This window comes from Micromonospora sp. CA-259024 (genome assembly GCF_050936255.1).
Taxonomy (GTDB): Bacteria; Actinomycetota; Actinomycetes; order Mycobacteriales; family Micromonosporaceae; genus Micromonospora.
Map to the genome: position 1 here is coordinate 1 of NZ_JBNJND010000001.1, position 227,376 is coordinate 227,376.

Sequence of the window (227,376 nt, forward strand, 5' to 3'; positions counted from 1 at the left end):
CCTGCATGATGTCGGCTACGCCCCTCACCTGGCGATGACTGGATTTCATCCCCTTGATGGTGCGGTCTACCTGAGGGGCATAGACGCGCCGGATCGCCTCGTCCATCTCGTCGCGCATCACTCTTGTGCCGTGAGAGAGGCCCGTCTCCGAGGTTTGGAAGGACAACTGGCCGACTTTCAGGACGAAGAAGGGCCGGTCAGAGACGCGTTGTGGATGTGACCTCACCACAACGCCTGACGGACGCCCGACGGATTTCGTGAGTAGGGTTGCCGAGATCAAACAGCGGTATGGTCCGGGCGACTTAGTAACGGTCTTCATAGACAGCGCCCAACAAGACTTGGCAGATGCTATTGCTAGAACGATGAGCCGACTTGGCGAGTTCGCCGGCTAACCCAGGTAGGGCGCATTGTTCTCCAAGCCGTGCTTGATCCGTAAAAGCATGGACGGATGAATCGGAAGGGTCTGGAGGCTCTCTGGGTCAACCCACTCCACCTCTGATGACTCGCTGCTAGTACGGAGCCGACCGCCGACTAACCGGGCTCGTAGACAGATCGAAAACTCCTGTCGGACCTCGCCGTCGTCGTAGGCGATGACGTGAGCAGGGTCTGAGTAGATGCCCGAAATCCCGCTCAGTTCGACCTGGAGGCCCGTCTCCTCCTCGACTTCGCGCACAGCTGCTTGCGCGGTCGACTCCCCGACGTCCTGCGCCCCACCGGGTAAGGCCCACAGGCTGTTGTCAGATCGCCTGATGAGCAGGACCTGGCCTCGTTCGTTCTGAACGAAGACTGTCACGGCTACCACCAGGGAGTTTGCCTGAGGCGCAGTTGGGTCGTTTAGGTAGTCAGTCTTGGGCATCTACTGCCTCCTGCTTTCAGGTGTTGTCGATCCCCAGACTGCCTCGAAGCTGTCCGCGTACGTGTTGAAGAGGCCGTACGTTGCCGTCTTGCGGAGGTGCATCGCAGGTGCCATAGGTGCGGTTTTACCGTAGACGTGAGGATTAACGATCATGTCGTTGTCGAAGCGATAGACGGAGTTGTAGAGCACTGTCGAGTGGTTCCGCACATCGATGTTCGGCACGCCCGTGAGCGAGCCGAAGAAGGCGTTCGCCTGGTCGATTTTCGCCGAGATTGTTTCCGGTCCGATCCCCTCATCCACACTTCGCTGCTTGACCGCACTACTTTCTCGGTCGCCAAGCAGTATGCGTATCCTCGCGCCAGTGGTCGCCTTCTTGTGCAAGCGGTCCAGGAGGTCGGGTTTCTCGGTGAGGAACATTCCCACGTACACAAGGATGCCGACCTCTGCTGTCGCTGCGTCGAGCAGTCGGTCCCAGAGGTTCGGGGGCACCGCTCCTCGTGTGGGATAGAACTGCACCATCCCGGCTGAGTCCGATACGTCGTCGGCGGCTCTGTGCGCTCCCGGCCACAGGTAGTCCTCGTCCTCCTTCAACCGCTTGGCGATCTTGAAGCGGGTGCGAGGATGCGGAACCCTGCCAGCGAGCCAACGGCTCACGGTTTTGACGTCGCACTCAGTGAGAAGCGCTAGTTCGGCTGGCGAAACCCGAGACCGGTCAAGCGCATCTCGCAGACGATCGTTTGCCATCGTCGCTCCTCGCGATGGGGACGTTTCCATCACTATAAACGTCCCAAGCGTCCATGCAAAGGCGTTCCGGCGTCACCTATGTCGATGTCTTCTTGAAGTGCGAGCGACAAGCCGCAAGGGAGCAGTCGTCCACTGGGGACGCGCTCAGACACAGGAGGTCTGTTGTGAAGCTGTACGTGGACACCACGAGCAAGCAGGTGACGGCGTCGAAGGACCCGGAGCCGAAGAACGACCAGAACGGCAATCAGAAGTCCGAGAAGAACACGGGCCGGCTCATGTGGTCTACCCAGGTCTTCGTGCTCGACGAGAACGGCGGGGAGGTCATCACCATCACCACGGCGGGAGAGAAGCCGAGCGTGAAGGTGGGCGACTTCCTGGCTGTCGAGCAGTTGGAGGCCATTCCGTGGGCGACCAACGGGCGCAACGGCGTCGCGTTCCGGGCGGTCTCGCTGAAGCCGAAGACTGGTTCTCCGGCCAAGTAGGTCCCTCGCACCGCTGTGCTGTGTGAGCCACTGGTGTCCGTGGCCACCGAAAGCGGCCTGATGGTCCGCTGAACCCCCACCTCAATGCGGTTCCGGGAGTGTTCCTGACTCCTACATCTCCCGGTCCGGTCGCCACCTGGCAGTGGTGACAACCCCAAGAAATGGCCCGGGGTCGGTACTGACTCCTACGTCTGCCGACCCCGGTGCCGCCCACTCATCCAACCCAACTGGCATTGGGAGGACTCGTCGTGTCCAAGTCTAGCCCCCGCCGCTTCGGCGGCAGGTCAACCGGAACGGTGACGGTCATCGAGGCCAAGGTTCACCGTTCCTCCGCGCGTAACGCCAAGATGGCGTTCATCCTCACGGCGGTCATCGTCGGCCTTCTGTCGGCCGTGGTGGCCGCTTCCTACTGGCACCCGATCGTGTCCTTGATCGTCGGTGCCCTGATCGGTGTTCCGACCGGTGCTCTCGCCTGGCTGCTCGTCCGCGTGTGGCCGGTTATCCGGCTGCTGTGGTGGTGGAGCCTCGAAACGCTCCTCGCGGTCGTGCTGCTCACCGCGTGGGTGCAACTCGCCAACCACACCCCGACCCTGGTGACCCTGCTCGTGGTCGCCCTGGTCGTCGGCGTCCCCGCCGCCATCCCGGCGGTACGTCGCCAGGTCAAAGCCTGGGGATGGTGCATTGTGGTGCGCCACCGGCTGCGCGTGTGCTTCGCGCAGTTCATCATCGCCAACCAGTCCGGCAGCCTGCCGCTGATCCTCTGGGCCAAACCCACCCCGGTCGGCGAACGAGTCTGGGTCTACCTACGCCCCGGCCTGTCCGCCAAGGACCTGGAAGGCCGCCTCGACAAGATCGCGGTCACCTGTCACGCCTCCACCGTGCTCATCGAGCGCGCTTCGGAGAACAACGCCGCTTACCTGCGGTTCGACATCAAGCGCCGTGAGGTGCTGACCGCTCACGTCGGTTCCCCGCTGGTCGATGTCATCGACCTGGCCGCGCCTGTCTCGGCATCGCCGCTGACGGTCCCCACCGCCCTGGACCTGCCGGACGTCGACGCTCCGACGATCACCCTCCCGACCCAGGGCAAGCCGGCGAAGAAGCCGGCCACCACGGCCAACGGCAGCAAGCCCGCGGCTTCCTCGTCGTCCGTGCCGGACGACGACACCTCCGACTGGATCTGACCTAACCCAACCCGGACGCGAGGAGCCATGGCGGCTCGTTCGTGTGGCTCCTCGCGCCCACAACGCCCAGGAGGGCAGTCATGACCACCACGATTCCCACCACCGCCGATGCGGTTCCGGTGGGTGCTGGCCTGTCGATGTTCGACCCGGTGTTCATCGGGATCGATGAGTTCGGCCAGCCCGTCTACCTCGACGTCGTCTATCACAACCTGCTCGCCGCTGGTGAGCCCGGCGGCGGTAAGTCCGGCCTGGTCAACAACATCTGTGGCCACGGCATTCTGTGTGACAACACCCGCCTGGTGCTGTTCGACGCCAAGCTCGTCGAACTCGGCCCCTGGCGCGATCTCGCTGATGCGTTCATCGGCCCTGACATCGATCAGGGCATCTCGGTGTTGCGTCGCCTGCTGACCGTGGCGACCAACCGCTACACCTGGCTGCTTGCCAACCGGCGCCGCAAGCTCGGCCCCGATGACGGCATGTCGGTCATCCTCACCGTCATCGACGAACTCGCCATGTTTTCCACGGTGCTCGGCACCAAGGCACAGCAGGAGGAGTTCTCCACCCTGCTGCGAGGGCTCGTCTCCCTCGGTCGCGCCTGCGGCATGCCCGTGGTCGCCGCAACGCAGCGGCCGTCGTGGGACATCATCCCCGCCAGCCTGCGGGACCTGTTCGGCTACCGGGCCGCATTCCGGTGCACCTCGCTGAACAGTTCCAACATCATCCTCGGCCAAGGCTGGGCCGAGCAGGGCTACACCGCCTCCGACATCTCCCCAACCAACCAGGGCGCGGCCTACCTCCTGGCCGAAGGCGGCGTTCCCCGCCGCATCAAGGCCGCCTACCTCACCGACACCGACATCTACAACATCGCCGACTACGCCGCCTGGACCCGCCGCCCCACCAGCGGCACCAGCACCCCGGCGGTCAACCCCATCGAGTGGGAGACGGCGGCATGACCACCCGCGAGCGCACCTTCGCCAAGGCCAACAACCAACGCGCTGCGCAATTCACCGAGATGTGGATCGTGGGCTCCCCCGAGGACCTGGCCGCGATGCTCCACGCCGCCGCCCAGACCGGGCGACTCGTCTACGTCTCCGCCCCGCGCCTCATGGGCGGCGACGACACCCGCCACCGCCGCTACCTGCGGCTGCGCACTTACTGATCGGCCGACAGGACCAGGTTTCGCCTGGCAGCAGAGCTGGTCCTGCCGACCTCCGACCAAGCCCTTTTCGAAAGGACGTGGATGCCATGAAGGCTACCCACAACCGACCCACCGCAGCACCGGTCACACCGGCCGATCTGCTGCGGATGGCCGCCCTCTACCTGCGTCGGCACGGCTGGACCCAGGGCGACTACTACACGATCGTCTTCGACGCCCTCACCCCCCGGGCCTGCGTCACTGGCGCTGTCGCCATGGCTGCCTACGGCACTGCCACCGATTTCCCGTTTGGTGTCGACCGGCCCGAGCGGCCCGACTTCCGTGCCGCCTTGGGCGTCCTGCGGGACTTCCTCGACTTGGGTTGCACCTCCCGACTGTTCGGGTGGAACGACAAGCCCGGCCGCACCGCCGACGACGTCATCAACGTCCTCACCGCCGCCGCTGACCGGTGGGATTCCCTCCACAACGAGGGAGGCGAGAACTGATGAGCACCGTCAAGAAGCCCTTGACGCCACGTGTGCCCCGGCAGAAGCGCCGCACGGTAGTCGAGAACGACGAGTTCGCCGCGTTCGGCCGCCGGATCATCCGCGCTCACGGTCGCCGCGTCGCCACCGGCGATGTGGAAGCACTACGCGACATGGTCGCCCTTTCATCCGTCATTGACGACGCCATCGGTGAGGCCGTGATCGGCCTTCGTGCGTTCGGCTACTCCTGGTCGGAGATCGGTTCCCGGCTCGGTATCTCCAAGCAGGCCGCCCAGCAGCGCTGGGGCGGTGACAAGCCATGACCGGCCTGCGCAGCGTCGACCTCGACAACATGGCCGAGCGCACCGGCATCCGGGTCGAGTTCTACGACCCGCTCGGCACCCGCTACGGGTTCCCCACCTTCCCCTACCACGCCGCACCTTCCGGGCTGGCCACCGTGCGGCAGCTCCGCGCCGCCGGCCTTCGCCCCAACGGCCAGGACCCCATCGCGCAGATCTATTGGCGGCACCGCAAACAGCGTCGGGTCGCCTACCTCTACCGCCTCGACATGGCCGCGCCGAAGCGCACTGCCACGCCCGCTCAGCGGGAGGCCATCGCCAAGGCGCTTCGTGCCCGCAGGACCTGCCGCGTCTGCGGCCAGGTCAAGCCCTACTACATCCCCCGCCGCTACGGCGAATGCCTCGACTGCCACGAAGGGAACCCGTCGTGAGCTTCCACCTGTCTGACCCCTGCCTGTGGTGCATCGAGGGCAGCTCGCCCGCCGGCATCCACGACATCCTCGGCCCGGTCTACAAGCCCTGCCCCGTCTGCCTCGGTGCCTGCGCCCTCTGCGAGGGCGACGGACTGTTCCCGGCCGACTTCGCCTGCCTGCCCTGCTTCCGCGACCAGCTCGCCGCCCAAGGGCTGGCCCCCATCATGTGCGCCCACTGCTCCGGCGTGGTCGACCTCATCCCCCTCGACGCCATCCCGGCACCGGAGGTGACTCCCCATGGCCACCACTGACCCCGCTGCCGCCACCGAGCAGTTCGCCGCCGAGTACGCCCGCAACGCGGTGCCGACCATGCTCAAGGCGATCAGCTCCATCAAGCGGTACAACCGTTTCATTCTCCTCGGTGCTTTGCTGACCAGCTACCTGCACCAGGCCCACTACCTGTGGACCCAGAACGCCGGCTACTTCGCCTACCTGGTCCCGCTGATCTTCGACGCCGCGATGGTGTCGATGCTGACCGTCGTCCGCACTTCCGGCATCGCTAAGGACGCCAAGCGCGGAGCCCTGGTCGTGTTCGCCTGCGCCGCGATGCTGTCGGCCACCATCAACTTCGCCTCACCCGGCAGCCTCGGCCTACGCCTGATCTTCGCCCTGGTCGTCGTCCTCGTCATCGGCGTCGAACTCGTCGCCGGACGAATCCGCCCCGACTTCGCCGCCATCGAAGCCGAAGCCGCCGCCCTGCTCACCGCCGCTCGCACCCTCGCGACCAAGACCGAGCAGACCACCGAACCCATCCCGGCTGCCACGCCGGACACCACACCACCGGCCATCGACACGGCCGCCGTCATCGCCGTACCCGCGCTCACCCCGATCCCGGCCGCACGGCCGGAGGTCCCCGCGCACCTGCTGCCCACGGCCCGGTTCGCCATCCGCCAGCACGAGCAGAGCCACGGCCGGCCGATCACCGCCGATGAACTCGCAGCCTTGCTGTCGGTCACCCCGGCAGTTGCCCGGGAACTGCTGCACTCCATCAACGGCCACACCCCGGCCGTCAACGGCACCCCCGTCGGTGGTGCCCGATGACCATCCACGTCGTCGACATCGACTACACCTTCCACACCTGCCCGGCCTTCGCCGAGCCACACATTTACGACACCCGACGCACCGTCATTGACGTCATCCCCGGTGGTCCCTGCCGGAACCCGGTCACGATCCGCTGCGGCGACACCATCGCCACCATCGCGTGTCACCGGCACGAACCGGCCGACCGCCAGTGCGGCGCCTGCCGCATCATCGTCACCCAACACACCATCACCAACCGACACCACGAGGTCGTCGGCTGATGGATTCGACGCTGGACCTCACACCCCGCGCTTCGGCCCGGGGTGTGGGCTCGAACGCCGACACCATCGCCCCCCACGTCGGCTACACCGCCGCCGGCTCCGCGTTCACCCGCGCCCAGCAACCCGACTACTTCGGCTGGCTCGAACACGTCCGCGCCGCCGCCGCCTGCACCCGCCCCATCCGGCTGGCTGGGCAGCTCCTCACCGTCGAACCCACCACCGGCCGACTCCTCGACGCCCGACACACCGACCACATGCCCGACGCCGCGATCTACAAGGCCTGCGGCAACCGCCGCGCGGCTGTCTGTCCCGCCTGCGCGCAGACCTACCAACGCGACGCGTACCAACTCCTACGTGCCGGCCTCGTCGGCGGCAAAGGCATCCCCGAAACCGTCGCCGCACACCCAGCGGTCTTCGCCACCTTCACCGCCCCGTCCTTCGGCACCGTGCACGCCCGAAAGGTCAACCGGCACACCTGCGGCAACCGCAAGCGCTGCGACTGCCGCGCCGAACCGTGCCACGCCCGCCGCGCCACCGACCCCACCGCCGGCATCTGCGCCCACGGCCGACCCGCCGTCTGCTGGGCACGTCACGAGTCCGGCGACATGGTGATCGGGCGGCCGTTGTGCCTGGACTGCTACGACCACGACCACCAGGTCGTGTGGAACCTGTTCTCCGGCAAGCTGTGGCACCGCACCAAGCAAGCCGCGGAACGCCACCTCGCCCACCTCGCCCGGCAACGCGGCATCCCCTCCGTTGAGGTAGTCACCGCCTCCGGCAACACCCGCAAAGTCGCCCCGGTCCGACTCTCACCCGGGAAGGTCGCCGAACTTCAAGCCCGCGCGGCAGTCCACTTCCACGCCATCGCCCGCCTCGACGGCATCAACCCCGCCGACCCCGACGCCATCGTCCCCCCACCGGCTTGCTTCACCGTCGACGACCTGGCCGACGCGCTGCGCCACGCCGCCGCACAAATCGCCTTCACCACCCCACCGCACCCCGACCGGGCCGGCGGCTGGTCGATCACCTGGGGCGAGCAGCTCGACCTAGAGCCGATAACCACCAGCGGCGCGGGACAGGTCACCGACAGCCTGGTCGCCGGCTACCTTGCCAAGTACGCCACCAAAAGCACCGAGGTAACCGGGCACCGCTCCGTCAGGCTCGACGCCGATTCGATCGGCGACTACGCCGACCCTGACGGCGACCACACCGCCCGCCTCATCGACGCCTGCTGGCGCATTGGCCGACCCACCGGCACACCCGCCCCACTGTCGCAGCGGCCCCGCGACCCACGGCCTACACCCGGCTTCGTCGACCGCTGGACGTGCACTGACTGCGGCAACCACACCCGCTACGCCGCCTGCCCCACCTGCGTCGCTGACCGTCAAGCCAGCCTTGACGCCGAACCCACGAAACCGGCGACGACCAACCCCTACGCCCGGCTGCGCCGATGGGCACACATGCTCGGCTACGGCGGCCACTTCCTCACCAAAGCCCGCCGCTACTCCGTCACCTTCCAACTCCTACGCGACACCCGCGTCGCCTTCCGACGCCACGAGCACGAGCACCAGGCCGACGAGCAACCCACAACACTTCGGGCCGTCGACCACCTCGACGACACCACCCCACTCATCGTCGGCACCCTCACCTTCGCCGGCGTCGGCTGGCACACCACCGGAGACGCCCTCCTCGCCAACACCGCCGCCGCCCTCGCCCGCGAGCGACACGCCACCGGCCGCGAAGAACTCGCCCACGAACTCGGCACCACCCCCGCCGGCACCGTGCCGGTCGCCGCCTGATGACACGAAAGGATGACCGTGACCGCGCGAAATTTGGTCGACGAACTCTGGTCCGTCGACGACGTTGCCGCCTTCCTGCGAGTGCCGGTGGAAACCCTCTACCGCTGGCGGAAGGTGAAGTACGGCCCGCCGGCCGCTCGCATCGGCCGGCACCTGCGCTACGACCCGGCAGAGGTCCGCGCCTGGGTCAGAAGCCGGGTGGCCTGAGCATGGGCCACGTCGAGGACCGTTGGTATCGGACCACCACCGGGTCGGATGGGCGAGCCAAGCGCGAGAGGACCGAACGGCATGGCACCGGGAAGCGCTACCGGGTTCGCTACATCGGCCCGGACGGACGTGAGCGCAGCCAATCCTTCCCTGACCGGGGCAAACGAGACGCGGAGGCGTTCCTCGTCTCGGTCGAGTCCGACAAGTTGCGTGGCGCGTACGTCGACCCGGCGGCCGGCCGGATCACCTTCGCCGAATACGCCGAGAACTGGCTCCGCACTCGCAGCTTTGACGAGTCGACCCGGGAGACTACCGAGATCCGGGTACGCCGGCATCTGCTGCCGTACTTCGGCACACGCCAGGTCGCCTCTATCAAGCCAGGCCACATCCGAGAATGGGACGCCAGCATGGTCGGCAAGCTGGCCCCGTCGACTCGGTCCGTGATCTTCGCCCACCTGCGCACCATCCTTGGGGCGGCCGTCGATGACGAGCGCATACCAAAGAACCCGTGCACAGCTCGGTCGGTCAGCCAACCACGCCCCGTCGAGCGTCGCGTGGTGCCGTGGAAGCTCGACGACATCGCCCTCATCCGGGCCGGCCTGCCTGAGCGCTACCGTGCCGTCGTCGATCTCGGGGCCGGCTGTGGGATGAGACAGGGTGAGGTCTTCGGCCTGGCCGTCGACGACATCGACCTTAACGCCGGCTGGCTGCATGTCCAACGTCAGGTCAAGCTGGTTCGTCACCGACTCGTGTTCGGTCTGCCCAAGAACAATCGGGACCGGCGCATACCGCTACCCGGATCAGTCGCTGATGCCCTCCGGCAGCACATGAAAGATCACCCGCCGCTGACCATCACCCTCCCTTGGGAGGACCCCACCAGCGCGGAGCAGGTCACCGCCAGCCTGATCCTGACCACCACCCGGCGCAAGCCGATCAACCGTTGCTGGTTCGACGCCAAAGCGTGGCGACCGGCCGTCACGGCGGCCGGCATCGTGCCGTCCAGGTCGACCGGCATGCACGCGCTGCGGCACTTCTACGCCTCGGCGCTGCTCGACGCCGGGGAGAGCATCAAGGCCCTCGCCTCCTACCTCGGCCACTCCGACCCCGGCTTCACCCTCCGGGTATACACGCACCTCATGCCGGCCAGCGAGGAACGCACCCGCAACGCCATCGATCGACTGTTCCGACCCAGCCCTGCTGACGGCCCCGAGACGGCCTGACGTGGGGGAGCGGGGGCATACGCACAGCTCAGGGGCGGTGTCACCATCAGAATCCGGCGTACAGGTCGACTCGTCCGTCGCCCACCAGGTCACCGTCTTGATCAAGGCTGTGACCTGGTGGTCGTTTCCGGCTACATATTGGTGTCATCGGTCGTCAGTGGTCGGCCTCTGACGCCCCCCTGGGCACGCCCTGACCTCGGTGAGATTGCAGCGACGACCGGACGTCCCAGCATGGGCGGCCCACCGGCCTGATGGGCGGAGGCTGCTCAAGAGGCCCGGCTTCTTCCGCGCCCTGCATTCCCTACCGATCAGATGGGCATCCATGGATACTGCCGGGATGGCCGAGGTTAAAGGTGCAAGCGACGCTTCGGTGCGTCTGTCGGATGCGGATCTGGCGGTGCCAGTGCGTGACGTGGTGCCGTTAGGCCGGGCCGTCCGTGCTTGGTTCCTCATCTCTCTGCAGACGTTCGGTGGTCCGGCTGGGCAGATCGCGGTGATGCAACGGCACCTGGTCGATGAGCGTCGGTGGATCGGGCAGCGTCGTTTCCTACATGCCTTGAACTACTGCATGTTGCTGCCCGGTCCTGAGGCGCAGCAGCTCGCCATCTACGTGGGGTGGCTGCTCAACGGTCTACGGGGCGGGTTGATCGCCGGGACGCTGTTCGTGCTGCCAGGCGTTGTTGCCTTGCTGGCGCTGTCAGGGCTGTACGTGGGCTTCGGCGATACGCAGATCGTGAAGGCCCTGTTTGCTGGGCTGGCGCCAGCGGTGGTGGCGATTGTTGTCCAGGCGGTGTGGCGCGTCGGATCCGGCGCTCTGAACAACCGGGTCCTGTTGGGCTTCGCTGTTGTCGCGTTCGTTGCCCTGGCGGTCTTCGGAGTGCCGTTCCCGGTTGTCGTCGCTCTGGCTGCGGTGGCCGGCTGGGCGGTCCATCGGTGGCATCCGGCGCACCTCACCACCGCCGGTCACCGCGATGCGGGGGAGGATGCTCCGGCCCCGCTGATCTCTGATGACGCCCTGCATCACGGTCGACCTACCGGTCGCCGCGCTGCCACGGTGCTGGCCGTCGGGCTGCTGGCCTGGTTCGTTCCGGTAGCTGCGGTGGTTGCGTTCACCGGCGGCGACAGCGTCTACACGCAGCAGGGTCTGTTCTTCTCCGGGACGGCGGTGGTGACCTTCGGTGGCGCGTATGCGGTGCTCGCCTTCGTTGCCCAACGGGCAGTGGAGGACTACGGCTGGTTGAGCGCGGGGGACATGGTTCGGGGGCTGGCGCTGGCCGAGTCCACGCCGGGTCCGCTGATCATGGTTGTGCAGTTCGTCGCTTTTCTGGGGGCGTACCACAACCCGGGTGGTCTCGACCCGTGGGTTGCCGGCGTGGTTGGGTCGCTGTTGACGACCTGGGTGACGTTCGTTCCATGTTTCCTGTTCGTCCTGCTCGGCGCGCCCTACGTCGAACGCCTGCGAGGTAACCACGCGTTGTCCGCCGCGCTGACAGGGATTACGGCCGCAGTAGTGGGCGTCATCGCCAACCTGGGCCTCTACTTCGCCGCGCATACTCTCTTCGCCCGGCAGCACCTCGTGGCAACCGGCCCTCTGCACCTGGAGCTGCCCGATCTCGGGAGTTGGCGACCGGTGCCGCTCGCCATCGCCGTAATTGCGGTTGCCCTGGTCTTCGGCCTCCGATGGTCAGTCCTGCGTGTCCTGGCGGTCAGCGCTGCCCTCGGCCTCGTCGCCGGCCTCCTGGACTTTCCCATGTCCTGACGCCCGCTCGGGAACTAAGCGACACGGCCCAGCGACTACCAGACGACGCGGCAGGCTCAGGCTTGCGTGATCGAGGAGAGGACGGGGCGAATGCTTGCTGCGGCGCGACGAGGCGCGATCGTGAGTGCTGCGGTGACGGCCACGATGCTGGCGCTTCCAGGGGCAGCCTGGGCTCACGGTGTCGGCGGATCAAGCGAAACCGTCGGCGGATTCGTGTGGCTGGGCACAAAGCACATGCTCGCCGGTTGGGATCACCTGCTCTTCGTCGGCGGCATCCTGCTCCTTGCCGGTGAGATCCGGCGGGCAGCCAAGTTGATTTCCCTGTTCGCGCTCGGGCACAGCGTCACGCTGTTCACCGCGACGGTCGCCGACTGGCACGTCAACCCGATCCTGGTCGACATCGTGGTCGCGCTGAGTCTGGTCTTCGTCGGTGTGGTCGGACTACGGGGTAGGCCAAAGAGTTGGACCTGGTTCGGCGGGGTCGTGCTCGCCTTCGGCCTCGTTCACGGGCTTGGTTTAGCCACGCGGTTGCAGGACGTGGGCCTGCCCTCGGACGGGCTGATTCCTCGGGTGCTGGCCTTCAACCTGGGGGTTGAGATCGGGCAACTGATCGCCGTCGTGGCCATGTTCATGATCGGTGACGTGCTGCGCCACTACATTCCCCGCGTGCGCGATGTGCGCCTGTCCCACGGCGTGCTCGTCGCGGCCGGCGTGGTCGCAGCGGCGGTGCTGGCCGTCACCTCCGGCGGCGAGGCACTGCGACCGGTGCAGGCCGGCGCTCAGGAGCAGGGCAGCTGCGAGGTTCGCAACCGTACGGAAACGTTCCCGTTCGGCAGTTCCCACCCCATGAAGGACTTCTTCGAGCCTGGCGAGACCGTGCCGGCCACCTCGTTCGGGCACGTCATCGGCGACGGCTTTGTGATCGTCAACTATCGACCGGATCTGCCCGCCGATCAGCTCGCCCAACTGCGTGCTTTCGTCACCGACCCCACCGCCGGTCGCGTCGTCGGCGGTCCCGCGCCCGGTCAAACAGAGGCGGTCAAGGCGGTTCACGCGTACGGCACCGCTGCCTGCGACACGGTCGACGTCGACGCCGTCCGGCAGTTCACCCACGATTGGTTCGCCGACCCGCGCTCAAAGCCCGTCGACTAGCCGTCTCCGCTCACGTTCAGTCGTGCTCCGGTAAGCCGGTCACCCGATGCGACGCGGCGTGCATGACCTCGGTCACCAGCCGACGGACGTGCCCACCTCGGACGCCATAGACAGCGCGACGGCCCTCCCGTCGCATCGTCACCAGCCCGGCCAACCGCAGCTTGCCCAGGTGCTGCGACACCGCCGGCCGCGCCACTCCCAGCGCGGCCACCAGCGCTGTCACGTCGTGCTCGCCGCCGACGAGCATCCACATCAACCGCAGCCTCGTTCCGTCGCCCAGCATCCGCAACATCTGCGTAGCTGCCTCCACCTGGTTATCGGCAGGTGGGCGTTGTTGCAGGTCACTGGCATCTGCAACATTGTCGCGTGCGTACATGAGCACATATTATCGCCATCGGTGGACGGCCCGGATCGTCCGTGCCGAACGGGGTAGGGGGAACCGGTGGACGACCAGAGGCACGGACGCGACCACGGGCCTGACGGGTCGCGCGGACACGACCACGACCACCATCCCGACGGCGGTCGCCTCGCCTCCTGGTGGCATCGGCTGCGCCACGTGTTGATGCCGCACACGCACGACTCGCGGGCGAAGATCGACCCCGCCCTTGAGTCCTCCCGTGAAGGGCTACGCGCCCTGTGGATCTCGCTGGTCGGCCTCGGGATCACGGCTATCGCCCAGGCGGTCATCGTCGTGCTGTCCGGCTCGGTCGCTCTCCTCGGTGACACCCTGCACAACGTCGCCGACGCTCTGACCGCCGTACCACTGGGGATCGCCTTCGTGCTCGGTCGCCGGGCCGCGACCCGCGCCTACACCTACGGCTACGGCCGCGCCGAAGACATCGCCGGCATCGTCATCGTCGTCGTCATCGCCGCCTCCGCCGTCGCCGCCGCCTGGACCGCCGGTACACGGCTACTGCACCCGGCCGAGGTGACTCACCTGCCCTGGGTAGCCGCCGCCGGCCTTGTCGGGTTCATCGGCAACGAGTTGGTGGCCCGCTACCGCATCCGTGTGGGCCGGCGCATCGGCTCCGCCGCCCTGGTCGCCGACGGCTTGCACGCCCGCACCGATGGCTACACCTCACTCGCTGTCCTCGCCGCCGCTGGCGGCGCCGCCCTCGGTTGGCACTGGGCCGACCCGGTAGTCGGCCTGGCCATCGCCGTCGCCATCACCTTCGTACTCAAGGACGCCGCCCGCGAGGTGTACCGACGCCTCATGGACGCCGTCGACCCGGCCATCGTCGACCAGGCCGAGACGACGCTTCGCACCATCCATGGCGTCCAGGACGTGACCGCGGTGCGGATGCGCTGGATCGGCCACCGCCTTCACGCCGAAGCCGAACTCGTCGTGGACGCTCAGCTCAGCCTTATCGCTGCGCATGAGATCGCCGCCGACGCTGAACACCAACTCACCCACGCCATCCCCCGACTGACGAGCGCCACGGTGCACACCGACCCCGACAGCCACCCCGGCAGACGCCACCACGCCGACCTGTCACACCAACGGCGACAGTGGCTCTGACTGAAATCGGAAGGTCGGGGGTTCGACCTCGTCCCTGGCCACACCCTTTCGCCATGCCGAGCGCGAGTGCCGCCACGAGCGGGGCGTTGAGGCCGACATGACTTGGGGTGACGTCATGTTCGTGCGGACTCTGATCACTGAGGCCGTCAGACGCTCGACAGCTCGGAGCGCTCTGGCCACCGTCGCCTCCTTAGCCCTCGGCGCTGGTGTTGTCGTCTCGCGCCCGCTTGAGCCGAGAGGTCGCCCGCACCTGTCGTAACCTAGTCAACCCTGTCGCTTTCCCGGGCTGCTCAGGCAGCCCTGTGGGCTATAGCCTGTCGGGGTCAGCAGGCGGAGGGAGCAAGGCGTGCCTTCGATGCCCAGGTGGGCGAGCGCGGCGACTGAATTTGTCTCGGTGCAGACGCATAGGCCTCGTGAGAAACTGCGCTACGCTATGCCGGTCTGGCTCAGGCGGCTAGTCGTCAGCCTACTCCTGCTTATCGGGGCATCTGCCGTCACGTTAGTAATTTGGCGCGGTCCTTTCTGGTTTGACGCTGCTCTTATTGATGCGATTCAGGAACCTGAGAAGAAGGCGCAGGCGGTTACTTCCGCACGTAGCACCCTGCTGCAAATCGCCCTTGCTTTCGGCGGGTTGGCAACCATCATATTCACGGCTCGTACGTACCTGCTTACTAAGTCAGGACAGGTTGCCGACCGGTACACCAAGGCGGCAACCCAACTGGTCTCAGAAAGTCCGGCAGAGCGGATCGGGGCGATTTATGCGTTGGCAAGGCTGATGAAGGACTCGCCGCGAGACCATCGAGCTGTCGTTGATCTGCTCGCCGCCTTCGTGCGCCAGTCGCGGCCGATCGGCACGAGCCGCGCTTCCGACGGCGACCTGGAAGTCAGCGAGGGCTATGAGAGCGAGCTTGTATGGGTGGGGGAGCCGCTGCCCATTGACGTGCAAACAGCGTTGACGGCACTTAACAAGAGGCCAAAGCGCTTCGAGTCGCCCTGGATAGTTCTGAAGGCCACGAACTTGGCGGGCGCTGCCCTCTTGCAAGGACGGGTTGACGGTCTGCACTTCGAAGGGTCCAACCTCCGGGGGGCCGACTTCGTTCAGGCTAAGGCAATCAAGGGCGTGGTCCTGTCGGAATGTGACTTACGCGCGGCAAATCTGAGCGGCGCGCATCTACCGGTATCTCACCTAGCTGACTCGGATTTGCGGGGCGCACTGATTCGCTGGGTCGACCTACGGGGATCCCTGCTGAATGGTTCAGATCTCCGGGGTGCCGTTCTACGCGGATCCAACTTGAAGGATGCGACACTGTGTGAGACCGACCTTCGAGGCGTCGATCTCAGTGAAGTGAAGGGACTCACAAATAGTCAGCTTGAGGATGCCATTACTGATAAGTGCACCATTCTCCCCGATTACCTGAAGAAGCAGAAGGCGTGTCCTCAACCTGAACTCGCTTCGTCGGTCCTGCTTTCCGCTAGCGAGCATCGTTCGCCGGAAGACGCGTCAAGCGGCGCTTGACGCTGCGCGGCACGCGCGGAGGCCGTGGTGGGATGCGGCGCGTGTAGCCCGGGCGGCCCCTCTGCCGGCAACGCCGGCCACATCCCACCACGGCCGCGGGCCACGCGCCCACCTCGCCTGAAGCGTAGCTACCTCATCGTCGTCGTCCCCAAGCTGGTTTTCGAGATGTCCGACCCACACGCCGTCGCTGGAACGTGCCAGCGCGAACGGTCCGGACAGCCCGGTGTGCAGGCCACTGGCGATCGGAATGACATGGACGTGAACGTGCGGAAGCTCGGCCATCGCGACCAGGTGGGCGACCTGTCGGGCCATGATCCCGCCGAGACCATCACCCGTACGCCGTATCGCGGCTTCGTCAGCACGGCGACGAACTGGGGCCGGCGCTCCCGGGCGATTTCGCGCGTCTGGCGTCGGTTACGGCCGCTCGGCGACCTGAGCGACGAACGCCCGCCACGCCGCCGGACCGAAGGTTAGTGCCGGGCCGGCGGGGTCCTTGCTGTCCCGGACGCCGATGACGCCAGGCAGGTTGTCAGCGACCTCGACGCAGTTCCCGCCGCTCGCGCCGCTGCGGGTGGACTTGCGCCACCGGGCGTTACTGAGGTCCATGATGGCTCTCAACTTCCTTCAGCAGGTCGATGGACTGCCGGCGTGGTAGCGCCTCGTTTCGGACGCTCTCCCACCTTGCCTGAAGCGTAGCTACCTCATCGTCCTTGTCGATGACGTCCCCGCCAAGCTGGTTTTCGAGGTGTCCAACCCACACGCCCTCGCTGGACCGAGCCAGCGCGAACGGCCCGGACAGCCCGATGTGCAGGCCACTGGCGATCGGAATGACGTGGACGTGAACGTGCGGAAGCTCGGCCATCGCGACCAGGTGGGCGACCTGTTGGGCCATGATCCCGCCTAGACCATCACCCGTGCGCCGTATCGCGGCTTCGTCCAGCACGGCGACGAACTGTGGCCGGCGCTCCCCGGTCAGGATCGTTTGCCGGCTCATGCGCCCCTGCACGCGCTGCTCAACCTCGTCGTCGGTGAGGCTTTCGACTGTTCGCAGGACGGTGCGGGCGTAGTGCTCCACCTGTAGTAGGCCGGGGATCAGGTTGGGCTCGAAGTAGCGAAGCTGTGTTGCTCCGCGCTCAGCGTCCAGCCAGGGCAGGAACCACGACGGAGCGCCGAACTTCGTCGCCAAGCGCTCGAAGAGTCCGCCGTTGTTCAGCGACCGATCAGCGCCTTTGATGAAGTCAATTGTCAGCGCTCGCGTGCCGCCCTCTACGGCGCTGACGTGCGAGGCACTGAAGCCCGCAGCGCGGCCAAACGACTCTTGCGTCATGCCGGAAGCCCCTCGGGCGCGGCGGATCTCGCCAACGATGAACGCCGATAACGGACCTGGCACGTCAGCCATACAACGCCCCTCAACTCAAAGATCGATTACCCGAGGTGCCACACGTCGGGACCCTGTTAGGCCAGCTCAGCCCGGACGCCGGAAGCACCTTTCGAGCGTAACGGTCTCCACATCAGAGTGTCACCAGACGGCGCGGCCGGTAGGGACCACGAGACCCGGCGGTTGCGTTCGTAGCGGGACCGCTCTCGACGGGCGAGCACTCACGGGAGCGGTCCCTTCCCAACGGCACCAGGGGGAGACCGTGCCCGACGACAAGCCCGAGAAGCCCAACCCCAACCCCAACCCCAACCCCAAGCCGAAACCGGCAAGCCCGCCGCCCGCGAACCCTGATGCGCCGATCGCCCCCTACGACCCGTGGCCGCCCGGGACGATCATTCCGCCCTTCCGGCGTCCGGGCGCGGACCGCGCTTTCGCGTACCGGTGGGGGTCGTAGTGATCGGGAAGATGAAGGCCGGCGACGTGGTCTACCTGACCACCGCCGCGAGCGTGCAGTTCCTGCGCCCGATCTTCGTACGCGTCATCCGCGAGCTGCCCGAGCGGCACACGTACCACGGGTGGGTCTGGATTGAAGGCTACGAGCTGAACGCGGCGGGCGATGCGGTGGCGCGGCGCGAGTTGTACGTGATGCGTGCGGGCGTGCGTTTGCAAGCCCTGCCCGTCAAACCGACGAGGCCAGCCAAACGCCAGCGGGTTCCGGTGCGGGTCGGATGACCGCCCGCCCTCGCCCGCACCTGCCGATGCGTCCGGCGTGGCTGTGCCGCAACTGCGCCGCGCCCTGGCCGTGTGGCCCGGCTCAGCTTCACCTCGTGGCCGAGTTCTACGGCCATTCGATCGCCCTGGCGTTCTACCTGGCCGCGTCGATGCAGGAGGCGATCGACGACGTGTACGGCCTGGGGCTGCGTCCGGATCCGCCGGCGATGCACGCCAGGTTTCTGGGGTGGTTGTCCCTGGCCCGCCGGCCTCGCCGGTCACCTCGACTCTGAGTTTCCATGCTGGGGCGAAGGATGCTCACCGGGCCCAGGCAACGAACCGGCCGGGTGGGTTGCCCCACCCGGCCGGCGTCCGGATCCCTGGATGCCGGCCCCGCAAGGCTGGCAGTGATGGGATGCCGTCTCAGTGCTTCTTGAACACCGGCATGGTGTCCAGCGTGGTGGTGATGTTCTGCGTGGTGCCGCCCCGATACGTCTTCCCGGTGAAGATGTCGGTCCAGCTGTTGCCCGGCGGGAACCACACCGACGTCGTGGCGGTGGTGCCGGGCGTCGTCACCGGCGCCACCAGGTAGTCCGGGCCGTAGAGGTACTCGGAACCGGCGGTGGCGTACGCGGCCTGCTCATTCGGGTATGCCAGGTACATCGAGCGGACGATGGGCGTACCCGTGCGCGTGGCCTCCTGGGCAGCGGCGTAGGTGTACGGCAGCAGCTTCTCCCGCAGGTTCAGGAACTTCTTGGCCGACGCGTTCGCCACCGGACCGTACTGCCAGGGCAGCCGGTCGCTGTGGTTGGAGTGCAGCCGGTCGATCGGCTGGAACGTACCGAACTGGACCCAACGGGCGTAGAGGTCGTCGGGCAGTTTGGTGCTGCCCGGTTCGCTGCCCGGCTCCTGCAGGCCGCCCGTGTGCCCGCCGATGTCGTGGCTGACCGCGGCCAGTCCGGTCGCGGCCGACTCGCCCGGCGTGTAGCCGACCTCCATCTGCAGGGTCTGCCAGTCGGAGGTGGTGTCGCCGGTGAAGTGCAGCGTGGTGCGCTTGTCGGCCCACGGCCCGGTCGACACCGGAGTCGGGCTGCTGTAGCCGCCGGCCTGCAACGAGCCGTACGCCCGGGAGAACGCGAAACCGGTCTTGTCGGCGTACTGCTGGTTGATCCATGCGTCCGCAGTCACCCCGGCGAGCGAGGACTTCGTGTTGTCGCAGCACCAGTCCAACCACCAGAGGTCCGGGCCCTTGCTGCCCTTCGGGATCATCCCGTCGTGGAGCTGCATGTACGCCTTGAGCTGGTCCGGGTCGCCGAAGTCGAACGTGTAGCAGTCGGCACCGCCGTTGCAGCCGACGCGCTGCAGCTTGCCCTTCGCGGTGGCCTGCGCCTGCGCGAACTTCGGGTCCGAGCCGAGGATGCTCGGGTGGATGTTGATGCCGGTGTGCAGGCCCTGCTTCTTGGCCCAGTCGAAGAACGCCTTCGGGTCGGGGATCCGGGTGGGGTCGATGCTCCAGCCGTTCCACCTGTCCGGTGCCTTGACGTCGGTGTCGAGGACAAGCACATCCATCGGTACACCCTCGGCCTTGGCCCGGGTCACCAGGTTCTGGAACTCGGTCGCGGTGCGGTCGTAGTACTCGGAATACCACACCCCGTACGCCCACTTCGGCAGCAGCTTCGTGGGCCCGGTCAGGATCGACAGGTCCTTCAACCCACGGGTGAAGTCCTGCCCGTACGCGAAGACGTAGCCGTCCTGCTCCGGGGCGGGCCGGGGCTTGGTGTTGCTCAGGGCCGAGGCCGAGTCGTCGAGCAGGTACCAGCCGTCCTGGTAGAGCAGGCCCGGAGCGGTGAGTGCGGAACCGGTCACGCCGTCCAGGCCCCGGCGGTAGCCGCCGAGCGGCGCGTGTGGGGCGAGCAGCGGGGAGTCCTTGCTCGTGACGGCGACCGTGTCCACATTGACGTTGCAGCTGGCATCCGTGGGACAACCCAGCGTCACGGTGTTCGTGCCGTGGTTGAGGTGGACCGGGACGGAGACGGTGTTCCAGTAGTCCCAGCCGCTGGTCGGCGGAAGGGTCGCCGTGACCGGCGCCGCCGTTCCCGCGGTGACCGACATGGTACGTGCCTGGCTCGGCTGGGCGCCGGCCTGACCGTTGGCGTAGCGGATCTGCACCTGGTAGTCACCCTCGGACGGAACATCCGTCACGGTGAGCGCGTCGGCGGACGTGGTGCTTTCCAAGCCGGCCAGGAATCCCGTACCGGAAGCGCCGTTGTGGTCGTTCGCGGGCCTCGCACCGCCGGTCAGCGCGCCGGTTTCGGCCTCTCCCAGCGTGCCGAACCGCAGGGGCTGCGGCTGGGGCGTGGCCGGCGCCGGGAACGAATCACCCGGGTTGACCACCGCGAGGCTGTCGACGTTCACGTTGCCGGAGTCGTTGGGACCCCGCACGACGCCGATCTCGTGCCGGCCCGCGGTGAGGTCGACCGGCACGGTGGCCAGGCCCCAGGTGTCCCAGTTCGCGGTGGGCGGCAGCGTCAGCGTGCGGCCGGCGTCACCGTCGACCTGAACCGTCAGGGTGCGGTCCACGTTCTGGCCGTCGCCGCCGGTGCTGTTGGCGTAGCGGACGGCGAGCTGCTTCGTGCCGCCCTCGGGAGCGTCGAGCGCGAACGTGACCGAGTCGCCGGACGAGGCGAAACCGGCCGCGAAGCCGCGTCCGGTGAATCCCCGGTGGTCGGTGGCCACGCCAGGGCCGTTCAACTGCAGCGATTCGGCCTCGCAGAGCGCGCCGAACGCGCAGGCCGGGGCGGTGTGGCCGGCCCAGGGCTGGCCCTGCACGGTCTGCTTGCCGGCCTTGAGCTGGACGGTGAGGTTGTCGGCGGTGAACGCGCCCGAGCCGACCTGGTAACGCAACGTCATCGCGCCGGTGTCGATGGTGAGCCAGCCGTGGTCGACGTGCTTCGTGAAACGCGTACGGGGGAAATCATCGCGCCCGATGGCGTTGAACGTGGCGGCGTCGGTGAACGTGCCGTCCTTCTGGTACTCGGTGCGGATCAGGGTCGGGGACAGCACCTCGAAACGTGCGTCGCCCGACCGGACGGCTTCGTCCTGCGCCTTGTTGTGGCTGGCCTGGGCCGGCGCGGATGGAGCGAGTATCAGCCCCGCGATGAGAATGCCGGTCGCGGCGGCTGTTGCCGCGCCGCGGCGGCGTGAACTCCGATAGAGCAAGATGCGCCCCTCGTCTCATATGGAAGAAATGAGTCGATGACAACGCTGTCACTGGACTGAAACACATGTCAACGGGTCTTGAGGGGTGTCCCTTCTCTCTTCCGGGCCAGTCGTCAATTCGCCCTGCGAGGATCTGGCGCATGACTCGACGGCGAACGGACAAGCTGGCGAACGTGGTGGGTCTCGTGACGCTTGGCTTCGGTGTGGTCTTGACGGCCAGGCCGCGACGCAGTGCGGCAGCCCTCGGGTTGGGTGACCGCCCGGTGCTGGCCGGAGCGGTCGGCCTGACTGATCTCGTCGTCGGTACTGGCGTCCTGTGTGGTCGTCCCCGTTGGCCGTGGATGGCGGCGCGGGCTGCGTTGAATCTCGTGTTGACCGGTTGCTACGCGGCGGAGGCCAACCGCCCGGACGGCAACCGTCGGGCCCGAACGGGAGCGGTTGCCATGGCGTCACTCACCGTCGTGGACGCGACGTTGGCCCTTGCCCTGGCGGTCCAGGCTGGCAAGGAAGACGGCGGCGTCGAGCCACCTGCTGCGTTGCGGAGCGCGTCCTGTCCCTGATCGCGGGAGGGCTGGGTCAGCAGCGGGCGTCGAGCGGGGCGGCGCCGGCGAGGGCTTCGACTGTCGTCGTCGGTGCGATCGACTCCGCCGGGGTCGGCGAGGGCGCAGCGGCGGGGGCGGGCGGGGCCGAGGGTGAACTGCTGGGCGTACGGGCGGCGTCGGGACTGGCGAGGGAGGCCGTGGTGCGTTGGATCTGCTTCGCGACCATCCGGATGGTGGTGGCGGTTGCCTGGCGCCCGTACACGTCGGTGACCCTGATGCTGTAGGGCCCGGGGCCGAGCCCGCCCTCGACGGTCCAGTAGTTGTCGTTCTGGCGAGCCGCCTTGCGGAAGCCGCCACCGGGCCCCTTCGCCTCGACCGAGCGGAGTGGGGTGCCGTGGTTGCCGACCTGCACGGCGAACCACCACTGCGAGGCGCCACCCTTGATCCGGAAGGTGAGCCCTCCGTCGAGGGGCGGGTTCACCACCGCCCGGTACGTCACGGGCACTATGCCCTGCGCCCGGTCGGCGATCCGGGCGAATGCCTCGTCGGAGAGGTCGATCTTGCCGGGTGTGCACCCGCCGCACTGGTCCATGACCAGGACCCGGACCGTGCCCTTCGGGCCGCTCACGTCCAGGTAACTGCCGCAGGCCGCCGCCTTGGCGTACTCGACCTTGCCGAGGGCCACGTAGAGCCGGTCCGCCGGAGGGCTCGGGAAGGAGCAGGTGCCGCCCGAGCGGCCCGCGTCGTAGAAGCTGGCCTTTCCCTTGTGGACGGTGTTGCCCGTCGGTGGCGCGGCGCAGGCCGGGGTGGCGCCGCCGCGGACGGCGAGGGTGATGCCGAGGACGGCGGCCAGGGCGGTGACCCCGGCACCGGCCAACCAGTGTCTGACCCGCCGATTCGACCGCTGCGTGCCGCTGTTGCCGGCCGGGGTGTCGTTCTCGGGGTCCGTGCCTGGTGCCGTCACGGCGCCTGATGTTGCCGCACCATCTCGCGGCAGCGCAACAACGGCGTCGGCCGCGGCCCGGGACTCAGCACGACGCGCTGATGGTGACTGGGCCCCCAGGATGCGAGTCATGACCGCAGCGCGCCACCCTGGGCCAACGGTGAGTCGTGCTCCGCGTAGCGACGGCGCCGGTGCGCGTGGTCAGCGGATGCTGGTATCGCTGTCCCAATGTCCTCTGAGTTGGACGTCGAACCTCGTGCATCGAGCCCGACGTCCGTACCGTGGAATGCGGAACAGCGGTGGTAGTCCGCGTTCAGTGCGAAATGCGGCAGAGACGGCGAGTCGTCGTGTTCGCTGAGTGGCCACGTGCCGTCGAGGAGGAACGATGGTCTATCTCGCGACCGTCAGCGCAATCGCAGCGGTACTGCTCGTCGGTGTCATGGTCCTGGTCCGCAAGCCGGCCGACGCTCGTCGGGTCGTTCGATGGTCAGCCCTGGCGATCACCGTGCTGGTGGCCGCCGCGCTGACGCCCTACACCGTGGACGACTCCGGCCCCGCGGCCAGCTACCTACTCGGTGTTCCTGTCGTCGCCGCGACACTGCCGGTCCTGGCACAGCGGATCGGTCGGCTGGGTGGGGTCGTCGACGTGGTGGCCGCGTTGGTCATCGGCGGATGGGGTCTACTGCTTGGGCTGGGCATAGGCGGCGCGTTCCTGCCGGCGGCAGTGCTTCTGATCGCCGGTGCCGTGGGCACCAGGCCACCGCCTGCGGCACCGGAGCCGGTGAACCGGTGAGAGTGTCCGCCGCCGGCACCGTCCTCATCCCGTAGCACCACACGATCGGGGCTGGCAGGGCTGGTCACGCGCCGGATCGGCGGGGTCGCAGTCCGTTGAGGGCGGTGGTGACGACGAGGTCGGCGTACTCGGCGGTGAGCGTCCCGCTGCGGTGCAGCCACCGGTTGAGGATAGGCCCCCAGATCATGTCCACCGCGACGTCGAGGTCGACGTCCTCGGCGATCTGGCCCGCCCGCTGGGCGCTGCGCAGGCGCTGCCGCTTGGCCTCCTTCAACGGCCCGTCCAACCGTTCGGCGTACGCCGCCGCCAGCTCGGGGTCGAGCGCGATCTCGGTGGCCAACGCGCGCATCGGTTGCTCGTACCGGGGATCGTTCATCTCCTCGACCGTGGCGCGCAGCACCAGGGTCAGGTCCGCAGCCAGGTCGCCGGTGTCCGGCAGGGTCGGCGGCCCGCCCTCGGTGGCCTCGCTGAGCATGAGGAAGGCGTCGAAGATGACCGCGCCCTTCGACGGCCACCACCGGTAGATGGTCTGTTTGCCGACGCCGGCGCGCGCGGCGATGCCCTCGATGCTGAGCTTCCCGTAGCCGACCTCTTGGAGCAGCTCGAAGGCGGCGGTGAGGATGGCGCGTCGCGAGGTCTCTCGGCGGCGAGTCGTGTTGGGCGTCATGGGGCCCGACGATACCAGCAACGAGACGGACCGTCTCGTCTTGACGCCATCGCTGAAGGAACCTATTCTTCTCGGCAATCGAGACGGACCGTCTCGTCTCGTATCAACCGAAGCGGAGATTTACCATGCGCACCTCATCCGACGCCGCCCCGCGTACCTGGCTCATCACCGGCGCCAGCCGTGGCCTCGGCCGCGCGTTCGCCGACGCCGCGCTCGACCGTGGTGACCGGGTGGTCGCCGCCGCCCGGACCATCACAAAGGACGACTTCGACGAGAAGCACGCCGACCGGCTGCTGGCCCTGACCCTCGACGTGACCGACCGGACGGCGGTCATCGCCGCCGTGAACACCGCCGTCGAGCACTTCGGTCGGCTCGACATCGTCGTCAACAACGCCGGCACCCTGTCCATGGGCATGATCGAGGAGTTCACCGAGGCTGAGGCGCGAGCCCAGTTCGAGGTCAATTTATTCGGCGCGCTGTGGGTCAGCCAGGCCGTGCTGCCGCACCTGCGCGCCCAACGGTCCGGCCACATCGTGCAGGTCTCCAGCATCGCCGCGCTCGGTGGCTTTCCGAGCACCGGCATCTACAGCGCGAGCAAGTTCGCCCTGGAAGGCATGAGTGAGGCCCTGGCGATGGAGGCGGCGGCCTTCGACATCAAGCTCAGCATCGTGCAGCCGGGCGGATACTGGACCGACCTGTACACGAGCATGACCGCCACCACGCCGATGGAGACCTACGCGCCGCTGCGCGCCGAACTGGAGCGACAGTGGGCGGAAGGCTCGATCGACAGCGAACCCCGGCTCGCCGCCGAGGCGCTGCTGCAACTGGTCGACAGCGACGACCCGCCGCTGCGACTCCTGCTCGGGAGCATGGTGTACGACCTGGCGTTCGACATCTCCCGCCGGCGAATGGACACCTGGGCGGGCTGGGAGCGGGTCAGCCGAGCCGCCGAACACGCCGTCGCGGCCCCCGGGCATGGCCACCAGTGAGGGACTGCTCGTATCGCCACGAGCCCGGGGTGCGGCGTTCTAGGCTCCGAGATATGGCGGCGGCGTGCCCAATCCGAAATGGCACATAAGTCCGAGCAGTGCTTTCACCCCATGTTTTCTCCTCGCGAGGCGCAAACCTAGACGGAGAGGAACCACGCATGGCTGTCAAGACCAAGACTCGTCCGGGCACCACGGAGATTCGGCCGTTCACGGTCGACATTCCACAGGCGGACCTTGATGACCTGAAGAGGCGCATCGCGGCCACCCGTTGGCCGGAAAAGGAAACGGTCAACGACCAGTCGCAGGGCGTGCCACTCGCGACGATTCAGGCCGTCGCGCGCTATTGGGAGAACGAGTACGACTGGCGCAAGATCGAATCGCGGATGAACGCCGTACCGCAGTTCATGACGACGATCGACGGGGTGGACATCCACTTCATCCACATCCGCTCGAAGCACGAGGACGCGCTGCCGCTCATCGTCACCCACGGGTGGCCCGGGTCGGTGATCGAGCAGATGAAGATCATCGATCCGCTCACCGATCCGACGGCGCACGGCGGGAGCGCGTCGGACGCCTTCCACCTGGTGATCCCGTCGCTGCCCGGCCACGGTTTCTCCGGCAAGCCGACCGAGTCGGGATGGAACCCGCAGAAGATCGCGACCGCCTGGACCGAGCTGATGAAGCGTCTCGGCTACAACCGGTTCGTCGCGCAGGGCGGCGACTGGGGCGCGGTCGTCGTGGACCAGATGGGCATCCAGGCGCCTCCGGAACTGCTCGGCATCCACACCAACATGCCCGGTGCGGTCCCACCCGAGATCGACCTGTTGTTCCAGGGCGACACCACCGGTGCGAACAACGCCATGGGCTCGCTGCCGTCCGGTCTCTCCGACGACGAAATGCGTGCCGCCGAGGAAGTCAACTTCGTCTGGAAGCACGTCGCCTACGCCCTCATGATGGCGACGCGTCCGCAGACGCTGACCGGGCTGGCGGATTCACCCGTCGGCCTGGCGTCCTTCCTGCTCGACCACGACGCGAAGAGTCTGGCCCTGATCTCGCAGGTCTTCGACGGGGCGAAAGCGGGCCTGACCCGCGACGACATCCTGGACAACATCTCGCTCTACTGGTTGACGAACACCGCGGTCTCCGCGTCCCGTCTGTACGCGGAGAACAAGCTGTCGTTCTTCGCCGCCAAGGGCGTGAACATCCCGGTCGCCGTGAGCGTCTTCCCCGACGAGCTGTACGAGGCGCCGCGGAGTTGGGCCGAGCAGGCGTACTCCAACCTCATCTACTACAACAAGCTCGACGTGGGCGGGCACTTCGCGGCCTGGGAACAGCCGAAGATCTTCTCCGAAGAGCTTCGCACCGCCTTCCGGTCACTTCGCTAGATGGCCGTGTCCGGGCGTCCGCACCTGCCCCCGTTCGACGGGGCGGCCGAGTGGCTCAACTCCGAGCCACTCGGCCCCGCCGACCTGCGTGGCCGCGTCGTCCTGGTGAACTTCTGGACGCTGACCTGCATCAACTGGCTGCGCCAGGAGCCGTACGTCCGTGCCTGGTCACAGGCGTACCGCGACGACGGGCTCGTCGTGGTCGGGGTGCACACGCCGGAGTTCTCGTTCGAGCGTGAGGTCGACTGGGTTCGACGGGCGGTCGCGGCGCGATCGATCGACTACCCGGTCGCGGTCGACAACGACTACGCGATCTGGAGTGCCTTCGACAACCACTACTGGCCGGCGCTCTACTTCGTGGACACCGACGGTGTCATCCGGGACGACCACTTCGGTGAGGGGCGCTACGAGCAGTCCGAGCGGGTTCTCCAGCAGCTGCTCGGCATCGAGCGCGAACCTGTTCCCGTCGAGGGTCTCGGCCCGGAGGCAGCGGCCGACTGGGACAACCTGCGTACGCCCGAGACGTACCTCGGCTTCAGTCGCGGCGAACACTTCGCGTCGCCGAACGGCGCCGTGCTCGACGAGCGCCGCGCCTACGAGCTGCCGGAGAGCCTCAGCCTCAACCAGTGGGCCCTGGCGGGCGAGTGGACGATCGGGGCGGAGAACGTCGTGGTCGACCGGGCCGGCGGGAGCATCGCCTTCCGGTTCCACGCCCGCGACGCGCATCTCGTGCTGTCTCCCGGGGCGGGGGAGTCGATCCCGTTCCGCGTATCGCTCGACGGCGAAGTCCCCGGCCCGTCACACGGCGTCGACGTCGACGAGGACGGCAACGGCGTCCTCCTGGACGGCCGGCTCTACCAGCTCGTCCGCCAGGACGGCGCGGTCCGGGAGCGGACCCTGGAGATCACGTTCGGCGAGCCCGGCGCCGAGGCGTACGCCTTCACGTTCGGGTAACGCGCCGTCACCCACGCTGCGCCGCCCGCGATAGTGTCGACTGCTGTGACAGCGCCCGAGATCATCATCGCCACCCCAGCGGACCGTGACGCGGTGGTCGGGTCGCTGGTTGCCGCGTTCGTCAAGGATCCCGTCCTGCGGTACCTGTTCCCCGACGAGGAAACCTATCCCCGGTACGCCGCCGCCTTCTTCGGGCAGCTCTTCGACAAGCGGGTGCACCGGTCGTCGATCTGGACGATCGGTGGTGGGGCCTCGGTCGCCATCTGGGAGCCACCGGCAGGGTCGCTGACCGGGTCGCCGGAGGGCGGGTTCGCCGCTCACTACCCCGCCGACGTGCTGGCCCGGGTGCAGGGCTACGACGAGGCCGTGCACGCCGCACTGCCGACGTTCCCGTTCTGGTATCTCGGCGTCCTGGGCACCCACCCCGACAGCGCCGGACGCGGTTGGGGCCGTGCCGTCATGAGGGCCGGGCTGGATCGCGCCGCCGCCGACGGTCTGCCGGCGATCCTGGAGACCAGCAACCCCGCCAACGTCGAGCTGTACCGCCGCGCCGGCTGGGAGGTGGTGGACTCCCTGTCTGAGCCCGTGCCCACCTGGATCATGCGGCAGCCGACACGCTGAGAGTGGCAACTCGGCGTCCGGTCCCTGTCTGGCAGCTGTGCATCCACGGCCTACCGGCCGAATCTTGGACAGTTCCCGTCAGCTGGTAACGGCAACTGTCCAAGATCTCCGCGGCCGGCCTCAACTGAGGTCGTCAAGCGGCGAAGATGCGCGCGTAGATCTCGTCGATGACGGCGTTCTTCGCCAGGCTGTAGTCGCGGGGTCGGTGCGCGGTGTCCCGCGCGAGGCGCCGCTTGGTCACGGCGTACAACTCCCGGTCCTGCGGATGCGAGCGCAGCCAGTCGCGGAAGAGCCGGTGCCGGACGGGTTCGGGCGCACCCCGCGGCCAGACGTGCAGGTTGACGTCCTCGGCCGGGCTGAGAAGCATCCGGTGCCCGTGCCACCAGGGCTCGCGCAGGACGAGTCGGTACCCGAGCCGTTCCAGTGTGGGGAGATAGGTGGACTCCTCCGCGGTGTTCTCGATGATGAGGTCGACGTCGATGACGGGCTTGGCCGCGAGCCCCGGCACCGCCGTGGACCCGACATGTTCCACACTGACGACCGGGCCACCCAGCGCCTCGATGAGCGACGAGCGAACGGCGATGAACTGCTGCGCCCAGGCCGGGTCGTACTCCTCGATGACGACGGACCCCCACGTCCGTGGCGGCTCGCCCACCAGGCCGGCGTCGACCTGTTCGGGGGTGCCGTGGAAGCGCTGCACGACGTCCTGCGGATACTCGGCCACATCAACCTCCTGGAAGAAGCAAAGTCCGCCAGGCTACGACACGACGATCGGTGCGGCCCCACCCGACCGATGCGGGCACCGGATGTCGGGTGGGCCACGGGCCCTGCCGCCTAGCGTCGGTGATCGAAAGGGAAGGAGGCCCGGGTGCTGGAGCGGCTCAACGAGGCCATGGCGTACATCGAGCGGCACCTCGACCAGCGGATCGAGGTGGCCGAGCTGGCGCGGATCGCACTGACGTCGGAGTACCACTTCCGGCGGCTGTTCTCCGCGCTGGCCGGGATTCCGCTGTCCGAGTACATCCGTCGGCGTCGGCTCACCGTCGCCGCCGCGGACGTCCTGGCGGGGGAGCGGACGTTGCTCGACATCGCGGTGCACCACGGCTACGGGTCCACCGAGGCGTTCGCCCGGGCGTTCCACGCCGTGCACGGCGTGGGGCCCGGAGAGGCCCGGCGTACGGGGGCGGCACTGCGCGCCCAGCCCCGGATGTCCTTCCGACTCACCGTCGAAGGGAGCGGCAGCATGGAGTACCGAATCGTCGGCAAGGACGCGTTCACGTTGGTGGGACGCAAGGCCCGGGTCCCGCTGGTGCACGAGGGGATGAACCCCGCGATCGTCGCGTTCATCCGGAGCATCGACAGCGAGACGACCGGGCGGATCGAGGCGCTCTCCGATCAGGAGCCGGCCGGGATCGTCAACGTCAGCGACAACCTCGCCGACAGCCGGGAGGAAGGCACCGAGCTGGACTACTGGCACGGGGTGGTGACCGGTGCCGTGCCACCGGAGGACCTGGACGCGTTGCCGGTGCAGGCCGGGACGTGGGCGGTCTTCACCACCTCCGGCGCGTTTCCGCAGGCCGTGCAGCACCTGTGGCGTGACGTGTTCACCCAGTGGTTTCCGTCCAACCCGTACCGCAGCCGACCGGGACCGGAGATCTCCCGGGTCCGGGTGTCCGCGGACGGCACCGAGGCGGACGCCGAGCTGTGGATCCCGGTGGAGCGGGTCGCGTCCTGACCCGCGGTGCCGGGTCGGCGGTGAGTCCGTCGACCCGGCGTCCGTCGGGCCCGCCGTTCACCGCCACTGACCGGGCGGATGGTCGGGCCGCCGCAGATCCGCGAGTACGCCGAAGTGGTCGCTGCCCCAGACCCCGTCGACCGGTTCGTCGAAGGCCCGCCGGCAGTCCGCCACCGCCAGGTTCGGCCCGTGCGGGCCGCAGCGAACCATGACGTAGTCGATGCGGCGTCCCGTCTCCAGTGGCATCGTGCCCGCTCGCACCAAGGGGTTGTGCGGGGTGAAGGTGTGCCCGGGATCGTCCGGGTGCACCGCCGCCCAGGCGTCCTGGTAGGCGATGCTGCACCCGTGCAGCGACTGTTGGCCGCGCCAGAAGCGCACGCTGGCCGAGTCGGCGTCGTCGTCGAAGTCGCCGACGAGGACGACGGGCAGGTCCCGCCCGGCCAGCAGCGTCTCGATGAACGTCGCGGACCGGACGGCCTGCAACTCCCGCTCGTGGGCGTACCCGAACTGGTAGGTGGGTTTGTGGTGGGCCGCGCCGGCCACGGTGGAATCCTGAAGATCCCCACCCTATGTAGAGTTCCGATACAGTGGTCGGATGCGGATCACCATTCCGGTCGCGAAGGTGCTGGCGGCGCTGCTCGCCGAGCCCGACGCGCAGCGGTACGGGCTAGACCTGATGCGTCTGACCGGCCTGCCCAGCGGCACCCTCTACCCGGTGCTGCACCGGCTGCGGGGGGCCGGCTGGCTGGCCGCCGACTGGGAGGCGATCGATCCCGTCGCGGCCGGGCGGCCGGCCCGCCGCTACTACCGGCTCACTGCGGAAGGGGTGGCGCAGTCCCGTCAGGCGCTCGCCGACCTGCGCGCCGCGATCCCCGACGGCCGTCCCTCGTGGGGCGGCACCGAGCCCACCGGAGCGCCAGCATGGTGACCCGCAGGGCCGCCGAGCTGCTGCTGGAGCTGGCCGTGCGCCGCTGGCCGGCCGATGTCCGCGACGACCTGCGCCGCGAGTGGGCCGCCGAGCTGCACGTGCTCGCCGCGAGCGGTCGCCGGACGAAGATGCTGGGTTTCGCGGTGAGCCTGGCCGTCAGTCGGGCCGGTGCCCCGATCGTCGACCGCCGCCTGATGCGCGGTCGGGTCGGTCGTACCGCGGCGGCGTTGCTGCTGTCCCCGATCGCCTGCGTCGGGATCGTGCTCGTCAGCGCGTACGCCTTGTACCCGATCCAGCCCTGGCTGATGGGAATGAGCTGGTCGGATCAGGCGCAGAAGTCGATCTGGACGGCGCTCACCGTCGGGTTGGCGGTGCTGCTGGCGGTGTTCGCCGCGCGCTGGGCCCGGCACACCGCACTCGACGGCCCGCTCCGTATCGCGCTCGGCGTGGTGCTCCCCATCGGTGCGGCCGCAGTCGTGTTCCTGTACGTCCTCTACCCGGACGAGCTGAGTGCCACCGTGCCCGGTCTGCTGCTCTGGTTGGCCGGCCTGACGCTGGCCCTCTGGGCCGCCGCGAGCCTCGCCGCCCGCAAGCGCCTCCGCGCAGCCTGGTGGGTGGGCGTCCTCGGCGCATTCGCCGCCGCCGACCTCGCGGTGATTCTCGCCGTCGTCGACGCCATCTCGGCGGGCAGTCGCGCTGGCCCGGTCAGCGGTCCGATGCCACTGGACGGCGTCGACCAGATCTCCGCGCCGCTGTGGCTCCTCGCCGCCTGGACGGACTGGAACATCGGCCTGCCCCGGCCCGCCATCCCATGGGAGATCTTCGAAATCATCACCAACCACGTGCTGGCGGAACCCATGCTCTACCTGGCGTGCACGCCGTACGCCCTCGCGTACACCATTCGGGCGGCCCGGTCGGCGCCCACCGCGCCGGTCGTTCCCGCGCCAACTCCAACTCCGACGCCGACCCCGTCGTCGGTCTGAGTCGCGCCGCTCAGTCGGGCACGTCGTCCCACGTCGTGTCCGGCGGCAGGTATCCGGCCGACTGGTTCTCGCGCAGCGCGTAGGCGATGACCAGCAGGGCGTGCTTGTCCAACTCGGGCAGCCGGTCCAACGGGAACCACCGCACGGCCAGCGACTCGTCGTCGTTGACCCGGGCGGTGCCGGCCACCAGCCGGCACAGGAAGCCCAGGTTCAGGTACTCGCAGCGATCCCCGTTGGGGTACGTGTGCGGGTGCGAGACGGCGCTGGACATCCGCACCGGCGCGACGTCCAGCCCTGTCTCCTCCCGCACCTCGCGGACCAGTGCGGTGGCCGGCTGTTCGCCCGGCTCGACGAACCCGCTGATCACCGACCAGCGGCCGTCGTCGGAACGTTGGCCGAGCAGCAGCTCACCGGCGTCGTTGCGAACCACCGCGCTGACGCTGGGCAGCCAGAGCAGGTCGTGGCCGACGTGCTTGCGCAGCCCCACGATGTAGTCCGGTGTCGCCATCCGGCGATCATAGGCCGCCGCCGGTGAGGTTGACCTGCGTCTTTTTCGGTGTTCCGGCCCGACCCTATTTTGGTGTTTCGGCCCGACGCGCGGAATGCATATCTACTGTGGAGAAGGTCGGCGACTTGTGCGATCCGGTGGCGGCCGGTCGGATCGCGGTGCACAGTGATTCCCATGAGCGACAGCGGACGTGGTGGGCAGTTCTACTGGTGCACCCGGCATCACCGGGTCGAGACGGACGCCGACGTGTGTCCGGCGAAGCACGTTCTCGGCCCGTACGACTCGGCTGCCGACGCGGAGAACGCCCTGCAGCGCGTGCAGGAGCGCAACGAGGCGTGGGATGCCGAGGACGCTCGTTGGGCCGGGGAGGACAGGTAGGCGGCGCGGGACGGCCCGCGCCGAGGTATTTCGTGCTCCGCGAGGACGCACGCGAGAGCACGTCCCCAAGGAGGGAACCACGATGGCCGAAGCACAGCAGGCCACCACGCGCCCGACCGCCCGACGCACCACCGCGAAGAAGACCGCCGCGGCGGAGCGGAACACGGCGGCGAGCCGGACCACCCCCGTTCGCAAGTCCACCGCGGGTGCGGCGGCGGCGAAGGCCCCGGCCAGAAAGGCCGCCGGCGGCGCGGGACGCGCCCCGGCCAAGACGACCACCACCACGGCCAAGAAGGCCCCCGCGAAGAAGGCCACGACCAAGGCCACCACCGCGGCCAAGAAGGCGCCGGCGAAGACCTCGGCCGCCACCCGCAAGACGACCGCCACCGCCAAGCGGACCCCGGCGTCCACCGCGAAGAAGACCACCGCCGCCGCGAAGAAGACCACCGGTACGGCGAAGAAGACGGTGAGCGCGGCGAAGAAGACCACCACCTCGGCGGCGAAGAAGACCACTGCTGTGGCGAAGGCGCCGGCGCGTAAGGCCGCGACCAAGGCGTCCGCCGTCAAGAAGACAGCGGCGAGGAAGACGGCCGCGACGAAGACGACGGCGAAGAAGACGGCCGCCAAGAAGACGACGGCGAAGAAGACGACGGCGCCAACCCGCCCCAGCGGTGGAGCCCGCAAGGCTCCGGCGAAGAAGGCCCCGGCCGCGAAGGTGACGGGCACCTCGTCGACCACCGCGCGCAAGGCGGCGGCGAAGAGAGCCCCGGCGAAGAAGACCGTCGCGGCCAAGGCCCCGGCCCGCAAGGTGACCGCCCGGAAGTCGCCGGCCAGCCCGGTCGCCGCACGGGCCACCACCCCCCGGGGTACGCGCAGCACCGCCCGGAAGGCCACCGGCTGAGAGAGCGGTCACGCCGGCCTGTCCGGTTCGTGGGTCGGGCGATATCTCGGCCGGTCACCGGAAGCGGATCACCCGCGGCGCTGTCAGGATTGACCCGTGGTCATCCGACGCGTACTCGCGCCCCGCATCGACTTCGGCGCACTGCGCCGCGAGCTCGGCCTGCCCGAGGCTTTCCCGGCCGACGCTCAGCGCGAGGCCGACGAGGCGGCTGCCGCACCGCCGCAGCCGCCCGTCGACCGCACCGACGTACCGTTCGTCACGGTTGATCCGGCCTCGTCGCGCGACCTGGACCAGGCGATGCACCTCGCCCGCCGGCCCGGCGGCGGATACCGCGTGCGGTACGCGATCGCCGACGTCGCCGCGCACGTCAGCCCGGGCGGCGCCTTGGAGGCGGAGACCTGGCGGCGAGGGCAGACCATCTACCTGCCCGACGGAAACGTGCCACTGCACCCGCGGACGCTCAGCGAGGGTGCCGCCAGCCTGCTGCCCGACGACGACCGCGCCGCAGTGATCTGGACCATCGACCTGGACGCCGACGGCGGCACGGTGGCCGTCGAGCTGGAACGCGCCCTGGTCCGCAGCCGGGCCAAGCTCGACTACACCGGGGTGCAGGCGGCAGCCGACGCCGGCCGACTACCGGACCCGATCGCGCTACTGCCCGAGATCGGCGACCGGCTGACCGCCCGAGGGTTGCGCCGCGGTGCCATCAACCTCCCGCTGCCCGAGCAGGACGTGGAGCCCGACGGCGACGGGTGGCGGCTGGTGCTGCGGGGCCCCGTCCCCATGGAGGAGCACAACGCCCAGATCTCCCTGCTGACCGGGATGGCTGCCGCCGACATCATGCTGGCCGGCCGGGTCGGCGTGCTGCGTACCATGCCGGCGCCCAAGTCGGAGGCGGTGCAGCGGCTGCGGGCGGCCGCCGCGCCGCTGGGCGTGCACTGGCCGGACGGTGTGGGCCCAGGTCAGGTGATCGCCGGCTTGGACGCCGCCCAGCCGCGAGCCGCCGCGTTCATCGACCAGGCGGCCGAGCTGATGCGCGGCGCCGCGTACACCGCCTTCGACGGGACGCAGCCGGAGCAGCCGGAGCACGGCGGTGTGGCAGCCGCGTACGCCCACGTCACGGCACCGTTGCGGCGCCTGGCCGACCGGTACGCCACCGAGGTCTGCCTGGCCCTGCACGCGGGCCGGCCGGTGCCCGACTGGGCCCGCGCCGCACTGCCCCGACTGCCCGAGGTGATGGCGAGCACCGACCGGGTCGCGTCGGCGGCCACTCGGGGCGCCGTAGAGCTGGCCGAGGCGGTGCTGCTGGCGCACCGGGTGGGCGACACCTTCGACGCGGCCGTGCTGGACGTGGATGCCCCACCCAACGGCCGTTCCCGCACCCGGCCGCCCGGCGGCACCGTCGCGCTGGACGCCCCGCCGGTACGCGGCCGCTGCCTCGGCCAACTGCCGCTCGGCGAACGTGTCCGGGTCCGACTCGTCACCGCCGACCCGGCCGCCCGAACGGTCCTGTTCGAGCTGGCCTGACCCCGGCTGCCGGCTCAGGCCTGCCGGTGTGGGCGCGGTCACCACGGGTGGCGGGGATTGTCACAGCGGTCGGCGCTGCTGCCGGACCAGACTGTTTGCGAGGATGAGCCCATGGCATACGACGCGAGCACGCTGCCCGACGTGTCCGGGCTGACGGTCGGCATCATCGGTGGCACCGGTGACCAGGGACGGGGCCTCGCCTACCGGTTCGCGCGGGCCGGGCAGAAGGTGCTGATCGGCTCCCGGTCCGCCGAGCGGGCCGCCGAGTCCGCGGCAGAGATCGCCGCCCTGCCCCGGATGCCGGCCGACGTCAGCATCACCGGTGCGGCCAACGACGAGGTGGCCCGGCGTAGCGACGTGGTGATCATCGCGGTGCCGTGGGACGGGCACGCCGCCACGGTAGCCTCCCTCGCCGAGCCGCTCGCCGGCCGGATCGTCGTCGACTGCGTCAACCCGCTCGGCTTCGACAAGCAGGGCCCGTACGCGCTGACCGTCGCCGAGGGCAGCGCCGTGCAGCAGGCCGCCGCGTTGCTGCCCGACTCCCGGGTCTGCGCCGCGTTCAACCACGTCAGTGCCCCGCTGTTGGCCGACCCCGAAGTCGATCGGATCGACCTGGACGTGCTGATCTGCACCGAGGACCGCGAGCTGGTCGATGTGGTCGGCGCGCTCGCCGCCCGGATCCCGGGAATGCGTGGCATCTACGCCGGCCGGTTGCGCAACGCGCACCAGATCGAGGCGTTCACCGCCAACCTGATCGCCATCAACAAGCGCTACAAGGCACACGCCGGCATCCGCGTCACCGACCTCTGAGCAGGTCCCGAGCCCGACGAGCGGCGTGATCCACTCGGGTTCGGTGACATCGGGGTGTCCCGGTGCCAGGGATACCCCGATGTCGGCAAAACCGAGTCGATCACGCCGCGTCGATCACGCCGAGCCCGCCGTTTGGACTGCGGGCCCGTGGGCCAAGCTAGAAGGTGTGTTCGGCGGCCGGGAAGTCGCCGCCGCGCACCTCGTCGGCGAAGCGGCGGGTGGCGTCGGTGAGGGCGCCGGCCAGGTCCGCGTACCGCTTGACGAAGCGTGGCGCCTTGCCGGTACGCAGGCCGGCCATGTCCTGCCAGACGAGCACCTGCGCATCGGTGTCGGGGCCGGCGCCGATGCCCACCGTCGGGATCGGCAGTTCGTGGGTGATCCGCTTGGCGACCTCGCCGGGCACCATCTCCAGCACCACCGCGAACGCGCCCGCCTCCGTCACCGCCCGGGCGTCGGCGAGCACCTCGTCGGCCGTGTCGCCCCGACCCTGCACGCGGTAGCCGCCCAACGTGTGCTCGCTCTGCGGGGTGAAACCGATGTGTGCCATCACCGGAATGCCGGCGCCGACGATCGCGGCGATCTGCGCGGCGCAGCGGCGGCCACCCTCCAGTTTCACCGCGTGGCAGCCACCCTCCTTCATGAACCGAACGGCGGTGCGCAGCGCCTGGGCCGGACCCTCCTCGTACGAGCCGAACGGCAGGTCACCGACGATCAGTGCCTGCCGGGTCGCCCGGACCACGGCCCGTACCAGCGGAAGCAGCTCGTCGGCGGTGACCGGCAGGGTCGTCTCGTAGCCGAACACGTTGTTCGCGGCCGAGTCGCCGACCAGCAGCACCGGGACGCCGGCCTGGTCGAAGATCGACGCCGTGTACTGGTCGTACGAGGTGAGCATCGGCCACCGCTCGCCGCGCTCCTTGGCGGCCATCAGGTCACGGGTGCGGACCCGCCTGGTGGCCGGGCCGCCGTACAACGCGGTCACCTCGTTCGGAGTGGACTCCACCATCTCTGTCTCCCTTCCTCGAGGCCGCCTGCGCGGTCCCCGGGTTCCGTCGCGATCGTCGCACCGCGAGACGGGGTGACGGCAGGGCCCAGTGCAAGATGTCACTCCACCGCCGCGAACGGCGCCGCGAGCCCGCCGCGAACGGCGCCGCGAGCCCGCCGCGAACGGCGCCGCGAGCCCGCCGCGAACGGCGCCGCGAGCCCGCCGCGAACGGCGCCGCGAGCCCGCCGCGAACGGCGCCGCGAGCCCGCCGCGAACAGCGCCGCGAGGCGGTGCCGGGCCGCGCCACCGACCCGACACCCCCAGGTGTACGGCTCAGCCGTGCTCGCGCCACCGGTTGGTGATCGGCAGACGGCGGTCCCGACCGAACGCCTTCATGGAGATCTTCGTGCCCGGCGCCGACTGCCGCCGCTTGTACTCGGCGGTATCCACCAGCCGCAACACCTTGTCCACCACCGCCGGGTCGTGACCCGACTCGACCAGCCCGTCGCGGCCGAGGTCGCCGTCGACGTAGCCGATCAGGATCGGGTCCAGTACGTCGTAGTCGGGCAGGGTGTCGCTGTCCAACTGGCCGGGGCTCAGCTCGGCGCTCGGCGGCTTGCCGATCGAGTTCTCCGGAATCGGGGCGGTCTCGCCCCGCCGCGCCGCGTTCGCGTTGCGCCACTTCGCGAGTCGCCAGACGAGCGTCTTCCAGACGTCCTTGATGGGGTTGAAGCCGCCCACCGAGTCGCCGTACAGGGTGGAGTAGCCGACGGCCAGCTCGCTCTTGTTGCCGGTGGTCAGCACCAGGTGGCCCTCCTGGTTCGACAGCGCCATCAGGATCACGCCGCGGACCCGGGCCTGGAGGTTCTCCACGGCCACCCCGGAGAGCGACAGGTTGGCCAGGAAGCCGTCCACCATCGGCTGGATCGGCTCGACGCGGTAGTCCAGGCCGGTGCGTTTGGCCAGGTCGGCGGCGTCTTCCCGGGAGTGCTCGGAGGAGTGCTGGCTGGGCAGCGACACCCCGACCACCCGCTCCGGTCCCAACGCGTCGACGGCCAGCGCGGCCACCACCGCCGAGTCGATGCCGCCGGAGAGGCCGAGCACCACCGACGGGAACCGGTTCTTGTTGACGTAGTCGCGCAGGCCGAGCACCAGCGCCTGCCACACCTCTGCCTCGTCGGCCACCGGCTCGATCAGCCCGCCGATGGCGGCCGGGCCGGACGGCGTGGGCGGAATGGCCTCCAGCGTGGTGTGCACCACCCGCATGTTGTCCGCGACGGATTCCTCGGCCGGCGGCCTGGTGGCGGCCGGCAGCTCGACGTCGTGCACGAGCAGGTGCTCGATGAACTGCGGGGCACGGGTGAGCAGGTCACCGTCGGCGCTCACGATCATCGAGTCGCCTTCGAAGACCAGCTCGTCCTGGCCTCCGGTCATGTTGACGTACGCGATGGCGGCGCCCGCCTCGGCTGCCCGGCGGCGGACCAGCGGCAGCCGGATGTCGTCCTTGTTCAGCTCGTACGGTGAGCCGTTGATGTTGACCACCAGGCCGACGCCGGCCTGCCGGGCGGCGGTGAACGGGCCGCCGGCCTGCCACAGGTCCTCGCAGATGGTCAGCGCGACGTCCACGCCGCCGATCCGCACCACGGTCAGCGTGTCACCGGGGATGAAGTAGCGGTCCTCGTCGAAGACCCCGTAGTTGGGCAGGTGGTGCTTGAAGTACCGGGCGGCCACGGTGCCCCGGTGCAGCAGCGCGGCGGCGTTGCGGGCACCCCGGCCCTGCTCGGCGTCCCCGCTGACCTGCGGTGGCCCGTCGGCGTCCAGGTAGCCGACCACGACCGGCAGCTCGCCCAGGCCGTCCGCGGCGAGGTCGGCCGCGAGCCGCTCCACGGCGGCCCGGGACGCGGCGACGAAGGAACGCCGGAAGACCAGGTCCTCGACCGGGTACCCGGTCAGCATCATTTCCGGGAAGAGCACCAACTGGGCACCGGCTTCGGCGGCCTGGCGAGTCCAGCTGCGGACCAGGTCGGCGTTTCCGGCGAGGTCGCCGACGCTCGGGTTGACCTGGGACAGGGCGAGACGCAGGGTGGGCATGTCCTCATCTTGCCCCAGGCTCAGCGGGAGAATCCGTACCCTCGGACGAGATTGCGGCCACGTGGCGGTGGCACGCGCTCGCCGGCCGGGACACGAGGGGACGCCCGGCGGCAGTTCGCGTAACGTCTGCGTAACCAGGCCCGGGAACACTGGGCGATCAGGTCGGGTGCAGCCCGGCCAAGGCGGACAAAGAGTGTCGCGAGGGGTTGGGGAAGTGGACCGTCAGCAGGAGTTCGTCCTCCGGACGCTGGAAGAGCGGGACATCCGGTTCGTTCGGCTCTGGTTCACCGACGTGCTGGGCACGCTCAAGAGCGTCTCGGTGGCGCCCGCCGAGCTGGAGGCGGCCTTCGAAGAGGGCATCGGCTTCGACGGCTCGGCGATCGAAGGCTTCGCCCGGGTCTTCGAATCGGACATGGTGGCCATGCCCGACCCGACCACCTTCCAGGTCTTTCCCTTCGAGGGTGGGGTGAGCGGCGAGAGCGCCCGGATGTTCTGCGACATCCTGCTGCCCGACGGCGGGCCCTCCTGGGCCGACCCCCGGCACGTGCTGCGCCGCGCGTTGTCCAAGGCCGCCGAGAAGGGCTTCACCTTCTACACCCACCCCGAGATCGAGTTCTTCCTGCTGGAGAACGGCCCGCAGGACGGCTCGGTGCCGACCCCGGTCGACACCGGCGGCTACTTCGAGCACACCACCCACGCCGTCGCCCGGGACTTCCGTCGTCAGGGCGTGTTGGCGCTGGAGCGGATCGGCATCTCGGTGGAGTTCAGCCACCACGAGGTCGCGCCCGGCCAGCAGGAGATCGACCTGCGCTACGCCGACGCGCTCACCACCGCCGACAACATCATGACCTTCCGGCACGTGGTCAAGGAGGTCGCCCTCTCCACCGGCGTGCAGGCCAGTTTCATGCCGAAGCCGTTCACCGACCAGCCGGGCAGCGGCATGCACACCCACCTCTCGCTGTTCGAGGGGGAGCGCAACGCCTTCCACGACGGCGGCGACCCGATGAAGCTGTCCAAGGTGGCGAAGTCGTTCATCGCCGGCCTGCTGGTGCACGCCCGCGAGTACACCGCGGTCACCAACCAGTGGGTCAACTCGTACAAGCGGCTCTTCCCGCAGCACCTGCCGGACCGGATCACGGAGAGCCCGGCGTACGTCTGCTGGGGTCACCTCAACCGGTCCGCGCTGGTCCGGGTTCCCGCGTACGGCAAGCCCAACTCGGCCCGCGTCGAGGTCCGCTCCCTGGACTCGGCGGCCAACCCGTACCTCGCCTTCGCGGTGCTGCTCGGCGCCGGCATGAAGGGCATCGAGGAGGGGTACGAGCTGCCGCCGGGTGCCGAGGACGACGTCTGGTCGCTGACCAGCGCGGAGCGGCGCGCCATGGGTTACGAGGCGCTGCCGGAGAACCTCGCCGAGGCGATCGACGTGATGGCCGGCTCCGAACTGGTCGCCGAGGTGCTCGGCGAGCACGTCTTCGACTTCTTCCTGCGCAACAAGCGGGCCGAGTGGGAGCAGTACCGCCGCGAGGTCACCCCGTACGAGCGGCAGCGCTACCTGGCGCTGTAGCCGCAGGGGCTGACGCGGTTGCGCGCTGCCGCTATCGTCTCGATCACCGCGCCGGTCCCCCTCCGGGCGGAGAGTCGGGAGGCAGTCGGTGCTGGAGGATCTGCTCAGCGGTGCCTGGCAGAGCGTCGTGTTCGGGATCGTGGGCGTCGGGCTCATGGCGGCCGGGTTCGGGCTGGTCGACCTGCTGACCCCCGGCCGGTTGCGGGACCTGATCTGGGTCGACCGTAACGCCAACGCGGGCCTGCTGCTCGCCGCCAACCAGCTCGGCGTCGCCGGGATCGTCTTCACCGCGATCCTGACCAGCTACAGCGACTTCGGGAAGGGGCTCGCCTCCACCGTGGTGTTCGGGCTGGTCGGGTTGGGCATCATGGCGCTGGCCTTCGTCGTGCTCGACCTGCTCACTCCCGGGAAGCTCGGCGAGATCATCTGCTCGGCTGAGCCACACCCGGCGGCCCGGGTCAGCGCCGCCACCCACTTCGGCGCCGCGCTGATCGTGTGCGCCTGCATCGCCTGAGCCCGCGCCGCCTGAGCGCGGTCGTCGTACCCCGGTCGTAGCGTGCCGGGCATGAACCGTACGGATCGCCTCTACGCGCTGGTCGAGGAGCTTCGGGCGGTGTCGCCACGGCCGCGCAGCGCCCGCTGGCTGGCGGCGCGCTTCGAGGTGAGCAGCCGGACCATCGAACGGGACATCGGCGCGTTGCAGGAGTCCGGCGTGCCGATCTGGGCCGAGCCCGGGCGCACCGGCGGCTACGCACTGGACCGCTCCCGCACCCTGCCCCCGGTCAACCTGAGCGCCGCCGAGGCGGTGGCGATGGCCGTCGCGCTGCACCGGCTCGCCGGTACGCCGTTCGCCCGGCCGGGCGCCACCGCGCTGCGCAAGCTGATGGCGGTGCTTCCGGCCGCCGACGCCGCGGAGGCGCACCGGCTCGCCGGCCGCGTACACCTGATCGGCGACGGGCCGGCCACGCCCGTCCCGGCCACCGTCGCCGACGCGGTCGCCGCGCGGCGGGTGCTGCGCATCCGGTACGCCGACCGCGCCGGCGCCGATTCGGTACGCGACGTCGAGCCGCTCGGCTACCTCGGCAACGCCCGGCACTGGTACCTGGTGGCCTGGTGCCGGCTGCGGGACGAACTGCGCTGCTTCCGCACCGACCGGATACGCAGCGTCTGGGCGCTGCCCGACGTGGTGGCCCGGGAGTTCCGCCCATCGGATCTTGACATCCCGCGCGAGCGGGTCCGCCCGCTGAGCCTGGTCTGAGACGCCGCGGGCCGGGTTGGCCTCCGTTGCTGGAAACCCCGCCGGGTGATCCGGAAACACCGACAGGACGCTGTCGCGAAAGGCCCCGAGACTGCTCCAGACGACGGCCGAACGGCCGGCACGGAAAGTTCTGGAGGCAGCAGATGTCCAGGTCCACCACGCCCATCACCTGGTTCGAGATCGGCACCGACCGGCCCGAGGACGCAGAGCGGTTCTACGAAGAGCTGTTCGGCTGGACCTTCGAGGAGCAGGGCTCGACCAACGGCGGGTCCTACCGCGTGACCGGGGCCGGTGGCGACACCGGGATCGGCGGGGCCATCCGGGCGACCGACGGGACGTCGCCGAACTACGCGGTGTTCTACGCCGAGGTCGCCGACGTGGCCGAAGCCTGCCGGCACGCCGAGGCGGCCGGCGGAAAGGTGCTGGTGCCGGTGCGTACGGCGCCGAGTGGCCTCACCCTGGCCCACCTGCTCGACCCGGCCGGCAACCGCCTCGGCGTGTTCGCGCCCCCGCCGGTCGCCACCGGCGACTGACGCCCGGTCGGAGGCGGCCCCGTCCGGCGGGGCGGACGGGGCCTTGGTCCGGGCGGACGGGGCTTTGGGTCGGGCGGACGGGGCTTTGGTCCGGGCGGACGGGGCTTTGGTCCGGGCGGACGGCCGAGCAGGCATGGCCGGCGTGCCCCGGGGTCGGTGATCAACTCGGGATCAATGATTCGGCGGTGTCCTAGTGCCCTGCACACCGCAGCTTCACGGAAACCGAGTGGATCAAGCTGGGCCGGCCCCGGCCGGACCCGGCATGCCAGGGTCGGCCAGGGCCTGCCTCGGGGTTACTTACCGGGCGTACCTTCGGGGGCGCCGTGACCGCCGTGACCGCCCGGCCCGCGGTGAACGCCCGGGCCGGGGAAGACGCCCGCCTCGACGGCCTTGGTGATCGCGTCGGCCTGCTCCTGGGTGAGCTTGCCGTCCTTGACCGCCTGGGCCAGCCGCTCCTTCACCGCGGCCTGCCGGTTCTCGGCGGACGGGCGCTCCGGGCGATCGGTCGGCCGGTGCTGTGCGCGGACCTTCTCCAGCGCGGCGGTCACCTTGTCGGTGGGAACGCCCAGCTCCTTGGCGAGCGCCTCGGCGAACTCGCCCTGCCGGTCGGCCCTCGATCCGGGAGCCTGCGCGTCGCTGCTGGCGCTCGGCGTCGGTGCGGCGTCCGCGGCGAACGCGATCGTCGGGGCCGCGATCCCCACGCCGAGGACGCCGGCGGTGGCCAGGCCGGCCAGCAGGTGCTTCCTACGGATGGTGCGGGACATGCTGTCCTCCAGAGGCTCGGTCATCGTGCGATGTCGTCACCCACAGTGACCGGCAAGCCTGGGCGCAACCCATGGCGACCCTGTCAGCGGGCTGACAATCCCGGCCTGCCAACCCAGCCCGTCAGACCTGGTTGATCAAGAGATTTGCGTCAGGACGCCGCCCGGAAATGACGCAAACCTCTTGATCACCCCGGTAATGGAGGGGTGGGGGTGGGGAAGGGGGTCAGCGGACGGCGGGGGTGGCCGTCAGGGTTCCGGTGTCGACGTCGAGGTGGGCCTGGGTGCCGACCGGGACCGTCAGCTGGCCGGGGCCGTGGCCGATGGGAAGGCCGCCGAGCACCGGTACGCCCAGGTCACCGAGGCGTTCGGTGAGGACGTCGACGACCGTGGTGTCCCAGCCGTCGGCGCAGTTGGTGAACTGGCCGACCGCCACCCCGGCCAGCCCGTCCAAGGCACCGGCCCGGCGTAGCTGGGTGAGCATCCGGTCGACCTTGTACGGGGGCTCCTGCACGTCCTCGATCAACAGCACCGCCCCGGTCAGGTCGGGCAGGTCCGGTGTGCCGATCGACGCGGCGATCATGCACAGGTTGCCGCCGAGCACGGTGCCGGTGGCGCGACCCGGGACGCGTACGCCGAAGGTGTCCTCGGTCGGCACGGCGGTGATCGACACCGGCTCGGTCGTCATGAGCGCGGCGTGCAGGGACTCGGCGGAGCGCAGCGGGGTCCGTTCGTCCCGCCAGGCCGCCCCCGGGCCGTGCACCCCGGCCAGGCGGGCACCGCGCCAGAGCGCGAACTGCAACGCGGTGATGTCCGAGAAGCCGGCCACCACCTTCGGGTCGCGACGGACCGCGGCCATGTCGATGGCGTCCACGATCCGCTGGGCGCCGTACCCGCCGCGGGTGCAGATCACCCCGCGGACCTGCGGGTCGGCGAACGCCGCGTTCAGGTCGGCGGCGCGCAGGTCGTCCGCGCCGGCCAGGTAGCCGTGCCGGGCGTACGCGTTGGGTGCCGGCACGGGGCGCAGCCCCCACCCGAGCAGCAACTCCATGCCCCGGGCCACCCGCTCCGGCGAGGTCGGCCCGGACGGCGACACCAGCAGCACCGTGTCGCCCGGGCGGAGCACGGGCGGGCGGACGGCGGTGGTGTCCTCGCTGATCACAGCCGCAGAGCCTAACGACCCCGCGACCTCCGGGCCGCCGTACGGTGGCGCCTCCGACAAAAGGACGGCGGCACGACGGCGGCGGGATAGCGGCGCCGGCCCGTGGTGGGCGTGGCGTCACGCCGTGCACCGGCTAGCCTCGACGGGTGGCAACCGCGCTGGTGATCGAGAACGACCCGACGAACGACGCCCGCCGGCTGGGTGAGTGGCTGACCGAGGCCGGGCTGGAGCTGTGGGTGGTCCGCCCGCACGCCGGCGACGAGCTCCCCGCCGACCTGGAGGGGTACGCGGCGCTGGTGGTGCTCGGCGGCGACCAACAGGCGTACCCGCTGCCGGACGGCTCGCCCGGCGCACCCTGGTTCCCCGCCGTGGAGGGGCTGCTGCGCAAGGCGGTCCGCTACCGGGTGCCCACCCTGGCCGTCTGCCTGGGCGCGCAGCTGCTCGCCACCGCCCACGCCGGGCTGGTCGAGCGGAGCCCGTCCGGGCCGGAGATCGGCCCCGCGGTGGTCGGCCGGCGCGACGCCGCCGAGGGCGACCCACTGTTCCGTTTCGTGCCGCTGATCCCGGACGTGCTCCAGTGGCACGCCGACGAGATCACCGAGCTGCCCCGGGGCGCCACCCTGCTGGCCGCCTCCACCCGCTACCCGCACCAGGCGTTCCGGCTCGGCGACCGGGCGTGGGGGCTGCAGTTCCACATCGAGTGCGACGAGGCGATGATCGCCGACTGGGCCACCGACTCGACCCAACTCGCCGAGCTGGGCTACGACCCGGAGCTGGTGGTCGCGGCCTGCGCCTCGGTGCTGGCCGACGTCGAGGAGGTCTGGCAGCCGTTCGCCGCCCGGTTCGCCGCGCTGGCCCTCGGCGAGCTGGACGACAGCACGACGCGGCGTGGCCTGCCGCTGCTCGGGCACTGATGAGCCGGCCGACCAGGGCGCCGGGCCGGCTCGCCCGGTACGGCTTCGGCACCGCCGAGGGCGACGGCGGCGCGCGCGCCGCTGACCTGCTCGGCCCGGACGGGCTGCGCCTGTGGCGGCCGGTCGAGCAGGAGCCGGTCGACGAGGTCGCCTCCGAGCTGCTCGCCGCGCTGTCCCGGGCCGCCGACCCGGACCTGGCGCTGCGTCAACTGCACCGCATCGTCGAGGCCGAACGCCGTACCGACGGCGGCAGCACCGAATCACGGCTGCTGGCGGAGCTGCACGCCGACGCCGGGCTGCGGCGGCGGCTGATCGCGGTGCTCGGTGCCTCGTCGGCGCTCGGCGATCACCTGGTGGCTCATCCCGAGCACTGCGCGGCGCTGCGTACCGCCCCGGACGGGCTCGCGCCGACCGCCGAGGGGCGGCTGGAGCCGACCGACGGTGGCAACCCGGTGGCGGTGCTGCGGTCCGCGTACCGGTTGGCGTTGCTGCGGATCGCGGCGGCCGATCTGACCGGCGGGCGCGGCCTGGAGCAGACCATGGCCGCGCTCTCCGCGCTGGCCGACGCGACGCTGGCAGCCGCGTACGAGATCGCCGTCGCGGAGCTGGCGGAGGGCACCGAGCGGCCCCGGCTCGCGGTGGTGGCGATGGGCAAGTGCGGCGGCGACGAGCTGAACTACGTCTCCGACGTGGACGTCATCTTCGTGGCTGCCGAGGACGCCGACCTGTCCGCCGCGACCCTGGTGGCGACCCGACTGATCCACATCTGTGGGCTGGTCGCCTGGCCGGTGGACGCCGCGCTGCGCCCCGAGGGCAACCGGGGCCCGCTGGTGCGGACCCTCGCCAGCCACCTGGCCTACTACCGCCGGTGGGCGCGCACCTGGGAGTTCCAGGCGCTGCTCAAGGCACGCCCGGCCGCCGGCGATCTGCCGCTGGCCCAGGAATGGATCGACGAACTCGCGCCGCTGGTCTGGCGGGCGGCCGAACGGCCCGAGGCGGTCGAGGACGTCCGCGCCATGCGCCGCCGGATCATCGACCACATCCCGCCGAAGGAGCTGGAGCGCGAGATCAAGCGTGGTCCCGGCGGGCTGCGCGACATCGAGTTCGCCGTCCAGTTGCTGCAACTCGTGCACGGCCGCGGTGACGAGACGCTGCGGGCACCCGGCACCCTCCCGGCGCTACGCGCGCTCGTCGCCGGCGGCTACGTCGGTCGGGCCGACGGCGAGGCGCTGCTGCGCGGCTACCGCTTCCTGCGCAGCGTCGAGCACCGCCTGCAACTGCAGGGCCTGCGTCGTACGCACACCGTGCCCACCGAGCCGGGCGCGCTGCGCTGGCTCGCCGCCGCACTGGGCTTCACGGCGGCGCCGGGGCGCAGCGCCGTGGAGAGCTTCCGGGCCGAGTGGGTCACCCACGCCGCCGAGGTACGCCGGCTGCACGCCAAACTGCTCTACCGGCCGCTGCTGGAGTCGGTGGCCCGGGTGCCGGCCGACGGCCTGCGGCTCACCCCGGAGGCGGCCAGGAACCGGCTGGAGATCCTCGGCTTCGCCGACCCGGCCGGGGCGCTGCGCCACCTGCAGGCGCTCACCGGCGGGGTGAGTCGCACGGCGGCCATCCAGCGGACGCTGCTGCCGGTGCTGCTCAGCGAGTTCGCCGACGCGCCGGAGCCGGACCGGGGGCTGCTCAACTACCGGAAGGTCTCCGACAAACTCGGCAGCACCCCCTGGTATCTGCGGCTGCTGCGCGACGGCGGCCCGGTCGCCCGGAGGCTCGCCCGGGTGCTCGCCCTCTCCCGCTACGTCGCCGACCTGCTCGCCCGGGACCCGGAGGCGCTGCGGCTGCTGGCCGAGGAGAACGAGCTGGCGCCGCGCTCCCGGGAGGTGCTCCGGGAAGGATTCCTCGCGGCGGCGGCCCGGCACAACGACCCGGTCGAGGCGACCCGCGCGGTGCGCGCGGTGCGGCGTCGGGAGCTGGTTCGGGTGGCCTGCGCCGACGTGCTCTGCCGGGCGGGCGCACTCGCACCCACCCCCACCCGGCCCGACGGCGTGAACCGGCCGGCCCCCGGGCTGGCCGACATCACCGAGGTCGGCACGGCGCTCGCCGACATCACCGACGCCACCCTGGCCGCCGCGCTGCGTGCCGCCCAGGCCAGTCAGCCCGCACCCCCCGGGCTGCGGTTCGCGGTGATCGGCATGGGACGCCTCGGCGGGTACGAGTCGAACTACCTCTCCGACGCCGACGTGCTCTTCGTCTACGACCCGCCCGCCGGGACCAGCGAGAGCGTCGCCAGCGCCGCCGCGCACGCGATCGCCGAGGAGCTGCGCCGGTTGCTCGGCGTGCCCGCCCCCGACCCGCCGCTGGGCGTCGACGCCGACCTGCGCCCCGAGGGCCGGCAGGGCCCGTTGGTGCGCAGCCTCGCCGCGTACGCGCAGTACTACGCCCGCTGGTCGCGCGTGTGGGAGGCGCAGGCACTGCTGCGTGCCCGGTTCGTCTGCGGCGACGCCGACCTGGGCGCCGAGTTCGAGGCGATGATCGAGCCGGTGCGGTACCCGGCCGACGGGTTGACCCGCGAGCAGGTCGTCGAGATCCGCCGGATCAAGGCCCGGGTGGAGACCGAGCGGCTGCCCCGGGGCGCCGACCCGGCCACCCACACCAAGTTGGGTCGCGGTGGGCTGGCCGACGTGGAGTGGGCGGTGCAGCTCGTCCAGCTCCGGCACGCCGGGGCGGTCCCGGCGCTGCGTGGCACGCGTACCCTCGACGCCCTCGCGGCCGCCGAGCGGGCCGGCCTGATCGACCCGGCGGACGCCGCGGAGATGGCCGCCGGCTGGTCCCTGGCCGCGCAGGTCCGTAACGCGTTGATGCTGGTCCGGGGCCGGGCCGGCGACCAGCTGCCCCGGCACGGGGTGGAGTTGGCCGGCGTGGTCCGGCTGCTCGGCCGGGATGACCCGGGCGAGTTCCTCGACGAGTACCTGCGCATCGGTCGCCGGTCCCGCGCCGCCACGGAACGTGTCCTCAATGCCTGACGGGTCGACGCGCCCGGCCGGGCAGCGCATCGTCGGGCGCATCGGCTGGGCGGCGCCGACCGGGGTCGCGGTGGCGCTCGCCGTCGCGTTCCTGTTCGCGCCGCGGATGGGCACCGACCTCGCCGCCCAGGTGGCGCGTGCCGAGTTCGCTGACCGGTACGGTGCCACGCCCCTCGACCTCGGCTGGTACGGCGGCGTCAACCAGTACGGCTACAGCCTGTTCACGGCCCGGTTGGGCGCACTGATCGGGGTGCGTCCGCTGGGGGCCGTCGCCGCCGTACTCGGCGCGGCGGCGCTGGGGTGGCTGTTCATCCGGAACCGGGCGCGCCGGCCGCTGCTGGCCGGCGTCCTCGGTGCCGTGGTGCTGGTCGGCAATCTGGCGAGCGGCCGGATCACCTTCGCCGTCGGGCTGGCGTTCGGACTGCTGGCGCTCTGTGCGGTCAGCGCGGAACGCCCACCGCGTTCGGCTCGGCTGGCGCTCGCCGCCGGCTGCGCTGCCCTGGCCACGGCGGCGAGTCCGGTCGCCGGCCTGTTCACCGGGCTGGCCGGCGCGGCGTTGCTGCTGGCCGCCCTGCGACGCGGCGACGGGCCCGGCCGCCGACTGCCGGGTGGGTGGCGGGCGGAGCGACCACTGGCGGAGGGCGTCGTCCTGGCCGTGGCACCCGCTGTCACCCTGGCCCCGATCGCGTTCCTCTTCGGCAACGGGGGCACCCAGCCGTACTCGGCCGAGTCGATGCGGATCAACGTCGCGCTCGCCGTGCTGGTGGCCGTCGTGCTGCCGCGTCGCCGCCGGGTGCTGCGCGTCGGCGCGCTGCTCACGGTGCTGCTCCTGGTCGGGGCGTACTACGTGCCCAGCCCGATCGGATCCAACGCGCTGCGCCTGCCGCTGCTGTTCGCGCTGCCCGTGCTGGCCGGGTACGCCCCGCTGCCGGGGCCGTGGCTGGCCGGGCTGCTCGCCGCGACCGTCTGGTGGCAGTCGCCGGTGATGGTGAGCGACGTGACCCGGGCCGGCTCCCCGGAGAGCGCGGCGGCGTTCTACCGGCCGCTCGTCGCGGAACTCGACCGGCGGCAGCCGGTCGGGCGGGTCGAGGTCGTGCCCCTGCGGGACCACTGGGAGTCCGCGTACCTCCCGCCGACCGTGCCGCTCGCCCGCGGCTGGGAACGCCAGGTCGACAGCGATCGCAACTCGGTGTTCTACGACGGCACCCTGAGCGCGGAGACCTACGAGCGGTGGCTGCGCCACGAGGCGGTGGCCTACGTGGTGCTCGCCCCGGATGCTCCCGCTGATCGGTGGGGCCGCGACGAGGCCGCGCTGATCCGTGCCGACCTGCCGTACCTGCGGGAGGTCTGGCGCGATCCGACCTGGCGGATGTACGCCGTGGTCGATCCGACTCCGCTGGTCGGGGCCCCGGGCCAGCTCGTCGCGGCCGACCGGGGCACGGTCCGGCTGACCGCCACGCCCGGCGACGTGCAGGTTCGGGTGCGGTGGTCGCGCTGGCTGTCGCTGACCGGCCCGGACGGCTGTGTGCGGGCCGGCGCGGACGGGTGGACCGAGGTGCGGGTTCGCGCCGCCGGTCACTACTCGATCTCCAGCGACCTCACGCCGGCGAACCACTGCTGACCACCCGGAGTCGCACGCGGGCCGGGTGCCTGCCGTCGTCGTCCCGCCGCGGTGCTGGCAGCATGTCGACCGTGCCTTCCCACCTCGCGCGCTGGACCGGCCTGGCCGGCTCGACGCTGCTCGCGCTGTCCGCCTACCTCGGGGGCGCGTTTCCCGGCGGCCCCCTGCGCAGCACCCCGGTCAGCATCTGGCAGGGCCCCAACGGCCCGCTGATCCTCGCCGCCTGGGCGGTCGGCTCCGGCCTGATGGCGTACGCCTGGTGGGCGCTGCGCGACGGGGGGACGTCGACGCGGTGGGCCCTGGTCACCGTGGGGCTCTGGTTGCTGCCGTTGCTGGTCGCACCGCCTTTCGGTAGCCGGGACGTGTATGCGTACGCCTGCCAGGGTGCCAGCTTCGCCGGCGGCATCAGCCCGTACGAGCAGGGCGTCTCCGCGCTGCCCTGTCCATGGCTGGACACGGTCTCGGTCATCTGGCGCGACACTCCGGCGCCGTACGGGCCGCTCTTCGTGCTCATCGCGGGTGCGGTGGTCAAGGTCACCGGTTCGCTGACCGCCAGCATCGTGCTGTTCCGGGCGCTGTCGCTGGTCGGGGTGGTGTTGTGCGCGTGGGCGCTGCCGGCGCTGGCGCGCCGGGCGGGTGTGCCGGCCAAGCGGGCGGTGTGGCTCGCCCTGGGCTCCCCACTGGTCGCCGCGCACCTGATCGGCGGCCCACACAACGACGTGCTGATGCTCGCCGCGCTGGTCGGTGGGCTGGCCGTGGTGGCGTCGCACCCGGGCCGGCGCGGAATGCTGCTGGTTGGTGGGCTGCTTCTCGGCGTCGCGGTGGCGATCAAGGTGACCGCCGTGGTGGTGGTGCCGTTCGCCGCGCTGGCGGCCACCGCCGGGCCGTACCGGATCCGGACGCTGATCCGCGACGGCGGCTGGGTGGTCGGCGGCGCGGTCGCCGCCGTCGTCGGGGTGACCGTCGCGGGCGGGCTGGACCTCGGCTGGGTCGGCGGGCTGTCCCAGGGCGGCGCCGCCATCGCCTGGACCTCCCCGCCGACAGCCGCCGGGCAGACGATCGGGTACGTCGCGGCGTTGTTCGGCGGGCACGTCGACGCGCTGCCGGTGACGCGCGGGATCGCCGTCGTGCTCCTGGCCGTGCTCCTCGTCTGGCTGTGGTGGCGAGCGCGCACCCGCGACCCGCTGTACTACGCCGGCCTCGCGCTCGCCCTCACCGTCGCGCTCTCTCCCGTGGTGCACCCCTGGTACTGGACCTGGCCGTTGTTCGTGCTGGCGGCCACCGCCCGGCGGACCAGATGGTTCACCGTGGTCGCCCTGGTCGCGTCGTTCCTGGTGCTGCCCGACGGCACCGGCCTGCCCCGGTACACCAAGACGGTCGGGGCGCCGCTGATGACGCTGTTGGTGATCGTGGTGGTCATCCGGTTGGTACGGTCGGCTCGGGCGGCCCGTCAGCCGGTCGCCGCCGACTGAGGGAAGGTGCGCCGGTGACCGCTCCCGGCGCGCCGCCGCCTGGTCCGCCGCCTGGTCCTCTGTCGGCACGCCTCGCCCGGTACGCGGGACTGGTCGGCGCGGTCCTGCTGACCGTGGCCGGGTACCTCGGCGGCGCACTACCCGACGCCCCGCTCGGCGCGACACCGGTGTCGATCTGGCGAGCCCCGGGCGGCCCGGCGACGCTGGCCTGCTGGCTGGTCGGCACCGCCCTGCTGGTCGGCGCGTGGTGGTCGTTGCGCGGGGGTGTGCCGTCGACCCGCTGGGCGTACGCCACCGCTGGGCTGTGGGCGCTGCCGCTGCTGGTCGCGCCACCGATGGGCAGTCGGGACGTCTACTCGTACGCCTGTCAGGGCTGGACGTACGCACACGGCGTCGACCCGTACGCGGTGGGAGTGGCGGCGGCGGGCTGCCCGTGGCTGGAGACGGTGGCGCCCATCTGGCGGGACACACCGGCGCCGTACGGGCCGGTGTTCGTGCTGCTCGCGGCGCTCGCGGTGAGCCTCGGCGGTGGGCTCACCGGCACGGTCGTGGCGCTGCGGCTGGCCGCCGTGGCGGGCCTGCTGCTGGCCGCGCTCTGCCTGCCCGGGCTGGCGCGGGCGGCCGGGGTGCCCTCTCGGCGGGCGGTCTGGCTGGCGCTGGCCGGCCCGCTGGTCGGGGTGCACCTGGTGGCCGGAGCGCACAACGACGCGCTGATGCTCGGGCTGCTGCTGTGTGGGCTGTTGCTGGTGATCCGGCGGCCGGGTCTGCCCGCGGCGTTGCTCCTGGCCGGGGCGCTGCTCGGGCTGGCGGTGACGGTGAAGGCCAGCGCCCTGGTGGTGGTGCCGTTCGCCGCGCTGGCCGCGGTGCGCGGTCGCCACACCGTACGGGCGCTGCTGCGCGACGGCGGCTGGCTGGCCGGCGGGCTGCTCGCCGCGTCGCTGGTCACCTCGGCGCTGTCCGGCCTCGGGTTCGGTTGGGTGGGCGGGCTGACCCACAGCGGTGACTCGGAGCAGTGGACGTCGCCGCCGACCGCCGTCGGGCTGGTGGTGGACTACGCCGGCGCGCTGGTCGGCCGGGAGCCGGGGGCGGTGCCGGTGGTTCGCGCGGTTGCCCTGCTGCTGCTCGCCGGGGTGCTGGTGGTGCTCTGGTGGCGGGCCTGGCGGGCCCTGCGCGCCGTGAACGACGTCCGGCAGCCGATGGCGCGGATCGAGGCGACGCGCCCCCGGGTGGCGCTGCACGGCGCGGCGCTGGCGTTGGTCGCCACCGTCGTCCTGTCCCCGGTCTTCCATCCCTGGTACGCGACCTGGCCGCTGGCGCTGCTCGCGCTCACCGCCGTGCGGACGACGTGGTTCGTGCTGCCGGTCGCGGTGGCGGCCTTCCTCGCCCTGCCCGACGGCACCAACCTGGCCCGCTTCACGAAGGCCCCCGGCGCCGTGGCGATGACCGCCCTGCTCCTGGCCGTGCTCCTGCTGCTCCGGCGCACCCGACCCCGGTGATCAAGTGACGAGAAGTAGGTCAGGGACACTCCTGGAACCTATTTTTCGACACCTGATCACCAACAGTGGGTGGGATGAAGCGGGCTCGGGCCGGCTCCGCGTACGCGGAGCCGGCCCGAGCTGGTGGTGCAGCGACTGCTCAGCAGTCGTAGTACATGGCGAACTCGTGCGGGGTCGGGCGCAGGCGCACCGGGTCGACCTCGTTGGCCCGCTTCCACTCGACCCAGGTGGAGATCAGGTCGGGGGTGAAGACGCCGCCGTCGAGCAGGTAGTCGTGGTCGGCCTCGAGGGAGTCGAGCACGGCCGGCAGCGAGCCCGGCACCTGCTTGACGTCGCCCCACTCCTCCGGCGGGAGGTCGTAGAGGTCCTTGTCGATCGGCGTCGGCGGCTCGATCTTGCTCTTGATGCCGTCCAGGCCGGCCATCATCATGGCCGAGAAGGCCAGGTAGACGTTGGCCGACGGGTCCGGCACGCGGAACTCGACGCGCTTGGCCTTCGGGTTGCTGCCGGTCACCGGGATGCGGGTGCAGGCGGAGCGGTTGCGCTGCGAGTAGACCAGGTTGACCGGCGCCTCGAAGCCCGGCACCAGCCGGCGGTACGAGTTGACCGTCGGGTTGGTGAAGGCCAGCAGCGACGGCGCGTGGTGCAGCAGGCCGCCGATGTACCAGCGGGCGGTGTCGGACAGGCCGGCGTAGCCGGTCTCGTCGTAGAAGAGCGGCTCACCGTTGAGCCAGAGGCTCTGGTGGGTGTGCATGCCGGAACCGTTGTCGCCGAACAGCGGCTTGGGCATGAAGGTCGCGGTCTTGCCGTTGGCCCAGGCCTCGTTCTTCACGATGTACTTGAAGAGCTGGAGCTGGTCACCGGCGTGCAGCAGGGTGGAGAACCGGTAGTTGATCTCGGACTGGCCGGCGGTGCCCACCTCGTGGTGCGAGCGCTCCACGTTGAAGCCGGTGTCGACGAGGCGGCGCACGATCGAGTCACGCAGGTCGGCGTAGTGGTCGACCGGCGGGACGGGGAAGTAGCCGCCCTTGTACGCGGTCTTGTAACCGCGGTTGCCGCCCGGCTCTTCGCGGCCGGTGTTCCACGCGCCCTCGATCGAGTCGATGTAGTAGAACGACTGGTGCGCCGAGGTTTCGTGGCGGATCGAGTCGAAGATGTAGAACTCGGCCTCGGCGCCGAAGTAGGCGGTGTCGGCGATGCCGCTCGCCGCGAGGTACGCCTCGGCCTTCTTCGCCACGTTGCGCGGGTCGCGGCTGTAGGCCTCGCGGGTGAACGGGTCGTGGATGAAGAAGTTGAGCGCGAGGGTCTTCTGCGCGCGGAACGGGTCGATGAACGCGGTGGCGACGTCCGGGAGCAGGAGCATGTCCGACTCGTGGATCGCCTGGAAACCGCGGATCGACGAACCGTCGAACGCGAGGCCGTCGGTGAAGAGGTCGTCGTTGACGGACTCGACCGGCAGGTTGAAGTGCTGCATCACGCCGGGCAGGTCACAGAAACGTACGTCGACGAACTTCACGTCCTCGTTCTTGAGGTATCGCAGCAGTTCCTCGGGATTGGCGAACACACATCCTCCTGGCACGTCCACGGGGTGGCTAGGCTTCTGGCGACGCTAGGGCCAAGCGGTTGCCCGGCCGTGTCTCCGTTGTTTCTGCCGTGTTACGTCCCTCGCGGAGCGTCAGCGACGCTCCTGTCCACGCCTTCGGCCCGCCGCGAACGCCGTACCGGCTGTGCCAGTGTAATGACATCTGATGCCTTTGGCCCGATTCGGCACGCAGGGGTGCGGGCACCCGGCGAGCCCTCGTCCCCGCGCGGATACCCTTGACCGCTGTGACCAATCCGCACGCCCCGGCAGCGCCGGCCACCGACCCCACCTTCACCCCGCCGAGCCTCGGTCGGCGGTTCGGGGCGCTGATCATCGACTGGGTGCTCTGCCTGCTGGTGTCCAACTTCTTCGCCGACCCGGTGCGTGACGGTTGGGCGCCGGTGCTGGTTCTGGTGCTGGTCTACGGCATCTTCCTCGGCCTGTTCGCCCAGACGCCGGGCATGTACATCACCAAGGTCCGCTGCGTGAACTGGCACGACGGTGGCCGGATCGGCGTGCTCCGAGGGCTGATCCGGGGCCTCCTGCTGGCCCTCGTCGTCCCCGCGCTGATCATGAACGAGCACCGGCGTGGCCTGCACGACCGGCTCACCGACTCGGTCATCGTCGACGCACCGCGCGGCTGAGCCCAGCCCGGCGACCAAGAAAGAGCCGGACCCGCGCGGGGTCCGGCTCTTTCTCGTCGTACGCCAATGGGGGTCAGCGGCCCCGCGACTGGCGGAAGGCGCCCGGCGGCCGCATGTTCTTCGGGATCGCGCCCTTGGGCATCTGCGGTCGGGCGGTGAGCGCCTTGAGTCGCTTGTCCAGCGAGTTGACGTCCTTACCGGAGAGCGCGCGGGGCAGGCGCAGCAGCGTGGTCCGCAGCTTGCGGATCGGCAGTTCGCCCTCTTCCTGCCCGATCACGTAGTCGTGCAGGGGGGCGGAGCCGATCACCTTGGACAGCCGCCGCTTCTCCTGCCCGAGCAGGCCGCGCACCCGCTGCGGGTTGCCCTCAGCCAGCAGGATCACGCCCGGGCGGCCGATCACCAAATGGACCATGTCCATCTGGGTGGTCGAGCTGACCGCCGGGGTCACCCGCCAGTCGCCGCGCATGTTCTCCATGATCTGCGCCGCCGCGCCGGGTTGCCCCTCGGCGGCGTTCATCATCGCCTTGTTGGAGCGCAGGTTGAGCACGATCAGCACCGCGAGCAGGATGAACAGGATGCCCAGCGGCAGCCAGATCCAGCCCCAGAGGATGACCGCGACCACGGTGAGGGCGAGCGGGAGGAGCACCGCGGCGGCGACCAACGGCGCGAACCACCGGTCCTGCTTGGCGGTGAACTGGAACACCATCCCGATCTGCTTCAGCCGCTGGCCGAACGAGACCTTCTCCTGGGGCTTTGCCATACCGCTGAGTCTAGTGGTCGCCGCCCGCCCCGTTGATCCGCGTCCGGGTGCCGGGGCAGCTGAGTACCTTACGTCGCCGTACGCCTCCGGACCGGGCGGGTAAGGAGGGCGGCGGTCGGGAAGATGAGGCGCTGTGCCCATGCCCGGGTGGGGCCTTCGCGCGAAGAGTCATCAGCAGAAGACGACGACGCCACGAAGGAGCCCGACATGTTCGGCAACGACGCGGACTTTCTGCTCTCCCTGCACCGTACCCACGCCGCCGAGCTGCGCGCCGAAGCGGAGGCGGAACGGCTCGCCCGGTCGCTGGCGCGCCGCGCCGGCCGCGGGTGGTTCGGCCGGCGCAAGCAGGCCGGCCGCACCGGCGACGCCCGCCGGTGACCGCGCCCGCCGCACCGGCCACAAGACCCGAGCCAGCCCCGCCGCCCGGTCACCGGCCGATCGGCGGGGCTGGCGGCGGGGGCCGTCATGGCATGCTCGAACCCGTGACCGTACGCGCCGCCAGCTCCGTCCTCGTCGGCCGCCACCGTGAGATCGCCGCGCTGCGCGACGCGCTCTCCCGGGCTCGGGCGGGGGAGCCGACCACCGTGCTGGTCGGTGGCGAGGCGGGCGTCGGTAAGACCCGGCTGCTGGAGGAGTTCGCCGGCTGGGCCACCGACGGCGGAGCGCGGGCGCTGGTCGGCCAGTGCCTGGAGCTGGGCGAGGCGGGCCTGCCGTTCGCCCCGTTCGCTGCCGCGCTGCGCGCGGTGCTGCGCGCCGACGGCCCCGAGGTCTTCGCCGGCTACGAGGCCGAGTTCGCCCCGCTGCTGCCGGAGCTGGGCCGGGCGTCCACGGCGCTGGCCGCGCCGCGCGCCGTCCCGCTCAGCGACGCCCCGCGCGGCTACCTGTTCGACCTGGTAGCCGAGCTGTTCCAACGGCTCGCCGATGCCCGCCCGCTGGTGCTGATCATCGAGGACCTGCACTGGGCCGACCGCTCCACCCGTGACCTGATCGGCTTCCTGGTCCGGGCCGCCCGGCCGGGCCGGTTGCTGCTGGCCTGCACCTACCGCACCGACGAGTTGCAGCGCGGGCACCCGCTGCGTCCGTTCCTGGCCGAGCTCGATCGGGCTCGCGGCGTGGAGCGGGTCGAGCTGGGCCGACTGGACCGTGACGGCACCGCCGCGATCCTCGCCGACCTGCTCGGCGCCGAGCCGCCCGCCCGTGCGGTCGACGACGTCCATGACCGCACCCAGGGCAATCCCTTCTTCATCGAGGAGCTGGCGGTCGCCGGTGACCCGATCGGCTGCGTCGCGCTCCCGGAGACACTGCGGGACCTGCTGCTGGCCCGGGTGGACCGGCTGCCCGAGCCGGCGCAGCGGGTGCTGCGGATCGCCGCGGCCGGCGGCAGCCGCTTCGCCCACGACCTGCTCGCCGAGGTTGCCGCGCTGCCCGAGGCCGAGCTGGAGGACGCCCTGCGCGCCGCCGTCGCCGCCCAGTTGGTGGTGGCCGGTAGGGAGGGTGACTACGAGTTCCGGCACGCGCTGGTCCGCGAGGCGGTGCACGACGAGTTGCTGCCCGGCGAGCACGCCCGGCTGCACGCCCGGTTCGCCGCCGCCATCGAGGCCCAGCCACACCTGGTCGCCGCGGGCCGGGCCCCGGCCGAGATCGCCCACCACTGGTACGCCGCGCACAACCACCCCCGTGCCCTCGTCGCCGCGCGAGCCGCGGCCTGCGCCGCTGCCGACCGGTACGCGTACGCCGAGCAGCGCCGGCTGTTGGAGCGGGCGCTGGAGCTGTGGGAGCTGGTGCCCGACGCCGCCGTCCTGCTCGGCATGGACCACCTGGCGCTGCTGGAGCAGACCCTGGACGCGGCGGTCACCGCCGGCGACTTCAGCCGGGCGATCACCCTGACCCGGGCCGGGCTGGCCGAGGTGGATGCCGACGCCGCGCCGCTGCGCGCCGCCCGCCTGCTGGACCAGCGAGGTCGGCTGCTGGCGCTGCTCGGCAAGAGTGACGGCAGCCGGGAACTCGGTGAGGCGTACCGGCTGGCGGCGGGCGGCCCGACCGGCGTGGAACGGGTCCGGCTGCTCGCCGACATCGCCGCCCACCTGGTCAAGATCGACCCACAGCAGGCGGCCCGGGTGGCCGCCGAGGCTGCGACGGACGCCGAGGCGCTCGGCGAGAACCGGGCCCTGCTGCCCGCGCGGATCGCCCTGCTCTGCCACGGCGAGCGGGACCTGGAGCGAGGGCTGGCCGAGCTGAGCCAGGCCGAGGCGGTGGCCCGTGCGTCCGGGGACGCCACGGCCCTGGTGCTCGCCCGGGTGTACCAGTCGGACGCGCTCTGCGAGTTGGGCCGCTACGCCGAGTCCGCGCAGGCCGCCGAGGCCGGCATGCCCGAGGCGCGGAGGGTGGGGATCAGCCGCTCCACCGGGGCGTACCTGCTGTCCAACCGGGCCGAGGCGCTGATCGCGCTGGGTCGGTGGGACGAGGCCGAGGCGGTCTGCGCGGAAGCGGCTCGGATCGACCTGTCCGGTGTCACCGGGTTGCACTGGCTGCAGCTCGCCGCCGGGCTGCGACTGGCCCGCGCCCACCCGGGCGCCGACGAGCTGGTCGGCCGGGCACTCGCCTTCCTCAACCGGCCCTACCTGTGGCCGAACCACCGGCTGCCCCTGCACGAACTGGCGATCGAGGCGGGGCTGGCCGCCGACGACAAGGTCGAGGCGATCCGGGCGGCCCGTGTCGCGGTGGCCGACGAGAGCCTGCCGCAGCTGCCCCGCGAGGGCTGGCCGGTGCTCAGCGCCGCCGCGCGTGCCGCCACCCGCGTGCTGGACCGTGACGTGCTGGCCGCCGTGGCGGCGCTCGCCGCCGACCTGCCCGCCCGGCACCCGGCGGCGCGGGCGCACGCCGCCCAGGTCGCCGCCCTGCTCGCGGTCGGCGACCAGGCGCTGCCGGCGTGGCGTACGGCGGTCGACGCGTGGCGGGCGGACGGGCAGCCGTACCCGCTGGGCCGGGCGTTGCTGACGCTCGCCGAGGCGGCCGCCGCCGCCGGCGAGCGCGACGAGACGGCGGCGGCCGTCACCGAGGCCGCCGAGATCGGCCGACGGCTGGGTGCGGTGCCGCTCACCGAAGCCGCCGCCACCCTGGCGCGGCGGGTCGGTCTGCGCACGGCGGGGCAGGGCGGGGCCGGCGCCGACCTGCTGACCGCTCGGGAGCGGGAGGTGCTGCGGCTGGTCGCCGAGGGGCAGAGCAACAGCCGGATCGCCGGGCAGTTGTTCATCTCCCCGAAGACGGCCAGCGTGCACGTGTCCCGGATCATCGCCAAGCTGGGCGTGACCAACCGGGTGGAGGCCGCCGCCCTGGCCCACCGCCTCGGCCTGCTCGACGCGCCCTCACCCCACTGACCGGATCACCTCGGCAGGTAGATCCGCCAGCCGTCGATCGTGACAAGGGCGAGGCTGCCCGGGGCGGCGCGCAGCCGCTCGTCGAGCACGTTCGCCAACGGCGACCCGGCCGGTGCGACCCAGGCGGGCGCCGCGGAGCTGTCCACCTCCCGGCGGTACGGGGGGTAGCGGTCGAAACCGGGGCGCAGGGTGTCGTCGACGACCGCGCAGACCACCTGCTCGGCACTGGCGAAGGTGAGCCGGTTGCAGGTCCAGTAGCCGGCGCGCACGTGCCGTACGCCGAGCTGGCGCAGGACGGTCACCAGCTCGGCGTGCCGGGCCTCGGCGGCCCGCGTCGCCGGGGCGGTCTCGGCGGCCTGCCAGGTGGCGTGGGCGGTGGTGCCCAGCGTGGCGGCGAGCAACGCCAGCGCGACCGGCCGGGCCAGCGTCGACGCGACGCCGCGCCGGTCGGTCGCCGACGGTCGCAGACCGTGCCGGGCCACCGTCCACACCGGCCAGAGCAGCGCCGGCAGGGAGATGAGCAGGCAGGACAGGTAGCGGGAACTCTCCACCGGGGTGCGGCCGGCGGCACTGCTCACGGTGTACGCGCCGAGGGTGGCCACCGCGGCCAGCACGAGCGCCAGCCGGATCGCCGCCGCCACCCGGGGCGACCGGTCGGCGGGGTCGGTCGGGGCGGTGGGCGGCCGGCGCAAGGCCCGCCAGGCGGTGCTGGCGGCGACGGCCAACAGCAGCGGCAGGGCGAACGCCCACCACAGTTGCCAGGTGGCGCACTGGCCGGGAGCGCAGAAGCCCATGCCCAGCGGCGGGCCGAGCAGCAGGCCACCGTGCAGCCGGTCGGCCCAGCCCGCGGCGGCGTTCGCACCACTGGCGGCGAGCACCGCGTGCAGCGGGTTCCGTCCGTTCAGCAGGCTGTGCACCAGCAGCGGGGCCGCCCCCAGCACGGCAGCCGCCCCGAGCAGCGCCCCGGCGGCACCCCGCAGCTCCCGGTGGCAGAACCCGACGAGCACCGCCCCGGTCGCCACCACGTACGGCAGCACGAGCGGGTCGACCCAGAGCATCAGGCCGGCCAGGAACCCCCAGGTCGCCCAGCGTGCCAGCCGCCATCCCGGCCGCCCGCTGGCCAGATCGACGGCGAGCACGGCCAGCGCCACCCCGGCGGCGTTCATCTCGGGGTAGCCGCCGCCGGCGATCAGCTGGTTCTTGATGATCCGGTCGGAGCCGAGGGCCAGCAGCGCCACCACCAGCAACCCGAACCACCGGTCCCCGGTCAGCCGCAGCGTCAACCGCCAGGCCACCAGCAGGAACAGCACGTACAGCGCCAGTGTGGGCAGCCGCAGACCGATCAGCGACGGTTCACCGGCCAGGGCGAACACCGGCGCGGCCAGGTACGCCTCCAGCGTTCCCATGTACTGCTGGCCGTAGAACCAGACCGGGAAGCCCTCACCCCGGGCGATGTGCAGCGCGGCCAACCCCATGGTGGCCTCGTCACTGTTCGTCGGCGGCGCGGCGTGTGCCAGCAGCCAGACCCGGTAACCCACCCCGGCGAGCACGGCCAACCCGGTGAGCCAGCCGACCACGCCGAGGCGCGCGCCGGGCCGCGGACGCGGAGAATCCGCGCCGCGTGGCTGCTGGCGTACGCCGACGGTCACCACACGATCATGGCATCCGGACGCCGAACGGCCGTGCGGCGCCGCGGGTGCGGTCAGCCGGCGGTGGCGACCGGCGTGGCGGCGCGGGCGTCGAGGGCCTGCTGGTAGAGCCGACCGGCCCGGTACGACGAACGCACCAGCGGCCCGCTCATGACCCCGGCGAAGCCGATCTCCTCGGCCTCCTCGCGCAGCTCCACGAACTCCTCCGGCTTGACCCAGCGGGTCACCGGGTGATGCCGGGTGGAGGGGCGCAGGTACTGCGTGATGGTGATCAGCTCGCAGCCGGCCTCGTGCAGGTCACGCAGCGCCTGCGAAACCTCGGCCCGCTCCTCGCCCATGCCCAGGATGAGGTTGCTCTTGGTGACCAGGCCGTCGGCGCGGGCCTGCCGGATCACGTCCAGGGAGCGGTCGTAGCGGAACGCCGGCCGGATGCGCTTGAAGATGCGCGGCACGGTCTCCACGTTGTGGGCCAGCACCTCGGGGCGGGAGCCGAAGACCTCGGCCAACTGCTCCGGGACGGCGTTGAAGTCCGGGATCAGCAGCTCGACGCCGCAGCCCGGCTGCAGGGCGTGGATCTGGCGGACGGTCTCGGCGTACAGCCAGGCGCCGCCGTCGGGCAGGTCGTCACGGGCGACGCCGGTGATGGTGGCGTAGCGCAGCCCCATCGAGACCACCGACTCGGCGACGCGGCGCGGCTCGTCGGCGTCGAACTCGGCCGGCTTGCCGGTGTCGATCTGGCAGAAGTCGCAGCGCCGGGTGCACTGGTCACCACCGATGAGGAAGGTGGCCTCCCGGTCTTCCCAACACTCGTAGATGTTGGGGCAGCCGGCCTCCTGGCAGACGGTGTGCAGCCCCTCGCGCGAGACGAGCCCGCGCAGCTCGGTGTACTCCGGCCCCATCTTGGCCTTGACCTTGATCCATGGCGGTTTGCGCTCGATCGGCGTCTCGGCGTTGCGCGCCTCGATCCGCAGCAGACGCCGCCCCTCGGGGGCGGCCGTTGCGGTGCGCGCTGCCTGGCCGGTCGTCGGCGCGGAGTGCTCGATCGTCACGAAAATGAGCCTACGCCGGACGGCGGGCGTCTATGTGCGTCGGGCGACCGGCGTCACGCCCCAGACGTTGTGACGCCGGACACCGGGCTGTCGAAAATGGGCGTCACACGCGGGGAGATCGGATGCTACGGTCACCGCCAACAGCGACGACGGAGCCGAGTAGCGCGCCGACCCGCCAGTGCAGAGAGCCGCCGGTGCTGAGAGGCGGTCTGGCGCCGGTGCGTGAAGACCCTCCCGAGCTGCGGGAAGAACGGTTGCGGGTCGTCCCGTGCCCAGTAGAGCCCGCCCGGCTGGCCCCGGTCATCAGGCGACGAACGAGGCCCCCGCTTCGGCGGGGGTGAAGGTGTGGTGGCACCGCGAGGTTCCCGCTCGCCCACACCTCCCTGGGGCTGACGCGACGCGTCGCCACCCGAGGGCGGCGACGGCGTGGCGATCGACCGAGGAGCAGCCCGCCATGCAACGAACCCTGTCCCACCACCTGCCCGCCCGGATCGGCGCGACCGTGCGCATCGCCGGTTGGGTGCACCGCCGCCGAATGCTCAAGTCGGTGGCCTTCCTGATCGTGCGGGACGCCGCCGGCCTGGCCCAGGTGGTCGTCACCGACCCGGCCGTCCGCGCTGAGCTGGAGAAGCTCACCGAGGAGACGGTCGTCGAGGTCACCGCGACGGCCACCGCGAACGAGACGGCGCCCGCCGGGGTCGAGCTGACCGACCCGACGGTACGTCCACTCGGCCCGCCCGCCGTGCCGCCACCGTTCGACCTGTACCGGCCGACGCTCACCGCGAGCCTGCCCACCCAGCTCGACAACGCACCCACCGCGCTGCGGCACCCCACCCGGTCGGCGGCGCTGCGAATCTCGGCGGCCGCGGTGGCCGGGTTCCGGGCCGCGCTCGACGCCCACGAGTTCGTGGAGATCCACACTCCGAAGGTGGTCAGTTCCTCCACCGAGAGCGGGGCGAACGTGTTCGCGCTCGACTGGTTCGGTGGGCCCGCGTACCTGGCCCAGTCGCCGCAGTTCTACAAGCAGCTGATGGTCGGCGTCTTCGAACGTGTCTACGAGGTGGGCCCGGTCTTCCGGGCCGAGCCGCACGACACCGTCCGGCACCTCGCCCAGTACACGTCGCTCGACGCGGAGCTGGGCTTCGTCGCCGACCACCGTGACGTGATGCGCGTGCTGCGCGACACCCTGGCCGGGATGCTGGCCACGGTGGGCGAGCGGGCCGGCGGCGCCCTGGCGACACTCGGCGTCACGCCGCCGGAGGTCCCGGCGGAGATCCCGGCGGTGCACTTCACCGAGGCGCTGACGATCGCCGGAGCGCCCGCCGACGAGCCGGACCTCGCGCCCGCCCACGAACGGGCACTGGGGGAGTGGGCCCTGCGCGAACACGGGTCGGACTTCCTCTTCGTCACCGGCTACCCGATGGCGAAGCGGCCGTTCTACACCCACCCGGACCCGGCGCGGCCGGCGTACTCGAACGGTTTTGACCTGCTCTTCCGTGGCCTGGAACTGGTCACCGGCGGGCAGCGGCTGCACCGGCACGCCGACTACCTGGCGGCGTTGGCCGTGCGGGGTGAGCCGGTCGAGCCGTACGCCGGGTACCTGGACGCGTTCCGGCACGGCATGCCGCCGCACGGAGGTTTCGCCATCGGCCTGGAACGCTTCGTGGCCCGCCTGGTGGGCGCGGCGAACATCCGGGAGGTCACCGCGTTCCCGCGCGACCTGCACCGCCTCACCCCGTGAGCGCGGCGGTCCCCGGCGTCACCGCTGGGGGCCGCCGCTCAGACCTCGACGAGAGTGGACAGTCGGCGCTCGACCACCGGGAGCACGTCGGCGACGCTGATCGGGCGGCCCAGCTCGGCGGTGAGCGAGGTGACGCCGGCGTCCCGGATGCCGCACGGCACGATCCGGTCGAAGGACGTCAGGTCGCAGTCGCAGTTGATGGAGAAGCCGTGCAGGGTGACGCCCCGGGCCACCCGGATGCCGATGGCGGCCACCTTGCGGGCCGGCCCCCGGTCGTCCTCGGGCACCCAGACCCCGCTGCGCCCCTCGATCCGGCCGGCGGCCAGCCCGAACTCGGCGCACACGTCGATCAGCAGTTCTTCGGTGCGGCGGACGTAGGCGACCACGTCCACCGGGTCGGGCAGCCGCAGGATCGGGTAACCGACGAGCTGCCCCGGCCCGTGCCAGGTGATCTTGCCGCCGCGGTCCACGTCGACGACGGGGGTGCCGTCCGTCGGCCGGTCCCACGGCTCGGTGCGCTTGCCCGCGGTGTAGACGCTCGGGTGCTCCAGCAGCAGCACGGTGTCGCCGCGCTCGCCAGCCACCACCGACTCGTGCAGGCGCCGCTGCTCGTCCCAGGCGGCCTGGTAGTCGAGCAGGCCGGCACGGACGGCCGTCAGGCCGGAGGTCGTCGTTGTCACGGCGTTCAGCCTAGCCCCGCTGACGGCGATCTTCCCTGGTGAGCCGCCTCACCGGGGAAGATCACCACCGGTGTCGGTGTCGGTGCCCGGCAGCGACCCGCTGGGTGACCGTGTCCGCCCGACCTGGCCGTTCGACGTCATGCCGGAGCCGCGCCGGTCGCAACGCGGCGGCGACGCAGGCGGCGGACGGCGAGAGCGGCGGCGAGCAGCGTCGGCACGGCCAGCGCCAGGTAGAGCCAGAGCGGGGCGGCGAACGGCGACGGCCGGCGCTCCGGACCACCGAACGCGGCCCGGGTGAGCAGGTCGCCCGGCACCGCCAGGTCGGTCGACCCGGGCGGCCCGGTCACCAGCACGTCCCGGGCACCCCCCGGCGACAGCGCGGCGAGGATGGCCTGCCGGTCCCCGTCGTTGTCCGCCCCGATCGACTGCTTGACCACCGGGTCGCCGCCGCGCCAGCCGACGATCTCCGCGGTCGAGGCGGCGACCGGCAGCGGCTGACCGACGGCCTGGCCGGTCGCGGCGTCCAGGAACTCGATTCGCCAGGTGCGTGCCGCCGCCTGGTCGGACGTGCAGCCGGGGCCGGCGCAGCCGTCGAAGGCGAGCAGCGCGATCCGCCGGCCGTCCGGGTGCCAGGCGGCCGGGCCGGCCAGCATCCGCCGATCGCCGAGCTCGACCTGCCAGCGAGGGACGCCGCCGGCCGGGTCGATCACCACCAGCCGCTGGCGCTCGGCGACCGTCGCGGGCACGTCGGGCGGGCCGGCTACCGCCACCAGATCGCCGTCGGGTGACCAGGCCGCTACGGCGTGCGCGGCGAAGGTGCCGGCCGCGACCACCTGCTCGGTGCCCCGGTACGGATCGAGGATGAGCAGGTCGTCGGGCTTTTCCGGGTCGTTGAGCTGCTGATTGTCCGGCCCGTAACTGATCACACTGTCGTCGTTGCTGCGGGTGCTCAGGACCCGCTGCCCGTCCGGCGACCAGGCCAGCGGCCGCATTCCGGTGTGGATCGGGCGGCGCTGCTGCCCACTGGTGAGGTCCAGCAACTCCCCGGACGGCCGCAGGTAGTGCCGCCCGTCCGGCGAGAGCAGCCCATGGTCCTCGGCGACGTGCAGCGGGATCAGCCGGTAACCGCCGTCCCGGCCGATCAGCACGCCGGTCGACTCCAGGTAGCGGGTGCGGCTGGTGAAGAAGACCAGCGCGGCCGGGCCGGTCGGGCGCTGCCCGACGGTGGCCTGCCACAGCCAGGGATTGTGCACCTGGGCCGGCACCGCGCCGGCCGTGCTGTCGGCGGCCGAGGCGGCGGGCGCGCACGGCACCACGAGCGCCAGCACGACGCCGACCGTGGCGCCGCGCCGAAGTCGCCTGCCTGTCATTCGCATCAGCCCATTAGACGCGACGACGGCTGGCTCGGGTGCCCCGCCGCCTACCGGTCGGCGGGTGGGATGCGCCAGAGCCAGACGTCGTCGACCCGTTGCGGCTCGCCGAACAGGGCGGTCGCCGTACGCCGCAGCGCCTCCTCGTCGACCTCGAACTTCGCGCCGTGCACCTGGTCGGCGAGCACCACTGTCTCGATCCGCCAGTGCCGCAGGTCCGACTGGACCTCCCGGATGGTCCCGTCGGTGACGATGGGCACCAACCCGGTACGGCCGGCCTGGTCCATCAGGGCGCTCAGGGTGCGTGGGACCGGGCCGATCCGGCCGCGCCCGTCCGGCCCGCCGGGGCCGAGGAAGAAGCCGCCCGGAATGGCGAACTCGCCCTGCCGGTGCGACAACGCGTACGCCTGCCAGCGCTGGCCGTCCGGGTAGATGTCCACGGTCAGCGGCAGTGGGGTGAGCACCCCGTCCGGTGAGACGTAGTCCCGCCATGTGCCGGACGCGATGAAGCGCGGGATGGGCTCCCGCTCGTCGGTGAGCAGCGGGGTGGGCAGTAGCGGTACCAGGGCAACCGCGAACCCGAGCAGCCAGGCCAGCTCCGTGGAACGGTGCCGGGGTGGTGCGGCGCGTAACTGGTCGACGGCGTACGCCAGCAGTAGCCCGATGACCGGCGCGACCACCAGGGCCAGCCGGGCCGGCAGCGCGGCGTTCACCACCGGTAGTTGTCCGAGCAGGTCGAACGGCATGGGCAGATCGGTGCGTCGCCCGTCGACCTTGGCGACCGGGCCGAAGGAGAGCACCGTGAAGATCAGCGCGAGGACGCCCAGCGCCCAGAGGGTGGCCCGCCGGCTGGCGTCGGCCCGCCGCCAGAGCGTGACGAAGCAGACCAGGGTGAGCACCAGCAGCGGGACGCCGAAGAACGAGTTCTCCTCCGTCGGGTTCGGTGCGAGGGAGGTGCCCAGCCCTGCCTCGCCGGCCAGCGAGCGGCGCGGAAAGGCGGTGAACGCCGCGATGTCCTCGGAGTGGATCACCGGGTCGAAGCCGGTGCCGTGGAACCGTTGGGGCCCGGCGAAGTGCAGCCACAGCGGGTACGACAGCAGCACGCCGGCCACCACGGCGGTCACCCCGAGCCCGCGCAGGAAGGTGGGCAGCGCGTCGCGTGCCTCGACCCGGTTGGCCGGGTGTAGAGCCCAGACGGCGACGAACAGCCCGAGCGCCAACGCGGTGAAGAAGAGCCCTTCGGCGGCGATCGAGAACGCCACCGCCACCAGTACGCCGAGGATCAGTCCGTCGCGGAGCCAGTGCCCGGGTCGGCGCAGGGCGAACAGCCGCCAGATCAGCAGCGGCACCAGCCAGCCGGCGGTCCAGTTCAGGTGGGCGTTGGCGTGCGAGATCATGCCGGGGGAGTAGGCGATGAACAGGGCGCCGATCCCGGCGGCCAGCCGGCTGCGGACCAGGTGCCGGGAGAGCAGCCAGTACCAGGCCAGCGCGGTGGCGAGCAGGTTCAGGGTGAGGATCACCAGGAACGTCGCCGGTGGCCCGATCAGGTACGTGAGCGGGGCGAAGACCACCGCGTACACGGTGATCGAGGTGTTGACCGCGAGGTTCACGCCGTCCGGCACGTTGATCAGGTACGTGAAGAGCGGGTTGTCCCCATGGGTGACCGCGTGCCCGCCGAAGGCCAGCAGCCACTCGAAGAGCGCCTGGTCGCTGGAGTTGGCGGTGATGGTTCGGGTGTTCGGGTCCCGCCACAGCCCACTGGTCACCCAGACGGCGAGCGCGAGCGCCACCAGCGCGACGATCAGGTCGGCCCGGCGGTCCCGGACGACGCGCGGCGGCGACGCGGGTGCGGGCCCGGTGGCCAGAGACGGGGAGGACGGCACGCAGCGGACGTTACCAACCGGACCTGGACGGGCCGGTCAGACCTGCAAGGAGGGGACCGTTGTTATCGCCTGAGGTAGGGGAGGGGGCACTTCCCCACAGTCGACGGTCTGCCGACCACAACGGCGGTTGTGAATGTGTGACCGCGCCCCATGTCATAGCGGCGACACATCGTCGTAACGTCTCGGCAATTCGACCGTGACCCAGTTCACAGTCCGCCCCTCTGGAGGCCGCCGTGCGCCGCTCCTCGTCCACCCTCACCCGGCTGATCGGTGCGGTCGCCGGGCTCGTCCTCGCCGTAGCGGGCGCGGTCGCCATCGCCGCGCCCGCCCAGGCGGCCACCCTCACCCAGGTCACCGGGTTCGGTTCGAACCCGGGCAACCTCGCCATGTACGCCTACCGGCCGGACGGCCTACCGGCCAACTCCCCGGCGGTGGTGCTGCTGCACGGGTGCACCCAGAACGCGTCCGGCTACTTCGCCAACTCCGGCTGGCAGAAGTACGCCGACCAGTGGAAGTTCGCCCTGATCGTCGCCCAGCAGCCCTCCGGCAACAACGCCAACTCCTGTTTCAACTTCTTCGAGGCGGGAGACACCACCCGGGGTCAGGGCGAGGCGTTGTCGATCAAGCAGATGGTCGACCACGCCAAGGCGAACTTCGGGGTGAACGGCTCCCGGGTCTACGTCAGCGGCCTCTCCGCGGGTGGGGCGATGAGCGCGGTCATGCTCGCCACCTACCCGGACGTCTTCGCCGCCGGCTCGATCATCGCGGGCATCCCGTACCGCTGCGCCACCAGCATGGTCAACGCGTTCAGCTGCATGAACCCGGGCGCGGACAAGACCCCGGCCGCCTGGGGCGACCTGGTCCGTGGCGCGTACTCCGGCTACACCGGCCCGCGGCCCCGGGTGGCCATCTGGCACGGCACCTCGGACACCACCGTCACGCCGCTCAACGGCACCGAGTCGCGCGACCAGTGGACCAACGTGCGGGGGGTGTCGCAGACCCCGACCAGCACCTCGTCGCTGCCCGGCAACACCAGCCTGGAGGTGTACGGCAACGACGACGTGCGGCTCTACCGGATCTCCGGAATGGGTCACGGCACCCCGGTCGACCCGGGTTCCGGGGCTGAGCAGTGCGGCAGCGCCGCCGCCTACTTCCTGGACACGATCTGCTCGACGTACCGGGACGCGCTCTTCTTCGGCCTGAACGGCGGCGGCACCAACCCGACCCCGACGGCCACGCCGACCCCCACCCCGACGGCCACGCCCACGCCGACCACGCCGCCGACCTGCGTGACCGCCAGCAACTACGCGCACGTGGCGGCCGGCCGGGCCTACCAGTCGGGCGGCTACGCCTACGCGAACGGGTCCAACCAGCGGATGGGTCTCTACAACACCTTCTACACCAGCGTTCTGAAGCAGACCGCCCCGAACTACTGGGTCATCGGCTGCTGACCGACCCGCACCCCTGGGTGCTGACCCCTGTTGATCATGAAGTTATTGCCACGACACGCCGAGGCGAGTGGCAATAACTTCATGATCAACGCGGGTGAGGGCGGGGGCGCAGGGCGGGGCGGGCGGTGGTCAGGCGGTGAGGGCCGCCCGCAGGGCCTCGGGGAGATGCGGGTGCTGGTAGGGGTAGCCGGCACTCGTGAGGACGCCGGGCAGGACGCGGGTGCTGGTCAGGGCCTCGTGGGCGAAGCCGCCGAGGGCCACCTTGAGCGCCAGCGCGGGGATCGGGATGATCGCCGGGCGGTGCAGCTGCCGGGACAGCTCCCGGGTGAACTCGGCGTTGGTGACGGGGTTCGGCCCCACCACGTTGACCGGGCCGGCGATGTCGTCGTGCTCCAGCAGGAAGCGGACCGCGTCCAGCCAGTCGGCCATGGAAATCCACGGCAGCCACTGCCGGCCGCTGCCCAGCCGACCGGCGATGCCCAGCTTGAACGGCAACAGTTGTGGCTTGAGCAGCCCACCGCCATGGTGCAGCGGCAGACCGGTGCGCAGCCGTATCACCCGTACCCCGGCGTCCTCGGCCGGCCGGGTCGCGGCCTCCCACACCCGGCAGACGTCGGCCAGGAAACCCTCGCCGGCCGGCGCGTCCTCCTCGACCACCCGGTCGCCGGTGTCGCCGTACCAACCCACGGCCGAGGAGTTGAGCAGCACCCGGGGCCGGTCGGCGACGGGCAGCCCGGCGAGGGTGGTCGCCAGCGTGCTGGTGCTGTCCACCCGGCTGGTGCGGATCAACCGCCGGTAGTCGTCGTTCCAGCGCTTGTCGCCGACGCCAGCGCCGGCCAGGTTGACCACCGCGTCCGCCCCGGCGACCGCGGCCGGGTCGAGCTGCCCGGCGGCGGGGTCCCACCGCCGCTCCTGCGGGCCGCGCGGCGGGCGGCGAACCAACCTCATGATCTGGTGCCCGTCCGCCGTGAGCCGGTCCGCCAGCCACGTGCCGAGGAAGCCGGACGCGCCGGCCAGAAGGATCCGCATACCCCATCTTCGTCCATCACGATGCCGTGGACGCCCCCACTCCCCGCCGATCTTGCACATGATGTCGCCGTTTTGCCCGACTGCACCCGTTCTGTCAAGACAGCAACTGCAAGATCGACGGGGGATGGGGCATGGGTTAGGGCGTGGGGGTGGGGCGTAGGTCGGTCAGGAGCTTTTCCACCTCGGCGTACGCCTCGGCGCTCAGGGGGCCCTGCGCCAGGGTGGCCAGGTTCTCCTCCGCCTGCGCCACCGTGCGCAGACCGGGGATCGGCACCGTACGCGGGCTGCGGGCCAGCAGCCAGCCGAGCGCACCCTGCGCGAGCGTCCGCCCGTCGGCGGTGAGCGCCGCGCGGACCTGCTCGACCCGCGCCGCCCAGCGCGGCGTGGGCCGGCCGTCGGTGAACCACTCCAGCCATTCCGGCGCCCGCCCACGGACGTCGTCCGCCCCGACCGCCCGGGTCGATCCGGTGAGCAGCCCCATCGCCAGCGGCCCACGGTTGAGGCTGGCCAGGTCGTAGCCGTCGCACACCGCCAGCACCGCCGCGTTGTCGCGCAGCACCGACTCGTCGTGCTGGATGGCGGCGCAGTGCGGGCCGGCAGCCGCGAACGCCTCCGCCGACGCCGGGTCGTCGGTGCTCCAGCCGTACGCCCGGATCTTGCCCTGGTCGACCAGGTCCTCCAGGGTGCCGACCAGGTCGAGCGCGGTGGGCACCGGCAGTTCGTTGATGTGCAGTTGGTAGAGGTCCACGTGGTCGGTGCCGAGTCGGCGCAGCGACTCGTCCAGGCTGCGCACCGCGAAGGCCGGGCTGGCGTCGGTGCCGAGCGCCCGCCGGGTGGTCTCGTCGCTGACGTTGCCGAACTTGGTGGCGATCACCGCGCGGTCCCTCCGGCCGGCCAGGGCCCGACCGAGGATCCGCTCGCTGTGCCCGGCGCCGTAGTTGCTGGCCGTGTCGAACAGGGTCACCCCGAGGTCGAGCGCCCGATGGATGGTACGGATCGACTCGTCGTCGTCCACCTCGCCCCAGCCGAACGGCTGCCCGCCGTCACCCCAGAGCGGACCCCCGATCGCCCAGCACCCCATCCCGATCGCGCTCACCTCGATGCCGCTGCGTCCCAGCGTCCGTGTCGTCGTCATGTGGATCAGCCTCCAACCTGGAGTGCGCTCCAGGTCAAGCACTAGCATCTCGGGACATGAGCGGTTACGCCCCCTCGGAGGCCGCCCGGCGCAGCGGCTTCAGCCTGGACACTCTGCGGTACTACGAGAAGATCGGCCTGCTCGCCGACGTGGAGCGCACGGCGGGCGGCCAGCGTGTCTTCACCGACGACGACCTGAGCTGGCTGCTGCTGTTCCGCTGCCTACGCGACACCGGCATGCCGATCGCCCAGATGTGCCGCTACGCGCAGCTGGCCCGCGAGGGCGAGCACACCGCCGACGATCGGCGCGAGCTGCTGCAACACCACGCGGCGCGGGTCGAGGAGCAGATGCGCCTGCTCCAGCGCCAGTACGACCACCTCCGCGAGAAGATCCGCTGCTACGAGCGGCTGCCCGGCCCCGACCAGGGGTCGGAGGCCGAGCGGGCCACGAAGGCCGAGCGGGCCATGGAGGCCAGCCGTTCCGGCGGTTGAACGGGACAGCCATCCGTTCCGGCGGCCGAGCGGGGCAGACGTCAGTCGGCGGTGTCCGACGGTGCGGTCAGGCCGAGGAGTTCCTCGGCCGTTCCGGGTCGACCGCTGAGTGCGTTCAACGCGGCGACCAGCCGCTTCTCCTCGTAGCGGAAGTGCGACTCCAGCAGCGCGGCCAACCCGTCCAGCTCGGCGCGCACCTGGGCGAGCGGCACCGCCGTGTCCCCGGCCAACATCGTCTCGACCCGCTCCAGGATCCCCGCCACCACCTCGTGGTCGTTGATCAGGTTCGCGATGACCGGGCGTAGCTCGGGGGCCTGGTCGCCCAGCAGCCGGAACGCGCCGCCGTCCTCACCGGTGTGATGTCGGCCGAGGGCGGCGCAGAAGGTCAGGCAGTGCGCCCGCAGGTCCCGGGTGGGGAGTGTGTCGCCCGCGGTGTCGAGGCTTTCCCTGAGACGGGCCAGCTCCGCGCTGAGCCAGAGGTGAATCTCGATCATCTGATTGCCGACGGCGGCGAGCCGGCCGGCCGGTGAACCGGTTGGGTGCACGTGTGTCCCATGCTGTGCCCGCGCCTCCATGCCCACGGCGGCCTTCGGGCCGGGTGCACCGCGACGCTGCGCCGGAGCCTACCCCAGTCGGTCACGGCGTGGTCGGCTCGTCGGGCTCCCGGAGGTCGTGCCAGCGCGCACGCCAGGCGGCCTCGTGGGCCTCGTGGGCCGTCCGCTCCTGGAACACGGCGGCCCGCAGCGCGTGCCGGGATTGCGACATCACCAGCACCTCGACGGCCACCAGCCCCACGCAGATCACGGTCGCGAGGGTGAGCGCGCCCAGCGCCGGCAGGTGCTGACCGATCGGGAGGGCCGCCGTGAGCACCACGATGACGCCGACGCGGGTCCAGGTGACGGTGTGCAGAGTGCGCAGTTGGAACAGCATGTTGACGGCGAAGTAGCAGATCAACCCACCGAAGAGCATCGACACGGCCGGTCCCTCGATCCGCTCGGCCAACCCGCCGGCCGGGTCGGTGATCTTGTGCAGGATCTCCTCGTTGCCGATGGAGAAGAGGATCACCCCGGCGATCATCGGCAGGTACCCGTACGCGTACGCGTCGCGGGCCATCGCCACCCGGGGGCCACCCTCCGCCGCGTGCAGGGCGATCCGGGCGGCTGGGCCGATGAAGTCGAAGTGCGCCCACCAGAGGGCGGCGGTGATCACGATGCCGAGCGCGGCGGCCGCCACCGCCGGCCAGGTGACCGGCTTGCCGAGCAGGTTGCCGCCCACCCCCGTGGAGATGATCGACTCGCCCAGCGCGATGATCAGGATGAGGTCGTAGCGCTCCGTCCAGTGCTCGGCGCTGGTCACCCCCCAGCCCCAGGTGCCGACGATGAAGCCGGTGGCGTACTGGACCACCACCACGGCGATCCACAGCCCGTCCCGGACCATGGCGGCCTGGTTCGGGTCGGCGATCTGCGGCGGGATCAACGCGGCGGCCAGCAGGAGCACGATGCTCGCCACCAACTCCGGCGCGAACCGCCGCAGTTGCCGCCGCTCCTGCGGGCTGTCCCGCACCACATGCTGATAGAGGATGATGTGGACGGCCCGCACCACGACGTAGCTGATGGCCACCAGCATCGGGCCGGCGGCACTCCCCTTCGGGTCGTTGAACGCCTGCGGAAGCGCCAGCGCGAACGCGAACAGGGCGACCATCGCGATCACCATGAGCACCGGGACGTAGCCCTCGCCCAGCCGGACCCGGGTGGCGACGAGACTGTGCACCACCCAGATCCACCAGAGCACGGCGAGCACCAGACCGGCGTGCAGCAGTTGCCGGCCGGAGATGTTCGCGGCGGTCGCCCGGGTGATGATGAAGAACGAGAAGACGAAGACCAGGTCGAAGAAGACCTCGAACTTGTCCACCCGGGCGCCGGGAGCGATCGGGACGGCGGGTCCCAACTGTCCACGCCGCCGGTAGCCGCCCACGGTCCCACTCTGGCAGCGTCCGGCCTGGTGGGAGGTCCGAACGGCGATGGCGACGGTGCGCAGCGTTACCTCCGGCCCGGGGCGGGAAAACGCCGGGACCACGGCCTCCAGCAGCGGGCCGGCCGGTCCGCCTCATCCCGGACAAGGATGGACAATGACGACGAGCAACCCGATCATCACACCCTTCACGCACGGATCCACCGCCATGGACGTGATCCAGGGCGTGGATCTCGGCGGCCGGCGGGTGATCGTCACCGGCGGGTCGTCCGGCATCGGCGTGGAGACCGCCCGCGCCCTGGCCAGCGCCGGCGCGGAGGTGACCCTGGCCGTCCGTAACACCGACGCCGGCCAGCAGGCAGCCGACGACATCATCGGCACCACCGGCAACGACCGCGTCCTGGTCGCCCCGCTCGACCTCGCCGACCAGAACTCGGTCGCCGACTTCGTGGCCAACTGGGACGGCCCACTGCACATCCTGGTCAACAACGCCGGCATCATGGCCGCACCCCTGACCCGGACCCCGCAGGGCTGGGAGATGCAGTTCGCCACCAACCACCTGGGGCACTTCGCGCTCGCCACCGGGCTGCGCCCGGCGCTCGCCGCCGGCGACGGGGCACGGATCGTCTCGGTCAGCTCCGCCGCCCACCTGCGCTCACCGGTGGTCTTCGAGGACATCCAGTACGACCGCCGGGAGTACGAGCCGTGGCAGGCGTACGGGCAGTCCAAGACGGCCAACGTGCTGTTCGCCGTGGAGGCGACCCGGCGCTGGGCCGACGACGGCATCACGGCCAATGCGCTGATGCCCGGCGCGATCCGGACCAACCTGCAGCGCCATGTCAGCGAGGAGGAGCTGAACCGGTTGCGCGCGGGCAACGCGGCGGCCTGGAAGACCGTCGAACAGGGTGCCTCGACCTCGGTGCTGGTCGCCGCCTCGCCGCTGCTCGACGGGGTGGGTGGGCGGTACTTCGAGGACAACCAGGAGGCTGGCCCGGTCCAGCCCGGGGGACGGCAGGGCGTCGCACCGTACGCGTTGGACCCGGAAGCCGCCGAGCAGCTCTGGCAGGTCTCGACCATGCTGTTGAAGGGCTGAGCACCGGCCCGTTCACGAACGACGAAAGGGCGCCCCGGTCGACGACCGGGGCGCCCTTCGGCTTGCTGTCAGATCAGGCCAGGCCCAGCTCCGGCTCGAAGTTGCCGGCCTCCAGCCGCTCCTTGACCGCGCTCAGGAAGCGGGCCGCGTCGGCGCCGTCGATCAGCCGGTGGTCGTAGGACATGGCCAGGTAGACCATCGACCGGACCGCGACGACCTCGCCCAGGTCCGGGTCGTTGACCACGACCGGACGCTTGACCACGGCACCCGTGCCGAGCATCGCCGACTGCGGCGTCGGCACGATCGGGGTGTCGAAGAGCGCGCCCCGGCTGCCCGTGTTGGTCAGCGTGAAGGTCGCCCCGGCCAGCTCGTCCGGGCTGATCTTGTTGGTCCGGGTCCGCTCGGCCAGGTCGGCGACCCGCTTCGCGATGCCACCGAGGTTGAGGTCACCGGCGTTGTGGATGACCGGCACCACGAGGCCCCGCTCGGTGTCCACGGCGATGCCGAGGTGCTCCGCCGCCGGGTAGGTGATCGTGCCGCCGTCCAAATCCAACTGGGCGTTGACGATCGGGTACGTCTGCAGCGCCTCGATGGCGGCGAGAGCGAAGAACGGCAGGAAGGACAGCTTGACGCCGTGCCGCTGCACGAACGAGTCCTTCGCCTGCGCCCGCAACTTGGCGATCCGGGTGACGTCCACCTCGACCACGGTGGTCAGCTGCGCCATCTCGTGCAGCGACTCGTGCATCCGCTTGGCGATCGCCTTGCGGATCCGGGGCAGCTTCTCGGTGGTGCCCCGCTTGCCGCTCGGCTGCGGCTTCGCGGCCGGCTTGGCCGGGGCCGGCGACGGCGCGGCGGCCTGCTGCGGCGCGGCGGGAGCGGCCGCGGCCGCCTTCGCCTGCTCGGCAGCCTCCAGCACGTCCTGCTTGCGGATCCGCCCACCCACGCCGGTGCCGTTGAGCGTGGACAGGTTGACGCCGTGCTCAGCGGCCAGCTTGCGCACCAGCGGGGTGACGTACCCAGCGGCCTCCTCGCCGCCACCCTGTGCCGGGGCGGACGGGCGCGGCGGCGTGGGCGCCGCCGCCGCCGGCTGCGAGGCCTGCTCGGTCTTCACCGGCTGCGTCGAGCTCTCGGTCTCCGCGGCCGGCTCGTTGTACGACATGCCCGGCGTCGGCTCCTCGGCCTTCGGCGTCGGCTCGGCCTTGGGAGCCGGCTTGGCCTCCGGCTTCGGCTCGGGCTTCGCCGGTGCGGGGGCCGCGCCGGCAACGCCGATGATCGCCAGGTCGGCGCCGACCGCGGCGGTCTCGTCCTCGGCGACCTTGATCTCCAGTACGGTGCCGGCGACCGGCGACGGGATCTCGGTGTCCACCTTGTCGGTGGAGACCTCCAGCAGCGGTTCGTCGACCTCGATGGTCTCGCCGACCTGCTTCAGCCAGCGGGTGACCGTACCCTCGGTGACGCTCTCGCCCAGGGCCGGCATCTTCACAGCGGTGCCCTCGCCCGACGGCGCGGCGGCCGGAGCCGGCGCCTCGGCCGGGGCCTCTTCCTGGGCCACCTGGTCGGCGGTGCCCTCGGCGGCGGCCGTCGGCTCGGCGGCCGGCTCGACCGGGGCCTCCTGCTTCTGCGGGGCGGCCTCGCCGCCGGTCGACTCGCCCTCACCGGCGATGACGGCCAGCTCGCTGCCGACCTCGGCGGTCTCGTCCTCGCCGACCACGATCCGGCTCAGCACGCCCGCCGCGGGCGACGGGATCTCGGTGTCGACCTTGTCGGTCGAGACCTCAAGCAGGGGCTCGTCGACCTCGACCGTGTCGCCCTCCTGCTTGAGCCAGCGAGTGACGGTGCCCTCGGTGACGCTCTCGCCGAGCCGGGGCATGGTGACCGATACCGGCATTTTCTGAGACTCCTTCATTCCCCTGGTGGGATCTTCGCCCGTCGCCGGACGCCGCGGTTTGGATGATCAGGCGTGCGAGTGCAGCGGCTTGCCGGCGAGGGCCAGGTGCGCCTCGCCCAGGGCCTCGTTCTGGGTCGGGTGAGCGTGCACGAGCTGGGCGACCTCGGCCGGGTACGCCTCCCAGTTGTAGATGAGCTGCGCCTCACCGATCAGCTCACCCACCCGGGCGCCGATCATGTGCACGCCGACCACCGGGCCGTCCTCCACCCGGACCAGCTTCACGAAGCCGGTGGTCTTGAGGATCTGGCTCTTGCCGTTGCCACCCAGGTTGTAGTTGTACGTCTTGACTTTGTCGGCGCCGTACTGCTCCTTGGCCTTGGCCTCGGTGAGACCCACCGACGCCAGCTCCGGGTCACAGTAGGTGACGCGCGGGATGCCCACCTCGTCGATCACGGCGGGGGTCTGCCCGGCGATCTCCTCGGCCACGAAGATGCCCTGCTGGAAGCCCCGGTGCGCGAGCTGGAGACCGGGCACGATGTCGCCGACCGCGTAGACGTTCGGCACGCTGGTACGCAGCCGCTCGTCGGTCAGCACGTAGCCGCGGTCCATCTTGACGCCCTGCTCCTCGTACCCGAGGTTGGCGGTGTTCGGGCCGCGACCCACGGCGACCAGCAGCAGCTCCGCCTCGACGGTCTCGCCGCCCTGGATCGTCAGCTTGACGCCCTTCTCGGTCTTCTCGACCTTCTCGAACGGCTTGCCGACCTTGAAGTTGATCTTCCGCTTGCGGAACGCCCGCTCCAGCGCCTTCGAGGACTCCTCGTCCTCGGCGGCGACCAGCCGGGGCAGCGCCTCGACGATCGTCACGTCCACGCCGAAGGACTTCCACACACTGGCGAACTCGACGCCGATCACGCCGCCACCGAGCACGATCACCGACGACGGCACCCGGTCCATCGTGAGCGCGTGGTCACTGGTGATGATCCGTTCGCCGTCGACCTCCAGGCCGGGCAGGCTCTTGGCGTACGAGCCGGAGGCCAGGACCACGTTGCGGCCGGTGTAGCGCTTGCCGTCCACCTCGACCACGTTCTTGCCGACCAGCTTGCCGGCGCCGGCGACGAAGGTGATGTTCTTCGAGCCGCCGACCAGGCCCTGCAGGCCCTTGTACAGGCGGGAGACCACGCCGTCCTTGTACGAGTTGACCCCGGCCATGTCGATGCCGATCAGCTCGGCCTTCACACCGAACTGCTCCGACTCGCGGGCCTGATCGGCGATCTCCGCCGCGTGCAACAGGGCCTTCGTCGGGATGCAGCCGTTGTGCAGGCAGGTCCCGCCGAGCTTGCCCTTCTCGATCAGCGCGACAGAGAGGTCCAACTGGGCGGCGCGCAGGGCCGTCGCGTAGCCGCCGCTGCCACCTCCGAGAATGACGATGTCGAAGGTCGCTTCGTTCGGCTCGCTCACGTCCAACTCCCAGGTCGCGTCGCTGCATCGGGGGTCACGGGGGTGTAACACGGACACACCCCACCTCGGTCATCTTGTCACCACTGAGCACAGGGTGCGTACTGAGGTGCCCAACGACACGTCCGCGACACGTACCCTTGGCACCGTTGTCGATGACACACCGTGGGGGAGAGGTCTGTGGGGTTGTTCCGGCGCCGCAAACAGGCGGCCGCGCCGAGCCATGACCGTGCGGCCGATCGTGGCGACCTGGAGCATCTGGAGAACTTCATCCGGAGCCGGCGCGGCGTCGAGGCGTACATCGAGCCCCGCACGACGGTGACGGAGACCACGGTGATCCTGATCGCCGACGACGGGGAGTGGACCCGCCGGCGCATCGACGGCCCGGACGGCGCCCGTCGCTTCGCGTACCGGATGGGCATCCCGGTGTACGACGTGCGGCTGATGGGCTACCCGCAGCGGATGCGCGACTTCAACGAGCGCCGCAAGCGTCGCCCCGAGCGGTACTGAACGCGACCGGGGCGCCTCCGGATTTCCGGAGGCGCCCCGGTCGTCGGGCCTGTGCGGGTCAGCCGTTGACGGCCACGTCCTCGACCAGCTGGACGAGGGTGCGGACCGGGACGCCGGTGCCGCCCTTGGTCCAGTAGCCGGTCGGCTCGCCCGAGTGGTAACCCGGGCCGGCGATGTCGATGTGCGCCCAGGCCACGTCGTCGGCCACGAACTCGCGCAGGAACACGCCGCCCTGCAGCATGTGACCGGCCCGGTCCATCCCGGCGTTGACCTGCGAGATGTCCGCCACATCGGACTCCATGCCCTTACGCACGTCGTCCGGCAGCGGCATCGGCCACGCCGGCTCGCCGACCGCGTCGCCGACCACCCGGACCCGCTCGCACAGCTCCGGGGTGCCCATCACGCCGGCCACCCGCTTGCCCAGCGCGATCACCTGGCCACCGGTCAGGGTGGAGGTCTCGAACAGGTAGTCGGTGCCGTCCTCGCAGGCGCGGGCGATGGCGTCGCCCAGGATCATCCGGCCCTCGGCGTCGGTGTTGAGCACCTCGACCCGCTTGCCGTTGAACATGGTGATCACGTCGCCCGGCCGGTAGCTGGTGCCCGACGGCATGTTCTCCGCCATCGGCAGGTACGCGCTGACCGCCACCGCCGGCTTCAGCGCGGCGATCGCCAGCATGGCGGCGCCCACGGCGGCGGCGCCCGCCATGTCGGACTTCATCTCCCACATGCCCTGCGCCGGCTTGATCGAGATGCCGCCGGTGTCGAAGGTGATGCCCTTGCCGACCAGCGCGACCCGCTTGCCGTTGCCGCCGCCCTGCGGGGTGTAGGTCAGCTTCACCAGCCGCGGCGGGGCCTCCGAGCCCTGCCCGACCGCGACGATGCCGCCGTACCCGCCAGCGGCCAGCGCCGCCTCGTCCAGCACCTCGACACCGAGGTCGGCGTCACGGGCGGCGCCGGCGACCGCGTCGGCGAACGACGGCGGACGCAACTCGTTCGGCGCGGTGTTCACCCAGTCCCGGCTGAGCCGGACCGCGCCCGCCACCACCTGCGCCCGGGTGACCTCCGCCTGGGCTCCCGCGTCGCCGGCGTCCGGCACCGCGATGACCACCTCGGCCACCGGCTCCCGCCGGGTCGGCTGGGGACGGGTCTTGTAACCGGCGAACCGGTAACCGCCGAGCAGCGCACCCTCGGCGACCGCGCGCAGCGCGACCGAGGCGTCCGCGTCGTCGGGCAGCGGCATGGACAGCGCGACCTTCGGCGCGCCCGCCAGGGCCCGGATCGCCGCACCGGAGGCCCGGCGCAGCGTCTCCGGGGCCGGGGCGGCACCCGACGGCTCCGGGCCGAGCCCGACCGCGACGACCAGTGGGGCGGTCACGGTGCCCAGCGTGGCCAGCTTGATGACCTCACCCGGCCCACCGGTCGCGCCCAGCAACGCCAGGGTCTCGGTCAGCTTGCCGTCGAACGCGGCGGCGATGCTCTCCGCGCCGCTGGCCAGCAGCAGGGTGCCGGCGAGGCCGCTGGTGGCGCCCTGCTCTCCGGTCTGGCTGTGCACGCCGATCACGATCGCGTCGACGGCGAGCTCGGCCGGGTCGGTGTCGACCAGGCTCAGGTTGGTGGTGCGGGGTGAAGTCACTGAAGCTACTCCGGGCGGGCCGGGCCGGTCGCGGCATCGCGTACCAGCGGTGAAGGTCTCCGGCGGAACCTACCCGCCGGACGTCATGGCTGTCCCGCCGACAGCGCCAGCGGGTTCCCGCCGATGCTAACCAGCGAGGTTGCCCCCGGTAAGTTGCCACCCATGACCGACGTGACCTCCGACGCCGCCGCGACCCGGCTGCGCCGTTCCCCGCTGCACGAGCGGCACATCGCCGCCGGCGCCAAGTTCGCCCCCTTCGGGGGCTGGGAGATGCCGCTGGAGTACGCGGGCGGCGGGGTGCTCAAGGAGCACACCGCGGTGCGTGGCGCGGTCGGGGTCTTCGACGTGTCGCACCTGGGCAAGGCCCGGGTGAGCGGCCCCGGCGCGGCCGACTTCGTCAACGCCTGCCTCAGCAACGACCTTGGCCGGATCGGCCCGGGCCGGGCGCAGTACACGCTCTGCTGCGACGACGCCACCGGCGGTGTGGTGGACGACATCATCGCCTACCTGTACGCCGACGACCACGTCTTCCTCATCCCGAACGCGGCGAACACCGGCGAGGTGGTGCGCCGACTGCGCGCCGCCGCGCCCGCGCAGGTCACCGTCACCGACGAGCACGAGGCGTACGCGGTGCTGGCCGTGCAGGGCCCCCGCTCGGCCGAGTTGCTGGCCGCCCTCGAGCTGCCCACCGAGCACGGCTACATGAGCTTCTCCGCCGCGACCCTGGCCGGGGTGGAGCTGACCGTCTGCCGTACCGGCTACACGGGCGAGCTGGGCTACGAGCTGGTGGTGCCGGCGGAGGACGCGGTGGCCGTCTGGGACGCGCTCTTCGCCGCCGGTGCGGCGTTCGAGCTGCGGGCCTGCGGGCTGGCCGCCCGGGACACGCTGCGCACCGAGATGGGCTACCCGCTGCACGGGCAGGACCTCTCCCTGGAGATCAGCCCGGTGCAGGCCCGGTCCGGCTGGGCGGTCGGCTGGGACAAGCCGGCCTTCTGGGGCCGCGACGCGCTGCGCGCCGAGAAGGCCGCCGGCCCCCGGCGTACGCTGCGCGGCCTGGTGGCCGTCGACCGGGCGATTCCGCGGCCCGGGATGACCCTGCACGTCGGCGACACCCAGGTCGGCACGGTAACCAGCGGCACCTTCTCACCGACCCGTAAGCAGGGCATCGCGCTGGCCCTGGTGGACACCGACGCGAAGCTCGCCGACGGCGACGTGGTCGAGATCGACATCCGTGGCCGCCGAGCACCCCTGACCCTGACCAAACCCCCCTTCGTAACCCCCTCGGTGAAGTAACCGTCCCCACCCCACCCAGGGTTTCGGCCGTTGATCAAGAGGTTTGCGTCATCCGCGCCTGCGATCCTGACGCAAACCTCTTGATCAACGCCGGCGGGTTAGGGGGTTGGGGTGGGGGGTTCGCCGGAGTCCAGGACTGCTTGGGTCCAGCCGCCCTCGGTGACGCCGGTGGCGTCCAGGACCGCCCAGTCGACCACGTCGGACGTTTCCACCACGACCGGGGCGCCGATGCGCACCGAAGGGTCGGTGGCGGCGTCGCTGGCGCTCACGCCGACGATCCGCTCCGGGGTCTCCCACGAGGTGACGCCCGCCCACACGTACTCCGGGCCGTCGTCGCCGGGCAGGCCGTACTTGACCACGAGCTGCGACTCCGCGGGGAGCTGACCGGCGACGAACCGGGCCCGCGCGTCACCCAGCGCCGCCCGGGCGGTGGCGACCGCCCGGCTCATCGCGTCGCCGGAGCGGGCGTAGCGCACGTCCGGCTGGATCCCGGCGAACAACGTCGCGCAGGCGGCGGCGTAGTAGCGCCCGTCCGGACCGGGGTGCCCGGCCGGCCGGCGCAGGCTCAGGAACGAGTCGGCCTCCGGGTCGGTGGCCGGGTCCAGTTCCAGGCGCAGCAGCACCGGGGCGGTGGCGCCGTGCTGCTCCGGGTTGCCGTACGCCACCGCGATGTCGTGCCCGGTGACCGTGGCCAGCACCGGCAACTGCACGAAGGCCGGCACCTCCTCGCCGGTGAGGCCGTCGGTCCAGTCCCGTAGCAGCCGGCGCGCGGCCCCGGTCATCACCGCACCCCAGGCGCGGGTGAGGTGGTCGGGCACCCCCTGGGTCTGCAACTCCAGCAGCCCGAAGCGGCGCAGCCCCTTGGTGGTGAACCACAGCCCCTCGGTGTCCGAGGAGTACGGCACCAGCACCCAGTCGACCAGTCGGATGCGACCCTGCTCGTCGGGGAGTGAGCGCAGCGCGGTCGCCGGGTCGAGGAACTGCAGACCGAACACGTCCACCACATCGCCGTTGACGGATTCCGCCACGGCGGCGGCGACCGCCCGGGCCGCCCACTCGTGCGCGGGCGGCCAGCCGGGCCGGTACTCGGCCTGCACGACCACGAGGTGGGTCGCCGCGGCCAGCCGGGCAAGCTGCTCCTCGGTGGCGCCGAACGCCGTGAGCAGGTCCGGCGGAAGCTCGGGAAACTCGGCGATGGGCCGGGTGTCGACGCTCATCAGCGGGCTGTCCAGCATCTGCCGAGCCAGCCCGTGGACCGGCTCGGCCAGCCGGCCGGTCAGCGCCGCCACCGCGGTCTTCGCGCTGACCTTCGGCAGCCCCGCCATCGGCACCAGGTAGGTCGCGCTGAGCGACTCCGGCACCGGTACGGGCAGGAAGTCGTCCGTGATGAGCATTCTGGATCCCCCGGGGGCCGTGCCGGTGCTGTCGAGCCGAACGCTACCCGGCCCGCCGCGCCCGGTTCAGCCGGACAGCACCAGACCCAGGTAGACCAGCGTGGTGACCACCTCGACGGTCGCGCCGAGGACGTCGCCGGTTATCCCGCCGAGCCGGCGTACCACGTGGGTCAGCAGCGGCACCGCGACGGCGAACGCGGCGACGACGGCCAGCGGCCCCTGCCACGGGCGGCCCGGCACCGCGGGCACCGCCAGCAGCGCGACGGTGACCGCGCCGGCGGCCAGTGCCACCGGGCCGACCGTGCCGGCCACCAGCGCGCCCAGCCCGTCCGGGCGGGCCGGAGGCACGCCCCGCCAGCAGGCCACCGTGACGCCGAACCGCCCGGCGGCGGTCGCCGCGACCACCGCCGCGAGACACGCCGGCCAGGACCGCCCCGCCAGGTCGGCGAGCGCCGCCGCCTGCACCAGCAGGACGACCACCAGGGCGACCACCCCGAACGGGCCGACGTCCGGCTTCTTCATGATCTCCAGAGCGGCCGCGCCCCGGCGGTACGAGCCGAGCGCGTCCACGGTGTCGGCCAGCCCGTCCAGGTGCAGCCCCCTGGTGAGCAGTGCGGCGGCGCCGACCGTCACACCGGCGGCCACCAGCGGAGGAGCGAACGCGCCGGCCAGCAGCAGCACGCCGGCCAGCAGCGCGCCGAGCAGCACACCGACCACCGGGGCGAGTGCCATCGCGGTGCCGGCCACCGGGCGATCGATCCGTCCGGCCCGCACCGGCAGTGTGGTGAACGTGGTGACCGCCAGCCGGGTTCCCGCGAGGAACCGCGACTCAGCCGGCACGCCAGCCCGACGCCGGTTGCTGCTCGTCCGCCCCGGTCGTGGCCGGGCCCGGCCCGGCCGGCTCCGGCTCGGCGAAGTCCGGGTCCGGGTAGCCGGGCTCCGCGTACTCCGGTTCGGTGTGGGCCGGTTCGGTGGACTCCGGCTCGTCGGCGGTCGGGGCCGGCTCCCCGTCGCCGCCGAGCGACGGGTGGACCGGCAGCGCGGCGGCCAGCGCCAGCACCGAGCGCAGCAGCGGCAGCGCGACCAGCGCGTTCGCGCCCTCGCCGAGATCCAGTCGTAGGTCGAGCAGCGGGGTGAGGCCGAGCACGTCGGCGGCGAGCCGCACCGCCGGGTGCCCACCGTGGTCGGCGAGCAGGCACCAGTGCCGTGCCTGCCCGGCCAGGTCGCGGCTGACCATGCCGGCGGCCACCCCGACCGGCCCGTCCAGCAGCACCGGCACCCGGCGGGCGGTGGCACCGAGCAGCACGCCGGTGGCCACCGCCACGTCGCCCCCGCCCAGCTCGGCCAGGATGTCCTTGGCGCCGCGCGGCGAGCGGCGGGTGCGGTGCAGGGCGTCGCGTACCGCCGCGCAGCGGATCATCCACGCCGCGTCGTCGATCTCACCGGAGTCGGTGATCACCCGGCCCAGCACGGCGGGCGGCTCCGCGCCCGCGGTCGCGGCGAGCACCGCCGCGGCCGCCGCCTCGGTGCCGGCTCCGCACGCCCCCAGCACCAGCAGCTGTACGCCGGCGTCCGCAGCCTGCTCGGCCAGCCGCCAGCCGTAGCGCAGCGCCGACTCCACCTGATCGAGGGAGAGCGCCGGCTGTTCCTCCATCGGCGCGGCGGCCGGAGTGTCCACCACCTGCAGGCTGGCGCCACTCTCAGCGGCCAGTCGCGCCAACGCGCCCCGGCCCGCGCGGGCCTGCGCGGCCCGGCGTGCCGACTCACCGGCGACCGTGCCGGCCGATGCCCCGCCGGCGTGGTCGCCGTGCAGCAGCAGCACCCGCACCGCCCCCCAGGCCTGGGGGGTCGAGGTGCCCTGGGTGGCGGCGGCGAAGCCGACCACCCGGTCCAGCACGCCCAGCCCGGCGCCGGGTACGTCCAGCGTGGCCAGTCGGTCCACCGCCTGCGGGCCCGCGTACTCGTCGGGCATCGGCAGCTCCATGCCCGGCTGGATGACCAGCCCGGTGGCCACCATCGGCAGCGCCATGGTCGGCGCGGCCCAGGGGTTGCCCGGCTCCTGGTTCGGGGCGGCCGGCGGCGTGTGGGTCAGCACGTCGGGAAGCTGCACCTCGGGGGTGGGCTCGGTGTCGGCCAGGCTCGCGACGACCGGAGCGGTCGCGGTGGCGGGTGCCGCCGGCACGGTGGCGGGGGCCGCCGGCCCGGTCGCGGTGGCGACGGGCTTCAGCCGGACCGGCTGGCCGGCGACCACCAGCACCACGGTGTCGCAGGCGTCGGCGACCGCGCGGTTGGCCGCGCCCAACGCGTCGGTGAACGCCCGGCCCAGCGGGGTGGTCGGCACCAGTGACAGCCCCACCTCGGGGCTCACCAGCACCACCCGTGCGCGGCAGCCGCGGATCGCCTCGGCCAGCTCGGCGATCGTCGCCACGTCGTCGGCGGGCTGGTGGTCCGGGTCGAGCAGCACGGTCACCCAGCCGCCCAGGTCGTCCACGAGCAGTGTCTCGTTCGGCTCGGCGGACGCGAGCACATCGGCCAGCCGGCGTGGGTCGGCGGCGGTCTCCTCGGTGGTCCAACTGCCCGGCCGCCGGGCGCGGTGCGCCGCCAGCCGGGTCGCCCACTCGGTGTCCTCCGGGTCGCCCTCGGGCGCGGTGGCGAGGTAGCGGACCACCGGCGCATCGGTGACCAGGGACTCGGCGAACTCGGACTTGCCGGACCGGATACCGCCGAGCACCAGGACCGTGTTCCACCCGTCTACGGACATGCCCGTACCTTAAGGCCGCCGGGGGTGACGGTGCCTGCCGGCCCGGTGCTCGCCGTTGTTCAGTCGCAGTGTTCGAACCCGCTGCCGTAACTGACCCCGCCGGTGGCGCCGCCCCACTTCACGCACGTCCCGGCGGCGCTGGCCCGTACCGGCCCGGCGTAGTAGTCGAAGGACCCGCTGTCGGTGCTGCGGGCCCGCCCCTGCACCTCCAGGTACGCCGACACCGCCGACTTCGTGCCGACCGCGGTGTCCTTGAGGGTGACCACGCAGTTGGTGCCGGTGCCCGAGTGGTACATCAGGAACACCCGGCCCTTGCGCTGGCCGTCACCGCCGGTCAGCGTCGCCGAGTCGATCACCTGGTAGCCGCTGCCGCACGCCTGCGCGGCCGTGTACGGATTGGGCCGGCTCGACGGGCTGCCGCTGGACGTCGGCCGGCTGCTGGCCGTACCGGTCGGCGCACTCCCCGGTGCCGGGGTCCGGGCCGGTTCGCCGCTGGTCGTCGCGGCGGCGGGGGAACCGGTCGGGTCGGCGGACGCGGTACGGGTGGCACCGGGTGTTCCGCTGGGCCGGGGGGCGGCGGTGGTCGCGTCCCCGCCCGGCGACGGGACGTCGGTGACCGTCGCCGACTCACCGGCCAGGGCGGGCGGCCGGTGAGTCGCACCGGATTCACTGTCCGGCCGCATTGCCGCCACGGCCACCGCGACGACCAGCGCGAGGAGGACGACCGCACCGGCCCCGACCAGGAGTGGCCGGCGTCGGCTCGTCGGCCCCGCCTGAAGCGCGTCCTCCCGCGTCGGCTTCGGTTCGGTCGTCGGTTCGACCGCGACGCTCGCCGGCGGACGCGGGGCGGCCGGCCCTGCCGACACCGGCCCGGCGGGTGGGATCGCCGCGACCGGCCGCGCGGGAACCGGGACAGCAGGTGGAGTGACGGCCGGGACGGCGGGTGGGGTGGGCGCCGGGACGGCTGGGGTGGCGTTCGGCGCAGGCGGGCCGGCCAGCGCCCACGGTGGGCGCGCGGAGACCGGGATGCTGGCCAGGGTCGAGTCGCGGGCATCGGCGGCGGCAGCGGCCAGCTCGGCGGCACTGCCGAACCGGTCCGCCGGACGCTTGGCCAGTGCACGCGCGACCACGGCGGTGACCGCCGGCGGGGTGTTCGCCGGCAGGGGTGCCGGCTCCTCCTGAGCGTGCCGCAGCGCCACCGCGAGGGGGTTGTCACCGTGGAAGGGCGGCTGCCCGGCGAGGCAGAAGTACGCCACCGCGCCGAGCGCGTAGACGTCGGTGGCGGCCGAGACCGGCTGACCGGTGGCCTGCTCGGGGGACATGTACGAGGCGGTGCCGAGCACCATGTTCGCGGCCGTGAGCCCGGCCATGCTGCGGGACCGGGCGATGCCGAAGTCGACCAGCACCACGCTGCCGTTGGCCTTGACCAGCAGGTTTCCCGGCTTCACGTCCCGGTGCACGATGCCGGCGAGGTGGGCGGTGTGCAGCGCGTCCGCGGCCTGAGCCAGCACCGACATGGTGGTGGCCGGGTCAAGCCGACCCGCCGCGCGCACCCGGGCGGACAACGGCTCGCCCTCGACGTACTCCATCACCAGGTAGTCGACCCGGCTGCCGTCGGCGAGCGTCGACTGCCCGACGTCGTGCACCGCGACCACGCCGGGGTGCCGCAGCGCCGCCAGCATCTGCGCCTCGGCCCGGAACCGGGCGGTGAACTCCGGGTCGGCGACCAGTGACGGCAGCAGCACCTTCACCGCGACCTCGCGTTCCAGCAGCACGTCGGTGCCGCGCCAGACCGCGCCCATCCCTCCCGTCGCCACCCGCTCGCCCAGGCGGTAGCGGTCACCGAGCAGCACTCCCCGAGTCAGCACCGAGCCACCGTACCGGCCCGCGCCAATGGATTGATCCACCCCTGGGTCCCGCCGGGGCGAGCAAGCGGCCGTTGCGCGCCGGGCCGACTACGCTGGCGAGGGTTCGTCCCACGGGGACTTCAGCGGCGAGGGGAGACGCGGCATGGCGTGGAGCTGGCGGTACGAGGGCACGGACGGCCAGACGGTCGAGGGACCGACGGAGTCGTTCAGCAGCCAGGCCGACGCCGAATCCTGGATCGGCCAGACCTGGCGGGAGCTCGCGGCGTCCGGCGTCACCTCGGTCGCGCTCGTCGAGGACGACCGGGTGGAGTACCGGATGAGCCTGCTGCCCACGGCCGAGTGATGGGCTACGACCGGCCGGGCGCCGACGGGTTGGTTCTCGGCGTGCCCAGGGCGGCGTTTCGGCCCAGCCCGGTCTTTCTCGGTCTGGTCGCCCTCTTCGCGGTCAGCGGGGTGCTGGCCTGGAACGGTTACGGCAGCGTCCGGTTCAACGTGTTCCTCTTCGTGGTGTCCGGCTGGCTGGTGTCGCTCTGCCTGCACGAGTACGCCCACGCGGTGGTGGCCTACCGGGCCGGCGACCGGGACATCGCCCACCGCGGTTACCTGACGCTCAACCCGTTGAAGTACACCCACCCGCTGCTGTCGATCGTGCTGCCGGTGGTGGTGGTGCTGCTCGGCGGCATCGGCCTGCCCGGCGGAGCGGTCTGGGTGGACCGGCACGCCATTCCGGGCCGGCTGCGGCACACCCTGGTCAGCCTCGCCGGCCCGGCGACCAACGTGGTGTTCACGCTGGTGCTGGTGGCGGCGGTGCGGATCGGCACCCAGTCGGGCGGCCCGGTGGAGTTCTGGGCCGGTGTGGCGCTGCTCGCCTTCCTGCAACTCACCGCGAGTGTGCTGAACCTGTTGCCGGTGCCCGGCCTGGACGGCGGCAACATGATCCAGCCGTGGCTCAACCCGCAGTGGCGCCGGATGTACGACCTGTTCGCCCCGTACGGTTTCCTGCTGCTCTTCGCGCTGCTGTGGAACCCGCGCATCGGCGGCTGGTTCTTCGACGCGGTCTTCGCGGTGGGTGACCTGCTCGGCCTGCCGTCGTGGCTCTACGCCGCCGGCCTCGAGCTGATCCGCTTCTGGCAGAGCTGACCGGCCCCGGCGACGGGCAGAGTTGACCGGGCCCTGCGACGGGCGGCGCTGACCGGGCCCGGCGACGGGCGGACCTGCCCTGACCGGTCCGGTCGGCGCGTGAGGTTCGCGCCGGCCGGACCGGACTGGCGTCAGGGACGCTGCGCGGGGGACTCGGTCTTCGCCGGGTCCCGCTCGGTGATCGGCTCGACGATGTCGTCGATCGCCTTGAGCAGGTCGGCGTCGAGCTTCACCCCGGCCGCCTTCACGTTGTCGTGCACCTGCTCGGGGCGGGACGCGCCGATGATCGCCGACGAGACGTTCGGGTTCTGCAGGACCCACGCCACGGCGAGCTGGGCCATGCTGAGCCCGGCCTGCTCGGCGAGGGGCTTGAGCTGCTGGACCTGGGTGAGCACCTCGTCGCTCATCCACCGGGAGATGAAGCCCGCACCCGACTTCTCGTCGGTGGCGCGGGAACCGGCCGGCGGCGGCTGGCCCGGCAGGTACTTGCCGGAGAGCACACCCTGCGCCATCGGCGACCAGACGATCTGCCCGATGCCCAGCTCCTCGCTGGCCGGCACGACCTCGGCCTCGATGACCCGCCAGAGCATCGAATACTGCGGTTGGTTGGAGACCAGCGGGACGTGCAGCTCCCGGGCGAGCGGGTGGGCGGCGCGCAGCTGCGCGGCGGTCCACTCGGAGACGCCGATGTAGTGCGCCTTGCCGGAGTGGACGACGTCGGCGAACGCCTCCATCGTCTCCTCCAGCGGCGTGCTGCTGTCGTAGCGGTGGGCCTGGTAGAGGTCCACGTAGTCGGTGCGCAGCCGGCGCAGCGAGCCGTTGATCGACTCCATGATGTGCTTGCGGGACAGGCCGCGGTCGTTACGGCCCGGCCCGGTCGGCCAGTAGACCTTGGTGAAGATCTCCAGGCCCTCGCGGCGCTCGTTCTGCAACGCCCGGCCGAGCACGTCCTCGGCGCGGGTGCCGGCGTACACGTCGGCGGTGTCGAAGGTGGTGATCCCCGCGTCGAGGGCGGCCCGGACGCAGGCGAACGCGGCGTCCTCCTCGACCTGTGAACCGTGGGTGATCCAGTTGCCGTACGAGATCTCGCTGACCATCAGGCCGGAACGGCCCAGGTGTCGGAATTCCATGTACCGACCCTAGCTCCAGTGGATCACCAGCGGCGACCGGGCACTCAGAGCACCGGGTTGGCGTCGGTGAGTAGCCGGTCGATCTCCGCCAGCACCTCGGCGCGATCGCGATGGACGGGGTCGATCAGCGGCTCGCCGCGCCGGTCCAGTGCACCCCACCGCCCGGTACCGCTGCCTACCAGGAACGCCACCGGGTGGATGACCAGCATCGGGTACGTCGGCGGGACCAGCACCGCGCCGGTGCGGTCCACCACGCCACGCCGGCCGGCCACGTCGACCACGGCGAGCCCTTCGTCGGTGAACCCGTCGATCTGCTGACCATCGGCCAACTCGGTGACGAACCCGTGGTAGCGGGTGGGCACGACGATGCGGCCGGTCCGGTCGACCGCCCCCCACCCCTCGCGCCGGACGGCGGCCAGCCCGCGGCGGAACGGTCGCACCTCGGCGAAGTTGGGCGGGACCTGCACCGCGCCGGTCGCGTCGATCGCCGTCCAGCCGCCGTCGCCGACCACCCACGCCAGGCCGTCGCTGAAGGGGCGCGCCATCCGGTACGACGGCGGGATCACCGTCGTACCGAGCAGGTTGATCAGCGACCACCGGTCGGTGTCGGGGCGGCGGACCCAGGCCAGCCCGTCGTGGAACGGCTGCACCTCCGCGTACCGGGCGGGGATGACCAGGTCGCCGTCCGGGTCGGTATACCCCCACAGGGGCCCGTCCTGGCCCGGCATCGGGGGTCGGTCGCGGTCGAGGATGTCGTCCCGACTCCGGGGGTACGGCCCGAAGCCGCCCGCCGACGCGCGGGCGGTGACCGCGTCGAGAGCCACCCGGACCCGGTCCAGCAGTTCGGCGTCGCCGGCGCCGCGCAGGTCGAGTGCCCGCTCGAAGTGGTGGCAGGCCTCCATCAGCCGCCCCTGGTCGTAGCAGGACCGTCCGGCATGTTCGTGCAGCGCGGCCCGCAACCGGTCGGGCAGCTCGATCGAGTTCGCCCGGGCGAACAGCAGATCGGCCTCGGTGAAGTCGCCGCGCCAGCGCAGCACGTGGGCGAGCCGGGCCTGGGCCAGCGCGGTCCGGCGCAGCTCGCCGGTGGCCTCGGCGTAGGTGAGGGCGAGCCGACCGTCGGCCAGCGCGTCGTCCAGGTCGCCGAGGATCCGTGAGGCCACCGCCCGCAGGCTGAGCAAACGGGCGCGGGCGCGGTTGTCGATGGCCGAGCCCAACTTCTCGGTCAGCCGCCGCCGGATGGCCCGCAGGTCGTCCGGCTCCGTCAGCTCCTCGCGAAGCGTGACCGGGTCGAGCCGCCAGCGGTACGCCGCCAGGACCTGCTCCGGGTCGCCCTGGTCGGCCAGCGACGGGCGGGTCGCCGCTGGCGGAGCGTCGCCGGGTGGTGCGGAGACCGGCACGCTCTCCCCGCCCGAGCCGGTCCGCGGGCTGGGAACGGATGAGGCGGGTGGCCCGGACGTCGGCACCGCCGATGCGGGTGGCGCGGATACAGGAGGCGCGGACACGGGTGGTGTCGACACGGGCGGTGCTGAGACGGGTGGCGCTGAGGTGGGCGCGGGTGGTGCTGAGACGGGTGGTGCTGAGAAGGGTGCGGGTGGTGCTGAGACGGGCGGTGCTGAGGTGGGTGCGGGTGGCGCTGAGACGGGCGGTGCTGAGACGGGTGCCGCGGCGACCGGCGGCGCGGAGATGGGCGCTACGGGAGGTGCTGAGACCGGAGGAGCGGGGGAAGCAGAGACCGGCGGGGCTGAGACGGGCGCTGCCGAGACGGGAGCGGCCGCGTCGTCGTCGGGCGCTGACGGTCGGGCCGGCGGCGTAGCGACGACCGCCCAGTCGTCGGCCCGCGAGTCGGCCATCGGCTCGGCGGTGCTCCGACCGCCCGCGGCGTCCGACGATCCGTCGTACGGCGGGCTCTCGTCCGGGTTGTCGTCGACCGGATCGATGTCCCCGATGGGCCGGGCGGTGACCGGCGGCTGCTCGGCTTCGGCGGCGGCTTCGGCCTGGTCGTGGCCCGGGGCGGTGGAAGGTGCGCCCGAGACCGGCCGGTTGCCCGCCACCGATTCCGGCCCGACGGTTGGCTGCGCGTCGTCGATCAGGTCGTCCGCCCCGGTGTGGGGGGCGCCGGAGATCGGGCGTGCGGGCGGTGCGGAGATCGGCTCGGGAACGTCAGTCGGTGTCGACCCGGGCTCGCCGGCCACGTCGCGGCGGACGTCGGCGGACGGTGCCGGCGGATCGCGGTCCACCGTGGTCGACGCGGTGACGGAGTAGGGGTCGCTGGCCGTCGACTCACCGTCGGCGGAGTCGGACGGCTGCGGGTCCGGCGCCGGCTCGTCCCGAACCGACTCGGCCGGCTGAGCGGGGCTGAACCACGCCTCCGGCCCGCGGGCGCCCGGAACCACGTCTGGCTCGCGAACGGGCGCCACCGGCCCTTCCGAAGGCGGCGGGGGTACGTAGCGGCGCGGTGTACCAGGGGCCGGTGGGAGCGCCAGTTCGACGTCCTCGACCGAAGGCTGCTGGTTCGCAGGGGGCGGCGTCCCAGGAGCCGGGGTCGCAGGGGCCGGGGCTGTCGGGGCGGGCCGGGTGGTCGGTGGGGCCGGGACCTGCCAGGTGGGCGGCGGCGTGACCGGCGGGCGCGCGTCCGCCGTCGGGGCCAGGCGCTCCGGGGTGATGGGCCGCTCCGGCGTGATCGGCCGCTCCGGCGTGATCGGCCGGTCCGGTGCGACCGGGCGGCGATCGGTCGGCGCGGTGCTGTCCAGCGGGTCGCCAACCCGGCGGCGGTCCGGGGTCGGCTCGCCTGCGCGCTGCTGGTCCACCGGGCGGCTCCCGGTGTCCGGGCCGGCGTAACGCGGCGGCGGGGTGGGGTGCGCCCCGGCAGCCGGTGCGGTCGGCGTCCGGCGCCCAGGCGGCAGCGGGGCATCCGGCCGTTCGTCGGAGACCGGCGGGTCTACCGGCGCGGGCAGGTACTCCAGCCGCAGCCGTGCGGCCGGGGGACCCGAGACGGGCACGTCCGTCGCCGGGGAGGCCGGCGAGACCGGGGCGGCCGACACCGGCCGGCCCCGTTCGGGTGCGGCGGGGGAGACGGGCGCGGCCGACACCGGCCGGCCCTGGCCGGGTGCGGCGGGGGAGACGGGTACGGGCGACACCGGTCGCTCCGGGGCGACCGGCGGGACCGGCGCGGCACGGCCTGACGTGGCTGGTGCCGGCGCAGCCGTAGCGGCCGGGCGTACCGGTCGCTCGTCGTACCGGGACGGCGTGGCCGCCGGCCGCTCGGGCCGTGCGGCCGGGCGCGACGGGATGCCCGGCTCGGCGCTGCGGTGTGGGTCGGCGCTGCGGTGTGGGTCGGGGGTGCGGTGTGGGTCGGGGGTGCGGTGTGGGTCGGTACGGTGGCCCGGTTCCCGGGTGCGGTCCGGACGCACCGGCCCCGGCGGCGGCCAGGGCAGGCCGCCGTCCGGCCGCTGGCCCGGCTGCGGCCGAGGCTCGCGGTATCCGTTCTCGCGATGCCCGTCCTCGCGGTATCCGTCCGGTCGGGTCTCCTCACGGGGACGCCGGTCCGGGTACGCCTCGGCCCGGGCCGCTGCCTCACGGGGCTGCGGCCGGTGCGGGTCGGTGTCGGGTCGACGCCGGTCGTCGTCGCGGCGGGGCTGGTCAGGCATCTCCGGCTCGGGCCGGCGCCGTCGTCCACCGTTGGGTGACTCTGCCGCGCCGACTCCCTCGTCCGCGCGGTAGCGCCGCTCTGGGCGACGCACGTCGTCGGCGGCCCGGTCCGGGTACCCGTCGGCCCGGTAGCGCGCGCGGCCGTCCACCGGCGTCCACTGGTCGGCCCCGTCGGCGGCTCGGTCGTCGACCGTCCGGCCGTCGTGCTCTCGGGCGGGCCGTACGCCATATGCGTCGCCGGGGTGCCGTTCGTAACCGGCGGCCGGCCGCTCCGGCGTACCGCGCCGACGCGCCGCCTCGTCCGGCTCCGGCACCCAGCTGGAATCGGACCGGGGCGCGGGGGAAACCGGCGACGTGCCCGGGTAGCCCCGATCCCGCTCGGTGGGCTCCTGCCGTGGGCGGCGGCTGTCGTACCGCTCGGCGGGCTGGTCCCGGTGCCAGGCGGCCTCTCGCGCCGGTCCCCGCTCGTCGGCGGGGCGTCGGTCGGACCAGGCGGTACGCCGGTCCGTCTCGGGGGAGCGGCGATCGTCGCGCCGGGGCGGTTCGGGTAGCGGCCGGCGGTACGGTTCGTGGTCGTAGCCGCGGGAGTCCGCGCTGTCGGGCCGGCCGTAGGCGGACGTGTCAACCGAGCGTGTCTCGCCGCGGGACCGGCCGTAGGTGGGTGCCTCTCCCGGCTCGTCGTCCACCCAGGACCGGCCGTGGGGTGCCGGGTCTGCCGGCGGTTCGTCGGACCAGGATCGGCCGATGTAGGTGCCGTCCGGGCGGGTGGGCGCGAGCGGCGGCACCTCGGCTCGGCCGGTTACCGTCGCCCGGCCGCGCGGCGGTGGCGGCTGGTGGAGCATGCCGATGTCGCCGGGGTAGCGCTGGCCGGGGAACTGGGGGTGCCACTCGGTGGTCGGTTCGACCACCCAGGACGGTTCGTTCGGGTCCGGCCACCGGTCGGTGTAGCGGCCGTTCATCCGCCGAGCCCGTCGCCACACCCGGCCGCTCGGCCGATCCCCGCCGGAGGTGAGCTTTCCGCAGCCGTCGTCGGGTGACCGCCGGGCGTCCGGTCGCCGCCTGCCACGCCCCGGTGGCCGGCTCGCGTCCGCTCGCTCACGGCGTTGTCACCTCGTTGCAAATTGTCGCGCTGGGGCCTCGCGTGCCGGTCAGGTCGCCCGCTCCAGCAGGGCGCGTGGCTGCGGATGGAGGGTAACGGCGAGGGCTCGCTCAACGCCACTGTGGCGCCGCCCACCGGCGCAAACGTTATCCCATTGGTTTCGGACATTTGGCCCTATAACAGAATCTGGTCTCCGACCATACCGCACGCGAAGACCGTCAGGCCCCGGGCGGGACCGCCGACCTCGGTCAGGGATGTTCCATGATGAGGACGGCGAACGTGCCGGGGGCGAGCGCTTCGTAGCGGTGCGGGGTGTCACCGGGGAACGCGGCGTAGTCGCCGGGGCCGAGTTCGACCGGACCCGTCTCGGCGCCGACCCGCAGTCGGCCGGCGGCGACCACCACGTGCTCGACGCTGCGGGGGGTGTGCCCGTCCGTGGCTCGGACCGCGCCCGGCTCCAGCTCGATCAGGTAGACGTCGCGACGCAGGTGCGCCGCACCGGCGCTGAGCAGAGTCCCGGTGAAGTCGGCCTGCTCGGAGCGGACCTGGGGCCCGTCGCCCGCCCGGATCACCCGTACGCCCTCGTCGGCCGGCTCCACCAGTCGGCTGAACGGCACGCCGAGTGCCACGCCCACCGCCCAGAGCGTCTCCACGCTCGGGTTGCCGGTGCCCGACTCCAGTTGGGAGAGGGTGGACTCGGCCACCCCCGCCCGGCGGGCGAGTTCGCTCAGCGAGATGCCGACGCGTTCCCGCTCCCGGCGCAGGGCGGCGGCGATGGTGACCAACGGGGCAGCCGGTTCCGGAGGCATGCGTTCGCTCCCATTGGATCAACGTTCGGGCTGACGAACAGCGACAACCTGTTCAGCGAGATGATCCATTGGGACGGTACAACGAACACCGTGCGTCCGGACGCCTTCGCGACCTGCGTGCCCTCGGCGTGGCCATGATTGCCGCCGGTGCCGGCAGGTCCACTGACCGTGCCGTTGGGCCGGGGTGCCCTGGTGGGGTCAGACCTTGTCGCCGAGCTTGACCTGGGGGGCCGGGGCGCGCATCCGCCGGAAGGTGATCGACCGCATGACCGCGTAGAGGAAGAGCGAGCCCATCCGCTGATCGGTCTTCGGGAAGCGCTCCCGGACCAGCTTGCTGATCTTGCGACAGATCAGCACCGAGTCGATGACGACGCCCAGTGCCAACGCGCCCCAGAGCACGTTGGAGATCAACCGAACCAGCGGCGGCATGGCCGCGTTGGACCCGATCAGCACGATCAGCGCACCGCCGAAGAACCAGGTGCCGACGGTACGCCGGGAGTCGACCACGTTGCGGGCCAGCAGCCGCTCCGGGCCGCGGTCGCGGGGGCCGCCCTCGCGGCGGAACTCCGACGCGGCCTCGGCGCGCAGTTGCCGGCGACGCTCCCGCTCCTCCTCCTTCGTGAGGGGGCGGGTAGGGCCGGCCGGGCGGCGGCCGGCGGTCGGCCGCTTCGGCGTCTCCCGACCCTTGGCCGGGGTGTAACCCCGGGGACGCTCGGCGGTCTCTTCGGGGGTCACCGAGGAGACGGCCTCGTCGACGAGGTCGGTGGACTTGCGGCGAAAGAGCGACGGCACGCGGCAAGGGTAGCCAACGGTCCGCGCCCGGTGCACATCGCGGTGCAACAGGCCGACGGCTCCAGGTCGCAGCGCGCGACCTGGAGCCGTCGTAGCCGAACGAAGGGTGACCGAGGTTACGGACGCTCGGCGTGCGCGCCCAGGTCGGCGAGCTTCGCCTCGAAGTCCTCGTAGCCCCGGTTGATCAGGTCGACGCCATACACCCGGGAGGTGCCCTCGGCCGCGAGCGCCGCGATCAGGTGGCTGAAACCGGCCCGCAGGTCCGGGATGACCAGGTCGGCGGCGTGCAGCTTGCTCGGCCCGGCGATCACCGCCGAGTGCTTGAAGTTGCGCCGGCCGAAGCGGCACGGGGTGCCGCCGAGGCAGTCCCGGTAGACCTGGATGTTGGCGCCCATCGAGTTCAGTGCCTCGGTGTAGCCCAGCCGCTGCTCGTAGACCGTCTCGTGGACGATCGACAGGCCACGGGCCTGGGTGAGCGCCACGACCAGTGGTTGCTGCCAGTCGGTCATGAAGCCGGGGTGCACGTCGGTCTCCAGCGCCACCGCGTTCAGCTCGCCGCCCGGGTGCCAGAAGCGGATACCGCCCTCCTGGCCCGGGTCTCCCAGCTTCGGCGCACGCGCGTCGGTGACCTCGTACTCGCCGCCGACCGAGCGGAAGACGTTCAGGAAGGTCATCATGTCGGCCTGCTGCGCGCCGAGCACCTCGACGTCACCCCGGGTGGCCAGCGCGGCGGCCGCCCAGCTCGCCGCCTCGATCCGGTCCGGGATCGGCCGGTGGGTGTAGCCGTGCAGCTTCGGCACGCCCTGGATCTCGATCACCCGGTCGGTGTGGACCTTGATGATCGCGCCCATCTTCTGCAGGATGCAGATCAGGTCGATGATCTCCGGCTCCACCGCCGCGTTGCGCAGCTCGGTGACGCCCTCGGCCATCACCGCGGTCAGCAGCACCTGCTCGGTGGCGCCGACGCTCGGGTACGGCAGGGCGAACTTGGTGCCGTGCAGCCCGTTCGGCGCGGACAGGTGCAGACCCTCCGGCCGCTTGTCGACCGTGGCGCCGAACTCTCGCAGCGCCTGGAGGTGGAAGTCGATCGGGCGCGGGCCGATGTGGCAGCCGCCCAGATCCGGGATGAACGCGTGCCCGAGCCGGTGCAGCAGCGGGCCGCAGAACAGGATCGGGATCCGGCTGGAACCGGCGTGCACGTTGATCTGGTCGGTGCTGGCGCTTTCCACGTTCGCGGGGTCGAAGACGAGCTCGCCGTCCTCGGTGCCGTCGGTGACCTTGACGCCGTGCAGGCCGAGTAGACCCCGGACCACCTCGACGTCGCGGATCTTCGGCACGTCGAACAACCGGCTCGGGCTGTCGCCGAGCAGCGCGGCGACCATCGCCTTCGAAACCAGGTTCTTCGCGCCGCGCACGCGGATCCGCCCTTCAAGCGGAGTGCCTCCGTGCACGACCAGGACGTCGTCGGTCAACGCAACCTCCAGCGCGTCGGTGCTGCCGTGTTGATGGTGGGGAGCATGAACGTTGTCGCTACCCCGGATGCGGCCATGTCGAAACGGCCCGCGTGTGTCGTCGCTCCGGCAGCATAGCCCTCGGTGACGGAAAAGGACTCGGTCACATCGGCGTGTGTGGCATTAATCGGTGATCCGGCACTTTTGCGTACCAAGAGCGCTACGGATCGTGATCAGGACGCCGCCGGCGGCGGGGTGTCCGCGCCGGGCAGGGCGAGCATCTGGTCCAGCGCGACCCGGGCGTGGTGCGCGGTGTCCGCATCCACCGTGATCTGGTTGACCACCCGACCCGCGACCAGCTCCTCAAGCGCCCAGACCAGGTGCGGAAGATCGATCCGGTTCATCGTCGAGCAGTAGCAGACGGCCTTGTCCAGGAACATGACCTGCTTGTCCGGGTGTGCCAGCGCCAGCCGGCGGACCAGGTTCAGCTCGGTGCCCACCGCCCACGCCGAGCCGGCCGGAGCCGCCTCGATGGCCTTGATGATGTACTCGGTCGAGCCGACGTAGTCGGCGGCGGTGACCACCTCGTGCCGGCACTCCGGGTGGACCAGGACGTTCACCCCGGGCACCCGCTCCCGCACGTCGTTGACGCTGTCCAGCGTGAACCGGCCGTGCACCGAGCAGTGCCCCCGCCAGAGGATCATCTTGGCGTCGCGCAGCTGCTCCGGCGTGAGCCCGCCACCGGGCTTGTGCGGGTCGTAGAGCACGCAGTCGTCCAGCGACAGGCCCATCTCCAGCACCGCCGTGTTACGGCCCAGGTGCTGATCGGGCAGGAAGAGCACCTTCGAGCCCTGCTCGAACGCCCAGTCCAGAGCCCGCTTGGCGTTGGAGGAGGTGCAGACCACGCCACCGTTGCGACCCACGAAGCCCTTGATGTCGGCCGAGGAGTTCATGTACGTCACCGGCACGGTCTCGCCGGCGATGCCCAGCTCGGTCAGCGTGTCCCACGCGGCCTCGACCTGGTCCAGGACCGCCATGTCCGCCATCGAGCAGCCCGCCGCGAGGTCGGGAAGGATCACCCGCTGGGCGTCGGTGGTGAGGATGTCGGCGCTCTCGGCCATGAAGTGCACACCGCAGAAGACGATGTACTCCGCGTCCGGACGGGCCGCGGCCTCCCGGGCCAGCTTGAACGAGTCGCCGGTCACGTCGGCGAACTGGATCACCTCGTCGCGCTGGTAGTGGTGCCCCAACACGAAGACCTTGCTCCCCAGCTTCGCCTTCGCGGCCGTGGCACGAGCCACCAGATCAGGATCGCTGGGCGCCGGCAGATCGCCCGGACACTCGACGCCGCGCTCGGTGTCGGGGTCGCTGCCCCGGCCGAGCAGCAGCAGAGCCGTCGCCGTGTTGGAAGGTTCCACCCAGGTCGAAGTCACGTAGCCCATGGTCCCACAGCGCGAGCGCGACGCGGCTTGCCTCGATGTGGGCTGCCACACTGCTCGACATGCGCGTGCTGCTCTGCCCGGACAAGTTCGCCGGCACCCTGCCCGCGCCGGAGGTGGCCGCCGCGGTGGCCGCCGGCTGGCGCACCGTCACCGACGGTGACGATCTCCTGATCCGGCCGCTCGCCGACGGCGGGCCCGGGTTCGTGGAGGTGCTCGCCGAGGCCCTCGGCGGCCGGCGGGTACCGGTGTCGACGGTCGACCCGCTGGGCCGGCCGGCGTCCGGTGAGATCCTGCTCACCCCCGATGGCGCGACCGCCTACCTGGAGAGCGCCCAGGCGTGTGGGCTGCACCTGCTCTCCGCGGCCGAGCGTGACCCGAAGACCACCACCTCGTACGGGCTGGGCCTGTTGGTGGCCGCCGCGGCGGAGAGCGGTGCCAGGACGGTGGTGATCGGGCTGGGCGGCTCCGCCACCAACGACGCCGGAGCCGGAATGCTGGCCGCGCTGGGCGTGACCCCGCTCGACCCGGGCGGCGCCGCGCTGCCGTACGGCGGGGCGGCACTCGCCGCGGTCGACGCGTTGGACGGCGCGCCCCGGCTGCGGGGCGTCCGGCTGGTCGCGGCCACCGACGTGGACAACCCGCTGCTCGGCCTGCACGGCGCGAGCAACGTGTTCGGCCCGCAGAAGGGCGCCGACCGCGCTGACGTGTTGTTGCTCGACGCCGCGCTGGAGCGTTTCGCGGCGGTGCTGGAGCGGGACCTCCCCGGCTGCCCGGCGGGGCTCGGCGTGCTGCCCGGGGGCGGGGCCGCCGGCGGCATCGGCGCGGCGCTCCTCGCGCTGGGCGGCGGCTGCGAGTCGGGAATCGGCCTCGTCACCCGAGCCACCCGACTGGACGCCGCACTGGACACCGCCGACCTGGTGATCACCGGTGAGGGGTCGTTCGACCACCAGTCGCTGCGCGGCAAGGTGGTCGCCGGGGTGGCCGGCGCCGCCCGCGACCGGGGGGTCCCCTGCGTGGTGGTCGCCGGGCAGGTGAGCACCGGCCGGCGGGAGGCCGCCTCGGCCGGGGTGACCGACGCGTACAGCCTGGTCGAGCACTTCGGCGGCGAGGAGAGCGGCGGGCTCGACGCCGCGCTGAGCCGGCCCGCGGAGGGGCTACGCGAGCTGGGCGCCCGGCTGGCCCGGCAGTGGAGCCGCTGAGCGTTCCGGCCGCCCGGCGACCCGTACGACCGGGCCGACCTGCGGCGGGGGTCACGCCACGCGGGTGAGCCCGGCCGGGGCGGCGTACGATCGGGAAAGGACCACAACCGGGAATCACTGGACGGCGCGCGGCGTTGGCCAGTGCGTCCGGACCCAAACCGCGCAGGGAGACTTCCACGTGACCACGCCAGCGCAGACCGAGTCGACCGAGGCCCAGGCCCCTACTTCCGTCGTCCTCACCGACGTCGCGGCGCAGAAGGTCAAGGCTCTGATCGAGCAGGAGGGCCGCGACGACCTGCGGCTCCGGGTCGCGGTGCAGCCGGGTGGCTGCTCCGGCCTGCGGTACCAGCTCTTCTTCGACGAGCGTTCGCTCGACGGTGATGTCGTCACCGATTTCGGTGGTGTCGAGGTCGTCGTCGACCGGATGAGCGCTCCGTACCTTTCCGGCGCGACGATCGACTTCGCCGACCGGATCGACGCCCAGGGCTTCACCATCGACAACCCCAACGCGGGCAACTCCTGCGCCTGCGGTGACTCGTTCAACTGAGTCACGCCACACAGCAACGACGACGGGGCCGTCCTTCGGGACGGCCCCGTCGTCGTGTCGCTTGGGAGCGGTCCCGCGGTGGCCCCGGCGGGTCGTACGCCGTTGTCCGACCGACCCGTCACCGTCAATGTGCCGGGCCGGTAGGCTGACCGCGCCCTGCTCCCGACCCCGAGGGTTGACATGAAGATCGCCGTCACCGGCTCGATCGCCACCGATCACCTGATGAGCTTTCCCGGTCGCTTCGCCGACCAGCTCATCGCCGATCAGCTGCACAAGGTGTCCCTCTCCTTCCTGGTGGACGACCTGGTGCTCCGTCGCGGCGGAGTGGCGGCGAACATCTCCTTCGGCATGGGGCAGCTCGGCCTGCGCCCGGTGCTGCTCGGCGCGGTGGGGGCGGACTTCGCCGACTACCGCTCCTGGCTGGAGCGCCACGGCGTGGACTGCGAATCGGTGCACATCAGCGAGGTGGCGCACACCGCCCGGTTCGTCTGCACCACCGACACGGACATGTGCCAGATCGCGTCGTTCTACGCCGGCGCGATGAGCGAGGCGCGCAACATCGAGCTCGCCCCGGTCGCCGAGCGGCTCGGCGGACTGGACCTGGTGCTGGTCAGCGCCAACGACCCCGAGGCGATGCTGCGGCATTCGGCCGAGTGCCGCACGCGCGGGTACGCGTTCGCCGCCGACCCGTCCCAGCAGCTCGCCCGGATGGGTGGCGAGGACGTGGTGGCGCTGATCGAAGGCGCCGAGTACCTGATGACCAACGACTACGAGAAGTCGCTGTTGCAGAGCAAGGCCGGGCTCAGCGACGACCAACTGCTGGACCTGGTCAAGGTGCGGGTCACCACGCTGGGCAAGCACGGCGTGGAGATCGCCGCTCGTGGCACCGACCCGATCCACGTACCGATCGCGCGGGAGATCCGGGCGGTCGACCCGACCGGGGTCGGCGACGGTTTCCGGGCCGGCTTCTTCACCGCGCTCTCCTGGGGGGTCAGCCTGGAGCGTGCCGCGCAGGTCGGCTCGCTGCTCGCCACCCTGGTCCTGGAAACGGTCGGGACTCAGGAGTACGAGGTCCGCCGCGACCTGTTCGTCAAGCGTCTGGCCGAGTCCTACGGCGACAGCGCGGCGGACGAGATCCGCCCCCACCTCTCGTAACCGAACCCCACCCCGCCCCACCTCCACCCCCCGCCCTCGCGATCTTGCACTTTCTGTCGCCGTTCTGCGGCTTTTGTGTGTTCTTGTCCAGCCAGAAACTGCAAGATCGGCGGGGTGGGGTGGGGTGAGCGATGGCGTCAGTGTGAGCGGCGGACGTCGTAGGCGGGGCCGTCGGGGCCGTTGACCGACCCGACGAACTCCTGGCCGCGCATCCGGCACCAGGCGGGAATGTCGACGGCCGCCGCCGGGTCGTCGGCGAGCACCCGGACCACCGTGCCCACCGGCACCTGCGGCAGCCGGCGGGCCGCCGCGATCACGGGCAGCGGGCAGCGCTGCCCCCGGCAGTCGATCACCTCGTCCGGCATCGTCACAGCCCCACCACCCCGGCCTCGGCGCGCAGCTCGGCGACGATCCCGGGCAGCTCGCTGAGGAACCGCTCGACGTCCGCCTCGGTCGTCTCCCGGTGCAGGCTGACCCGCACGTTGCCGTGCGAGAGCACCCCCATCGCCTCCAACACGTGTGACGGGCGAAGCGTGGACGAGGTGCAGGACGAGCCGGACGACACGGCGAAGCCCCGCCGGTCCAGTGCGTGCAGCAGCGCTTCGCCGTCGACGTACAGGCACGAGAAGGTGACCAGGTGGGGGAGCCGCAGCACCGGGTCGCCGACCACCTCCACGTCGGGCACCTCCGCCGTGACCCGTGCCCGGATCCGGTCCACCAGCGGGCCCAGCCGGGTCGCCTCGGCCGCCGCGTCGGCCGCCGCCGCCCGCAGGCTCGCCGCCGCCGCCACCACCGCGGGCAGGTTCACCACGCCGGGGGTACGCCCACCCTCCCGCTCGTCGGCCGGCCACGGTGACTCCCAGCGGGTGCTCTTGCGGACCGCCAGCACCCCCACCCCGGGTGGGCCGCCCCACTTGTGGGCGCTCGCGGTGAGTACGGACCAGCCGGCCGGTAGGGGTACCCGGCCGACCGACTGCGCCGCGTCCACGTAGAGCGGCACCCCCACGTCGGCGCAGGTGGCCGCCGCCTCGACGACCGGTTGCACGGTGCCCACCTCGTGACTGGCGGTGATCAGCGCGGCCAGCGCCACCCCGGGGGCACGGACGGCGGCCGACCACGCGGCCAGGTCCAGTCGGCCCAACCGGTCGACCGGCACCGGAGTAGCGGTTCCGCCCGCCGCGACGTGCCGCTCCGCGGCGTGCAGCACCGCCGAGTGTTCGATCGCCGAGTGCACCAGCGTCGACCCGATCCGACGCCGCCCCGCGAGGCCGCCGAGCACCGCGCCGTGGGCCGCGGTCGTGCCGCTGGGGGTGAAGGACACCTCGTCGGCGCGGACGCCGAGCGTCAGCGCGGTGGCCTCCCGGGCGGCGTCGAGCAGTTGCCGTGCCCGGCGGGCCTGGGTGTAGAGCTTGCCCGGGTCGGCCCAGCCATCGTCGAGTGCGGCCAGCAGCGCCTGCCGGGCGACCGGATGCATCGGCGCGGCGGTCGCCGCGTCCAGGTAGACCGGGGATGCACTCACGGGACCGCCTTTGTTCGCGACTGCGGGGCTCGCAACCCCGGCTCACTCCTCGCACTCACGGATCCCTACGCTATCGCGGCGGTATGCCCAGGATCCCCCCGATGGGGGGCGGACAGTGACCCCACCACGGTCGAGTCCGTCATGGTCGAGTAATCTGCGACCGTCGGTGACGCCTTTGCCGTCGGTGCCGAGGAAAGACGCACCGCGGCGCGCTAGGGAGGCAGGACCAGGTGGTCGCAAGGAGTTCGGAGGTACGGCCGTCGGCCGTACGGCACAGCGCTTCCCCAGGGGTCGGTGGACGCCGGGGGCGTGGTGCTGGTCGCTTGGCCGGGCTCGGTCTCGGTGGCGTGGCGCTGCTGGTCCTGCTCACGGGCTGTGATGTGGGTCAGACCTTTGACGGCTTCGGCTGGCCGCAGGGCGGCATATCGCCGGAGTCCCGGCGGATGTACGACCTGTGGATCGCCTCCTGCGTCGCCGCGCTCGCGGTCGGCGTCTTCGTGTGGGGCCTGATCTTCTGGTGCGTCGTGCGCTACCGCAAGCGTGGCAACGCGCTGCCGGTGCAGACCCGCTACAACATGCCGATGGAGTTCCTCTACACCATCGCGCCGATCCTGATCGTCTCCGTGCTCTTCTACTACACGGCGATCGTGCAGACCGACGTCGACAAGTTGTCGAAGAACCCGGACGTCACGGTCGAGGTCGTCGCCTTCAAGTGGAACTGGCAGTTCAACTACCGCGACGGCCAGGGTCCGGACGCCCGCACCACCGCGTCGACCCTCGGCACCAGCGAGGTCATCCCGGTGCTGGTGCTGCCGACCAACCGGTCCATCCGGTTCGAGGAGACCAGCCGCGACGTCATCCACTCGTTCTGGGTGCCGGAGCTGCTGTTCAAGCGGGACGTCATGCCGGGCAACATCCGCAACGTGTTCGAGGTCTCCAGCCTGAACGCCGAGGGTGCCTACGTCGGGCGTTGCGCCGAGCTGTGCGGCAGTTACCACGCATTCATGAACTTCGAGCTGCGGGTGGTCTCGCCGGAGAAGTACGACCAGTTCCTGGCGGCCAAGCAGGGCGGCAAGTCCACCCAGGACGCGCTCGCCCAGATCGGTGAGCAGCCGTACGCGGAGACCACGCGGCCGTTCGACACCCGGCGGACGCAGAGCAACTTCAACCCGGACAGCGCTCCGGCCGGCACGGGAAGCTGAGGCAGCCGCATGAAGACCGAGTGGCGTATCTTCCTCATCATCGCCGGGTTCCTCCTCGGTGCCACCGTCCTCTACGGTGCCTGGACGCACGGTGAGGCCGGCGGCGTCGAGTGGGTGGGCACCGTTGCCCTGCTGCTGTCCTTCCTGCTCTGCTCGATGTGCGGTGGCTTCTTCTGGTTCGTCTCCCGCCGGATCGACCTGCGTCCGGAGGACCGCGCGGACGCGGAGATCTCCGACGGCGCCGGTGAGGTCGGCTTCTTCAGCCCGGGTAGCTACTGGCCGTTCGGTCTGGCGCTCGCCGCCGCGCTCGCCGCGCTGGGCATGGTGTTCTGGCAGTACTGGCTGATCGGCGCCGGTCTGGTGGCGGTCGTTTTCGCCGCCTGCGGGCTGCTGTTCGAGTACTACTCGGGCACCCGGCGCACCGCCGAGCACTGATCCGCCAGGTCGCCGTCGCGACCGATCCGTACGCCACGAAGGCCCGTTCCCCCGGGGGAGCGGGCCTTCGTCGTATCCCCGGCCGCGCGGTGCCGGGCCATGTGGTGTGCGCGGGGCCGGGCCGGGTTGGGTGGCGCCGGGTTGGGCGGCGCTGGGTCGGGCCGGGTGGCGCTCAGGCCGCGTGGCGGCGGGTGGGCTGAGGGCGTCGGCGCTCGGCCAGCCAGGTGACCGGGAGGGCGAACGGGGCGACCACCACGGCGGAGCCGCAGTCGATGCAGATCAGCTCGGGACAGTCGGTGCCGTGACCGTCGACGCAGGGCGGTGCCTCGAACGGTGCCACGCCCTCGCAGACATCGCAGTAGAGCTCGCGGTGCGACACGGGCGTCTCCTCACTTCAGACGAACTCACTCCAGGCGAACCGCCTCCGGCATGCGACAGCGACGCACGGACGGAAGCGGAGAACTACTCAGCTGTAGTTTCCCAGACGGGTCCGACACATCCGCCCACCGCCGCCCGTTCGCAGGCAATCGGGCATGACCCACTCGTCATCATTGAAGTCGGGGTATCCGGGCCAGCCGGACACCACGGATTCAAGGAATCCGAGTGGATCACACCCCGAGGCGCGGGCGTCGCTGGGCCGGCGGCGAGGCAGGCCGCCGTGGTGGGGTCAGACGGTGGTGGCGGTCTCGATCCAGCGGTCGAGGGTCGCGGCGGCCGCACCGGAGTCGATCGACTCGGCCGCGCGGTCCAGGCCGGCACGCAGCGCCTCGGTCAGGTCGCCGTCGAGCGGGCCCTGGGTGGCCAGCGCCGCGGCGGCGTTGACGAGCACCGCGTCCCGGACCGGGCCCGTCTCGCCGGCCAGCAGGCGACGGGCCACGCCCGCGTTGTACGCGGCGTCACCGCCCCGCAGGTCCCCGAGGGTGGACCTGGGTACCCCCAGGTCCGTCGCGTCCAGCACAGCCTCACGTACGGTGCCGCCCTGGGCCGCCCAGACTCGGGTCGGCGCGGACGTGGTGAACTCGTCCAGACCGTCCTCGCCGCGCATCACCAGGACGGAGTCACCGCGGGCGGCGAACACGCCGGCCATCACCGGGGCCATCCGCGAGTCGAAGCAGCCGACGGCGCCGGCGCGGGGGCGGGCCGGGTTGGTCAGCGGGCCGAGGAAGTTGAAGACGGTGGGCACGCCCAGCTCCCGTCGGACCGGGCCGGTGTGCCGCATCCCCGGGTGGAACCGGGCCGCGAAGCAGAACCCGATGCCAGCCTCGGTGACGCAGCGGACGATCGCATCCGGATCGAGGTCGAGCGGGACGCCGAGGAACTCCAGGAGGTCGGCCGTGCCGCAGGAGGACGAGGCAGCCCGGTTGCCGTGCTTGACCACCCGGACGCCGGCGCCGGCCACCACCAGAGCGGCCATGGTGGAGATGTTGACCGTGTGGGCGAGGTCACCGCCGGTGCCCACCACGTCCAGCGCGGTGGAGCGCAGCTCGTCCGGGAGGTCGACCGGAACCGCCCGGCTCAACATCGTCTCCACCAGCCCAGCAAGCTCGGCCGACGTCTCACCCTTGGCCCGCAGCGCCACCGCGAAGCCGGCGACCTGCGCGGCGCCCGCCGAGCCGGCCATGATCTCGCCCATCGCCCAGGCGGTGTCGGCGGTGGACAGCTCCTCGCCGCGCAGCAGCGAGTTGAGCAGGTGCGGCCAGGTCCGATCGCCCATGGCGGGCCTCCCGAGCGTGCGAAGTGCGGGTGGGCTGGAACCGGCGCCGACTGGTCCGGCGCCGTGACGGTGCCGGAGAGCTGGAGGACGTCAGGCGGGTGCGTGCGTCCGCAGCAGCTCGGCCACCGTGCTGCCGGTGGTCACCGGGTCGAGCGGGTGCACCAGCGTCGCGTCGACCTCGGCGTACGCGGCGAGCCATCGGTCGGCGGCGCGGGCGATCACCAGACAGGTCGGGGGAGCGTCGTCCCGGTCGTCCTTGATCTGCCGGGCGATGCCGATGCCACCGCCCGGGCTGGCCTCACCGTCGAGCACCAGCAGGTCGATCTCGTAGTCGTCGACCAGTCGGATGGTCTCCGCGTAGGTCGACGCGTCGACGAACTCGATCTGCAGCCCGGGCGCGGGCCGGGTGCCGACGGCCAACCGCATCCGATCACGGACCTGTGGGTCGTCGCTGTAGAGCAGGACGGTGCAAAGACGATCGCTCATTCCGGCACTCCGGTTCCACCTCGTAGCTGCCCGCCGATCGTACCGGTCGGCGTGACGTAGCCGACATCCCGCCTGTCGCCGCTCGTCGGGCGTGCCGTCCGCGCAGCTCAGGCGGCTGCGGCGTCGGCGGCGCGTTCGCGGGCCTCCTGGCGGTCCAGCTCGCGGTCGACCCGGCGGGCCTCCCGCTCGGACTGCTTGACCCACTGCACCACCAGAACCGCGAGCATGGTCACACTGACGAACTCACCACCGGCCCAGAGGATGCCGCCGGCGACCACCTGGTCCGCCCAGGGATCGACCCAGCCCAGGTTGAGGGACGGGTACCAGTCGCCGCCGAAGAGCGTGCTGCTCTGCATGATGGTGAGGCCGAGCACGGTGTGGAACGGCACGGAGAGCAGCATCAACAGCGCACGCGCCGGGTACGGCCAGCGGCCGGGCAGCGGGTCGAGGCCGAGCAGCGGCCAGAAGAACACGCAGCCGGTCATGATGAAGTGCGCGTGCACCAGCTCGTGCGCCCAGGCGTGCTCCAGGGTGAAGCGGTACAGGTCGCTGAAGTACAGCGCGAACGGGTTGACCACGAAGATGGCGAACGCCACCAGCGGGAAGCTGTAGATCCGGGCGCCGCGGCTGTGGACGATCGCCAGCAGGCGCTTGCGTGGCCCGACCGGCAGGGTCCGCAGGGCCAGGGTCATCGGCGCGCCCAGCGCCAGGAAGATCGGCGCCACCATGGACAGCACCATGTGCTGGATCATGTGCACGGACAGCAGCGCGGTGTCGTACGCGTGCAGCCCGCCGACCGTGACCAGCGCGATACCGCCCAGCCCGGGGCCGATGAAGAAGACGGTACGGGTGATGGGCCACCGGTCGCCGCGCATGCGCAGCCGGTGCACCCCGTAGAGGTACAGGCCGGCGGCGAGCACCAGGCCGAGAGCCAGCCAGCTGTCCAGCCGGGTCTCGGTCAGCACCGCGCCGACGGTGAACGGCGGCGGGGCCGAGGTGGCGGCGAAGATCGGATCGACGTGCAGCACGCTTTTCAGGCTAGGCCAGGCGAACCGGACCCTGACGCCCGGGCCACGGAAGGCGCGGGTTTGCCACCCCGCTGATCGCCGGCCCCGGTCAGGGGCAATAATGACGGCGTGACTGCGGCCCCAGCCATTGACAAGAGCCGGATCCACTCTCTGACCCGACCAAACATGGTCAGTGTCGGGACGATCGTGTGGCTCTCCAGCGAACTCATGTTCTTCGCGGCGCTTTTCGCGATGTACTTCTCGATCCGCGCGGCTGCGCCGGAGCAGTGGGAGAAGCACACCGAGGCGCTGAACATCCCCTACGCGACCACCTTCACGGTGATCCTGGTGCTGTCCTCGGTGACCTGCCAGCTCGGCGTCTTCGCGGCAGAGAAGGGCGACGTGCACGCGCTGCGGCGCTGGTTCACCGTCACCTTCGTGATGGGCCTGATCTTCGTGCTCGGCCAGCTGAACGAGTACCGGCACCTGGTCGCCGACGGCGTGAAGATCAACGGAGACGGTTACGGGTCGGTGTTCTACCTGACCACCGGCTTCCACGGCCTGCACGTGACCGGTGGCCTGATCGCCTTCATCATCTTCATGGTCCGCACGACCATGGGCCGGTTCACCCCGGCGCAGGCGACCTCGGCGATCGTCGTGTCGTACTACTGGCACTTCGTCGACGTCGTGTGGATCGGGCTGTACGCCATGATCTACTGGCTCCAGTGATCTTGCGCGTCACATTCCGCGCTGCTGCTCCGTCCCCTGAGACAGGTCCAACCGGTTAAGGACACCGCTCATGACTTCTGACAACGACCGCCGCCGCGGTCTGCTCGCGCGGTTGCGTGAGCGGCCCGCCGCGCGCAGCAGGGGCCGCCGCCGGCTGGGCGCCGCGGTCCGGCTGATCGCCGCGCTGATGCTCGCCGGCGGTGCCTACACCGTCTTCGCCCCGGGTGCCCAGGCGCAGGACAACCCACAGCTGACCGGCGCCGCCGCCGAGGGCAAGGCGCTGTTCGACGTGAGCTGCGTGACCTGTCACGGCCGCAACGCCCAGGGTGTCGAGGGCCGCGGGCCGAGCCTGATCGGCGTCGGCGCGGCCTCGGTCGAGTTCCAGGTCAGCTCCGGGCGGATGCCGTTGGCCCGCCAGGAGGCCCAGGCGCACCGCAAGCCCCCGCTCTTCACCGACGAGCAGACCCGTCAGCTGGCCCAGTACATCCAGGAGCTCGGCGGCGGTCCGGTCGTGCCCGAGGGCGACGACCTCCGCGAGGGTGGCAACGTCGCGTCCGGCGGTGAGCTGTTCCGGATCAACTGCTCGCAGTGCCACGCGTTCGGTGGTGGCGGCGGTGCCCTCTCCTCGGGCAAGTTCGCCCCGAGCCTGCACCCCGCGACCGACCGCCAGATCTACGCGGCGATGCTGAGTGGCCCGCAGAACATGCCGGTGTTCGGCGACAACCAGCTTCGGCCGGAGCAGAAGGCCGACATCATCGCCTACATCCAGGAGACGCTGAAGCACGACCAGGACCCGGGCGGGTTCAACCTCGGGCGGTACGGCCCGTCCACCGAGGGCCTGGCGATCTTCCTGGTTGGCATCGTGGCGCTCGTCTTCGCCAGCCTGTGGATTGCGGGCAAGTCGTGACCGAGCCGACCATCCGATTCAGTGCTGTGGTGCCGCTCGGCGCCACCCGTAGCGAGGTGACGGCATGAGCACCCACACCGAGCACCAGGCCCCGCAGGGCCGGGAGCCGCTCGACGTGAACGACCCCAAGCTGACCCGGTTCGACATCGTTCGTGAGGGCGCGCGTCGGGACGACATCGAGATCGTCCACTACGAGCCGCAGGTGCTGCCCGGCACCAAGGCGGAGCGTCGGCTGACCCGGGTGGTCGCCGGGTTCTTCCTGATCACCGGTTCGGCGGCGACCGCCTTCCTGGCCATCTACATCTGGTGGCCGTGGCAGTACGAGCCGGGCCGTGGCGGCGACAAGTTCTACACCCCGCTGCTCGGCTTCACCCTCGGCGTGGCGCTGCTCGCCGTCGGCTTCGGCATCCTGACCTGGGGCAAGAAGTTGCTGCCCAAGGAGGTCTCGATCCAGGACCGGCACGAGGGCGCGGTTGACGAGGAAGGCCGCACGATCACCGGCCAGACCATGCTCTACATGGCGGACGAGCTGGGTGTGAAGCGTCGCCCCCTGCTCGGCATCTCGCTGCTGGCCGGCCTCGCGCCGGTCGCCGCGGTCGCCGCGGCGCCGCTGGTCGGCGGTCTGATCTCACAGCCGCACAAGAACAACCAGATGTTCACGACCGGGTTCGCCACGGCCGAGGGCGGCCAGCGGATCCGCCTGGTCCGCGAGGACGGCCGGCCGATCCGGCCGGCGGACATCAGCGCCGGTGGCCAGCTCACCGTGTTCCCGGGCATCGACCACGGCGTGAGCAACAAGCACGCCGACTCGCCGACGCTGCTGATCCACCTCCGGGACTCCGACGCGCAGGAGTCGCGTCGGGCGAACGAGCGGATCGGCCACGGGGACTACATGTGGGGCAACTACGCGGCGTTCTCCAAGATCTGCACGCACGCCGGTTGCCCGGCCAGCCTGTACGAGCAGCAGACCAACCGGCTGCTCTGCCCGTGCCACCAGTCCCAGTTCCTGATCACCGACAACGCCAAGCCCGTCTTCGGCCCTGCCAGCCGGCGGCTGCCGCAGTTGCCGATCGAGGTAGACTCCGAGGGCTTCTTCGTGGCGAAGTCCGACTACACCGAGACCGTCGGGCCTGACTTCTGGGAGCGGCCATGAAGCGTCGAAAGTTTGACCTTGCGGCGACGCCGGGCAAGGCCGCGGTGGGAGTGGACGACCGCTTCGCGGTGGCCACCCCGCTGCGCAAGCTGCTGAACAAGGTCTTCCCGGACCACTGGTCCTTCCTGCTCGGCGAGATCGCGCTGTTCTCGTTCGTCGTGCTGCTGCTGACCGGTGTGTTCCTCACCTTCTTCTTCGAGCCGGCGATGACCGAGGTGGTCTACGACGGCAGCTACGCGCCGTTGCAGGGCACGCCGATGTCCGCCGCGTACGCCTCCAGCCTGGACCTCTCGTTCGACGTCCGCGGCGGTCTGGTGATGCGGCAGATGCACCACTGGGCGGCGCTGCTGTTCATGGCCGCGATCGTCGTGCACATGCTGCGGGTCTTCTTCACCGGCGCCTTCCGCAAGCCGCGTGAGACCAACTGGATCATCGGCTCGCTGCTGTTCTGGGTCGGCTTCCTCGCCGGGTTCACCGGCTACTCGCTGCCGGACGACGGCCTGTCCGGCACCGGCCTGCGGATCGCCTCGGCGATCATGCTCTCCATCCCGGTGATCGGATCCTGGGTCACCTCGTCGATCTTCGGTGGCGAGTTCCCGGGCACGATCATCATCAGCCGGTTCTTCATCGCCCACGTGCTGCTCATCCCGGGTCTGCTGGTCGCGCTGATCAGCGTCCACCTGGGCCTGGTCTTCAAGCAGAAGCACACCCAGTGGCCCGGCCCCGGCCGGACCAACGGCAACGTGGTCGGCGAGCGGATGTTCCCGCGGTACGCGCTCAAGCAGGGCGGCTTCTTCATGGTCGTCTTCGGCGTCATCGCGCTGATGGGCGGTCTGTTCCAGATCAACCCGATCTGGCTGTTCGGTCCGTATGAGGCGTGGGTGGTCTCGGCGGCCAGCCAGCCCGACTGGTACGTCATGTTCCTCGACGGCTCGACCCGACTCATGCCGGCCTGGGAAATCAACATCCCGATCGGTGACGGGTACGTCATTCCGCCGCTGTTCTGGCCGACGGTCGTGCTGCCCGGCATCCTCGTGGGCCTGTCGACGATGTACCCGTTCCTGGAAGCCCGGCACCTCAAGGACCGCAAGAGCCACAACCTGCTCCAGCGTCCCCGCGACGTTCCGGCCCGGACCGCCGTTGGCGCCATGGCCGTCTCCTTCTACATCGTGTTGACGCTCTCCGGTGCCAACGACGTCATCGCCGACAAGTTCCAGATCAGCCTGAACGCGATGACCTGGGCCGGCCGGATCGGTCTGCTGGTGGTCCCGCCCCTGGCGTACTACGTCACGTACCGGCTCTGCCTGGGTCTGCAGCAGCACGACCGGGAGGTGCTCGCGCACGGCGTCGAGACCGGCATCATCCGGCGCCTGCCGGACGGCCGCTTCGTCGAGGTGCACCAGCCGCTCAGCGCGTCGGACGGGCACGCGGACGGTCACGGTGGGCTGGAGTACGTCGGCTGGGTGGTACCGAAGAAGATGAACCGGCTCGGGGCCCTCGGGCCGGCGATCCGAGGCTTCTTCTACCCGATCGAGAAGCCGGTCGAGGCTCCGGTCTCGCCGGGGCACCCGCCGGTCGAGGCCCGGCCCGAGCGCGAGGAGATCGGCAGCGGCGAGAGCCGCCGCTGACCGCCCCATCGCACCGTTACGTGGCGCCCGCCGGATTCCGGCGGGCGCCACGTCGTATCCCGCACCCGCCGCCCATCCGACCAGGAGTCGGACGCCGACGACGGGAACGGTGGACCCCGCGCGACGGGCGATCGCAGGAATAACCCCGGTGAGCCGGGTATCCGTGCGGTCCAACGTCTCAAGGGGGGGAAGCATGTTGGGTATCAAACGCCTCGGCCTGTTGGCCGCGCTGGTACTGGTCGGGGTCGCGCCGGCTGCGGCGGCGCAGGCGGCCGCACAGCCGTCGACGCAGGACACCCAGTATCTGCAGGCGCTGCACCAGGTCAACCTGTTCGAGATCACCGCCGGTGACCTGGCCCAGCAGAAGGGTCAGGACCAGGGGGTCAAGGACCTGGGCGCGATGTTGAAGACCGACCACACCCAGCTGGACCAGACGGTGCAGCAGACCGCGTCCCAGCTCGGGGTGGAACTGCCGAACGAGCCCAGCGCCGATCAGCAGGCGGTCATCGACCAGCTGAACAACGCCAGCGGTGCGGAGTTCGACCGGCTCTGGGTGACCAGTGAGCTGGCCGGCCACGTCCAGGCCATCCAGGCCACCCAGACGGAGATCTCGCAGGGTAGCGAGCAGTCGGTGGTCCAGTTGGCCCAGAACGCCTTGCCGACGCTGCAGGCGCACTACGACGAGCTGGTGCAGCTCGCCAACCAGTTGGGCATCCCGGTCCCGCAGACCAGCGCCAGCGGTACGCCCAGCCCGGGCGGCACCGGCACTGAGTCGCCGGCTCCGGGCGGCACCGGCACCGAGTCGCCGGCTCCGGGTGGCACCACCGAGTCGCCGGCTCCGGGCGGCGGCACCACCGAGACGCCGGCTCCCAGCGAGAGCTGACGTAGCGACAGCAGACGGCCGGTCCACCCACGCGGTGGACCGGCCGCCGTGCGTCCGATGCGGGCCGCCCTGCTACGAGGCCGGTCGCGAGCGGGCCGGTCAGTCGGCGTTGGCCAGGCCGATCGCGAACGCCTCCTCCAGGTCGTGCTGGGAGTAGGCCCGGAACGCGATGTGCGACTCGGTGTTGAGCACGCCCGGCACCTTGGAGATGCTGCCCGCGATGACCTGGGCGATCTGGTCGAACTCGCGGACCCGGACGATGGCGATGAGGTCGACGTGCCCGGCCACCGAGTAGACCTCGCTGACGCCGGGAAGGTTGGCCAGAGTCTCTGCCACCTCGGGGATCGCGTCGGTGGCGCAGTCGATCAGCACGATCGCGGTGATCACGGGACATTTCTCCGTTCGTCGGCGTCGTCGCCCATGCTAGATGTTTCCGCCCGGGCCTGGAGGCGGGAGCCGTCGGGGCTCAGCCGTGCGCGGTGCGGGGCACGGTGAGGTCGTCCCCCGCCCGGATCGCGTCGCGCAGCCGTTCGCCGTCGCGCACGATCGCGCCCGGCCAGACCACCGTGCGCCGTACGTCGCCGTCCACCCGCGCGCCCGCGCCGACCACCGACTCCACGCAGCGCCCGGTCACCGTCGCGGACGGGTCGACGAGGGCGCCGCCGGCCGCGGCGTGCAGATTGGCCGCCAGGTAGTCGGCCGGCGTGCCCGTGTCGTAGAAGGTGCCCGCGTAGGGCACCACCTCCAGGGCGCCCGCCGCCTCGGCCGGGCGCCAGACGGCTCGGACCAGGTCGGAGAAGACGGCCGGCAGATCGCGGACCAGCCGCCAGGGCAGCAGCGAGAAGCCGGTGAAGCAGTGCCCGGCGAAGGTGCCCGGTGCCGCCGGGTCCGCGGCGGGCTGACCGAGCAGACGGACGCTGTGCCCGTCCCAGCCGGCGAGCAGAGCGGCCACGTCCGGGCCCGGGGGAGCCGTCGCGTCGGCGAGGTACGCGTCGGCGTTGCCGACCAGCACCGACCGCCCATCGATCCAGTCCCGCAGGTTGGCCACCCCGCCCGCCGTGCCCAGCGGGTCGCCCGGCTCGACGGACAGGTGCGCACGGTCGCCGACGTGCGCGACCACCTGGTCGCCGAGGTAGCAGGCGTTCACCGCGACCCGTGCGGGACCGACCAGGCCGAGCCCGGCCAGCCGGGCCAACGCCCGGGCCAGCAGTGGCACGTTGCCCACCGGGCAGAGCGCCTTGGGCACCCGCTCGGTGAGCGGACGCAGCCGGGTGCCCTCACCGGCGGCGAGTATCACCGCGCACAGCTCTGCCGGCACGCCAGCCGCGCCGGTCATGGCCTGTTGTCGGGGACCGGTGGCGGGAACTGCCCGGCCAGCGGTCCGATGTCGTAGTAGGCGAGCAGCCGGGCGGTCGGCCAGGTCAGCTTGGGCAGGTCGTCCAGCGGGTGCCAGGCGGCCTCGAAGACCTCCGCGCCGTCAACCGCCAGCTCGGTGCTGGAGGCCGGCACGTCCGCCTCGAAGACCATGTCCACCCAGCCCTTGGCGTGCACGATCGCGTTCGGCACCGCCGGGCGCAGCCGGGACGGGGGGAGCCGGATGCCGGATTCCTCGAACAGCTCGCGGGCCGCGCCCACGACCGGGGCCTCGCCGCGATTCAGCAGACCGGCGGGGAGTGACCAGCCCTTGTTGCCGGGCGGCTGGCGCAGCATCAGCAACCGTCCCGCGCCCGTCGCCTCGGCGTCGCGGACCAGGGTGACCGCGCCAACGATGTACTTGGGCACGGCCAGCCGGACCAGGCGCCGACGCACCGGCAGCGGCAGCCGGTAGAAGGCCTGGTAGAAGACGGCCCGACCGGTGGCGCGGGAACGGGGGATCATGACTTCAGGCTAGTGGTCACGAAAGTTCTTCGGACGCGCTGGGGCCCGCCCGGTCACTGTCGATGGTCGACCAGGTCGATGAGCTGGCGTACCACGGTGTCCGGTTCGATCACCCGGTCGAAGACCGCGACCAGCAGGGTTTCCAGGTCGGGGTAGCCCAGCTCCTCGGAGAGGCGCAGCAGCGGCAGGTCACTGGCGAGGCCCCGGTTGTGCTGGCGCAGGGCGAGCCCGATGGTGGCCCGGCCGAGGCGAACCTTGTCGCTGATCGTGATGCCGGGCTCGGTGTGCTCGGCGAACCACCGGTTGATCTGCATCTGCGCGTGCGGCGACTTGACGAAGCTCAGCCACTCGCGGCGGGGGCCGCGCGGTGCCACACCGGCCTCGAAGCCGTTGTCGCCGTCGTTCTCGGTGAAGATCTCCACCACGTCGCCCTCGTCCAGCTCGGAGCTCAGCGGGGCCAGCCGACCGTTGATCCGGGCGGCGAGGCAGTGGTCGCCCCGTTCGCTGCTCAGCTCGTACGCCAGGTCGACGGGTGTGGCACCGGCCGGCAGCACGACCTGCCGCCCGTCGGCGAAGACCTGGATCTGACCCTCGGCGAGATCGCAGCGCAGCGACTCGAGGAACTGCGCGGGGTCCGCGGCGCCCGGCTCCCAGTCGAGCACCCGGCGCAGCCAGTCCAACTGCTCGGCGCGGGCCGCCGCGCTGCCGCTGCCGCCGGAGCGAGGAAAGCGGAAGTCGGCGGCGATGCCGTACTCGGCCGAGCGGTGCATCTCCTCGGTGCGGATCAGCACCTCCACCGTGCGGTCCTGTGGGCCGCAGACGCTGGTGTGCAGCGAGCGGTAGAGGTTGTTCTTCGGTGAGGCGATGAAGTCCTTGAAACGGCCGGGGATGGGTCGCCAGGTGCCGTGGATCGCGCCCAACGCGGCGTAACAGTCGGTGGCTGGGCCGTCAACCACCACCACGATGCGGGGCAGGTCGTACGGGGCCGTGTGATCGCCGGCGATGGTGTCCTTCCAGATCGAGTAGAGGTGCCGCGGGCGCGGGCTCACCTCGGCGTCGACCCGGCTGCGCTTCAGCGCCACCCGGGCCCGGGTGACCACCGAGTCGAGGTACGCGTCCCAGCCCGGCCGGTCGTGCACGTGCCGGGCCAGCCGTGCGTGCTCGTCGGGCTCCAGGTGCAACAGAACCACGTCGTCCAGCTCACGCTTGAGCGTCTGGATGCCGAGCCGGTCACAGAGCGGGACCAGCACCTCCTGGGTCTTGCGGGCGATCCGTTCTCGCGACGACGCGGAGCGCACCCCGAGGGTGCGCATGTTGTGCAGCCGGTCGGCCAGCTTGATGATCAGCACCCGGACGTCCTTGGCGGCCGCGACGATCATCTTGCGGATCGTCTCCGCCTCGGCGGCCTTGCCGTAGAAGGCCTTGTCGAACTTGGTCACCCCGTCGACCAGGTGGGCCACCTCGCCGCCGAAGTCCTCCGAGAGCGCCTGGAGGGTGTAGCGGGTGTCCTCCACGGTGTCGTGCAGCAACGCCGCGACCAGGGTGGTGGTGTCCATTCCCAGCTCGGCGCAGATCTGCGCCACCGCGAGGGGGTGGGTGATGTACGGCTCCCCGCTCTTGCGGAACTGCCCGCGGTGCATGTTCTCCGCGATCGTGTACGCACGCCGCAGCACCGCGGGGTCGGTGCCGGCGTGGATGCCCCGATGGGTGCGAACCAGTTGGGTCACCGGGTCGGAGTCGGTTGTCGGCCAGCTGAGCAACGACCGCAGCCGACGGGCGAGCGGCAGCTCACCCGGCTGGGTCGGAAGGGCGCCCCCCAGGGCGGCGCCGTGTCCGGCGTCGACGTCCACGAGGGACACCTCCTCACCCCGGCTCCGCGTCGCCGAGGCCCGGCAGCGGGAGCAGGCCCACGAATCGGGCAGGACTGCACTTCTCTAACAGCCTAAGCGAGTCGACGTAGTCCGATCGGTCAGTTGGTCATGAGCGTTCGGTCGAGAGTTGGTGGGACGCGCCGCTCTCGGCCTTCGCCAGCAGGTCACGGAACCGCCCCGCACCACCCACCGGGGAGGACCAACCGGAGGACATCTCGACCAGTCGGGTCTCGGGTCGTTCCAACCAGGACAGGATCCGCTCGGACTCCTCGGCGGTGGCTGCCGGCACCGGGCCGTGCCCGCCCGACACCGTCTCGGCGGTGGCCCGGATGGCGGTCAGCGTGGGCCGCGGATGGACGCCCGGCGGGGACACCCCCGCGCCGGCCAACCGGCCGTGCCGCACCAGCGCCAGCTCCCAGCCGCCCCCGGCGGCCGGCCGGGCCGCGGCCAGCTCGACGATCCCGGTCAGCGCGGCCAGCCGCTGCATCCGCACGGTGGCCCGCAGCACCGCGGCCAGCCGGGACCGCACCACCGCGGCCTCCTCGTAGCGCTGGTCACGGGAGAGCAGGTCGATCCGGGCGAGCAGCGCGTCCACCACCGGCTGCGGATCACTGGTCGTCGCGGTGCGGAAGGGCGCGGCAGCGGTGTCGTCGTACTCCTCAGGGGTGATCTTGTGCTCGCAGGGTGCCGGGCAGCGACCCAGCTCGGCCAGCGCGCAGGCCGGCGTGACGGTGCGCAGCGAGAGCCGGTGCGTGCACTGGCGCAGCGGCACCGCGTCGTGGAAGCCGGCGGCCGCCAGCTCAGCGGCGCGCCGGGAGGTGAACGGCCCGAGGTAGGCGGTGTCGGTGGGGGAGAGGTCGCGGACGATCGAGAGCCGAGGGTACGGACCGTCGGTCAGCTTGAGCCAGACCATCCGCTCCGGGTATTTCGACCGCCGGTTGTACGGCGGGGCGTGCGCGGCGATCAGCCGCAGCTCGCGGACCTCCGCCTCCAACGAGTGCGCGCACTCCACCGCCTCGACCCGCTCGGCCGCGGCCAGCATCTCGGAGATGCGTGCCCGCTTCTCCCCGGCGGTGAAGTAGCTGCGCACCCGGGTCGCGATGTCGCCGGAGGTGCCCACGTAGAGCGGCCGGTCGTCGGCGGCCCGGAAGATGTAGACCCCGGGGACCTTGGGCAGCCCCTCGGCCAGGTGCCGTTTGCGGCGCTGGGTCGGGGTGACCGCCCGGGCGAACTCGATGGCCTCGCCCACCGTGTCCACCCGGTGACCGCCGAGCCGACCGATCAGCCCGTGCAGCACGTCGACCGTGGCCTTCGCGTCGTCCAGGGCCCGGTGGGTGGGCTGGGTGGCGGTGCGGAAGTAGGCGGCCAGGGTGCCCAGCTTGCGGTTGGGCACCTCGTCGCGGGTCAGCACCCGGCGGGCCAGCGCCGCCGTGTCCAGCACTCGGGGGTTGGGCCAGCGGTAGCCGTGCCTCGCGCAGGCGGCCTTGAGGAAACCCACGTCGTACGGGGCGTTGTGGGCGACCAGCACCGCCTCGGCGATGAACTCCAGGAAGCTCGGCAACACCTGCTCGATCGGCGGCGCCGGCACCAGCATCGCCTGGGTGATCCCGGTCAGCACGGTGATGAACGGCGGGATCGGCTGCCCCGGGTTGACCAGGGTGGCCAGCACGCCCAACTGCTCGCCACCGCGCACCTTGACGGCGCCGATCTCGGTGATGCCGCCGCCGTCCGGGGCGCCGCCGGTGGTCTCCAGGTCGACCACCACGAAGGTGGTCGCGTAGAGGGGCAGCGCCGGGTCCACCCCGCCCACCGCCGGGTCGAGACCGGCCAGCGACTCCTGGACGTACTCCGCCTGTGCCATCGGCGGCACGCTAGCGCCCGGGTCCGACACTCCCGTCGCAGCCGTCCCAACCGTCACCATGGGGCTAGGATGAGAGATCGGCTCACTCAACGGGCGGTGGGCCCGGTCGCGGTGGGAGACTTGCCACATGCCCCTCACCGAGCCGTACGACGACCACCTCCCGCAGGAGGATCCGGTCGCCGCGCGTGACGGTGCCGTGGGCGACCCGGCCGGCGCGGCGACCTCACCCGAGCCGGCTGCCGACGGAACCTCACCCGAGCCCGGCGCTGCCGGAACCTCGACCGAGCCGGGCGCCGAGGTGACGATCGAGCCCGAGCCGACCCTGCCTGAGCCGGTCCGGCAGCGGATCGTGACGCTGACCGCCGCCGTGCTGCCCACCCTGCCCGCCGACGAGGTGCCGGTGCCGTTGCGCCGGGTGGCCAAGTTCGCCCCCAACCGACGGGCCCGGCTCGGCGCGCCGGCCATCGCCGCCCAGCTCACCGCCGACCCGCTGTTCCGGCAGCGGGTCACCGCCCGGGTCCTGGCCGACGCCGGGGACCTCGGGGCCGCCGTCGTCGAGGGCACCGCCCCCGCCGCCGCCGACCCGGTCGAGGTCGCCGCGCTGGCCTACCTGGCCCGGCCGCGCGGCTGGCGGGAGCTGATCGACGCCAGCGGTGCGGCCGTGCGCGCCGAGGTGGACAGCGCGGTCGTCGCCGAGCTGGTCCGTGAAGCCGAGCAACGGGCCACCCGCGCCGAGCACGACCGGGCGGTCGCCCGGGTCGAGGCGGAGAAGCTCCGCGACGAGCTGGCCCGCGTCCGGGAGGAACTGGGTCAGCTCCGCGAGGAGTCCCGGCAGGTGGCCCGTACCCTGCGGGAGACCCAGGCTCGCGAGCGTAAGGCCACCGAGCTGCTGGCCACCGAGCGCGGCCGGGCCGCGCGTGCCAGCGCCGACGTGGATGCCGAGCTGCGCCGCGCCCGGGCCCGGCTGGCCGAGGCGGAGGCCGCCGCCGGGGTGGCCCGTGCCAGCGCCAAGGAGGCGCGCTCGGTCGACGACGCCCGGCTCTGGCTGCTGCTGGAGACCATCGGTCAGGCCGCCGTCGGGCTGCGCCGGGAGCTGGCGCTCGACCCGGTCGACAAACTTCCCGCCGATTTCGTCGCCGACGCGTTCGCCGAGCAGCCTGGCACTGCCCCGGCCGGGCCCGCCGCACGTGCCCGCGACACCGACGACCCGGCCCGGCTCGATCAGCTGCTCGCCCTGCCCCGGGCGCACCTGGTGGTGGACGGCTACAACGTCACCAAGCGCGGCTTCGGCGAGATGTCCCTGGAGCAGCAGCGCAAACGCCTGATCACCGGGCTCGGCGGGATCGCCGCGCAGACCGGCGACGAGGTCACTGTGGTCTTCGACGGTGCCGAGCGGATGCACGGGCTGCCGCCCGCGCCGCGCGGCGTACGGGTGCTCTTCTCCCGCAAGGGCGAGACCGCCGACGAGCTGATCCGGCGGCTGGTCCGCGCCGAGCCGGCGGGGCGGCCGGTGGTCGTGGTCTCGTCCGACCGCGAGGTCGCCGACGGGGTACGTCGCCACGGCGCCTACCCGCTGGGTGCCGACTCGTTGCTGCGGCGGCTGGCCCGCTCCTGACCGCACCCACCGTGTGATCGACACGAGTTCCGTGATGTCGGGGTGTCCGGCCGGGCGGGATGGCCCGATTTCATTGAACTGAAGTGGATCTCGCCCCCAAACGGTCGGTCGGACGCGGTTTCTGTCGTACCCGGTGGTTAGCGTCGATGTGACCGACGGTGCTCGGGCGGCGACGACAAGACGCGGGCCGGGCATCTGCGAGCCGATCAGGAGGCGTCATGCTCATCGACTGCGGCGGGTGCGCGAGGCGGGGTGACGGCTGTTCCGACTGCCTGGTGAGTGCCCTGTTCGACGAGACGTCCCCGGCGGCCGGGCTGGTCGCCGCCGAGGTCCAGGCGATCGAGGTGCTCGCCCGCGCCGGCTTCGAGGTGGACGTGCTGGCGGTGCCCGCGCGTCCCGGCGACGCCCGCCGCCGAGCCTCCCGGCGGGTGGCCTGACCGCCACACCGCGCCCGGAGTGGGCTTTTCGTGGGCCAATAGGATGGGCGCTCACGGCGGGAGGAGCGGCCAGATGAGCGGGGTACGGCGCGACGACGGCGGGTCCGTCGGCGGCGGCGAGAGAACCCGCCGTGCGGTGAGCGCGGCGGTGTCGCGGTGACCCCGCGCGGGTGGGCGCTGGTGGCGCTGGCCGGGTTGACCGTCGCGCTGGTGGTGATCGCCGCACTGCTCATCCCGTGGCACCGACCGCCGGCACCCCGGGCCGACCAACTGGCCGCGCTGCGTGACCTGCCGGCCGAGCAGGTGGCCAAGGGGCGGGAGTTCCGCGCCGCACTGCGTCCCGGCGGTTACACCGCGCTCGCCGTCGGGCTGCTGATCGCCCTCGCCCTCGGGTTGACCCCGCTGGGCAGCCGCCTGGTCGAGCTGGTGGCTCGACCGTTCGGCGGGCACTGGGCCGCGCAGGCGGTGCTCGGCGGGCTGGCCGTGGTGCTCGTCGCCGACCTGGTGACGCTCCCGTTCGCCGCCTGGCGCCAGAGCGTGCTCACCCGCTACGGGTTGAGCACCAACGGCTGGAGCGGCTGGGCCGTCGACCTGCTCAAGTCGTACGCGGTCAGCGCGGTCATCGGCGCGGTGGCGCTGTTCGGCTTCTACGCCGTCATTCGGTTCGCGCCGCGCTGGTGGTGGGCCTTCGGCGCGGCCGGTGCGGCCCTGCTGGTGGTGCTGCTGTCGTTCGTGCTGCCGGTGCTGGTGGAGCCGGTGTTCAACCGGTTCACCCCGATGGAGCAGGGCCCGCTGCGCACCGAACTGATGAGCATGGCCGCCCGCGACGGCGTGCCGGTGCGCGACGTGCTGGTCGCCGACGCCTCGCGCCGCACCAAGGCGGTCAACGCGTACGTCTCCGGTCTCGGGCCGACCCGGCGGGTGGTCGTCTACGACACGCTGCTGCGCGAGGCGACCCCGGCCGAGGTGACCGCGGTGGTGGCGCACGAGCTGGGGCACGCGAAGGACTCCGACGTCGCGGTCGGCACGTTGACCGGGGCGCTGGGTGCCGCCGCCGCGGTGGTGGCGCTCTACCTGCTCGGCTCGTGGGGGCCGCTGCTGCGGCTGGCTGGTGTCGACTCGGTCGCCCAACCACGCGCGTTCCCACTGCTGCTCGCCCTCGTCACGGTGACCGGGTTGGTCGCCGCCCCGGTGCAGGCGCTGATGTCGCGTCGGGTGGAGGCGCGCGCCGACGCGCACGCGCTCGCGCTCACCCGTGACCCGGAGGCCTTCGAGTCGATGCAGCGCCGGCTCGGCTCGGTCAACCTCGGCGACCCCGACCCGCCGCGCTGGGAATACCTCTACTCGGCCACGCATCCGTCCACCGTGGAGCGGATGGCCGCTGCCCGCGCGTACGCCCGGGAGGCCGGCCGATGAGCCGCACGCTACTGATCACCAACGACTTTCCGCCCCGCCCCGGCGGGATCCAGTCCTTCGTGCACAACCTCGCGGTGCGTCAACCGGCCGGCTCGGTGGTGGTGTACGCGTCGAGCTGGCGCGATTCCGCGAAGTTCGACGCCGACCAGCCGTTCGAGGTGATCCGCGAACGCACCCGCGTGTTGCTGCCCACCCCGCTGGTCGCCCACCGGGCGGCCCGGCTGGCCCGCGCGTACGACTGCGACACGGTGTGGTTCGGCGCGGCGGCCCCGCTGGGGATGCTCGCCGCGGGCCTGCGACGGCGGGCCGGCGTACGCCGGGTGGTGGCGCAGACTCACGGGCACGAGGTCGGGTGGGCGGCGGTGCCGGCCGCCCGGCCGGCGCTGCGCAGGATCGGTCGGGGCGTGGATGTCACCACCTATCTCGGTGAGTACACCCGCAGCCGGTTGGCGCGCGTGCTGGACGGGGTGACCGAGCTGCGTCGGCTGGCGCCCGGGGTCGATGTGGACACCTACCACCCGACAGTGGACGGTGGAAAGGTCCGGTCCCGGCTCGGGTTGACCGACCGCCCGGTGGTGGTCTGCGTGTCCCGGCTGGTGCCGCGCAAGGGGCAGGACATGCTGATCCGGGCACTGCCGGAGATCCGCCGCCGGGTGCCCGACGCGGCTCTGCTGATCGTCGGCGGCGGGCCGTACCGGGCGACCCTGGAGAAGCTGGCCCGGCAGACCGGTGTGGAGCAGGACGTGGTGTTCACCGGCTCGGTGCCGTCGTCCGAGCTGCCGGCGCACTACGCGGCCGGCGACGTCTACGCGATGCCGTGCCGCACCCGCAACCGTGGCCTCGACGTGGAGGGGCTGGGCATCGTCTACCTGGAGGCCTCCGCGACCGGTCTGCCGGTGGTGGCCGGTGACTCCGGGGGTGCGCCGGACGCGGTCCGTGAGGGGGAGACCGGTTACGTCGTACGCGGCCGGGACGTCGCCCAGCTCACCGACCGGGTTGCCCGGCTGCTCGCCGACCGGGACCTGGCCCGCCAACTGGGCGCCGCCGGTCGGGCATGGGTGGAGCGGGAGTGGCGCTGGGAGGCGCAGGCGGAACGGATGGCGGCGCTGCTCGCAGGCTGATCGCCGCCCGCGCTCAGCTGGGGCGCGACCGGGGCGGCGCGTAGCGCGGCACGTACTCCTGGCCGGTCAGCTTCTGGATCGCCGCCATCACCTCGTCGGTGATCGTCCGGATGTCGCGTGGCCCGTTGATCCGGCCGGCGACCGGGATCGGCGGGCCGAACCGCAGGGTGACCGGGTGTCGGCGGGGCAGCCGCGCGTCGACCGGCAGCACCTCGGCGGTGCCGAGCACACCGACCGGGATGATCGGCACCTCGGCGTCGCGGGCCAGCCGGGTCATTCCGACGCGGCCCCGGTAGAGCCGCCCGTCCGGGGAGCGGGTGCCCTCCGGGTAGACGGCGACCAGGCCGCCTGCGCGCAGCACCGGTACGGCGGCGTCGAGGGCGCTCAGGGCGGCCCGGCCGTTGGTGCGGTCGACCGGGATGGCACCCATGCCGGCGACGATCCGCCGGTTGAGCCAGCCGCCCGGACCTCGGCCGGTGAAGTACTCGGTCTTGGCCCAGAAGGTGACGTGCTGGGGCGTCAGGCAGGCGAGGAACAGCTCGTCGGCGACGGACAGGTGGTTGGAGGCGAGGATCCCGCCGCCGTGCCGGGGCAGGTGCTCCAGCCCTTCCACGTGGGGCCGCCAGCCCAGTCGCAGCGTGGTGCCGACGGTGAGCTTGCTGAGGTCGTACAGCAGGGGCACGTGTCCTCCGGGTCAGAGCGGGGTTGGGCCGAGATGGGCGTCGAGCGTGGCGCGCAGCAGGGCGTCGTCGTCGGCGGCGCCGGTGGCCAGCGGCAGGCTGCCCCAGGCCCAGAGCTGGGCGATGCCGTGCAGGTTGGCCCAGAGCGCGCCAGCGAGCACCGGTGCGGGCGCGTCGCCCGGTCGGCGTACCTGGGCCACCAGGTCGGCCAGGACGGCGAACAGCGGCAGGCTCGTCTCGCGCAGCCGGAGACGGCCGCTGTCCAGCAGGTCGTGGCGGAACATCAGCTCGAACATGCCGCGGTGGGCGGTCGCGAAGTCCAGGTACGTCCGGGCCAGCGCGGCCAGTCGGGCACGTGGGTCCGGGCCGGCGTCGCGCATCGTCTCCTCGACGCGGGCGCTGAGATCGGCGAATCCCTCGCGGGCGATGGCGGAGAGCAGGTCGACGTGGGTGGGAAAGTAGCGGCGCGGTGCGCCGTGTGAGACGCCAGCGCGGCGGGCGATCTCCCGCAGTGACACCGCCGACTGGCCCTCGCGCAGCACCAGGTCCACCCCGGCGGCCACCAGCCGCGCCCGCAGGCCCGTCTCATCCGCACCCATAGACAGTGTCTACCAGCACCCGTAGACGATGTCTACCCCCCCGGTGGGGCTGGCTCAACCGCGATGCGCGTGTCGTGGCCTGCCGGCGCGCATGGCACGCCGGCACCCAAATCTGCCCAACTCGCGATCGCTGCCTCGCGTGATCCAGTCGGGTTTCGTGAAGTCGGGGTGTCCTGGTGCCAGGGATACCCCGACGTCATGAAAGACGAGTGGATCACGCTGAGCGGACGTATCGGCTGGTGACCGGGGTGCCGGTTGGCCCGGCCGGGTGGGCGCGATCGGGGATTCAGCGCATGCGGGCCAGGATGCGGTCGGCGGGGGCCGGGCGGCCGAAGTGCCAACCCTGTGCCGCGTCGCAGCCGATCGCCCGCAGCCGCTCGGCCTGCCCCGCGGTCTCCACGCCCTCGGCGGTGACCGTCAGGTCCAGCGCGTGCGCCAGCGAGACCAGCGAGGCGAGGATCCGCTCGTCGGTGCGCCCGACCGCAGGTGACCGCAGGCCGGCCACGAACTCCCCGGCCACCTTCAGCTCGGTCACCGGCAGGTCCCGGAGGTACGCCAGGTTGCTGTAGCCGGTGCCGAAGTCGTCGATGGCGATCCGCACACCAAGGTCGGCCAGGACCCGCAGAGCGCGTACCGGCTCCTCGGCGGTGCTCATCATCGTGCTCTCAGTGATCTCCAGTTGGAGCCGCTCCGGCGGCAGGCCGGTCTGCCGCAGGAGGGTGCGGACCTCCTGCACCAGCCCGGGCCGGTGCACCTGCCGTACCGCCAGGTTGACGCTGACGAACGGCGCCGCGGCACCACCGGCCGACCAGGCCTCCGCCTCGCGGCACGCCTCGGCCAGCACCCACCCGCCCAACTGCACGATCAGGCCGGTCTCCTCGGCCAACCCGATGAAGCTGTCCGGCCACAGCACCCCCAGCTCGGGGTGGCGCCAGCGGACGAGCGCCTCGACGCCGACCAGGCTGCCGTCGCGCAGTGAGGTCAGCGGCTGGTAGTCGAGGTAGAACTCGCCCCGCTCCAACGCGGCCGGGATGGCCGCCGACAGCGCGTACCGGGCCAGTTCACGTTGGTTGCGCTCGGCGTCGTAGAGCGCCCAGCGCGCCCCGCCGGCGGACTTCGCCCAGTGCAGGGTGCTGTCGGCGGCCCGCATCAGGTCACCGGGGTCGGCGCCGGCCACCTGGCGCTCGACAATGCCGACACTCGCCGAGATCTGCAGCTCGTGCCCGTCGACCAGCGCCGGTGTCCGTACCGCGGCCAGCGCGGTCTCGGCCACCGCCACCATGTCGTCGGTGCCGCCGGTGCCTTCCACCAGGACGACGAACTCGTCCCCGCCGAGCCGGGCCACCAGGTGCTCACCCATGGCCTGGCTCAGTCGTTCGGCCACCGTCACCAGCAGCCGGTCACCGACCTGGTGCCCCAGGGTGTCGTTGACGACCTTGAACCGGTCCAGGTCCAGGAAGCACACCCCGACCCGCTGCGCGCCCCGGCCCGGTTCGTTCAGCGCGGCGGTGAGCCGCTCGGTGAACAGCGTCCGGTTGGGCAGGCCGGTGAGCGGGTCGTGGGTCGCCTGATGCCGGAACCGGGCCTCGCTGGCTCGGAGCGCCCGCTCGGCCTGCGTGCGGGCCCTCATGGCGGCCCGGCGGATCGACTCCTGCTCGTCGAGCGTCCGGTCGCGCAGCGCGCGGGCGTAGCCGGTCGCCACGGCCGCCAGCAGCCGGGCCATCCGGTCCTCGACGTCCTCCGCCACCAATCCCAGGTCGCGCACCAACCGAAGCTGGATGACCTCGACGGTACGACCCAGCCCCTCGGCGGAGGCGATGTGCGCGGCCACCAACTCGGCACCGACCCGGTGCCCGGCACGCAGGTCGAACGGCTCCGTGCGCAGCGCGCCGGCCAGTTGCCCGGTGAGCCGGTCCAGCAGGGCCTCGAGCTGGGCCTGGGTCATCGGCAGGTAGCTGGTGCCGGAGACCGCCTTCGCCCAGGCCCGGGCGAACGTGCCCGGGCAGGAGGTCGCCCCGGGCGACTCAGCCACCGAGCCGCCCAACGCCGCCCATGAAGACCGCGCGCTCGGCGTCCTCCGCGCTCTCCGGAGTGTCCGGTCGCCACTGTGGCACCCAGACCACACCCGGGTCGAGCAGTTCGAACCCGTCGAAGAGCGCGGTCAGCTCGGCGCGACTGCGCACCCACAACGGGTTGTCGGTACGGCGGTAGACCCGCTCCGCCTCCGCGCGTTCGTCCGCGCTGCGCCCGTCGTCGCTGGCCTGCGACAGCACCAGGTAGCTACCGGGGGCCAACGCCTCGCGCAGCGTCCGCAGCAACTCGGCCGGTCGCTCGTCGTCGGAGACGAAATGCAGGACGGCCACGACCATCACGGCCACCGGCTGGCTCAGGTCGAGCAGCTTGCGGACGTCCGGATGGGCCAGGATCCTGTCCGGGTGCCGCAGGTCCTCCTGCACCACCACCGTTCGGTCGTTCCCGGCGAGGATCTCGCGGCTGTGCGCCACCGCCACCGGGTCGACGTCCACGTAGACCACCCGAGACTGCGGGTCGTGCCGCTGGGCGATCTCGTGCACGTTGCCGACGGTCGGGATGCCCGAGCCGATGTCCAGGAACTGCCGGATCCCGGCATCGGCGAGGTGGTGCACGGCCCGGCGCAGAAACGCCCGGTTGGCCTGGGCCATCAGCGGCGCCTCGGGCACCGCCGCGACCATCGCCTGCGCCGCGGCCCGGTCGGCCGCGAAGTTGTGCGAGCCGCCGAGGTAGTAGTCGTACATCCGCGCGACGCTCGGGCGTTCGATGTCGATGGTGTCGGGTGCCCAGTCCGGCCGCTGCATGCGTTCACCCCTCGAGTCCGCGACGCGGGCATCGTCGCCCGCGCGGGTATTGTGCACCCGCCATGCACGCCAGACCATAGCGCGCCAGAGGTTGCCCGCCGACGTCGGTCGATACGCGACGGTCCGCGCCGGCCGAAGCTGGCGCGGACCGTCGGCCGCGACGCCCCGCTCGACGAGCGGGGGACAGATCAGAACTTCGGCGCGTCCGGTGCCTCGAGCAGACCGAGCCGGAGCGCGGTCATCAGGGCCTGAGCGCGGTTGGCCGCCCCGAGCTTCTCGTAGAGCTTGGAGATGTGGGTCTTGGCGGTGGACTCGCTGACGAACAGCTGCTTGGCGATGCCCGCCACGCTCATGCCGTCGGCGAGCAGCCGCAGCACCTGCCCCTCCCGGGGAGAGAGCTGCGGACCGGACGGGGCGAGCCGGCGCTTCATCGCCTCGGCCAGGTCGGCGGCGGTGAACGCGCTGGGGGAGGAGGCGGCGTGCCGGGCGGCGGCCACCACCTCGTCGGCCGGGGCGGTCTTCGGCACGAAGGCGCTCGCGCCAGCCTCCAGGGCGCCGAAGAGCTGGTCGTCGCCGGCGTACATGGTCAGCACCACGATGCCCATCGACGCGCTGGACTTGCGCAGCGCCCGAGTGGCCTCCAGGCCGCTGCCGTCGGGCAATCGCAGATCCATGATCACCACGTCCGGCTGCAGGGCCCCGGCCTGGCGTACCCCCTCCGCCGCCGTGGCCGCCTCACCGACGACCTCGAACTGACGGTCGCGCTCGAAGGCGTGCCGCAGGCCCTTACGAATCAGGTCATGATCGTCGACAAGGAGGACCTTGGTGCGGGTTGCCGGTGTCGGACTTGTGGTCATCCTCGGGTTACTCCCCTTCTGGTGCTGCGCTGTCGCGCACGTTGTCGCGCCGGGACGAGGTGCCGAGAACCACCGCCACGGTCGTGCCGCTGGGTTGCCGCGGCCTGATCTCCAACCGGCCCCGGATACGTTCCGCCCTCTCGGCCATGATCGCAAGACCGTACCGTCCATCGGGGCGCTGGTCAGCCATCCCCTGACCGTCATCCGACACTTCTATTTGTGCGTACGGGGGGTCAACCTCGCACGTGACCCACAAATTCGAGGCTCCGGCATGCTTGCGCGCGTTGGTCACCGCCTCCTGGGCGATACGCAGCAACTCGGCCTCGGTGGCAGCCGGCAGCCGGGCGGTGGACTCGTCCAGCGAGAGGTGCACGCGCAGCCCGCCCGAGGCACCCACGGTGCGCGCGTACTCGGCGATCGCCGCGGCCAGCCCACCCTGCCGGTCCACCTCGCTGCGCAGCTCGAAGAGGCTCAGCCGCAGCTCGGTGATCACCCGGGTCACCTCACCGCGCAGCGTACGCAGCGCCTCGGCGGTCTCGTCGGCGTCGTCGAAGACGGTGGCCAGGGCGTTGTCGATGCCGTAGCCGACCATTACCAGCTCCTGGGCCACCCCGTCGTGGATCTCCCGGGCCAGCCGCTGCCGCTCCTCGTTGGTGGCCAGCGAGCGGACCTCGTCGAAGAGCAGAGCCGCCTCCAGCCGCAGCGCGGCCGGGCGGGTCAGCGCGGTCACCCGGGACACCACCGGCGGCGGGTACGCGTGCGCGGCGTCCGCCTCCAGCACCACCAGCCCCACCGTGCGCACCCCGGCGACCAGCGGAACGATCAGCGCGGACACCTCGCCGCCCCGGTGTGAGCGGGACTGCGATCGCGCCGCGGTCTGCGCCTGCTGGCTGGCCCAGGCGTCGGCGATCGCCGAGTCCGCGTCCAGCGTCGTCTCCCAGTCCACCCGGTCGACGCCGGCCTGGGCGAGCACCACGAGCCGGCCGCCGCCGCTGGCCGACAGCACCGCGCCCCGGTCCGCCCGGGCCACCGTGCGCAACTCCTCCAGCAGGTGCTCGGAGATGCCGCCCGGGTCCAGGGTCGCCCCGGGCAGTTGTCGGGCCACCGTACGCAGTTGGGTCAGCAGTCGGGTCGCCTCGGCGTACGGCTGCGGTTTGCCCTCACCACGGACCGCCATCACCCGGTGCAGGGTGCCGGCGGCGTAGAGCCCCAACGCCGCCAGGATCAGCCACTGCGCGCAGACCGCGAGGTAACCCGGCTGGCCGAGCTGGAGGCCTCCGCCGACCTCGGTCACCGCGCCACTGACCAGCAGGGTGGCGGCGGTGACCGCGAGCAGGGCGGCGCCCTCGCGGAAGCGGCGGCGCAGCGCGGTGACGGTCACCGGGACCGCCAGGTAGGGCAGCACCGCCGACGCGCCCAGCCCGTCGACCGTGCCGCCGATCGAAGCGACCGCGGCCACCTGGCTCGCGGCCAGCCCCAGCACCACCACCTCGGCCACCCGGCTCAGCGGCCCGACCAGCCGGTGCTGCGGGGCCAGCAGGGACGGGAGCCCGGCCACCGCCAGCAGCGCGATCCACCACAGCTGGGCGACGTCGCGGGTGGCGAACAGGGTGAGGACGGCGATCAGCGCCAGCATCACCAGGCGGGCGGCCGCGGCGAGGGGATGCGGGTGCGGTGCGGTGGATGTGGATGCGGGCACGTGACGGATGGTAGTCAGCCCCGGTAGATATCGGCGATCTCCGCCGCGTACGTCTTGTGGACGACCTGACGTTTGACCTTGAGCGACGGGGTCAGTTCGCCGGTCGACTCGGTGAAGTCGCGGGGCAGGACCCGGAACACCTTGATCGCCTCGGCCTTGGAGACGGCCTGGTTCGCGGCGTCGACCGCGGCCTGGATCTCCTTGCGTAGGCCCTCGTGCTCGCGCAGTTGCTCGACGGAGGTGTCGGCGGGCAGCCCGGCACCCTCCAGCCAGGTCGGCAGGGCCTCCTCGTCGAGGGTGACCAGCGCCGCGATGAACGGCTTCCGGTCACCGACCACGACACACTGGCTGATCAACGGGTGCGCCCGGACCAGGTCCTCCAGCACCGCCGGGGCGACGTTCTTGCCGCCGGCGGTGACGATCAGCTCCTTCTTGCGGCCGGTGATGCTCAGGTAGCCGTCGGAGTCGAGCTGGCCCAGATCGCCGGTGCGGAACCAGCCGTCGGCGCTGAGCGCCTCGGCGGTCGCCGTCTCGTTGCGCCAGTAACCCTGGAAGATCAGCTCACCGGAGATCAGGATCTCGCCGTCGTCCTCGATCCGCACGGTCACGCCGGGCAGCGGGCGGCCGACGCTGCCGATCCGGGTGCCGCCGGGCAGGTTGGCCGCGGCGGCGGGCGAGGTCTCGGTCAGACCGTACCCCTCCAGGATCGTCACACCGATGCCCCGGAAGAAGTGACCGAGCCGGGCGCCGAGCGGTGCCCCGCCCGAGATCGCGTCCCGGCATCGGCCGCCGAGCGCGGCACGCAGCTTGCGGTAGACCAACCGGTCGAAGACCGCGTGCTGGGCGCGCAGCGCCAGGCCGGGTCCGCGTGGGGTGTCCAGCGCCTCGCTGTACGCGATGGCGACCTGCTCGGCGCGGGCGAAGATGCCTCCCTTGCCGTCGGCCTCGGCCTTCTGCTTGGCCGCGTTGTAGACCTTCTCGAACACCCGGGGTACGGAGAGCACGAACGTCGGCCGGAACTCCTGCAGCTCGGCGACCAGGTTCTTGGTGTCGGCGCAGTGCGCCATGGTGGCCCGCGCCTGCACGACGCCGATCTGGATCAGCCGGGCGAAGGCGTGCGCCAGCGGCAGGAAGAGCAGGGTGGACGCGCCGGCGTTGAACAGGTTCGGCAGCACCGGCACCGCGTTGGCGATGTCGGCGTACATGTTGCGGTGGGTGAGCACGCAGCCCTTGGGCCGGCCGGTGGTGCCGCTGGTGTAGATGATCGTGGCCAGGTCGCCGGCGCGGACGGCCTTGCGCCGCCGCTCGACCTCGGCCAGCTCGACCGTGGCACCGGTCCGGACCAGCTCGTCGACGCCGCCGAGGTCGATCTGCCAGACCTGCTCCAGCTCGGGCAGCCGGTCCCGGACACCGGCGACCAGGGCGGCGTGCGCCTCGGTCTCCACCACGACGGCGACCGCGTTGGAGTCCTCGAGGATCCACGCGGCCTGCTCGGCGCTGGAGGTCTCGTAGATCGGCACGGTGACCGCGCCGACGGCCCAGATGGCGTAGTCCAGCAGCGTCCACTCGTAGCGGGTACGGCTCATCAGCCCGACCCGGACACCCGGCTCGATGCCGGCGGCGACCAGCCCGCGGGCCACGGCGGTCACCTCGTCACGGAACTGGAGGCAGGTCACCTCGGCCCAGGCGGTGACGGCGCCCTCGGCGCCCGCGACGGGGCGGGCGAACTGGACGGCGTCGGGCGCGGCCTCGGCGTTGTCCCAGACCGGATCGGTGAGGTTGGCCGCATCGCCAACGGTGACGATCGGCGGGACGGAGAACTCGCGCACCTGCACTCCTTCGTGCTCGCACTGGCCGGGCCGGCCGCCACCGTGGGCGTCGGCTGTGTCGAAACCTACCTGGTAAGGAAGGGTCTCCTGTTAACGCCTCGCGTTGTGGAGCGCCCCTTGCTGACCGTGTTGTGTCCAGTCTGCGGCGGGGGCGGCGCGCCGTGGGGGCGGTACCCGCCGGGTAGCCTCCCCCCATGGCGGACTCCTCCACCCAGTCGATCATCATCGGCGCCGCACCGGATCGGGTGACGGCGGTCATCTGCGACTTCGCGCGCTACCCCGAGTGGACCGACGCGGTGCGCCGCGCCGAGGTCGTCGAGGAGTACGAGGACGGCTACGCCAGCCAGGTGCGCTTCACCATCGACGCCGGCGTGATGGCCGACGAGTACGTGCTCGCCTACGAGTACGCCGAGGACCTCTCCCGGATCGAGTGGCACCTGGTCGCTCCCTCGAAGATGCAGAAGACCCAGCGCGGTTCGTACGACCTGGTGGGTAACCCGGACGGCAGCACCACGGTGACCTACACGTTGGAGGTCGAGCTGTCGGTGGGAATGCTCGGAATGTTTCGGCGCAAGGCCGAGAAGATGATCATGGACACGGCGTTGAAGCAGCTCAAGCGCCGGGTAGAAGCAACCGGTGCGGCGCAGTGACGTGTCCGGTGGCACGGTAGAGGAGCCGAGGGTGGTCGGAACGGATCCGGGTTCGGCCCGGGAAGAGGCGGAACGGCTGGTCGCCACCCTGCTCGCGGGAGCGCGACTGGCCTCCGCCGGCTCGGCGGGCGGCGCGTTCGGCTCGGTGGGCGGGCTGCTGGCTGGTGTCCTCGGTCACAGTACCGGCCCGGACGGGCGTTCCGGCACCGGCGGCGCTTTCGCCACCGGTTCGGCCGAATGCTGCGTCTGCCCGGTCTGTCGGGGGATCGCCGCGTTGCGGGACCCGAGTCCGGAATTCGCCGAACGCCTCGCGACCGGCGCCGGTGACCTCGCGGCAGGCGTCGCGAGCCTGCTCCGCGCGTTCTCCCCGGCGGAGCCGCCCGCGACGAGCCCGTCCGAGCCGGCCCCCGATTCGAACGCCCGGCCGTCGCCGGCACCTACCGCGAGCACCGACGGCGTGCTCCCGGAGCCAGACCGGACCGGCCCCTCCAGCGCTGCCGGCGACGACCACGTGTGGCGCGATGCCACCCGTACCGGGCATGATTCTCAGCCGGCGCCGGAGCGGGATGTCTGGTCGGTCGCCACCCGGACGGCGGACCCACTCGCCCCGGCCGCCGCACCACCCGTCGACGAGGCCGGGTCGGCGACCGTGCCGGCACCGACCACCCGACCCGTGGTGCCCGCGTCGCGGGTGCCCGACGACGCCAGCGCGGAAGCGCCGGGCGACGGCGCCTGAGCGCGGGACATCCCGACCCGGACCGGCACACCCGCCGGGACGCGGGCCGGACAGCACAGCAGAGGGGAGCGGCAGCGGTGACGCTGACCATCGGAGTCGACGTCGGTGGCACGAAGGTGGCCGGCGGTGTCGTGGACGACACCGGCACGGTCCTTGTGCAGACCCGACGGGATACTCCCGCCGATGACGTCGCCAAGACCCGCGACGTCATCATCGAGTTGGTCGGCGAGCTGGCTGCCGGACGGACGATCGAGGCCGTCGGAATCGGCGCGGCCGGCTGGATCGACGCCGGCCGCTCGACGGTGCTCTTCGCCCCCAACCTGGCCTGGCGGGACGAACCGCTGCGCGAGTACGTCAGCACGGCCGTCGGCCTTCCCGTGATCGTGGAGAACGACGCCAACGTGGCTGCCTGGGCCGAGTTCCGGTACGGCGCGGCCCGCGCCGCCGACGACTCCATGATCATGTTCACCATCGGCACCGGCGTGGGCGGCGGGATCGTGCTCGGCGGGGAGCTGATGCGAGGCGCGCACGGCATCGCCGCGGAGCTGGGCCACATGCTGGCCGTGCCGGACGGACACCAGTGCGGCTGCGGGCGGCTGGGCTGCATCGAGCAGTACGCCAGTGGCAGCGCCCTCGTGCGCTTCGCCCGCGCCGGCGCCCGGCAGGAACCGAACCGGGCGACCGCTCTGCTGGACCTGGCGGGCGGGGATGTCGAGGCGATCACCGGCCACATGGTGACCGCCGCCGCGCAGGGTGGCGACCCGGTCTCCGCCGAGGCGTTCGCGCAGATCGGCCGGTGGCTGGGCACCAGCCTCGCCGACATGGCGCAGATCCTCGACCCGCAGACCCTGGTGGTCGGCGGCGGTGTGATCGACGCGGGCGACCTGTTGCTCGGCCCGACCCGCCGCTCGTACCTCGACGCGCTCGCGCAGCGCGGTCGTCTGCCGGTGGCCGAGGTGCTCCCGGCCGAGCTGGGCAACAGTGCCGGGGTGATCGGCGCCGCCGACCTGGCCCGCCGGATCTGAGGCGGTCCGGGATGGGCCAGGGTGCTGGCGTACCGCTGCGCGTGGTGTCGTACAACATCCACAGCCAGCGTGACGACACCGCCGCGCTGGCGGCGGTGGTCCGGGCCGCGAAGCCGGACGTGGTGATCGTGCAGGAGGGGCCGCGCCGGTTCCGGTGGCGGCAGAAATCCGCCGCCCTGGCCGAGTCGTTCGGCCTGGTGGTGGCCGCCGGCGGGCTGCCCGCGCTGGGCAACCTGCTGGTGACCAGCCTGCGGGTCCAGGTGCGGGGCACCCGGTGCCAGCGGTTCCCGCTGACCCCCGGCCGGCACCTGCGCGGCGCCGCGTACGCCGACTGCCGGGTCGGCGACGCCCGGTTCACCCTCGCCGGCTCGCACCTGTCCACCGACCCGGCCGAGCGTCCCGCGCAGGCCGCCGAGTTCAAGCGTGGGCTGGACGCGGCGACCAGCCCGGTGCTGGCCGGGGCGGACCTCAACGAAGGTCCGGACGGGCCAGCGTGGGCCACCGTGGCGCGCGGGCTGACCGACGCCGCGGTGGCGGCCGACCGGGCCGACCGGCTCACCTACTCCTGCGCCGACCCGCGCCGGCGCATTGACGCGCTCTTCGTCGACCCGCGGATCACCGTGATCGGCTACGACGTGGTGGACACCCCGCAGACCCGCCGGGCCAGCGACCACTTCCCGGTCCTGGTCGACCTGCTGCTGCCCACCACCGGCTGACCCCCAACCCGGCTCGACCGTCGATATGTCCGCGTCAGGGCTGGACATCCGGCTCCGTTGTGGAGAGGATTTCGCGGCGACCGGCACGCGTGCCGTACCAAAGGAGATGTCCCCGGTGTCCACCTCCACCGACCACGGCCGGCCCGACCCAGAAGCGAGCCCGTCCGCGCTGAGCAGCGACGGCCGCCCGGTCTCCGACCGGGGTGAAACGGTCTGCGTCATCGGGGCCGGGGCCAGCGGCCTGACGGCCATCAAGAATCTGCGCGAGCACGGGTTCGGCGTGGACTGCTACGAGCGGGAGACGGGCGTCGGCGGCGCCTGGAACTGGCGGCACGACCGCAGCCCGGTGTACGCCAGCACCCACCTGCTGTCGTCGAAGCCGTTCACCCAGTTCCCCGACTTCCCGATGCCGGACTCCTGGCCGGACTACCCCCACCACAGTCAGCTGCTGTCGTACTTCGAGCGGTACGCCGACCACTTCGACCTGCGCTCGCACATCTGGTTCGGCACCGAGGTGATCCGGGTTGAGCCCGCCGAGGGGGAGCGGTGGGACGTGACCACCCGCTCCACCGGCGGGTACGGCCCGGAGCGCACCTCCCGGTACGCCGCCGTGGTGATCGCCAACGGGCACAACTGGTCGCCGAAGCTGCCCCGCTACGAGGGCCTGGAGCAGTTCCGCGGCGAGATCATGCACGCCTCGTCCTACAAGGACCCGGCGCAGCTGCGCGGCAAGCGGGTGCTGGTGGTCGGCGCCGGCAACACCGGCTGCGACATCGCCGTCGAGGCCGCCCAGCAGGCGTCGCGTTGCTGGCACTCCACCCGGCGCGGCTACTGGTACGCCCCGAAGTACGTGCTCGGCCGCCCCGCCGACCAGGTGAACGACACCCTGCTGGCGCTGCGCGTGCCGCTGCGGGTGCGGCAGTGGCTCTACCACTGGACGCTGCGGTTGACGGTCGGCGACCTGACCCGCTTCGGTCTCCCCAAGCCCGACCACCGGGTGTACGAGACGCACCCGATCGCGAACAGCCAGCTCGTCTACTACGTGGGTCACGGTGCGATCGGCCCGGTGCCCGACATCGCCCGGTTCCACCCGTACGCGGTGGAGCTCGCCGACGGCCGCGAGATCGACCCCGAGGTGGTCATCTTCGCCACCGGCTACCTGCCGCGCTTCGAGTTCCTCGACGCGTCGGTGTTCGGTGACAGCGCGGGAGCGGGTCGGCCCACGCTGTGGCTCAACGCGTTCACTCCGGGGCATCCGACGCTGGCGGTCGCCGGTCTGGTGCAGCCGGATTCCGGGTTGTTCACCCTGTCGCACTGGCAGACGGTGCTCTTCGCCCGACTGCTGCGGGCCCGCCTGGATCGACCGGAGCGGGCCGCGGCGTTCGCGCAGCGGGTGCGTGACCGGGCCGGGGAGCGCTACTCCGGGCAGGTCAAGGAGAGTAGCCGGCACTGGTTCGAGGTCGGTCACGCCGACTACCTGCGCGCCGTCCAGCGCGCCCTGATCGACCTGGAGGGCAAGTGAGTAGGCCCTCTGGTCGCGAGCGAAAGGCAGATCAGTGACCGAGCTGCGGATCATGCGGGGCCTGGAGTGGGCCCGCCCGGTCCGACCGGCACGGCGGGAGGTGCTCAGCGCCACTCCCGAGCTGGAGGAGGGGCGCCCGCCGCTACTCTTCGTCCCCGGGTTCGGGCACGGCGCGTGGGCGTTCGCCGAGCACTGGTTGGGTCACGCGGCGTCGCGGGGCTTCCCGGCGTACGCGGTGAGCCTGCGTGGGCACGGTGGCAGCGAGCCGGCGCCGGAGGCGACGCTGCGGGCGTACGCCCACGATGTGGTCCAGGTGGCCGCGGGCCTGCCGCGCCAGGCGGTGCTGGTGGGGCACGGCGCCGGGGCCCTGGTGGTGGCGCACGCGTTGGCCCGCTACCCGGCGCGGGGGGCGGTGCTGGTGGCACCGGTCTTCGGCGGCTGGGGCGTGTTGGGGGCGGCGCTGCGCCGCAACCCGGCGGGCACGGTGCCGGCGGCGTTCGGCGGGCCCCTGCGGCTCAACCGTGGGCAGCTGTTCAGTCGTGAGTTGCCCGACGAGGAGGCCCGGCGGTACGTCGGACGCCTCGGTCGGGCCAGCCGGCGGGCGCAGTGGGCTCTGCTGGGCGAGCCGGAGGCCGAGCCGGCCGTGGGCGCGCCGCCGGTGCTGGTGTTGGGCAGCCCGGATGACCGGGTGGTGCCGGCGTCGACGTTGACCCGGGTGGCCCGCCGGTACGGCTCGGCTCCGCTGCTCTTTCCCGGGATGGGCCACGACCTGATGCTGGACGCGCGGTGGGCGGAGCCGATCGACGCGATCCTGGACTGGCTGGAGAAGCAACCCGCGGCGCACTGAGCGAACGGGCGCCTGCGGTCAGCCGCCGGCGTGGTGGGTGGTCGGGCTGCCGGTCTTGGTGGCGGGTCGGGGCACCCTGGTGGCGCCGTCGGGGCTGGCGTCGGTGCTGGTCAGTCGGCTGACCAGGGCGCCGCCCTCGTCCAGCGCGCGGAGGTAGGAGCGGGCCCAGGCCCGGATGTCGTGCTGGTGCAGGTGGGCGCGCATGGCCCGCATCCGTTGGGTGACGTCGGCCGGACTGGCCCGCAGCGCCGCGCGCAGGCCCTGCTTGAGCCCCTCCAGGTCGTGCGGGTTGACCAGGTACGCCTGGGACAGCTCAGCGGCGGTGCCGGCGAACTCGCTGAGCAGCAACGCGCCCGTGTCGTCCACGCGGGCGGCCACGTACTCCTTGGCGACCAGGTTCATCCCGTCGCGCAGCGGGGTCACCGCCATCACGTCGGCGACCCGGTAGAGCGCTGCCAGCTCGGCCCGGTCGAAGGGTTGGGTGAGGTAGTGGATCGCCGGCTCGCCGACCCGGCCGAACTCGCCGTTGATCCGGCCCACCTCGCGCTCGATCCGCTCACGGAGGATCTGGTACTGACCGACGCGTTCCCGGCTCGGCATCGCGACCTGCACCAGCACCGTGTCGCGGACCTTGACGTCGCCGCTGGCGAGCAGCTCGCTGTACGCCTTGAGCCGCTGCTCGATGCCCTTGGTGTAGTCCATCCGGTCCACGCTGAGGATGACCTGCCGGGGATCGCCGAGGTCCTGACGTAGCCGGCGGGCGCGGGCGGCCACGTCCGGACGGGCGGCGAGCGCGGCCATCTCGGCGGTGTCGATGGAGACCGGGAACGCGCCGATGCGGACGACCCGGTCGTCGATGCCGATGCGCCGGTCGGTGGCCGGCAGCTCCAGCACCTTGGTCACCAGTTGGGCGAAGTTGTGCGCCGCCTGGGCTCGTTGGAAGCCGACCAGGTCGGCGCCGAGCATGCCGCGTAGGAGCTCGGCCCGACGGGGCAACTGCATGAACAGCTCCGGCGGCGGGAACGGCACGTGCAGGAAGAACCCGATGCGCAGGTCCGGCCGGAGCGCGCGCAGCTGACCGGGGACCAGGTGCAGGTGGTAATCCTGCACCCAGACCATCCCGCCCGGCTCGGCGACCTCGGCGGTCGCCTCGGCGAAGCGCTGGTTGACCCGCAGGTACGCCTCCCACCACCGACGGTGGTGCTGCGGCTGCTCGACCGCGTCGTGGTAGAGCGGCCAGAGGGTGGCGTTGGCGAACCCCTCGTAGTGGTCGCGCAGGTCTTCGGGGCTGAGCGGGACGGTGTGCATCCGGACGCCGTCGACGTCCGGCAGCGTCGGGGCCGGCCCGGTGCCGCCGGCCCAGCCGACCCAGGTCGCCGGGGTGTGCCGCAGGAGCGGGTGCAGCGCGCTGACCAGCCCGCCCGGGCTGCGCCGCCACTCGCAGGCTCCGTCGGGCGCCTGGCTGTCGTCGATGGGGAGGCGGTTGGCCACCACCACGAGGGAACTCTGTCGCATCTCGGGCATTCCGATCAGCAGAGGGCTGACCGCCGCGAGCAAGGAAAAACCGGTCAGTCAGCGGGGGGAGTGACGTACAGCGGTATTCCTACTGACAGTAAGTTACACCACTGTTACGACCCCGGCGGGCCGGTGCCGTCCCGGGATGCGGGCCGGATTCAGACGACGGCGCCGTTGTCCGGGTCGTCGTCGTCCTCGTCGCCGGGGCGCAGCCGCCAGATCAGCGTGACGAAACCGGCCAGAATGCCGGTGAACCCGAACAGGGTGACCGCTGAGCGGTCCACCGGAAGCAGCCACGGGAAGAGGAAGAGAACGAACCCGACGACCACCCCGAGCACGCCGACCACCGCGTACTTGCTGACCCGGGGTAACGGCGGCGGTGGGGGCGGGTGGTAACCCTCGTCGTCGTCCTCGTCGTCGGGCAGGTCGGCGCCGAAGGTGTCCAGCCCGTCCAGCAGCGACGGCTCATCCGGCCGGGTGCCCCGCCCGACGGAGATGCCGGAGATGTCCGTCGCGGACGGCAGCCGACGGACGTCGGTGGCGGTCGGACCGGGCTCGTCGGCCCCGGACCGGGCCAGCGGGCCGGCGGCCGGTTCGTCCCGGGCGTCCCGTTCGTCCACGTCCTCCGAGGCCGGCCACGGGTTCTCGCCGACGGTGGAGGTGGTGTGGAAGCCGGCAACGATCCGCGCCCACTCGGCGTCGATGTCCGGTTCGTCACGGGCCGGCGGCTGCTCCGGGGTGGTCTCGTCGGCGAGCTGGGACAGGTAGTCCCGTGCGGTCGTCAGGTGCGACCGGTCGACGTAGAGCCGGTCGACCGGCCGGGCCGGGACGGTGGTGGTGCGGGTGACCGGGTTGAGGTCGGCGGAGGGCTGCAGGTAGGCGGCGATCCCACCGGCGGCCAGCACGTCGAGCAGGTGCTCGCCGACGCGCGGATCGACGTCGCCGACGACGGCGTACTCGTTCGCGTCGAGCCCGTTGTCCCGCCGTCCCCGGCGGGCCCCACCCGCTGACACCCGGACATCCCCCTTAACGCGCCTTCCGGCGCGGCCGCCCCTGTCCCTCGGCGCCCGTCCGCACGCCGTGCTCTGAATCGTGACACGTCAGGGCATGGTTCCGGGAGTGCGTTGTGTCGCGTCTTCCAAAGTCACGGCTGCCGCCGCAGGTCGCGGCAGGGGCTCTTTGTCCGTTCTTGCTCACCACGTGCTATCTCGATGATCGCCGGTGCCGGTGCCGGTGCCGGTGCCGGTGCGCGGTGCGGGACCTGTGGTGACCAGCCGGGCGCGGATCGATGCCTGGCCCCGCGTTCGGTCCGTTGTGGTGAGCGCGTGCGCTTCGTAGGCTCGTCGGCGACGACGGCGTTCCCGGGCATGGCGCCGTCGCGGGCACATCTTGGGAAAGGACGCCGGTGCTCTACTGGCTGTTGAAGTACGTCATCCTCGGTCCGCTGCTCAAGCTGATCTTCCGCCCGCAGGTGGAGGGCCTGCACAACGTGCCGGCGACCGGTCCGGTGATCCTGGCCAGCAACCATCTCTCCTTCTCCGACTCGATCTTCACGCCGTTGATCACCGCGCGGAAGGTCACCTTCGTGGCCAAAGCCGAGTACTTCACCGGCAAGGGGATCAAGGGCTGGCTGACCAAGATGTTCTTCGTCGGCACCGGCACGATTCCGGTGGACCGCTCCGGCGGGCGTGCCGCCCGCGCCGCACTGGACACCCAGTTGCAGGTGCTGCGCGCCGGGGGAGTGGCCGGCATCTACCCGGAGGGAACCCGTTCCCCGGACGGCCGGCTCTACCGGGGCAAGACCGGGGTGGCCCGGCTCGCCCTGGAGAGCGGCGCGGTGGTGGTGCCGGTGGCGATGCTCAACGCCGACGAGATCCAGCCGCCGGGCACGCTCATCCCCAGGATCGCCCGGGTCAGGATCCGCTTCGGCGCTCCGCTGGACTTCTCCCGCTACGCCGGTCTGGCCGGTGACCGGTTCGTCGAGCGCGCGGTCACCGACGAGATCATGTACGAGTTGATGGAGCTCTCCGGTCGGGAGTACGTCGACATCTACGCCCAGAAACTCAAGGAGCCGGTCCCGGCGCCGCTGGCGGCCTAGCCACCGCCGCGCCGGTCAGGGCAGGTGGAGCAGGGTGGGGGCGTGGTGGCGGGTGGCGAAGTCGTGCAGGCGGGTACGGGCCACCGAGGCGGCGGGTGGGTCGGTCTCGGTCAGCGGGCCGATCGCCAGCGCCAGCGTGATGATCTCGTCGGTCACGTCGGTCATCCGGGCGTAGCTGGCCGCCGCCGAGCCCAGCAGGTCCGCGGCGGTCGACGCGTCCCCGGCGTGCCGGGCCAGCGTGGCGTCGGCGACCTGGCAGGCGGCGCGCGCCCACGGGGTCATCCGGGGCGCCCGGTCGAGCATCTCCCGGACCAACCGGGCCGCGTCCGCGCCGAGCACTCCGGCGACGTGCCCGACGGCCGGCACCCACTCCGCGAACGGGATCATCCGGGTCCGTCGCCAGTCCTCGTCCAACTCGGTCAGCAGCGCCATGGCCTCGTCCCGGCGGCCCTGCACCGCCCGGCAGAGCGCGGCGTGCGCCAGGGTGGAGCGCAGCACCCGGTGGAATCCGCTGCGGCGCGCTGCGACCAACGCCCGCTCGACCAGGTCCGCACCCGTCCCGGCCGGTTCCGCAGCCCCGCCCGGTCCCGCAGCCCCGCCCGCCTCGGCGCCGGCCAGGCCGCGCATCCAGCCGGAGACCGCCACGATGTGCAGATCCCACTCCGCCGTCGGCCGTCGGGTCGACTCCGCTGCCATCGCCAGCGCGGCCGTCCAGTCGCCCGCGTAGTACGCCCGCGCCCACTGGTCGGCGAAGCTGGTGGCCAGGCTGTGCTCGCCGCCCAGGTCGAGGGTGAGCTGCTCGTCGACCAACCGGGCCGAGCCGGCCAGGTCACCCTCCTCCTGCAACGCCCAGGCCAGGTTCTGCACCGCCCGGCGTCGACTGGTCAGCCGCTCCACCCGGCAGTGCTCGGTCACCTCCGCCAGCTCCGGGTACGCCGAGGCCGAGCCGGCCAGGTAGCGCGCGACGGCAAGGGTGATCCGCGCGTTGGCCTGGACCTCGCGCAGCTGGAGCCGCTCGGCGAGGGACGCCGCCGCCCGGGCCGCCGAGCACGCCGGATCGGTCTCCGCGTTCAGCATGTGCACCCGGGCCAGTTCCAGCAGGGCGCCCGCCTTCTCCTGGCTGTCGGGTAGTTCGCTGTAGATGCCGATCGCCTGGTCGAGGCAGTGCAGGGTCGCCGAACGGTCGGCCCGACTCCACGCGGCGGTGGCGAGCAGCGTCCAGGCGCGCGCCGCACCCGTCCGATCCCCGCCCGTGGTGAGCCGCTCGGCCAGCCGGGTGAGAGTGTCCGTGCCCCCCGCCACCAGGAAGGCGTCACCGTCGCGATAGAACGCCAGCTCGGCGTCGAACAGCTCCAGCGCCGGGTCCGGTCCGACATCCAGGGCCAGCGCCCGGCCAACCAGCGCGGCGGCGGTGTCCAGCGCGTGCAGCTCGTACGCCCGGCGTGCCGCCCGGTGCAGCGCGGCCCGCGCCGCCGGGGCGTAGGGGGCGGTGTCCAGACCGACGGTCCGGGCGATCTCGTGTGCCGCCCAGCGATGGTTGGCCAGCACCTCGGCCAGGTCGTACTGCCGGCCGTCGGTGAGCTGCGCCATCCAGTCGGCGGTACGTTGGTGGCGCAGTACCCGTTCGGCCCGGGGCAGCCGCTGGTAGCAGACATCTCGCACCAGGATGTGCCGGAAGCGGTACTCGGACTGGCCGGGCATCGTCGACGTGCTCTGCTCGTACACCAGGTCGCGACGCTGTAGCCGGTCCAGCGCGCGTTCCACCCACTCCACCGGCCGCCCCAGCGCCGTCGCCACCGGCGCGGCCCAGAACTGTACGCCGACCACCGCGGCGGCCTGGAGCACCGCCCGGTCGGCCGGATCGAGCAGGTCGAGCCGGTTGGCGATGACCGCCTGCACCGTGCGGGGCATCTCCGCGCCACCGTTCGGGTCGAGGCGGGTGGCCGAGCCGACCGCGTCGAGCAGGCCGCCGTCCAGCAGCATCCGGGCGTATTCCTGGGCGTAGAGCGGGTTGCCGTCGGCGAACTCGATCAGCGGGGTACGCGCGTTGGTGGGCAGCGTCGCCTGCCCGAGTAGCAGCGAGTAGAGCGTGTCGATGTCGGTGTCGTGCATCGGAGGCACCGAGATGGACATCGCGCCGCTGATCGTGCCGGTCCACGACGGATGCCGTTCCCGCAGCTCGGGACGGGCGGTCGCGACGACCAGCAGCGGTACGCCGCGCGCCATCGCGCCCAACTGCTCGACGAAGGCGAGCATCGCCTGGTCCGCCCAGTGCATGTCCTCGAAGACCAGCACGGTTGGTCCGGTGGCAGTCAGGGAGAGCAGGAACCGTCGCCAGGCGGCCTCGGTCTCACCGGGGGTGAGTCGTTCGCCGGGTACGCCGATCAGTGGCCCGAGTGCCTCGGCCAACTGGGTCGCGTGCGGGTCGGCGAGCTGCCCCAGACGGGCCCGCAGCCGCTCGCGCAGGGCGGCCCGGCCGTCGACCTCCGGCACGCCCACCCACGTCTTCACGATGTCCGACAACGCGGCCCAGGTGACGTTCTCGCCGAACGGCGGGCACTGCCCGACGAGCCAGGTGATCGGCGGGCCGGGCAGGCTGCCGGCGTGCCGTGCCAGCTCGCGCAGCAGCCGGCTCTTGCCCACACCGGCGGGGCCGAACACCGTCACCAACTGGGAGGTCCGCTCGGTCACCATCCGGTGCAGCGCGTTGACCAGCAGGCCGCGCTCGTGTTCCCGGTCCACCATCGGGGTCAGCTCGGCGCCGCGCGGGTCCCGGTGCGGCCGGATCTGGACGGCCAGCCAGATCCGGCTCACCGCGGACCGGCCGCGCAGGGTGACCGGTGGCTGGTCGGCGTACTCCATCTCCTGTCGGGTGGCCGACCAGGTGCTCTCGTCGACGACGACACCGCCCGGCGGGGCGAACGCCTGCAACCGGGAAGCAGTGTTGACCACGTCTCCGGTGACGAAGGCCTGCCCGCCGTCACGGGTGGCGGAGAGGTCGACCAGGGCCTCGCCGGAGGCGATGCCGACCCGGAAGGTGAGCGGCGGCTGCGGACCGGCGGGTTGGCGGGCCAGGTTACGTTGCAGCTCCAGGCCGGCGCGGACACACCGCAACGCATCGTTGTCAGTGGCCACCGGCGCGCCGAACAGCGCCATCGCCGCGTCGCCGATGTACTTCTCGACCACCCCGCCGTACTGGTGCACGATCCGCCGCACCGTCGCGAAGTAGGTCTGCTGCAGGCTGCGGGCCTGCTCCGGGTCGGCCCGCTCCGCGTACCTGGTGAAGTCGACGATGTCGACGAAGAGCACGCTGACCTGACGCCGGTCCTCCTGCACCACGACGACGTGGTCCCGCATCGGTTGGCCGCAGCTGGTGCAGAAGTTGACCTCGGTGCTGTTGGCGTGGCCGCAGTGCGCACAGCTGACCGCGAGTGGCTGGCCACACCCGCCGCAGAAGCGGTCGTCCGGCCCGGCCGCTCGTGCGCAGTGTCCACAACTGAGGTCGATGGTCAGCTCCGTGGGCGGAAAGAGGTCAGTATCGCGGCCGGCCTGGCCAGTCGGGTACCCGACGTGCGGACGGGCGACGTCATCGATCGGTCGGGGTTAGTGTTCCGTACCAGGAAGTTTCATGTCAGGGAGAGTGCCGTGCAGGTGCGACTGTCCGCCTCGTGGACCGATCCGGGCGGCACGCTGTGGGCGCCGGGCGACACGATCGACGTCGATGCTGTCACTCTCGCCGAGCTGGAGGAGCAGGGCATGGTGGAAGAGCCTGAGGGCCAGTCGGGCGGGTCGGGGGAGACCACGACCACCTCGTCGAGCACGTCCACGGCTGGTAAGCCGACCGACCCGAAGAAGATCGGTCCGGGGCCGGGCGCGCCGCCGGCCGACAGCACGGAGAACTGATCGCCCGGGTGCGGCCGGCGGGCCGGTGGGTCCGTCAGCCGTACCCGTTGGGCACGTGACGCCGGCTGCCAGTGGGCAGCCGGCGTCACCGTTTGTGCGGGGTGCCGGGCTGGCCGGCGACAGGTTGCGGGTGTCCATACCGGAGGTCGGGTCGGCGACGGGGCCGGACGGGCCGCTCGGTCAGCGGTCGTTCATGCCGGCGCGACGGCGCAGCGCGGCCACGTCGGTCACCACGATCCGGCGCCCCTCCGTGCGCAGCCAGCCACGGCTGGCGAACGAGCCGATCGCCTGGTTGACGCTCTGCCGGGAACCGCCGGCCATCTCGGCCAGCTGACTCTGGTTGAGCTCGATCGTGATCATCGGCGCCTGGCTCTCGCCGGCCAACCGGACCAGCGTCTTCGCCACCCGACCGGGCAGGTCGAGGAAGACGTGGTCGGCGTTCTGCTCGGTGAGCCGGCGGATCAGCCCGCCCAGGGAGCGCATCACCGCGTCCAGGATGCGGGGGTTGGAGTGCACCAGTTCCATGAACGCGCCCCGGGAGAGCGCGAGCGCCGCGCAGTCCTCGATGGCCTCCGCCGAGGCAGACCGGGTGGACGCGTCGAGCAGGGAGACCTCGCCGAGCACGTCCGGTGGACGGATCACCGACAGCACGGCCCGCTCGCCGGTGGGTGCGGTGCGGAAGACGGCCACCGCGCCGCGGCGCAGCACGATGAGCGACTCACCCGGGTCGTTCTCCACGAAGAGCAACTGACCCTTGCGGTAGGTGCGCGGAACGGCGGCAGCGATGACGCGCTGCCGCACCTCAGGCTCCAGCCCGGCGAACATCTCGACACCCGTGAGCGCGTCACCCGGCTCTGGCAGGCGCATCTCCACGGCCCAACCCCTCCCCGGTCATGGACCACAAACTCGCTCACCGGGTGAACCTGATGGCCCCGACAGGGTGAACTGACACCGATTCGGCGTCCGGTAGCGATACACATCAGATCATGACGGTCCGGTCGCTTGCTGTACACCCCTCGAAGCACTTCCGTGACCGTCGCGAGCTGCGGCGTCCCGCTTTCCGGGGGTGCCGGGCCAGGCCGGTGGCGGGGGTCGTCGCTGGCCCGGGCCGCGCCGTTCGCCGGCCCCGCCGCTCAGTGCCGCGCGACGGTGGGCGAGGATGGCCGGAATGGTCTACCGCTACTTCTACGACTGCGAGTTCATCGAGGACGGCACCACCGTCGACCTCGTCTCGATCGGTGTCGTCGACGAGTACGGCCGCGAGTTCTACGCGGTTTCCACCGAGTTCGACGATTCCCGCGCCGTGCCCTGGGTCCGCCGCAACGTGCTGGACAAGCTGCCCTCCCCGGCGGACCGGGCCTGGCGTTCGCGCGAGCGCATCCGCGACGACCTGTACGACTTCCTGGTCGAGCCGATCCGGGACCGGCCGGGGGAGCAGTTGGAGCTGTGGGCCTGGTACGCCGCGTACGACCATGTGGTGCTCGCCCAGCTCTGGGGCGCGATGCCGGCGCTGCCCCGGGAGATTCCCCGCTACACGAAGGAGCTGCGACAGCTCTGGGATGACCGTGGACGGCCGGCGCTGCCGGATGCGGACGCGGCCCGGCACGACGCTCTGGTCGACGCCCGGCACAACCTGGCCCGCTGGCGGGCGATGACGGCCCGCTGAGTTGCCGGTGTCCCCTGCGGTCGTACCGCCGGAGGTTTGACCGGTTCTGTCCCGGGCATCGGTTCGACGAGCCGAGTCGAGGGAGGGTGCCATGAGCAACCAGCCGACCAGCGCCGGCGAGGCCCGCGCCCGGGTCACCGAGCTGGCTCGGGCCGCGCGGATCTGCATGCTCACCACGATCGCTCTGGACGGGCGGCAGGTGAGCCGGCCGATGGGGCTTCAGGAGGCCGAGTTCGACGGCGATCTGTGGTTCTTCGCCGACGCCGGCTCCGCCAAGATCCGCCAGATCCGGGTGAACCCGGAGGTCAACGTCGCCTTCTCCGACCAGCGACACCACGCCTGGGTGTCGATCTCCGGCACCGCCACCGAGGGGTTCGACCGGGCCCGGGCCGAGCGGCTGTGGAGCCCGCTGCTCACGGCGTGGTTCCCCGACGGGCCGGACACCCGTGGCCTCACCCTGATCAAGGTGCACGCCAGCTCCGCCGAGTACTGGGACTCGCCGAGCAGCACGGTGGTCAACCTGCTCGGCTACGCCAAGGCCGCGGTCACCGGCCGGCGACCGACGGTCGGTGAGAACCGCGAGGTGAGCTTCTGAGCAGAGTTGCTGGCGGGTCGCCTCCGGGGCGCGCTGTCGCCGCACCGGCGGGCCGACTACAGTGCGCAGTGACGGCCCGCCCCGGGCCGGCAACGGCGCCGATGGTCTGACCTGACACATACCCTGGGGCAAATCGGGCTTTACCTGATGCTCCAGGAGGATGAGCGGATCATGCGTATCGGCGTGCTCACCGGCGGCGGCGACTGCCCGGGTCTCAATGCGGTCATCCGGGCGGTGGTCCGCAAGGGCGTTGCCACCTACGGTCACGAGTTCGTGGGCTTCCGGGACGGTTGGAAGGGCCCGCTGGAGGGTCTGTCCCGTCCCCTGGACATCGCTGACGTCCGCGGCATCCTGCCCCGCGGCGGCACCATCCTCGGCTCGTCCCGGACCAACCCGTTCAAGATCGAGAACGGCGTCGAGCGGATCAAGGACAACCTCGCCGCGCAGGGCGTGGACGCGCTGATCGCGATCGGCGGCGAGGACACCCTCGGCGTGGCCACCAAGCTCTACGAGCTGGGCGTGCACGTGGTCGGGGTGCCGAAGACGATCGACAACGACCTGGGCGCCACCGACTACACCTTCGGCTTCGACACCGCGGTCAACATCGCGATGGAGGCCATCGACCGCCTGCACACCACCGCGGAGAGCCACCACCGCACGCTGGTCGTCGAGGTGATGGGCCGGCACGCCGGCTGGATCGCCCTGCACGCCGGTCTGGCCGGTGGCGCCAACGTGATCCTGCTGCCCGAGCGGCAGTTCGACGTCGACCAGGTGGCCGGCTACGTCGAGAAGCGCTTCCAGCACCAGTACGCCCCGATCGTGGTGGTCGCCGAGGGCGCCCAGCCGCTGGACGGCCAGATGGTCCTCGCCAACCAGGAGCTGGACTCGTTCGGCCACGTCCGCCTCGGCGGCATCGGCCAGTGGCTCGCCGAGCAGCTGGAGGCCAAGACCGGCAAGGAGGCCCGCACCGTGGTGCTGGGCCACATCCAGCGCGGTGGCACTCCGACCGCCTTCGACCGGGTGCTCGCCACCCGCCTGGGCCTGCAGGCCATCGACGCGGTCAACGACGGCGACTGGGGCAAGATGGTCGCGATGCAGAGCACCGACATCGTCCGGGTGCCGCTGGCCGAGGCCACCCGTGAGCTGAAGACCGTGCCGCTGGAGCGGTACGCCGAGGCCGAGGTCTTCTTCGGCAGCTGATCGACGGTCGGCGGCGCGGCGGGCCTGCGGGTCCGCCGCGCCGCGACCCGATGCGAGGGGGTACGGGCCGAGATGTCAGCCGGGGTGCACACGGTCGCGGTGATCGGCGCGGGCAAGATCGGTGAGCTGATGCTCTCCGGGCTGCTGCGCTCAGGATGGCCGGTGGACCGGCTGCTGGCCACGGCCCGCCGGCCGGCTCGCGCCGAGGAGTTGACGGCCCGCTACGGCGTACGGGTGGTCGACAACCTGACGGCGGTGGACGAGGCGGCGGTGCTCGCGATCTCCGTCAAGCCGCAGGACGCCGCCGCGCTGCTCGACGAGATCGGTCCCAAGGTGCCGGCCGACAAGCTCGTCATCTCGCTCTGCGCCGGTCTGCCCACCAGCTTCTTCAGCCGTCGGCTGCCCGACGGCACCCCGGTGGTCCGGGTGATGACCAACACCCCGGCGCTGGTCGACGAGGCGATGACCGCGATCTCGGCGGGCGCGTACGCCACCGGGGCGCACCTCGCGTTGGCCGAGGAGATGTTCAAGCCGCTCGGTCAGACGATCCGGGTGCCCGAGTCGCAGCAGGACGCGGTCACCGCGCTCTCCGGCTCCGGCCCGGCCTACTTCTACCTGCTGGTCGAGGCCATGGTCGACGCCGGGATCCTGCTCGGGCTGCCCCGGCAGGTGGCGCACGAGCTGATCGTGCAGACCGCGATCGGTTCCGCGGTGATGCTGCGCGACTCCGGCGAGCATCCGGTCAAGCTGCGCGAGGCGGTGACCTCGCCGGCCGGCACGACCATCTCCGCGATCCGTGAGCTGGAGAAGCACGGCGTCCGGGCGGCGCTGCTCGCCGCACTCGAGGCCGCCCGGGACCGCGCCCGCGAGCTGGCCGCCCAGGCGGACTGAGCGTTCCGGGCGCGTCGCGGGGCCGTGCGTCCGTCGCCCCGTGCCGCATACTGGCCGGGTGTTCACACTCGCCCAGGCCCGGCACCTGGTGGCCACCCTGCGGCCACGCGTCGACGAGTTGATCCGGGTCCGGGCCGACCTGGCTGAGCTGCGCGCCGACCTGGCCGACCACGGCGTGAGCGCGCTCGGCGGGCTGGCCGAGGTGAAGGGGCTGGAGGCCCGGCTGCACGCCGTCCTCGACGAGCTGCACCAGCACGACATCCAGGTCAAGGGCATCGCTCCGGTGCTGCTCGACTTCCCCGGCGAGCGGGCCGGCCGCGCCGTGCTCTGGTGCTGGCTGGAGGGCGACTCCGACGTGCGCTGGTACCACCGGGCCGAGTGCGGCTTCGCCGGCCGCCGGCCGCTCTGACGCCGCGCCCCCGGCCAGTCACGCCGCGCCCCCGTCCAGTCACGCCGCCGCCCGCCCCTCACGCCCCCGCCCCTCGTGCCCCCGCCCCTTGCGCCCCCGTCCCTTGATCCACTCGGATTCACGAAAACCGCGGTATCCAAGCGTGCCGGACACCCCGACATCCATGAACCCGAGTTGATCAGGCCCTGGCGGCGGCAATGCCCGCTCGGGAGCAGCCCGCAACGGCGCAGGGGGCCCGACCGGCGGCTCAGCCCGCGGCGGACTCCGGCAGCACCGTGCCGGCGGCTCAGCCTGCCGCGGACTCCGGCAGCACCGTGCCGGCGGCTTCGCTCACCGCGAAGACCACCACGTTGTCCCGGTAGTGCCCACTCCGCCGGTCGAAGTCGCCCCCGCAGGTGACCAGGCGCAGCTCCGCGCCGGGCGTCGGCCCGTAGACCACGGCTGTCGGGAACCGGTCCTTGCGGGTACGCAGCGACCCGGTCACCCGGAACGACAACCGCTGTCCGCCGCGCCACACCTCAACCCGGTCGCCGGGACGCAACTCGCCGAGCCGCGCGAAGACCGCGGGGCCGCGCCGCGAGTCCAGGTGCCCGGCGAGGACGGCCGGGCCGGTGTCACCTGGGGCCGGACCGCCGCCGTACCAGCCTGCGGTGCCGAAGTCGGTCGGCGGGATCAGCGCACCGGCGCGGTCCAGACCCAGCACGGTGAGCGTGGAGTCGACGCCGATGCGCGGTACGCGTACCCGCGTGGGTGGACCCTGCGGCGCGGGCGCGGCGGCCACCGACTGGCAGTCGTCGGCGCAGCCGGGGTGCCAGCTCGCCACCGGCGGCGTCGGGTCGGTGGTGGCCAGCCCGACCCCGGTGCCGGCGGCCAGGCAGACCGCCGCGCCGGCCGCGACCAGCGCCGCCAGCGGCACCCGGCGGTCGCGGTGCCGCCGGATCGACGGGTCGGGCCCGGCGCTCACCAGGTGGTGCGCCGCCGCCGGCGCCACAGCAGCAGGGTCACCGCGACGGCCACCGCCGCCAACCCGCCAGCCACCAGGGGGTACGCGCCGAGCCCGGCACTGGCGGTGCCACCGGCGCCGGTGTCCACCCCGCCGGCGGGGACGACGGTGCCCCCCTCGGCGTCGCGGCGCAGCTCGGCCGTGAGCCCGCCCTGCTTGGCGTCGAGCACCAGCAGTGAGTAGACGGCGCCGCCGGTGAGCCGCACCTCGGCATCGGTGCTCGGCCCGCCGGCACCCGTCAACCGCAGTCGCCAACTGCCCGGCTCGACCTGCTGGTATTCGGTCGTGGTCGCGAAGTGCACGCCGTCGGCGATCATCGGCCCGTCGGCGGCAGCCACGTCGAGCACCGGCGTGCGCACGGACGCCTGCACGACACGCACCTTGGCGCGGCCGTCGGTGGGTGCGCTGAGGTCGTCGTTGAGCACCCGCAGCCCCAGGTCGGCGTGCCGGCCGACGCCAGCCACCGTGTACGCGTTGCCGCTGGTCACCGCGACCTCGGTGGTGAGCACCGGGGGATCGCTGGCGGGGGCGCCGGCCTCGCGCATCGCCACCGCGTACCGGCCGGGCGCCAGTTCCAGGTAGTCGGAGACCACGCCGTAACCGACTCCGGGGAAGACCTGCGGCTTCGCGGCGTCCGGCGCGGCCAGGTAGACGTCGACGGCCGGAGTGTCGGGGGAGAGGTGGGCGAGCCGGACGTATCCGACGGTGTCCGCGCTGGCCGGCGTCGGAGTGCTGGCGGCGGCGAGGGCGGTGCCGAGCAGAAGCGCGCCGGCGCCGGCCAACAGCCGGCGGGGCACGGTACGAAGCGTGTGCATTGTCGCCTCCGGAAGCACGTTCGGTAAGCGGGCGGCAACCCAGGGAACAGAGTCCCGTCTATAGGACTAGAGCGCAAGTTGCTCGGTCGATGTTTCTGCCGGTGTCGCACAGATCTTGGCTCTTCGGACGGGTCGTACCATCGATCGATGCGGGATCGCCGGGTGGTGGTGCTGGTGTGGGCGGCCTTCGTCGTCGTCGCGCTGGTGTCCTGTGTGCTCGTTCTGAATCGTCCGGACCGCCTCTCCGACCTGCACATCTACTACGGCGCACTGGCCGACCTGCACGCCGGTCGGCCGTTGTACGGGTACGTGGCCGCGAACGGCGGGCCGTTCACGTACCCGCCGTTCGCCGCACTCGTCCTGGGGCCGATCACGGCGGTGAGCGAGGGCGTACTGCAGGGGATCTGGCTGGTGGCGACATGCGCGGCCGTGGTTGCCATCGCCGGGGCTGTCGGTGTCGCGCTGACCACCCGACAGTCCCGGCGCCCGCTCGTCGTGGCGGTGGCGGCCACGGTGCTGATGCTCTCCGCGCCGGTGCAGAGCAATCTGCGCTTCGGTCAGGTCAGCATCTTCATCGTGCTGATGGCCCTGCTCGACGGCATGGGCGTCGTCCCGCCCCGGCTGCGCGGGATGCTGGTCGGGGTTGCTGCGTCGATCAAGCTGACCCCGTTGCTGTTCGTGGTCTACTTCCTCGCCACCGGCCGCTACCGCGACGCCGGCCGCGCGGGGGCGACGTTCGTGGCCTGCGCGGGGCTCGCCGCGATCGTGCTGCCCGGGGAGAGCTGGACCTACTGGACCGAGGCGGTGCGGCAGACCTCGCGGATCGGCAACCTGGCCTCGTTGGGCAATCAGTCCCTGCACGGGATGCTGCTGCGCGTCGGTGTCGACGAGGCGACGTTGCCCCTGCTCTGGGCCGGTCTGGTGTCGCTCGTCTGCGCGGCGGCGCTGCTGCGGGCCCGGCAGTTGACGCGGGGGAGTCGCCCCGGGCACGCGGCGGTGCTCGTCGGCTGCGCCACCGTCGCCGCGTCTCCGGTGTCCTGGACCCACCACCAGGTGTGGCCGGTGCTCGCGGCGATGCTGCTGATCGGCGCGTCCGGCGTCACCCAGCGGGCTGCCGGTGCGGCACTGCTCGCCGCCATGGTCGTCTCACTGGGTGCGGTCCTCAGCCCGGTGTCGACGCGGCCGGGCGTGCAGTTCCTCTTCGAGAACGCCCGTGCCGTCGGAGTGTGCCTGCTGTGCCTGGTCGGCTTCGGTGGGGTCGCCGTCGCCGCCGCCCGGACGAACCGGAGACCGGCCAGCGGGCGCGGCTGGCTGCGGGTGGGCGTCACGGCCACGGTGGCGGTCGCGTTCTTCGCCGTGCAGCCGCTGCCCGCCGGAGCCGACCCCACCTTCAAGGCGTACGCCCTCGACGACGTGGACAACCCGCGATACTTCTTCGTCTGCCGTGGCCCGGTCGAGTGCGCCGCCTACGGCACCGACGCGCCGGTCACCTTCGGCACCCGCGCCGAGAAGACCAAGGTCCGGGTCAACGGCGTGGTCTCGCCGCAGGTGAGTCGACTGGAGTACTACTCCGCCCCGGGTGGGGCACCTCGGGCCGTCCCGCTGCTCGACGCGTACCCGGGGACCCGGACATTCTCGTTCCGCTCGGCGACCATGGCACAGGGGCGGCTCGTCGCGTACGGCTCGGACGGCCAGCCGATCGCCAGCTACGCCGAGGAACTCGCCGCCGCCCTCCGTACGGCCACCCGGTAGGCGATCGCAGGGAGGGCGGCGCGCGGTGCTCAGCGGGTCGCGGCGCCCAGGGCGGCGCGCAGCTTCTCCGCGTCGCCCTGGGCGGGGTGCTCCCAGTCGGTCGGGTCGGCGGAGTAGATCGTGCCGTACGCCGGGGTGTCCGGCTGGTAGCGCCATCCCTCGGCCAGTGACCCGGCGTCCACCGTGTCGTAGCCGATCCGGTCCAGGAAAGCCGTGACCTCCGCCTTCGCGGCGGCGTCGTCACCCGCGATCGCCAGGGCGCTTCGGTCGGCCGCACCGGACGGTCGGGGGAGCGCGGCCAGGTGCTTGAAGAAGATGTTGTTGAAGACCTTGACCACCCGGGACTCCGGCAGGTGCCGCTGGAGCAGCTCGCTGCTGGTGATCTCGCCAGAGTCCAGCTCGGGGAAGACCCCGTCGCGCTGCGGGTAGTAGTTGTTGGTGTCGATGACGACCTTGCCGGTCAGCGGCTCCACGGGCACCGCGCGGTACGCCTTCAACGGCACGCTGACCACCACCAGGTCGCCGACCTGCGCCGCGTCGTGTGCCGTGCCGGCGCTGGCGTGCTCGCCCAGCTCGTCGGCCAGGTCCTTCAGCGTCTCCGGGCCACGTGAGTTGCTCAGCACCACGTCGTAGCCGGCGTCCACCGCCAGTCGGGCCACTGTGCCACCGATGTTGCCACTGCCGATCAGTCCCACAGTTGTCATGCTGATTCCCAACTCCGTCCATCCGCGACGCATTCCCGACCGCCGTGGTGGGTTATTCCGGTTGTCGAGTCGCCGACAGGTGCGCAGAATGCGCCGCGAGCCCGTCCCGCACAACGTACTGCGCACACTGATCGCGGACCGGCTCTCCGGTGACGTGCCACTCTCCGGTGACGAGCGGCTGCGTCGCTGACGTCAGCCCGACGCGACCAGCGGCGGCGGTCAGGCCGTGGCGGGGAGGGCCTTCTCGATGGCGGCGCGGAGGTCGTTGGCGTCGGGCTCGACCGTCGGGGCGAAGCGGGCGGCGACGGTGCCGTCCGGGGCCACCAGGAACTTCTCGAAGTTCCACCGGACGTCCCCGGTGTGCCCGTCGGCGTCCGGGGTGTCCACCAGCGCCGTGTAGAGCGGGTGCCGGTCGGGGCCGTTGACGTCGACCTTCTCGGTCAGCGGGAAGGTGACCCCGTAGTTGACCTGGCAGAAGTCGCTGATCTCGGCGGCGCTGCCCGGTTCCTGTCCGGCGAACTGGTTGCAGGGCACCCCGAGTACCACCAGGCCACGGTCGGCGTAGGTGTCGGCGAGCGACTGGAGGCCGGCGTACTGGGGAGTGAGGCCGCAGCGGGAGGCCACGTTGACGACCAGCAGCGCCTTGCCGCGGTAGCGGGCCAGGTCGGCAGGGCCGCCGCTGAGGGCGTCGATCGGGATGTCGAAGACGGTCATGGCCCGAGGCTACGCGCCGGCCGGGCGGGGTCCCGGGGGGGTGGGCGGACCGGGTGCACTCCACGCACCAGGAGAAATCGAAACATGCACATCTTGACGAAGTGATGACGGCGTGAGTACCGTCTCACCATCTCTTTTGGAAAGTTTCCTAACAGTTCGGGAGACGCCTCATGAAAAGATCGCTCCGCCGGGCCCTCTGGGCCGGTGCCGTGGTCGCCGTGACCGTCGCAGCGGTGCCGATGACCACCGCGTTCGGCGCCGGCACGGTCACCACCACGTTCACCAAGGCACAGGACTGGGGGACCGGTCACGAGACGAAGGTGACCATCACCAACGGGTCCAGCGCCACGGTCGCCACCTGGCGTATCGAGTTCGACCTGCCGTCGGGCACCACCATCAGCAGTGCCTGGGACGCCGACGTCACCAGCAGCGGCAACCACTACGTCGCGGTCAAGAAGAGCTGGGCCGGTGGCCTCGCCCCGGGTGCCTCGTTCAGCTGGGGCTACAACGGCAGCGGGGCGTACAAGGCGCCGCTGAACTGCACCATCAACGGTGCCGCGTGCGGCGGCGGGACCACTCCGCCGACCACGACCCCGCCGACCACCACTCCGCCCACCACCACCCCGCCGACCACCACCCCGCCCACCACGCCGCCGCCGACCACCAACCCGCCGAACCCGGGCGGCAAGAAGATCGTCGGCTACTTCGCCGAGTGGGGCGTCTACGGGCGCAACTACCACGTCAAGAACATCCAGACCAGCGGCTCCGCCGCCAAGCTGACCCACATCCTGTACGCCTTCGGCAACACCACCGGTGGCCGCTGCGCCATCGGCGACAGTTACGCCGACTACGAGAAGGCGTACACGGCGGCGGACAGCGTCGACGGTGTCGCCGACACCTGGGACCAGCCGCTGCGTGGCAGCTTCAACCAGTTGCGGAAGCTCAAGCAACTGAACCCGCACCTCAAGGTCATCTGGTCCTTCGGCGGCTGGACCTGGTCCGGCGGCTTCACCCAGGCCGCGCAGAACCCGGCCGCCTTCGCCGAGAGCTGCTACAACCTCGTCGAGGACCCGCGCTGGGCCGACGTCTTCGACGGCATCGACGTCGACTGGGAGTACCCCAACGCCTGCGGGTTGACCTGTGACACCAGCGGTCCGAACGCGTTCAAGAACGTGATCAGCGCGCTGCGGTCGAGGTTCGGCTCCAGTGCCCTGGTCACCGCCGCGATCACCGCGGACGGCAGCAACGGCGGCAAGATCGACGCCACCGACTACGCCGGCGCCATCGGCAACCTCAACTGGCTGATGCCGATGACGTACGACTACTTCGGCGCCTTCAACGCCCAGGGCCCGACCGCCCCGCACTCGCCGCTCACCTCGTACACCGGCATCCCGCAGCAGGGCTTCAACTCCGACGCGGCGATCCAGAAACTCAAGAGCAAGGGCGTCCCGGCCAACAAGCTGCTGCTCGGCATCGGCTTCTACGGCCGAGGCTGGACCGGGGTCACCCAGGCCGCCCCTGGTGGCAGCGCCACCGGCGCGGCACCGGGCACCTACGAGGCGGGCATCGAGGACTACAAGGTCCTCAAGAACACCTGCCCGGCCACCGGCACGGTCGCCGGCACCGCGTACGCCAAGTGCGGCAGCAACTGGTGGAGCTACGACACCCCGTCGACCATCAACGGCAAGATGACCTACGCGAACAACCAGGGCCTCGGTGGCGCGTTCTTCTGGGAGCTCTCCGGTGACACCAGCAACGGTGAGCTCATCGGCGCCATCAAGGGCGGTCTCGGCTGAGCCGAAGGCCGACGCACCACCCACACGGCGGGGAGGGCACGCACCGGCCCTCCCCGCCCGTGACACACCGGCCCGGCCGACGCCCAGCGTCGGCCGGGCCGCCGTCGTTGGGTTGGGCCAGCCCGATGTGGCAGACTCGCGGCTCGGCACGTCTCGATCTCACCGTCGACGGAGGTGGTCATGCGCCCGACCAACCGCAGGCTGGCGGCGACCGCTGCCGGGCTGGTGCTGCTGCCGGCCGCCCTGGTCGGCTGCGGGATCGGCGGCGGTGCCACGGATGAGTCGGCCGCCAAGCCCGCGCGAGCGCCCGCTGAGGAGGCCGCCGCCCGCTCCCGCGAGCGCGTGCAGGCGTACCTCGACGCGATGACCGCCAAGGACGTCGCCGCCGGCCGCAGCCAGCTCTGCGCTCTGCTGCACGACGGCTTCGACCTGGGTGCCACCGGCCCCAACGGCGACTTCGCCGACCACTTCCAGGTGCCAGAGGCGGCCATCACCGGCATCCGGTCCGGCCCGGCGGGGCAGGAGGTCAGTGTCTCGGTCTCGGTCGCCGTGGGTAAGCGCACCGTCGCCCGGCCGCTGGTGTTCACCGTCACCCGCGACGGAGGCGACTGGTGCATCGCCGGGGAGGCACCGGGCGGCGCTCCGGCCGCCGGGGCGACGCCGAGCGGCGTCGCCCCCACCCGCGCGTCCTGACCAGCTCCCGGCGGGTTGATCTCCCACCTGCCGGAACCGTCCCCCTCGGCGCCCGTGCACCCCGGCCGTCGCCGTACGCTTTCTGTCATGCGCCATGAGTGGCATCAGCTGAGCCATCCCGGGGTGGGCAGCCCGGGCCTGCAGACCAGCCGACCGACCGTCGACTCCGCCGAGGACGCCGCGCTCGGTCTGGACCGATGGCGGGACCTGCCCCGCGAGCAGGTCCCGCCGTGGTCTGACCCGGCCGCTGTCGCCGAGGTCTGCAAGGTCCTCGACACCGTGCCGTCGGTCGTCGCGCCCTACGAGGTGGACCAGCTCCGGCAGAAGCTCGCCCTCGTCTGCGAAGGCAAGGCGTTCCTGCTCCAGGGCGGTGACTGCGCCGAGACGTTCGCCGACAACACCGAGAGTCACCTGCTGGCCAACGCCCGCACCCTGCTCCAGATGGCGATCGTGCTCACCTACGGCGCGTCGCTGCCGGTGGTCAAGGTCGCTCGGGTCGCCGGGCAGTACACCAAGCCCCGCTCGCTGCCCACCGACGCCCGGGGCCTGCCCGCGTACCGCGGTGACATGATCAACTCGCTGGAGGCCGATCCGGCCGCCCGGGTCGCCGACCCGCAGCGCATGATCCGGGCGTACGCCAACTCGGCGGCGGCGATGAACATGCTCCGGGCATACCTCGCCGGTGGGCTCGCCGACCTGCACGCCGTGCACGACTGGAACAAGGGCTTCGTGAAGAACTCCCCGGCGGGGGAGCGTTACGAGGCGATCGCCCGGGAGATCGACCGTGCGTTGGCCTTCATCCGGGCCTGCGGGATGACCGACGACGACGCGCTGCGCACCGTCACGCTCTACTGCTCCCACGAGGCCCTCGCCCTGGAGTACGACCGGGCGCTCACCCGGGTCTCCGACCGGCGGGCGTACGGGCTCTCCGGGCACTTCCTCTGGATCGGTGAGCGCACTCGGCAGATCAGCGGCGCGCACATCGACTTCATCTCCCGGATCGCCAACCCGATCGGCGTCAAGCTCGGCCCGACGACGTCCCCGGACGAGGCGATCGAGCTGTGCGAGAAGCTCAACCCGGACAACATCCCCGGCCGGCTCACCCTGATCAGCCGGATGGGCAACCACCGGGTACGCGACGCCCTGCCGCCGATCGTCGCCAAGGTCACCGCCGCCGGCGCCAAGGTGGTCTGGCAGTGCGACCCGATGCACGGCAACACGCACGAGTCGTCCAACGGCTACAAGACCCGGCACTTCGACCGGATCGTCGACGAGGTGCTCGGCTACTTCGAGGTGCATCGCGGGCTGGACACCCACCCCGGGGGCCTGCACGTCGAGTTGACCGGCGAAGACGTCACCGAGTGCCTCGGTGGTGCCCAGGGCATCGAGGACCTCGACCTGCCCGACCGGTACGAAACCGCCTGCGACCCGCGACTCAACACCCAGCAGTCGTTGGAGCTGGCCTTCCTGGTAGCGGAGATGCTCCGTGGCTGACGCGAGGAGTGCTGACATGTTCGTGGACCTCCGCTCCGACACGGTGACCCGACCGACCCCCGGCATGCGGGAGGCGATGGCCACCGCCGAGGTCGGTGACGACGTCTACGGCGAGGACCCGACCGTCAACGCGCTGGAGGCCGAGGTCGCCGCATTGTTCGGGCACGAGGCGGCGCTGTTCGCCCCGAGCGGGTCGATGGCCAACCAGATCGCCCTGCAACTGCTGGTGTCGCCCGGCAACGAACTGCTCTGCGACGCCGACGCGCACGTGGTCACGTACGAGATCGGTGCGGCGGCGGCGTACGGCGGGATCTCCTCGCGGACCTGGCCGGCGGTCGGCGCGGACATCGACCCGGAGACGGTCGCCGGGATGATCCGGCCGGACGGCTACTTCGCCGTTCCGACCCGGGCGATCGCGGTCGAGCAGACCCACAACCGGGGCGGCGGGGGAGTGATCCCGCTGGCCACCCTGCGGGAGCTGCGCCGGGTCGCCGACGACGCGGGGGTCGCGCTGCACTGCGACGGCGCCCGGATCTGGCACGCGCACGTCGCCGACGGGGTGCCCCTGATCGAGTACGGCCGGCTGTTCGACACGCTGTCGGTGTGCCTTTCCAAGGGCCTCGGTGCGCCGGTCGGATCGCTGGTGGTGGGCAGCGCGGAGAAGATCGAACGGGCGCGTTTGATCCGCAAGCGGATGGGGGGCGGCATGCGGCAGGCGGGCATCCTCGCGGCCGCCGCTCGGTACGCGCTCGCGCACCACGTCGACCGGCTGGCCGAGGACCACGCCCGGGCGGCCCGGCTCGCCGAGGCGGTCGCGCCGTTCGGTGTGCTCGCCGCGGCGGTCCGCACCAACCTGGTCCCGTTGGACCTGACCAAGCACGCGCTGGACGCGCGTGCCCTGGCCGCCGCCGCGCGGGACGAGGGCGTGCTGATCTCCGTGCTCGGTCCGCGTACCGCCCGCCTGGTCACCCACCTGGACCTCGACGACGCCGGGGTCACCCGCGCCGCCGACGTCCTGACCCGCCTCCTGGCCGCCTGACGCCCCTCCTCAACCCCACCGAGGGTGATCAAGAGGTTTGCGTCAGATTCCGGCCTCCGGGCGACGCAAACCTCTTGATCAAGAGGGCGGGGTCAGACGGGTGAGGGTGGTGATGTCGGCGGCGTGGCCGACCTGCTGCTCGCTCGGGGTTTCCACGACCACCGGGACACCGGCGGTGGCAGGGTGGGCCATCAACTCGGCGAAGGCGGGCTCGCCGATGGTGCCCTTACCGATGTTCTCGTGCCGGTCCCGGGTGGAGCCGCACAGGTCCTTCGAGTCGTTGGCGTGGACCAGCCGCAGCCGGTCCGCACCCACGGTGGCCACCAGGGTGTCCAGGGTTGCCGTCATGCCGCCCTCGGCCGCCAGGTCGTGGCCGGCCGCCCAGGCGTGGCAGGTGTCGAAGCAGACCCCGAGCATGGGGTGCCGGTCCACCGCGTCCAGGTAGGGCCCGAGCTGCTCCACCCGGGAGGCGAGTGACCGACCGCCGCCCGCGCTCGGCTCGACCAGCAGCATCGGCCCGCCGGCGTCAGAGGCCCAGTCGAGCAGCGGTAGCAACTCCTGGCGGACCTGCCGCATCGCCGCCTCGGCGTGGCCCTCGTCCACCGAACTGCCCGCGTGGAACACCACGGCCCGAGCGCCGATCGCCACGCCCCGACGCAGCGCGTGCGCCAGAGTCTGCGCCGACTTCTCGACCGTGGCCGGGGTGGGCGAGCCGAGGTTGACCAGCAGCGACGCGTGGATGAACGCCGGAATGCCCCGTTCGGCGCAGCCGTCGCGGAACAGGGCGTCCTGCGCGGGATCACCGTCGGGCAGCGCCCAGCCCCGCGAGTTGGAGACGTAGACCTGCACCACCTGGGCGCCGATCGCGTCCGCGTACGGCAGGGCCGCCTTCGCCAGCCCGCCGGAGGTCGGAGTGTGCGCGCCCACCGGCCGCCCGGAAACCGCCGCCATCAGAAGCACGTGATGGCGACCGGGGTGCCCGGCGGCACCTGCGAATTCTCGACCGGGACCTGGATCCGGGCCACGGCGTTCGGGTTGACCGCAACCGTCACCGGGAAGCCCTGGCTCTCCAACACCTGCTTGGCCTGCAGGCAGGGCAGGTCGATCACCCGGGGCACGACGACCAGCGGCGGGCCCTTGCTGACGTCCAGCTTGACCTGGGTGCCCTTCTCCACACCGGCGCCGTCGGCCGGGCTCTGGCCGAGGATCTCGTCCTTGGGCTTGTCGGAGTCCTTGTAGGTCTCCACCAGCACCAGGTTGAGCTGGGCCAGGGTGGTCCGGGCCTCGGTCAGGCTCTTGCCGACCAGGTTCGGCACCGTCACCGGCGCCCTGCCCCGGCTCAGAATGAGGGTGATCTTCGCACCCGGTTTGACCTCGGTGCCCACCTTGGGAGAGCTGTCCAGTACGACCCCGGCCGGCAGGCTGTCGTCGTAACGGGCGGCCCCCTTGGCCACCACCAGCTTCACGTTGACCAGATCCGCCTCGGCAAGCTCGAACTCCTTGCCGATCACGTCCGGCACGGGGAAGCGCTCCGGGCCGAGGGAGAGGGTCAGGGTGATGGTGCCGCCCTTGACGATCTTGGTGGCCGAGGCCGGGTCCTGCGCCAGCACGCTGTCCTTCGGGGCCTTCTCGTCGAAGCGCGGTTCGTCGTACTTCACGAGGAGCCCGGCACGGTCGGCCTGCGCCTGCGCCTCGGCCTTACTCAGGCTCACCAGCTGCGGAGCGTCCGTGTAACGGCCGACGCCGAACCACCAGCCTCCGACCGCGGCCACCAGGCCCAGCGCCACCACGACGGCCGCGACGGCGAGCCGGCCCCGGGAGTTGCCCAGCACCGTGTTGCGCAGCGCGGCGAGCCGGGGCCCCAGGCCCTCCGCCGGCTCCGACGCCGCCCGACGCCGCCCCGGCCCCTGGCTGCTGCCACCCTCGGGCAGCCGTGCCCAGGCCGGGCGATCGAGCGGGCGGACCGTGGCGACCACCATGGTCGGCTGGGAGAGCGGCGCGCCGTCGCTCACCGGGCGGAGCACGGCGGTATGGCTGTTGGCGTCGCCCAGCCGGTCCCGGGCAACCTGCACCTCGGTCAGCAGTGCGCCGGCGTCGGCGGGCCGTGCGCCGGGATCGCGCCGGGTGGCCCGCTGCACCAGGTCGTCGAGGATCGGCGGCAGGCCGGGCACCAGCGTCGAGGGTGCCGGCACATCCCGGTCGACGTGCTGCCAGGCGACGTCCACCGGGCGGTCCCCGTCGTACGGGACGCGACCGGTGAGCATCTCGAACAGCACGACGCCGGCGGAGTAGACGTCGGTGCGCGGATCGGCCCGGCCCTCGGTGACCAGCTCCGGGGCGACGTACGCCACGGTGGCCATCAGCTGGTTGCCCTGCTCCTCGTCGGCGCTGGCCTCGACCGCCCGGGCCAGCCCGAAGTCGGCCACCTTGACGACGCTGTCGACCAGGTTGGCGACGCCGCCGGTGGGCGCCTCGGCGACCAGCACGTTCTCCGGTTTGACGTCGCGGTGCACGAGACCGGCCCGGTGCGCGGCGGCGATCGCGGCGAGCATCTGCTCGGCGATGGCCAGCGCCTCGGCCGGGTTGAGCCGGCGTCGCTCGGCCAGCACGTCGCGCAGCGTGCGGCCGCGGACGTACTCCATCACCAGGTACGGCAGACCGGCGTGCGTGCCCTGGTCGTAGACCGCCACCACGTTCGGGTGGGTCAGCCGGGCGATGGTCTTCGCCTCGTCGGTGAACCGGGCCACGAAGTTGGCGATCCGGGCGCGGGCCTCGGGCGCCTGGGTCGGATGAATGATCTTGACAGCGACGGTGCGCTCAAGGCGTTCGTCCGTGGCGGTGTACACGGTCGCCATGCCACCACGGGCCACGCGACCGCGAATGCGGTAGCGCCCGTCGATCAGCGAGCCCAGCAGCGTGTCGGCGACCTGTGTGTCCATCGGCAGGCAGTCTATGTGTCCCGGGGGTGAAGGTTGAACAGGATGCTACAGCCGGACGCCGAACTGGTACGTCCCGCCGTCCTCGCGGCCCCTCATCCGCTGGTCGGTGACGGTCCCGGGAGTGGCCCCGACTGGTCGTCCGGGGTGCCGGTGGCTCGTCGCGGCGGCGGCGTGGCAGGGTGGTCGGGTGACCGAACCCGTACCTGACCAGGCCGTGCCCGGCCCGGAGCTCGCCGGACCCACCGACCCGGCCGGTTGGCTGACCCTGCCCGACGTCGCCGAGCGCCTCGACGTGTCGATCAGCAAGGTGCACCAGATGATCCGAGACCGGGAGCTGCTGGCGGTCCGCCGCGACGGCGTCCGCCGGGTCCCGGCCGACCTGGTGGCCAACCAGACCGCGCTCAAGCACCTGCCCGGCGTGCTCAACCTGCTCACCGACAACGGCTACGACGACGAGGCGGCGCTGCGCTGGCTCTACGAGCCGGACGACACCCTCCCCGGCGCCACCCCAGCCGCCGCCCTCTCCGGCGACCAGGCCCGCGAAGTGAAGCGCCGAGCCCAAGCTCTGGGCTTCTAACCCGGCCCTTCCCCGGTGGAGCATGGCCCTTTCCCCGTTGATCATGAAGTTGGCGGCGCGACACGCCGACGCGGACGCCGCTAACTTCATGATCAACGCGCCGAGTTGGGCCGGGGCGCGCACTGGGCGGGCGGCGCGGGTTAGTCGGCTCGGCGGGTTGCGGCGATGGCCAGGTCTACCAGGGCTTGGCGGGCCTCGGTGTCGAGGTCGACGGCGGTCAGCGCCACCAGGGCGGCGTCGGTGAGCGTGGTGATCCGCTGCTCGGTGCGGGCCAGCGCCCCGCTCGCGGAGATCAGCTCGCGCAGCCGGGCCACCCCCTGCTCGTCCAGCTCCGGGTCGCCGAGCCGGTTGAGCAGCAGTTCGCGGCCCGCGTCGTCGGTGGCCTCCATGGCCGCCGCCACCAGGTAGGTGCGCTTGCCCTCGCGCAGGTCGTCGCCGGCCGGCTTGCCGGTCAGCGCCGGATCACCGAAGACCCCCAGCACGTCGTCGCGGAGCTGGAACGCCTCGCCCAGCGTCAGCCCGTACGCCGAGTAGGCCGTCCGCACGTCGGCCGTCGCGTCGGCCAGCGCGGCGCCGAGCAGCATCGGACGCTCGACGGTGTACTTCGCCGACTTGTACCGGGCGACCTTGCTGGCCCGTTCCACCGAGGTGTCCCCGGTGACCTGCGTCAGCACGTCGAGGTACTGCCCGACGGTGACCTCGGTGCGCATCTCGTCGAAGACCGGCCGGGCCCGGGCCAACGCCCGCAGGTCCAGTCCCGCGGAGTGCAGCAGCTCGTCGGACCAGACCAGGCAGAGGTCGCCGAGCAGGATGGCCGCGGCGTCGCCGAAGCCGTCCGGGTCACCACCCCAGCCGGCCTCTCGGTGCCGTGCGGCGAACCGGCGGTGCACCGCGGGCTCGCCACGGCGGGTGTCGGAGCGGTCCATCAGGTCGTCGTGGATCAGGGCGCTGGCCTGGACGAACTCCAACGAGGCCAGGGCGGTGAGCACCGGGTCGCCGTCCACCCCGCCGGCGCCCCGGAAGCCCCAGTACGCGAATGCCGGACGCAGTCGCTTGCCGCCGCCGAGCACGAACGCCTCGATCGTCTCGGCCACCGGGACCAGGGCGTCGTCCACGGCGGCGAGCCGGCTCCGTTGGCCGGTCAGGAACTCGGTGAGGGCCTTGTCGACTCGCTGCCGCAGGCCGGCACGGTCGACGGGAGACACGGGAGCAGCGTGGGTCACGCCACGACGCTAGCGGGTGGCCGAGGGCTGCGCTCGACCGCCACGCATAGTCCCGCCGGGCCGCCCGCCGGTGCGGCCGGGGCCGGTCCGCCCGACCGGGCGCGCGCCGGCAACCGCGGTGCGGCCTGGTCCGGTGGCCCGGGTCGAGCCGGCCCGACGGGTGGCCGCGGCGGCCTCGGCGAGTGTCACCAGCGGCACGTCCAAGACGACGGCGAGCCAGCCGAGCCAGAACCCGCCGGGGACGCGACGCTGTCGTTCCCATCGGGACACCTCGTGCCGACTCAACGTCGGCACCCCGGCGGCGGCACACAACTCGGCGGCGGCGCGCTGCTGGCTCCAGCCACGGGCCAGCCGGCACCGGGCCAGCAGCGGCCCGAGCTGTGCGGGGCGCGGCAGTGGGGGCGGGGTCATGGGTCCTCCCGGCGGGTGTCGGCGCGGTGACGGCACACCCGCCCGACCGGACGGGACCGGCGTCACCGCTCGGTTGCTGACCCCCGCGCGGGCCCGGGCCGCCCCCGCCACCCCTCCCACGCCACCCATTCCTACCTCGGGGGTACGACGCCTTTTCCGCCCGCCGGGCCGGGGCGTGCGGGGCGGGCGGGGCAGTAGCGCCCGCCGGGGGGTGGGAAGCGCCTGGTTCGTGGTGGCGTCGCCCGCTAGAGTCGGGTCGTGGCGCTCGGTCTTCCCTCGGTACTCCCCAACCCGCAGCCGGCGATCGGGGAGCTCATCCGTGAGCGCCAGCCGACCTTCTCGTTCGAGTTCTTCCCGCCCAAGACCGAGGCGGGGGAGCGGCTGCTCTGGCAGGCCATCCGCGAGCTGGAGTCGCTGCGCCCGTCATTCGTGTCGATCACGTACGGCGCTGGCGGCTCGACCCGGGACACCACCGTGGCGGTCACCGAGCGGATCGCCACCGACACCACCCTGCTGCCGATGGCCCACCTGACCGCGGTCAACCACTCCGTCGCCGAGCTGCGACACGTGATCGGCCGGCTCGCCGGGGTGGGGGTGCGCAACGTGCTGGCCGTCCGTGGCGACCCGCCGGGCAACCCGGGCGGTGAGTGGATCCGCCACCCCGAGGGCGTGGACTACGCCGAGGACCTGGTCCGCCTGGTGCGCGACTCCGGCGACTTCAGCGTCGGCGTGGCGGCCTTCCCGTACAAGCATCCCCGCTCGCCCGACGTGGCCAGCGACACCGCGCAGTTCGTCCGCAAGTGCCGCGCCGGCGCCGAGTTCGCGATCACGCAGATGTTCTTCGATGCCGACGACTACCTGCGGCTGCGCGACCGGGTGGCCGCCGCCGGCTGCGACACCCCGATCCTGGCCGGGGTGATGCCGGTGACCCAGATCGGCACCATCGAGCGGTCCGTGCAGCTGTCCGGTGCGCCCTTCCCACCGGCGCTGGCGGCCCGCTTCGAACGGGTCGCCGACGACCCGGAGGCGGTCCGCCGGCTCGGCATCGAGCAGGCCAGCGAGATGTGCCGCCGACTGCTGGACGAGGGTGTGCCGGGGATCCACTTCATCACCCTCAACCGGTCCACCGCGACCCGCGAGGTCTGGCAGAACCTGAAGGCCGGCGCGCGGGTGTGAACGCTGAGCCTGCGATACCTGATGCCCGGCACGACGGTTGATCCGTGGTGGGCACACAGCTGAACTGGGATCAGTACGCCACGGCGTGGGCGCGGTTGCACGGCGGGTTCGACCCTCGGGTCGCGGCGCCGGTGGTGCGCGCCTGGCTGCGGTTCGCGTACCACGTCGGGTATGTGCTGGGCCGGCTGCGGGTCAGTCCCACCGCCGTCACCGTGGCCGGGGTGCTGCTCTGCTTCTGCGTACCGTTGCTGGTGACCCAGCCGGGGGACGGGCCGTTCCTCGGCGCGTTGTTCGTGTTGCTCGCCGCCGTGGCGGACAGCGTGGACGGCGCGGTGGCGGTCGCCACCGGCCGCACCACCCGGCTCGGCTACGTCTACGACTCGGTCGCCGACCGGCTCGGTGAGGTGGCGTGGTTGCTGGCGTTCTGGCTGGTGGGCGCGCCGGGGGCGCTGGTCGTCGCGGGCGGCGCGCTGTCCTGGCTGCACGAGTACGTCCGAGCCCGGGCGGTCGCCGCCGGTATGCGCGACATCGGCGCGGTCACCGTGGGTGAACGCCCCACCCGGGTTTCGGTGGCGCTGGCCGGGTTGCTGGTCGCCGGGTTGGCCGGGCTGATCGAGCCGGACCTGGCCGCCGGCACCATCACCATGGCGACCGCGGTGTGGGTGCTGCTGGCCGGATTCGGCCTGGGGCAGCTGCTCTCCAGCATCCGGCGCGCGCTGCTCGACGCCGGCTGAGCGTCCCGCACCTACCAGGCGGGGCCGATCTCGTCGGCGACGATCTGCGCGGAGAGGGTCACCATCGGCAACCCACCGCCCGGGTGGGTGGAGCCGCCCACCAGCCACAGCCCGCTCACCGGGCCCCGGTTGGCGGGCCGGAGCAGCCCGCCGGCGGTGCCGTAGATCGCGCCACCCGGCGTGCCGGTCGCCGCGTCCAGGTCGGCCGGGGTGCGGACCTCACGGAACAGCAGCCGGTCGCGCACGTCCACGCCGCGCCGCGCCAGCACGTCCAGGACCCGATCGGCGTACGCGTCGGCCAGCCCCGGGCGTCGCCAGTCGACCGCGCCCGCTGCGGTGCCCTGTCGGGGGGCGTTGACCAGCACGAACCATGCCTCGTGCCCGGCCGGGCGGACCATCGGGTCGTCGGCCACGGTGACGAACACCGTCGGGTCGGCCGCCGGCCGGGCCCGTACGCCACGCCCGGGGTCGCCGAAGACCGCGTCGAACTCCGCGTCGTAGTCGTCCGGGAAGAAGACGTTGTGGTGGGCCAGCCCGGTGCTGCCGGAGACGCCGAGCAGCAGCACGAAGCCGGCGAGGCTGCGGTCGGTCAGCCCGGCCAGCCGACGTGGGTGCGGTAGCAGGTCACGGTAGACGGTGAGCGCGTCCACGTTGGCCACCACCACGTCGGCGGGCACCGGCGCGGCGACGCCGGCGAGGCGTACCCCGTGCACCCGGCCGCCGGTGGCGTCGATCCGGGTCACCGTGGCGTCGGTCTGCACGACCACGCCCAGGTCCAGGCAGCGCGTCAGCAGCGCGTCGGCGAGTGTGCCCAACCCGCCGCGCAGATACCAGCCGCCGAAGGTCAGCTCGGCGTACGGGACCGCGACCAGCGCCGCTGGCGCCCGGCGTGGGTCGGCGCCGGTGTAGGTGGCGTACCGGTCCAGCAGCATCCGCAGCCGGGGGTCGGACAGGTGCCGACGGCCCAACCCGCGCAGCGTGCGGCCCGGGGCGATGGCGGCCAGGTCGCCGACGCGCCAGGCCAGTGACGCCAGGTCGCGGGGGGAGTCGACGGTACGACGCAGGATGTCCCGCGAGGAGGCATGCCAGACGCGTGCGGCCCTGCGCCACAGCCGCTGCCAGTCGGCTGCCGCCCGGTCACCGAGGGCGGCCCCGATCCGGGTGGCGAACTCCACCGGGTCGGCGCAGGAGTCCAACGCCGGGCCGCCGCCGGGAAAGACGTGCCGGACGATCGGGTCCAGCGGGACCAGGTCCAGGTATTCGTCGAGCTTCGCCCCGGTCGCCTCGAACAGGTCGTGGAAGACCTCGGGCAGGGTGAGCAGGCTCGGCCCGGTGTCGAAGTGGAACGACCCGGCCGGGGTGTCGTGCGCGTACCGGCCGAGCTTGCCGCCGACCGTGTCGGCCCGCTCGAAGACGGTCACCTGGTGCCCGGTGGCGGCCAGCCGGGCGGCGGTGGCGAGGCCACCCACCCCGGCGCCGACGACCACGATCCGCGCCATGCCGCGCCCTCCTAGCTGACCGGGCGGCCCCGCCAGGTCAGGCGGCGTCGCTTTCGCAGATGGTACGACCGCAGGGTCAGCCAACCGAGGACCACGACCGACACGGGGTGTGCGAGCGCGTCGGGCCACCACCGCCCCCCGGTCGCCCGTGCGGTGAGCACCCGCCCGGCCACCCCGAGCAGGTAGCCGGCCAGGCCCACGGCGGCCACCCCCGGCGCGCCGGCCGCCACACCCGCAAGCGCGATCAGCGGCGGGGCGGTGTAGAGCAGCAGCAGAGACGCCACCACGGCCGCCGCGGCACCCGGATGCCCGAACGACGCCCAGAGCGACTTCGAGTACCCGTCGCGCAGCTGCGGCCAGTCGTCGTACATCCGGCAGGTGGCCAGCCGGGAGCCGTCGGCCAGGGCGATCCGCCCACCGGCCCGCTTGACCGCCCGGGCCAGCTCGACGTCCTCCAGGATCTTGTCGGCGACCGCGGCGTGCCCGCCGGCGGCGGTGTAGCCGGCCCGGTCCAGCACCAGGAACTGCCCGCCCGCCGCGGCCAGCGACGGCCGGGGCGAGCGTTCCATCGCGCGTAGTGGCAGGAAGGTCAGCCAGAGCCACTGCAGCAGCGGCTGCACCAGCCGGTCGGCCGCCGTCGCCACCACGATCCGGGGGTACGGCGACAGCAGCGTCGCGCGGGCGGCGCGCAGCTCGGCGACGGCCGCGGCCACGGCGTGCGGGGCGAGCACCACGTCGGCGTCGACGAAGACCAGCACGCTGGCGGCCGGGTCGGCCCGCGTGGCCAACTGCCAGCAGGCGTGCGGTTTGCCCAGCCAGCCCGGCGGCGGGGCGACCCCGGTGAGCAGCGTGACCCGGGGGTCGTCGCCGGCCACCGTGCGGACCACGTCGGCGGTGCCGTCGGTGGAGCCGTCGTCGAGGACCACGACGCGCAGCCCGGGCACGCCGCGCTGGGCGAGCAGGGCGCGCAGGCATCCGGTGACCCGGGCCGCCTCGTCGCGCAGCGGCAGCAGCACGGCGACCGGCTCGTCGACCTCGGCGGGCCGGTCGGCGGGCCGGCGCAGCCATCCGGCGGCGTTGAGCCAGGTGTGCCCGGTCAACGCGGCGACGGCGATCGGCAGGGCGAGCAGGACGGTCATCGGGTCGCGTCGACGCCGGGGCGGTACGGCTGGTGGGCCTCCCGGCCGGGGTCATCGCCCCGGCGGGCACGCAGCAGGGCCACCGTCAGGGGTACGGCGGTCACCGACATGCCGGCGGCACCCCAGAGCGCCGAGGCGGGCAGGTCCAGGAAGACGGCGTGGGCCACAATGCTGGAGAAGTACGTCCACAGGTAGAGCGCGATCATCGGGTCGTCCCGCTGGTCGGTGCGCTCGACGCCCGGCCCGGCCAGCGGGCGCAGCGCGCTCATCATGAGCACCGCGAAGAGCAGCCAGCCCAGGTAGTTGCTGACCGGGATGCCGGGCAGGCCGAGCAACGCCGGGGTGGCGTCCCGCCAGACCCAGTAGCCCTCGGCCACCATCTGCGGATCGAGGAAGAGGTCCCAGGCGGCCAGCCCCACCGTGGCCAGCGCGATCCGCCGTACCCGCAGCCCGGCCGCCGACCCGCCCGTTGCTCCGCTGCCGAGGGCTGTCGCACCGGTGCCACCGGTCAGTCGGACCGCCGCCAGCCAGGCCGGCCAGGCCATCCAGGTCCAGGCCAGCGGAATGATCAGCGGCACTCCGGCCAGCTTGGGGCCCAGCTCGCCGGAGTAGTCGTAGCTGCCGAACGGCACACCGGTGGCCACTCCGATCGCCTCGATCGCGAACCCGCCACCGGTGGCCACCGCGACCAGCGCCGCCGCGACCCGCGGGCCCCGGCTGAGCAGCGCGTGGCCGACCGAGAGCAACCAACCGAGGACGACGGTGGCCACGGTGAGCCCGGCCCGGGTGGCGCCGGTGGTGAGGGGGTAGCAGATCTGGGCGAGCACCAGGACGGCGAGCAGTGTCCAGGAGATCCGCCGGGTCATGACGCCGGTGGCTCGAGCGGCAGGTCCCGGCCGAGCACCCCGAACGGCCGCTCGTCCCCGGGGAAGTGGAAGTTGCGCAGCACGTCGACGAAGCCGAACCGCCGGTACAACCGCCAGGCCCGCGAGGTCTGCTCGTCGGCCTCCGGGGTGGACAGCAGCGTGGTGTCGCCCTCGGCCATGCCGAGCAGCGCGCGCAGCTGGCCGGTGCCCAGGCCGTGCCCCTGCGCCGGTGGCCGGACATGCAGCTCGACCACCTCGAAGCAGTGGGTGAGCCAGCGCTTGCGGGTCGGTGCGTCCACCGCTCGGTGCACCTGGTCGTGCCACCACTGGCCGGAGGCGCCCAGGTAGCCGTAGCCGAAGCCGGCGAGGTGACCTTCGCTGGTCAGGCTGGCGACCGCCCGGAAACCCGGCCGGCGGACGTGGGTGGCGATGTAGCCGCGCCGGGCTTCCAGCAGATCGGTGCGGTATCCCATCGCCTCGCCGTAGACGGTCACCACGTCGTCCAGCCGCCGGACGAGATCGTCCGGCGTCCAGCGCACCAACCTCATGCCCGTCCACCCTTCACCGTTACGGGGCCGCCGTCGGCGACCCACCCGAGCACCGTCCGGTCGCCGACCACGTCGCGCACCTCGAACCGGGCGAACAGCTCCTCGGCGTACCAACCCGCGGTGGGGGTCCGCATGATCGCCGCCCGGTGCTCCGGGTGACGGTACGCGAACGCCACCAGGTCCGTCGGGTCGCGCCACACGCTCACCGTGCCCTGCCAACCCAGCGGCGCCTCCCCGACCCCGAACCGGGCCAGCAGCCCGGGCGCGTCGCGCAGTGCGGCGGCCACCGGGGGGACCGCCCGCCAGAAGGTGGCTGCCCGGCGGGCCCGCAGCCGAGCCCGGGTCAGTGCCAGCACCGGGCCGGTGACCCGGCCGCCGGACGGGTCGCCGAACGGCCGCTGGCCGGACCACTCGCCCCGGCTGGTCAGCGGGCGCAGGTCGACCCGGGCCTGGGCGCGGGCGATGCGTGCCCAGGAGCGCCCGACCGGCGAGTCGTCGAAGTCGGCCGCAGCGGCGGGAGAGTCCCATGCGGTCAGTGCCGCCCACCGGGTCAGGTCGGCGTCCCCCGGCCCGAAGCCGGTGCCGGTCCCGGTGCCCAGCAGCTTGCCGAACCGGGCGCCCGGGAGAGCGCGCAACCGGCGCGGGTCCACCGCCATCCGGGTCAGCGCCCGGGGTAGCGCGCCGCGGGAGGTTCGCCACACGTGCAGCGTGACCAGCTCCGGAGCCGTGCTCGCGCCACCGCTCCGCGGCGGCGCGAGCGCATCGCTGCTGTGCCTGCTGGTTCGCTCGCTCCGCTCGCTCACGCCACCTCGGCGGGGGTGCCGGCGGTGACCCGCAGCAGCTCGGCGTAGGTGGTGGGGAAGACCGCCTGCGGCACGCCACCCGCGGCCCAGATCTCGGGGTACGCCGCCAGCGCCGTGTCCACCAGGGTGCGCAGCGGGTGCGGGTGCCCGAGTGGGGCGACCCCGCCGATCGGCTGCCCGGTGTGCGCCCGGACGAACTCCGGGGTGGCCCGGCGCAGCCGGGTGACCCCGGTCGACGCCGCCAGGCCGGCGGTGTCGACCCGGTGTGCGCCCGAGGTGAGCACGAGCAGCGGCGTGTCGTCCGCGTCGAAGATCAGCGAGTTGGCGATCTGGCCGACCTCGACGCCGAGCGCCTCGGCGGCCGCTGCGGCGGTGTGTACCGCGTCGGGAAGCACGCGGACCGTGCTGGGCTCACCGGCGCCGTCGAGCGTGCCGGCGGCGGTGAGCGCGTCCTGCACCGCCCGTACGTTCGGGTGTGGCTGCATGTCGTCATTCTTCCCGGTCCGCCGGTGTCTGTTCACCCCGGTTCACCCGGCCGGCAAGTCCAGCGCGTCACACGTTGCATTTTCGTCGGAGGGGAGGTGTACTGTCAGCAGCAGTTAGAACGAGTGTTCGATTGCCTCGAACGCCCGTTCCAACCAGCCGGAGTGCGGCGTTTCGCGGCGCCAGCTCCGGGCGGTGCGGCTCCGCGGGTCGCACCTGGGTTTCCGGGCAGTCGCGAGCCTGGTCCCGACAGGCAGGAGCGTCGCTCGCCGCCCACGACCCCCGGGCGGCGGGCGACGAACCCGCCGGTACGCCGGCCGGGTGTGGTGTGGGGAAGCATCCGCACCCGGCCGGCCACACCCGGTGCGTCTTCCTCCGCACCACCCGACCTCGGCGTCTCATCGGTGGCACCAGCGCGCCGAGGCGACGCCCGGCCACGCGGAGGAGACATCCATGCCGACCAACCCGGCTCAGGCACCGACGGTGCCGGCGCACGTGCTGCCGCACCGCACCCCCGCCCAACTCCTCACGTTGGCCCGGCGCGGGCTGGTCGAGGCTGGCCAGACCAGACCTGACGGCCTGCGTTACGCGGCCGCCCACCTGGCGGCGCTGCGCGCGGCGGCCGCCCTGCTCGCCGCCCGTGCCCGGCCCGCGCCGAGCCGGCGTAACCGGATCACCAGCGTCTGGGTCCTCCTCCGTGCCGTCGCTCCGGAGCTCGACGAGTGGGCCCGGTTCTTCGCCGCCGGGGCCAGCAAGCGCGCCGCCGCCGAGGCCGGCATCCCCCGGGTGGTCAGCGCCCGGGAGGCCGACGATCTGCTCCGCGCGGCCGAACAGTTCGTCACGGTGGTGGAGACCGCGCTCGGTGTGGCCCACCAACCGGCCCTGGACGGCCTCGCCGCCTGATCCCGCCGTGCCACCGGCCGGCCCGAGGGGGGAGCCGGGCGGCCGGTGGCGCGTGCGGTCCTGATCTGTTCCACAGCAACGACGGGGGGTTGGTCCAATGGCGGGCCGCATGGTGGTCGGTTCCGCCGCACTGGCCGATCTGGTGCGCCCGGCGAGCGCACCCGACCCGGTCGGCGGCCACCGGGTGCTGCCGGTGGTGCCCGAGCTGACCGGTCTGCTGCCCAACCGCGGCCTGCGCCGGGGCAGCACCATCGCGGTCGCCGCCGGTCAGCCCCGGCGCAGCGGTGGCACCTCGCTGATGCTCGCCCTGCTCGCCGAGGCGTCCCGGGCCGGCTCGTGGTGCGCCGTGGTCGGTGTGCCGACGTTCGGTGCGGGCGCGGCCGCTGAGCTGGGCATCGCCCTGGACCGGTTGGCCCTGGTGCCGAATCCCGGCCCCGAGTGGGCCACCGTGATCGCCGCGCTGATCGACGGGGTGGACGTCGTGGTCACCGCCGTACCGGCCACGGTCTCCGCCTCGGTCGCCACCCGGTTGGCCGCCCGGGCCCGGCAGCGCGGCAGCGTGCTCGTCCCGTACGGCCGGTGGGACGGCGCGGACGTGACACTGCAGGTGGTCCGTGGGGTCTGGGATGGGCTCGGGCAGGGCCGGGGGCGGCTGCGCCGCCGGGAGGTCACCGTCTCGGCGCGCGGGCGCGGGGCGGCCGCCCGACCCAAGGAGATCAAGGTCTGGCTCCCGGGTGACGAGCTGACCCGGGTGATTCCTCGTACGCTGCCGTCGACCGTGGGCCGATCGTCCGCGCCGCTCGCCCTGGTCGGGCGGGGATGACCGGCTCGCCGGCACGGACCCTGCTGCTGTGGTGCCCGGACTGGCCGGTGCTCGCCGCCGAGATCGTCGACGGGGTGCCGGCGACCGGCCTGGTCGCCGTGCTGCACGCCAACCGGGTGGTCGCCTGCTCCGAGCGGGCCCGCGCCGAGGGGGTGCGCCGGGGGCTGCGCAAGCGGGAGGCGCAGGGTCGCTGTCCGCAGCTCACCGTCGTGGAGTACGACCCTGGCCGGGACGCCCGGGCGTTCGAGCCGGTGGTCGCCGCGGTGGAGGAGTTGGTCGCCGGCGTCGAGGTGGTCCGTCCGGGCGCCTGCGCGGTGGCCGCCCGGGGGCCGAGCCGTTACCTCGGCGGCGAGGAGGCGGCCGCCGAGCGGATCATCGAGCACGTCGCCCAGTCGTGCCTGGTGGAGAGCCAGGTCGGCATCGCCGACGGGGTGTTCGCGGCCGGGTTGGCCGCTCGCGCCGGCCGGGTGGTGGCACCGGGCGGGACACCGGAGTTCCTGGCCGGGTTGCCGGTCGAGGCGCTGGGCCGGTCGGCGCTGGCCGACCTGCTGCGCCGGCTGGGGGTGCGTACCCTCGGCGACTTCGCCGCGTTGCCGGCGGGCGACGTGCTGGCCCGGTTCGGGTTCGACGGTGCGCTGGCCCATCGGCTGGCCGCCGGACGGGACCACCGCCCACTCGCCGTCCGGCAGCCGCCGCCCGACCTGACGGTGACCGCCGAGCACGACGAGCCGATCGACCGGGTCGACGCGGCGGCGTTCGTGGCCCGGGCGCTGGCCGAGCAACTGCACGAGCGGCTGGCCGGGCACGGGCTGGCCTGCACCCGGCTCGGCATCGAGGCGGTCACCGAGCACGGGCAGGAACTGCACCGGGTGTGGCGGCACGATGGCCTGCTCACCGCCGTGGCCATCGCCGACCGGGTGCGCTGGCAGCTCGACGGCTGGCTCTCCGGCAGCAACGGCCGCGCTGGCGCCCGTCCGGCCCGACCGACGGCCGGCATCATCCGACTGCGACTGATCCCGGACGGGGTGATCGCCCAGGCCGGTCTGCAGGCCGGCCTCTGGGGGGAGACCGGCGAGGAGCGGGAACGGGCGCACCGGGCGCTGAGCCGTGTGCAGGGCATCCTCGGGCCGGAAGCGGTGGTCACCGCGGTGCTCGGCGGTGGGCGCTCCCCGGCCGACCAGGTGCGACTGGTGCCGTGGGGCGACGAACGACTCCCCGCCCGCCCCGGCTCGCCGACCGGCGCCGACCCGGCCGCCGGCCGAGGTGGGGGCACTCCGCCGTGGCCGGGTCGGTTGCCGGCGCCCGCGCCGGCAGTGGTGCTGCCCAGCCCGCTCGCCGCGACCGTGCACGACGCCGACGGCGAGCCGGTGGTGATCAGCGCGCGGTTGGCGGTGAGCGCCCCACCGGCCCGGCTGGTGGTCGGTGCCGGCCAGCCAGCGGAGATCGTGGGCTGGGCCGGCCCGTGGCCGGTGGACGAGCGCTGGTGGGCGCCGGCCGAGGCCCGCCGTCGGGCCCGGTTCCAGGTCAGCCTCGCCGACGGCACCGCCCTGCTGCTCGCCGTCGAGGCCGGGCAGTGGCTGGTGGAGGCGATCTATGACTGAGTGTTCAGCCGGGCATGGCCCGATCAAGCCGGGGGTCAGCGTAGGGGCGGTTCGGTGAGCTTTCACAACCCGAAGATGCCCTGGTCGGAGCTGGAGGGGGTGCTCTCCGGGCGGGCCGGCGGCGGGCGGCCGCGCGAGGAGCGGCACCTGCACGTGGTGGACCCGCTCGCCGTGGACGCCGACGGCGGGGACTCCCCGGCCTGGAGCCGCCGGCGCGAGCAGTACCAGCCGCCCGAGCTGACCCGCCCCGACGGTGTGGTGCCCTACGCGGAGCTGCACGCGCACACCAACTTCAGCTTCCTCGACGGCGCCAGCCACCCCGAGGAACTGGCCGAGGAGGCGGCCCGACTCGGGCTCACCGCGCTCGCCGTCACCGACCACGACGGCTTCTACGGTGTGGTCCGCTTCGCCGAGGCGGCTCGGACGCTGGGCCTGCCGACCATCTTCGGCGCGGAGCTCTCCCTCGGGCTGCCCGGCCCGCAGAACGGCGAACCCGACCCGCACGGCGCGCACCTGCTGGTGCTGGCGCACGGCCATGAGGGGTACGCCCGACTGGCCACCACCATCGCTCGCGCCCAACTACGCGGCGGGGAGAAGGGCCGCCCGGTCTACGGGGAACTGGAGGAGGTCGCCGAAGAACTGCGCGACCACGTGCTGGTGCTGACCGGCTGCCGCAAGGGGCACGTGCCGGCCGCGCTGCTCACCGAGGGGGTGGACGCGGCAGCCCGCGAACTGGACCGGCTGACCGCGCTCTTCGGTGCGGAGACGGTGGCGGTGGAGCTGACCGACCATGGTCACCCTGTCGACGCCGACCGCAACGACGCGCTCGCCGACCTGGCCGCCGCGGCCGGGCTACCGACGGTGGCCAGCAACAACGTGCACTATGCCAGCCCCAGCCGGCGCCGGCTGGCCACCACTGTCGCCGCCGTCCGGGCTCGACGCAGCCTCGACGAGATCGACGGCTGGCTGCCCGCGGCGGCCACCGCCCACCTGCGCAGCGGCGCGGAGATGGCGGCCCGCTTCGCCGCGTACCCGGGTGCGGTGGCCCGGGCCGCGGAGTTCGGCGCCGAGTTGGCCTTCGACCTCCAGTTGGTCGCGCCGCAGCTGCCGGCGTACCCGGTGCCGCCGGGGCACACGGAGATGAGCTGGTTGCGGAAGCTGACCGCCGACGGGGCGCGCGAGCGCTACGGGCCGCCGCAGGCGCATCCGGCGGCGTACGCGCAACTCGACCACGAGCTGAACATGATCGAGGAGTTGGGCTTCCCCGGCTACTTCCTGGTGGTCTACGACATCGTCGCGTTCTGCCGTGACCAGGACATCTACTGCCAGGGCCGGGGTTCGGCGGCCAACTCGGCGGTCTGCTACGCGTTGCGGATCACCAATGTGGACGCGGTTCGGCACCGGCTGCTCTTCGAGCGGTTCCTCGCCCCGGAGCGGGACGGCCCACCGGACATCGACGTGGACATCGAGTCCGACCGCCGGGAGGAGGTGATCCAGCATGTCTACACCCGCTACGGCCGGGAGCACGCCGCTCAGGTCGCCAACGTCATCTCCTACCGGCCCCGGTCGGCGGTGCGGGACGTGGCCAAGGCATTCGGCTACTCACCGGGGCAGCAGGACGCCTGGAGCAAGCAGATCGACCGGTGGGGCTCGGTCGCCACGGTCGACGTCGAGGACATCCCGGAGCAGGTGGTGGAGTACGCCAACGAGCTGCAGACGTTCCCGCGGCACCTGGGCATCCACTCGGGCGGCATGGTGATCTGCGACCGGCCGGTGATCGAGGTCTGCCCGGTGGAGTGGGGGCGGATGCCCGGGCGCAGCGTGCTCCAGTGGGACAAGGACGACTGCGCCGCGGTGGGGCTGGTCAAGTTCGACCTGCTCGGCCTCGGCATGCTCTCCGCCCTGCACTACGGCTACGACATGATCGGGTCCCGGCTCGACCTGGGTGACATGACCCTGGACGACCCCGAGGTCTACGACATGCTCTGCCGGGCCGACTCGGTCGGGGTGTTCCAGGTGGAGAGCCGTGCCCAGATGGCCACCCTGCCCCGGCTCAAGCCCCGCGAGTTCTACGACCTGGTGGTCGAGGTGGCACTGATCCGGCCCGGCCCGATCCAGGGCGGTTCGGTGCACCCGTTCATCCGGCGTAAGAACGGCCAGGAGCCGGTGACCTTCGCGCACCCGCTGATGCGCAACGCCCTGGAGAAGACCCTGGGTGTGCCGCTGTTCCAGGAGCAGTTGATGCAGCTCGCCATCGACCTGGCCGGCTTCGACGCGGCCGAGGCCGACCAGCTGCGCCGGGCGATGGGCGCCAAACGGTCGGTCGAGCGGATGACCCGTATCGCCGATCGGCTCTACGCCGGGATGGCCGAGCGGGGCATCACCGGGGAGTTGGCCGACGACGTCTACCGCAAGCTCACCGCGTTCGCCAGCTACGGCTTCCCGGAGAGCCACGCGATGAGCTTCGCCTACCTGGTCTACGCCAGCTCCTGGCTCAAGCGCTACCACCCGGCGCCGTTCCTGGCCGCGCTGCTCAACGCCCAGCCGATGGGTTTCTACTCTCCGCAGACCCTGGTCGACGACGCCCGCCGGCACGGGGTGGAGGTCCGCCGTCCGGACATCAACGCCAGCGGGGCGAAGGCGGTGCTGGAGTCCACCCCGGACACCCGGTGGGGCAGCGGGCCGGGGGAGCCGCCGCATGCCTGGGGGCTGGGCGGTCCGGCCGTCCGGCTCGGCCTGTCCAGCGTACGGACCCTCGGCGCCGACGTGGCCGAGCGGATCGAGGCCGAACGGGCCACCGGTGGGTCGTACCGGGACATGCCCGATCTGGCCCGGCGGGTCGGTCTCACCGCCGCGCAGCTGGAGGCGCTGGCCACCGCGGACGCCTTCGCCTGTTTCGGGCTGACCCGGCGGCAGGCGTTGTGGGCCGCCGGCGCGGCTGCCCAGGACCGGCCGGGCCGGCTGCCGGGCACGGTGACCGGCGCGGCGGCGCCCACGCTGCCCGGCATGGAGGCGGTGGACCGGCTGGTCGCCGACGTGTGGGCCACCGGGCTGTCGCCGGAGAGCCATCCGGCCCGGTTCATCCGGGGTCAGCTCGACGTGCTCGGCGCGGTGCCGATCGCCAGGCTGGGCCGGGTGGAGCCGGGGCAACGGATCCGGGTCGGCGGCATCGTCACCCACCGGCAGCGGCCGGCGACCGCGGGCGGGGTCACCTTCCTCAATCTGGAGGACGAGACCGGGATGCTCAACGTCACCTGCTCGCCGGGGCTGTGGCAGCGCTACCGGCGGGTGGCCCGGACCAGCGCCGCGCTGGTGGTCCGGGGGCGACTGGAGCGGCACGAGGGGGTGACCAATCTGGTCGCCGACCGGCTGGACGCGATCGAGCCGCCGGTCAGCCCCGCCTCCCGCGACTTTCGGTGACGTCAGTGTTACCGGTGTTTCACGTTTGAGGCCCGGGAGAAGAGGAGAAGTGCAGGTCACGCGGGCAGCGGCGCGCGCCGATTGGGGGAGGGGCCACATGTCACGGATACTGCGAGCGACCGCATTCGCCGGGGTGCTCACCCTGGCGCTCAGCGGGTGCGGGGGAGTCGGCGGCGGCGGCGACGCGGGGGGCGGCACCGCCACCACGGGCGCGCTCAGCACCATGGGTTTCGGTTTCTCCGACGAGATCGCCACCACCCGCGTGGACGCCTTCAAGCGGGACCACCCGGACGTCGACCTGAAGGTGACCGAGGGTGCCTTCGACGAGCAGCAGTTCCTCTCCGCGGTCGCCTCGGGCAACCCACCGGACCTGGTCTACATGGACCGCAAGATGATCGGCACGTACGCCAGGCGCGGCTCCATCCAGCCGCTGACCGACTGCGTCGAGAAGCAGAGCATCGACCTGGAGCAGTACCGGCCCGCCGCCCGCGAGCAGGTCACCCTGGACGGCACCGTCTACGGCATCCCGGAGTTCTCCACCGTCCGGGTGGTCTACCTCAACGAGGGTCTGCTCAAGAAGGCCGGGCTGACCGCCGACCAGGTCAACCTGGCCGACTGGGCGGCGCTGCCCGGCCTCAACGCGAAGCTGGCCTCGGTCTCCGGCAACCGGCTCTCCCGGATCGGCATCGACCCGAAGATCCCCGAGTTCCTGCCGATGTGGGCCAAGGCGAACGGCGTCGACATGCTCTCCGCCGACGGCCGCACCGCCAGGCTGGACGACCCCAGGGTGATCGAGGCGCTCACCACCGGTGTGAACCTCATCGAGCAGCAGGGTGGCTGGGGCACGTTCAAGTCGTTCCGGGACACCTTCGACTTCTTCGGTGCGCAGAACCCACTGTCCAAGAACCAGATCGTGGCCTGGCCGATGGAGGAGTGGTTCCTCAACCAGGCCGCCAAGAACAGCCCGGACGCCGAGTTGGTGGTCAAGCCCTTCGTGGACCGGCAGGGCAGGCCGCTGACCCAGTCGGCCGGACAGGCCTGGGTCATCACCAAGGGCGCGAAGAACCCCGACGCCGCCTGCGCGTTCGTCAAGCAGATGACCGCCACCGACACCTGGCTGGCCGCCGCGAAGGCCCGGGCGGATGCCCGCAAGAGCACCGGGCAGCCGTTCACCGGCATCTACACCGCCAACGCCGTGGCGGACAAGAAGATCTTCGAGGAGCTGCACCAGCCGACCGGCAACAAGCGTTTCGACGACGCGGTCGCCACCATCCGCTCGGTGCAGGACGCGGCGTTCGCGATGCCCGCCTCGCCGGCTGGCGCCGAGTTCGACAAGGCGTACTACGACGCGGTCAACCGGGTGCTCGCCGGTCAGGCGCAGCCCGCGCAGGCGTTGCGGCGAGCCCAGCAGGAGGCGACCGCCGCCCTGGACAAGGCCGTGAAGTAGATCCCGATGGCTACCGTCACCGTCACCGCTGCGGGCCGGCGTCGTCGTACCCCGCTGGCCCGACGGGAGGCCCGCTGGGCGTACCTCTTCCTGGCGCCGTGGATCATCGGGTTCCTGGTCTTCTCCGCCGGGCCGATGGCCGCCAGCCTCTGGTTGAGCTTCACCGAGTACGACGTGATCAATCCGCCGGAGTACACCGGGCTGGACAACTACCGGGAGTTGATGAGCGACCCGGCGGTGGCCCGCAGCCTCGGCAACACGGTCTACTACACGGCGCTGCACGTACCGCTGGTGATGCTCATCTCGCTCGGCCTGGCGCTGTTGCTCAAGCGGGTCGGCCGGTTGCAGGGTTTCTTCCGGACCGTCTTCTACCTGCCGGTGATGACACCGGCGGTGGCGGTCGGCATCCTGTTCCTGCTGCTGCTCAACACCCAGGACGGTCTGATCAACCGGGCGCTCGGCCTGGTCGGGATCACCGGTCCGAGTTGGACCACCGACCCGCACTGGGTGATGCCCGGCATCATCCTGATGAGCCTGTGGAGCCTCGGCTCCACGGTGATCATCTATCTGGCCGCCCTGCAGAACGTGCCCCGTGACCTGTACGAGGCGGCGGCCATCGACGGCGCCGGCGCGTGGGCCCGGTTCCATTCGGTCACCCTGCCGATGATCTCGGGTGCGTTGTTCTTCACGCTGATCGTCAACACGATCGCGTCGCTGCAGATGTTCACCGAGGTCTACACCATGTACTTCGGCAACCGCGAGACCCAGAACTCCTTCAACAGCGACGCGGCGAGCTTCTACGTCATCCACCTGTTCCAGGAGGCGTTCCAGTTCCTGCACATGGGCTTCGCCTCGGCGATGGCCTGGTTGCTCTTCGTGATCATCTTGATCATCACGCTGATACAGGTGAAACTCAGCAACCGATTCGTGTACTACGAGGGAGAAGACAAGTGACGGGGATGAACGGCCACAACGGCGTGGCCAACACGCGACGCACCCGGCTGACCACGGGCTGGGTACCCGAGCAGCTCAGCGAGCCGCGCGAGTACCAGATCACTGACGGCCCGGTGGCCAACGCCCGACGGTCCCGGGCGGAGGACGATCCGGCGGCCGGGGAGCAGTCGTGACAACCGCCGTCGAACGCAGCGCCGCCGCACCGGTGTCCGGCCTCAGGCCGGCCCGGGCGGCGGCGCGCCGCCCGGTTCCGCAGGAGCCCCGCCGGCCGATCTGGCACCGGGTGCTCTTCGTGGCGGCGCTGGTCGGTGCCGCGGTGCTGTTCACGCTGCCGTTCGTCTGGCTGGTCAGTGCCTCGCTGCGCCCCCGCGAGTACGTCTTCGCCCCCGGCTTCCTGCCGATCCCGTTCGCCCCGGAGAACTACGCCGAGGCATGGCAGGCCGTGCCGCTGCTGACCTGGTTCGGAAACAGCGTGGTCGTCGGCGTGGCCGCCGCCGCAGCGGTGACCATCTCCAGCGCCTGGGTGGCGTTCGGGTTCGCCTACTTCCGCTTCCCCGGCCGCAACCTGCTCTTCGGGCTGGTGCTGGCGACCATGATGCTGCCGTTCGCGGTCACCATGATCCCGACGTACCTGATCTGGTCGGAACTGGGCCTGACCGACACCCAGGTGCCGCTCTGGGCGGGCAACCTGTTCGGCTCGGCGTTCTACATCTTCCTGCTGCGGCAGTTCCTGCTCTCGCTGCCCCGGGAGTACTTCGAGGCGGCCCGGGTGGACGGGGCCAGCTACCCGCAGCTGTTCTGGAAGCTGGCCTTCCCGCTGATCCGGCCGGCGCTGCTGGTCGCCTTCGTCTTCGAGTTCAAGGCCAGCTGGACGGACCTGCTCAAGCCGCTGATCTACCTGCGCAACGAGGAGCTCTACACGCTGCCGCGCGGGCTCAAGGTGGTGCTGGACCGGTTCGGTTATGGCGGCGAGCAGCAGTGGGAGGTCGTGCTCGCCGGCAGCGTACTGGCCACCGTACCGATGATCATTCTGTTCTTCCTGGCCCAGCGGCACTTCGTCGAGGGCATCGCCACCACCGGCCGCAAGGGCTGACTGGACCGGGTGACTAGGCTCGACCGGGTGGAGCAGACCCGAGGCCGGTTCGCCGGGCCGCCGCTGACACCCCGCACCGCCGTCATCTGGTCGGTGCTCCGCGCCGAGCTGGACCGGCGCGGCGACGCCGAGCTCACCGTGCTGGACGTGGGCGGCGGCACCGGTGGTTTCGCCGTCCCGCTGGCCCGTGCCGGGCACCGGGTCACCGTGGTCGACGCCAGCCCGGACGCGCTGGCCGCGCTCACCCGCCGGGCCGCCGAGGCGGGAGTCGCCGACCGGATCGCCGCCGTGCAGGGCGACGGCGACGCCCTCGCGGGGCTGGTCGAGCCGGCCGGCGTCGACCTGGTGCTCTGCCACGCGGTGCTGGAGGTGGTCGACGACCCGACGCCGGTCGTGACCGCGCTGGCCACCGCGCTGCGTCCCGGCGGCGCGGCCAGTGTGCTGGTGGCCGGCCGGGCCGCCGCCGTGCTGGGCCGCGCGATGAACGGGCACCTGGACGTCGCGGCCGCGCTGGCCGCCGATCCGGCTGGCACCGCCGGGCCGCGGGACACTCTTCGCCGGCGTTACGACGCTCCCGGCGCCGCCGCGCTGCTCGGCGCCGCCGGGCTGGTGGTCGAGGAGATCCACGGGGTACGCGTGCTGGCCGACCTGCTACCGGCGGCGGTCGCCGACGGGCAGTCCGCGGCCCTGGTCGAGCTGGAACGTGCGCTGGCCGCCCAACCGCCGTACCGGGACCTGGCCGCCCAGCTGCACCTGTTCGCCCGCCGGCCGGCATGATCGCTCAGCCGGAGGGCGCGCCTGCGCCGCTGGAGGTCCTCGGGCCCGACCACCCCGGCGGGCGCCTCGCCGACGTGTTGCCCAGCGCGCTGGCTGTGCTGGGCGTGCCCGGCTCGGCCGACCCCCTCGGGCTCGTCCCCGCGCTGGCCGGGGTCCGCCGGATCGCCGTGCTGCTGGTCGACGGGCTCGGTTGGTACCAGGTGCCGACCGCCGCGCCGTACGCACCGACCCTCGCCGGGCTCGCGGCGACGGTGGCCCAGCCGCTCATCGCCGGTTTCCCGTCCACCACGCCGACCAGTCTGGTGTCGCTGGGCACCGGCGTGGCGCCGGGCGCGCACGGCGTGCTCGGCTTCACCGTGCGGGTGCCCGGCACCGATCGGGTGCTCACCCACACCGACTGGGCCGCCGACCCGTCGCCGCTGCGCTGGCAGCCGGTGACCACCCAGCTGGAGCGGGCGCGTGCCGCTGGCGTGACGGTGACCGTGGTGAGCCGGCCGGAGTTCGGTGGCAGCGGGTTGACCCTGGCCGCCAACCGGGGCGGTGACTTCCGGGGCGCAGCCGGTGGGGACGCCGTGGCGGCCACCATGCTGGCCGCGCTGGCCGCCGGTTCCGGGCCCACCCTGGTCTCCGGCTACCACGCCGACCTGGATCGGCACGGCCACGTCAGCGGCGTCGACTCGGTGCCCTGGCGGATTGCCGCCACCGAGGTGGACACCCTGCTCGCCCGGTTGGTCGACGGGCTGCCGCCGGACGCGGCGCTGTTGGTGACCGCCGACCACGGTCAGCTCGACGTTCCCGCCGCGCACCGCTTCGACCTGGACACCGATGCGCGACTGCGCGCCGGTGTGCGGCTGGTGGCCGGTGAGGCCCGGGTCCGCTACCTGCACGTCGAGCCGGGCGCGGTCGACGATGTGGTGGCCGCCTGGTCCGAGGTGCTGGGTGCCGCGGGGCGGGTACGCACCCGCGCCGAGGTGGTGGCCACCGGATGGTTCGGGCCGGTACCCGAGGAGCACCTGGAACGGATCGGCGATGTGGTGGTGACCTGCAACGACACGTACGCGGTCATGGCCAGCCGTACCGAACGACCGATGGCGTCGCGACTGGTGGCGTACCACGGGTCGGACACCGCCGCCGAGCTGACCGTGCCACTGCTGGTCGTGCGCGGCTGACCGGGGTACGGTCCGGCCCGCCGGCGGCTGGTGGTGTCGTACCCCCGGGTTAACCTGCCGGGATGGGCCGCAGTCAGTCGTTGCCCCGAGGCGACGATCCGCGCTTCGGGCCGGACGCCGACGACTCCCGCAGTCCGATCCTGCACGTCGACATGGACGCCTTCTTCGCCGCCGTCGAGGTGCGCCGTCGACCCGAGCTGCGCGGCCGGCCGGTGGTCGTCGGCGGCGTCGGGCCGCGCGGGGTGGTCAGCTCGGCCAGCTACGAGGCCCGCCGGTACGGCGTGCGCAGCGCGATGCCGACCAGTCAGGCCCGCGCCCGCTGCCCGCACGCGGTCTACCTGCCACCGGATTTCACCGCCTACACGGCCGCCTCCCGAGCGGTCATGCAGATTTTCCGGGACGTCACCCCGCTGGTCGAGCCGCTCTCCCTCGACGAGGCGTTCCTCGACGTGACCGGCGCTCGTCGACTCTTCGGTTCCCCGGCCACCATCGCCCGGCTGATCCGCCGCCGGGTCGCCGACGAGCAGGCGCTGACCTGCTCGGTGGGGGTGGCGCCGAGCAAGTTCGTGGCCAAGCTGGGCTCCACCCGGGCCAAGCCGGACGGGCTGCTGGTCGTGCCACCGGGGCAGGTGCTCGAGTTCCTGCACCCGCTGCCGGTGGACGCGTTGTGGGGGGTGGGGGAGCGGGCCGCCGAGGCGCTGCGCCGGCTCGGCCTGGCCACCGTCGGCGACCTCGCCGAGGCGCCGGTGGGCATGCTCCGCCGAGCGGTCGGCGCCGCCTCGGCGACGCACCTGCACGAGTTGGCCTGGGGACGGGACCCGCGTCGGGTCAGCTCCGAGCACGTCGACAAGTCGATCGGGGCCGAGGTGACCTTCGACGTGGACGTGGCCGACCCACTGGAGATCCGCCGTGCGCTGCTCGCGCTCAGCGCGAAGGTCGGCGTTCGGCTGCGGGGCTCCGGGCAGATCGGTCGCACCATCGCACTCAAGGTCCGGTTGGCCGACTTTCGCACGGTCAGCCGCTCCCGCACCCTCGACGTGCCCACCGACACGGCCCGGGAGATGTTCGACACGGTCTGGGCGTTATACACCGTATTGGACCCGGGCGAGCGGGTCCGGCTCGTCGGTGTCCGGGTGGAGGGGCTCACCCCGGCGCAGGGCGCGCCCCGGCAACTCACCCTCGGCGCGCCCGAGCGTGGCTGGCGCGAAGCGGAAGCTGCCGCGGACGCCGCCGCTGCCCGATTCGGGCGGTCCGTCATAGGTCCGGCCAGTCTGATGGGCGACCGTGATCCCCGTCGAAACGAAAATCCACCCCGCCCGTAGGTCGTCCCGCTTTCCGACGCGCGACCCCCCTCGTAGACTTGCGGGTAAGCAGCCGGTTGGCTGCCACGGTCTGTCGGCCCGAGTGGGCCCGACCAACGTGACCGGGGAGGAGTGCCGTGCCGCTCTCGGAGCACGAGCAGCGGCTGTTCGAGCAGATCGAGCGGTCGCTTGCCGAGGACCCCAAATTCGCCTCGGCCGTGCGCGCCAGCGATCCGCGCTTCCATGCGCGGCGTCGCCTGCTCGTCGCCGCCGGCGTCATCATCGCTGGCTTGGCTCTACTGGTCTATGGCGCGGTGATCAAGACTCCACCGCTGGCGGTGGCGGGCTTCGTCGTCATGCTGGCGTCGGCCGCGTTCGCGGTGCAGTCGCACCGGCGGGCGCAGTCACCCGACCTGCACGTGGTGGGCGGCACGACGAGTCGTCGCCGTCCCCGCAGTGGCCGATCCGGTCGCCGGTCGTCAATCCTGGACCGCATGGAGGACAGGTGGCGGCAGCGCCCGGAGGGGCACCGCTGAGCCAGTCCCGCCGCTGAGGCGGGCCGTACGCCGCGACGAGCGGGTCGCCGGGCACAGCCCCCGGCGACCTCCGTCGTATCCGCGCGCCGTCTCCCGTTGACACCCGCCGCTGCCCGGATCGTGGTGCTCGGGCGTCAACTCGGCGCGGGACGGCCCGCGCCGAGGTTGATCGAGGTGTTAATGCAGGGCGGGGCGGCGGTCCGTCGACCGCCGCCCCGGACCTGGACGAGCGTTGGTCAGCGGGCCGCCCGGTCGGCCAGCAGCCGCCGGGGGTTCCAGCGCAGCAGCCGGTACCGGGCTCGCCCGGTCAGCGCCACCGCCCGGCCGGACGTGTCCGCGAGGGCGGTCCTCCACCGCAGCAGCACGGACGGCGGCAACACGGCGGCGATCAGTCGGGTCCGTCGGTCCGCCCGGGCGGCGAGCGCCCCACGGACCGCGCGTAGCGCCGGCAGCAACGGCTCACCGGTCAGCGGATCCCGCGCGTAGCGGGCCCGCTCCTCCGCCCGACCGAGCAGCCGCGCTGACCCGGTCGCGGGCGTGTCGTCGCCGAGGGTGTCCCGGACAAGCCGGTCCGCGGTCGCCCGGGGCGTCTCGGTCGGGTCGACCGGGACCCGGAAGTCCACCAGCGTGTCGAGCAGTTCCGCCCAGGCGGCGTGCGCGTCCGCGCGGGCCCGGTTGGCGTCCGCGCCGACCACCACCGGTCGCGTTCCCGACTCGGTGCCGTCGTCGACGGTGGCGGCGGTCACCGCGCCGCCGGCCGCCTGGCCACCTCGTCGACGGCGCAGCGCCAGCCGGCGCAGAGCGGGCACCGCGAGCAGTATCAGCAGGGCCAACAGGCCCGCCGCCCACCAGGGCCAGACCGGTGGCTGCTCGTCCGGCGTCGTCCCGCCGAGGGAAAGGCCGTCGTCGATGTCGCGGTCGGCGTTGTCCGGCCCGGCCGGATCAGCCGACGCTTCGGGGCCGGCCGGGGTGTCCGTGACGTCGGCTCCGGGGGTGGACGGCTCCGGGGCGTCCGTGTCCGGCGCCCAGGCCGACCGGGTGGAGCCCGGCACCCCGTACGCCGGTGTGGCGTCGAACGGCACCCAGCCGGCCCCGTTGAAGTAGACCTCGGTCCACGCGTGCAGGTTGAGGTTGGTCAGCGTGAACGTGTCACCGTCGCGATTGCTGCCGTTGGTGAACCCGAACGCCACCCGGGCCGGGATACCGGCCGCGCGGACCAGCCAGGCCATCGCCGCCGCGTACTGCTGGCAGTAGCCGACCTTGTTGGTCAGGAAGTTGACGATGTCCTGACCGCTGCTGCCGCTCTCGGTGCTGAGCCGGTAGCTGAACCCGTTGTCCGCCGAGAAATGCTGGTAGATCGCCAGCACCCGGTCGTAGTCGGTGCGCTTGTCCTGGACCAGCCCCTTGACCAGCTCCTCCACCTCGGGCACCGTCCCGGGGGTGGCGGTCAGCTGCCGGCGTACCGGGTGGTCTGCCGGCAGTGGTTGCGCGGCCCGCAGCGCCGCCGGAGTGAACGTCGAGCGGACGTAGTCGAAGGAGTACTTCCGGCCCCGGGAGTTCTCCCGGTTGGAGAAGACGACCTGCTGGTTGGGGTCGTAGAGCCAGTTGCTGTTGAGGTCCTCGGTACGTACCGGCTCGGCGTACACCGGCATCAGGGACATGCTCAGGCTCTTGGTGACCTCGACGGTCGCCCGGTAGGAGGTCTGCTGCACCCCTCGGGCGGCGCGTTCGGTCGGGTCCGGCAGGTCCCGGTTGGCGGGGCGGCCGGTCGGGTTGCGCGCCTGGAAACCACTCGGGCGCAGTTCGTCGGCGACCGCGTAGCGCAGGTAGAACGGGTTCGGCTCGGACGTGGTCACCTTGACCAGGTCGGCCACCTCGGACTGGTTGAGCTGGCCGGCGAGCGAGGCGAACAGGTCGATCCGACCCGACGTACCGCCCGAGCCGGTGCCGTTGCCGGTGCCGTTGCCCGTCCCTCGGCTGAGGGAGTCGAGCAGCCCGCCGGTCATGCCGGGCACCGCCAGCGGCAAAACCACCGCCAGGGCCACCCCGACCGCCGCGAGCCGACGGCCGGCGGACGCCAGCGGCGAGGCCTCCCACACGTCGACGTCGCGGCCGTCACCGGTGAACCTGCGCCCGAACCGGCGTACCCGGTCGACGTTGTCGGTGACCAGCAGCCAGAGGTAACCGGCGGCACCGACCACGAACGGCACCGCGGGGACGCTGTCCACGTAGACGGCGACCGGTACGGAGTAGATGGCGAGCATCGGCAGCCCCGCCAGCGCGGGCCGGCGCAGCCCCACGGCCAGCACGTCCACCAGCACGGCGACCCCGCCGACGCCGAACACGGCGATGAACAGCAGCGGGTCGGTGTCCGGGACCTCGACCCCGTACGAGCGCATGTCCTGCATGGAACCGGCGAGCAGATCGGCGAAGTGCGCGAGCGTGCCCGGCGTGGGCAGGAAGGCGAGCAACTCCTCGCCGCTGGGGAACAGCCAGGTCAGCGCGAGCGCCAGGCCGGCCAGCATGCCCAGCACCTGACCCCACAGTGGTGCCCGGGCGAGTCGGGTCAACGCGGCCACCCCGGCCACCACGGCGACCGCGATGACGGACTCGATCAGCCACGTCCAGCTCTCGAAGATGGCCGACAGCGGCGCGGCGGCCAGCACCGTGGCGGCGGCGGCCACCATGCCGGTGTTCCGACTGGCGATCATGAGGGGAACCTTCCGTTCATCGCACGCCGCCGGCGACCGTCTCGGCCAGCGCGGCGCGCAGGGCGAAGCCCTGGGAACCCCTGCCGGCCTGCGGCCACAACGCCGGGAGTCGGGCGCCGTGATCGACGCCGACCACGCGCCAACCGCTCTGCAGCATGGCGAGGACGGTGGAGCCGTGCGCGTGCTCCGCCTCGGCCCGAGCCTTCTCCGGAAGGCTGAGCCAGGTGGAGCTGTTCAGGAGGAAGCCGACGCAGGTGGCCCCGTTGCCGCGCAGCCCGGCCAGCAGCTCGGCCTCGGCCACGCTCACCGTGCCGAAGAGCCCGATGATCAAACCGCCGTCGGCGCGCTGCCGGACCCGTTGGACGAGGCTGGTCACCTCGGCGCGCTGATCCAGCCGGACCTCCGCGAGGTGGTCGAGCAACGCCCCGTCACCGCCGGCCTCCGAGGCGTCCACATCCACACCGGAACCGGTGACCAGGCGCAGCTTGTAGCCGGCCTGGCGCAGGTGGACGGCGATGCTCGCGGCGGCGGAGACGGCCCACTCGAAACTGGCCGTCGGCCCCTCGCCGCGGTGGCCGTACGCCCGGGTGTCCAGCACGACCGTGGCCCGGCTCTCCCATGGCTGCTCCTCGCGGCGCACCATCAGCTCGCCGGTCCGCGCGGTGGACTTCCAGTGCACCCGGCGCAGGTCGTCGCCGCGCCGGTACTCCCGGGTCGCCGCGTCGTCCTCGCCGTGCACCGCCACCGAGCGGGCCCGGCTGTCGCCGCTGCCCGCGTACTCCCCGGGGAGCCGGACCGACGGCAGCGGGGTGACCTGCGGGATGACCGTCAGGTGGTCGGTGCTGGGGAAGGACCGGGTGAGCTCGCAGAGGCCGAACGGGTCGGTCATCCGGACCACCAGTGGACCCACGTCGTAGCGGCCCCGCACGTCGGCCCGCACGGTGTACGCCACGGAGCTGGCCTGGTGTGCGCCGAGCCGCTCCAGCACCACCCGGGGGCGGCTGCCCAGCGCGTAGGGCAGCCGGTCCTCCAGGAGGAGGGTGCCGGTCGGCAGCCGGGAGAGGTTCTGCAGGCGCAGCACCACCCGGGAGTTTGCGCCGACCGGGACCCGGTGCGGATCCAGCGAGCGGTTGCAGGCCAGCTTGTAGCGGCTGCGCCCGACGTAGGCCGCGGCCAGCAACGGCAGGATGGCCAACAGCACAGCCACCCGGAGCAGGTCCTTCTCTCCGAGGATGCCGGCCGAGATCGCCGCCGCGACCGCAGCGGCGAGGAAGGAGCGCCCGCGGGTGGTCAGCCCGCGCAGCCCGGCTCGCACGTCATGGCCTCCGCGGCTCGTAGGGCGCGCGGCCGTTGCCGGAAGCGGGCCGGGTGTCGTACGGGTTGCGCTGCCGGTCGTGCGGCAGCGGCAGGCGGTGCACCAGCTCGGAGACGATCGCGTCGGTGGTGCGTCGGGCGAGCTGGGCGTCGGCGGTCGGGATGATCCGGTGCGCGAGCACCGGCACCGCCAGGGCCTGCAGGTCGTCGGGGAGGACGTAGTCGCGGCCCTCCAGGGCGGCGACCGCCCGGGCGGTGCGCAGCAGTTGCAGGGTCGCCCGGGGAGAGGCGCCGAGCCGCAGGTCGGGGGCCTCGCGGGTGGCGGTGACCAGGTCGATGGCGTACTGCTTGACCGCGTCCGCGACGTGCACCTGCCGGACGGTGGCGATGAGCTGCCGGACGATGGCCGCGTCGGAGACCGCGCGCAGCTCGTTCAGCGGGTCGGTGGCGCCGTGCCCGTCGAGCATGGCCAGCTCGGCGTTGGAGTCCGGGTAACCCATCGCGATCCGGGCGGTGAACCGGTCGCGCTGCGCCTCGGGCAGCGGGTAGGTCCCCTCCATCTCGATCGGGTTCTGGGTGGCGATGACCATGAACGGGGTCTGCAGCTGGTACGTCACACCGTCGACGGTGACCTGCCGCTCCTCCATGCACTCCAGCAACGCCGACTGGGTCTTGGGCGAGGCTCGGTTGATTTCGTCGCCGACCACCAGGTTGGCGAACACGGCGCCGGGACGGAACTCGAAGTCGTGCGTCTCCTGGTTGTAGACGCTGACCCCGGTGACGTCGCTGGGCAGCAGGTCGGGGGTGAACTGGATCCGCCGCACGGTGCAGTCGATGGACCGCGCCAGGGCCTTGGCCAGCTTGGTCTTGCCGACACCCGGGACGTCTTCGATCAGGAGGTGACCCTCGGCGAGCAGAACGGCCAGGGCGAGCCGCACGGTGGCGGTCTTACCCTCGATGACCTGCTCGATGTTGGCCACGATGGCCTCGCTGGCGGCGCGGAACTCGTCGTGCGGCAGTAGGCCGCCCACCTCGTCCCAGGTCTGTTGTGTCACGGGCCTCCTCCTCGTCGCCATCACGGCAGCTCTGTATAGAGCACCTGGACCCGCCGTTGGGTTCGCGACGTCGAGCCTCGTTTGCCGCAGGAATCTCACTGGTATCTCAGGCTAACCATGTTTGTCGTTATCGCCGACCCCCGCAGGTAGTCCGTCGGTTACGCCCCGATATTCGCCATGTCGGGGGAACGGGTTCGACCAACCCCGGGGCCGACGGGCCGGACCGGCGGCGAGGTACACTGCCGGACATGGCCGGAGTCTTCCTGCTTCTTACCGGGCCGTGCTGATGCGCTGATCGCGCGACAGCACGGCGGCCCCTCCTGCGCGAGGGGCTTTTTTGTGCCCGCCGCCGGCCCGGCCCGGTGGTGCCGAGACGAAGCGAAGCGAAGCGAGGAGAGACGATGAGTGAGGCAGCCGCACCGGCGGGCGACATTCCCCCGTTCCGGTACACCGCGGCCCTGGCCGACGAGATCGAGAATCGTTGGCAGGACATCTGGGCGCGCGAGGGCACCTTCCACGCACCGAACCCGACCGGCCCCCTGGCCGACCCGAGCCACCCCCGGGCCGGCGCGGAGAAGCTGTACGTGCTGGACATGTTCCCGTACCCGTCCGGCGCCGGCCTGCACGTCGGCCACCCGCTGGGCTACATCGGCACCGACTGCTACGCCCGCTACCAGCGGATGGCCGGCCGCAACGTGCTGCACGCGATGGGCTTCGACGCGTTCGGCCTGCCCGCCGAGCAGTACGCGGTGCAGACCGGCACCCATCCCCGGACCACCACGCTGGCGAACATCGAGCGGTACAAGGCGCAGCTGCGCCGGCTGGGGCTGGCCCACGACGAGCGCCGCTCGGTGGCCACCATCGACACCGACTTCTACCGCTGGACCCAGTGGATCTTCCTGCAGATCTTCAACTCCTGGTACGACCGCGACGCCGGCCGCGCCCGCCCGATCGCCGAGCTGATCGCCGAGTTCGAGGGCGGTAACCGACCCACCCCGGATGGCCGCGCCTGGGCCGAGCTGAGTGTCGCCGAGCGCCGCCAGATCGTCGACGACCACCGGCTGGCGTACGTCTCGCAGGCTCCGGTGAACTGGTGCCCGGGGCTGGGCACCGTGCTGGCCAACGAGGAGGTCACCGCCGACGGCCGTTCCGAGCGGGGCAACTTCCCGGTCTTCAAGCGCAACCTGAAGCAGTGGATGATGCGGATCACCGCGTACGGCGACCGGCTGCTGGACGACCTGGACAGCCTGGACTGGCCCGAGCCGATCAAGCTGCAGCAGCGCAACTGGATCGGCCGCTCCACCGGCGCCCACATCGACTTCCCGACCGCGGTGGAGCCGGTACGGGTGTTCACGACCCGGCCGGACACCGTCTTCGGCGCGACCTACATGGTGTTGGCGCCCGAGCACGAACTGGTCGACGCGCTGGTGCCGGCGGCCTGGCCGGAGGGCGCACGGGACGTCTGGACCGGCGGGCACGCCAGCCCCCGGGCGGCCGTCGAGGCGTACCGCAAGGCGGCGGCGGCCAAGACCGACGTCGAGCGGCAGTCCGACACCAAGGAGAAGACCGGCGTCTTCATCGGCGCGTACGCCACCAACCCGGTCACCGGCGGCCAGATCCCGATCTTCATCGCCGACTACGTGTTGGCCGGCTACGGCACCGGCGCGATCATGGCGGTGCCCGCCCAGGACGAGCGGGACTGGGCGTTCGCCGAGGTCTTCGAGCTGCCCATCGTGCGTACCGTGCAGCCGGCGGAGGGCTTCGACGGCAAGGCGTACACCGGGGACGGCCCGGCGATCAACAGCGCCGCGCCCGAGCGCGGCCTGGACCTGAACGGTCTGGGTGTCGCCGACGCCAAGGCGGCGATCATCGCCTGGCTGGAGGCGAACGGGCACGGCACCGGTGCGGTCACCTACCGGCTGCGCGACTGGCTGTTCTCCCGCCAGCGCTACTGGGGTGAGCCGTTCCCGATCGTCTACGACGAGACCGGCGCGGCCATCGCCCTGCCCGAGGAGATGCTGCCGGTCGAGCTGCCGGAGGTGGACGACTTCTCCCCGAAGACGTTCGACGCCGACGACGCGAACAGCAATCCGGAGACTCCGCTGTCACGGCGGCGCGACTGGGTCGAGGTGGAGCTGGACCTGGGTGACGGGCCGAAGCGCTACACCCGGGAGACCAACGTGATGCCGCAGTGGGCCGGCTCCTGCTGGTACGAGCTGCGCTACCTGGACCCGACCAACAGCGGGCGGTTCGTCGACGCGGAGAACGAGCGTTACTGGATGGGCCCGCGCGCCGACGGCGACTGCGGGGGCACCGACCTGTACGTCGGCGGCGCCGAGCACGCCGTGCTGCACCTGCTGTACGCGCGGTTCTGGCACAAGGTGCTGTTCGACCTGGGGCACGTGTCGTCGTTCGAACCGTTCCGCAAGCTGTTCAACCAGGGCATGATCCAGGCGTACGCGTACACCGACTCGCGCGGCAGCTACGTACAGGCCGAGGAGGTCGTCGAGCGTGACGGCGCCTACTACCTGGATGACGTGCTGGTCAACCGCGAGTACGGCAAGATGGGCAAGTCGCTGAAGAATGTGGTGACCCCCGACGACATGTGCGCCGCGTACGGCGCGGACACCTTCCGGGTGTACGAGATGTCGATGGGTCCGCTGGAGGTGTCCCGCCCCTGGGAGACCCGGGCGGTGGTCGGCTCGTACCGGTTCCTGCAGCGGGTCTGGCGGGCCGTCGTCGACGAGCAGACCGGCGCGCTGCGGGTCACTGACGATCCGGCCGACGAGGCGACCCGCCGGCTGCTGCACAAGGTGATCGACGGCGTCCGCGGCGACATGGACGGCATCCGGTTCAACACGGCGATCGCCAAGCTGATCCAGCTGACCAACGGGCTGACCGGGCTGTCGGCCACGCCCCGCGAGGTGGCCGAGCCGCTGGTGCTGATGGTGGCGCCGTTCGCCCCGCACATGGCCGAGGAGCTGTGGCGGCGGCTGGGCCACGACACGTCGCTGACGTACGTGGACTTCCCGACCGCCGACCCGGCGCTGCTGGTGGCCGACACGGTGACCTATCCGGTGCAGGTCAACGGCAAGGTCCGTGGCCGCGTCGAGGTCCCCGCCGACGCCTCCGAGGAGTCGGTCCGCGCCGCCGCCCTGGACGCGGTCGCCGCGACCCTGGCCGGCAAGGAGCCCCGCAAGGTCATCGTCGTGAAGGGCCGGATGGTCTCCGTCGTCGCCTGACGTCACGGCCTCGGTACAGGGACCATGACGCCTGCGGGGACGGACACCGCCACGAGCGTGATGACTCAGAGGTATGAATATGCCCCTGAGTCATCACGCTCACTGGCGTATCCGCCGCCCGGCGGGACACGCCGACTGTGACGGGCGACACCAACTCAGGCGGTCAACACCGTGACCACGGTGCGGCGGTGGGCGAGCAGCCAGTCCTGCCAACGACGTACCCCCTCGACGGCGCCCCCGTCGCGCAGCCGGCGCATCCCCGGCTCGTCGCGGTCGGCGCCCGCGTCGATGCCCCGCCAGGTGTCCTCGATCTGGTGGAGCATCACGTCCACCAACTCGTCCCGGGCGAGTAGCACCGGCTCCGGTCCGGTCGCCGGGGCCTCGTAGGCGTCGCAGAGCACACGGCAGCGCCGACCCAACTCGGCCGGGTCGGCACCCTCGCCCAAGACGGCCCAGTGCCAGCCGGCGAACGCCACGTCCTCGATCCGGCGGCCGGGCCCGGCCAGGTCCCAGTCGAGGAACGCCACCGGAAGCGGCCCGGTGGGCGAATCCCGGTACACGGTGTTCTTCGGGGACAGGTCGCGGTGGCACACCGTCTCGGCGTCGCCGGCCAGCGGGGTGCCCGCACACGCGTCGTGCAGCCGCCGGATCAGCTCGGCCAGCCGCACCAGCGCCGGGTCGGCGAAGAACGCGGCGTCCTCCCGGTCCCGCCACGGCACCCGCCCCGCGACGTAGCTCAGCATCTGCCGGCCGCTCGCGTCGACGCCCAGGGGGCGGGGTGCGAGGTCCGCGTCCACCTCGGCCAGGTGGTCCAGCAGCGCGCCGACGAAGTCCAGGTTGGCCGGCGGGGTACGCCGTACCGTGTCGCCGACCCGGACCACGTCGGCGACGAAGCCGCCGGTGAGTGGCTCCTCGTCGCTCATGTCGGCATGGATCGACGCCGCCGCTCGGCGCGCCACCACTGGTGGATGAGCACCACGCTCGCGATCAGACCGAGGCTGGCCGGGGCGGCGGCGTACCAGTTGATGTGGCCGGGGGAGCTGACCGCCGCGCCGATCGCCGCGTAGCCGAAGGCGGTCGGCGCGGACGCGATCACGCTGCCGGCCAGGAACGGCAGCACCCGGGCACCGGTCGTGCCGTAGCCGTAGCTGACCAGCCCGAAGCCGGCGATCGGCAGTAGCCGGACGGTGACCACGCCGAACACGCTCTGCCGGGCGAACCAGCCGTCGAGCCGGGCCAGCCGGCCACGGACCCGTTCGGCGACGAACTCCCGGCCCAGCAGGCGCCCGACCGTGAACCCGATCGCCGCGGCCGCCAGCGCGGCGCCCAGGGCGTACGCGGCACCCTCCAGGGGGCCGAAGATGGCGCCCGCGGCGAGTGTGATGAAGGTCCGGGGAACCAGCGCGACCAGCAGCAGCGCCCCGCCGAGGATCGCCGCCACCGGCGCGAGGTCGCCCAGCCGGTCGGCCAGCAGCGGCAGCTGGGCCGGATCCGGCCGGGGCACCAGGAGCAGCAGCAGCCCGCAGCCGCCGATCAGCAGCACCAGCAGGGCGAACCGGGCGGCCGACGGCTGCCGGAGCAGCCGCCGGACGGCAGGGATCATGCCCGGGCGGCGGCCACTGCGGAGCGGCGCTCGTTGCGGAGCCGGTCGGACCAGGTGTCGTCCAGCGGCGGAAGCTGGTGCGCCCCGGTGGCCCAGCGCAGCAGCAGGTCGGCCAGGGCCGGGTTGCGGGCCAGCGCAGGGCCGTGCGAATAGGTGCCGAGCAGCTTGCCGCGCCAGGCGCCCTCGGTGGCACCGTCGTTGCCCACCCCGGCGGTGACCCGCGCCAGCGGGGAGACCTCCGGGCCGAGGTGGGTGCGGCCGCCGTGGTTCTCGAAGCCGGTCAGCGCGGGCAGACCCAGCCGGGGGTCGATCTCACCGGCCAGCTCGCCGACGGCCCGGCTCGGACCCCGGTCGGACTGCAGGTCGAGCAGTTCCAGGCCACGGCACTGCACGCCCTTGGCGAAGAAGGACATGCCGAGCAGCTGGTAGCCGGCGCAGACGCCGAACACCACAGACCCCTGGGCCACCGCCCGGTGCAGACCGCCGTCGGCGATCAGCCGCTGCGCGCCCAGCGCCTGTGGACCGTCCTCGCCACCGCCGAGCAGGTAGATGTCGGCCGTCGCGGGCAGCTGCTGGTCGGAGCGGACCTCCAGCACCTCGACGGGCATGCCACGCTGGCGCGCCCGCCGGGCGAGGATCAGGGCGTTGCCCCGGTCGCCGTACGTGGAGAGCAGGTCGGGGTAGATCCAGACGATGCGCAGGCTCTCAGTTGACACGGTCCAACTCCGCTCGGATGTCCTGGAACGCGGTGTAGTTCGCGATGACCTCCAGCCGCCCGGGCGGGACCGACCGGATCGCGTCGTCGAACGTGCGGACGTGCTGGAACGGTACGTCGTTGACGTCCAGTCGGACCGCCAGGTCGTACGCCCGGTCGCCGGTGATCAGCACCTGCCGGCCGCGCAGCGGCGCGAAGTCGACGTCGAAGAGCCAGGAGGTGTCCAGCCCGTCGGGGTCACGCGCGTTGATGGAGAGCAGGGTCGGTGCCTCGTCGGCCATGTCGAAGGCCTCCAGCCAGCTGGCCGGGTTCTTGGCCAGCAGCAGCCGGATGTTGCGCCCGTCCTTGTTCACCTGCGCGTAGCGGCCGGCCACCGAGGTGACGATGCCCAGTCGGGACACCGCGTCGACCGGGCGGACGCCGAACTCGGCGGCCACGGCCAGCGCGGTCGCCGCGTTGCCGAGGTTGACCTTGCCGGGCAGTTGCAGGGAGACCTTGTGCCAGGCGCCGGTGGGGTCGAGCACGCCCTCGTCCTCGACGACCCACTGCGGCTCCGGTCGGCGCAGCGGGCAGCCGGTGCACCACCACTGGTCGCCGGAGCGCTGGATGGTGGAGCCGCACTCGGGGCAGACCCAGGAGTCGTCGTGCCAGCGTTGGCCGGCGCTGAACCAGGTCACGTGCGGCGGGTTGATGCCCCGGGCGGGATCGGCCGGAGGGGTGGCGGCCCAGACCACCATCGGGTCGTCGGCGTTGGCCACCACCCGCACGTCGGTGTGCCGGACCAGTGCCGCGCGCCAGAGCTGCGCCATCATGGCGACCTCCTTGGCGCGGTCGAGCTGGTCGCGGGAGAGGTTGAGCAGGGCGACGACGTGCGGTTCGGTCGCCTCCAGCACCTGCGCGAGGTAGTGCTCGTCGACCTCCAGCACCGCGTACGGGGTGCTGCCGGCCTTGGCCAGTGCCGAGGTGTGGCCGCTGGGCATGTTGGCGCCGAACGAGTTGGTGGCGACGCGGCCGAGCACGCCGACCGCGGCGGAGGTCAACCGGGTGGTGGTGGTCTTGCCGTTGGTGCCGGACACGAGCGCGATCGCACGCCCGGCCGACAGGTGGGCCAGCAGGTCCGGGTCGATCTTCAGGCCGATCCACCCGCCGATCACCGAACCGTCGCCACGGCCGGCCGCCCGGGAGAGCGCCGCGGCGGTCCGTGACACGGAGCTGGCCACCTTGGCCCGTAGGGGCATTTTCGCGTCCGTCACGCGAGCGAGGTTACCGGACCGCCCGTCCCTCCAGATCGCCGCCGACGGTGAACCGTTCGGCCGTGGTGACTGCGCGGGTGGCCGAGAGGGCGTCCACCGGACGGAGTCGATCTATGTCGGAAAGCGGACCACGCCGGAGGGCCGCCGTGCCCCTCCACTCCACTCCACCCCTTGTGACGTGCGGTTTTGCCCCCGGGGTGGGCGCGCCACGCGGGCGAATCTGGTTGCAGGTGGAGGGAAGTGGAGTAGAGTGGGGACCAATGGTGAGGCCGGGAGGGCTCACCGGCCCGGGGGGTCAGCGGCGCCGCGAACGCCGCTCAAGGGCGAGGGGGTAGGGCCGATGTTCCTCGGCACCCACACTCCGCGCCTGGACGAAAAGGGCCGGCTGATCCTTCCGGCCAAGTTCCGGGATGAGCTGGCAGGGGGTGTCGTGGTCACCAAAGGGCAGGAGCGCTGTCTCTATGTCTTCCCGACGCCTGAGTTCCAGCGAATCGCGGAGCAGTTGCGCGCGCAGCCGATGACGCACAAGGCGGCCCGGGCCTACAGCCGGGTCTTCTTCGCGAGCGCGCACGACGAGGTTCCGGACAAGCAGGGTCGGGTAACCATCCCGGCCCACCTGCGGGCGTACGCCGCGCTGGACCGCGAGCTGGTGGTGATCGGGGCGAGCACGCGGGTGGAGATCTGGGACAAGGTCGCCTGGGAGACCTACCTCGCCGAGAGCGAAGACGACTTCGCCGACATCGAAGAGGGGGTGCTGCCCGGCGGTCTGTAGGGCGGACGGCGCCCGACGTACTGCGAGATCTCCAGCCGCTTTCGAGTTCCTGGCATCCCTTCCCCGGTGCCAGGCGCACGATCCAGTCATCGGGTGAGAGTCCGGTGCCCGGCGGGAGCGGATGGGGATCTGGCGGTATGACGGCAGCGCCGTCCGACGACAGGCGCACGAACGAACGGACGTTTCAACCAGTGGGGGTCAACATGGGGGAGTTGCGCGGCACGCACGTGCCGGTGCTGCTCGAGCGGTGTCTCGAGCTACTGGCCCCCGCGCTGGGTCGAGGCGGCCGGACGGTCCACGTCGACGCGACACTCGGCCTGGCCGGGCACGCGGAGGCGGTGCTCGAGGCGCACCCGGAGACGGTCCTGATCGGGCTCGACCGGGACACCGAGGCGCTCGCCCACGCGCGGGTCCGACTGGCCCGGTTCGCCGATCGGGTGCACCTGGAGCACGCCGTCTACGACGAGCTGCCCGAGGTGCTCGACCGGCTGGGCTATCCGGGTATCGACGGGATCCTGTTCGACCTGGGTGTCTCGTCGCTTCAGTTGGACGCGCCCGACCGCGGGTTCGCGTACGCCCAGGACGCGCCACTGGACATGCGGATGGACCAGACCCGGGGGGTGACCGCCGAGGAGGTGGTCAACACCTACGCACATCCGGACCTGGCCCGGGTGCTGCGGGTCTACGGCGAGGAGAAGTTCGCCGGCCGGATCGCCTCGGCGATCCTCCGGGAGCGGGAGCGCGCCCGGATCACCTCGTCCGCGCGGCTGGCGGAGCTGGTTCGGGACTCCATTCCGGCACCAGCCCGACGAACGGGCGGACACCCGGCAAAGAGAACGTTTCAGGCTTTACGGATCGAGGTAAACAGAGAGCTGGCAGCGCTGGAGGCGGCGCTGCCGTCCGCACTCGACGCACTGACCGTGGGCGGTCGCATGGTGGTCCTGTCCTACCACTCCCTGGAGGACCGGCTCACCAAGGCGGCGCTCGCGGACCGGGTCCGCAGTAAGGGCCCGGTCGACCTCCCGGTCGAGCTTCCCGGGTCCGGTCCGACGTTCCGGCTGCTCAGCCGGGGCGCCGAACTGCCCGGGGAGGCGGAGGTCGCCGCGAACCCGCGCGCCGCCTCGGTGCGGCTGCGGGCCGCGGAGCGACTCGACCCGAACGCGACAGAGCAAGGGCGGACCGACCGCGAACGGTCTCGCCGAAGGGTGAAGGGAATGCACCAACCGGGCACGGGGTCCGCCTGATCCGTGGGGGGTCAGGGGCACCGGGACGGCAGAGGGACGGATGTTGAGGGGGAGGGACATGAACATTGACAAGCGCGACCGCCGGGACGTCACCGGCGGCGGGCAGCGCGCACCGCGGTCGGGGGGCCGGACCGCGGCGGAGCGGGCTCCGCGCGTGGGGAACGGTACGCCACGCATCGATCGAGTGAACCAGCAGGGGGAGGCTCGCGCCCGGGGGGCGCGCGAGTTCCCCACCCAGGGCACCGCTGCGCTGCGGCCGGCCGAGAAGGCCGCCAGTGCCGCGAGCGCCCGCCCGCCCCGGCTGCGGGTGGCGCCGCCGCCGCCGGTGTCGGTGCCGCGCGCGCCGTTCGCGGCGCTGATCGTGGTGCTGGTGGTCGGTGGGGTGCTGGGCATCCTGGCGGTCAACACCAAGATCAATGAGAACGCGTTCCGGTTGGAGCGGTTGCAGCAGCAGCAGGCTCGACTGGACCTGGAGAAGCAGCAGCTGGACAAGCAGATCGCCGATGCCGAGGCGCCGGGCAACCTGACCGCCGAGGCGCGGCGACTGGGCCTGGTGGACGCCGGCGAGCCGGGCTACATCCGGCTGCCGGACGGCAAGATGCCGCTCGGCATCCCGAAGCCGGCGACCGGCGAGCCGTCGGTGACCAGCCAGGGCGCGGGAGGCTGACCGGTGCCACCGAGGTCGGACGAACCGCGCCGGGACCCCACGGGGTCCCGGCGCGGTTCTTCGCGTGACGCCAGCCCCACCGACGGGGAGCCGCGCACCGGCGAGCCGGGCATCGGGGGGATCTCGGGCGCCCGGGCGTACACACCGAGGGGCCGGACCGTCCGCGAGGAGCGCGGCACGCCGGCGCGTGGCGGGGGTGCCGAGCAGCGGCGTACGCCGCGCAGCACCCGCTCCGGCGACCCGTTCCGGCCGGCGTTGCAGGTGCTCGACGGAGGTCGTGCCGCCGCCCGGACCGGCCGGCGCGACGCACCGGCCGCCGGACGCGGCGGCGTGGTGCGCACCGTGGCACCGCGCAAACCCCGGGGCCCGGGAGTCGACGAGCCGCCGCCGCGCCGCCGGACCACGCCGCGTGCACCGCGCCGCTCCGACCGCCCGGCGGCCCGTCGGCCGTCCCGCAAGCCGCCACGCCCGCCGAAGCTGGCCGACTCCCGCCTGCGGCTGCGACTGGGCACCGCGCTCGCACTGACGCTGTTCGCCACCATCGGGATCCGGCTGATCTTCCTTCAGGCGGTCGACGCTCCGGCGTACGCCGGGGGCGGCATCGCCGACCGCCTCCGCACGGTCGAGCTGCCCGCGCCGCGGGGCGCGATCTACGACAGCACCGGCGCCCCGCTGGCCCGCAGCGTCGAGGCGCGATACGTGTTCGCCGACCCGACCAAGGTGGAGGACCCGGCCGGCACCGCGAAGGCGCTCTCTCCGCTGCTCGGCGTTCCGGCGTCGAAGCTCGTAGAGTTGATGAAGCCCCGCAAGCTGGAGAACGGCATCGCGTCCACGTTCGCCTACCTCGCGCGAGGGGTGGAGATCCCGACCGCCAAGCGGGTGCAGGCGCTGGAGCTGCCCGGCATCGGGGTGCACCGCGACGAGCGCCGCGAGGTGCCCGGCGGTGACCTGGCGGCCAACCTGATCGGCTTCACCAGCCAGGACATGGACGGGCTGGAAGGGTTGGAGGCCCGCTACGACGACCTGCTCGCCGGGCAGGACGGCAAGCGGGTGTACGAGGCCGGCCTCGGTGACCTCGACGCACCGATTCCGGGCGGCTACAGCCGGACGACTTCCGCCAAGCCGGGCAGTTCGCTGACCCTCACCATCGTCCGCGACCTGCAGTTCCGGACGCAGCAGATCCTCAGCGCGGGCATGGCCAAGCAGCCGGGCGGCACCGCCGCGGCCGTGATCATGGAGATTCCCTCCGGCGCGGTGCTGGCCCAGGCCAGCCACCCCACCTATGACGCGGCGAAGCCGACGCCCAGCGACCCGGTCGCCCGGGAGGACGCGGCGACCAGCTTCGTCGTCGACCCCGGTTCGGTGCACAAGGCGATCACCTTCGGCGCGGCGTTGCAGGAGGGCGTGATCACGCCGGACACCGCCCTGCCCATCGCCAACAGCATCAAGATGGGCGACACCTGGTTCTCCGACACGCACCCGGCCGACGGCAAGCGGATGAGTATCCCGGGCATGCTCGCCTACTCGTCGAACGTCGGCACCATCACCATCGCCGACAAACTCGGCCGGGACCGGTTGATCGACTACCAGAAGCGGTTCGGGCTGGGCAAGCCCACCGGCGAGGGGATGCCCGGGGAGGCCAGCGGGCGACTGCTGCCACCCGACGAGTGGAGCGGGTCGTCGTACGGGTCGGTGCCGATCGGGCACAGCGTCGACGCCACGCCGCTGCAGATGACCGCCGCGTACGCCGCCATCGCCAACAACGGCACGTACGTGCAGCCGCACCTGGTCAAGGAGGTGATCGGCCCGGACGGCAAGCGCACCCCCGCGCCGGCCCCGGTGACCCGGTCGGTGCTCAGCCCGCAGAACGCGGCGGCCCTGCGCACCATGCTGGAGGCGGTCACCACGGTCGACCGCGCCACCGGCCTGACCGCCGCGGTCCCCGGTTACCGTGTCGCCGGCAAGACCGGCACCGGGTGGCGGCTGGTGGACGGCAAGAAGCAGCGCGGCGAGGTGTCCTCCTTCATCGGCATGGCCCCCGCCGAGAACCCCCGGTACGTGATCGCGGTCTTCGCGTACGCGCCCGAGGGTGGGGGTGCGGCGATCGCCGGGCCGGCGTTCCGCGACATGATGCAGTTCACTCTGCGTCACTACCGCGTGCCACCGTCCACGGGGGGTTCCGCACCCAAGTTCGTGGTCTATCCGCGCTGAGCAGCGACGGCGGGACATCATCGGTGAGTGCCGACGAACCACCGGGGCGGCTGTGCGGCCGGAACCGGACGACCGGGTAGGGTCTGACGCCGTGCCCGGCAATCCACGTCCACGTACCGTGACCGGAGTCCGGCTCGGTGACCTCGCCGTCCGGCTCGCCGTCGACCTCCCGGCGGACGCCGCCGCGGTGGTCGTCACCGGAGCCACCCACGCCAGCCAGGAGGTTCGTCCCGGCGACCTGTACGCGGCGCTGCCCGGTGCTCGTCGGCACGGCGCGGAGTTCGCCGCCGCCGCCGCCGAGGCGGGTGCCGTGGCCCTGCTGACCGACCCGGCGGGTGTGGAGCTGGCGGCGGGGAGCGGCCTGCCCGCTCTGGTGGTGCCCGACCCGCGCGCCGTGCTCGGCGAGCTGGCGTCGGCTGTCTACGGCGATCCGACCGCCGGTCTCACCGTGATCGGGGTGACCGGCACCGCCGGGAAGACCTCCACCGCGTACCTGGTCGAGTCGGGGCTGCGAGCCGCCGGCCACACCACCGGGTTGGTCGGCACCGTGGAGACCAGGCTCGGTGATCTGGTGATCGACAGTGTGCGCACCACCCCCGAGGCGACGGACCTGCACGCCATGCTGGCCACCGCCCGCGAGCGTGGGGTCACCGCCGTGGTCATGGAGGTCTCCAGCCACGCGCTGGCCATGGGCCGGGTGGGCGGTGTCCGGTTCGCCGTCGGCGGTTACACCAACTTCGGCTCCGACCACCTGGACTTCCACGCCGACAGCGACGACTACTTCGCCGCGAAGGCCCAGCTCTTCGACGGGCGCTGCGCGGTCGAGGTGCTCAACCACGACGACCCGGCGTTGAAGCCGCTGCTCAAGCCGGCGACGATCACCTACTCGGCGGCCGGTGACCAGGACGCGACCTGGTGGGCCGACGGCGTGGGCGGCGAGGGGTACGCGCAGCGGTTCACGGCGCACGGCCCGGACGGCGTGGTTCTCTCCGCCGGGGTGGCGCTGCCCGGTCGGCACAACGTGGCCAACGCGCTGCTGGCGATCGCCGCGCTGGTCGGCGCCGGGGTGGACCCGGCGACCGCGGCGGCGGGCGTGGCCGCCTGCGGTGGCGTACCGGGCCGGCTGGAGCTGGTCGACGTCGCCGCGCCGGTGCGCGGGGTGGTCGACTACGCGCACAAGTCCGACGCGATCGTGGCCGCCTTGGCCGCGCTGCGCGAGCTGAGCGCCGGTCGGTTGATCTGTGTGATCGGCGCCGGCGGGGACCGGGACCGGGGCAAGCGGCCGGTGATGGGCGCCGCCGCGGCGGAGGGAGCCGACGTGGTGCTGGTGACCGACGACAACCCGCGTACCGAGGATCCGGCGGAGATTCGCGCCGAGGTGCTCGCCGGGGCGTACCGGGCCGGCACGGCCGCCCGGATCATCGAGGTGGTGGGCCGTCGTGCCGCGATCGACGAGGCGGTTCGGTTGGCTGAGCCGGGCGACGTGATCGCGCTGCTCGGCAAGGGTCACGAGCGGGGCCAGGAGGTGGCGGGCGAGGTGTTTCCGTTCGACGACAGCATCGAGTTGGCCGACGCGCTGCGGGCCCGCTTCGGGGACCTGGCGGGTCGGCGGTGATCGCGCTGAGCCTGGCCGAGGTGGCCACGGCGGTCGACGGGCGCCTCGTGGCCGCCGACCCGGCCGCCACCGTCACCGGTTCGGTGGAGTTCGACTCGCGCAAGGTGGGGCCCGGTTCGCTGTTCGTGGCCTTCCCGGGGGAGAAGGTCGACGGTCACGACTACGCGGCGACGGCGGTTCAGGCCGGCGCGGTGGCGGTGCTCGGCACCCGTGCGGTGCCCGGGGTGCCGATGGTGCTGGTCGACGACGCCCTGACCGCGATGGGCCGGCTGGCCCGCGCGGCGGTGGACCGGCTGCCCGGGCTGACCGTGATCGGCGTGACCGGCTCTTCGGGCAAGACCACCACGAAGGACCTGATCGGTCAGCTCACCGCCCGACTCGGGGCCACGGTGGCGCCGCCCGGCTCGTTCAACAACGAGCTGGGGCACCCGTACACCGCGCTGCAGGCCGGACCGGACACCCGCTACCTGGTGATGGAGAAGGGCTCGCGCGGGGTCGGGCACGTGCGGTACCTCTGCGAGCTGGTGCCGCCCCGGATCTCCGTGGTGCTCAACGTCGGCACGTCGCACATCGGCGAGTTCGGCTCGCAGGACACCATCGCGCTGGCCAAGGGTGAGCTGGTCGAGGCCCTGCCGCCGGACGGGCTGGCCGTGCTGAACGCCGACGACCCACGGGTGGACGCGATGGCGAGCCGCACCGAGGCCCGGGTGGTCCGCTACGGCGAGGCGCCGGACGCCGACGTGCGGGCCGAGGACGTCACGCTGGACGAGCGGGGGCACGCGTCGTACACCCTGGTCACCCCGGAGGGGCGCGCGCCGGTACGGCTCGGGCTGACCGGGCGTCACCAGGTCTGGAACACGCTCGCGGCGGCGGCGGTCGCCCGGGAGCTGGGTATGCCGCTGGCCGAGCTGGCCACGGCGCTCGGCGAGCTGGGGCTGGTCTCGACCCGTCGGATGGACGTCTTCGACCGCCCCGACGGGGTGACCGTCATCGACGACTCGTACAACGCGAACCCGGCCTCGATGGCGGTCGCGGTGCGGGCGCTGGCCAGTCTCGGTCGGGGGCGGCGTACCGTCGCGGTGCTCGGTTACATGGCCGAGCTGGGCCCGTTCGAGTCCGACGGCCACGCCGAGGTCGGCCAACTCGTGGCCGAGCTGGGTGTCGACCGGCTGCTCGTGGTGGGCGAGCCGGCCGCGCCGATTCACGAAGGCGCGACAGCGGTAGCGAACTGGGGAGGAGAGTCGGTGCTGCTCACCGATCAGGCGGCGGCCGTCGAGGTGCTGCGGGGCGAACTACGACCGGGTGACGTCGTCCTGGTCAAGGGCTCCCGGTACCGGACCTGGGAGGTGGCCGACGCCCTGCGCGCCGACGCCGCTGGGGAGTCCACCCGATGAGGGCGGTGATCGTCGCCGTCGGGGTGGCCTTCATCGTCTCGCTCTTCTGCACCCCGATCGCGATCAAGGTGTTCACCCGGCTCAAGGCCGGTCAGCCGATTCGGGCCGAGGGCCCGGCCATGCACCAGGGCAAGAAGGGCACGCCCACGATGGGTGGCGTGGTCTTCATCCTGGCCACGGTGATCGCGTACGTGGCCGGGCACCTGGCCCTGACCACCCTGCCGGACGCCCAGATCGCGCAGGTGGAGCCGACCATCACCGCGTTGGTGCTGCTGGGGCTGATGGTCTTCTCCGGCGCGGTGGGCTTCATCGACGACTTCCTCAAGGTGCGCAAGCGCAACAGCGCCGGCCTCAACAAGCGCGGCAAGCTGCTCGGCCAGATCCTGGTCGGCGCGGTCTTCGGCGTGATCGCGCTGTGGTTCCCGAGCACGATGACCGACGGTTCGGGCGTGGTGACCAACACCGAGACGGTGGGCAGCACCACGCTGAGCTTCATCCGGGACATCGACGCCCTGGAGGTCAGCAAGGTCGGCGCGGTGATCATCTTCATCTTCGTGGTGATGGCCGCGACGAACGGCGTGAACCTCACCGACGGTCTGGACGGTCTGGCCACCGGCGCCTCGGTGATGGTGCTCGCCGCGTACGCGCTGATCGCGTTCTGGCAGTACCGGCACTGGTGCGCCGACCCGAGCTACACCCAGCCCTACTGCTACGAGGTCCGCGACCCCTTGGAGATCGCGCTGATTGCCGGGGCGGCGGCCGGGGCCTGTGTGGGCTTCCTGTGGTGGAACACGTCCCCGGCGCGGATCTTCATGGGCGACACCGGGGCGCTGGGGCTGGGCGGCCTGATCGCCGGTATGGCGATGTCCACCCGCACCATCCTGTTGCTGCCGATCATCGGCGGGCTCTTCGTGATCATCACGATGTCCGTGGTGATCCAGATCATCTCCTTCAAGACCACCGGTAAACGGGTGTTCCGGATGTCGCCCCTGCAGCACCACTTCGAGTTGGCCGGCTGGAGCGAGGTCAACATCGTGGTGCGCTTCTGGATCATCGCCGGCATTGGTGTGGCCATCGCCCTCGGCCTCTTCTACAGCGAGTTCCTCGCCAACATGACCTGACCTCCACCCCCTCCCCGCGCGATCCCCACCCGTCCCCCGCCGATCTTGCACTTTCGCATCCCGGAATGTCCCGCCCTGCGGCTTCTGTCCGGTAGGAAAGTGCAAGATCGACGGGGGACGGGGTCCGACACGCCCAGTGGGGCGTTGTGGGGCTGTCGGGCGCGTCCAACGGTGATGATGTCGGGGTGGGGGAGGAACTCGGCACTGAGGACAGGACGGGCGGGCGACCGCGTCGGTCACCGGACGGGGAGCGTGCCACGGTGGCGTCGGACGGGGCGCGGGGACCGGAACCCGGTGGGACGGCCCGCGACAGCGGAACGGCGGCGCGCGAGACGGACAGCACCGCGCCGGTGCCGACCCCGCTGCGCGGACTGGACGCGGCCGGCGGGCTCGCCGCGCTGCGGGGCCTACTGGATCGGCCGCTGGCCTCCTACTACCTGCTGTTGTCCAGCGCCGGCCTGCTGCTGCTGATCGGGCTGACCATGGTCTTCTCGGCGACCAGCGTGAAGGACTACGCCGAGGACGGCAACGCCTCGGCCTCGGTGACCAAACAGGCCATCTTCGCGGTGATCGGCATCGGGGCGTTCTGGGCCTGCCAGCGCCTGCCCGCCAGCACCTACCGGTCGTTGGGCCGGCCACTGCTGTTCACCTCGATCGGGCTGCTGCTGCTGCTCAACCTGCTGCTGGCCTACGCCCGGTTGACCGACCAGGAGTCCGCCCGGATCGGCCCGATCGAGGCGCGGCTGCTCTGGCTGTTCATCGGCGGGGTCCAGGTGCAGCCCTCCGAGTTGGCCAAGTTCGCGCTGGTGTTGTGGGGCGCGCACCTGATCGCCCGCAAGGGCGCCGCGCTGGGTTGGTGGCGGGAGTTGGCAACGCCGCTCTTCCCGGTGATGGGCCTGCTCTTCGTCCTGGTCGGCTACAACGACACGGGCACCATGCTCTGCCTGCTGGCCCTGGTGGTGGGCCTGCTCTGGGCCGCCGGCGTACGGATGCGGGTCTTCGGCGCGCTGACGGTGGTCGGTCTGCTCGGTGTCGGCCTGCTCATCGCGGTGGCCTCGCTGGGCGCCGGCTCCGGCGAGCAGGGCGAGGAGAACTACCGCTTCGCCCGGCTGGCCATGTTCTTCGATCCGCCGGACCCGGAGACGTGCAAGCTCGACGGCTGCCTCCAGTTCTACCAGGGCCGACTGGCCATCGAGCACGGCGGCTGGTTCGGGGTCGGGCTGGGCAAGGGCAGCCTCAAGTGGGACTGGCTGCCCGAGGCGCACAACGACTTCATCTTCGCGATCATCGCCGAGGAGTTGGGCGTGATCGGGTGTGCCGTGGTGCTCAGCCTGTTCGCGGTACTCGCGTACACCGGGTTGCGGATCGCCCGGCGGGTCGACGACCCGTTCCGCCGGCTCGCCGCCGCCGCCGTGACCACCTGGCTGGTCAGCCAGGCCACGATCAACATCGGTGGGGTGGTCGGGCTGCTGCCGATCACCGGCCTGCCGCTGCCGTTCATCTCCGACGGCGGAAGTGCCCTGGTCGTGACGTTGGCCGGGGTCGGCATGCTGGCCTCCTTCGCCCGCGCCGAACCCGATGCGGCCAGAGCACTGCATGCCCGTCCGCCGGCCCGGTGGGTCCGACTACTCTGGGCCCCGTTGCCGCCGCTTCCCGGCCGGCGTCGCCGACCGGCGACGCCGCCCGCTGGCCGAGGGTCCGTGCCCCGGTCCCGCGAGCGGCGCCACGACGACCAGGCCGCGCCGCGCGGGGTCCGACAGGACCGGAGCCGCGGGGGTACGGCGAGCGAGAGGAGACGCTGATGGGTCCGCTGCGTTCGGTGGTGCTCGCGGGAGGTGGCACCGGGGGGCACGTCTACCCGCTGCTCGCCTTCGCCGACTGCCTGCGCCGACACGACCCGGGCGTCCGGATCACCTGCCTCGGCACACCACGCGGTATGGAGAACGACCTGATCCCGCCGCACGGTTACGAGCTGCGGCAGATCCCGGCGTACCAACTGCCCCGGTCGGTCAACATGAACCTGGTCCGTACCCCGGGCCGGATGTGGACCGCGGCCCGCGCCGCCGGCAAGGTGATCGACGAGGTACGCGCCGACGTGGTCGTCGGCTTCGGAGGGTACGTCTCGGTGCCGGCCTACCTGGCCGCCTGGCGCCGGGAGCTGCCCATGGTGATCCACGAAGTGAACGTGCCGCCGGGGGTGGCCAACCGGCTGGGCATGAAGTTCACCAAGAACGTCGCCGTCGGCTTTCCGCACCAGCCGAGCCAGGCCGAGTCGTTGCGCGACGCCACCGTGGTCGGGGTGCCGCTGCGCCGCAGCATCGCCGGGCTGGACCGGTACGCACTGCGCAACGCCGCCCGCGCCCACTTCGGGCTCCGCCCGGACCTGCCGGTGCTCTTCGTCGCGGGTGGCTCGTCGGGCGCCCGCTCGATCAACCTGGCCGTCTCCGGCGCCGCCAAGGAGTTGGCCCGCAACGGGGTGCAGGTGCTGCACGTGATGGGCGCCCGCAACGAGCCGGTGCCGATCCCCACCGACCTGCCGGTGCCGTACGTGACGCTGCCGTACCTGTCCGAGATGGAGCTGGGCTACGCCGCCGCCGACCTGCTGCTGGGCCGGGGCGGGGCGATGACCTGCGCCGAGGTGGCCGCGATCGGGCTGCCCACGATCTACGTGCCGTACCCGCACAGCAACCAGGAGCAGAAGCGCAACGCGCTGCCCGTGGTGGAGGCCGGCGGCGGGCTGCTCGTCGACGACGCGGAGCTCACCCCGGACTGGCTGGAGCGCACCGTCATTCCCCTGATCCGTGACCCGCAGAGGCTGTACGCGATGGGCGCCGCCGCGGGAGCCTACGGGCGGCGCGACGGCGACGAGGCGCTGCGCTCCTTCGTGATCGAGGCGGTGGCCCGATGACCGCGCAGTTCACCCCGGCCGGCACGCTCACCGCGGAGGACCTGGGCACCATCCACCTGATCGGGGTGGGCGGGGTGGGGATGAGCGGGCTGGCCCGGCTCTTCCTGACCCGAGGCATCGCGGTCTCCGGCAGCGAGCTGCGCGAGTGGCCGTCGCTGGCCGGGCTGCGGGCGCTGGGTGGCACGATCCACATGAGTCACGAGGCGACCAACCTCGACGGTGTCGACACCGTCGTCTACTCGTCGGCCATTCCGCAGGACCACCTGGAGCTGGTCGAGGCGCGTCGACGCGGCCTGCGGGTGTTGCACCGTTCGGAGGCCCTCGCGGCGGCGATGACCGGCCGGCGGGCCGTGGCGGTCGCCGGCACCCACGGCAAGACCACCACCACCTCGATGGTGACCATGGTGCTCCAGCAGGCCGGTGTGGACCCGTCCTTCGTGATCGGCGGCGAGATCTCCGAGGTCGGCTCGGGCGCCCACCACGGCACCGGCGAGCACTTCGTGGTCGAGGCGGACGAGAGCGACCGCTCGTTCCTCATCTACCGCCCGTACGTCTCGATCATCACCAACGTCGAGGCGGACCACCTGAACACCTACGGCGACTACGCGACGCTGGAGGCGGCGTTCGTGGAGTTCGCCCGCCTCACCGACCCGGACGGGTTCATCATCACCTGCGCCGACGACCCGGGCGGTCGGCGGCTGGCCGAGACCCTGCGTTCCGAGGGGCGGCGGGTGTACACGTACGGCGAGGCGGCCGACGCCGACCTGCGGCTGACCGACATCGTCTCCTCCGCGCGCGGTGTGCGCTACCTGGCCGCGATCGACGGTCGGTCGCTGGGCGAGTTCCGGCTGCCGGTGCCGGGGCGGCACATGGGGCTGAACAGCGCCTCCGCGGTGCTGACCGCGTACCTGCTGCAACTGCCGCTGGAGGCGGCGGAGGCCGCGCTGGCGGTCTTCCCCGGCGTGCGACGGCGCTTCGAGCGCAAGGGCGTCGCGGACGGCGTGTTGGTCTACGACGAGTACGCGTACCACCCGACCTCGATGACGTTGGCGTTGCAGACGCTGCGGGAGGTGGCCGGCGACGGTCGGCTGATCGTCGTCTTCCAGCCCTACCGGCTGTACCGCACCCGCGACTCGCAGGCGGAGATCGCCGAGGCGCTGGCCATCGCCGACGAGGTGGTGCTGCTGGAGGTCTTCGGGCCTGGTGAGCTGCGCCAGCCCGGCGAGGGCTCGGCGGCGCTGATCGCGGCGGTGGCGCTGCCCGACGACCGCAAGGTCTTCGTCGACTCGTGGGAGGCGGCGCCGGTCGAGGTGGCCCGTCGGGCCCGCTCGGGGGACGTGGTGGTGACCATGGGCGCACCGCCGATCTCGCTGATGGGCGACGAACTGCTGGCCGCCCTGGGTGAGCGTGCCGGCGGCCCCGCACCGACCGCGACCGTCGACCCGGTGGCCGCCGCCCCGGCGATCGGTGATCCGGTGCCCGGTGGGGCCACGGCCGGGGGTGACGGAGCTGCCCTCGGTGGCACCGCCGCACCTGGCGGCACGGCGCCCGCGGCCGGATGAGTCCCGGCCCGGCCCGAGGGCGGACCAGCGCGGCCGACGGTGGCGCGCCGCGCCGCGGTCCGGCCCGGCGTTGGCAGCTGGTCCGGGCAGGCCGGGACGCGGTACCGCCGTCGACCCGCCGTTTCATGGCCCGTGCCCGGCAGCGCCGGATGCGTGCGGCGCTGCCGTGGGCGGTGGCCGCCGGGGTGCTCGCGCTGCTGGGGCTGGTCGCCTGGACGGTGCTCGGCACCGGGCTGTTCGGGGTCCGAGAGGTGCGCGTGGAGGGCGTCGGCCTGGTCACTCCGGTGCAGGTGCACGACGCGATCGGTGTGCCGGACGGGGTGCCGCTGGCCCGGGTGGACCTGGCCGCCGCCGCCCGCCGGGTCGGCGCGCTGCCGCCGGTGGAGCGGGCCACGGTGTCCCGGGACTGGCCCGGCACGCTGGTGGTGCGGGTGACCGAGCGGACCCCTGTGGCGGTGGTGCCGCAGGGGGAGGCGTTCGCGCTGATCGACCGGAGCGGGGTGGCGTTCCGGACGGTGGACGGACGTCCCGCCGGGCTGCCGCAGGTGACGGTGGCCCGGCCGGCCGCCGACGACCCGGGCACCCGGGCCGCGCTGGAGGTGCTCGTCGCGCTGACCCCGCAGCTCCGCGCGGAGTTGGTCGACGTGAGTGTGGAGGGGTTGGCCCGGATCAGCCTGCGGCTGCGGGGGGACCGGACGGTGGTCTGGGGTGACGCGACCCGGGGTACGGACAAGGCCCGGGTGGCCACCGCGCTGCTCGGCGAGGACACCGACCGGATCGACGTGAGCGCTCCGGATGTGGTGACCTTTCGCTGACCGGGGAGCGTGTGGAGACGTGACCCGTTGCGCTCCGGCCGGCGACACGCCGAGCGGGTCCTTGGCTCATCGCGCGGCGGCGCTTACGTTGCCCCGAAGAGGATCAGTGGTTGACATAACTGTAAGCCTCTAGTAGAGGGTGAGGGTTCACCTCTGATCCTCGCTGGTGACAGCTGTCGTCGGCCGCTGGGCTGGCCACGCCGTACCCGGTCGGCCGAAGCCAATCTCGAAGGGAAAGGACCGGAGATGACACCTCCGCACAACTACCTGGCGGTCATCAAGGTCGTCGGCATCGGGGGTGGCGGCGTCAACGCCGTCAACCGGATGATCGAGGTTGGGCTCAAGGGCGTCGAGTTCATCGCGATCAACACCGATGCCCAGGCGCTGCTGATGAGTGACGCCGACGTCAAGCTCGACGTCGGCCGGGAGCTGACCCGTGGCCTGGGGGCCGGGGCCAACCCGGACGTCGGCAAGAACGCCGCCGAGGACCACCGCGACGAGATCGAGGAGGTGCTCAAGGGCGCCGACATGGTCTTCGTGACCTGCGGTGAGGGTGGCGGCACCGGCACCGGTGGCGCGCCCGTGGTGGCCAACATCGCCCGCAAGCTCGGCGCACTGACCATCGGCGTGGTGACCCGCCCGTTCTCCTTCGAGGGCAAGCGCCGCCAGGTGCAGGCCGAGTCGGGGATAGACGAACTTCGCAACCAGTGCGACACGCTGATCGTCATTCCGAACGACCGGCTGCTGGCCCTGGGTGACCGCAACATCAGCATGATGGACGCGTTCCGCACGGCCGACCAGGTGCTCCTCTCGGGTGTGCAGGGCATCACCGACCTGATCACCACCCCGGGCCTGATCAACCTGGACTTCGCCGACGTCAAGAGCGTGATGAGTGGCGCCGGCAGCGCGTTGATGGGCATCGGCAGCGCCCGCGGGGAGAATCGCGCGGTCGAGGCGGCCGAGGCGGCCATCTCCAGCCCGCTGCTGGAGCAGAGCATGGACGGCGCACGCGGCGTACTGCTCTCCATCGCCGGCGGCTCCGACCTGGGCCTGTTCGAGATCAACGACGCCGCCCAGCTGGTCACCGACGCGGCCCACCCGGACGCCAACATCATCTTCGGCGCGGTCATCGACGACGCGCTCGGCGACGAGGTGAGGGTGACGGTCATCGCGGCGGGCTTCGACGGCGGCACGCCCGCGTACAAGGCGGCCGAGCCGACCCGCAAGACCAACACGAACCAGCCGGCGCCGCAGAGCACCCCGGTGCCGGCGCCGGCCACCATGCCGGCTCCGACCCAGTCGCCGCGCCGGGTGCTCTTCGACGACGTGGACGTTCCCGACTTCCTCAAGAACGGTTCCTGAGCACCGCCGATGACCGACAGCTCAGCCACGGTACGACCGGACCGACGTGCCGAACTCGCGGCCGGCCTGGCCCGGGTCCGGACCCGGATCGCCGACGCCTGCGCGCAGGCCGGCCGGGACGGCGCCGACGTCACGATGATCGCGGTGACCAAGACCTACCCGGCCAGCGACGTGGTGGCGCTGGCCGGGCTCGGGGTGACCGACATGGGAGAGAACCGCGACCAGGAAGCGGCCGGTAAGGCCGCCGAGGTGGCGGCTGCCGGGGTGAGTCCCCGCTGGCACTTCATCGGGCAGTTGCAGCGCAACAAGGCCCGCTCGGTGCTCCGGTACGCCGACGTGGTGCACTCCGTCGACAGTGTCCGGCTGGCCCGGGCGTTGGCCACCGCGGCCGCCGAACGGGAGTCACCGCTGGATGCCATGGTCCAGGTGAGCATCGACGGCGACCCGGCCCGGGGCGGTGCGCTGCCCGGCTCGGCCGACCCGGGGGCCGGGCTGGAATCGGTGGCCGAGGCGGTCGCTGACGCTGCAGGATTGCGATTGGCCGGTCTCATGGCGGTGGCACCGCTGGGTTGGGAACCGGACCGGGCCTTCGCCCGACTCGCCGAGGTGGCCGAGGCGTTTCGGGCGGTCCATCCGGGAGCGACCGCGCTGTCCGCGGGAATGAGCGGAGATTTCGACATCGCGATCCGATACGGCGCGACACATGTCCGCGTCGGTAGCGCGTTGCTCGGAATGCGTCCCACGCTGCGGTAGCCTGACCGCGAGACATGCAAATTACATCAGTGTTGTTTCAGGGGTGGCGTCTCCTAGTCGGGGGTCGTGGCGCGCGACGCGAATCGCGCGCCGGGAGATTGCCGTTCCGGTCCGATGGGCATGGTTGTCCACTCGCGACGGGCGACATGGCACGGGGGCGCGTGCCGCACGGCGGACGGAAGGGCGCGGGATGGGTGCACTGCGCAAGGCGGGGGTCTGGCTCGGTCTGGTCGAAGAAGACGACGAGCGGGCCTACGACGACGGTGGCTACGACAAGGGTGGCTACCGCGACTCGCGTTACCGGCAGAGCCGGTACGCCGAGGAGTTCGCCGACGAGGACGAGGACGACGCCGAGGAGCCGCCGGCTCCCCGGCCGCGCGCCAGTGAGCGGAGTCGACTCTCCGAGCGGACGAGCGGACGGTTGAGCGAGTCTGAGCGTGGTGACGGCGAGCGTCCGGAACGGGTCGAGCGGTCCAGCGTACGGTCGATCACCCGGTCCTCGGCTGGCGAGACCTCCGGCGCGCTGACCTACCACACCCGGGACAATCTGGCCCTCGCGCCGCAGGTCACGTCGCGTGAGCGGGCGATGCCCGAGGAGGAGCAGCGCTACCAGATCACCACGCTGCACCCGACCACCTACCGGGAGGCGCGCACCATCGGTGAGCATTTCCGCGACGGCGTCCCGGTGATCATCAATCTCACCGAGATGGATGAGGCCGATGCCCGCCGTCTGGTGGACTTCGCCGCCGGTCTGGCGTTCGGCCTGCGCGGTACGATCGAGCGCGTGACCAATCGGGTGTTCCTGCTCTCACCGGCTAATGTCCAGGTCACCGCGGAGGACAAGGCCAAGATCGCTGAGGGCGGTTTTTTCAGTCTGAGTTGACCCCGCCCGACCCGAGGGACGTCGCTGACCGTGTTGTCGATCTTACTGCAAGTGTTGTACCTGATCCTTTATGTCTTCCTGCTCGTTCTTCTGTCCCGGTTCGTGTTGAGCGCCGTCCTGCAGTACGGCCGTCGCTGGCAACCGGGGCGTGGAGCATCGGCAGGATTGGAATCCGTGTGGAGCGTCACTGATCCCCCTCTCAACGCGTTGAGGCGTGTGATCCCTCCGCTGCGAATTGGTACCGTGAGCATCGACCTGGCCTCCCTTGTGCTCCTGGTTATCCTGTTCGTGCTGATGGAGTTCGTGTTAGGGCCGTCGATCAGGGCATCTGCCTGATGACCGACGCGCTTTCGCGGCCGCAACTGACCCGAGGAGTTTCGATGCCGCTGACCCCGGCCGACGTCCACAACGTCGCCTTCAAAAAGCCGCCGATCGGCAAGCGGGGGTATGACGAGGAGGAGGTCGACGCCTTCCTGGATGAGGTCGAGCGCGAGCTCGCCCGTCTCATCGAGGAGAACAACGAGCTGCGCGCCCAGGTGGAGCGCGGCGGCCGTGGCGGTGCCCCCGCCGGCCCCGGCGGCGACGCCCGACTCGCGGCGGAGCTCAACGATGTCAAGGCCCAGCTGGACCGGGTGCAGCGCGACAAGTCGGCGGCCGAGCAGGCTGCCCGCGCGATGCAGGCCGAGCTGGAGCAGGTTCGCGCGACCGGCGGTCCCGCGGTCACCGGCGACGGTGAGCAGCAGGCCCTGCGCGTGCTGATGATGGCCCAGCGCACCGCCGACGACCACGTCTCCGACGCTCGCCGCGAGGCCGACCAGCTGCTGTCCGAGGCCCGCAGCAAGGCCGAGGAGGTGACCCGGGAGGCGCGCGCGAAGGCCGACGCCCTCGAGCGGGACGCCCGTCAGCGGCACCAGGAGGCCATGGGCGGCCTGGACGCCAAGCGCACGGCACTGCAGAAGCACATCGAGGAGCTCAAGCAGTTCGAGCGCGAGTACCGCACCCGGCTCAAGGCGTACCTGGAGAGCCAGCTGCGGGACCTCGACGGTCGCGGCCAGGGCCTCGAAGCCGAGATGACTCGTTCCGAGGCGGGCCGGGTCGCTGGCGGCAACGGCCTGGCCGCTGCGGGGCTCGCCGGTTCGTACGGCGGCGGCGGGCGCTCCGGCGCCCTCGAAGCCGGACGCTGAGCACCAGCCGGCGTTCGCTGTCCGCCAATGGTGACGGTCGCCGGCCCTGCCTGGACGGTACGACGCGGCGGGGGTGAGCCGTGATAGTCGCAAGTCTCCTGCTCATCCTCGTCGCCGTGGTGCTGCTGGTGCTCGGCCTGGCCGGTGGCTCCAGCTTCACGTTGATCATCTCCATCGCGGCCAGTCTGCTGGCCGCCGTGGCGTTGGTGGTGGGCGCCCGCCAGGCAGCCGCCAACCGCGCCATGGCGGATTCCGGCCGGACCGGCCGGCGGCACCCCGACGCACCCCGCACGGCCAGCCAGGCCACTCCGGGTGTCGCGTACGGGCCGCCGCTGGTCGAGCCGGAGGTGCCGGTCCAGCACGTGCCCACGACGGTCGGTACCGGCGGCACCGGGTGGCGGCAACCACCCGCGCCGCCGGTCGACCATCCGCCTCTCTTCGACGGGGGCGTCGCTGACACGTCGCCCTCCGACCCGTGGGTCGACGATGCGCCCCCGGTCGACCAGGGGCCGCCGGTCGACCAGGTGCCGTCATTCGTGACTCCGACCGACGACGCCTCCTCTCGCGCCAGGCCCGTCAGCCCGGCGTCGCCGCTCGCGGCGTCGACCGACGCCGCCGCCCGCCTCGGTGCCCCGACGGCCGACGAGCCGGCCGAGCAGCCGGTCACCCCCGCCGAGTCGGCCCGGGTGGCTCGCCTTCCCGATGCCGTCCAGGTGGTGGACGGCCGCCCCCGCTACCACCTCGCCACCTGCCCGCATCTGCGTGGCCGGGTAGCCGAGACGCTGCCGGTCGCCGAGGCCGTCGCGCTGGGTTTCACTCCGTGCGCGCACTGTGCGCCAGCCACCGCCCTGCTCGCCGACGCCCGGCCGATCTGAAGCGGGCACCCGGTGCCCGCACAGGACACGCTCACGGTGGCGGTACGGGTGAAGCCCGGTGCCTCCCGGGATCGGGTGGGCGGTCGTTTCGACGGTCCGCACGGGCCCGCCCTGGTGATCGCGGTGCACGACCCGGCCGTCGACGGTCGGGCGACCGAGGCGGCCCGCCGGGCGTTGGCCGGTGCCTTGGGCGTTCGGCCGGCCGCGGTGTCACTGCGTGCCGGCGCGGCCAGTCGGGACAAGCTCTTCCTCGTCGACCGTCCCGGCCCGGAGCTGACCGAGGTGCTGCGCCGACTGCGTGACGGATCCGCCGAGTGAGGAACGCCCGGGCCAGGCAACCGTGATGCCCGGGTTGGAGCAACCGTGACGCCGGGGTTGGATCTCGCGCTGCTGCTGGGCGCGGCCGTGCTGTTGGTCGCGGTCGGTGCCGTTCGGCTCTCCACCCGGCTCGGCGTGCCCAGCCTCCTGGTCTATCTGGCGCTGGGCGTGGCGATCGGCGAGTCCGGGCTGGGCATCCGCTTCGACGACGTCGAGCTGACCCGGGCCCTCGGGTTCTGCGCGCTGATCGTGATCATCGCGGAGGGCGGCCTCACCGCCCGCTGGACCACGTTGCGTCCGGTGCTCGGGTTGGCCGCCGCGCTCTCCACGGTCGGTGTGATCGTCAGCATCGTGGTGGTCGGTGTCGCCGTGCATCTGCTGCTGGGGCTGGACTGGCGGTTGGCGTTGCTCTATGGCGCGGTGCTGTCGTCCACCGACGCGGCGGCCGTCTTCGCGACCCTGCGTCGGCTACGGCTACCGCCCCGGCTGGTGGCGACGCTGGAGGCCGAGTCGGGCATGAACGACGCGCCGGCGGTGCTGCTGGTGGTGCTGCTGTCCCATCCGGGTTGGTCGCACCCGTGGTGGTACGAGGTCGGCTTGGTCTGCTACGAGCTGGGTGTCGGCGCGGCGGTCGGCGTGGGTGCCGGCGTCGCCGGCACCTGGGCGCTGCGGCGGGCGGCGCTGCCCTCGGCGGGGCTCTACCCGATCGCCGCGGTGGGTATCACCGTGCTGGCGTACGCCGCCGGGTCGGTGCTGCACGCCTCGGGGTTCCTCGCCGTCTACGTGGCCGGAGTGCTGCTGGGCAATGCCCGGTTGTCGCATCGACAGGCGATCCTCGGCTTCGCGGACGGGCTGGCCTGGCTCGCCCAGATCGGGTTGTTCGTGCTTCTCGGGTTGCTGGTCTCGCCGGGCCGACTGGACGCGGCGGTGTTGCCCGCGGTGGTCGCGGGGCTGGCGCTGGTGCTGCTGGCCCGGCCGTTGTCGGTGGCCGTCTCGGCCCTGCCGTTCCGGGTCGGTCTACGAGAACAGGCGTTTCTGTCCTGGGCCGGGCTGCGCGGGGCGGTGCCGATCGTGCTGGCCACCATTCCGCTCTCCGAACGGGTGCCCGGCGCGGAGCGCCTTTTCGACGTGGTCTTCGTGCTGGTAGTGATCTTCACGTTGGTGCAGGCCGGGGCGCTGGGGCCGTTCGCTCGGTGGTTGCGGGTGACCGCGCCGGCCGAGGCCGCCGAGATCCATGTGGAGACCGCCCCGCTGGAGCGGATGCGGGCGGACCTGCTCCAGTTGGAGGTGCCGCCGGGCTCCCGGCTGGCCGGCGTGCACGTCGACGAGTTGCGGCTTCCGGTGGGCGCATCGGTCACCCTGGTGCTGCGCGACGGGGTGGGTTTCGTGCCCGCACCGGACACTCGTCTGAAGACCGGCGACAGTCTGTTGATCGTGGCGACGGTCGGGGTGCGGGACGCGGCGGAACGGCGGCTGCGGGCCGTCAGTCGGCGGGGTCGCCTGGCCCGATGGTTTGGTGAGTACGGGGATGAGGCGGTCGGTTGATCTGCTAGCGTTCCTTTTGCCCCAGTTAGGCAGGGCTAGGGGCTGTTAAGCGGTGCGACGGTGCGGCACGTTGTCGGACGCCTGTACGTTCCGTATTCTTGCCAACCTCCGGAGTGCGCGGCCAATCGTCGCCGTGCGCCCCTTTTCGCACATAGGGGACGCCTTGGTCGGCGCCCCCTGACCAGGTGCCGCGGACCACGCGGCTCCCCGGCCGAGGGAGCGACCCATGGCGAAGCCAGCCGACACCAGGACCGCCGGGCGCAAGCCGGTGGCCAAGGCCACCCGCAGCACCGCGGAGACCGAGAAGATCCGGGCGGCGCTGGCGGCGCGGCGGGACGAGCTTCGCGCCGAGTACGATCAGACGCTGAGTGAGATCACCGAGCTGCAGCGCGATCGGCTGACCGACTCGGCCGGGGACGACCAGGCCGACACGGGCACCAAGACGCTCGAGCGGGAGCAGGAGATCTCTCTCGCCAACAGCATTCTGGAACGGATCACGCAGGTCGAGCGCGCTCTGGAGCGCCTCGACGAGGGTGGTTACGGCTGGTGCGAGCGGTGCGGCAACCCGATCCCGGTCGAGCGCCTCGCCGCCTTCCCGTCGGCCACCCAGTGTGTGACGTGCAAGCAGCTGGAGGAGCGGCGCTGAGGTCCGTTCCCCGGCGGCGATGAGACGGTGAGCGATCACCGCCGAGACTGTCGATGGGGAGCGCATGACCGCAGTACCGTCCGCCGGACCCGGCCGCACCGACCCGGGCGGCGGTAGACGCCGGCCCCGGGCCGTCGCGATCCTCGCCGGAGTCGCCCTGGTGGCCCTGCTGGCCGACCTGGTCACCAAGCACCTCGCGCTGGCCGCGCTGACCGACCGGGAGCCGGTCCGGCTGCTCGGCGGGCTCGTCTACCTGAGCCTGACCCGCAACAGCGGTGCCGCCTGGAGCATCGGCGCGGACCACACCTGGATCTTCCCGCTGATCACCATCGGTGTGGTCGTCTGGATCGTCTGGATGGCCCTGCGGCTGCGCTCGCTGCCCTGGGCGATCTCCCTCGGCCTGGTGCTGGGTGGCGCGCTCGGCAACCTCGTCGACCGGATCTTCCGGGCACCCGCCCCCTTCCACGGGCACGTGGTCGACATGATCAGCCTCTTCGACCCGTACGGCCAGGTCTGGCCGGTGTTCAACCTGGCCGACAGTTCACTGGTCTGCGGCGTGCTGCTGGCCGTCCTGTTGGAGCTGACCGGCCGCCAGCGGGACGGCCGGCGGGCCGGTCGAGACGGCGACCCGGTCGAGACGGACGCCGTCCAGGGCGCAGACCAGCGGGAGCGGGCATGACCTCCGCATTCGCCGCTGGCGGCGACCACCGTTCCCTGCCCGTCCCGGACGGCCTTGACGGCATGCGACTGGACCAGGCGGTGTCCCGTCTGTTCGGGCTCTCCCGCACCGCCGCCGCGGCCCTGATCGATGCCGGCGACGCGTTGGTCGACGGCACGGCCCGTGCCAACTCGCACAAGGTCAAGGCCGGCTCCTGGCTGGACGTCACGCTGCCCGCCCCGGTCGCACCGCCGACCGTGGTGCCGCAGGCCGTGCCCGGCCTACGGGTGGTCTACGCGGACGACGACATCGTGGTGGTCGACAAGCCGGTGGGAGTGGCCGCGCACCCCAGCCCCGGGTGGACCGGCCCGACGGTGATCGGCGCCCTCGCCGCGATCGGGCACCGCATCTCCACCAGTGGCGCCGCCGAGCGGCAGGGTGTGGTGCACCGACTCGACGTGGGCACCACCGGGATCATGGTGGTGGCCAAGAGCGAGCAGGCGTACACGGCGTTGAAGCGGGCCTTCAAGTACCGCGAGGTGGACAAGGGCTACCACGCGGTGGTGCAGGGCCATCTGGACCCGCTGCGCGGCACGGTCGACGCGCCGATCGACCGGCACCCCACCCACGACTACCGCTGGGCGGTGGTCTCCGGCGGCAAGCCGAGCATCACCCACTACGACACCATCGAGGCGTTCCCGGCGGCCAGCCTGGTCGACGTCCGGCTGGAGACCGGCCGGACCCACCAGATCCGGGTGCACTTCTCCACCCTGCGGCACCCCTGCGTGGGTGACCTCACCTACGGCGCCGACCCCACCCTCTCGGCCCGCCTCGGCCTGGCCCGACAGTGGCTGCACGCTCGCGAACTGAGCTTCCTGCACCCCCGAACGGGGGACGAGGTCCGATTCGTCAGCGACTACCCTGACGACCTGGACCGCGCGCTCCAGATCCTGCGTGACTGAGCGGCGACCGCCCGACACCGATCCGACGAGGGGATCCCCGCCCGTGCGCGCCGGCAACCTGCTGCGGCAGCTGGACCAACGGCTGCTGCCGCCGCTGACCCGGGCCGTCACCCGGCTGGGCGACGGGTCGGCGCGGTCCGGGGTGCTCACCTGGGCCGCCGCGCTCTCCGCTGCGGCGGTGCTGGGCACCGCGGTCTGGGCCGCCGACGACACCGCGGTCGGCGACCGGACGGTGGGTGAGGTGACCCGGGTCGGGGTGACCGACGGCGACTCCGTCCCCGGCTACCTGCGGTCCGCCGCGGCCGACCTGGCCGCGCTGTCCCCGTCGGCCCCGCCCGCCGGGGACGGGACATACGCGCTGGTCACACTGGACGCGTACCTGCCACCGCAGCGTCTGGCGACGGTGCTCGGCGACGTGCCGGTCTCGACCGTCTTCGGACGGGTTCCGCTGCCCGGGCGGCAGACCGAGATCGTCAAGATTCCTGCGCTGCGGGTGCCGGACGACGTGGTCGCCGGGATGGAACAGGTGGCTGCCCGCAAGGACACCGAGGCCGCCGACTACCGGGCCAGGGCCGCCGCGGTGAACGGTGACGGTGCGGGCGAGCGGGAGTTGCGTGAGCGGTACGCCACCGGCGCCGAGGTGGCAGCCGCGGAGGCCGCGGCGTACCGCGCCGGCTGCGCCTGTGTCTACGCGGCGGTGGTACGCGCGACGCCGACGGTACTGCGCGGTGTGGCCGCCCGGCCGGACGTGCGGGCGGTCGACCCGGCCCCCGAGGTGTACCGGTTGGACCGCACGGTCTTCACGCCACCACTGCCCGAACAGCGTGACGTGGTGCGCCCGCCGGCCGACACCGGACCGAGCCCCGAGCCGACCCCGGACGGGCGGTCGGAGCCCACGCCGGACGCACCGGTGCCCTCGGCGTCGATGGGCGAATCGTCGGAACCCGCACCGGTCGTGACGATTCCGTCACCCGAAACCTCGGCGCCGGCGCCCACCGAGTCGGCCCCGCCGACCGTCGCCACCTCCCCGGACGCCACCGATGCCGAGCTTCCGGCGCCCACGTCGTCGTGATCTGCGTCGGCTGGTGTGCGCGCTGAGGTGTGGTCCGAATAGGGTTTGGTTCGTAGCCTGTCAGACGGAGATCGATGGCGCTGGGAGGGCGGGCCGTGGAGGGCAGTGAGACCGGCTGGGGCCGGCCGGCCGAACCAGCGCCGCGGTGGCGCGCGTTGTTGGACCGCGCCCGACTGGGCGGTCGCGGCGCGGAACACGCCGAGCCGGACCGGGGTGACGACGTGCCGCCGGACCCACTGCCACGGCGCGCGGCCCCGAACGGCTACTCCGGGCGGGCACCCGCCATCGGGCATCCGGCCGAGCTGTCGTACGGTGCCGAGCCCGCCTACCGGGCCGAGGCGACCTACCGCGTCGACCCCGCCTACCGGGCTGAGCCGGGCTATCGGGCTGAGCCGGGCTACCGGGCTGAGCCGGGCTACCGGGCTGAGCCGGACTACCGGGCTGAGCCGGCCTACCGGGCTGAGCCGGGCTATCGGGCTGAGCCGGGCTATCGGGCCGAGCCGGATTATCGGGCCGAGCCGGATTATCGGGCTGAGCCGACGTACCGCCCCGAACCGGACTATCGGGCCGCCCCGGGCTACCGGCCCGAGCCGACGTACCGGGCCGAGCCGGAGCCGCCGCCGCGCGGCCCCGAGCCGCCGGTGCAGTCGCGCTACGCCCTGTTGGACAACGGCTACCGACCGGGCGACCCGCCGGTGGAGTCGCGGTACGCCCTGCTGGAGACCGGCTACCAGCCGGAGACCGGCTACCCGGTGTCCATGCCGCCACCCCCGCCGGTCGCGCCGCCACCCCCGCCGCCGCCCGCCGCCCCGGTCGCGCCGCCACCCGCCCCGCCAGTCGCGCCGCCGGTCGGCTCGGCGATCGCCGAGCGCGCCTATCCGGCCCGTATCGAGTGGCGCCCGCAGGGCGTCGACCAGGAGCAGGAGCGGGCCAACGGGATACTCCGGCGGGACCTCGGCACGCCCCGGGTGTTCGCCTTCGCCAACCCCAAGGGCGGGGTGCACAAGACCACCGCCACCGTGCTCGCCGCGGCCACGGTCGGCAGCGTGCGCGGGCAGGGCGTGCTGGCCTGGGACGACAACGAGCTGCGCGGCACCCTCGGGCTGCGCGCCGGCAGCGCCCGGCACGCCCGGACGATCCGTCACCTGATCACCGACCTGGCCCAGATCGAGATCCTCGAGGGCGCGACCCTGCTGGATCGGCTGGACGACTACCTGCGGCACGCCTCCGACGGCTCGTACGACGTGCTGGCCGGTGAGGAGAGCCCGCGTTTCGCCCAGCGACTGGACCAGTTCACCGTTCGACGTGTGCTGGAGCTGCTGCGGCGCACCCACGAGGTGGTCTGCGTCGACACCGGCAACAACGTGGAGAGCCCCAACTGGCGCACGGTGATGCAGGCCGCCGACCAGCTGGTGGTGACCACCGTGCCCCGTGAGGACGCGGCGTTCAGCGCGGACTGGATGCTCGACCTGCTGCACGAGGAGGGCATGGGCGAGTTGGCGGACAACGCGATCACCCTCATCTCCTGCCCGACACCGGGTCGCTCGCCGTTGCAGGACGACCTGGAGCGGCACTTCGCCACGCGTACCCGGGGAGTGGCCGTGGTGCCGTACGACCCGGCGTTGGAGACCGGGTCGTCGATCGAGTACCACCAGCTCCAGCCGGAGACCCGGCAGGCGTGGCTGCGGGCGGCGGCGATGATGGTGGAGCCTTTCGCCCGGTGAGCTGGTCTGCCGCCACCGGAGCCCCGGCCCTGGAGCGGGCCTGAGAGGATCATCGGGTGAGCCCGGACAACCCCGACCCTGAGCGGCCCGTCGACGAGCCCGAACGGCCCGGTCCGTCGGGGGCGACACCGCCACCCGCCGAGCCCTCGGCCCAGCTCGACCCGGCCGGTACCGCACCCTCGACGGCGTACCAGAGCTCGCTGGAGTTGAGCGTCGATGAGCCGCGTCGCCCGCTGCGCACCGTGGCGACGGTGCTCGGCGCCGTGCTCGCGCTGGCCGTGCTGGGTGTGCCGTTCGGCCTGCTCTGGGCCGCGTTCGCGCCGGACACGCCGGTGCTCAAGACGGCCGAGGGGGCGATCTACGCCGATCCGCAACCGGAGCAGCCGATCGCCGCGGACGGGTGGTTCAGCCTGCTCGGGCTCGCCTTCGGGTTGCTGGTGGGGCTCGCCCTGTGGTTCGTGCTGCGTCGGCGCCGCGGTCCGGTCGGGCTGCTCGCCGCGGTGCTCGGCGCGTTGGCCGCCGCGCCGGTGGCCTGGCAGGTGGGGCGGCGGATCGGCCTGGCCACCTTCGACCGGCTGCTGGCCACGGCCCCGGCCGGGCAGGCCTTCACCAAACCCGCCGACCTGCGGGCCGGCGGGGTCGACTGGCTGCTCGGCGTGCTGCCGGTGCCGCACGGCAACCTGCTGCTGCCGGCGTTCGGCGCCGCGATCATGTACACCCTGCTGGCGGGCTGGTCGCGGTGGCCGGGGCTGCGCCCGGAGCCCGACCTGGCAAGCCTCAGTTGGGCGTCGGCGGGGACGCCAGCTCCGCCAGCGGCACCGGAACCGCCCGCACCTGGCGCAGCAGAGCCGCCTCGCGGTTGAGCAGCCGTAGCTCGGCGCGGAGCCGGGCGGCGGTGTCGTCGATCGCCAGCAGCCGCTGCCGGTCGTCGACGGTGAGCGCCGCGGTCGCCGCCACCAGGTGGGAGAGCACGGTCGGGTCCTCCGGCAGTTGCTCGGAGATCTCCTCCGGGTCGGAGCGGATCAGGCCGAGGTACTGCCGGAACACCGCGATCACCCGGGCGGCCAGCAGGTCGGCGACCTCGTCCGGCCCGGCCGGCTCGGGCAGCCACTCCACGTCGGCGGTGAGGTAGGGCGTGGCGCTGTCGGCGACCTCGGCGATCCGGAAGCGGCGCCGGCCGACCGTGACGATGTCGAAGCCACCGTCGGCCAGCTCGGTCACCTGGCGCAGCTCGGCGGTGCAGCCCACCTCGTGCAGGGTGACGTCGCCGACGCCCGCTGTCGGGCGGTGGCCGGGACCGGTGGACGCGACCTCCCAGCCGGCCTGGATGGCCACCACGCCGAACTCGCGCGGGGCGCCCTCGGGCAGGTCGACCAGGTGTCGGACCAGCGCACGGTAGCGCTCCTCGAAGATGTGCAGCGGCAGCACCAACCCGGGAAAGAGCACCGTTGCGAGCGGGAACACCGGCAGCCGTGCGGTCACATGGTGGAGCCTAACCAATCTCGCCGCCGTGGGCGTGGCCCGGCTCACCGTCCCGGTTGACGGGCGGCTCGGGTGGGCGCCGGACCGGCCGCCTAGACTCGCAAGGGTGCTGAATCGGATCGACCTGCGCGACGGTCTCGGTGACCCGCGCCGCCTGCTGCCCCGTGCCCAGCTCGACGTGTCGGTTGCCGTCGAGCGGATCCGGCCTCTGGTGGAGGCGGTCCGGGAGCATGGGTACCCGGCGATCCGGGAGGCCAGCGAGCGGTTCGACGGCGTCTCCCCGGAGGTGCTGCGGGTGCCGGTCGAGGCGATCACCGAGGCCGAGGGGGTGCTCGACCCGGGTGTGCGCGCCGCGCTGCTGGAGTCGATCTCGCGGGCCCGCCGGGTGCACGCCGACCAGCGGCGCACCGACCACACCACGCAGGTGGTGCCCGGCGGGACGGTCACCGAGCGGTGGTTGCCGGTCGACCGCGTCGGCCTCTACGTGCCCGGCGGCCTGGCGATGTACCCGTCGACCGTGGTGATGAACGTCGTGCCCGCCCAGGCGGCCGGGGTGCGCTCGCTGGTGGTGGTCAGCCCGCCGCAGAAGGACAACGGTGGCCTGCCCGACCCCCGGGTGCTCGCCGCGTGCGCGCTGCTCGGCGTCGACGAGGTGTACGCCGTGGGCGGGGCCCAGGCGGTGGCGATGCTGGCGTACGGCGCGGCGGTCGACCCGTCGGGTGAGCGCCGGTGCGACCCGGTCGACCTGATCACCGGCCCCGGCAACATCTGGGTGACCGCCGCCAAGCGGCTGCTGCGCGGTGTGGTCGGCATCGACGCCGAGGCCGGGCCGACCGAGATCGCCATCCTGGCCGACGACACGGCCGATCCGGCGCACGTCGCCGCCGACCTGATCAGTCAGGCCGAGCACGACCCGCTCGCCGCGAGCGTGCTGGTCACCCCGTCGCTGGCGCTGGTCGAGTCGGTCGAGCGGGAGTTGGCCCGGCAGGTGCCGGCGACCAAGCACACCGAGCGGGTGACCACGGCGCTGACCGGCGAGCAGAGCGGCGTGG

Annotated in this window: 207 protein-coding genes and 3 pseudogenes (1 of these 210 only partly in view); 126 read left to right on the forward strand and 84 right to left on the reverse strand. The window is 72.2% G+C overall.

The window, feature by feature from the left end; genetic code table 11:
• Window positions 1-388: 388 nt before the first annotated feature.
• Window positions 389-856 carry an NUDIX hydrolase gene (locus tag ACQEUX_RS00005; protein ID WP_433039446.1) on the reverse strand — a complete coding sequence of 156 codons (468 nt, stop codon included), beginning with the start codon at window positions 854-856 and terminating at the stop codon, window positions 389-391.
• Window positions 857-1,600: an XRE family transcriptional regulator gene (locus ACQEUX_RS00010; RefSeq protein WP_433039448.1), complete on the reverse strand. Its 744-nt coding sequence runs from the start codon at window positions 1,598-1,600 to the stop codon at window positions 857-859.
• Window positions 1,601-1,764: 164 nt separating this feature from the next.
• Here ACQEUX_RS00010 and ACQEUX_RS00015 point away from each other — a divergent pair, with 164 nt between their 5' ends.
• From ACQEUX_RS00015 to ACQEUX_RS00085, 15 genes are all read left to right on the forward strand, one after another.
• Window positions 1,765-2,082 (forward strand): hypothetical protein, encoded by a 318-nt coding sequence (locus tag ACQEUX_RS00015; RefSeq protein WP_088951025.1) that lies wholly within the window; start codon window positions 1,765-1,767, stop codon window positions 2,080-2,082.
• A gap of 296 nt (window positions 2,083-2,378) precedes the next feature.
• Window positions 2,379-3,263, forward strand: coding sequence for a hypothetical protein (locus ACQEUX_RS00020; RefSeq protein WP_433049454.1), 885 nt, complete (start codon window positions 2,379-2,381; stop codon window positions 3,261-3,263).
• A gap of 80 nt (window positions 3,264-3,343) precedes the next feature.
• A complete protein-coding gene (locus ACQEUX_RS00025) occupies window positions 3,344-4,216 on the forward strand; it encodes an FtsK/SpoIIIE domain-containing protein (RefSeq protein ID WP_433039451.1) in 873 nt (290 codons plus the stop codon).
• Complete coding sequence (locus tag ACQEUX_RS00030; protein WP_433039453.1) at window positions 4,213-4,422, forward strand: hypothetical protein; 210 nt, start codon at window positions 4,213-4,215, stop codon at window positions 4,420-4,422. Before ACQEUX_RS00025 ends, ACQEUX_RS00030 begins: the two co-directional genes overlap by 4 nt.
• A gap of 86 nt (window positions 4,423-4,508) precedes the next feature.
• Window positions 4,509-4,904 (forward strand): DUF6197 family protein, encoded by a 396-nt coding sequence (locus ACQEUX_RS00035; RefSeq protein WP_433039455.1) that lies wholly within the window; start codon window positions 4,509-4,511, stop codon window positions 4,902-4,904.
• Window positions 4,904-5,206: a hypothetical protein gene (locus ACQEUX_RS00040; RefSeq protein ID WP_433039457.1), complete on the forward strand. Its 303-nt coding sequence runs from the start codon at window positions 4,904-4,906 to the stop codon at window positions 5,204-5,206. Before ACQEUX_RS00035 ends, ACQEUX_RS00040 begins: the two co-directional genes overlap by 1 nt.
• The gene (locus tag ACQEUX_RS00045) at window positions 5,203-5,613 is read left to right on the forward strand and encodes an RRQRL motif-containing zinc-binding protein (protein ID WP_433039459.1); all 411 of its coding nucleotides are present in this window, start codon (window positions 5,203-5,205) and stop codon (window positions 5,611-5,613) included. The genes ACQEUX_RS00040 and ACQEUX_RS00045 overlap by 4 nt, the downstream gene beginning before the upstream one ends.
• Entirely contained in the window at window positions 5,610-5,906 is a 297-nt protein-coding gene (locus tag ACQEUX_RS00050; RefSeq protein ID WP_433039460.1) for a hypothetical protein, read from the forward strand. The genes ACQEUX_RS00045 and ACQEUX_RS00050 overlap by 4 nt, the downstream gene beginning before the upstream one ends.
• On the forward strand, window positions 5,893-6,696 hold the full coding sequence (locus tag ACQEUX_RS00055; protein WP_433039462.1) for a DUF2637 domain-containing protein: 804 nt from the start codon (window positions 5,893-5,895) through the stop codon (window positions 6,694-6,696). The genes ACQEUX_RS00050 and ACQEUX_RS00055 overlap by 14 nt, the downstream gene beginning before the upstream one ends.
• Entirely contained in the window at window positions 6,693-6,956 is a 264-nt protein-coding gene (locus ACQEUX_RS00060) for a hypothetical protein (RefSeq protein WP_433039464.1), read from the forward strand. Before ACQEUX_RS00055 ends, ACQEUX_RS00060 begins: the two co-directional genes overlap by 4 nt.
• Window positions 6,956-8,755, forward strand: coding sequence for a replication initiator (locus ACQEUX_RS00065; RefSeq protein WP_433039466.1), 1,800 nt, complete (start codon window positions 6,956-6,958; stop codon window positions 8,753-8,755). Before ACQEUX_RS00060 ends, ACQEUX_RS00065 begins: the two co-directional genes overlap by 1 nt.
• Window positions 8,756-8,767: 12 nt before the next feature.
• Window positions 8,768-8,962: a helix-turn-helix transcriptional regulator gene (locus ACQEUX_RS00070; protein ID WP_433039468.1), complete on the forward strand. Its 195-nt coding sequence runs from the start codon at window positions 8,768-8,770 to the stop codon at window positions 8,960-8,962.
• 2 nt (window positions 8,963-8,964) lie between these two features.
• Window positions 8,965-10,182, forward strand: a complete 1,218-nt coding sequence (locus ACQEUX_RS00075; protein ID WP_433039470.1) for a tyrosine-type recombinase/integrase — start codon at window positions 8,965-8,967, stop codon at window positions 10,180-10,182.
• A gap of 337 nt (window positions 10,183-10,519) precedes the next feature.
• Window positions 10,520-11,941, forward strand: coding sequence for a chromate efflux transporter (gene chrA / locus ACQEUX_RS00080; RefSeq protein ID WP_433039472.1), 1,422 nt, complete (start codon window positions 10,520-10,522; stop codon window positions 11,939-11,941).
• A 213-nt stretch (window positions 11,942-12,154) separates the two neighbouring features.
• Window positions 12,155-13,093, forward strand: a complete 939-nt coding sequence (locus ACQEUX_RS00085) for a HupE/UreJ family protein (protein WP_433039474.1) — start codon at window positions 12,155-12,157, stop codon at window positions 13,091-13,093.
• A gap of 16 nt (window positions 13,094-13,109) precedes the next feature.
• Here ACQEUX_RS00085 and ACQEUX_RS00090 read toward each other — a convergent pair whose 3' ends face one another.
• A complete protein-coding gene (locus ACQEUX_RS00090; RefSeq protein WP_433039476.1) occupies window positions 13,110-13,403 on the reverse strand; it encodes an ArsR/SmtB family transcription factor in 294 nt (97 codons plus the stop codon).
• Between the two features lie 132 nt (window positions 13,404-13,535).
• Between ACQEUX_RS00090 and ACQEUX_RS00095 the strand changes: the two genes are divergently transcribed.
• Both ACQEUX_RS00095 and ACQEUX_RS00100 read left to right on the forward strand, forming a co-directional pair.
• Window positions 13,536-14,612, forward strand: a complete 1,077-nt coding sequence (locus ACQEUX_RS00095) for a cation diffusion facilitator family transporter (protein WP_433039478.1) — start codon at window positions 13,536-13,538, stop codon at window positions 14,610-14,612.
• Between the two features lie 355 nt (window positions 14,613-14,967).
• A complete protein-coding gene (locus ACQEUX_RS00100; protein WP_433049457.1) occupies window positions 14,968-16,128 on the forward strand; it encodes a pentapeptide repeat-containing protein in 1,161 nt (386 codons plus the stop codon).
• 108 nt (window positions 16,129-16,236) lie between these two features.
• Here the strand turns inward: ACQEUX_RS00100 and ACQEUX_RS00105 are convergent.
• From ACQEUX_RS00105 to ACQEUX_RS00115, 3 genes and pseudogenes are all read right to left on the reverse strand, one after another.
• Window positions 16,237-16,511, reverse strand: a pseudogene (locus ACQEUX_RS00105) (Scr1 family TA system antitoxin-like transcriptional regulator); the annotation flags it as partial.
• Between the two features lie 31 nt (window positions 16,512-16,542).
• Window positions 16,543-16,734 carry a DUF397 domain-containing protein gene (locus tag ACQEUX_RS00110; protein ID WP_433039480.1) on the reverse strand — a complete coding sequence of 64 codons (192 nt, stop codon included), beginning with the start codon at window positions 16,732-16,734 and terminating at the stop codon, window positions 16,543-16,545.
• Window positions 16,721-17,527, reverse strand: a complete 807-nt coding sequence (locus tag ACQEUX_RS00115; RefSeq protein WP_433039482.1) for a helix-turn-helix domain-containing protein — start codon at window positions 17,525-17,527, stop codon at window positions 16,721-16,723. The genes ACQEUX_RS00110 and ACQEUX_RS00115 overlap by 14 nt, the downstream gene beginning before the upstream one ends.
• A gap of 444 nt (window positions 17,528-17,971) precedes the next feature.
• Between ACQEUX_RS00115 and ACQEUX_RS00120 the strand changes: the two genes are divergently transcribed.
• Window positions 17,972-18,238 (forward strand): hypothetical protein, encoded by a 267-nt coding sequence (locus tag ACQEUX_RS00120; RefSeq protein WP_433039484.1) that lies wholly within the window; start codon window positions 17,972-17,974, stop codon window positions 18,236-18,238.
• A 95-nt stretch (window positions 18,239-18,333) separates the two neighbouring features.
• Complete coding sequence (locus ACQEUX_RS00125) at window positions 18,334-18,510, forward strand: hypothetical protein (protein ID WP_433039486.1); 177 nt, start codon at window positions 18,334-18,336, stop codon at window positions 18,508-18,510.
• Between the two features lie 130 nt (window positions 18,511-18,640).
• On the opposite strand, the gene ACQEUX_RS00130 is transcribed toward ACQEUX_RS00125, so the two are convergent.
• Window positions 18,641-21,436, reverse strand: coding sequence for a TIM-barrel domain-containing protein (locus ACQEUX_RS00130; RefSeq protein ID WP_433039488.1), 2,796 nt, complete (start codon window positions 21,434-21,436; stop codon window positions 18,641-18,643).
• Window positions 21,437-21,609: 173 nt separating this feature from the next.
• Here ACQEUX_RS00130 and ACQEUX_RS00135 point away from each other — a divergent pair, with 173 nt between their 5' ends.
• Window positions 21,610-21,996 carry a hypothetical protein gene (locus ACQEUX_RS00135; RefSeq protein WP_433039490.1) on the forward strand — a complete coding sequence of 129 codons (387 nt, stop codon included), beginning with the start codon at window positions 21,610-21,612 and terminating at the stop codon, window positions 21,994-21,996.
• 16 nt (window positions 21,997-22,012) lie between these two features.
• Here ACQEUX_RS00135 and ACQEUX_RS00140 read toward each other — a convergent pair whose 3' ends face one another.
• Window positions 22,013-22,942 carry an expansin EXLX1 family cellulose-binding protein gene (locus tag ACQEUX_RS00140; protein ID WP_433039492.1) on the reverse strand — a complete coding sequence of 310 codons (930 nt, stop codon included), beginning with the start codon at window positions 22,940-22,942 and terminating at the stop codon, window positions 22,013-22,015.
• Between the two features lie 364 nt (window positions 22,943-23,306).
• Between ACQEUX_RS00140 and ACQEUX_RS00145 the strand changes: the two genes are divergently transcribed.
• Window positions 23,307-23,714: a hypothetical protein gene (locus ACQEUX_RS00145; RefSeq protein ID WP_433039494.1), complete on the forward strand. Its 408-nt coding sequence runs from the start codon at window positions 23,307-23,309 to the stop codon at window positions 23,712-23,714.
• A gap of 64 nt (window positions 23,715-23,778) precedes the next feature.
• Here the strand turns inward: ACQEUX_RS00145 and ACQEUX_RS00150 are convergent, their stop codons facing one another.
• Complete coding sequence (locus ACQEUX_RS00150) at window positions 23,779-24,381, reverse strand: TetR/AcrR family transcriptional regulator (RefSeq protein WP_433039496.1); 603 nt, start codon at window positions 24,379-24,381, stop codon at window positions 23,779-23,781.
• Between the two features lie 125 nt (window positions 24,382-24,506).
• Here ACQEUX_RS00150 and ACQEUX_RS00155 point away from each other — a divergent pair, with 125 nt between their 5' ends.
• The 4 genes from ACQEUX_RS00155 to ACQEUX_RS00170 all read left to right on the forward strand — a co-directional run bounded on the left by ACQEUX_RS00155 (window position 24,507) and on the right by ACQEUX_RS00170 (window position 28,330).
• Entirely contained in the window at window positions 24,507-25,370 is an 864-nt protein-coding gene (locus tag ACQEUX_RS00155) for an SDR family oxidoreductase (protein WP_433039498.1), read from the forward strand.
• A gap of 158 nt (window positions 25,371-25,528) precedes the next feature.
• The gene (locus ACQEUX_RS00160) at window positions 25,529-26,755 is read left to right on the forward strand and encodes an epoxide hydrolase family protein (RefSeq protein ID WP_433039500.1); all 1,227 of its coding nucleotides are present in this window, start codon (window positions 25,529-25,531) and stop codon (window positions 26,753-26,755) included.
• Window positions 26,756-26,761: 6 nt separating this feature from the next.
• Window positions 26,762-27,709 carry a redoxin family protein gene (locus ACQEUX_RS00165; protein WP_433039502.1) on the forward strand — a complete coding sequence of 316 codons (948 nt, stop codon included), beginning with the start codon at window positions 26,762-26,764 and terminating at the stop codon, window positions 27,707-27,709.
• A 45-nt stretch (window positions 27,710-27,754) separates the two neighbouring features.
• A complete protein-coding gene (locus ACQEUX_RS00170; protein ID WP_433039504.1) occupies window positions 27,755-28,330 on the forward strand; it encodes a GNAT family N-acetyltransferase in 576 nt (191 codons plus the stop codon).
• Window positions 28,331-28,463: 133 nt separating this feature from the next.
• Here ACQEUX_RS00170 and ACQEUX_RS00175 read toward each other — a convergent pair whose 3' ends face one another.
• Window positions 28,464-29,054: a GrpB family protein gene (locus ACQEUX_RS00175; protein WP_433039506.1), complete on the reverse strand. Its 591-nt coding sequence runs from the start codon at window positions 29,052-29,054 to the stop codon at window positions 28,464-28,466.
• Between the two features lie 144 nt (window positions 29,055-29,198).
• Here ACQEUX_RS00175 and ACQEUX_RS00180 point away from each other — a divergent pair, with 144 nt between their 5' ends.
• The gene (locus tag ACQEUX_RS00180; protein WP_433039507.1) at window positions 29,199-30,065 is read left to right on the forward strand and encodes an AraC family transcriptional regulator; all 867 of its coding nucleotides are present in this window, start codon (window positions 29,199-29,201) and stop codon (window positions 30,063-30,065) included.
• A 57-nt stretch (window positions 30,066-30,122) separates the two neighbouring features.
• Here the strand turns inward: ACQEUX_RS00180 and ACQEUX_RS00185 are convergent, their stop codons facing one another.
• Window positions 30,123-30,608, reverse strand: a complete 486-nt coding sequence (locus tag ACQEUX_RS00185; protein ID WP_433039509.1) for an endonuclease/exonuclease/phosphatase family protein — start codon at window positions 30,606-30,608, stop codon at window positions 30,123-30,125.
• Between the two features lie 52 nt (window positions 30,609-30,660).
• On the opposite strand from ACQEUX_RS00185, the gene ACQEUX_RS00190 reads away from it, so the two are divergent.
• Together ACQEUX_RS00190 and ACQEUX_RS00195 are read left to right on the forward strand one after the other, a co-directional pair.
• Window positions 30,661-30,993 (forward strand): PadR family transcriptional regulator, encoded by a 333-nt coding sequence (locus ACQEUX_RS00190; RefSeq protein WP_433039511.1) that lies wholly within the window; start codon window positions 30,661-30,663, stop codon window positions 30,991-30,993.
• Window positions 30,987-31,976 carry a hypothetical protein gene (locus ACQEUX_RS00195; RefSeq protein ID WP_433039513.1) on the forward strand — a complete coding sequence of 330 codons (990 nt, stop codon included), beginning with the start codon at window positions 30,987-30,989 and terminating at the stop codon, window positions 31,974-31,976. Before ACQEUX_RS00190 ends, ACQEUX_RS00195 begins: the two co-directional genes overlap by 7 nt.
• A 10-nt stretch (window positions 31,977-31,986) precedes the next feature.
• Here the strand turns inward: ACQEUX_RS00195 and ACQEUX_RS00200 are convergent, their stop codons facing one another.
• Window positions 31,987-32,484 (reverse strand): NUDIX hydrolase, encoded by a 498-nt coding sequence (locus ACQEUX_RS00200; protein ID WP_433039515.1) that lies wholly within the window; start codon window positions 32,482-32,484, stop codon window positions 31,987-31,989.
• 174 nt (window positions 32,485-32,658) lie between these two features.
• Here ACQEUX_RS00200 and ACQEUX_RS00205 point away from each other — a divergent pair, with 174 nt between their 5' ends.
• From ACQEUX_RS00205 to npdG, 4 genes are all read left to right on the forward strand, one after another.
• Window positions 32,659-32,862, forward strand: a complete 204-nt coding sequence (locus ACQEUX_RS00205) for a hypothetical protein (RefSeq protein ID WP_109820768.1) — start codon at window positions 32,659-32,661, stop codon at window positions 32,860-32,862.
• A gap of 82 nt (window positions 32,863-32,944) precedes the next feature.
• A complete protein-coding gene (locus ACQEUX_RS00210; protein WP_433039517.1) occupies window positions 32,945-33,763 on the forward strand; it encodes a histone in 819 nt (272 codons plus the stop codon).
• Between the two features lie 96 nt (window positions 33,764-33,859).
• The gene (locus ACQEUX_RS00215; RefSeq protein ID WP_433039519.1) at window positions 33,860-35,290 is read left to right on the forward strand and encodes an RNB domain-containing ribonuclease; all 1,431 of its coding nucleotides are present in this window, start codon (window positions 33,860-33,862) and stop codon (window positions 35,288-35,290) included.
• A 111-nt stretch (window positions 35,291-35,401) separates the two neighbouring features.
• On the forward strand, window positions 35,402-36,100 hold the full coding sequence (gene npdG / locus ACQEUX_RS00220; RefSeq protein WP_433039521.1) for an NADPH-dependent F420 reductase: 699 nt from the start codon (window positions 35,402-35,404) through the stop codon (window positions 36,098-36,100).
• A 157-nt stretch (window positions 36,101-36,257) separates the two neighbouring features.
• On the opposite strand, the gene panB is transcribed toward npdG, so the two are convergent.
• Complete coding sequence (panB, locus tag ACQEUX_RS00225; protein ID WP_433039523.1) at window positions 36,258-37,103, reverse strand: 3-methyl-2-oxobutanoate hydroxymethyltransferase; 846 nt, start codon at window positions 37,101-37,103, stop codon at window positions 36,258-36,260.
• Between the two features lie 312 nt (window positions 37,104-37,415).
• On the reverse strand, window positions 37,416-39,173 hold the full coding sequence (locus ACQEUX_RS00230) for an NAD+ synthase (protein ID WP_433039525.1): 1,758 nt from the start codon (window positions 39,171-39,173) through the stop codon (window positions 37,416-37,418).
• A gap of 214 nt (window positions 39,174-39,387) precedes the next feature.
• Here ACQEUX_RS00230 and glnA (ACQEUX_RS00235) point away from each other — a divergent pair, with 214 nt between their 5' ends.
• From glnA (ACQEUX_RS00235) to ACQEUX_RS00250, 4 genes are all read left to right on the forward strand, one after another.
• The gene (gene glnA, locus ACQEUX_RS00235) at window positions 39,388-40,737 is read left to right on the forward strand and encodes a type I glutamate--ammonia ligase (protein WP_433039527.1); all 1,350 of its coding nucleotides are present in this window, start codon (window positions 39,388-39,390) and stop codon (window positions 40,735-40,737) included.
• An 88-nt stretch (window positions 40,738-40,825) separates the two neighbouring features.
• On the forward strand, window positions 40,826-41,251 hold the full coding sequence (locus tag ACQEUX_RS00240) for a DUF350 domain-containing protein (RefSeq protein ID WP_433039529.1): 426 nt from the start codon (window positions 40,826-40,828) through the stop codon (window positions 41,249-41,251).
• Window positions 41,252-41,302: 51 nt separating this feature from the next.
• A complete protein-coding gene (locus ACQEUX_RS00245; protein ID WP_433039531.1) occupies window positions 41,303-41,995 on the forward strand; it encodes a helix-turn-helix transcriptional regulator in 693 nt (230 codons plus the stop codon).
• Window positions 41,996-42,138: 143 nt separating this feature from the next.
• On the forward strand, window positions 42,139-42,528 hold the full coding sequence (locus ACQEUX_RS00250; RefSeq protein ID WP_433039533.1) for a VOC family protein: 390 nt from the start codon (window positions 42,139-42,141) through the stop codon (window positions 42,526-42,528).
• Between the two features lie 293 nt (window positions 42,529-42,821).
• Here the strand turns inward: ACQEUX_RS00250 and ACQEUX_RS00255 are convergent, their stop codons facing one another.
• A complete protein-coding gene (locus ACQEUX_RS00255; protein ID WP_433049460.1) occupies window positions 42,822-43,292 on the reverse strand; it encodes a hypothetical protein in 471 nt (156 codons plus the stop codon).
• A gap of 223 nt (window positions 43,293-43,515) precedes the next feature.
• On the reverse strand, window positions 43,516-44,451 hold the full coding sequence (locus ACQEUX_RS00260; RefSeq protein WP_433039535.1) for a S66 peptidase family protein: 936 nt from the start codon (window positions 44,449-44,451) through the stop codon (window positions 43,516-43,518).
• Between the two features lie 146 nt (window positions 44,452-44,597).
• Here ACQEUX_RS00260 and ACQEUX_RS00265 point away from each other — a divergent pair, with 146 nt between their 5' ends.
• The 5 genes from ACQEUX_RS00265 to mptB (ACQEUX_RS00285) all read left to right on the forward strand — a co-directional run bounded on the left by ACQEUX_RS00265 (window position 44,598) and on the right by mptB (ACQEUX_RS00285) (window position 52,974).
• Window positions 44,598-45,365 carry a type 1 glutamine amidotransferase gene (locus ACQEUX_RS00265; RefSeq protein ID WP_433039537.1) on the forward strand — a complete coding sequence of 256 codons (768 nt, stop codon included), beginning with the start codon at window positions 44,598-44,600 and terminating at the stop codon, window positions 45,363-45,365.
• Window positions 45,365-48,385: a bifunctional [glutamine synthetase] adenylyltransferase/[glutamine synthetase]-adenylyl-L-tyrosine phosphorylase gene (locus ACQEUX_RS00270; protein WP_433039539.1), complete on the forward strand. Its 3,021-nt coding sequence runs from the start codon at window positions 45,365-45,367 to the stop codon at window positions 48,383-48,385. Before ACQEUX_RS00265 ends, ACQEUX_RS00270 begins: the two co-directional genes overlap by 1 nt.
• Window positions 48,378-50,006, forward strand: coding sequence for a hypothetical protein (locus ACQEUX_RS00275; protein ID WP_433039541.1), 1,629 nt, complete (start codon window positions 48,378-48,380; stop codon window positions 50,004-50,006). Before ACQEUX_RS00270 ends, ACQEUX_RS00275 begins: the two co-directional genes overlap by 8 nt.
• 71 nt (window positions 50,007-50,077) lie before the next feature.
• Window positions 50,078-51,478 carry a polyprenol phosphomannose-dependent alpha 1,6 mannosyltransferase MptB gene (mptB, locus tag ACQEUX_RS00280; protein ID WP_433039543.1) on the forward strand — a complete coding sequence of 467 codons (1,401 nt, stop codon included), beginning with the start codon at window positions 50,078-50,080 and terminating at the stop codon, window positions 51,476-51,478.
• 14 nt (window positions 51,479-51,492) lie between these two features.
• The gene (gene mptB, locus ACQEUX_RS00285) at window positions 51,493-52,974 is read left to right on the forward strand and encodes a polyprenol phosphomannose-dependent alpha 1,6 mannosyltransferase MptB (RefSeq protein ID WP_433039545.1); all 1,482 of its coding nucleotides are present in this window, start codon (window positions 51,493-51,495) and stop codon (window positions 52,972-52,974) included.
• A 139-nt stretch (window positions 52,975-53,113) separates the two neighbouring features.
• On the opposite strand, the gene glnA (ACQEUX_RS00290) is transcribed toward mptB (ACQEUX_RS00285), so the two are convergent.
• Complete coding sequence (glnA, locus tag ACQEUX_RS00290; protein ID WP_433039547.1) at window positions 53,114-54,538, reverse strand: type I glutamate--ammonia ligase; 1,425 nt, start codon at window positions 54,536-54,538, stop codon at window positions 53,114-53,116.
• Window positions 54,539-54,801: 263 nt separating this feature from the next.
• Between glnA (ACQEUX_RS00290) and ACQEUX_RS00295 the strand changes: the two genes are divergently transcribed.
• Complete coding sequence (locus ACQEUX_RS00295; RefSeq protein WP_433039549.1) at window positions 54,802-55,200, forward strand: RDD family protein; 399 nt, start codon at window positions 54,802-54,804, stop codon at window positions 55,198-55,200.
• A gap of 73 nt (window positions 55,201-55,273) precedes the next feature.
• On the opposite strand, the gene ACQEUX_RS00300 is transcribed toward ACQEUX_RS00295, so the two are convergent.
• Window positions 55,274-55,960, reverse strand: a complete 687-nt coding sequence (locus tag ACQEUX_RS00300; RefSeq protein WP_145779624.1) for a DUF4191 domain-containing protein — start codon at window positions 55,958-55,960, stop codon at window positions 55,274-55,276.
• Window positions 55,961-56,167: 207 nt separating this feature from the next.
• Here ACQEUX_RS00300 and ACQEUX_RS00305 point away from each other — a divergent pair, with 207 nt between their 5' ends.
• Window positions 56,168-56,338, forward strand: coding sequence for a hypothetical protein (locus ACQEUX_RS00305; RefSeq protein WP_433039551.1), 171 nt, complete (start codon window positions 56,168-56,170; stop codon window positions 56,336-56,338).
• A gap of 104 nt (window positions 56,339-56,442) precedes the next feature.
• On the forward strand, window positions 56,443-59,337 hold the full coding sequence (locus tag ACQEUX_RS00310; protein ID WP_433039553.1) for a helix-turn-helix transcriptional regulator: 2,895 nt from the start codon (window positions 56,443-56,445) through the stop codon (window positions 59,335-59,337).
• A 5-nt stretch (window positions 59,338-59,342) separates the two neighbouring features.
• Here ACQEUX_RS00310 and ACQEUX_RS00315 read toward each other — a convergent pair whose 3' ends face one another.
• Window positions 59,343-60,914, reverse strand: a complete 1,572-nt coding sequence (locus ACQEUX_RS00315; RefSeq protein ID WP_433049463.1) for a hypothetical protein — start codon at window positions 60,912-60,914, stop codon at window positions 59,343-59,345.
• A 125-nt stretch (window positions 60,915-61,039) separates the two neighbouring features.
• A complete protein-coding gene (lipA, locus tag ACQEUX_RS00320; RefSeq protein WP_433039555.1) occupies window positions 61,040-62,035 on the reverse strand; it encodes a lipoyl synthase in 996 nt (331 codons plus the stop codon).
• Window positions 62,036-62,489: 454 nt separating this feature from the next.
• On the opposite strand from lipA, the gene aspS reads away from it, so the two are divergent.
• Window positions 62,490-63,776 carry an aspartate--tRNA(Asn) ligase gene (aspS, locus tag ACQEUX_RS00325; protein ID WP_433039557.1) on the forward strand — a complete coding sequence of 429 codons (1,287 nt, stop codon included), beginning with the start codon at window positions 62,490-62,492 and terminating at the stop codon, window positions 63,774-63,776.
• 38 nt (window positions 63,777-63,814) lie between these two features.
• Here the strand turns inward: aspS and lipB are convergent, their stop codons facing one another.
• The 3 genes from lipB to ACQEUX_RS00340 all read right to left on the reverse strand — a co-directional run bounded on the left by lipB (window position 63,815) and on the right by ACQEUX_RS00340 (window position 67,709).
• A complete protein-coding gene (gene lipB / locus ACQEUX_RS00330) occupies window positions 63,815-64,456 on the reverse strand; it encodes a lipoyl(octanoyl) transferase LipB (RefSeq protein WP_433039559.1) in 642 nt (213 codons plus the stop codon).
• A 137-nt stretch (window positions 64,457-64,593) separates the two neighbouring features.
• Window positions 64,594-65,832 (reverse strand): hypothetical protein, encoded by a 1,239-nt coding sequence (locus ACQEUX_RS00335; protein WP_433039561.1) that lies wholly within the window; start codon window positions 65,830-65,832, stop codon window positions 64,594-64,596.
• A 44-nt stretch (window positions 65,833-65,876) separates the two neighbouring features.
• A complete protein-coding gene (locus ACQEUX_RS00340) occupies window positions 65,877-67,709 on the reverse strand; it encodes a DUF2079 domain-containing protein (RefSeq protein WP_433039563.1) in 1,833 nt (610 codons plus the stop codon).
• Between the two features lie 233 nt (window positions 67,710-67,942).
• Here ACQEUX_RS00340 and ACQEUX_RS00345 point away from each other — a divergent pair, with 233 nt between their 5' ends.
• On the forward strand, window positions 67,943-69,160 hold the full coding sequence (locus ACQEUX_RS00345; protein WP_433039565.1) for an extracellular catalytic domain type 1 short-chain-length polyhydroxyalkanoate depolymerase: 1,218 nt from the start codon (window positions 67,943-67,945) through the stop codon (window positions 69,158-69,160).
• 129 nt (window positions 69,161-69,289) lie between these two features.
• Here the strand turns inward: ACQEUX_RS00345 and ACQEUX_RS00350 are convergent, their stop codons facing one another.
• Window positions 69,290-70,189, reverse strand: coding sequence for a TIGR01777 family oxidoreductase (locus tag ACQEUX_RS00350; RefSeq protein ID WP_433039567.1), 900 nt, complete (start codon window positions 70,187-70,189; stop codon window positions 69,290-69,292).
• Window positions 70,190-70,325: 136 nt separating this feature from the next.
• Window positions 70,326-71,324, reverse strand: a complete 999-nt coding sequence (locus ACQEUX_RS00355) for an aldo/keto reductase (RefSeq protein ID WP_433039569.1) — start codon at window positions 71,322-71,324, stop codon at window positions 70,326-70,328.
• A gap of 56 nt (window positions 71,325-71,380) precedes the next feature.
• Here ACQEUX_RS00355 and ACQEUX_RS00360 point away from each other — a divergent pair, with 56 nt between their 5' ends.
• Window positions 71,381-71,815, forward strand: a complete 435-nt coding sequence (locus ACQEUX_RS00360; protein WP_433039571.1) for a MerR family transcriptional regulator — start codon at window positions 71,381-71,383, stop codon at window positions 71,813-71,815.
• Between the two features lie 41 nt (window positions 71,816-71,856).
• On the opposite strand, the gene ACQEUX_RS00365 is transcribed toward ACQEUX_RS00360, so the two are convergent.
• Window positions 71,857-72,360 (reverse strand): hemerythrin domain-containing protein, encoded by a 504-nt coding sequence (locus ACQEUX_RS00365; protein WP_433039573.1) that lies wholly within the window; start codon window positions 72,358-72,360, stop codon window positions 71,857-71,859.
• Window positions 72,361-72,451: 91 nt separating this feature from the next.
• On the reverse strand, window positions 72,452-73,789 hold the full coding sequence (locus ACQEUX_RS00370) for a low temperature requirement protein A (RefSeq protein ID WP_433039575.1): 1,338 nt from the start codon (window positions 73,787-73,789) through the stop codon (window positions 72,452-72,454).
• A gap of 154 nt (window positions 73,790-73,943) precedes the next feature.
• On the opposite strand from ACQEUX_RS00370, the gene ACQEUX_RS00375 reads away from it, so the two are divergent.
• On the forward strand, window positions 73,944-74,879 hold the full coding sequence (locus tag ACQEUX_RS00375) for an SDR family NAD(P)-dependent oxidoreductase (RefSeq protein WP_433039577.1): 936 nt from the start codon (window positions 73,944-73,946) through the stop codon (window positions 74,877-74,879).
• Window positions 74,880-74,952: 73 nt separating this feature from the next.
• On the opposite strand, the gene sucB is transcribed toward ACQEUX_RS00375, so the two are convergent.
• Complete coding sequence (sucB, locus tag ACQEUX_RS00380; protein WP_433039579.1) at window positions 74,953-76,767, reverse strand: 2-oxoglutarate dehydrogenase, E2 component, dihydrolipoamide succinyltransferase; 1,815 nt, start codon at window positions 76,765-76,767, stop codon at window positions 74,953-74,955.
• A 66-nt stretch (window positions 76,768-76,833) separates the two neighbouring features.
• Window positions 76,834-78,225, reverse strand: a complete 1,392-nt coding sequence (gene lpdA, locus ACQEUX_RS00385) for a dihydrolipoyl dehydrogenase (protein ID WP_433039581.1) — start codon at window positions 78,223-78,225, stop codon at window positions 76,834-76,836.
• A 177-nt stretch (window positions 78,226-78,402) separates the two neighbouring features.
• Here lpdA and ACQEUX_RS00390 point away from each other — a divergent pair, with 177 nt between their 5' ends.
• Complete coding sequence (locus ACQEUX_RS00390; protein ID WP_433039583.1) at window positions 78,403-78,732, forward strand: hypothetical protein; 330 nt, start codon at window positions 78,403-78,405, stop codon at window positions 78,730-78,732.
• 58 nt (window positions 78,733-78,790) lie between these two features.
• On the opposite strand, the gene ACQEUX_RS00395 is transcribed toward ACQEUX_RS00390, so the two are convergent.
• A complete protein-coding gene (locus ACQEUX_RS00395) occupies window positions 78,791-80,365 on the reverse strand; it encodes a leucyl aminopeptidase (protein ID WP_433039585.1) in 1,575 nt (524 codons plus the stop codon).
• Between the two features lie 162 nt (window positions 80,366-80,527).
• Between ACQEUX_RS00395 and gcvT the strand changes: the two genes are divergently transcribed.
• Window positions 80,528-81,658, forward strand: coding sequence for a glycine cleavage system aminomethyltransferase GcvT (gene gcvT / locus ACQEUX_RS00400; protein WP_433039587.1), 1,131 nt, complete (start codon window positions 80,528-80,530; stop codon window positions 81,656-81,658).
• Between the two features lie 98 nt (window positions 81,659-81,756).
• On the opposite strand, the gene ACQEUX_RS00405 is transcribed toward gcvT, so the two are convergent.
• The 4 genes from ACQEUX_RS00405 to ACQEUX_RS00420 all read right to left on the reverse strand — a co-directional run bounded on the left by ACQEUX_RS00405 (window position 81,757) and on the right by ACQEUX_RS00420 (window position 87,681).
• Window positions 81,757-83,052, reverse strand: coding sequence for a DUF2314 domain-containing protein (locus ACQEUX_RS00405; protein WP_433039589.1), 1,296 nt, complete (start codon window positions 83,050-83,052; stop codon window positions 81,757-81,759).
• A gap of 66 nt (window positions 83,053-83,118) precedes the next feature.
• The gene (locus tag ACQEUX_RS00410; RefSeq protein ID WP_433039591.1) at window positions 83,119-83,892 is read right to left on the reverse strand and encodes an adenosylcobinamide-GDP ribazoletransferase; all 774 of its coding nucleotides are present in this window, start codon (window positions 83,890-83,892) and stop codon (window positions 83,119-83,121) included.
• On the reverse strand, window positions 83,882-85,813 hold the full coding sequence (locus ACQEUX_RS00415) for a bifunctional adenosylcobinamide kinase/adenosylcobinamide-phosphate guanylyltransferase (protein WP_433039593.1): 1,932 nt from the start codon (window positions 85,811-85,813) through the stop codon (window positions 83,882-83,884). The genes ACQEUX_RS00410 and ACQEUX_RS00415 overlap by 11 nt, the downstream gene beginning before the upstream one ends.
• A 59-nt stretch (window positions 85,814-85,872) precedes the next feature.
• Window positions 85,873-87,681 carry a protein kinase domain-containing protein gene (locus tag ACQEUX_RS00420; protein ID WP_433039595.1) on the reverse strand — a complete coding sequence of 603 codons (1,809 nt, stop codon included), beginning with the start codon at window positions 87,679-87,681 and terminating at the stop codon, window positions 85,873-85,875.
• Between the two features lie 142 nt (window positions 87,682-87,823).
• Between ACQEUX_RS00420 and ACQEUX_RS00425 the strand changes: the two genes are divergently transcribed.
• Entirely contained in the window at window positions 87,824-88,024 is a 201-nt protein-coding gene (locus tag ACQEUX_RS00425; protein WP_433039597.1) for a hypothetical protein, read from the forward strand.
• Window positions 88,024-88,821, forward strand: coding sequence for a site-2 protease family protein (locus tag ACQEUX_RS00430; protein ID WP_433039599.1), 798 nt, complete (start codon window positions 88,024-88,026; stop codon window positions 88,819-88,821). The genes ACQEUX_RS00425 and ACQEUX_RS00430 overlap by 1 nt, the downstream gene beginning before the upstream one ends.
• A gap of 131 nt (window positions 88,822-88,952) precedes the next feature.
• Here ACQEUX_RS00430 and ACQEUX_RS00435 read toward each other — a convergent pair whose 3' ends face one another.
• The 6 genes from ACQEUX_RS00435 to nadA form a co-directional block, all read right to left on the reverse strand.
• The gene (locus ACQEUX_RS00435) at window positions 88,953-89,951 is read right to left on the reverse strand and encodes an aldo/keto reductase family protein (protein ID WP_433039601.1); all 999 of its coding nucleotides are present in this window, start codon (window positions 89,949-89,951) and stop codon (window positions 88,953-88,955) included.
• Window positions 89,952-89,995: 44 nt separating this feature from the next.
• The gene (locus ACQEUX_RS00440) at window positions 89,996-94,558 is read right to left on the reverse strand and encodes a WG repeat-containing protein (RefSeq protein ID WP_433039603.1); all 4,563 of its coding nucleotides are present in this window, start codon (window positions 94,556-94,558) and stop codon (window positions 89,996-89,998) included.
• A gap of 388 nt (window positions 94,559-94,946) precedes the next feature.
• Window positions 94,947-95,507: a helix-turn-helix domain-containing protein gene (locus ACQEUX_RS00445; protein WP_433039605.1), complete on the reverse strand. Its 561-nt coding sequence runs from the start codon at window positions 95,505-95,507 to the stop codon at window positions 94,947-94,949.
• Window positions 95,508-95,705: 198 nt separating this feature from the next.
• Window positions 95,706-96,299 carry a DUF3043 domain-containing protein gene (locus ACQEUX_RS00450; RefSeq protein ID WP_433039607.1) on the reverse strand — a complete coding sequence of 198 codons (594 nt, stop codon included), beginning with the start codon at window positions 96,297-96,299 and terminating at the stop codon, window positions 95,706-95,708.
• A gap of 116 nt (window positions 96,300-96,415) precedes the next feature.
• Window positions 96,416-97,771 carry a UDP-N-acetylglucosamine 1-carboxyvinyltransferase gene (gene murA, locus ACQEUX_RS00455; RefSeq protein ID WP_433039609.1) on the reverse strand — a complete coding sequence of 452 codons (1,356 nt, stop codon included), beginning with the start codon at window positions 97,769-97,771 and terminating at the stop codon, window positions 96,416-96,418.
• A gap of 212 nt (window positions 97,772-97,983) precedes the next feature.
• Complete coding sequence (gene nadA, locus ACQEUX_RS00460) at window positions 97,984-99,183, reverse strand: quinolinate synthase NadA (RefSeq protein WP_433039611.1); 1,200 nt, start codon at window positions 99,181-99,183, stop codon at window positions 97,984-97,986.
• A 44-nt stretch (window positions 99,184-99,227) separates the two neighbouring features.
• On the opposite strand from nadA, the gene ACQEUX_RS00465 reads away from it, so the two are divergent.
• The 3 genes from ACQEUX_RS00465 (at window position 99,228) to ACQEUX_RS00475 (ending at window position 102,093) form a co-directional block, all read left to right on the forward strand.
• Window positions 99,228-100,391: a glycerate kinase family protein gene (locus tag ACQEUX_RS00465; protein WP_433039613.1), complete on the forward strand. Its 1,164-nt coding sequence runs from the start codon at window positions 99,228-99,230 to the stop codon at window positions 100,389-100,391.
• Between the two features lie 178 nt (window positions 100,392-100,569).
• Window positions 100,570-100,938 carry an iron-sulfur cluster insertion protein ErpA gene (erpA, locus tag ACQEUX_RS00470; RefSeq protein WP_007463211.1) on the forward strand — a complete coding sequence of 123 codons (369 nt, stop codon included), beginning with the start codon at window positions 100,570-100,572 and terminating at the stop codon, window positions 100,936-100,938.
• A 180-nt stretch (window positions 100,939-101,118) separates the two neighbouring features.
• Window positions 101,119-102,093 (forward strand): carbohydrate kinase family protein, encoded by a 975-nt coding sequence (locus ACQEUX_RS00475; protein WP_433039615.1) that lies wholly within the window; start codon window positions 101,119-101,121, stop codon window positions 102,091-102,093.
• 137 nt (window positions 102,094-102,230) lie between these two features.
• On the opposite strand, the gene ACQEUX_RS00480 is transcribed toward ACQEUX_RS00475, so the two are convergent.
• A complete protein-coding gene (locus ACQEUX_RS00480; RefSeq protein WP_433039617.1) occupies window positions 102,231-102,464 on the reverse strand; it encodes a sulfurtransferase TusA family protein in 234 nt (77 codons plus the stop codon).
• Window positions 102,461-103,612 (reverse strand): cysteine desulfurase family protein, encoded by a 1,152-nt coding sequence (locus ACQEUX_RS00485; RefSeq protein ID WP_433039619.1) that lies wholly within the window; start codon window positions 103,610-103,612, stop codon window positions 102,461-102,463. The genes ACQEUX_RS00480 and ACQEUX_RS00485 overlap by 4 nt, the downstream gene beginning before the upstream one ends.
• Before the next feature lie 230 nt (window positions 103,613-103,842).
• On the opposite strand from ACQEUX_RS00485, the gene ctaC reads away from it, so the two are divergent.
• Window positions 103,843-104,814: an aa3-type cytochrome oxidase subunit II gene (ctaC, locus tag ACQEUX_RS00490; RefSeq protein ID WP_433039621.1), complete on the forward strand. Its 972-nt coding sequence runs from the start codon at window positions 103,843-103,845 to the stop codon at window positions 104,812-104,814.
• A gap of 9 nt (window positions 104,815-104,823) precedes the next feature.
• A complete protein-coding gene (locus ACQEUX_RS00495; RefSeq protein WP_433039623.1) occupies window positions 104,824-105,249 on the forward strand; it encodes a cytochrome c oxidase subunit 4 in 426 nt (141 codons plus the stop codon).
• A 172-nt stretch (window positions 105,250-105,421) separates the two neighbouring features.
• Here ACQEUX_RS00495 and ACQEUX_RS00500 read toward each other — a convergent pair whose 3' ends face one another.
• The 4 genes from ACQEUX_RS00500 to ACQEUX_RS00515 form a co-directional block, all read right to left on the reverse strand.
• Window positions 105,422-105,628 (reverse strand): hypothetical protein, encoded by a 207-nt coding sequence (locus tag ACQEUX_RS00500; RefSeq protein ID WP_433039625.1) that lies wholly within the window; start codon window positions 105,626-105,628, stop codon window positions 105,422-105,424.
• A gap of 288 nt (window positions 105,629-105,916) precedes the next feature.
• Window positions 105,917-106,963: an anthranilate phosphoribosyltransferase gene (gene trpD / locus ACQEUX_RS00505; RefSeq protein ID WP_433039627.1), complete on the reverse strand. Its 1,047-nt coding sequence runs from the start codon at window positions 106,961-106,963 to the stop codon at window positions 105,917-105,919.
• Window positions 106,964-107,053: 90 nt separating this feature from the next.
• Entirely contained in the window at window positions 107,054-107,449 is a 396-nt protein-coding gene (locus ACQEUX_RS00510; protein ID WP_007463197.1) for a hypothetical protein, read from the reverse strand.
• Window positions 107,450-107,556: 107 nt separating this feature from the next.
• Complete coding sequence (locus tag ACQEUX_RS00515; RefSeq protein WP_433039629.1) at window positions 107,557-108,477, reverse strand: cytochrome c oxidase assembly protein; 921 nt, start codon at window positions 108,475-108,477, stop codon at window positions 107,557-107,559.
• Between the two features lie 108 nt (window positions 108,478-108,585).
• Here ACQEUX_RS00515 and ctaE point away from each other — a divergent pair, with 108 nt between their 5' ends.
• The 5 genes from ctaE (at window position 108,586) to ACQEUX_RS00540 (ending at window position 113,756) form a co-directional block, all read left to right on the forward strand.
• On the forward strand, window positions 108,586-109,185 hold the full coding sequence (gene ctaE, locus ACQEUX_RS00520; RefSeq protein ID WP_130403103.1) for an aa3-type cytochrome oxidase subunit III: 600 nt from the start codon (window positions 108,586-108,588) through the stop codon (window positions 109,183-109,185).
• Window positions 109,186-109,255: 70 nt separating this feature from the next.
• Window positions 109,256-110,092 carry a cytochrome bc1 complex diheme cytochrome c subunit gene (qcrC, locus tag ACQEUX_RS00525; RefSeq protein ID WP_433039631.1) on the forward strand — a complete coding sequence of 279 codons (837 nt, stop codon included), beginning with the start codon at window positions 109,256-109,258 and terminating at the stop codon, window positions 110,090-110,092.
• Window positions 110,093-110,156: 64 nt separating this feature from the next.
• The gene (gene qcrA / locus ACQEUX_RS00530; protein ID WP_433039633.1) at window positions 110,157-111,245 is read left to right on the forward strand and encodes a cytochrome bc1 complex Rieske iron-sulfur subunit; all 1,089 of its coding nucleotides are present in this window, start codon (window positions 110,157-110,159) and stop codon (window positions 111,243-111,245) included.
• Window positions 111,242-112,873, forward strand: coding sequence for a cytochrome bc1 complex cytochrome b subunit (qcrB, locus tag ACQEUX_RS00535; protein ID WP_433039635.1), 1,632 nt, complete (start codon window positions 111,242-111,244; stop codon window positions 112,871-112,873). Before qcrA ends, qcrB begins: the two co-directional genes overlap by 4 nt.
• A gap of 193 nt (window positions 112,874-113,066) precedes the next feature.
• Complete coding sequence (locus ACQEUX_RS00540; RefSeq protein ID WP_433039637.1) at window positions 113,067-113,756, forward strand: DUF4142 domain-containing protein; 690 nt, start codon at window positions 113,067-113,069, stop codon at window positions 113,754-113,756.
• Between the two features lie 99 nt (window positions 113,757-113,855).
• Here ACQEUX_RS00540 and ACQEUX_RS00545 read toward each other — a convergent pair whose 3' ends face one another.
• The 5 genes from ACQEUX_RS00545 to ACQEUX_RS00565 all read right to left on the reverse strand — a co-directional run bounded on the left by ACQEUX_RS00545 (window position 113,856) and on the right by ACQEUX_RS00565 (window position 119,366).
• Complete coding sequence (locus ACQEUX_RS00545) at window positions 113,856-114,143, reverse strand: Lrp/AsnC family transcriptional regulator (RefSeq protein WP_396782740.1); 288 nt, start codon at window positions 114,141-114,143, stop codon at window positions 113,856-113,858.
• A gap of 79 nt (window positions 114,144-114,222) precedes the next feature.
• Window positions 114,223-115,092: a nucleotidyltransferase family protein gene (locus ACQEUX_RS00550; RefSeq protein ID WP_433039639.1), complete on the reverse strand. Its 870-nt coding sequence runs from the start codon at window positions 115,090-115,092 to the stop codon at window positions 114,223-114,225.
• Complete coding sequence (locus ACQEUX_RS00555) at window positions 115,089-115,634, reverse strand: NUDIX hydrolase (RefSeq protein ID WP_433039641.1); 546 nt, start codon at window positions 115,632-115,634, stop codon at window positions 115,089-115,091. Before ACQEUX_RS00555 ends, ACQEUX_RS00550 begins: the two co-directional genes overlap by 4 nt.
• A gap of 53 nt (window positions 115,635-115,687) precedes the next feature.
• Complete coding sequence (locus tag ACQEUX_RS00560; protein WP_433049466.1) at window positions 115,688-117,484, reverse strand: RelA/SpoT family protein; 1,797 nt, start codon at window positions 117,482-117,484, stop codon at window positions 115,688-115,690.
• A gap of 127 nt (window positions 117,485-117,611) precedes the next feature.
• The gene (locus ACQEUX_RS00565) at window positions 117,612-119,366 is read right to left on the reverse strand and encodes a DEDD exonuclease domain-containing protein (RefSeq protein ID WP_433039643.1); all 1,755 of its coding nucleotides are present in this window, start codon (window positions 119,364-119,366) and stop codon (window positions 117,612-117,614) included.
• Window positions 119,367-119,493: 127 nt separating this feature from the next.
• Between ACQEUX_RS00565 and ACQEUX_RS00570 the strand changes: the two genes are divergently transcribed.
• From ACQEUX_RS00570 to ACQEUX_RS00585, 4 genes are all read left to right on the forward strand, one after another.
• Window positions 119,494-120,981 carry an NYN domain-containing protein gene (locus tag ACQEUX_RS00570; RefSeq protein WP_433039645.1) on the forward strand — a complete coding sequence of 496 codons (1,488 nt, stop codon included), beginning with the start codon at window positions 119,494-119,496 and terminating at the stop codon, window positions 120,979-120,981.
• Between the two features lie 218 nt (window positions 120,982-121,199).
• The gene (locus ACQEUX_RS00575; RefSeq protein ID WP_433039647.1) at window positions 121,200-121,418 is read left to right on the forward strand and encodes a hypothetical protein; all 219 of its coding nucleotides are present in this window, start codon (window positions 121,200-121,202) and stop codon (window positions 121,416-121,418) included.
• 156 nt (window positions 121,419-121,574) lie between these two features.
• Entirely contained in the window at window positions 121,575-122,834 is a 1,260-nt protein-coding gene (locus tag ACQEUX_RS00580; protein WP_433039649.1) for a M48 family metallopeptidase, read from the forward strand.
• Window positions 122,831-123,955: a glycosyltransferase family 4 protein gene (locus ACQEUX_RS00585; RefSeq protein ID WP_433039651.1), complete on the forward strand. Its 1,125-nt coding sequence runs from the start codon at window positions 122,831-122,833 to the stop codon at window positions 123,953-123,955. Before ACQEUX_RS00580 ends, ACQEUX_RS00585 begins: the two co-directional genes overlap by 4 nt.
• A 13-nt stretch (window positions 123,956-123,968) precedes the next feature.
• Here the strand turns inward: ACQEUX_RS00585 and ACQEUX_RS00590 are convergent, their stop codons facing one another.
• The 7 genes from ACQEUX_RS00590 to ACQEUX_RS00620 all read right to left on the reverse strand — a co-directional run bounded on the left by ACQEUX_RS00590 (window position 123,969) and on the right by ACQEUX_RS00620 (window position 132,453).
• Window positions 123,969-124,637, reverse strand: a complete 669-nt coding sequence (locus ACQEUX_RS00590; RefSeq protein ID WP_433039653.1) for a lysophospholipid acyltransferase family protein — start codon at window positions 124,635-124,637, stop codon at window positions 123,969-123,971.
• Window positions 124,638-124,649: 12 nt separating this feature from the next.
• Window positions 124,650-125,234, reverse strand: a complete 585-nt coding sequence (locus tag ACQEUX_RS00595) for a TetR/AcrR family transcriptional regulator (RefSeq protein WP_433039655.1) — start codon at window positions 125,232-125,234, stop codon at window positions 124,650-124,652.
• 286 nt (window positions 125,235-125,520) lie between these two features.
• Complete coding sequence (locus ACQEUX_RS00600; protein ID WP_433049469.1) at window positions 125,521-127,179, reverse strand: putative bifunctional diguanylate cyclase/phosphodiesterase; 1,659 nt, start codon at window positions 127,177-127,179, stop codon at window positions 125,521-125,523.
• A 79-nt stretch (window positions 127,180-127,258) separates the two neighbouring features.
• Window positions 127,259-128,068 (reverse strand): SAM-dependent methyltransferase, encoded by an 810-nt coding sequence (locus ACQEUX_RS00605; RefSeq protein ID WP_433039657.1) that lies wholly within the window; start codon window positions 128,066-128,068, stop codon window positions 127,259-127,261.
• Between the two features lie 188 nt (window positions 128,069-128,256).
• Window positions 128,257-128,925 (reverse strand): response regulator transcription factor, encoded by a 669-nt coding sequence (locus ACQEUX_RS00610; protein WP_007072219.1) that lies wholly within the window; start codon window positions 128,923-128,925, stop codon window positions 128,257-128,259.
• Window positions 128,926-128,932: 7 nt separating this feature from the next.
• The gene (locus ACQEUX_RS00615; protein ID WP_433039660.1) at window positions 128,933-130,624 is read right to left on the reverse strand and encodes a GAF domain-containing sensor histidine kinase; all 1,692 of its coding nucleotides are present in this window, start codon (window positions 130,622-130,624) and stop codon (window positions 128,933-128,935) included.
• A gap of 14 nt (window positions 130,625-130,638) precedes the next feature.
• Window positions 130,639-132,453 (reverse strand): AMP-dependent synthetase/ligase, encoded by a 1,815-nt coding sequence (locus ACQEUX_RS00620; protein WP_433039662.1) that lies wholly within the window; start codon window positions 132,451-132,453, stop codon window positions 130,639-130,641.
• 194 nt (window positions 132,454-132,647) lie between these two features.
• Between ACQEUX_RS00620 and ACQEUX_RS00625 the strand changes: the two genes are divergently transcribed.
• From ACQEUX_RS00625 to ACQEUX_RS00650, 6 genes are all read left to right on the forward strand, one after another.
• On the forward strand, window positions 132,648-133,103 hold the full coding sequence (locus ACQEUX_RS00625; protein ID WP_433039664.1) for an SRPBCC family protein: 456 nt from the start codon (window positions 132,648-132,650) through the stop codon (window positions 133,101-133,103).
• A 31-nt stretch (window positions 133,104-133,134) separates the two neighbouring features.
• A complete protein-coding gene (locus ACQEUX_RS00630; protein ID WP_433039666.1) occupies window positions 133,135-133,839 on the forward strand; it encodes a hypothetical protein in 705 nt (234 codons plus the stop codon).
• A gap of 77 nt (window positions 133,840-133,916) precedes the next feature.
• Window positions 133,917-134,864 carry an ROK family glucokinase gene (locus tag ACQEUX_RS00635; RefSeq protein WP_433039668.1) on the forward strand — a complete coding sequence of 316 codons (948 nt, stop codon included), beginning with the start codon at window positions 133,917-133,919 and terminating at the stop codon, window positions 134,862-134,864.
• 11 nt (window positions 134,865-134,875) lie between these two features.
• Window positions 134,876-135,580 carry an endonuclease/exonuclease/phosphatase family protein gene (locus ACQEUX_RS00640; protein WP_433039670.1) on the forward strand — a complete coding sequence of 235 codons (705 nt, stop codon included), beginning with the start codon at window positions 134,876-134,878 and terminating at the stop codon, window positions 135,578-135,580.
• A gap of 115 nt (window positions 135,581-135,695) precedes the next feature.
• A complete protein-coding gene (locus ACQEUX_RS00645; protein WP_433039672.1) occupies window positions 135,696-137,102 on the forward strand; it encodes a flavin-containing monooxygenase in 1,407 nt (468 codons plus the stop codon).
• Window positions 137,103-137,154: 52 nt separating this feature from the next.
• Entirely contained in the window at window positions 137,155-137,949 is a 795-nt protein-coding gene (locus ACQEUX_RS00650; RefSeq protein WP_433049472.1) for an alpha/beta hydrolase, read from the forward strand.
• Between the two features lie 18 nt (window positions 137,950-137,967).
• Here the strand turns inward: ACQEUX_RS00650 and ACQEUX_RS00655 are convergent, their stop codons facing one another.
• Both ACQEUX_RS00655 and ACQEUX_RS00660 read right to left on the reverse strand, forming a co-directional pair.
• On the reverse strand, window positions 137,968-139,464 hold the full coding sequence (locus ACQEUX_RS00655) for an alpha,alpha-trehalose-phosphate synthase (UDP-forming) (RefSeq protein WP_433039674.1): 1,497 nt from the start codon (window positions 139,462-139,464) through the stop codon (window positions 137,968-137,970).
• Between the two features lie 158 nt (window positions 139,465-139,622).
• Window positions 139,623-140,477 (reverse strand): DUF308 domain-containing protein, encoded by an 855-nt coding sequence (locus ACQEUX_RS00660; protein WP_433039676.1) that lies wholly within the window; start codon window positions 140,475-140,477, stop codon window positions 139,623-139,625.
• Window positions 140,478-140,869: 392 nt separating this feature from the next.
• Here ACQEUX_RS00660 and ACQEUX_RS00665 point away from each other — a divergent pair, with 392 nt between their 5' ends.
• Window positions 140,870-141,562, forward strand: coding sequence for a lysophospholipid acyltransferase family protein (locus tag ACQEUX_RS00665; RefSeq protein ID WP_433039678.1), 693 nt, complete (start codon window positions 140,870-140,872; stop codon window positions 141,560-141,562).
• Between the two features lie 15 nt (window positions 141,563-141,577).
• On the opposite strand, the gene ACQEUX_RS00670 is transcribed toward ACQEUX_RS00665, so the two are convergent.
• The gene (locus ACQEUX_RS00670) at window positions 141,578-145,156 is read right to left on the reverse strand and encodes an ATP-binding protein (RefSeq protein WP_433049475.1); all 3,579 of its coding nucleotides are present in this window, start codon (window positions 145,154-145,156) and stop codon (window positions 141,578-141,580) included.
• 51 nt (window positions 145,157-145,207) lie between these two features.
• Between ACQEUX_RS00670 and ACQEUX_RS00675 the strand changes: the two genes are divergently transcribed.
• Window positions 145,208-145,465 carry a hypothetical protein gene (locus ACQEUX_RS00675; protein WP_084597913.1) on the forward strand — a complete coding sequence of 86 codons (258 nt, stop codon included), beginning with the start codon at window positions 145,208-145,210 and terminating at the stop codon, window positions 145,463-145,465.
• A 180-nt stretch (window positions 145,466-145,645) separates the two neighbouring features.
• Here ACQEUX_RS00675 and ACQEUX_RS00680 read toward each other — a convergent pair whose 3' ends face one another.
• A complete protein-coding gene (locus tag ACQEUX_RS00680) occupies window positions 145,646-146,338 on the reverse strand; it encodes a Crp/Fnr family transcriptional regulator (RefSeq protein ID WP_007463121.1) in 693 nt (230 codons plus the stop codon).
• Window positions 146,339-146,633: 295 nt separating this feature from the next.
• Here ACQEUX_RS00680 and ACQEUX_RS00685 point away from each other — a divergent pair, with 295 nt between their 5' ends.
• From ACQEUX_RS00685 to ACQEUX_RS00705, 5 genes are all read left to right on the forward strand, one after another.
• Window positions 146,634-147,131, forward strand: a complete 498-nt coding sequence (locus ACQEUX_RS00685) for a polyadenylate-specific 3'-exoribonuclease AS (RefSeq protein WP_433049478.1) — start codon at window positions 146,634-146,636, stop codon at window positions 147,129-147,131.
• Between the two features lie 91 nt (window positions 147,132-147,222).
• Window positions 147,223-147,726: a pyridoxamine 5'-phosphate oxidase family protein gene (locus tag ACQEUX_RS00690; RefSeq protein ID WP_433039681.1), complete on the forward strand. Its 504-nt coding sequence runs from the start codon at window positions 147,223-147,225 to the stop codon at window positions 147,724-147,726.
• A gap of 171 nt (window positions 147,727-147,897) precedes the next feature.
• The gene (locus ACQEUX_RS00695; protein ID WP_091408060.1) at window positions 147,898-148,926 is read left to right on the forward strand and encodes a 6-phosphofructokinase; all 1,029 of its coding nucleotides are present in this window, start codon (window positions 147,898-147,900) and stop codon (window positions 148,924-148,926) included.
• A 72-nt stretch (window positions 148,927-148,998) separates the two neighbouring features.
• Window positions 148,999-149,817, forward strand: coding sequence for a pyrroline-5-carboxylate reductase (proC, locus tag ACQEUX_RS00700; protein ID WP_433039683.1), 819 nt, complete (start codon window positions 148,999-149,001; stop codon window positions 149,815-149,817).
• Window positions 149,818-149,875: 58 nt separating this feature from the next.
• On the forward strand, window positions 149,876-150,226 hold the full coding sequence (locus ACQEUX_RS00705) for a DUF2203 domain-containing protein (RefSeq protein WP_433039685.1): 351 nt from the start codon (window positions 149,876-149,878) through the stop codon (window positions 150,224-150,226).
• 286 nt (window positions 150,227-150,512) lie between these two features.
• Here the strand turns inward: ACQEUX_RS00705 and ACQEUX_RS00710 are convergent, their stop codons facing one another.
• Both ACQEUX_RS00710 and ACQEUX_RS00715 read right to left on the reverse strand, forming a co-directional pair.
• The gene (locus tag ACQEUX_RS00710) at window positions 150,513-151,217 is read right to left on the reverse strand and encodes a class F sortase (protein WP_433039687.1); all 705 of its coding nucleotides are present in this window, start codon (window positions 151,215-151,217) and stop codon (window positions 150,513-150,515) included.
• The gene (locus ACQEUX_RS00715; protein ID WP_433039689.1) at window positions 151,187-152,044 is read right to left on the reverse strand and encodes a DUF4397 domain-containing protein; all 858 of its coding nucleotides are present in this window, start codon (window positions 152,042-152,044) and stop codon (window positions 151,187-151,189) included. Before ACQEUX_RS00715 ends, ACQEUX_RS00710 begins: the two co-directional genes overlap by 31 nt.
• 147 nt (window positions 152,045-152,191) lie before the next feature.
• Here ACQEUX_RS00715 and ACQEUX_RS00720 point away from each other — a divergent pair, with 147 nt between their 5' ends.
• Window positions 152,192-153,796 (forward strand): glycosyltransferase 87 family protein, encoded by a 1,605-nt coding sequence (locus ACQEUX_RS00720; protein WP_433039691.1) that lies wholly within the window; start codon window positions 152,192-152,194, stop codon window positions 153,794-153,796.
• Window positions 153,797-153,825: 29 nt separating this feature from the next.
• Here ACQEUX_RS00720 and ACQEUX_RS00725 read toward each other — a convergent pair whose 3' ends face one another.
• Together ACQEUX_RS00725 and ACQEUX_RS00730 are read right to left on the reverse strand one after the other, a co-directional pair.
• On the reverse strand, window positions 153,826-154,533 hold the full coding sequence (locus ACQEUX_RS00725) for an NADPH-dependent F420 reductase (RefSeq protein ID WP_433039693.1): 708 nt from the start codon (window positions 154,531-154,533) through the stop codon (window positions 153,826-153,828).
• A 186-nt stretch (window positions 154,534-154,719) separates the two neighbouring features.
• Entirely contained in the window at window positions 154,720-155,214 is a 495-nt protein-coding gene (locus ACQEUX_RS00730; protein WP_433039695.1) for a glutathione peroxidase, read from the reverse strand.
• 170 nt (window positions 155,215-155,384) lie between these two features.
• Here ACQEUX_RS00730 and ACQEUX_RS00735 point away from each other — a divergent pair, with 170 nt between their 5' ends.
• The 4 genes from ACQEUX_RS00735 to ACQEUX_RS00750 all read left to right on the forward strand — a co-directional run bounded on the left by ACQEUX_RS00735 (window position 155,385) and on the right by ACQEUX_RS00750 (window position 160,236).
• A complete protein-coding gene (locus ACQEUX_RS00735) occupies window positions 155,385-157,010 on the forward strand; it encodes a glycosyl hydrolase family 18 protein (RefSeq protein ID WP_433039697.1) in 1,626 nt (541 codons plus the stop codon).
• Window positions 157,011-157,190: 180 nt separating this feature from the next.
• On the forward strand, window positions 157,191-157,703 hold the full coding sequence (locus ACQEUX_RS00740) for a hypothetical protein (RefSeq protein WP_433039699.1): 513 nt from the start codon (window positions 157,191-157,193) through the stop codon (window positions 157,701-157,703).
• Between the two features lie 87 nt (window positions 157,704-157,790).
• Window positions 157,791-159,197 (forward strand): class II 3-deoxy-7-phosphoheptulonate synthase, encoded by a 1,407-nt coding sequence (locus ACQEUX_RS00745; protein ID WP_433039701.1) that lies wholly within the window; start codon window positions 157,791-157,793, stop codon window positions 159,195-159,197.
• A gap of 16 nt (window positions 159,198-159,213) precedes the next feature.
• Complete coding sequence (locus tag ACQEUX_RS00750; RefSeq protein ID WP_433039703.1) at window positions 159,214-160,236, forward strand: threonine aldolase family protein; 1,023 nt, start codon at window positions 159,214-159,216, stop codon at window positions 160,234-160,236.
• A 78-nt stretch (window positions 160,237-160,314) separates the two neighbouring features.
• On the opposite strand, the gene ACQEUX_RS00755 is transcribed toward ACQEUX_RS00750, so the two are convergent.
• Together ACQEUX_RS00755 and pknB are read right to left on the reverse strand one after the other, a co-directional pair.
• Entirely contained in the window at window positions 160,315-161,187 is an 873-nt protein-coding gene (locus ACQEUX_RS00755; protein WP_433039705.1) for a deoxyribonuclease IV, read from the reverse strand.
• Entirely contained in the window at window positions 161,187-163,175 is a 1,989-nt protein-coding gene (pknB, locus tag ACQEUX_RS00760) for a Stk1 family PASTA domain-containing Ser/Thr kinase (protein WP_433039707.1), read from the reverse strand. The genes ACQEUX_RS00755 and pknB overlap by 1 nt, the downstream gene beginning before the upstream one ends.
• Window positions 163,176-163,362: 187 nt before the next feature.
• Here pknB and ACQEUX_RS00765 point away from each other — a divergent pair, with 187 nt between their 5' ends.
• Window positions 163,363-163,752, forward strand: coding sequence for an Rv2175c family DNA-binding protein (locus tag ACQEUX_RS00765; RefSeq protein WP_433039709.1), 390 nt, complete (start codon window positions 163,363-163,365; stop codon window positions 163,750-163,752).
• A 140-nt stretch (window positions 163,753-163,892) separates the two neighbouring features.
• Here the strand turns inward: ACQEUX_RS00765 and ACQEUX_RS00770 are convergent, their stop codons facing one another.
• Together ACQEUX_RS00770 and ACQEUX_RS00775 are read right to left on the reverse strand one after the other, a co-directional pair.
• Window positions 163,893-164,975 carry a polyprenyl synthetase family protein gene (locus tag ACQEUX_RS00770; protein ID WP_433039711.1) on the reverse strand — a complete coding sequence of 361 codons (1,083 nt, stop codon included), beginning with the start codon at window positions 164,973-164,975 and terminating at the stop codon, window positions 163,893-163,895.
• A gap of 9 nt (window positions 164,976-164,984) precedes the next feature.
• A complete protein-coding gene (locus tag ACQEUX_RS00775) occupies window positions 164,985-165,386 on the reverse strand; it encodes a helix-turn-helix domain-containing protein (protein ID WP_433039713.1) in 402 nt (133 codons plus the stop codon).
• 258 nt (window positions 165,387-165,644) lie between these two features.
• Between ACQEUX_RS00775 and metF the strand changes: the two genes are divergently transcribed.
• The gene (metF, locus tag ACQEUX_RS00780; RefSeq protein ID WP_433039715.1) at window positions 165,645-166,562 is read left to right on the forward strand and encodes a methylenetetrahydrofolate reductase [NAD(P)H]; all 918 of its coding nucleotides are present in this window, start codon (window positions 165,645-165,647) and stop codon (window positions 166,560-166,562) included.
• Between the two features lie 44 nt (window positions 166,563-166,606).
• Window positions 166,607-167,296: a CDP-alcohol phosphatidyltransferase family protein gene (locus ACQEUX_RS00785; protein ID WP_433039717.1), complete on the forward strand. Its 690-nt coding sequence runs from the start codon at window positions 166,607-166,609 to the stop codon at window positions 167,294-167,296.
• Window positions 167,297-167,307: 11 nt separating this feature from the next.
• Here ACQEUX_RS00785 and ACQEUX_RS00790 read toward each other — a convergent pair whose 3' ends face one another.
• The 6 genes from ACQEUX_RS00790 to ACQEUX_RS00815 form a co-directional block, all read right to left on the reverse strand.
• On the reverse strand, window positions 167,308-168,795 hold the full coding sequence (locus ACQEUX_RS00790; protein ID WP_433039719.1) for a phytoene desaturase family protein: 1,488 nt from the start codon (window positions 168,793-168,795) through the stop codon (window positions 167,308-167,310).
• Window positions 168,796-168,806: 11 nt separating this feature from the next.
• Window positions 168,807-169,934, reverse strand: coding sequence for a glycosyltransferase (locus ACQEUX_RS00795; protein ID WP_433039721.1), 1,128 nt, complete (start codon window positions 169,932-169,934; stop codon window positions 168,807-168,809).
• A complete protein-coding gene (locus ACQEUX_RS00800; protein WP_433039723.1) occupies window positions 169,931-170,800 on the reverse strand; it encodes a carotenoid biosynthesis protein in 870 nt (289 codons plus the stop codon). Before ACQEUX_RS00800 ends, ACQEUX_RS00795 begins: the two co-directional genes overlap by 4 nt.
• A complete protein-coding gene (locus ACQEUX_RS00805; RefSeq protein ID WP_433039725.1) occupies window positions 170,797-171,348 on the reverse strand; it encodes a GNAT family N-acetyltransferase in 552 nt (183 codons plus the stop codon). Before ACQEUX_RS00805 ends, ACQEUX_RS00800 begins: the two co-directional genes overlap by 4 nt.
• Window positions 171,345-172,064, reverse strand: coding sequence for a monooxygenase (locus ACQEUX_RS00810; protein ID WP_433049481.1), 720 nt, complete (start codon window positions 172,062-172,064; stop codon window positions 171,345-171,347). The genes ACQEUX_RS00805 and ACQEUX_RS00810 overlap by 4 nt, the downstream gene beginning before the upstream one ends.
• A gap of 83 nt (window positions 172,065-172,147) precedes the next feature.
• Entirely contained in the window at window positions 172,148-172,636 is a 489-nt protein-coding gene (locus tag ACQEUX_RS00815; protein WP_433039727.1) for a YbaK/EbsC family protein, read from the reverse strand.
• A 451-nt stretch (window positions 172,637-173,087) separates the two neighbouring features.
• Here ACQEUX_RS00815 and ACQEUX_RS00820 point away from each other — a divergent pair, with 451 nt between their 5' ends.
• The 12 genes from ACQEUX_RS00820 to ACQEUX_RS00875 all read left to right on the forward strand — a co-directional run bounded on the left by ACQEUX_RS00820 (window position 173,088) and on the right by ACQEUX_RS00875 (window position 186,658).
• A complete protein-coding gene (locus tag ACQEUX_RS00820; RefSeq protein WP_433039729.1) occupies window positions 173,088-173,537 on the forward strand; it encodes an SAV_6107 family HEPN domain-containing protein in 450 nt (149 codons plus the stop codon).
• Window positions 173,538-173,634: 97 nt separating this feature from the next.
• Window positions 173,635-174,360 (forward strand): hypothetical protein, encoded by a 726-nt coding sequence (locus ACQEUX_RS00825; RefSeq protein ID WP_433039731.1) that lies wholly within the window; start codon window positions 173,635-173,637, stop codon window positions 174,358-174,360.
• Entirely contained in the window at window positions 174,357-175,961 is a 1,605-nt protein-coding gene (locus tag ACQEUX_RS00830) for a DNA polymerase Y family protein (protein ID WP_433039733.1), read from the forward strand. The genes ACQEUX_RS00825 and ACQEUX_RS00830 overlap by 4 nt, the downstream gene beginning before the upstream one ends.
• A gap of 54 nt (window positions 175,962-176,015) precedes the next feature.
• Entirely contained in the window at window positions 176,016-179,381 is a 3,366-nt protein-coding gene (locus tag ACQEUX_RS00835) for an error-prone DNA polymerase (protein ID WP_433039735.1), read from the forward strand.
• Between the two features lie 97 nt (window positions 179,382-179,478).
• The gene (locus tag ACQEUX_RS00840) at window positions 179,479-180,828 is read left to right on the forward strand and encodes an extracellular solute-binding protein (protein WP_433039737.1); all 1,350 of its coding nucleotides are present in this window, start codon (window positions 179,479-179,481) and stop codon (window positions 180,826-180,828) included.
• A 6-nt stretch (window positions 180,829-180,834) separates the two neighbouring features.
• Complete coding sequence (locus tag ACQEUX_RS00845; RefSeq protein ID WP_433039739.1) at window positions 180,835-181,782, forward strand: carbohydrate ABC transporter permease; 948 nt, start codon at window positions 180,835-180,837, stop codon at window positions 181,780-181,782.
• Complete coding sequence (locus tag ACQEUX_RS00850) at window positions 181,779-181,955, forward strand: hypothetical protein (protein WP_433039741.1); 177 nt, start codon at window positions 181,779-181,781, stop codon at window positions 181,953-181,955. The genes ACQEUX_RS00845 and ACQEUX_RS00850 overlap by 4 nt, the downstream gene beginning before the upstream one ends.
• Window positions 181,952-182,875 carry a carbohydrate ABC transporter permease gene (locus tag ACQEUX_RS00855; protein WP_433039743.1) on the forward strand — a complete coding sequence of 308 codons (924 nt, stop codon included), beginning with the start codon at window positions 181,952-181,954 and terminating at the stop codon, window positions 182,873-182,875. Before ACQEUX_RS00850 ends, ACQEUX_RS00855 begins: the two co-directional genes overlap by 4 nt.
• Before the next feature lie 9 nt (window positions 182,876-182,884).
• Window positions 182,885-183,652, forward strand: coding sequence for a methyltransferase domain-containing protein (locus ACQEUX_RS00860; RefSeq protein WP_433039745.1), 768 nt, complete (start codon window positions 182,885-182,887; stop codon window positions 183,650-183,652).
• Complete coding sequence (locus tag ACQEUX_RS00865; RefSeq protein ID WP_433039747.1) at window positions 183,649-184,821, forward strand: alkaline phosphatase family protein; 1,173 nt, start codon at window positions 183,649-183,651, stop codon at window positions 184,819-184,821. Before ACQEUX_RS00860 ends, ACQEUX_RS00865 begins: the two co-directional genes overlap by 4 nt.
• A 62-nt stretch (window positions 184,822-184,883) precedes the next feature.
• On the forward strand, window positions 184,884-186,143 hold the full coding sequence (locus tag ACQEUX_RS00870) for a DNA polymerase IV (protein WP_433039749.1): 1,260 nt from the start codon (window positions 184,884-184,886) through the stop codon (window positions 186,141-186,143).
• A gap of 116 nt (window positions 186,144-186,259) precedes the next feature.
• Window positions 186,260-186,658, forward strand: coding sequence for a DUF3040 domain-containing protein (locus ACQEUX_RS00875; protein WP_433039751.1), 399 nt, complete (start codon window positions 186,260-186,262; stop codon window positions 186,656-186,658).
• Between the two features lie 236 nt (window positions 186,659-186,894).
• On the opposite strand, the gene ACQEUX_RS00880 is transcribed toward ACQEUX_RS00875, so the two are convergent.
• From ACQEUX_RS00880 to ACQEUX_RS00890, 3 genes are read right to left on the reverse strand one after another with little or no spacing between them, the layout of a single operon-like run.
• Window positions 186,895-189,369, reverse strand: coding sequence for a transglutaminase TgpA family protein (locus ACQEUX_RS00880; RefSeq protein ID WP_433039753.1), 2,475 nt, complete (start codon window positions 189,367-189,369; stop codon window positions 186,895-186,897).
• A gap of 16 nt (window positions 189,370-189,385) precedes the next feature.
• Window positions 189,386-190,684, reverse strand: coding sequence for a DUF58 domain-containing protein (locus ACQEUX_RS00885; protein ID WP_433039755.1), 1,299 nt, complete (start codon window positions 190,682-190,684; stop codon window positions 189,386-189,388).
• Window position 190,685: 1 nt separating this feature from the next.
• Window positions 190,686-191,738, reverse strand: a complete 1,053-nt coding sequence (locus tag ACQEUX_RS00890) for an AAA family ATPase (RefSeq protein ID WP_357251025.1) — start codon at window positions 191,736-191,738, stop codon at window positions 190,686-190,688.
• Between the two features lie 401 nt (window positions 191,739-192,139).
• On the opposite strand from ACQEUX_RS00890, the gene leuS reads away from it, so the two are divergent.
• On the forward strand, window positions 192,140-194,980 hold the full coding sequence (gene leuS, locus ACQEUX_RS00895) for a leucine--tRNA ligase (RefSeq protein WP_433039757.1): 2,841 nt from the start codon (window positions 192,140-192,142) through the stop codon (window positions 194,978-194,980).
• A gap of 155 nt (window positions 194,981-195,135) precedes the next feature.
• Here leuS and ACQEUX_RS00900 read toward each other — a convergent pair whose 3' ends face one another.
• From ACQEUX_RS00900 to ACQEUX_RS00915, 4 genes are read right to left on the reverse strand one after another with little or no spacing between them, the layout of a single operon-like run.
• Entirely contained in the window at window positions 195,136-195,903 is a 768-nt protein-coding gene (locus ACQEUX_RS00900; RefSeq protein ID WP_433039759.1) for an aminoglycoside phosphotransferase family protein, read from the reverse strand.
• Window positions 195,900-196,583, reverse strand: a complete 684-nt coding sequence (locus ACQEUX_RS00905; RefSeq protein ID WP_433039761.1) for a TVP38/TMEM64 family protein — start codon at window positions 196,581-196,583, stop codon at window positions 195,900-195,902. The genes ACQEUX_RS00900 and ACQEUX_RS00905 overlap by 4 nt, the downstream gene beginning before the upstream one ends.
• Window positions 196,580-197,299, reverse strand: coding sequence for a type 1 glutamine amidotransferase (locus tag ACQEUX_RS00910; protein ID WP_433039763.1), 720 nt, complete (start codon window positions 197,297-197,299; stop codon window positions 196,580-196,582). Before ACQEUX_RS00910 ends, ACQEUX_RS00905 begins: the two co-directional genes overlap by 4 nt.
• Window positions 197,289-198,536: a MurT ligase domain-containing protein gene (locus ACQEUX_RS00915; protein WP_433049484.1), complete on the reverse strand. Its 1,248-nt coding sequence runs from the start codon at window positions 198,534-198,536 to the stop codon at window positions 197,289-197,291. Before ACQEUX_RS00915 ends, ACQEUX_RS00910 begins: the two co-directional genes overlap by 11 nt.
• Before the next feature lie 355 nt (window positions 198,537-198,891).
• Between ACQEUX_RS00915 and mraZ the strand changes: the two genes are divergently transcribed.
• The 25 genes and pseudogenes from mraZ to ACQEUX_RS01040 all read left to right on the forward strand — a co-directional run bounded on the left by mraZ (window position 198,892) and on the right by ACQEUX_RS01040 (window position 225,705).
• Complete coding sequence (mraZ, locus tag ACQEUX_RS00920; protein WP_030488958.1) at window positions 198,892-199,323, forward strand: division/cell wall cluster transcriptional repressor MraZ; 432 nt, start codon at window positions 198,892-198,894, stop codon at window positions 199,321-199,323.
• A 203-nt stretch (window positions 199,324-199,526) separates the two neighbouring features.
• Window positions 199,527-200,636 (forward strand): annotated as a pseudogene (gene rsmH / locus ACQEUX_RS00925) (16S rRNA (cytosine(1402)-N(4))-methyltransferase RsmH).
• Complete coding sequence (locus ACQEUX_RS00930; RefSeq protein WP_433039765.1) at window positions 200,626-201,234, forward strand: hypothetical protein; 609 nt, start codon at window positions 200,626-200,628, stop codon at window positions 201,232-201,234. The pseudogene rsmH and the gene ACQEUX_RS00930 overlap by 11 nt, the downstream one beginning before the upstream one ends.
• Before the next feature lie 3 nt (window positions 201,235-201,237).
• Window positions 201,238-203,445, forward strand: coding sequence for a peptidoglycan D,D-transpeptidase FtsI family protein (locus tag ACQEUX_RS00935; RefSeq protein WP_433039767.1), 2,208 nt, complete (start codon window positions 201,238-201,240; stop codon window positions 203,443-203,445).
• Window positions 203,446-203,497: 52 nt separating this feature from the next.
• Window positions 203,498-205,060 (forward strand): UDP-N-acetylmuramoyl-L-alanyl-D-glutamate--2,6-diaminopimelate ligase, encoded by a 1,563-nt coding sequence (locus tag ACQEUX_RS00940; protein ID WP_433039769.1) that lies wholly within the window; start codon window positions 203,498-203,500, stop codon window positions 205,058-205,060.
• On the forward strand, window positions 205,057-206,454 hold the full coding sequence (locus tag ACQEUX_RS00945) for a UDP-N-acetylmuramoyl-tripeptide--D-alanyl-D-alanine ligase (RefSeq protein WP_433039771.1): 1,398 nt from the start codon (window positions 205,057-205,059) through the stop codon (window positions 206,452-206,454). Before ACQEUX_RS00940 ends, ACQEUX_RS00945 begins: the two co-directional genes overlap by 4 nt.
• Window positions 206,451-207,575: a phospho-N-acetylmuramoyl-pentapeptide-transferase gene (mraY, locus tag ACQEUX_RS00950; RefSeq protein ID WP_433039773.1), complete on the forward strand. Its 1,125-nt coding sequence runs from the start codon at window positions 206,451-206,453 to the stop codon at window positions 207,573-207,575. The genes ACQEUX_RS00945 and mraY overlap by 4 nt, the downstream gene beginning before the upstream one ends.
• A gap of 350 nt (window positions 207,576-207,925) precedes the next feature.
• Window positions 207,926-209,377 (forward strand): FtsW/RodA/SpoVE family cell cycle protein, encoded by a 1,452-nt coding sequence (locus tag ACQEUX_RS00955; RefSeq protein ID WP_433049487.1) that lies wholly within the window; start codon window positions 207,926-207,928, stop codon window positions 209,375-209,377.
• Window positions 209,377-210,483, forward strand: coding sequence for an undecaprenyldiphospho-muramoylpentapeptide beta-N-acetylglucosaminyltransferase (gene murG, locus ACQEUX_RS00960; protein WP_433039775.1), 1,107 nt, complete (start codon window positions 209,377-209,379; stop codon window positions 210,481-210,483). The genes ACQEUX_RS00955 and murG overlap by 1 nt, the downstream gene beginning before the upstream one ends.
• A complete protein-coding gene (murC, locus tag ACQEUX_RS00965; protein WP_433039776.1) occupies window positions 210,480-212,045 on the forward strand; it encodes a UDP-N-acetylmuramate--L-alanine ligase in 1,566 nt (521 codons plus the stop codon). Before murG ends, murC begins: the two co-directional genes overlap by 4 nt.
• Window positions 212,042-212,860 carry a cell division protein FtsQ/DivIB gene (locus ACQEUX_RS00970; RefSeq protein WP_433039778.1) on the forward strand — a complete coding sequence of 273 codons (819 nt, stop codon included), beginning with the start codon at window positions 212,042-212,044 and terminating at the stop codon, window positions 212,858-212,860. Before murC ends, ACQEUX_RS00970 begins: the two co-directional genes overlap by 4 nt.
• A 246-nt stretch (window positions 212,861-213,106) precedes the next feature.
• The gene (gene ftsZ / locus ACQEUX_RS00975) at window positions 213,107-214,222 is read left to right on the forward strand and encodes a cell division protein FtsZ (protein ID WP_433039780.1); all 1,116 of its coding nucleotides are present in this window, start codon (window positions 213,107-213,109) and stop codon (window positions 214,220-214,222) included.
• A gap of 9 nt (window positions 214,223-214,231) precedes the next feature.
• Window positions 214,232-214,975, forward strand: a complete 744-nt coding sequence (locus ACQEUX_RS00980) for a YggS family pyridoxal phosphate-dependent enzyme (RefSeq protein WP_433039782.1) — start codon at window positions 214,232-214,234, stop codon at window positions 214,973-214,975.
• 190 nt (window positions 214,976-215,165) lie between these two features.
• Window positions 215,166-215,858 carry a cell division protein SepF gene (locus tag ACQEUX_RS00985; RefSeq protein WP_433039784.1) on the forward strand — a complete coding sequence of 231 codons (693 nt, stop codon included), beginning with the start codon at window positions 215,166-215,168 and terminating at the stop codon, window positions 215,856-215,858.
• 30 nt (window positions 215,859-215,888) lie between these two features.
• Window positions 215,889-216,194, forward strand: a complete 306-nt coding sequence (locus ACQEUX_RS00990) for a YggT family protein (protein WP_366608769.1) — start codon at window positions 215,889-215,891, stop codon at window positions 216,192-216,194.
• 44 nt (window positions 216,195-216,238) lie between these two features.
• On the forward strand, window positions 216,239-217,042 hold the full coding sequence (locus ACQEUX_RS00995) for a DivIVA domain-containing protein (RefSeq protein WP_433039786.1): 804 nt from the start codon (window positions 216,239-216,241) through the stop codon (window positions 217,040-217,042).
• Between the two features lie 80 nt (window positions 217,043-217,122).
• Window positions 217,123-217,467, forward strand: a pseudogene (locus tag ACQEUX_RS01000) (hypothetical protein); the annotation flags it as partial.
• Window positions 217,468-217,929: 462 nt separating this feature from the next.
• Window positions 217,930-218,235 carry a DUF167 domain-containing protein gene (locus tag ACQEUX_RS01005; protein WP_433039788.1) on the forward strand — a complete coding sequence of 102 codons (306 nt, stop codon included), beginning with the start codon at window positions 217,930-217,932 and terminating at the stop codon, window positions 218,233-218,235.
• 45 nt (window positions 218,236-218,280) lie between these two features.
• The gene (locus tag ACQEUX_RS01010; protein WP_433039790.1) at window positions 218,281-219,780 is read left to right on the forward strand and encodes a potassium/proton antiporter; all 1,500 of its coding nucleotides are present in this window, start codon (window positions 218,281-218,283) and stop codon (window positions 219,778-219,780) included.
• Window positions 219,781-220,006: 226 nt separating this feature from the next.
• Complete coding sequence (locus tag ACQEUX_RS01015) at window positions 220,007-220,426, forward strand: TraR/DksA family transcriptional regulator (protein WP_124770807.1); 420 nt, start codon at window positions 220,007-220,009, stop codon at window positions 220,424-220,426.
• Window positions 220,427-220,490: 64 nt separating this feature from the next.
• On the forward strand, window positions 220,491-221,105 hold the full coding sequence (gene lspA / locus ACQEUX_RS01020; RefSeq protein ID WP_433039792.1) for a signal peptidase II: 615 nt from the start codon (window positions 220,491-220,493) through the stop codon (window positions 221,103-221,105).
• A complete protein-coding gene (locus ACQEUX_RS01025) occupies window positions 221,102-222,046 on the forward strand; it encodes an RluA family pseudouridine synthase (protein ID WP_433039794.1) in 945 nt (314 codons plus the stop codon). Before lspA ends, ACQEUX_RS01025 begins: the two co-directional genes overlap by 4 nt.
• Before the next feature lie 43 nt (window positions 222,047-222,089).
• Complete coding sequence (locus tag ACQEUX_RS01030) at window positions 222,090-223,118, forward strand: hypothetical protein (protein WP_433039796.1); 1,029 nt, start codon at window positions 222,090-222,092, stop codon at window positions 223,116-223,118.
• A gap of 74 nt (window positions 223,119-223,192) precedes the next feature.
• On the forward strand, window positions 223,193-224,842 hold the full coding sequence (locus tag ACQEUX_RS01035) for an ATPase (RefSeq protein ID WP_433039798.1): 1,650 nt from the start codon (window positions 223,193-223,195) through the stop codon (window positions 224,840-224,842).
• A gap of 56 nt (window positions 224,843-224,898) precedes the next feature.
• Complete coding sequence (locus ACQEUX_RS01040) at window positions 224,899-225,705, forward strand: DUF2567 domain-containing protein (RefSeq protein WP_433039800.1); 807 nt, start codon at window positions 224,899-224,901, stop codon at window positions 225,703-225,705.
• Here ACQEUX_RS01040 and ACQEUX_RS01045 read toward each other — a convergent pair.
• The gene (locus ACQEUX_RS01045; protein WP_433039801.1) at window positions 225,620-226,324 is read right to left on the reverse strand and encodes an LON peptidase substrate-binding domain-containing protein; all 705 of its coding nucleotides are present in this window, start codon (window positions 226,322-226,324) and stop codon (window positions 225,620-225,622) included. The two genes, ACQEUX_RS01040 and ACQEUX_RS01045, sit on opposite strands and share 86 nt — an antisense overlap.
• A gap of 106 nt (window positions 226,325-226,430) precedes the next feature.
• Between ACQEUX_RS01045 and hisD the strand changes: the two genes are divergently transcribed.
• A protein-coding gene (hisD, locus tag ACQEUX_RS01050) for a histidinol dehydrogenase (RefSeq protein ID WP_433039803.1) crosses the window boundary here: on the forward strand, window positions 226,431-227,376 show its 5' portion. Its footprint extends 377 nt past the window's final position; 946 of the gene's 1,323 nt are visible here — the first part of the coding sequence; its start codon is at window positions 226,431-226,433; its stop codon lies beyond the right edge, outside the window.

What these genes read in the sequence shown, in the direction of transcription:
- ACQEUX_RS00005 (WP_433039446.1), bottom strand. Translation starts at nt 856, where the DNA reads ATGCCCAAGACTGACTACCTAAACGACCCAACTGCGCCTCAGGCAAAC.
- ACQEUX_RS00010 (WP_433039448.1), bottom strand. Translation starts at nt 1,600, where the DNA reads ATGGCAAACGATCGTCTGCGAGATGCGCTTGACCGGTCTCGGGTTTCG.
- ACQEUX_RS00025 (WP_433039451.1), top strand. Translation starts at nt 3,344, where the DNA reads ATGACCACCACGATTCCCACCACCGCCGATGCGGTTCCGGTGGGTGCT.
- ACQEUX_RS00030 (WP_433039453.1), top strand. Translation starts at nt 4,213, where the DNA reads ATGACCACCCGCGAGCGCACCTTCGCCAAGGCCAACAACCAACGCGCT.
- ACQEUX_RS00035 (WP_433039455.1), top strand. Translation starts at nt 4,509, where the DNA reads ATGAAGGCTACCCACAACCGACCCACCGCAGCACCGGTCACACCGGCC.
- ACQEUX_RS00040 (WP_433039457.1), top strand. Translation starts at nt 4,904, where the DNA reads ATGAGCACCGTCAAGAAGCCCTTGACGCCACGTGTGCCCCGGCAGAAG.
- ACQEUX_RS00045 (WP_433039459.1), top strand. Translation starts at nt 5,203, where the DNA reads ATGACCGGCCTGCGCAGCGTCGACCTCGACAACATGGCCGAGCGCACC.
- ACQEUX_RS00055 (WP_433039462.1), top strand. Translation starts at nt 5,893, where the DNA reads ATGGCCACCACTGACCCCGCTGCCGCCACCGAGCAGTTCGCCGCCGAG.
- ACQEUX_RS00060 (WP_433039464.1), top strand. Translation starts at nt 6,693, where the DNA reads ATGACCATCCACGTCGTCGACATCGACTACACCTTCCACACCTGCCCG.
- ACQEUX_RS00065 (WP_433039466.1), top strand. Translation starts at nt 6,956, where the DNA reads ATGGATTCGACGCTGGACCTCACACCCCGCGCTTCGGCCCGGGGTGTG.
- ACQEUX_RS00070 (WP_433039468.1), top strand. Translation starts at nt 8,768, where the DNA reads ATGACCGTGACCGCGCGAAATTTGGTCGACGAACTCTGGTCCGTCGAC.
- ACQEUX_RS00075 (WP_433039470.1), top strand. Translation starts at nt 8,965, where the DNA reads ATGGGCCACGTCGAGGACCGTTGGTATCGGACCACCACCGGGTCGGAT.
- chrA (WP_433039472.1), top strand. Translation starts at nt 10,520, where the DNA reads ATGGCCGAGGTTAAAGGTGCAAGCGACGCTTCGGTGCGTCTGTCGGAT.
- ACQEUX_RS00100 (WP_433049457.1), top strand. Translation starts at nt 14,968, where the DNA reads ATGCCCAGGTGGGCGAGCGCGGCGACTGAATTTGTCTCGGTGCAGACG.
- ACQEUX_RS00110 (WP_433039480.1), bottom strand. Translation starts at nt 16,734, where the DNA reads ATGGACCTCAGTAACGCCCGGTGGCGCAAGTCCACCCGCAGCGGCGCG.
- ACQEUX_RS00115 (WP_433039482.1), bottom strand. Translation starts at nt 17,527, where the DNA reads ATGGCTGACGTGCCAGGTCCGTTATCGGCGTTCATCGTTGGCGAGATC.
- ACQEUX_RS00120 (WP_433039484.1), top strand. Translation starts at nt 17,972, where the DNA reads ATGAAGGCCGGCGACGTGGTCTACCTGACCACCGCCGCGAGCGTGCAG.
- ACQEUX_RS00145 (WP_433039494.1), top strand. Translation starts at nt 23,307, where the DNA reads ATGGTCTATCTCGCGACCGTCAGCGCAATCGCAGCGGTACTGCTCGTC.
- ACQEUX_RS00150 (WP_433039496.1), bottom strand. Translation starts at nt 24,381, where the DNA reads ATGACGCCCAACACGACTCGCCGCCGAGAGACCTCGCGACGCGCCATC.
- ACQEUX_RS00155 (WP_433039498.1), top strand. Translation starts at nt 24,507, where the DNA reads ATGCGCACCTCATCCGACGCCGCCCCGCGTACCTGGCTCATCACCGGC.
- ACQEUX_RS00160 (WP_433039500.1), top strand. Translation starts at nt 25,529, where the DNA reads ATGGCTGTCAAGACCAAGACTCGTCCGGGCACCACGGAGATTCGGCCG.
- ACQEUX_RS00190 (WP_433039511.1), top strand. Translation starts at nt 30,661, where the DNA reads ATGCGGATCACCATTCCGGTCGCGAAGGTGCTGGCGGCGCTGCTCGCC.
- ACQEUX_RS00195 (WP_433039513.1), top strand. Translation starts at nt 30,987, where the DNA reads ATGGTGACCCGCAGGGCCGCCGAGCTGCTGCTGGAGCTGGCCGTGCGC.
- ACQEUX_RS00200 (WP_433039515.1), bottom strand. Translation starts at nt 32,484, where the DNA reads ATGGCGACACCGGACTACATCGTGGGGCTGCGCAAGCACGTCGGCCAC.
- ACQEUX_RS00205 (WP_109820768.1), top strand. Translation starts at nt 32,659, where the DNA reads ATGAGCGACAGCGGACGTGGTGGGCAGTTCTACTGGTGCACCCGGCAT.
- ACQEUX_RS00210 (WP_433039517.1), top strand. Translation starts at nt 32,945, where the DNA reads ATGGCCGAAGCACAGCAGGCCACCACGCGCCCGACCGCCCGACGCACC.
- npdG (WP_433039521.1), top strand. Translation starts at nt 35,402, where the DNA reads ATGGCATACGACGCGAGCACGCTGCCCGACGTGTCCGGGCTGACGGTC.
- panB (WP_433039523.1), bottom strand. Translation starts at nt 37,103, where the DNA reads ATGGTGGAGTCCACTCCGAACGAGGTGACCGCGTTGTACGGCGGCCCG.
- ACQEUX_RS00230 (WP_433039525.1), bottom strand. Translation starts at nt 39,173, where the DNA reads ATGCCCACCCTGCGTCTCGCCCTGTCCCAGGTCAACCCGAGCGTCGGC.
- ACQEUX_RS00245 (WP_433039531.1), top strand. Translation starts at nt 41,303, where the DNA reads ATGAACCGTACGGATCGCCTCTACGCGCTGGTCGAGGAGCTTCGGGCG.
- ACQEUX_RS00250 (WP_433039533.1), top strand. Translation starts at nt 42,139, where the DNA reads ATGTCCAGGTCCACCACGCCCATCACCTGGTTCGAGATCGGCACCGAC.
- ACQEUX_RS00255 (WP_433049460.1), bottom strand. Translation starts at nt 43,292, where the DNA reads ATGTCCCGCACCATCCGTAGGAAGCACCTGCTGGCCGGCCTGGCCACC.
- ACQEUX_RS00270 (WP_433039539.1), top strand. Translation starts at nt 45,365, where the DNA reads ATGAGCCGGCCGACCAGGGCGCCGGGCCGGCTCGCCCGGTACGGCTTC.
- ACQEUX_RS00275 (WP_433039541.1), top strand. Translation starts at nt 48,378, where the DNA reads ATGCCTGACGGGTCGACGCGCCCGGCCGGGCAGCGCATCGTCGGGCGC.
- ACQEUX_RS00300 (WP_145779624.1), bottom strand. Translation starts at nt 55,960, where the DNA reads ATGGCAAAGCCCCAGGAGAAGGTCTCGTTCGGCCAGCGGCTGAAGCAG.
- ACQEUX_RS00305 (WP_433039551.1), top strand. Translation starts at nt 56,168, where the DNA reads ATGTTCGGCAACGACGCGGACTTTCTGCTCTCCCTGCACCGTACCCAC.
- aspS (WP_433039557.1), top strand. Translation starts at nt 62,490, where the DNA reads ATGCAACGAACCCTGTCCCACCACCTGCCCGCCCGGATCGGCGCGACC.
- ACQEUX_RS00335 (WP_433039561.1), bottom strand. Translation starts at nt 65,832, where the DNA reads ATGCGAATGACAGGCAGGCGACTTCGGCGCGGCGCCACGGTCGGCGTC.
- ACQEUX_RS00350 (WP_433039567.1), bottom strand. Translation starts at nt 70,189, where the DNA reads ATGCGGATCCTTCTGGCCGGCGCGTCCGGCTTCCTCGGCACGTGGCTG.
- ACQEUX_RS00355 (WP_433039569.1), bottom strand. Translation starts at nt 71,324, where the DNA reads ATGACGACGACACGGACGCTGGGACGCAGCGGCATCGAGGTGAGCGCG.
- ACQEUX_RS00360 (WP_433039571.1), top strand. Translation starts at nt 71,381, where the DNA reads ATGAGCGGTTACGCCCCCTCGGAGGCCGCCCGGCGCAGCGGCTTCAGC.
- ACQEUX_RS00375 (WP_433039577.1), top strand. Translation starts at nt 73,944, where the DNA reads ATGACGACGAGCAACCCGATCATCACACCCTTCACGCACGGATCCACC.
- sucB (WP_433039579.1), bottom strand. Translation starts at nt 76,767, where the DNA reads ATGCCGGTATCGGTCACCATGCCCCGGCTCGGCGAGAGCGTCACCGAG.
- gcvT (WP_433039587.1), top strand. Translation starts at nt 80,528, where the DNA reads ATGACCGACGTGACCTCCGACGCCGCCGCGACCCGGCTGCGCCGTTCC.
- ACQEUX_RS00405 (WP_433039589.1), bottom strand. Translation starts at nt 83,052, where the DNA reads ATGCTCATCACGGACGACTTCCTGCCCGTACCGGTGCCGGAGTCGCTC.
- ACQEUX_RS00415 (WP_433039593.1), bottom strand. Translation starts at nt 85,813, where the DNA reads ATGTCCGTAGACGGGTGGAACACGGTCCTGGTGCTCGGCGGTATCCGG.
- ACQEUX_RS00425 (WP_433039597.1), top strand. Translation starts at nt 87,824, where the DNA reads ATGGCGTGGAGCTGGCGGTACGAGGGCACGGACGGCCAGACGGTCGAG.
- ACQEUX_RS00430 (WP_433039599.1), top strand. Translation starts at nt 88,024, where the DNA reads ATGGGCTACGACCGGCCGGGCGCCGACGGGTTGGTTCTCGGCGTGCCC.
- ACQEUX_RS00435 (WP_433039601.1), bottom strand. Translation starts at nt 89,951, where the DNA reads ATGGAATTCCGACACCTGGGCCGTTCCGGCCTGATGGTCAGCGAGATC.
- ACQEUX_RS00440 (WP_433039603.1), bottom strand. Translation starts at nt 94,558, where the DNA reads ATGAACGGCCGCTACACCGACCGGTGGCCGGACCCGAACGAACCGTCC.
- ACQEUX_RS00445 (WP_433039605.1), bottom strand. Translation starts at nt 95,507, where the DNA reads ATGCCTCCGGAACCGGCTGCCCCGTTGGTCACCATCGCCGCCGCCCTG.
- ACQEUX_RS00465 (WP_433039613.1), top strand. Translation starts at nt 99,228, where the DNA reads ATGTGGGCTGCCACACTGCTCGACATGCGCGTGCTGCTCTGCCCGGAC.
- ACQEUX_RS00475 (WP_433039615.1), top strand. Translation starts at nt 101,119, where the DNA reads ATGAAGATCGCCGTCACCGGCTCGATCGCCACCGATCACCTGATGAGC.
- ACQEUX_RS00495 (WP_433039623.1), top strand. Translation starts at nt 104,824, where the DNA reads ATGAAGACCGAGTGGCGTATCTTCCTCATCATCGCCGGGTTCCTCCTC.
- trpD (WP_433039627.1), bottom strand. Translation starts at nt 106,963, where the DNA reads ATGGGCGATCGGACCTGGCCGCACCTGCTCAACTCGCTGCTGCGCGGC.
- ACQEUX_RS00510 (WP_007463197.1), bottom strand. Translation starts at nt 107,449, where the DNA reads ATGAGCGATCGTCTTTGCACCGTCCTGCTCTACAGCGACGACCCACAG.
- qcrC (WP_433039631.1), top strand. Translation starts at nt 109,256, where the DNA reads ATGACTTCTGACAACGACCGCCGCCGCGGTCTGCTCGCGCGGTTGCGT.
- qcrA (WP_433039633.1), top strand. Translation starts at nt 110,157, where the DNA reads ATGAGCACCCACACCGAGCACCAGGCCCCGCAGGGCCGGGAGCCGCTC.
- qcrB (WP_433039635.1), top strand. Translation starts at nt 111,242, where the DNA reads ATGAAGCGTCGAAAGTTTGACCTTGCGGCGACGCCGGGCAAGGCCGCG.
- ACQEUX_RS00540 (WP_433039637.1), top strand. Translation starts at nt 113,067, where the DNA reads ATGTTGGGTATCAAACGCCTCGGCCTGTTGGCCGCGCTGGTACTGGTC.
- ACQEUX_RS00550 (WP_433039639.1), bottom strand. Translation starts at nt 115,092, where the DNA reads ATGACCGGCGCGGCTGGCGTGCCGGCAGAGCTGTGCGCGGTGATACTC.
- ACQEUX_RS00555 (WP_433039641.1), bottom strand. Translation starts at nt 115,634, where the DNA reads ATGATCCCCCGTTCCCGCGCCACCGGTCGGGCCGTCTTCTACCAGGCC.
- ACQEUX_RS00565 (WP_433039643.1), bottom strand. Translation starts at nt 119,366, where the DNA reads ATGGCACAGGCGGAGTACGTCCAGGAGTCGCTGGCCGGTCTCGACCCG.
- ACQEUX_RS00570 (WP_433039645.1), top strand. Translation starts at nt 119,494, where the DNA reads ATGCCCCTCACCGAGCCGTACGACGACCACCTCCCGCAGGAGGATCCG.
- ACQEUX_RS00575 (WP_433039647.1), top strand. Translation starts at nt 121,200, where the DNA reads ATGCTCATCGACTGCGGCGGGTGCGCGAGGCGGGGTGACGGCTGTTCC.
- ACQEUX_RS00585 (WP_433039651.1), top strand. Translation starts at nt 122,831, where the DNA reads ATGAGCCGCACGCTACTGATCACCAACGACTTTCCGCCCCGCCCCGGC.
- ACQEUX_RS00595 (WP_433039655.1), bottom strand. Translation starts at nt 125,234, where the DNA reads ATGGGTGCGGATGAGACGGGCCTGCGGGCGCGGCTGGTGGCCGCCGGG.
- ACQEUX_RS00600 (WP_433049469.1), bottom strand. Translation starts at nt 127,179, where the DNA reads ATGACCCAGGCCCAGCTCGAGGCCCTGCTGGACCGGCTCACCGGGCAA.
- ACQEUX_RS00605 (WP_433039657.1), bottom strand. Translation starts at nt 128,068, where the DNA reads ATGCAGCGGCCGGACTGGGCACCCGACACCATCGACATCGAACGCCCG.
- ACQEUX_RS00610 (WP_007072219.1), bottom strand. Translation starts at nt 128,925, where the DNA reads ATGACCACAAGTCCGACACCGGCAACCCGCACCAAGGTCCTCCTTGTC.
- ACQEUX_RS00625 (WP_433039664.1), top strand. Translation starts at nt 132,648, where the DNA reads ATGGCGGACTCCTCCACCCAGTCGATCATCATCGGCGCCGCACCGGAT.
- ACQEUX_RS00640 (WP_433039670.1), top strand. Translation starts at nt 134,876, where the DNA reads ATGGGCCAGGGTGCTGGCGTACCGCTGCGCGTGGTGTCGTACAACATC.
- ACQEUX_RS00650 (WP_433049472.1), top strand. Translation starts at nt 137,155, where the DNA reads ATGCGGGGCCTGGAGTGGGCCCGCCCGGTCCGACCGGCACGGCGGGAG.
- ACQEUX_RS00655 (WP_433039674.1), bottom strand. Translation starts at nt 139,464, where the DNA reads ATGCGACAGAGTTCCCTCGTGGTGGTGGCCAACCGCCTCCCCATCGAC.
- ACQEUX_RS00685 (WP_433049478.1), top strand. Translation starts at nt 146,634, where the DNA reads ATGGTCTACCGCTACTTCTACGACTGCGAGTTCATCGAGGACGGCACC.
- ACQEUX_RS00690 (WP_433039681.1), top strand. Translation starts at nt 147,223, where the DNA reads ATGAGCAACCAGCCGACCAGCGCCGGCGAGGCCCGCGCCCGGGTCACC.
- ACQEUX_RS00695 (WP_091408060.1), top strand. Translation starts at nt 147,898, where the DNA reads ATGCGTATCGGCGTGCTCACCGGCGGCGGCGACTGCCCGGGTCTCAAT.
- proC (WP_433039683.1), top strand. Translation starts at nt 148,999, where the DNA reads ATGTCAGCCGGGGTGCACACGGTCGCGGTGATCGGCGCGGGCAAGATC.
- ACQEUX_RS00715 (WP_433039689.1), bottom strand. Translation starts at nt 152,044, where the DNA reads ATGCACACGCTTCGTACCGTGCCCCGCCGGCTGTTGGCCGGCGCCGGC.
- ACQEUX_RS00720 (WP_433039691.1), top strand. Translation starts at nt 152,192, where the DNA reads ATGCGGGATCGCCGGGTGGTGGTGCTGGTGTGGGCGGCCTTCGTCGTC.
- ACQEUX_RS00725 (WP_433039693.1), bottom strand. Translation starts at nt 154,533, where the DNA reads ATGCGTCGCGGATGGACGGAGTTGGGAATCAGCATGACAACTGTGGGA.
- ACQEUX_RS00730 (WP_433039695.1), bottom strand. Translation starts at nt 155,214, where the DNA reads ATGACCGTCTTCGACATCCCGATCGACGCCCTCAGCGGCGGCCCTGCC.
- ACQEUX_RS00735 (WP_433039697.1), top strand. Translation starts at nt 155,385, where the DNA reads ATGAAAAGATCGCTCCGCCGGGCCCTCTGGGCCGGTGCCGTGGTCGCC.
- ACQEUX_RS00740 (WP_433039699.1), top strand. Translation starts at nt 157,191, where the DNA reads ATGCGCCCGACCAACCGCAGGCTGGCGGCGACCGCTGCCGGGCTGGTG.
- ACQEUX_RS00745 (WP_433039701.1), top strand. Translation starts at nt 157,791, where the DNA reads ATGCGCCATGAGTGGCATCAGCTGAGCCATCCCGGGGTGGGCAGCCCG.
- ACQEUX_RS00750 (WP_433039703.1), top strand. Translation starts at nt 159,214, where the DNA reads ATGTTCGTGGACCTCCGCTCCGACACGGTGACCCGACCGACCCCCGGC.
- ACQEUX_RS00755 (WP_433039705.1), bottom strand. Translation starts at nt 161,187, where the DNA reads ATGGCGGCGGTTTCCGGGCGGCCGGTGGGCGCGCACACTCCGACCTCC.
- pknB (WP_433039707.1), bottom strand. Translation starts at nt 163,175, where the DNA reads ATGGACACACAGGTCGCCGACACGCTGCTGGGCTCGCTGATCGACGGG.
- ACQEUX_RS00775 (WP_433039713.1), bottom strand. Translation starts at nt 165,386, where the DNA reads ATGACCCCGCCCCCACTGCCGCGCCCCGCACAGCTCGGGCCGCTGCTG.
- ACQEUX_RS00790 (WP_433039719.1), bottom strand. Translation starts at nt 168,795, where the DNA reads ATGGCGCGGATCGTGGTCGTCGGCGCCGGGGTGGGTGGCCTCGCCACC.
- ACQEUX_RS00795 (WP_433039721.1), bottom strand. Translation starts at nt 169,934, where the DNA reads ATGACCGTCCTGCTCGCCCTGCCGATCGCCGTCGCCGCGTTGACCGGG.
- ACQEUX_RS00800 (WP_433039723.1), bottom strand. Translation starts at nt 170,800, where the DNA reads ATGACCCGGCGGATCTCCTGGACACTGCTCGCCGTCCTGGTGCTCGCC.
- ACQEUX_RS00805 (WP_433039725.1), bottom strand. Translation starts at nt 171,348, where the DNA reads ATGAGGTTGGTGCGCTGGACGCCGGACGATCTCGTCCGGCGGCTGGAC.
- ACQEUX_RS00815 (WP_433039727.1), bottom strand. Translation starts at nt 172,636, where the DNA reads ATGCAGCCACACCCGAACGTACGGGCGGTGCAGGACGCGCTCACCGCC.
- ACQEUX_RS00820 (WP_433039729.1), top strand. Translation starts at nt 173,088, where the DNA reads ATGCCGACCAACCCGGCTCAGGCACCGACGGTGCCGGCGCACGTGCTG.
- ACQEUX_RS00825 (WP_433039731.1), top strand. Translation starts at nt 173,635, where the DNA reads ATGGCGGGCCGCATGGTGGTCGGTTCCGCCGCACTGGCCGATCTGGTG.
- ACQEUX_RS00830 (WP_433039733.1), top strand. Translation starts at nt 174,357, where the DNA reads ATGACCGGCTCGCCGGCACGGACCCTGCTGCTGTGGTGCCCGGACTGG.
- ACQEUX_RS00840 (WP_433039737.1), top strand. Translation starts at nt 179,479, where the DNA reads ATGTCACGGATACTGCGAGCGACCGCATTCGCCGGGGTGCTCACCCTG.
- ACQEUX_RS00845 (WP_433039739.1), top strand. Translation starts at nt 180,835, where the DNA reads ATGGCTACCGTCACCGTCACCGCTGCGGGCCGGCGTCGTCGTACCCCG.
- ACQEUX_RS00865 (WP_433039747.1), top strand. Translation starts at nt 183,649, where the DNA reads ATGATCGCTCAGCCGGAGGGCGCGCCTGCGCCGCTGGAGGTCCTCGGG.
- ACQEUX_RS00870 (WP_433039749.1), top strand. Translation starts at nt 184,884, where the DNA reads ATGGGCCGCAGTCAGTCGTTGCCCCGAGGCGACGATCCGCGCTTCGGG.
- ACQEUX_RS00880 (WP_433039753.1), bottom strand. Translation starts at nt 189,369, where the DNA reads ATGATCGCCAGTCGGAACACCGGCATGGTGGCCGCCGCCGCCACGGTG.
- leuS (WP_433039757.1), top strand. Translation starts at nt 192,140, where the DNA reads ATGAGTGAGGCAGCCGCACCGGCGGGCGACATTCCCCCGTTCCGGTAC.
- ACQEUX_RS00900 (WP_433039759.1), bottom strand. Translation starts at nt 195,903, where the DNA reads ATGAGCGACGAGGAGCCACTCACCGGCGGCTTCGTCGCCGACGTGGTC.
- ACQEUX_RS00905 (WP_433039761.1), bottom strand. Translation starts at nt 196,583, where the DNA reads ATGATCCCTGCCGTCCGGCGGCTGCTCCGGCAGCCGTCGGCCGCCCGG.
- ACQEUX_RS00915 (WP_433049484.1), bottom strand. Translation starts at nt 198,536, where the DNA reads ATGCCCCTACGGGCCAAGGTGGCCAGCTCCGTGTCACGGACCGCCGCG.
- mraZ (WP_030488958.1), top strand. Translation starts at nt 198,892, where the DNA reads ATGTTCCTCGGCACCCACACTCCGCGCCTGGACGAAAAGGGCCGGCTG.
- ACQEUX_RS00930 (WP_433039765.1), top strand. Translation starts at nt 200,626, where the DNA reads ATGAACATTGACAAGCGCGACCGCCGGGACGTCACCGGCGGCGGGCAG.
- mraY (WP_433039773.1), top strand. Translation starts at nt 206,451, where the DNA reads ATGAGGGCGGTGATCGTCGCCGTCGGGGTGGCCTTCATCGTCTCGCTC.
- murG (WP_433039775.1), top strand. Translation starts at nt 209,377, where the DNA reads ATGGGTCCGCTGCGTTCGGTGGTGCTCGCGGGAGGTGGCACCGGGGGG.
- murC (WP_433039776.1), top strand. Translation starts at nt 210,480, where the DNA reads ATGACCGCGCAGTTCACCCCGGCCGGCACGCTCACCGCGGAGGACCTG.
- ACQEUX_RS00970 (WP_433039778.1), top strand. Translation starts at nt 212,042, where the DNA reads ATGAGTCCCGGCCCGGCCCGAGGGCGGACCAGCGCGGCCGACGGTGGC.
- ftsZ (WP_433039780.1), top strand. Translation starts at nt 213,107, where the DNA reads ATGACACCTCCGCACAACTACCTGGCGGTCATCAAGGTCGTCGGCATC.
- ACQEUX_RS00980 (WP_433039782.1), top strand. Translation starts at nt 214,232, where the DNA reads ATGACCGACAGCTCAGCCACGGTACGACCGGACCGACGTGCCGAACTC.
- ACQEUX_RS00985 (WP_433039784.1), top strand. Translation starts at nt 215,166, where the DNA reads ATGGGTGCACTGCGCAAGGCGGGGGTCTGGCTCGGTCTGGTCGAAGAA.
- ACQEUX_RS00995 (WP_433039786.1), top strand. Translation starts at nt 216,239, where the DNA reads ATGCCGCTGACCCCGGCCGACGTCCACAACGTCGCCTTCAAAAAGCCG.
- ACQEUX_RS01015 (WP_124770807.1), top strand. Translation starts at nt 220,007, where the DNA reads ATGGCGAAGCCAGCCGACACCAGGACCGCCGGGCGCAAGCCGGTGGCC.
- lspA (WP_433039792.1), top strand. Translation starts at nt 220,491, where the DNA reads ATGACCGCAGTACCGTCCGCCGGACCCGGCCGCACCGACCCGGGCGGC.
- ACQEUX_RS01025 (WP_433039794.1), top strand. Translation starts at nt 221,102, where the DNA reads ATGACCTCCGCATTCGCCGCTGGCGGCGACCACCGTTCCCTGCCCGTC.
- ACQEUX_RS01035 (WP_433039798.1), top strand. Translation starts at nt 223,193, where the DNA reads ATGGCGCTGGGAGGGCGGGCCGTGGAGGGCAGTGAGACCGGCTGGGGC.